General features: G+C 43.8%; 158 protein-coding genes, 6 tRNA genes and 9 pseudogenes (1 of these 173 cut by a window edge). 93 read left to right on the forward strand and 80 right to left on the reverse strand.

Going from position 1 to position 230686, the window contains the following annotated elements:
• Nucleotides 1-40 precede the first annotated feature (40 nt).
• Nucleotides 41-595 carry a VOC family protein gene (locus IQ209_RS00975; RefSeq protein WP_193848167.1) on the reverse strand — a complete coding sequence of 185 codons (555 nt, stop codon included), beginning with the start codon at nucleotides 593-595 and terminating at the stop codon, nucleotides 41-43.
• A gap of 193 nt (nucleotides 596-788) precedes the next feature.
• Here IQ209_RS00975 and argS point away from each other — a divergent pair, with 193 nt between their 5' ends.
• A complete protein-coding gene (argS, locus tag IQ209_RS00980; RefSeq protein ID WP_193848168.1) occupies nucleotides 789-2519 on the forward strand; it encodes an arginine--tRNA ligase in 1731 nt (576 codons plus the stop codon).
• A 56-nt stretch (nucleotides 2520-2575) separates the two neighbouring features.
• Here the strand turns inward: argS and IQ209_RS00985 are convergent, their stop codons facing one another.
• Both IQ209_RS00985 and murJ read right to left on the reverse strand, forming a co-directional pair.
• Nucleotides 2576-7348 (reverse strand): inverse autotransporter beta domain-containing protein, encoded by a 4773-nt coding sequence (locus tag IQ209_RS00985; RefSeq protein WP_193848169.1) that lies wholly within the window; start codon nucleotides 7346-7348, stop codon nucleotides 2576-2578.
• Between the two features lie 220 nt (nucleotides 7349-7568).
• Nucleotides 7569-9107 (reverse strand): murein biosynthesis integral membrane protein MurJ, encoded by a 1539-nt coding sequence (murJ, locus tag IQ209_RS00990; protein WP_193848170.1) that lies wholly within the window; start codon nucleotides 9105-9107, stop codon nucleotides 7569-7571.
• 1042 nt (nucleotides 9108-10149) lie between these two features.
• Between murJ and IQ209_RS18155 the strand changes: the two genes are divergently transcribed.
• From IQ209_RS18155 to IQ209_RS01090, 20 genes are all read left to right on the forward strand, one after another.
• Nucleotides 10150-10476, forward strand: a complete 327-nt coding sequence (locus IQ209_RS18155) for a hypothetical protein (RefSeq protein ID WP_228005637.1) — start codon at nucleotides 10150-10152, stop codon at nucleotides 10474-10476.
• A gap of 401 nt (nucleotides 10477-10877) precedes the next feature.
• Nucleotides 10878-12995: a type VI secretion system Vgr family protein gene (locus tag IQ209_RS01000; protein ID WP_193848172.1), complete on the forward strand. Its 2118-nt coding sequence runs from the start codon at nucleotides 10878-10880 to the stop codon at nucleotides 12993-12995.
• 56 nt (nucleotides 12996-13051) lie between these two features.
• The gene (locus IQ209_RS01005; RefSeq protein ID WP_193848174.1) at nucleotides 13052-15625 is read left to right on the forward strand and encodes a DUF2169 domain-containing protein; all 2574 of its coding nucleotides are present in this window, start codon (nucleotides 13052-13054) and stop codon (nucleotides 15623-15625) included.
• The gene (locus IQ209_RS01010; protein ID WP_193848176.1) at nucleotides 15622-16707 is read left to right on the forward strand and encodes a pentapeptide repeat-containing protein; all 1086 of its coding nucleotides are present in this window, start codon (nucleotides 15622-15624) and stop codon (nucleotides 16705-16707) included. The genes IQ209_RS01005 and IQ209_RS01010 overlap by 4 nt, the downstream gene beginning before the upstream one ends.
• A complete protein-coding gene (locus tag IQ209_RS01015) occupies nucleotides 16704-17324 on the forward strand; it encodes a DUF3540 domain-containing protein (RefSeq protein ID WP_193848178.1) in 621 nt (206 codons plus the stop codon). Before IQ209_RS01010 ends, IQ209_RS01015 begins: the two co-directional genes overlap by 4 nt.
• Nucleotides 17325-17334: 10 nt before the next feature.
• Complete coding sequence (locus IQ209_RS01020; protein ID WP_193848179.1) at nucleotides 17335-17727, forward strand: DUF4150 domain-containing protein; 393 nt, start codon at nucleotides 17335-17337, stop codon at nucleotides 17725-17727.
• A gap of 26 nt (nucleotides 17728-17753) precedes the next feature.
• Nucleotides 17754-18332, forward strand: coding sequence for a type VI secretion system lipoprotein TssJ (gene tssJ / locus IQ209_RS01025; protein ID WP_228005638.1), 579 nt, complete (start codon nucleotides 17754-17756; stop codon nucleotides 18330-18332).
• 4 nt (nucleotides 18333-18336) lie between these two features.
• Nucleotides 18337-19683 (forward strand): type VI secretion system baseplate subunit TssK, encoded by a 1347-nt coding sequence (gene tssK, locus IQ209_RS01030; protein ID WP_193848181.1) that lies wholly within the window; start codon nucleotides 18337-18339, stop codon nucleotides 19681-19683.
• An 8-nt stretch (nucleotides 19684-19691) separates the two neighbouring features.
• On the forward strand, nucleotides 19692-20912 hold the full coding sequence (locus IQ209_RS01035) for a DotU family type VI secretion system protein (protein WP_193848183.1): 1221 nt from the start codon (nucleotides 19692-19694) through the stop codon (nucleotides 20910-20912).
• A gap of 12 nt (nucleotides 20913-20924) precedes the next feature.
• Entirely contained in the window at nucleotides 20925-24605 is a 3681-nt protein-coding gene (gene tssM, locus IQ209_RS01040; protein ID WP_193848185.1) for a type VI secretion system membrane subunit TssM, read from the forward strand.
• A gap of 49 nt (nucleotides 24606-24654) precedes the next feature.
• The gene (gene tssA, locus IQ209_RS01045; protein WP_193848187.1) at nucleotides 24655-25737 is read left to right on the forward strand and encodes a type VI secretion system protein TssA; all 1083 of its coding nucleotides are present in this window, start codon (nucleotides 24655-24657) and stop codon (nucleotides 25735-25737) included.
• Between the two features lie 82 nt (nucleotides 25738-25819).
• Nucleotides 25820-26350 carry a type VI secretion system contractile sheath small subunit gene (gene tssB, locus IQ209_RS01050; RefSeq protein WP_193848189.1) on the forward strand — a complete coding sequence of 177 codons (531 nt, stop codon included), beginning with the start codon at nucleotides 25820-25822 and terminating at the stop codon, nucleotides 26348-26350.
• A gap of 3 nt (nucleotides 26351-26353) precedes the next feature.
• Nucleotides 26354-27856, forward strand: coding sequence for a type VI secretion system contractile sheath large subunit (tssC, locus tag IQ209_RS01055; protein WP_193848190.1), 1503 nt, complete (start codon nucleotides 26354-26356; stop codon nucleotides 27854-27856).
• A 167-nt stretch (nucleotides 27857-28023) separates the two neighbouring features.
• On the forward strand, nucleotides 28024-28515 hold the full coding sequence (locus tag IQ209_RS01060) for a type VI secretion system tube protein Hcp (protein ID WP_193848192.1): 492 nt from the start codon (nucleotides 28024-28026) through the stop codon (nucleotides 28513-28515).
• Nucleotides 28516-28634: 119 nt separating this feature from the next.
• Nucleotides 28635-30215, forward strand: a complete 1581-nt coding sequence (tagH, locus tag IQ209_RS01065) for a type VI secretion system-associated FHA domain protein TagH (protein WP_193848194.1) — start codon at nucleotides 28635-28637, stop codon at nucleotides 30213-30215.
• Between the two features lie 7 nt (nucleotides 30216-30222).
• Nucleotides 30223-30777 (forward strand): type VI secretion system baseplate subunit TssE, encoded by a 555-nt coding sequence (locus IQ209_RS01070; protein ID WP_193848196.1) that lies wholly within the window; start codon nucleotides 30223-30225, stop codon nucleotides 30775-30777.
• A gap of 157 nt (nucleotides 30778-30934) precedes the next feature.
• The gene (gene tssF / locus IQ209_RS01075) at nucleotides 30935-32809 is read left to right on the forward strand and encodes a type VI secretion system baseplate subunit TssF (protein ID WP_193848198.1); all 1875 of its coding nucleotides are present in this window, start codon (nucleotides 30935-30937) and stop codon (nucleotides 32807-32809) included.
• A gap of 16 nt (nucleotides 32810-32825) precedes the next feature.
• Nucleotides 32826-33875 (forward strand): type VI secretion system baseplate subunit TssG, encoded by a 1050-nt coding sequence (tssG, locus tag IQ209_RS01080; protein ID WP_193848200.1) that lies wholly within the window; start codon nucleotides 32826-32828, stop codon nucleotides 33873-33875.
• A 57-nt stretch (nucleotides 33876-33932) separates the two neighbouring features.
• Complete coding sequence (gene tssH, locus IQ209_RS01085) at nucleotides 33933-36554, forward strand: type VI secretion system ATPase TssH (RefSeq protein ID WP_193848202.1); 2622 nt, start codon at nucleotides 33933-33935, stop codon at nucleotides 36552-36554.
• Between the two features lie 23 nt (nucleotides 36555-36577).
• The gene (locus IQ209_RS01090; protein WP_193848204.1) at nucleotides 36578-37492 is read left to right on the forward strand and encodes a protein kinase; all 915 of its coding nucleotides are present in this window, start codon (nucleotides 36578-36580) and stop codon (nucleotides 37490-37492) included.
• Here the strand turns inward: IQ209_RS01090 and rimJ are convergent.
• Nucleotides 37487-38074, reverse strand: a complete 588-nt coding sequence (gene rimJ, locus IQ209_RS01095; protein ID WP_193848206.1) for a ribosomal protein S5-alanine N-acetyltransferase — start codon at nucleotides 38072-38074, stop codon at nucleotides 37487-37489. The genes IQ209_RS01090 and rimJ overlap by 6 nt on opposite strands.
• 175 nt (nucleotides 38075-38249) lie before the next feature.
• On the opposite strand from rimJ, the pseudogene IQ209_RS01100 reads away from it, so the two are divergent.
• Together IQ209_RS01100 and IQ209_RS01105 are read left to right on the forward strand one after the other, a co-directional pair.
• A pseudogene (locus tag IQ209_RS01100) lies at nucleotides 38250-38383 on the forward strand (multidrug transporter MdtH); the annotation flags it as partial.
• A gap of 86 nt (nucleotides 38384-38469) precedes the next feature.
• The gene (locus IQ209_RS01105; RefSeq protein ID WP_193848207.1) at nucleotides 38470-38976 is read left to right on the forward strand and encodes a hypothetical protein; all 507 of its coding nucleotides are present in this window, start codon (nucleotides 38470-38472) and stop codon (nucleotides 38974-38976) included.
• Nucleotides 38977-39045: 69 nt separating this feature from the next.
• On the opposite strand, the gene IQ209_RS01110 is transcribed toward IQ209_RS01105, so the two are convergent.
• Nucleotides 39046-39195 (reverse strand): hypothetical protein, encoded by a 150-nt coding sequence (locus IQ209_RS01110; protein ID WP_193848209.1) that lies wholly within the window; start codon nucleotides 39193-39195, stop codon nucleotides 39046-39048.
• Nucleotides 39196-39523: 328 nt separating this feature from the next.
• On the opposite strand from IQ209_RS01110, the gene IQ209_RS01115 reads away from it, so the two are divergent.
• Nucleotides 39524-40087, forward strand: a complete 564-nt coding sequence (locus IQ209_RS01115; RefSeq protein ID WP_193848212.1) for a lipoprotein — start codon at nucleotides 39524-39526, stop codon at nucleotides 40085-40087.
• Nucleotides 40088-40181: 94 nt separating this feature from the next.
• Here the strand turns inward: IQ209_RS01115 and IQ209_RS01120 are convergent, their stop codons facing one another.
• The gene (locus IQ209_RS01120; RefSeq protein ID WP_193848214.1) at nucleotides 40182-40724 is read right to left on the reverse strand and encodes a molecular chaperone; all 543 of its coding nucleotides are present in this window, start codon (nucleotides 40722-40724) and stop codon (nucleotides 40182-40184) included.
• An 84-nt stretch (nucleotides 40725-40808) separates the two neighbouring features.
• Nucleotides 40809-41756, reverse strand: coding sequence for a glyoxylate/hydroxypyruvate reductase A (locus IQ209_RS01125; protein ID WP_193848216.1), 948 nt, complete (start codon nucleotides 41754-41756; stop codon nucleotides 40809-40811).
• Between the two features lie 316 nt (nucleotides 41757-42072).
• Here IQ209_RS01125 and IQ209_RS01130 point away from each other — a divergent pair.
• Nucleotides 42073-42162, forward strand: a tRNA-Ser gene (locus IQ209_RS01130).
• A gap of 131 nt (nucleotides 42163-42293) precedes the next feature.
• Nucleotides 42294-42383: transfer RNA gene (locus IQ209_RS01135), tRNA-Ser, on the forward strand.
• Nucleotides 42384-42514: 131 nt separating this feature from the next.
• On the opposite strand, the gene IQ209_RS01140 is transcribed toward IQ209_RS01135, so the two are convergent.
• Both IQ209_RS01140 and IQ209_RS01145 read right to left on the reverse strand, forming a co-directional pair.
• Complete coding sequence (locus tag IQ209_RS01140) at nucleotides 42515-42922, reverse strand: hypothetical protein (protein WP_228005639.1); 408 nt, start codon at nucleotides 42920-42922, stop codon at nucleotides 42515-42517.
• A gap of 397 nt (nucleotides 42923-43319) precedes the next feature.
• Nucleotides 43320-43637, reverse strand: a complete 318-nt coding sequence (locus tag IQ209_RS01145) for a phage holin, lambda family (RefSeq protein WP_193848487.1) — start codon at nucleotides 43635-43637, stop codon at nucleotides 43320-43322.
• Nucleotides 43638-43737: 100 nt separating this feature from the next.
• Between IQ209_RS01145 and IQ209_RS01150 the strand changes: the two are divergent.
• From IQ209_RS01150 to IQ209_RS01165, 4 genes and pseudogenes are all read left to right on the forward strand, one after another.
• Nucleotides 43738-44237: pseudogene (locus tag IQ209_RS01150) on the forward strand (IS1 family transposase); the annotation flags it as partial.
• A 544-nt stretch (nucleotides 44238-44781) separates the two neighbouring features.
• Nucleotides 44782-46308 carry a hypothetical protein gene (locus IQ209_RS01155; RefSeq protein WP_193848218.1) on the forward strand — a complete coding sequence of 509 codons (1527 nt, stop codon included), beginning with the start codon at nucleotides 44782-44784 and terminating at the stop codon, nucleotides 46306-46308.
• An 84-nt stretch (nucleotides 46309-46392) separates the two neighbouring features.
• A complete protein-coding gene (locus IQ209_RS01160; protein WP_193848220.1) occupies nucleotides 46393-47079 on the forward strand; it encodes a hypothetical protein in 687 nt (228 codons plus the stop codon).
• A 2-nt stretch (nucleotides 47080-47081) separates the two neighbouring features.
• Complete coding sequence (locus IQ209_RS01165) at nucleotides 47082-47498, forward strand: hypothetical protein (RefSeq protein WP_193848222.1); 417 nt, start codon at nucleotides 47082-47084, stop codon at nucleotides 47496-47498.
• Nucleotides 47499-47554: 56 nt separating this feature from the next.
• Here the strand turns inward: IQ209_RS01165 and IQ209_RS01170 are convergent, their stop codons facing one another.
• From IQ209_RS01170 to IQ209_RS01180, 3 genes are all read right to left on the reverse strand, one after another.
• Entirely contained in the window at nucleotides 47555-52744 is a 5190-nt protein-coding gene (locus IQ209_RS01170; RefSeq protein WP_193848224.1) for an autotransporter outer membrane beta-barrel domain-containing protein, read from the reverse strand.
• 402 nt (nucleotides 52745-53146) lie between these two features.
• A complete protein-coding gene (locus IQ209_RS01175) occupies nucleotides 53147-53953 on the reverse strand; it encodes a VOC family protein (protein WP_228005640.1) in 807 nt (268 codons plus the stop codon).
• 78 nt (nucleotides 53954-54031) lie between these two features.
• Nucleotides 54032-54724, reverse strand: a complete 693-nt coding sequence (locus IQ209_RS01180) for a YafY family protein (protein ID WP_193848226.1) — start codon at nucleotides 54722-54724, stop codon at nucleotides 54032-54034.
• Between the two features lie 240 nt (nucleotides 54725-54964).
• Here IQ209_RS01180 and IQ209_RS18160 point away from each other — a divergent pair.
• Together IQ209_RS18160 and IQ209_RS01195 are read left to right on the forward strand one after the other, a co-directional pair.
• Nucleotides 54965-55679: pseudogene (locus tag IQ209_RS18160) on the forward strand (CDP-alcohol phosphatidyltransferase family protein).
• An 18-nt stretch (nucleotides 55680-55697) separates the two neighbouring features.
• A pseudogene (locus tag IQ209_RS01195) lies at nucleotides 55698-57499 on the forward strand (bifunctional alpha/beta hydrolase/class I SAM-dependent methyltransferase).
• A gap of 44 nt (nucleotides 57500-57543) precedes the next feature.
• Here IQ209_RS01195 and IQ209_RS01200 read toward each other — a convergent pair.
• Nucleotides 57544-58536 carry a S9 family peptidase gene (locus IQ209_RS01200; protein ID WP_193848232.1) on the reverse strand — a complete coding sequence of 331 codons (993 nt, stop codon included), beginning with the start codon at nucleotides 58534-58536 and terminating at the stop codon, nucleotides 57544-57546.
• A gap of 417 nt (nucleotides 58537-58953) precedes the next feature.
• Between IQ209_RS01200 and dauA the strand changes: the two genes are divergently transcribed.
• Both dauA and IQ209_RS01210 read left to right on the forward strand, forming a co-directional pair.
• A complete protein-coding gene (dauA, locus tag IQ209_RS01205) occupies nucleotides 58954-60642 on the forward strand; it encodes a C4-dicarboxylic acid transporter DauA (RefSeq protein WP_193848234.1) in 1689 nt (562 codons plus the stop codon).
• Nucleotides 60643-60768: 126 nt separating this feature from the next.
• On the forward strand, nucleotides 60769-61680 hold the full coding sequence (locus IQ209_RS01210) for an aspartyl protease family protein (protein WP_193848236.1): 912 nt from the start codon (nucleotides 60769-60771) through the stop codon (nucleotides 61678-61680).
• A gap of 68 nt (nucleotides 61681-61748) precedes the next feature.
• On the opposite strand, the gene kdsA is transcribed toward IQ209_RS01210, so the two are convergent.
• The 5 genes from kdsA to hemA form a co-directional block, all read right to left on the reverse strand.
• Nucleotides 61749-62603: a 3-deoxy-8-phosphooctulonate synthase gene (gene kdsA / locus IQ209_RS01215; protein WP_193848238.1), complete on the reverse strand. Its 855-nt coding sequence runs from the start codon at nucleotides 62601-62603 to the stop codon at nucleotides 61749-61751.
• An 88-nt stretch (nucleotides 62604-62691) separates the two neighbouring features.
• On the reverse strand, nucleotides 62692-63501 hold the full coding sequence (sirB1, locus tag IQ209_RS01220; RefSeq protein WP_193848240.1) for an invasion regulator SirB1: 810 nt from the start codon (nucleotides 63499-63501) through the stop codon (nucleotides 62692-62694).
• Nucleotides 63485-64345, reverse strand: a complete 861-nt coding sequence (prmC, locus tag IQ209_RS01225; RefSeq protein WP_193848242.1) for a peptide chain release factor N(5)-glutamine methyltransferase — start codon at nucleotides 64343-64345, stop codon at nucleotides 63485-63487. Before prmC ends, sirB1 begins: the two co-directional genes overlap by 17 nt.
• Nucleotides 64345-65427 (reverse strand): peptide chain release factor 1, encoded by a 1083-nt coding sequence (gene prfA / locus IQ209_RS01230; RefSeq protein WP_193848244.1) that lies wholly within the window; start codon nucleotides 65425-65427, stop codon nucleotides 64345-64347. Before prfA ends, prmC begins: the two co-directional genes overlap by 1 nt.
• A 30-nt stretch (nucleotides 65428-65457) precedes the next feature.
• Nucleotides 65458-66720 (reverse strand): glutamyl-tRNA reductase, encoded by a 1263-nt coding sequence (gene hemA / locus IQ209_RS01235; protein ID WP_193848246.1) that lies wholly within the window; start codon nucleotides 66718-66720, stop codon nucleotides 65458-65460.
• Nucleotides 66721-67017: 297 nt separating this feature from the next.
• Here hemA and lolB point away from each other — a divergent pair, with 297 nt between their 5' ends.
• The 5 genes from lolB (at nucleotide 67018) to IQ209_RS01260 (ending at nucleotide 74535) form a co-directional block, all read left to right on the forward strand.
• Nucleotides 67018-67635, forward strand: a complete 618-nt coding sequence (gene lolB, locus IQ209_RS01240) for a lipoprotein insertase outer membrane protein LolB (protein ID WP_193848248.1) — start codon at nucleotides 67018-67020, stop codon at nucleotides 67633-67635.
• Nucleotides 67635-68540, forward strand: coding sequence for a 4-(cytidine 5'-diphospho)-2-C-methyl-D-erythritol kinase (ispE, locus tag IQ209_RS01245; RefSeq protein ID WP_193848250.1), 906 nt, complete (start codon nucleotides 67635-67637; stop codon nucleotides 68538-68540). Before lolB ends, ispE begins: the two co-directional genes overlap by 1 nt.
• A gap of 59 nt (nucleotides 68541-68599) precedes the next feature.
• Nucleotides 68600-69547 (forward strand): ribose-phosphate diphosphokinase, encoded by a 948-nt coding sequence (prs, locus tag IQ209_RS01250; protein WP_120211349.1) that lies wholly within the window; start codon nucleotides 68600-68602, stop codon nucleotides 69545-69547.
• A 772-nt stretch (nucleotides 69548-70319) separates the two neighbouring features.
• Nucleotides 70320-72323, forward strand: a complete 2004-nt coding sequence (locus tag IQ209_RS01255) for an autotransporter outer membrane beta-barrel domain-containing protein (RefSeq protein WP_193848252.1) — start codon at nucleotides 70320-70322, stop codon at nucleotides 72321-72323.
• Between the two features lie 229 nt (nucleotides 72324-72552).
• Nucleotides 72553-74535, forward strand: a complete 1983-nt coding sequence (locus IQ209_RS01260) for an autotransporter outer membrane beta-barrel domain-containing protein (RefSeq protein ID WP_193848254.1) — start codon at nucleotides 72553-72555, stop codon at nucleotides 74533-74535.
• Nucleotides 74536-74601: 66 nt separating this feature from the next.
• Here the strand turns inward: IQ209_RS01260 and ychH are convergent, their stop codons facing one another.
• Entirely contained in the window at nucleotides 74602-74877 is a 276-nt protein-coding gene (gene ychH, locus IQ209_RS01265; protein ID WP_193848256.1) for a stress-induced protein YchH, read from the reverse strand.
• Between the two features lie 261 nt (nucleotides 74878-75138).
• On the opposite strand from ychH, the gene pth reads away from it, so the two are divergent.
• From pth to IQ209_RS01285, 4 genes are all read left to right on the forward strand, one after another.
• Nucleotides 75139-75729, forward strand: a complete 591-nt coding sequence (gene pth / locus IQ209_RS01270; RefSeq protein WP_193848258.1) for an aminoacyl-tRNA hydrolase — start codon at nucleotides 75139-75141, stop codon at nucleotides 75727-75729.
• A gap of 110 nt (nucleotides 75730-75839) precedes the next feature.
• On the forward strand, nucleotides 75840-76931 hold the full coding sequence (gene ychF / locus IQ209_RS01275) for a redox-regulated ATPase YchF (protein WP_193848259.1): 1092 nt from the start codon (nucleotides 75840-75842) through the stop codon (nucleotides 76929-76931).
• Nucleotides 76932-77193: 262 nt separating this feature from the next.
• Nucleotides 77194-78132, forward strand: a complete 939-nt coding sequence (locus IQ209_RS01280; RefSeq protein ID WP_193848261.1) for an AraC family transcriptional regulator — start codon at nucleotides 77194-77196, stop codon at nucleotides 78130-78132.
• 109 nt (nucleotides 78133-78241) lie between these two features.
• Complete coding sequence (locus IQ209_RS01285) at nucleotides 78242-78820, forward strand: NAD(P)H-dependent oxidoreductase (RefSeq protein ID WP_193848263.1); 579 nt, start codon at nucleotides 78242-78244, stop codon at nucleotides 78818-78820.
• Nucleotides 78821-79624: 804 nt separating this feature from the next.
• On the opposite strand, the gene IQ209_RS01290 is transcribed toward IQ209_RS01285, so the two are convergent.
• Entirely contained in the window at nucleotides 79625-80455 is an 831-nt protein-coding gene (locus tag IQ209_RS01290) for an alpha/beta fold hydrolase (protein ID WP_193848265.1), read from the reverse strand.
• A gap of 154 nt (nucleotides 80456-80609) precedes the next feature.
• A complete protein-coding gene (locus IQ209_RS01295; protein WP_193848267.1) occupies nucleotides 80610-80750 on the reverse strand; it encodes a hypothetical protein in 141 nt (46 codons plus the stop codon).
• Between the two features lie 172 nt (nucleotides 80751-80922).
• On the opposite strand from IQ209_RS01295, the gene IQ209_RS01300 reads away from it, so the two are divergent.
• Nucleotides 80923-82104, forward strand: coding sequence for a Cmx/CmrA family chloramphenicol efflux MFS transporter (locus IQ209_RS01300; RefSeq protein WP_228005641.1), 1182 nt, complete (start codon nucleotides 80923-80925; stop codon nucleotides 82102-82104).
• Nucleotides 82105-82269: 165 nt separating this feature from the next.
• Here IQ209_RS01300 and IQ209_RS01305 read toward each other — a convergent pair whose 3' ends face one another.
• Nucleotides 82270-82407, reverse strand: coding sequence for a hypothetical protein (locus IQ209_RS01305; RefSeq protein ID WP_193848271.1), 138 nt, complete (start codon nucleotides 82405-82407; stop codon nucleotides 82270-82272).
• Between the two features lie 148 nt (nucleotides 82408-82555).
• On the opposite strand from IQ209_RS01305, the gene trxA reads away from it, so the two are divergent.
• The 5 genes and pseudogenes from trxA to IQ209_RS01325 all read left to right on the forward strand — a co-directional run bounded on the left by trxA (nucleotide 82556) and on the right by IQ209_RS01325 (nucleotide 84041).
• Nucleotides 82556-82876, forward strand: a complete 321-nt coding sequence (gene trxA / locus IQ209_RS01310; protein WP_193848272.1) for a thioredoxin — start codon at nucleotides 82556-82558, stop codon at nucleotides 82874-82876.
• A gap of 101 nt (nucleotides 82877-82977) precedes the next feature.
• Nucleotides 82978-83094, forward strand: a pseudogene (locus IQ209_RS18165) (FAD-binding protein); the annotation flags it as partial.
• A 47-nt stretch (nucleotides 83095-83141) separates the two neighbouring features.
• Nucleotides 83142-83210, forward strand: a pseudogene (locus IQ209_RS18170) (hypothetical protein); the annotation flags it as partial.
• Between the two features lie 237 nt (nucleotides 83211-83447).
• Nucleotides 83448-83699 carry a YdgH/BhsA/McbA-like domain containing protein gene (locus IQ209_RS01320; protein WP_193848275.1) on the forward strand — a complete coding sequence of 84 codons (252 nt, stop codon included), beginning with the start codon at nucleotides 83448-83450 and terminating at the stop codon, nucleotides 83697-83699.
• 195 nt (nucleotides 83700-83894) lie between these two features.
• On the forward strand, nucleotides 83895-84041 hold the full coding sequence (locus tag IQ209_RS01325) for a transposase (protein ID WP_339378860.1): 147 nt from the start codon (nucleotides 83895-83897) through the stop codon (nucleotides 84039-84041).
• Between the two features lie 99 nt (nucleotides 84042-84140).
• Here the strand turns inward: IQ209_RS01325 and IQ209_RS01330 are convergent, their stop codons facing one another.
• The 3 genes from IQ209_RS01330 to IQ209_RS01340 all read right to left on the reverse strand — a co-directional run bounded on the left by IQ209_RS01330 (nucleotide 84141) and on the right by IQ209_RS01340 (nucleotide 87504).
• Complete coding sequence (locus tag IQ209_RS01330) at nucleotides 84141-85082, reverse strand: omptin family outer membrane protease (RefSeq protein WP_193848277.1); 942 nt, start codon at nucleotides 85080-85082, stop codon at nucleotides 84141-84143.
• 304 nt (nucleotides 85083-85386) lie between these two features.
• Nucleotides 85387-85956, reverse strand: coding sequence for a HutD family protein (locus IQ209_RS01335; RefSeq protein WP_193848279.1), 570 nt, complete (start codon nucleotides 85954-85956; stop codon nucleotides 85387-85389).
• Between the two features lie 126 nt (nucleotides 85957-86082).
• Nucleotides 86083-87504 carry a PLP-dependent aminotransferase family protein gene (locus IQ209_RS01340; RefSeq protein ID WP_193848281.1) on the reverse strand — a complete coding sequence of 474 codons (1422 nt, stop codon included), beginning with the start codon at nucleotides 87502-87504 and terminating at the stop codon, nucleotides 86083-86085.
• A 487-nt stretch (nucleotides 87505-87991) separates the two neighbouring features.
• Here IQ209_RS01340 and IQ209_RS01345 point away from each other — a divergent pair, with 487 nt between their 5' ends.
• From IQ209_RS01345 to IQ209_RS01355, 3 genes are read left to right on the forward strand one after another with little or no spacing between them, the layout of a single operon-like run.
• Nucleotides 87992-89341, forward strand: coding sequence for a cytochrome ubiquinol oxidase subunit I (locus IQ209_RS01345; RefSeq protein ID WP_193848283.1), 1350 nt, complete (start codon nucleotides 87992-87994; stop codon nucleotides 89339-89341).
• Nucleotides 89331-90338 carry a cytochrome d ubiquinol oxidase subunit II gene (gene cydB, locus IQ209_RS01350; RefSeq protein ID WP_193848285.1) on the forward strand — a complete coding sequence of 336 codons (1008 nt, stop codon included), beginning with the start codon at nucleotides 89331-89333 and terminating at the stop codon, nucleotides 90336-90338. The genes IQ209_RS01345 and cydB overlap by 11 nt, the downstream gene beginning before the upstream one ends.
• Nucleotides 90319-90477, forward strand: a complete 159-nt coding sequence (locus tag IQ209_RS01355; RefSeq protein WP_189759742.1) for a DUF2474 domain-containing protein — start codon at nucleotides 90319-90321, stop codon at nucleotides 90475-90477. Before cydB ends, IQ209_RS01355 begins: the two co-directional genes overlap by 20 nt.
• Nucleotides 90478-90767: 290 nt before the next feature.
• On the opposite strand, the gene phoH is transcribed toward IQ209_RS01355, so the two are convergent.
• Complete coding sequence (phoH, locus tag IQ209_RS01360) at nucleotides 90768-91553, reverse strand: phosphate starvation-inducible protein PhoH (RefSeq protein WP_193848286.1); 786 nt, start codon at nucleotides 91551-91553, stop codon at nucleotides 90768-90770.
• A 332-nt stretch (nucleotides 91554-91885) separates the two neighbouring features.
• Nucleotides 91886-92908 (reverse strand): endonuclease, encoded by a 1023-nt coding sequence (locus IQ209_RS01365; RefSeq protein ID WP_193848288.1) that lies wholly within the window; start codon nucleotides 92906-92908, stop codon nucleotides 91886-91888.
• 279 nt (nucleotides 92909-93187) lie between these two features.
• Here IQ209_RS01365 and IQ209_RS01370 point away from each other — a divergent pair, with 279 nt between their 5' ends.
• Nucleotides 93188-93370, forward strand: coding sequence for a hypothetical protein (locus IQ209_RS01370; RefSeq protein ID WP_193848290.1), 183 nt, complete (start codon nucleotides 93188-93190; stop codon nucleotides 93368-93370).
• Between the two features lie 87 nt (nucleotides 93371-93457).
• Here IQ209_RS01370 and IQ209_RS01375 read toward each other — a convergent pair whose 3' ends face one another.
• The 7 genes from IQ209_RS01375 to adiA form a co-directional block, all read right to left on the reverse strand.
• Nucleotides 93458-93895, reverse strand: coding sequence for a universal stress protein (locus tag IQ209_RS01375; protein WP_193848292.1), 438 nt, complete (start codon nucleotides 93893-93895; stop codon nucleotides 93458-93460).
• A gap of 92 nt (nucleotides 93896-93987) precedes the next feature.
• A complete protein-coding gene (locus IQ209_RS01380) occupies nucleotides 93988-94416 on the reverse strand; it encodes a universal stress protein (protein ID WP_193848293.1) in 429 nt (142 codons plus the stop codon).
• Between the two features lie 130 nt (nucleotides 94417-94546).
• Entirely contained in the window at nucleotides 94547-95803 is a 1257-nt protein-coding gene (locus IQ209_RS01385) for a NupC/NupG family nucleoside CNT transporter (RefSeq protein WP_193848295.1), read from the reverse strand.
• 603 nt (nucleotides 95804-96406) lie between these two features.
• The gene (locus IQ209_RS01390) at nucleotides 96407-97165 is read right to left on the reverse strand and encodes an enterotoxin A family protein (protein ID WP_193848297.1); all 759 of its coding nucleotides are present in this window, start codon (nucleotides 97163-97165) and stop codon (nucleotides 96407-96409) included.
• Nucleotides 97166-97225: 60 nt separating this feature from the next.
• Nucleotides 97226-97687 (reverse strand): hypothetical protein, encoded by a 462-nt coding sequence (locus IQ209_RS01395; RefSeq protein WP_193848299.1) that lies wholly within the window; start codon nucleotides 97685-97687, stop codon nucleotides 97226-97228.
• A gap of 800 nt (nucleotides 97688-98487) precedes the next feature.
• The gene (gene adiC, locus IQ209_RS01400; protein ID WP_193848300.1) at nucleotides 98488-99831 is read right to left on the reverse strand and encodes an arginine/agmatine antiporter; all 1344 of its coding nucleotides are present in this window, start codon (nucleotides 99829-99831) and stop codon (nucleotides 98488-98490) included.
• Between the two features lie 17 nt (nucleotides 99832-99848).
• Nucleotides 99849-102122: an arginine decarboxylase gene (adiA, locus tag IQ209_RS01405; RefSeq protein ID WP_193848302.1), complete on the reverse strand. Its 2274-nt coding sequence runs from the start codon at nucleotides 102120-102122 to the stop codon at nucleotides 99849-99851.
• Between the two features lie 394 nt (nucleotides 102123-102516).
• Here adiA and IQ209_RS01410 point away from each other — a divergent pair, with 394 nt between their 5' ends.
• The 7 genes from IQ209_RS01410 to panP all read left to right on the forward strand — a co-directional run bounded on the left by IQ209_RS01410 (nucleotide 102517) and on the right by panP (nucleotide 150189).
• Complete coding sequence (locus IQ209_RS01410) at nucleotides 102517-102849, forward strand: phage holin, lambda family (protein WP_193848304.1); 333 nt, start codon at nucleotides 102517-102519, stop codon at nucleotides 102847-102849.
• Nucleotides 102830-103225 carry a structural protein gene (locus IQ209_RS01415; protein ID WP_193848306.1) on the forward strand — a complete coding sequence of 132 codons (396 nt, stop codon included), beginning with the start codon at nucleotides 102830-102832 and terminating at the stop codon, nucleotides 103223-103225. Before IQ209_RS01410 ends, IQ209_RS01415 begins: the two co-directional genes overlap by 20 nt.
• Before the next feature lie 291 nt (nucleotides 103226-103516).
• Nucleotides 103517-103732 carry an RNA chaperone/antiterminator CspA gene (gene cspA / locus IQ209_RS01420; protein ID WP_193848308.1) on the forward strand — a complete coding sequence of 72 codons (216 nt, stop codon included), beginning with the start codon at nucleotides 103517-103519 and terminating at the stop codon, nucleotides 103730-103732.
• Between the two features lie 610 nt (nucleotides 103733-104342).
• On the forward strand, nucleotides 104343-127145 hold the full coding sequence (locus tag IQ209_RS01425; protein WP_193848310.1) for a non-ribosomal peptide synthetase: 22803 nt from the start codon (nucleotides 104343-104345) through the stop codon (nucleotides 127143-127145).
• Nucleotides 127145-133834, forward strand: coding sequence for a non-ribosomal peptide synthetase (locus IQ209_RS01430; protein WP_193848312.1), 6690 nt, complete (start codon nucleotides 127145-127147; stop codon nucleotides 133832-133834). The genes IQ209_RS01425 and IQ209_RS01430 overlap by 1 nt, the downstream gene beginning before the upstream one ends.
• Nucleotides 133831-148449: a non-ribosomal peptide synthetase gene (locus IQ209_RS01435; protein ID WP_228005642.1), complete on the forward strand. Its 14619-nt coding sequence runs from the start codon at nucleotides 133831-133833 to the stop codon at nucleotides 148447-148449. The genes IQ209_RS01430 and IQ209_RS01435 overlap by 4 nt, the downstream gene beginning before the upstream one ends.
• Before the next feature lie 66 nt (nucleotides 148450-148515).
• Complete coding sequence (gene panP, locus IQ209_RS01440; protein ID WP_193848314.1) at nucleotides 148516-150189, forward strand: pyridoxal-dependent aspartate 1-decarboxylase PanP; 1674 nt, start codon at nucleotides 148516-148518, stop codon at nucleotides 150187-150189.
• 155 nt (nucleotides 150190-150344) lie between these two features.
• On the opposite strand, the gene sfnG is transcribed toward panP, so the two are convergent.
• Nucleotides 150345-151427: a dimethylsulfone monooxygenase SfnG gene (sfnG, locus tag IQ209_RS01445; RefSeq protein WP_193848316.1), complete on the reverse strand. Its 1083-nt coding sequence runs from the start codon at nucleotides 151425-151427 to the stop codon at nucleotides 150345-150347.
• A gap of 571 nt (nucleotides 151428-151998) precedes the next feature.
• Between sfnG and IQ209_RS01450 the strand changes: the two genes are divergently transcribed.
• The gene (locus IQ209_RS01450) at nucleotides 151999-153108 is read left to right on the forward strand and encodes an S-(hydroxymethyl)glutathione dehydrogenase/class III alcohol dehydrogenase (protein ID WP_193848318.1); all 1110 of its coding nucleotides are present in this window, start codon (nucleotides 151999-152001) and stop codon (nucleotides 153106-153108) included.
• A gap of 100 nt (nucleotides 153109-153208) precedes the next feature.
• On the forward strand, nucleotides 153209-154054 hold the full coding sequence (fghA, locus tag IQ209_RS01455; RefSeq protein WP_193848320.1) for an S-formylglutathione hydrolase: 846 nt from the start codon (nucleotides 153209-153211) through the stop codon (nucleotides 154052-154054).
• 297 nt (nucleotides 154055-154351) lie between these two features.
• Here fghA and IQ209_RS01460 read toward each other — a convergent pair whose 3' ends face one another.
• Nucleotides 154352-154705, reverse strand: a complete 354-nt coding sequence (locus tag IQ209_RS01460) for a hypothetical protein (RefSeq protein ID WP_193848322.1) — start codon at nucleotides 154703-154705, stop codon at nucleotides 154352-154354.
• Nucleotides 154706-155199: 494 nt separating this feature from the next.
• Between IQ209_RS01460 and speD the strand changes: the two genes are divergently transcribed.
• Together speD and IQ209_RS01470 are read left to right on the forward strand one after the other, a co-directional pair.
• Nucleotides 155200-156705: an adenosylmethionine decarboxylase gene (gene speD / locus IQ209_RS01465; RefSeq protein WP_193848324.1), complete on the forward strand. Its 1506-nt coding sequence runs from the start codon at nucleotides 155200-155202 to the stop codon at nucleotides 156703-156705.
• A gap of 54 nt (nucleotides 156706-156759) precedes the next feature.
• Nucleotides 156760-156885 (forward strand): annotated as a pseudogene (locus IQ209_RS01470) (IS1 family transposase); the annotation flags it as partial.
• Between the two features lie 132 nt (nucleotides 156886-157017).
• On the opposite strand, the gene flgL reads toward IQ209_RS01470, so the two are convergent.
• The 11 genes from flgL to flgB all read right to left on the reverse strand — a co-directional run bounded on the left by flgL (nucleotide 157018) and on the right by flgB (nucleotide 167132).
• Entirely contained in the window at nucleotides 157018-157980 is a 963-nt protein-coding gene (flgL, locus tag IQ209_RS01475) for a flagellar hook-associated protein FlgL (RefSeq protein WP_193848326.1), read from the reverse strand.
• Between the two features lie 35 nt (nucleotides 157981-158015).
• Entirely contained in the window at nucleotides 158016-159659 is a 1644-nt protein-coding gene (flgK, locus tag IQ209_RS01480) for a flagellar hook-associated protein FlgK (protein WP_193848328.1), read from the reverse strand.
• A gap of 101 nt (nucleotides 159660-159760) precedes the next feature.
• Nucleotides 159761-160768 (reverse strand): flagellar assembly peptidoglycan hydrolase FlgJ, encoded by a 1008-nt coding sequence (flgJ, locus tag IQ209_RS01485; protein WP_193848493.1) that lies wholly within the window; start codon nucleotides 160766-160768, stop codon nucleotides 159761-159763.
• The gene (locus IQ209_RS01490) at nucleotides 160765-161883 is read right to left on the reverse strand and encodes a flagellar basal body P-ring protein FlgI (protein ID WP_193848330.1); all 1119 of its coding nucleotides are present in this window, start codon (nucleotides 161881-161883) and stop codon (nucleotides 160765-160767) included. Before IQ209_RS01490 ends, flgJ begins: the two co-directional genes overlap by 4 nt.
• Before the next feature lie 15 nt (nucleotides 161884-161898).
• The gene (locus tag IQ209_RS01495) at nucleotides 161899-162678 is read right to left on the reverse strand and encodes a flagellar basal body L-ring protein FlgH (protein WP_193848332.1); all 780 of its coding nucleotides are present in this window, start codon (nucleotides 162676-162678) and stop codon (nucleotides 161899-161901) included.
• A 67-nt stretch (nucleotides 162679-162745) separates the two neighbouring features.
• Nucleotides 162746-163528 carry a flagellar basal-body rod protein FlgG gene (gene flgG, locus IQ209_RS01500; protein WP_193848333.1) on the reverse strand — a complete coding sequence of 261 codons (783 nt, stop codon included), beginning with the start codon at nucleotides 163526-163528 and terminating at the stop codon, nucleotides 162746-162748.
• A gap of 22 nt (nucleotides 163529-163550) precedes the next feature.
• Nucleotides 163551-164306, reverse strand: coding sequence for a flagellar basal body rod protein FlgF (locus tag IQ209_RS01505; RefSeq protein ID WP_193848335.1), 756 nt, complete (start codon nucleotides 164304-164306; stop codon nucleotides 163551-163553).
• Between the two features lie 21 nt (nucleotides 164307-164327).
• Nucleotides 164328-165566, reverse strand: a complete 1239-nt coding sequence (flgE, locus tag IQ209_RS01510; protein WP_193848337.1) for a flagellar hook protein FlgE — start codon at nucleotides 165564-165566, stop codon at nucleotides 164328-164330.
• 15 nt (nucleotides 165567-165581) lie between these two features.
• On the reverse strand, nucleotides 165582-166292 hold the full coding sequence (locus IQ209_RS01515; protein WP_193848339.1) for a flagellar hook assembly protein FlgD: 711 nt from the start codon (nucleotides 166290-166292) through the stop codon (nucleotides 165582-165584).
• Between the two features lie 13 nt (nucleotides 166293-166305).
• On the reverse strand, nucleotides 166306-166710 hold the full coding sequence (gene flgC / locus IQ209_RS01520; protein WP_047770689.1) for a flagellar basal body rod protein FlgC: 405 nt from the start codon (nucleotides 166708-166710) through the stop codon (nucleotides 166306-166308).
• 5 nt (nucleotides 166711-166715) lie between these two features.
• Nucleotides 166716-167132, reverse strand: a complete 417-nt coding sequence (flgB, locus tag IQ209_RS01525) for a flagellar basal body rod protein FlgB (protein WP_193848340.1) — start codon at nucleotides 167130-167132, stop codon at nucleotides 166716-166718.
• A 209-nt stretch (nucleotides 167133-167341) separates the two neighbouring features.
• Between flgB and flgA the strand changes: the two genes are divergently transcribed.
• The 7 genes from flgA (at nucleotide 167342) to IQ209_RS01560 (ending at nucleotide 174452) form a co-directional block, all read left to right on the forward strand.
• The gene (gene flgA / locus IQ209_RS01530) at nucleotides 167342-168019 is read left to right on the forward strand and encodes a flagellar basal body P-ring formation chaperone FlgA (RefSeq protein WP_193848342.1); all 678 of its coding nucleotides are present in this window, start codon (nucleotides 167342-167344) and stop codon (nucleotides 168017-168019) included.
• Nucleotides 168020-168141: 122 nt separating this feature from the next.
• Nucleotides 168142-168441: a flagellar biosynthesis anti-sigma factor FlgM gene (gene flgM / locus IQ209_RS01535; protein WP_074024373.1), complete on the forward strand. Its 300-nt coding sequence runs from the start codon at nucleotides 168142-168144 to the stop codon at nucleotides 168439-168441.
• A gap of 24 nt (nucleotides 168442-168465) precedes the next feature.
• Entirely contained in the window at nucleotides 168466-168906 is a 441-nt protein-coding gene (locus IQ209_RS01540) for a flagella synthesis protein FlgN (protein ID WP_193848344.1), read from the forward strand.
• 684 nt (nucleotides 168907-169590) lie between these two features.
• Complete coding sequence (locus tag IQ209_RS01545) at nucleotides 169591-170139, forward strand: fimbrial protein (protein ID WP_193848346.1); 549 nt, start codon at nucleotides 169591-169593, stop codon at nucleotides 170137-170139.
• Between the two features lie 94 nt (nucleotides 170140-170233).
• Nucleotides 170234-170941: a molecular chaperone gene (locus tag IQ209_RS01550; RefSeq protein ID WP_193848348.1), complete on the forward strand. Its 708-nt coding sequence runs from the start codon at nucleotides 170234-170236 to the stop codon at nucleotides 170939-170941.
• A gap of 73 nt (nucleotides 170942-171014) precedes the next feature.
• Nucleotides 171015-173498, forward strand: a complete 2484-nt coding sequence (locus IQ209_RS01555; RefSeq protein ID WP_193848350.1) for a fimbria/pilus outer membrane usher protein — start codon at nucleotides 171015-171017, stop codon at nucleotides 173496-173498.
• Between the two features lie 12 nt (nucleotides 173499-173510).
• Nucleotides 173511-174452 (forward strand): fimbrial protein, encoded by a 942-nt coding sequence (locus tag IQ209_RS01560; RefSeq protein ID WP_193848352.1) that lies wholly within the window; start codon nucleotides 173511-173513, stop codon nucleotides 174450-174452.
• An 84-nt stretch (nucleotides 174453-174536) separates the two neighbouring features.
• On the opposite strand, the gene flhA is transcribed toward IQ209_RS01560, so the two are convergent.
• From flhA to IQ209_RS01575, 3 genes are all read right to left on the reverse strand, one after another.
• A complete protein-coding gene (gene flhA / locus IQ209_RS01565; RefSeq protein WP_193848354.1) occupies nucleotides 174537-176624 on the reverse strand; it encodes a flagellar biosynthesis protein FlhA in 2088 nt (695 codons plus the stop codon).
• Nucleotides 176617-177768: a flagellar biosynthesis protein FlhB gene (flhB, locus tag IQ209_RS01570; protein ID WP_193848356.1), complete on the reverse strand. Its 1152-nt coding sequence runs from the start codon at nucleotides 177766-177768 to the stop codon at nucleotides 176617-176619. The genes flhA and flhB overlap by 8 nt, the downstream gene beginning before the upstream one ends.
• Before the next feature lie 195 nt (nucleotides 177769-177963).
• Nucleotides 177964-179340: a sodium:alanine symporter family protein gene (locus IQ209_RS01575; RefSeq protein ID WP_193848358.1), complete on the reverse strand. Its 1377-nt coding sequence runs from the start codon at nucleotides 179338-179340 to the stop codon at nucleotides 177964-177966.
• 317 nt (nucleotides 179341-179657) lie between these two features.
• Here IQ209_RS01575 and IQ209_RS01580 point away from each other — a divergent pair, with 317 nt between their 5' ends.
• Nucleotides 179658-180221: a recombinase family protein gene (locus tag IQ209_RS01580; protein WP_339378855.1), complete on the forward strand. Its 564-nt coding sequence runs from the start codon at nucleotides 179658-179660 to the stop codon at nucleotides 180219-180221.
• Here the strand turns inward: IQ209_RS01580 and IQ209_RS01585 are convergent.
• The 16 genes from IQ209_RS01585 to cspE all read right to left on the reverse strand — a co-directional run bounded on the left by IQ209_RS01585 (nucleotide 180218) and on the right by cspE (nucleotide 199677).
• Nucleotides 180218-181021: an alpha/beta hydrolase gene (locus tag IQ209_RS01585; RefSeq protein ID WP_339378856.1), complete on the reverse strand. Its 804-nt coding sequence runs from the start codon at nucleotides 181019-181021 to the stop codon at nucleotides 180218-180220. The genes IQ209_RS01580 and IQ209_RS01585 overlap by 4 nt on opposite strands.
• 123 nt (nucleotides 181022-181144) lie before the next feature.
• Nucleotides 181145-181801 (reverse strand): protein phosphatase CheZ, encoded by a 657-nt coding sequence (gene cheZ / locus IQ209_RS01590; protein ID WP_193848362.1) that lies wholly within the window; start codon nucleotides 181799-181801, stop codon nucleotides 181145-181147.
• 9 nt (nucleotides 181802-181810) lie between these two features.
• Nucleotides 181811-182200: a chemotaxis response regulator CheY gene (gene cheY / locus IQ209_RS01595; protein WP_193848364.1), complete on the reverse strand. Its 390-nt coding sequence runs from the start codon at nucleotides 182198-182200 to the stop codon at nucleotides 181811-181813.
• Between the two features lie 80 nt (nucleotides 182201-182280).
• Nucleotides 182281-183333, reverse strand: a complete 1053-nt coding sequence (locus IQ209_RS01600; RefSeq protein ID WP_193848366.1) for a chemotaxis response regulator protein-glutamate methylesterase — start codon at nucleotides 183331-183333, stop codon at nucleotides 182281-182283.
• Nucleotides 183326-184213: a protein-glutamate O-methyltransferase CheR gene (gene cheR / locus IQ209_RS01605; RefSeq protein ID WP_193848368.1), complete on the reverse strand. Its 888-nt coding sequence runs from the start codon at nucleotides 184211-184213 to the stop codon at nucleotides 183326-183328. Before cheR ends, IQ209_RS01600 begins: the two co-directional genes overlap by 8 nt.
• A gap of 6 nt (nucleotides 184214-184219) precedes the next feature.
• Nucleotides 184220-185851 carry a methyl-accepting chemotaxis protein gene (locus IQ209_RS01610; RefSeq protein ID WP_193848370.1) on the reverse strand — a complete coding sequence of 544 codons (1632 nt, stop codon included), beginning with the start codon at nucleotides 185849-185851 and terminating at the stop codon, nucleotides 184220-184222.
• A gap of 56 nt (nucleotides 185852-185907) precedes the next feature.
• Complete coding sequence (locus tag IQ209_RS01615; protein ID WP_193848372.1) at nucleotides 185908-187611, reverse strand: methyl-accepting chemotaxis protein; 1704 nt, start codon at nucleotides 187609-187611, stop codon at nucleotides 185908-185910.
• 178 nt (nucleotides 187612-187789) lie between these two features.
• The gene (gene cheW, locus IQ209_RS01620) at nucleotides 187790-188287 is read right to left on the reverse strand and encodes a chemotaxis protein CheW (protein ID WP_074019720.1); all 498 of its coding nucleotides are present in this window, start codon (nucleotides 188285-188287) and stop codon (nucleotides 187790-187792) included.
• 4 nt (nucleotides 188288-188291) lie between these two features.
• A complete protein-coding gene (gene cheA, locus IQ209_RS01625) occupies nucleotides 188292-190529 on the reverse strand; it encodes a chemotaxis protein CheA (protein WP_193848374.1) in 2238 nt (745 codons plus the stop codon).
• Between the two features lie 6 nt (nucleotides 190530-190535).
• Nucleotides 190536-191549, reverse strand: coding sequence for a flagellar motor protein MotB (gene motB, locus IQ209_RS01630; protein ID WP_193848377.1), 1014 nt, complete (start codon nucleotides 191547-191549; stop codon nucleotides 190536-190538).
• Between the two features lie 2 nt (nucleotides 191550-191551).
• Complete coding sequence (gene motA / locus IQ209_RS01635; RefSeq protein WP_193848379.1) at nucleotides 191552-192433, reverse strand: flagellar motor stator protein MotA; 882 nt, start codon at nucleotides 192431-192433, stop codon at nucleotides 191552-191554.
• Between the two features lie 134 nt (nucleotides 192434-192567).
• Nucleotides 192568-193149 (reverse strand): flagellar transcriptional regulator FlhC, encoded by a 582-nt coding sequence (gene flhC / locus IQ209_RS01640; RefSeq protein ID WP_193848381.1) that lies wholly within the window; start codon nucleotides 193147-193149, stop codon nucleotides 192568-192570.
• Nucleotides 193150-193151: 2 nt separating this feature from the next.
• On the reverse strand, nucleotides 193152-193502 hold the full coding sequence (gene flhD / locus IQ209_RS01645) for a flagellar transcriptional regulator FlhD (protein WP_193848383.1): 351 nt from the start codon (nucleotides 193500-193502) through the stop codon (nucleotides 193152-193154).
• Nucleotides 193503-195064: 1562 nt separating this feature from the next.
• On the reverse strand, nucleotides 195065-197764 hold the full coding sequence (gene mgtA, locus IQ209_RS01650; protein ID WP_193848385.1) for a magnesium-translocating P-type ATPase: 2700 nt from the start codon (nucleotides 197762-197764) through the stop codon (nucleotides 195065-195067).
• A gap of 205 nt (nucleotides 197765-197969) precedes the next feature.
• Complete coding sequence (locus IQ209_RS01655; protein ID WP_255528736.1) at nucleotides 197970-198668, reverse strand: MgtC family protein; 699 nt, start codon at nucleotides 198666-198668, stop codon at nucleotides 197970-197972.
• A gap of 796 nt (nucleotides 198669-199464) precedes the next feature.
• Nucleotides 199465-199677: a transcription antiterminator/RNA stability regulator CspE gene (gene cspE / locus IQ209_RS01660; RefSeq protein ID WP_047766586.1), complete on the reverse strand. Its 213-nt coding sequence runs from the start codon at nucleotides 199675-199677 to the stop codon at nucleotides 199465-199467.
• Between the two features lie 507 nt (nucleotides 199678-200184).
• Here cspE and IQ209_RS01665 point away from each other — a divergent pair.
• The 8 genes from IQ209_RS01665 to IQ209_RS01700 all read left to right on the forward strand — a co-directional run bounded on the left by IQ209_RS01665 (nucleotide 200185) and on the right by IQ209_RS01700 (nucleotide 204751).
• Nucleotides 200185-200694 (forward strand): YlaC family protein, encoded by a 510-nt coding sequence (locus IQ209_RS01665; RefSeq protein ID WP_193848387.1) that lies wholly within the window; start codon nucleotides 200185-200187, stop codon nucleotides 200692-200694.
• A gap of 140 nt (nucleotides 200695-200834) precedes the next feature.
• Nucleotides 200835-200910, forward strand: a tRNA-Asn gene (locus tag IQ209_RS01670).
• Between the two features lie 469 nt (nucleotides 200911-201379).
• Nucleotides 201380-201455, forward strand: a tRNA-Asn gene (locus IQ209_RS01675).
• Between the two features lie 272 nt (nucleotides 201456-201727).
• Nucleotides 201728-201803 (forward strand) — tRNA-Asn (locus tag IQ209_RS01680).
• A 294-nt stretch (nucleotides 201804-202097) separates the two neighbouring features.
• Nucleotides 202098-202173: transfer RNA gene (locus IQ209_RS01685), tRNA-Asn, on the forward strand.
• Nucleotides 202174-202402: 229 nt separating this feature from the next.
• Nucleotides 202403-203455, forward strand: coding sequence for a dihydroorotase (gene pyrC / locus IQ209_RS01690; RefSeq protein ID WP_193848389.1), 1053 nt, complete (start codon nucleotides 202403-202405; stop codon nucleotides 203453-203455).
• A gap of 234 nt (nucleotides 203456-203689) precedes the next feature.
• Nucleotides 203690-203944 (forward strand): biofilm formation regulator BssS, encoded by a 255-nt coding sequence (bssS, locus tag IQ209_RS01695; RefSeq protein ID WP_099131256.1) that lies wholly within the window; start codon nucleotides 203690-203692, stop codon nucleotides 203942-203944.
• Nucleotides 203945-204157: 213 nt separating this feature from the next.
• Entirely contained in the window at nucleotides 204158-204751 is a 594-nt protein-coding gene (locus IQ209_RS01700) for a LuxR C-terminal-related transcriptional regulator (RefSeq protein WP_193848391.1), read from the forward strand.
• Nucleotides 204752-204878: 127 nt separating this feature from the next.
• Here the strand turns inward: IQ209_RS01700 and IQ209_RS01705 are convergent, their stop codons facing one another.
• Nucleotides 204879-205937 (reverse strand): rhodanese-related sulfurtransferase, encoded by a 1059-nt coding sequence (locus IQ209_RS01705; protein WP_193848393.1) that lies wholly within the window; start codon nucleotides 205935-205937, stop codon nucleotides 204879-204881.
• 454 nt (nucleotides 205938-206391) lie between these two features.
• Nucleotides 206392-207104, reverse strand: a protein-coding gene (locus IQ209_RS01710; protein ID WP_228005643.1) for an IS1 family transposase whose coding sequence is annotated in 2 segments (ribosomal slippage) — nucleotides 206392-206849 and nucleotides 206849-207104 — 714 coding nt in all. Because the reading frame shifts where the segments join, the coding sequence is not laid out codon by codon here.
• Between IQ209_RS01710 and IQ209_RS01715 the strand changes: the two are divergent.
• The 6 genes and pseudogenes from IQ209_RS01715 to IQ209_RS01740 form a co-directional block, all read left to right on the forward strand.
• Nucleotides 207076-207273 (forward strand): annotated as a pseudogene (locus tag IQ209_RS01715) (capsid portal protein); the annotation flags it as partial. The gene IQ209_RS01710 and the pseudogene IQ209_RS01715 sit on opposite strands and share 29 nt — an antisense overlap.
• Before the next feature lie 327 nt (nucleotides 207274-207600).
• Nucleotides 207601-207948: a hypothetical protein gene (locus IQ209_RS01720; protein WP_193848395.1), complete on the forward strand. Its 348-nt coding sequence runs from the start codon at nucleotides 207601-207603 to the stop codon at nucleotides 207946-207948.
• 81 nt (nucleotides 207949-208029) lie between these two features.
• On the forward strand, nucleotides 208030-208263 hold the full coding sequence (locus IQ209_RS01725) for a hypothetical protein (protein ID WP_193848397.1): 234 nt from the start codon (nucleotides 208030-208032) through the stop codon (nucleotides 208261-208263).
• Nucleotides 208264-208432: 169 nt separating this feature from the next.
• Nucleotides 208433-209374 (forward strand): Kdo(2)-lipid IV(A) acyltransferase, encoded by a 942-nt coding sequence (locus IQ209_RS01730; protein ID WP_193848399.1) that lies wholly within the window; start codon nucleotides 208433-208435, stop codon nucleotides 209372-209374.
• Between the two features lie 154 nt (nucleotides 209375-209528).
• Entirely contained in the window at nucleotides 209529-210464 is a 936-nt protein-coding gene (locus IQ209_RS01735; protein ID WP_193848401.1) for a LysR family transcriptional regulator, read from the forward strand.
• A 100-nt stretch (nucleotides 210465-210564) separates the two neighbouring features.
• The gene (locus tag IQ209_RS01740) at nucleotides 210565-211209 is read left to right on the forward strand and encodes a LysE family translocator (RefSeq protein WP_193848403.1); all 645 of its coding nucleotides are present in this window, start codon (nucleotides 210565-210567) and stop codon (nucleotides 211207-211209) included.
• Nucleotides 211210-211321: 112 nt separating this feature from the next.
• Here the strand turns inward: IQ209_RS01740 and IQ209_RS01745 are convergent, their stop codons facing one another.
• Together IQ209_RS01745 and IQ209_RS01750 are read right to left on the reverse strand one after the other, a co-directional pair.
• A complete protein-coding gene (locus tag IQ209_RS01745; protein WP_193848406.1) occupies nucleotides 211322-211783 on the reverse strand; it encodes a hypothetical protein in 462 nt (153 codons plus the stop codon).
• A gap of 185 nt (nucleotides 211784-211968) precedes the next feature.
• Entirely contained in the window at nucleotides 211969-212304 is a 336-nt protein-coding gene (locus IQ209_RS01750) for a hypothetical protein (RefSeq protein ID WP_228005644.1), read from the reverse strand.
• Nucleotides 212305-212478: 174 nt separating this feature from the next.
• Between IQ209_RS01750 and IQ209_RS01755 the strand changes: the two genes are divergently transcribed.
• Together IQ209_RS01755 and IQ209_RS01760 are read left to right on the forward strand one after the other, a co-directional pair.
• Nucleotides 212479-213267 carry a PhzF family phenazine biosynthesis protein gene (locus IQ209_RS01755; protein ID WP_193848408.1) on the forward strand — a complete coding sequence of 263 codons (789 nt, stop codon included), beginning with the start codon at nucleotides 212479-212481 and terminating at the stop codon, nucleotides 213265-213267.
• 11 nt (nucleotides 213268-213278) lie between these two features.
• Nucleotides 213279-213785: a DUF1543 domain-containing protein gene (locus IQ209_RS01760; protein ID WP_193848410.1), complete on the forward strand. Its 507-nt coding sequence runs from the start codon at nucleotides 213279-213281 to the stop codon at nucleotides 213783-213785.
• Between the two features lie 60 nt (nucleotides 213786-213845).
• Here IQ209_RS01760 and lldD read toward each other — a convergent pair whose 3' ends face one another.
• The 6 genes from lldD to IQ209_RS01790 form a co-directional block, all read right to left on the reverse strand.
• Complete coding sequence (gene lldD / locus IQ209_RS01765) at nucleotides 213846-214988, reverse strand: FMN-dependent L-lactate dehydrogenase LldD (RefSeq protein WP_193848412.1); 1143 nt, start codon at nucleotides 214986-214988, stop codon at nucleotides 213846-213848.
• 574 nt (nucleotides 214989-215562) lie between these two features.
• The gene (locus IQ209_RS01770; protein WP_339378857.1) at nucleotides 215563-216165 is read right to left on the reverse strand and encodes an alpha/beta fold hydrolase; all 603 of its coding nucleotides are present in this window, start codon (nucleotides 216163-216165) and stop codon (nucleotides 215563-215565) included.
• A gap of 104 nt (nucleotides 216166-216269) precedes the next feature.
• Nucleotides 216270-217025: a thioesterase II family protein gene (locus IQ209_RS01775; protein ID WP_193848414.1), complete on the reverse strand. Its 756-nt coding sequence runs from the start codon at nucleotides 217023-217025 to the stop codon at nucleotides 216270-216272.
• Nucleotides 217026-217342: 317 nt separating this feature from the next.
• Nucleotides 217343-217885 (reverse strand): NADAR family protein, encoded by a 543-nt coding sequence (locus IQ209_RS01780; RefSeq protein WP_193848416.1) that lies wholly within the window; start codon nucleotides 217883-217885, stop codon nucleotides 217343-217345.
• Nucleotides 217886-218091: 206 nt separating this feature from the next.
• Nucleotides 218092-218544 (reverse strand): DUF2335 domain-containing protein, encoded by a 453-nt coding sequence (locus tag IQ209_RS01785; protein ID WP_193848418.1) that lies wholly within the window; start codon nucleotides 218542-218544, stop codon nucleotides 218092-218094.
• A 110-nt stretch (nucleotides 218545-218654) separates the two neighbouring features.
• Nucleotides 218655-218852 carry a Cro/CI family transcriptional regulator gene (locus IQ209_RS01790; protein WP_047771141.1) on the reverse strand — a complete coding sequence of 66 codons (198 nt, stop codon included), beginning with the start codon at nucleotides 218850-218852 and terminating at the stop codon, nucleotides 218655-218657.
• 97 nt (nucleotides 218853-218949) lie between these two features.
• Between IQ209_RS01790 and IQ209_RS01795 the strand changes: the two genes are divergently transcribed.
• A complete protein-coding gene (locus tag IQ209_RS01795; RefSeq protein ID WP_193848420.1) occupies nucleotides 218950-219663 on the forward strand; it encodes a LexA family transcriptional regulator in 714 nt (237 codons plus the stop codon).
• Nucleotides 219664-219865: 202 nt separating this feature from the next.
• Here the strand turns inward: IQ209_RS01795 and IQ209_RS01800 are convergent, their stop codons facing one another.
• Nucleotides 219866-220084 carry a hypothetical protein gene (locus tag IQ209_RS01800; protein ID WP_193848422.1) on the reverse strand — a complete coding sequence of 73 codons (219 nt, stop codon included), beginning with the start codon at nucleotides 220082-220084 and terminating at the stop codon, nucleotides 219866-219868.
• Nucleotides 220085-220175: 91 nt separating this feature from the next.
• On the opposite strand from IQ209_RS01800, the gene nqrE reads away from it, so the two are divergent.
• A complete protein-coding gene (nqrE, locus tag IQ209_RS01805; protein WP_193848424.1) occupies nucleotides 220176-220775 on the forward strand; it encodes an NADH:ubiquinone reductase (Na(+)-transporting) subunit E in 600 nt (199 codons plus the stop codon).
• A 121-nt stretch (nucleotides 220776-220896) separates the two neighbouring features.
• Here nqrE and cml read toward each other — a convergent pair.
• Nucleotides 220897-222078: pseudogene (gene cml, locus IQ209_RS01810) on the reverse strand (CmlA/FloR family chloramphenicol efflux MFS transporter); the annotation flags it as partial.
• A gap of 929 nt (nucleotides 222079-223007) precedes the next feature.
• Here cml and IQ209_RS01815 point away from each other — a divergent pair.
• Together IQ209_RS01815 and IQ209_RS01820 are read left to right on the forward strand one after the other, a co-directional pair.
• Complete coding sequence (locus tag IQ209_RS01815) at nucleotides 223008-223352, forward strand: hypothetical protein (RefSeq protein WP_193848428.1); 345 nt, start codon at nucleotides 223008-223010, stop codon at nucleotides 223350-223352.
• Between the two features lie 131 nt (nucleotides 223353-223483).
• Nucleotides 223484-224293: a hypothetical protein gene (locus IQ209_RS01820; protein WP_193848430.1), complete on the forward strand. Its 810-nt coding sequence runs from the start codon at nucleotides 223484-223486 to the stop codon at nucleotides 224291-224293.
• 114 nt (nucleotides 224294-224407) lie between these two features.
• Here IQ209_RS01820 and putP read toward each other — a convergent pair whose 3' ends face one another.
• A complete protein-coding gene (gene putP, locus IQ209_RS01825; RefSeq protein WP_193848432.1) occupies nucleotides 224408-225892 on the reverse strand; it encodes a sodium/proline symporter PutP in 1485 nt (494 codons plus the stop codon).
• Nucleotides 225893-226407: 515 nt separating this feature from the next.
• Between putP and putA the strand changes: the two genes are divergently transcribed.
• Nucleotides 226408-230388 (forward strand): trifunctional transcriptional regulator/proline dehydrogenase/L-glutamate gamma-semialdehyde dehydrogenase, encoded by a 3981-nt coding sequence (gene putA, locus IQ209_RS01830; protein ID WP_193848434.1) that lies wholly within the window; start codon nucleotides 226408-226410, stop codon nucleotides 230386-230388.
• 99 nt (nucleotides 230389-230487) lie between these two features.
• Here the strand turns inward: putA and fliZ are convergent, their stop codons facing one another.
• Nucleotides 230488-230686, reverse strand: partial view of a flagella biosynthesis regulatory protein FliZ gene (gene fliZ, locus IQ209_RS01835; RefSeq protein WP_189760624.1) — the 3' end only. It continues 314 nt past the right edge of the window; only the last 199 of its 513 coding nucleotides appear in the window; the start codon falls outside the window, past its right edge — the gene reads right to left on this strand; the stop codon is at nucleotides 230488-230490.

Here is a 230686-nt window from a genome sequence, read left to right on the forward strand (position 1 = left end):
TGCAGTACTACGATAAAGATCACAAAAAAACACGACTCATTTACGACTCACTTTTGATGATCTCTTTGAGAGAAAAAGGGTGAAATTTGATTGTAACTTCACCATTCGTCAGCGCTAACGTTGGGTTTGGTAACCTTTCATTATTTCCTTTCGGCTGACTCTCTTTTGTACGAAAAACAACAGGCAGTGGATTAGGCAGTAATTTATAGGCTTCGTGTATCAGTTGTTCTGGAGGCACAGGCAGGACAAATTCGACATGTTCCCAGCCTTCGTGGATATATTGCTTTTTACCCGGATAAGGTAATTCGACACAATCAATTTGCCAGCCAAGTAAAGTGATTGGCTGTTCTAACTCAAATAAGCAGATCGGCCGGCCATTGATCATGCTCTCAGACAATAATTGACCACATTGCAGAAAACCTTGACGCCAGCGATCAGCGATTGAAATATCATTACAACGCAGGGAAATATGATCCGCTGCATACTGCGTAAGTTCCAGGCCAAGATATTCACCAAACTGCTTTAGCTTTTGTTCAAATTGATATAAATCGGCCACCAAATCCTGCAATTCAGGAATTGTTGCAAAGCGTGTCATCTTTCCCCCAGCAAAAAATTATCGCCTGAAAGCGAGCTGAAAAACCAAAAGTCATACCACAAGCGGCGGCTGATAGTAGCATGCAGGATAATGAATATGGTATAAAACCCGTTATTTTCTCATAACTCACGCGCTTGAAAGTCTTTGCATAATTCAAATGCAAGGGCTTTTGTGCGTAATTTAAGGTAACTCGGTGAATATTCAGGCCATTCTTTCAGAAAAAATCAGCCATGCGCTGATTGCTGCTGGTGCTCCAGCCGACAGTGAAGCTCACGTTCGTCAATCTGCAAAAGCTCAGTTTGGTGACTACCAGGCAAATGGTGTCATGGCGGCAGCGAAAAAAGTGGGAATGCCACCCCGACAATTGGCAGAAAAAGTCGTCAGTTTGCTGGATCTGCAAGGAATTGCCAGCAAAGTTGAGATTGCCGGTCCTGGTTTTATCAATATCTTTCTGGATAAAACGTGGGTTGCTGCCAATATTGAAACTGCGCTGAAAGATGAAAAACTGGGCATCACGCCGGTAGCACCACAAACCATCGTTATCGACTATTCTGCGCCGAATGTGGCAAAACAAATGCACATTGGCCACATTCGCTCCACGATCATTGGCGATGCCGCAGCCCGTACAATGGAGTTTTTGGGGCACAAAGTCATTCGGGCCAATCACGTTGGTGACTGGGGTACTCAGTTCGGGATGCTGATTGCCTATCTGGAAAAAATCCAGAACGAAGATGCCTGTGATATGGCATTAGCCGATTTGGAAGCCTTCTACCGTGAAGCGAAGAAAACTTACGATGAAGATGAAGAATTTGCGGTTCGTGCCCGTAGCTACGTCGTAAAATTGCAAGGCGGTGATGAATACTGCCGTACCATGTGGCGCAAGCTGGTTGATATCACCATGTCACAGAATCAGGAAACCTATGATCGCCTGAATGTAACGTTGACAAAAAAAGATGTCATGGGTGAAAGTTTGTATAACGATATGCTGCCAGGCGTTGTTGCCGACCTAAAACAACGTGGTTTTGCCGTTGAGAGCGATGGGGCTATCGTGGTTTACCTTGATGAGTACAAGAACAAAGAAGGCGAACCAATGGGGGTCATCATCCAGAAAAAAGACGGGGGCTATCTTTATACCACCACGGATATTGCCTGTGCCAAGTACCGTCATGAAGTCCTGCATGCTGACCGCGTTCTTTACTACATCGATTCACGCCAACACCAACACCTGATGCAGGCTTGGACAATTGTACGCAAGGCAGGTTACATTCCTGAGTCGATGTTACTCGAACACCATATGTTTGGCATGATGTTGGGCAAAGATGGCAAGCCATTCAAAACCCGTGCGGGGGGAACAGTCAGGCTGTCTGATTTGTTGGATGAGGCCATCGAACGCGCAGATGCCCTGATCCGCGAGAAAAACCCAGATATGCCGGAAGACGAACTGAAAAAAGTTGTCAACGCCGTCGGTATTGGCGCGGTGAAATATGCCGATCTTTCCAAAAACCGCACTACCGACTATGTATTTGACTGGGATAACATGCTCGCCTTTGAAGGTAATACCGCACCTTATATGCAGTATGCCTATACCCGCGTAAATTCTATCTTCAAGCGTGCAGAAATTGATGAAAACAGCCTGAGCCACCCGATTCTTCTGAATGAAGAACGTGAACAAGCTTTGGCAACGCGCCTGTTGCAATTTGAAGAAACCATCACAACGGTTGCTCGTGAAGGTACTCCTCACGTGATGTGTGCTTACCTCTATGATCTGGCTGGCCTGTTCTCTGGTTTCTACGAACATTGCCCAATCCTGAGTGCGGATAGCGAAGAAGTGCGTCAGAGCCGGTTGAAATTGGCCCTGCTGACAGCGAAGACCTTGAAGCAAGGTTTGGATACCTTGGGTATCGAGACGGTAGAGCGGATGTAATTACCTGTCCCAAACTGGCATGACTCAATCATGCCAGTTTTTAATCAGGACTAAGATTAACCGTGATCGACACACATAGCATATCCTGGAGTCGTGTTATCACTAAATGAAGGGGTGTTATTTTTTAGGCTATATATAAAATCCTGTCCCTTATTTTGAGACTGACCAACACCAATAATAAATTCAGAATTACCGGCTATTCCATATTTAGAAATATCGCCAAACTCTGTTATAAGATCAATATCAGATCCAGATCCCCTATAGAGTTCATAATCTGTCATTTTTTGTGTAACACCCGTACTCGTAGTGCAATTAAAATCATTTGGAAGGGTAATTAACCCATCGGGGGATCCAAAAAAATACCTTTTTACGTTAAATTCATAGGTATATATATATTTGGCATTATTCGTTTTTTTAACCGTTGTTATCACTTTTAAGTTAGAAACAGCTGTAGATATAAAGTTAAATGAAACTATTCCCTTATCCCATCGACTATTAGTAGATGTATCACCAATCGATGTACCACCAGAATCTATTACTTTAGGGTTCGCATCATAGTTCACGCTCTTGCTATTTTCGGCAATCGGTTTTTCTGTAGAAGCATCCACTAATTCGCCCTTCAGATTCTGAAATGTATTATAAGGTTTATTCTGCTCTTTAAATATTTTTCCTTTTGGATATTTATCACTGAATACATGCAGCCCGGCTTTCAAAGTCGGTGCTTCAAAAGCAACTTGTTGATTTGCCGGACTGGATGTCGTTTTCCCCTTTCCTGCCGGGACTTCTAATTTTACACTCAGGCCGTCAGTAACTTGACCATTATTAATATCACCAATACCAACCTGACTACTTAATGTAGCTGTAATTTGACCATTTGTGACTATATTGTCATTGTCACCTTTAATTTCCCATTCAGCCTGACCGTTATAGGTTTCAGGAGCAGGGTCCAGAGTCCATTTAGCCTCTTCTACCTTATACCCATCAGGTAGCGCTGTACCGTCAGCGTTAACCACTTTCGCCGTATAGGTATAATTGCCCTTCCCTCCCATTAAGGGATGGTTAGGATCAAACGCAACATCAAGGCTGACTATTTTTAAATTTTCCGCTTCAAAATCCACGGGATCAGAGCATTGTTCTGTGTTAGGGAGTTCAGCAGAATTTTCATCAACAACGACAAGACATACGATAGCGCCTGTCACTACCGGCTTTCTCTGGCTGCTAAGCAGTTGAACTTTCAATGTGCCATCAGGTTGAACAGTCACTTCCCCTGTCTCTGATAGCCAGGTATTTTGCGGAATACTCCCCGACTGTGATTTTAACTGCCACTTAAATTTAATCTCTTGTTCTTTATAAGGTGTTTTACCATCAGCACCAACCACATGGGCAGTATAGTGATAAGCGTGTTGCGGCTCTTTATCTCCATCCGCCGGAACGGTGCCGGTTTTTTCGGTAACGGTGGGTTTCTGAATGGTTGGCCATTTGAATTCCACATCCACCGACGCCGATGTTTCAACGCCTTCGACAGAAGCCTCTACCGTCACTGTTTGCGCCTGCGTACTGGTCAATGTTGTGGTAGCACGCCCATCACCCTGAGTTGTACTGATTGATGGATTCAGTGTGACCCCTTTCTGATTGGGATTTTTTAGGGTCCAGTTAACTTTCTTATTAGGTTCAGGGTTATTACCCGTAGCATCCTTAACGTTAACGGTCAGGGTATAATTTTTACCCACCAATATTGGGCTTGGTGGTGTCGGTGTTATTGACGCCTGTTCCGATTTGAAATCTACCGGCGGCTTTGCCTTAACCGGCGGTTGTTTTCCCACCGTGAGTGAAATGACAACCCCCTGGACTGCCTTAATGCTGGTTAAGGTTGCCGTTAATTGTCCTTTGTCATCAGTTGTCTTATCTGATTGATCTAACGTGAGTTCAGGCATATTGTCGGGATGCTCTATCTTCCACGTCGCATTCGAAATGTTTTTCTTGAAAACGGGGTTTCCATCAATACCTATGATTGTCGCCCTATAGGTATATTTTTGTTGACCATCTGCCGTGACTGTCCCTGACGAGCTAACCTGAATATCTCCTTTAACCTGATAATCTTGGGTATCCTCAGTAAAGGTCACCGGAGATTGTGCAGGCACAGGCTGTTGGCCTTCAATGGACAGTGAAACCGTAACATCCTTTATTTCCACTATACTGGCTAACGTTGCCGTTAATAGCCCTGTACCACTCGTTATATCCCCACTATGATTAAAAATGAGATTTTTATTATGGCTCTCATCCTGACCATTTTGCGTAATGCTCCACTTCATATTGGCCATTTTTTGGTTCGGCACCGGATGATTCTGAGCATCAACGATGACCGCCGTATAGGTATACGTATCCTTACCGTTCGCCACCAAAGAACCTGTCCCTGGCTGCGCAACATTTACCTCTTTAATACGATATTTCGACGTATCCGGAGTAAAAGTCACCGGAGATTGTGCAGGCACAGGCTGTTGGCCTTCAATGGACAGTGAAACCGTAACGTCCTTTATTTCCACTGTACTGGCTAACGTTGCCGTTAATTGCCCCTCCCCGTTCGTCGTATCCCCACTACGATTAAAAATAAGATTCTTATTATGACTTTCATCCTGACCTTTCCGCGTAATGCTCCATTTCACATTGGCAATTTTTTGATTCTTCGCTTTATTCCCCTGACTATCAATGATGACAGCTTTATAGGTATACGTATCCTGGCCGTTCGCGATCAAAGAGCCTGTCTGCTCTACGCTCACAATACTGCTATGGATGTGATACTTCGGTGTATCCGCAATAAAAGAGACGGGTTGTTCTGCCGCCACAGGTTTATGGTTACCAATGGTGAGCGAAACCGTGACATCCTTTATTTCCTCTGTACTGGCCAGGGTCGCCGCTAATTTCCCTTCCCCGTCCGTTGTGACATCACCATTTTGTGGGTTCCAAATAAGCCCATTCTGATTCTTGTCCTTACTCCAATTCACATTGGCAATTTTTTGGTTTCTCACCGGATTGTTATCACTATCTAATACCACAGCACTATAGGTATAAGCCTGGGAACCATTGGCTCGCTGTGACGGCACTGACGGGGAAACCTTAACTGCCTCAATGTGGAAACTGGCCGGATTTTCATCAAAACTAACCTCGCCGACTAATTGTGGTGGCTGGCTATCCAATTGCAGATACACTTTGACCTCTTTATGTGGCCGGGTACTCATTAAAATCGGTTTGTGTTTGAAATGCCCATTTTCATCGAGTTCCACAGAATCTGAGGGTTCCCAGCCAATCCATTGCAACCCGGTATCCGGGCCGGTTTTAGGATCGGTTATCCACTGAACGTGGCTGATGGTGGCATTTTTTATCGGGGCACGATTGACCGTATCAAAGGTAATCACAGGGTCAAACGTATATCCGTCCTTTTTATTCCCCGTCGCCGGCAATGGTCCCGTTGGAGTAAAGTTATTGACCCCTTCCTGTTTTTTCAGAATAAAGGGCTTGACAATCACGTGCATGGCAACCGGCGCTAATTTTTGATCATCTACCAATTCAGCCAGAGCATAGATAGGATAATTGTTATTTTGGTTACCACCGGATAAATATTTTGGCAGGGTGATTTTTATGGTGTGACCGACGCGGGAAGAAAGTTTCCCGCCGTGCTGTTCAAAATCTTTGTTCGTAGTCCAATGAATCTGCTTAACAAAGGCATCAGAGGATAATTTGACGGAAATCTCGTGCTGCTCCTGACTGTATCCAACAATCGTTTCCGGTAACGACAATTGCGGAATCGGTTTTTTCTGGTGCTCAAGCACAATATGATTGTTTCTTTCTACCAAATCATAACGGCTGCCCGCTAATGCCCTCGCCACCACCACATTTTCTGGCGATAACTGCATGCTCAGGGGAACACCTAATTTATAGTTAAAATTTGCCAAAAACTGCGTTTCGCTGTGTCCACTTCCCCCTTGTTTATAATCCACCCCCAGGGTAAATAGCGGAACCGGCGTGTAAGACAGTCCCAATGTCGCCAGAACGGGGTTTTTCTGTTTTGTGTCACGATTGAATAAGGTCACGTCATCGCCAAAATATTGCTGATAAGACAGTTTGGCGCCCAGATGAGGGTAAGTGGGTAAGAAAAACTCCCCATTAATGTCATAACCATTGGCTGGACGTTCATAATAACCGGTAAAATCCCGTGAGTCTTTCCAGTTACTTAAGCGATAATAGGTGTTAGCAGAAAATTTAATATAATCTCCCCCTATTTCTCCGCCCAGCCCAAGACGCTGATTTTTACCTGTCAGATCGTAATCATAAAAGGTATTCAGACCATACATCCAGTCCTGATAAAAATAACGACCACCTAACCCCAGATTCATGGTATTGCGGCTGTCTTTATTGCGATAACCTAGTTGGGAAAAGAGCAACCAATCTGCTTTATTATCATAAATCGGCAATAACAGATCGAATGAATTGTTTTTTAGCGTTCCCTTTTTATCCAGTCCAAAATTAATTCTGACAGTACCAAACTGTGATAACCATTTTTGTGTGCCGGAAGCGACTGTGCTGTTAAATTGCCCTATCGCGTAGGATTTAGCTTGTTCTGCCAGTTCTGAAGGGGAAGATGACAGGATATTGCCTGCCATTTGGATATTTTTAGTAATCACACTGGGTGGAGGATGATTGTTTTTTTTAACGCTCTCTTTTTTTTCAGATCCCAGATGACTATCTGCAAAGGAGTTCGTGATCGTATAGGGTACCAGTAATGTGTAAAGAAAAAAGAATAAGGTAGTGCCTTTGCCAATATATGATAGCATATACAAACACCTTATAAATTTTGATATTAACTCACCTTTTTAGTTACACTTTTCCATAAAATAATTCCGTTCCATTCCTATTATGATACTAGTTGTGTATTTTATTTTTGCGTTATTAAAAACAGTTATCACGTGATAACTGTTTTTAATAACCTATACCAATCTAACTTCAAGATGCGTGTGATTTCTCCCCGCGAAGCGGGGAGAAATCACGTTTCAGTTACATCAATCCTCGCTGGGCAAAATCCTTCAATCGGAACCCCATCAAAGCCAGTACGGCAAAATAACTCCCTGCACCCGCAATCACAACCCCCATCAACCGTAACAAGCGCAATGCCATATTGCCCTGATCCCAGGCAGGCATAAACCACAATATTGCCAGTAATACCCCAACCATGACTACAATTGCCACCGCCAACTTCAATAGGAAGAGGCCCCATCCTGCCAGCGGTTTAAAAATTTCACGCTTACGCAATTGCCAATAAAGCATACTGGCATTAAAGCAAGCAGCCAAACCAATAGAAAGCGCCAACCCCGCATGTTTTAATGGACCAATAAAAGCAAGGTTCATTAGCTGAGTCAAAATCAGGGTTGCAATCGCAATCTTGACGGGGGTTTTAATATCCTGACGAGAGTAAAAACCAGGCGCGAGGACTTTAACCACAATCAATCCCATCAAGCCAAAGCAGTACGCAATTAATGCGCGTTGTGTCATTTCTGCATCAAAGGCAGAAAAATTGCCATATTGAAAGAGTGACACGGTTAAGGGCTCTGCCAAAATACCCAACGCCACTGCGCAAGGTAACGCCAACAAAAAGCAAAGACGCAATCCCCAATCCATTAGCCTTCTATATTCCTGATGATCCCCATTGGAAAAACTTTTTGCCAGCGAAGGTAAAAGGATTGTACCTAACGCCACCCCCAGCACGCCCGAAGGCAATTCCATTAAACGATCGGCGTAATACATCCACGAAACCGAACCAGAAACCAGAAATGAAGCAAAAATGGTGTTGATGATCAATGAAATCTGGCTGACTGAAACCCCCAAAATAGCTGGCCCCATCTGGCGAATAACCCGCCATACGCCACTGTCGCGAAAGGAAATTCGGGGCAATACCAGCATACCTATTTTTTTCAGGTGTGGAAGCTGATAAGCCAATTGCAAAATACCACCAGCGATCACTGCCCAACCTAATGCCATCACAGGTGGGTTACAGTAAGGTGCGACAAACAGCGAAAAAGTGATCATGCTGATATTAAGCAATGTTGGAGCAAAAGCGGGCACAGAAAAGCGATTCCACGTATTGAGAACGGCTCCCGCTAACGAAGCCAGAGATATCAAGAAAATATAAGGGAAGGTAATTCTGAGTAGATCACGGGTTAAAGCGAACTTATCCGGTGTATCTGCAAAACCCGGCGCCGTCACATAGATGACCCAGGGCGCAGCTATCACCCCTATCACTGTGACTATTGCCAAAATCAGCGTCAACATCCCTGATATATAGGCAATAAAGGTACGTGTCGCTTCATCCCCCTGCTGATTTTTATACTCAGCAAGTATAGGAACAAACGCTTGTGAAAAAGCGCCCTCAGCAAAAATACGGCGCAGTAAGTTAGGGAGTTTGAAAGCAACGAAAAAGGCATCTGTCGCCACACCCGCACCAAATATACGAGCAATGATGGCATCACGAATAAAGCCCAGAACGCGGGAGAACATCGTCATTGAACTGACCGCTGCCAGTGATTTCAGTAAATTCATGGTATTTTCTAAGATTGATTTTTATGAAACGAACATAAAAGATGTAAAGCGATTAGGCCAAAGAAATCAAGCAAATATTGTTGAATATTAATAATTCCTATTCATTTCAAAGCTGGGGAGAATGGCAAACACCCCCAACCTATATGCAACCTGCAACCAGATGGCAAGAGTTGGTCACGAGTTCAACCCGTTATTCAACAGATAAATGACTTAGAACCACAATTTTCAGAGATGAGTACCTCCTGAGAAAAGAAATCTTTAAAATGATTACTCAGGTGCTTTCATGAATGAATTTATACGCGTTACCTTTCAAATTGCTCATTATAAGACAACATAACTCATTGTTTCTCCCCGCGAAGCGGGGAGAAACAATATGCATCTTGAAGTGAGACGGGTATATTATATAAATGCAAGTACTTTTAAAATTATAGTTATTATGTGAATTGTATAATCAAATAAATTAATGTTTTATGTTTTTTCTTTTTATATTTTTGATTATAAAAACCCCTAAAAATAAGTCGCCACCATCTTTGTTACTTTAAAATCTAAAGGCTAATAAGGCAGAGCCAAAACGGTTTCTGACCACCTCTACAGAAGGTGATTTTCAGATATGAATAAATTGACAAACAAAATAAAGAATATAACAAACGCATAAAAGCGTTCCCACTTGTATGAAAGGTGAAAAGACATGAAGTCAAAAATCATCATCATCAATTCGTGCGTTATACTGGTATTGGGATTATTTTCTATAAACCTTTATAACCCGGCTCTGCCTATAATAAAAACTGCACTCGCAATTACTGACAATTAGGCACAAAGCCTTGTTGTTTATTATCTTGTTGGTTTTGCTGTATCCCAAATTTTTTATGGCAATGAAATCAACAAATAATGGTCGGATAACAGGTTTCCGAATTCTGTTATCTGACATTAATTTTGTTGTATACAGTTTACTCAAATATTGTCGATTGAATTTATCATTATTTATAGTTTTGCGGTAGGGCTAGGATCTGGGCTGTCTTCTCCATTGTTACTTGGGATAAGTTTGCATGGACATCCAGAATTGTCAGGAACAGGCAGTGCTTTACAAGGCGCACTAAAAATGGCCGGAGCAGCCATTGTACTAGGGCTTTTCTCTAGTGAGCATACAACAACAGCAGCGGGTTTAATGTGGGGACTTTTCATTCTTGCCTTGATTTGTTTTGTTTTCATTACGTTTACTCTGTATAGAGTATCAGAAACAAAAACCGGCGCTTCTTATAGAGCAACCAAAATTGATAATGTTATCTTCACTGTCACACTAACGGAGAGAATAGGGATCTTGGAATCGCGGGTCGCTGGACCGTCATATGTACAGCCAACGAAGATTTAGGCGCTGAACGTTGATATTATCCAGTGGCAGTGTCGTTACGCATCGCGGTTTGAGTTTATTGAAAGAATAACAACTATAATATATTGAATATTAATTATGTATTCCAATATTTCAAAAACGAGTCTCAATCGTAACATTTAAATTAATTATAACGAAAGATAAACCGTGTCCATTAAAACTTTTACTTAATAAATACATAAGAAAAAATATCCATAATAACTAAATTCAACCAAAAAATAAGATTATATTTTTCATAAACAAGGTAGCACCTGTAGATTGCAAATACCAAACATTATGCTTATCATACTTAGAGAAACTATCGCCCTACATTTCCACTTTTGTATGTTCCTTAACTCTGCAAGGAATATGCGGTAGCTTTACGCAAAAGCAAGGATATCCTTATGGAAAGACAGTTTATCGCACATACCTCATTATCTGATAATACTTTACATTTCAAATCCCTTAGAGGGATAGAAAAATTATCTGAGGCCTACCTGTTTGAGATTGAATTATTGAGCGAAAAGAGATTATCAGATCCAATATCGCTGCATAAGACAATACTAACTGTAGAAATAAAGAATAAATCAGCACAAACAAGATACTTAAGTGGTTATATAGAAAAGATATCCTATGCCCCATTCTATAAATATGATGACAGACTTTATTTATATACGGCTACCGTCAGACCTAAATTATGGGAATTAAAACAAAGCATTGGCTATAGTATATGGCAAGATAATACTGTACCCGATATTATCGCCGAAGTACTCAATAAGGCTAACATTCTGTTTGAAAATCAGCTTGTTGAAAAATATCGCACATGGGAATATTGCGTCAAGCATAATGAATCTGATTTCGATTTTATCCATCGACTGATGGAACATGAAGGAATTTACTATTATTTCAAACATGTAATGGGAAATCATACCATGATCTTGGTTGACGCTCCTCAATCACATGAGCCAATGCCTGGGTATAAAAATATTTACTATATCAACAAGGGTGATACACCGAAAGCACACATCAAAGAATATATCTATAATTGGAATGTCTCCAGTATCACTATACCAAATACTTACAGCCTTGATGACTACGACTTCCGTAAACCACGGGCTGAGCTATATACAGCTATCCAGACCCCAATCAGCTCTATTGATAACACAGAAATATTCATTTGGCCCGGCCGCTATGTAGAAAATGAACAAGGGCAATTTTATGCCAAAGTTCGCCAGCAAGCTGCCGAAGCAAAAAGTGAGCTGGTTAATAGCAAAGGCAATGTGCTGGGAATAGCTCCGGGACATACTTTCACACTATCACTCCCCAATGACATCAAAGGCGATGACCATAGTGACTATTTAATTATAGGCGCACACTACTTTCTTTATGAAAAACCTTACATAGCCAGTTCTTCTGACGATGTTTTTGATATCGTTGTTGATGATATCTTTAATACACTCACTGGCGACCTTTTTAATTCAGACGCAGATAAAAACAAAAACACGATTCAATTTGAAGCAATTCCTGCCAACACTCATTGGAAACCGTTGGCAGTGACGCCGTGGCCAAAAGTGACTGGTCTTGAAACCGCCGTCGTTAGTGGCCCTAAAGATAAACAAATATGGACTGACAAATACGGCCGTATAAAAGTGAAATTCCGTTGGGATAAGGATCGCAAAAAAGATGATACCCGCTCTTGCTGGGTGCGTGTTGCGAGCCATTGGGCTGGCTGGCGTTATGGCAGTATATGTGTCCCTCGTGTGGGCGAAGAAGTGGTTATCAGTTTCGTCAATGGTGACCCTGATAAACCTTTAGTGATTGGCAGCACTTATAACAATGAGAATATGCCTCCATGGGAGTTACCTAAACATGAAACTCGTGTCGGTATTATGTCGAATACCAAGGGAGGTAAGCATGATCAGGCAAATTATCTCTTTTTAGATGATGAACCGGATAAGGAATTATTTGATCTGCATGCAGAACGGAACATGAATATCTCAGTGGAGAAAGATAAAAAAGTCACTATTGATGGAAACCGTACGACGGAAATAAAAAAACAGCAAAAAGACACTGTAACTGGAGATGCCAACTTCACCTATATGGCAAACCATGAAACAACCATTCAAGGCAAAAATACTTTAACGATCAACAACAGCCAGCAAGAAACTATCAACAATGGACGAAAAACCGAGATTAATTGTGGCGATACTTACACACTTAGGGGAAATTTAAACGCAAAAATTGATGGGGATTGGATGCAGAACATTACAGGAGTGACGACAATCTCAAGCGACAATGGACGAAAAACCGAGATTCATGGTGGCGATACTTACACACTTAAGGGAAATTTAAACGCAAAAATTAATGGAAATTGGGTGCAGAACATTACAGGAGTGACGACAATCTCAAGCCCTAAGTCCATTACAATAAAAAGCAATACCAAGTTGGTAATAGATTCTCCGAACTCTATGTTTTCAGCAAAAATTTTATCTATGAGCAGCAGCTTACATATCCTCAACTAATGACTACATTTTAATCACCCCATAAATAATTGCCAATACATACCTCCTGGGTTGTTATGAAAATCATCAAACCGTTGCGCCTGAGTGTACTTTATCGACCTTATCGTTGGTTGCAAAGAAACCACCTCGGAATTTCCATTATGGCTCTGGCAGATATGGGATCAACCCCACGCCTACGCCCGGAAATAGAACTTTGGCAACTGGCAGAAAATGAGTTACAAACCTGTAATGGCGTTATCGATCTCGCTATGCCGAAACCTTGTGCTGAATTTTTGGCCACAGGATATGCCTATACCCACCATCAAGCTGATAAAACCGCCTGTGCTGCGCGTATTCAGATTGGTCAGTTGGACAAGACATTAATTGCGTTTGGTGATCGCTATTGGATTGATGATTCTCCGTCGAAGCCCCAATCTTTTACGCAAATGCGATTAGACTGGAGTCGAGCGTTTGGGGGGGAAGGCTGTGAAGAAAACCCACACGGAATTGGGTTCAACCCAGAAGAACGGGATGACAGACTGAAAATTCATCGTCTGCCCAATATTGAAGCCCGGCATCATCGCCTAATGTCACAACGACAATTGACATCACAACAGGAAATTCCTATTCCGGCAAGCTTTTGCCCTTTAGATTTTACATGGCCGCGCCGTTTTGCCCGTATTGGAAAAAAATACGACAAAGCCTGGTTGGAAAATGAATTTCCTGGTTTTGCCAATGACATTGACTGGCGGATATTTAATGCTGCCCCCGCGGATCAATGGTGGGAAGAAAATACCACACTGCCAGAGAAAGCAGCGTGGCGCATTTGGAATATGCATCCAGAACACCCTGTTCAGGAAGGTATTTTGCCCGCATGGAACGCACGTTGCTTTATCAAACGATTGCGTCTTGAGGAAGAGATTTTTGAAGAAGTCGTCATGCGCAACACAACGGTATGGTTCTTTCCCCACCTGGAACAAATGATTCTGGTTTGGCACGGCAGTGCACAAATTAATGAAGATGATGCCAAGGATATCTTGCAAATGATATCGGCACTGGAATTAAATGATAATCCTCGACCGCAAGAACATTACCTGCATGTCCTTGAACAACGATTGGATAAAGAAAAAGGCGCTCTATACACTTTTCGGGAAAAAGATCTTGTCGCCGAAGAGATGATTGGCCCGTGGCTAGATACAGAACAACCAGAAAATAGCTCACCATTGCGACAAAATTTGCAAAATCGTGAAAAACGTCTGCGTGAACAGCAACAAGAACGCTTCTCTGAATATGGCTACGATATGCCAGTTGATACCGAACAACCCCCTCCTGCTCCAAAACTGGATGAGTTACCGGAGTTCATGGAAAAAATCGAACAATATGCCACCGAAAAAAAGGCTGAGGCTGAATTACAGAAAGAAAACGCAATGGCTTTAGCCAAAGAACAAGGCATTGATATTGAAAAAATAACGGCAAAGTCAGAACTCAAAGGGCCAGAAAACCTGCATCAAATGCGGGATATGCTACAAAAGCACCAAACAGGCTTCAATGATAAAGAGCTTGCACAAATCGAGCAAACACTACACTCAATGTATTTATCTTCAGTACAGGGACAAAGCCCTGCTCTGCGCTTAACCGGCAGCCTGTCACAAATCGTTCGCAAAAGAGTACAAGAAATCATGCGGCAAGGAGGAAATTTCACTGGCATGGATTTTACGGGCGCGGATTTGTCAGGCATGGATCTACGGGGGGCTAATTTCACTCGCACCTTATTGGAAAGCGCATGTTTAAACCATTGCCAGCTGGACGAAGCAAATTTCATCGAAGCCATGCTGGCGAGGACTGAAATTTGCAACGCTTCATTACGTGGCGCCAAATTAGATCATGCCAGTCTGTCACTGGCTAAATGTGAACAAAGTGACTTTTCTTGCGCAAGTTTCACTGAAACCCAGATGCAAGAAACTCGATTTGACCATTGTCACTTTGACCATGCCATATTTACAGAACTATTCCTGCAAAAAATATTTATTACACATTGCCAATTCCAATATTCACAGTGGAAAAACTGTACATTTATAGAACTTGAACTCCCTGCCCTTAGGTTCAATCACACAAACCTGAATAAAGTTTCGTTTATTAAGTGCAAGCTAAGACAAGCAATTTTTGATTATGCAAAACTGGAAAGTTGTTCATGGGTGGAAACTGAAGCAAACGGTATCCGGTTTCATTCAGCCAGATTGCTGACCTGCGCATTTGCCATGGACAGTGAGCTTAATCAAGCCGATTTCAGCCATGCAACATTGACAGAATGTAATTTGCGCCAAATGCCTTTAGTCGAGGCGAAATTCTATGCCACGACCTTGAATAACACCGATCTCAGTGAATCCAACTGCCAGTCGGTTAATATGCAGTACCTTAATGCAGAAAAAAGCCTGTTTATTAGGACAGATTTCCGGGGCGCCTTACTGAATAATGCCAACCTGATGAGTGCGTTTATGCAGAAATGCAACTTCAATAATGCAAACTTACAGGGCGCCAATCTATTCCGTACTGATATGTCCCAATCAATTATCAGCGACTCAACCTCAATTACAAATGCTTATGTTAAGCGCATCAAGACCTTGCCCAAACGGGATAAGGATGTGATATGAGTTCACTGACAGCCGATGAACTAATAGACAAAATCAAGCAAGGTGAGGTCATTGAAAAAATCAGTTTGCAGAATATTTCCCTGACCGGACGTGACTTATCTGGGGGAATTTTTAAAGAAGTCGATTTTTCAGGTGCTGATTTTTCTCGAACTTTAATAAAAGAAACCTGTTTTATCGAGTGTCAGGCACAAGGAGCAATTTTCGACTCGGCTATACTTGAGCAAAACACGTTTGAACAGTGTAATCTGAGGCTTGCGGTCTTTAATAAAAGCACATTAACAGGCAATGTATTCCATCAATCTATTTTGGAAAAAACCCAATTTACAGCGACAAAACAGAACAATAGCCAGTTTGCATCTTGTTCACTGCAATATGCTGATTTTAGCCACAGTGACTTTGAACGGATCACATTTCTTGCGTCATCAATGGATCAAACAAGGTTTAGCCACGGTCATTTTTTTTTGGTCACTTTTTTTCGGCAGGATTTACGAACAAGCCATTTTTCTGCCAGTGAATTTAATAAAACCGTTTTTTTTGAATGCGATCTGCGTAAGCAAAATTTCCATAAACAAACCTTTAAAATGTGTCAATTTATGGATAGCCAGCTTGAATCCGTCAATTTTAATCACGCCATACTGACTAATTGCAATTTCAAAGGGGCCATTTTAAAAAACGCCTTACTATCAAATGTCAATGCAGTCCAGGCATTATTTACTGAAGCCGATTTAACCCAAGCCCGTTGCAAAAACAGCCTGTTTGAACAAGCCCTTTTTATTGATGCATCCCTTGAATCTGCCGATTTTCGGCACAGTAACCTGACATTGGCAGTCATGCACAAAGTACAGGCAATGAATGCACAATTTACAGGCTGTAATATGTGTTACACGGATTTTTCCTATGCAAACGTCAATAATAGTGATTTTCGCACTGCTCAATTTATGAGAACACTTTTTCATCGTGCTCAACAAATTGGAACATTATTTTCTGACCGTCAAGGTATTCTGGAAAATGATCCTGAACTATTTGCCGCTGAAGAGTGGAATATACAACATAACAAGATTTCATCAGGAGAATCAAAATGACGAAGCCTGCTTATGCCCTTTCTTCATTCACCCTTAATACTGAGCCATTACAGCAGATTACCGGCCAAATTGTTAACGTTCTTCCTGATGGCAGTTTTATGGTGGAAAGCCATAACAACCGTGGCTGGCATTGCCGACAAGCTGTCAGTTGTTTATTGACACCCAGCATGGGGGATACAGTATTAATTACGAAGACCAACAATCAACTCTGGATATTAGCCATATTGGAACGGGCAGAGCAACAGCACATTGCTGAAATCAGTGTCCCAGGTGATCTCACCATCACCTCACAAGGGAACCTAAGCATGCACAGCAACGGATTCGCTATCACAGCCAATCATGGCAATTGTCATATCAGTGAAATGCAATATAGTGGGGAATCCCTGTCTGCATGGATCTCAATAACTCGTCTGGTTGGTAATCAGTTCGAATCTCTTTGGAAAACAGTCACACAACTGAGTCATCGTCTATTTCGTCATACCACACAAACAGAGCAGGTTCGTGCAGGTCAATTAGATATGCAGGCTGAAAATTATGCCCGATTACACGCCCAGCAGGCGATTGTCTCTGCAAAAGCCATGACCAAAATCGACGCTGAACAAATTCATATCGGCTAAGGATGAGACTATGTTTGCTAACACTCAAGGTGGTGGAACGGATATAGCCGTTCCTGATGTTTGCCTGACACCAATGTTTACACCTGTACCTGTGCCTTATCCTAATATGGCACAAGGCACTAACGGTATAAGCAATGCTACCAATATCTTATTTATGGGTTGTCCAGCCCATAATTTGGCAACAACCATACCGATGACAACAGGAGATAATGCCGGCGTCAATGGTGGCGTAGCTTCCGGCACCGTAATGGGTAATGCCCGCCATGTAATGGGAGTCAATTCCGTCTTGATAAAAGGCTCTCCGGCAACCCGGCTTTCCAGTTCTACTATGCAAAATTTGACTAATGCCATGGGTTCACGCACTGTACCCAGCCAAACCAAAGTGCTTATCTCGGCCTCTTAACTTTTTTATTTATTAACAGCGCATTCATGCCTAAACAGGCTTTAGCAAACATGATGACAATGTCTCTTTCACTCCATAAAAAAGTGGCAAAAAGGGGCTTCCTATCCATAGTATCGATAACCACAGCATTGATAGCCATAACGGGTTGTTCATCAAAAGCAAATTTGCCACCCTATAAACTCATCTTCAATTCAGCATCTAACGTAAATGATTCCGCCCCCGTGAAGATAGATGTCTTTTTACTAAAATCGAATGAAGAGTTTATGTCTGCCGATTTTTTTTCCCTGCAAGACAAGGCTCAGAATACGTTGGGCGATAAACTGGTTAATAAAAACCTATTGTTTATACGCCCTTTCCAACCTACGCATTGCCTGTTGGAAAAAAACCAACCGGAAGCTAACTACATCGGCCTCATCGTTGAGTATAAAAAATTGAACGGCAAGAAATGGCGCATTTCATTTCCCGTTCCTGTACCTGAAAAGCCCTCTTTTTACGAATTTTGGCGCACTCCTTCTGACGAACTACGTCTATGCGTAAAAGTCACTAACAATGGCTTAAGTCTCATCAAAGAATGTAACTTGAGTTGTGTGACAGGAGATAAATAAGGTAATGAATAAATCAGAAAAAGTTATCTGGACAGAAGGCATGTTTTTACGCCCCCACCACTTCCAGCAGGCTGAAAACTACCTGGAAGCCTACATTCGTGACTGGGGGATAGCACAAAATCCTTACTATTGGGGTTTTTTAACGCTTGAATTGGATCAGGAATTGCTTAATCGGGGTAAAGTCAGCCTTTTCACAGCCAGTGGTATTTTTCCTGACGGAACGCCCTTTAGTTTTGATGCCACCAATGCCCCCACGCCCTTACAGCTTGGTGAAAACCCGTCTGATAACCATGTTGTTCTGGCTGTACCAAATTGTCAGCGAGGGAAAGAAGAGGTCATTTTCAGTGAAAAAAGCGATTCGCTGGCACGCTTTGTTAGCTTTGAAGCGGAAGTCAACGACTTCAATGCCATGTCTGTTGGCAATGCTGCGATACAATTTGGCAAAATGCGTTTGCGCCTGATGTTGGAATCTGATTTAACTCCCGAGTGGACAGCATTGAGTCTTGTATATGTCATGAATAAAACAAATGACAAGAAACTCTATCTTGACTCGCAATTTATTCCGCCCCTGCTCAACTGCCATGCGAATCCACAAATAGAAAGTTTTATCAATCAAATACAAGACTTACTAGAACAGCGCCGCCAACAAATTAGCCAGCGCCTGTCACAGTTGGGGCGATACAATGATTCTGAGATTATGGATTTTCTCTTGCTGTCACTTTTGAATCGCTATAGCGGCCAGATGAACCATATGCAGAACCTGTCACTATTGCATCCAGAACGGTTATTCAACGAATGGCTACAATTTGCCAGTGAATTGGCGACATTCTCCCAACGCCGTGTACCGAAAGAAAATTTACCTCTCTATGATCATGACAATTTAACGCAGTGCTTCAACCAACTCATGTTCCAACTACGCCAAGGGTTATCAATCATTCTTGAAGAACATGCCATTCAGTTGCCATTAACGGAATACTCTCATGGTTTGAATATCGCAACATTACCCGACGCCAATATGGTACATACGTTCAGCTTTATTCTGGCCATCCATGCTGATGTTACAAATGATATGCTGATGAACAAATTCCCTGCCCAAATGAAAATTGCCCCCGTTGGCCGTATACGTGAATTGGTTCAATTGCAATTACCCGGCATCTCACTACGCGCCATGCCATCTGTGCCCAGACAAATTCCCTGGCATTCAGGTTATGTCTATTTTGAATTAGAAAAAGAAGGGGATTTATGGAAACAGATGGAGAAATCCAGCGGTTTTGCCTTACATCTGGCCGGTGAATTCCCTGGCTTGAATATAGAATTTTGGGCTGTCCGTAATCAGGAAAAATCGAGGTAATAAAGCCAATGACGCAGGAAAAGCAGACAACTGAACATAAGATGCTTTCGGATGATACCAACCGTAACCCGTTGGTTTCTGCCGCAAATCCATTGTTAAATACTATTCCCCAGATCCGGCATTCTATTATTCACCCTGATCCAACCCATTTACGCCAGCAACTGATCAATGAAATCCGGCGTTTTGAAGTGGAATGCCAACAAGTCAAACTGCCCTACAACGTGATCATTGGTGCCCGCTACTGTCTATGCACCGCATTGGATGAAGCAGCAGCACTCACTCCTTGGGGGCTGCGCAGTGTTTGGTCTGGTGGTGGCCTGCTCGTTACTTTTCATAATGAGACTTGGGGAGGCGAAAAATTTTTCCAGTTATTAGCCAAGTTGTCACAAAATCCCAAGGATAACTTATTCCTATTAGAACTCATTAACTTCTGTCTCCTGCTTGGATTCGAAGGGCGTTATCGTGTCATCGATAACGGTCGCACTCAATTGGAAACCGTGAAACAACGCTTATTCCAGTTAATAAGTTCAATTAGAGGTAATTATCCCATTGAATTATCAAAAAAAATACAAGCCATTACCTTGCCGAATAGACCCCAACACATTTCCTTATCAGTTTGGATCTCTATAGCGATATTAAGTTTTCTGGTATGTATCTTGTATATAAACCTGAACTGGCAGTTGAATGATAGGGTTAATCCCATTTTGTCCAAAATCTACCAGACTAATTTGCCCAATGTGACGGTAGGCGATAGGGTATTTCCATCTACACTACTCCCCCAGAACCTGCAAAGCAGGCTACAGGATGAAATAGCTGCGGGATTATTGGACGTCACTGATATGCCTGATAGAAGCGTGATCACGCTAAAAGGAGATGGTTTATTCAACACCAGCTCCATTCAGATCAAAAGCCGTTATTTGGATGTCATCAGGCGGGTTGCTGAGGTATTAAACCATTTTAACGGCGAAATCCTGATTGTCGGGTATACTGATAACATTCCCATTAATACCCGTCTTTCCCGTTTTTCATCCAATGATGCTTTATCACTCGCGAGAGCTAAGTCTGTACAAAAAGAACTACAACGTTACCTGAATCAACCAGAAAGAGTCAAAACAGAAGGAAAAGGGGCCAAAAATCCTTTAGTTCCAAATAATACTGCCAGTAATCGAGCCAAAAACAGACGAGTCGAAATCACACTGTTAGCTTCTCCTGTAAACCAAACGATGTAAGGAAATGAAGACATGCTGAATGCACTTTTTTCTATCATCACCAGCCGGTTAACATGGAGTTTTCTTGGAGTAACGGCTATTTCTGTTTTTATCTGGTTCATTGGTCCCATTATTTCTGTTGGTGATAAGTTCCCTTTTGAAACAAATACAATACGAATCATTACCATTATTTCTTTTTACTTGCTCTGGTTATTAGTTAAAGTCATGCCGCGGTTATACCAATCATGGCTTAACCAAAAGCTGACCAAGGAATTGAACATCACTAAAGATGAAAACGAAGAAAAGAAGCAGAATAAACAATATATTACATTAGCAGAGCGTTTTTCTGACGCAGCAAGATTACTGAAAAAAGCCTATTTTTCTGGTTGGTATAGTAAAAATAAACCAGGCTGGATAAACTTTTTCAGCCGCCAATATATATATCAATTACCCTGGTATCTGGTTATCGGTGCCCCCAGTTCAGGCAAGACGACAGCTCTGACAAACTCTGGCCTGCATTTTCCTCTGTCGGACTACTTGGGGAAATCCGCACTGCACAGTACGCAAGACATGAATAGCTGTAGCTGGTGGTTCACCAATAAAGCCGTTCTGCTAGATACTACAGGTCGCTATGTCACACAGGATAATTTTAACCAACAAGATGCTGATGAATGGAAAAATTTTATCCGACTGTTGAAAAAATATCGGATAAGCCAACCACTTAACGGGATTATTATTACTATTAGTGTGGAAGATTTACTCAATCCATCCACTGAAAAACGGGATCAGCAGGCTTATATGCTGCGTAAACGCCTGTCAGAGTTACATGAACAACTTAAGATACAGTTCCCGATTTATATCATGATCACCAAGACTGATTTATTAAAAGGATTTAGTGCTTATTTCTCCCATTTTGACAAAAAATCCCGTGAGCAAATTTGGGGATTTAATTTCCCATGGAATAATGCTTCACGGGGAAAATGGAATAAAGGTCTTGATTTTGATTTGCATGAAATTCTTAATCAACAGTATAGCCAATTAGAATTGCGGTTAAATGCTGAATTACCTTCTATTCTCTTAAACGGACACAATTCACAACATTCACAACAATGTGCCGAAAGTTATTTATTCCCGCAAGAATTTGCATCCCTGCGCCCGCTGGTCGCACAATATATTGAAATCGTATTCGCAAAGTCGGGATTTGAAATACCCTACTATCCACGCGGGCTCTATTTCACCAGTGGAACACAAACAGGATTTCTCTTTGACAATGTCATGGAGAAATTTAACCGCAATTTTCAGTTACCAACAAATAACAATAGTAATGCCATGTCATGGGAGAATAATAAAGGAGCGGTTCATTCTGCCCCACCCAGCCAGGCTTACTTTATAAAAAATTTACTGGAAAATATCTTTAATGAGGCAGGAATTGCCGGTTATAACCGCTGGTGGATATATCGCAAACGCTTTCTGGGAGGATTAGGGTATGTTGTTTCAGTGGCAATACTGGCATTAGTAACTAATTTACTTTTGACCAGCTACAACAATAACAAAAATTACCTAATGGAAGTGCAAGCCAGATTTCCAGCCATTGCAAAACAAAGTGCTGACTTAAAGCAAAATGCCAATGATATTTATGCCTTGCTTCCTATTTTAAACAGTTTGGCTCATTTAGATAAAAGCCAACGCTTTCCCTTAAATGATCCCCCTTTATCCTATCGAATGGGGTTGTATTGTGGTGAACAAATCAGTGATGCCAGCCGTTTTCTATATAGAAAAGCACTACAAACATTATTGTTGCCCCAGATAGCAACAATCATCACGAACCAGATGCATGATGACAATAACGATGACATAGAGAACACCTACAATACGCTAAAGTCTTATCAAATGTTATACCAGCCTAAGCATTATGATGGTAAGTTTCTGCATAATTGGGTCATGCAATATTTGAAAACCCAATTAAAAGCAGACACAACCCAACAGCATTTACAACAAATCGAGGAACACATCGGCCAATTGTTAGATGGCCAGGTTGTCACATCCCCTTTCATTCGTGACGACACTCTGATCAAAAAAAAACAGCAATTAATTAGCAGCATTCCACCCGCACAACGTGCTTATAACTATATGAAGGAAAAATTAATCAATGATCCCAATTTAGCTCCCGTAAATCTGGAATCACTCGCGGGTCCCCAGGCTGAATTGGCTTTCTCACGTATCAGTGGCACACCCATTACAGAGGGTATATCAGGGATGTTCACCCCTGCTGGTTATCAACAAGGTATTGAAAAAAACCTCAATACTTTTCTAACAACCTTATATTCACAAGACAGTTGGGTGCTCGGTCGCTATGCAAAAAAGCAAACTGATAAGGAAATAAAATCCGCCGTTAAGCAATTTTATATTAACGACTACATATATCAGTGGAGCGAATTTCTGGCGGATATTGGTTTGAGAAATATCGATAGCCTGGAGCAACGGATCAACACTTCACGCCTGTTGTCTTCTTTTGATTCACCTATGCGTAACCTTTTAATTAATATCAGTAAAAACGTCATACTGAATGGAAATAGCAATAATATCAAACAACTCAACAATATCATGAAGAACCGTGTTGTGCAGAGCCAATCAAATAAGTTAACGAAATTGGTGCCCAAACAAATAATGCAAGATAATAATCAACCAACACCAGAACAGGCAGTAGAAGAATATTTTGCCCAAATTATTGCGTTAGCAAAAAGGCCAAATAAAAACACCCAAAGTATCCCCTTTGATAAAACCTTAAAAGAAATTAGCGAGTTATACCTGTATTTAACCTCAGTACAAAATGCAACCAATGCGGGAATGCCCTTGCCCCCTGGTCAGATTATCACTCAGTTACAAGCAACATCAGCCCTTCTGCCTATACCGTTCAGGAGCATAGTTTCTTCACTCGCAGTGGGAGCCAGTAGCGATACCCAGCTTAGTGATATGAAAAATGTCGGTAAGCATCTCAGTACAGAAATCGGCGTTTTTTGCCACCAAGCGATTGCCAATCGCTATCCATTGACCCCTAAGGCAAAGCAGGATATCAAGCCCGATGACATGGCACGAATGTTTGCCCCAGAAACAGGCTTAATGAACAGTTTTTTCCAGAAAAATTTAGTGGGTAAAGTCGATACAACCCTCCCAAAATGGCAATTTATGCCTGGTGTGAATGGCAAGCCCTTGCCTGGGGGGGAAAAGTTGCTCAAGCCTTTCCAACAGGCTCAGGTTATCCGCAATACGTTATTCACCAACAAAACCCCAACACCCTCATTTCGCGTCATGGTTCGTCCAATCAACATGAGTAACGATATATTGAGTATGGTGCTGGATGTAGATGGACAGATAGTAGAATACAGTCACGGCCCGCAACTTTCACAACTGATTAGCTGGCCCGGCCCTGCCAATATCAATCTGGTTCGTATTCAATTGAATCTAACTGATGGTACAACCGCAAACTTATCAACGTCAGGTTTTTGGGCACTAAACCGATTGCTGGATCAGGCAAAACGTATTCGGCGTGGTAAAACAAGGAACCCAACCAATATGGGTGATATGAGCTTATGGGCAAGGTTTAATATTAGTGGTCATACTGTCTTGCTGGAATTTACCCCGAACAGCATTTTCAGCCCGTTTAATCTCCCCACTTTCTCGTGCCCAAATCCAGAACTGTTTCAAGCAGCATGATCGATATCCTTACTGTGAACTTGTGAACTGAATATAAGCTGAAAATACCATGAATATTGATGCCTTACTTAACCCAATCAGTGTGGAGTTTCCTTGCGGGGAAGACCTCGAATACGATGATGAATTTCTCGCATTAGAGCGAAACCTAATCGAAAAACCAGAACAGCAGTTTGGTGATGTACTCATCCCTGCTGAACCGCCCAACTGGATAGAAGTGGAAAAAAAAGCCACTCACCTACTATCCCGTTCCAAAGATCTGCGTGTCATCATCGCCCTTATGCAAGCATGGTTAAATATTCGAGGAATATGCGGGTATGCCGATGGCCTGAGTTTACTCCGCCAATCCCTGGAGCGTTATTGGGAAGATGTATGGCCACAATTGAAGTTTAATGGTGAATATGATCCCTTATTCCGCCTCAACACGCTAGCCATCATTGAAGATGGTTCACCCTGTACGATAAAAGCCCAAAACTCGATTCTGCTCAGGAGTGTTTCAGCGGAATTGTCATTACAGGAAATTTGTTCACTGCTTAATGGTACGGTAACCGAAATCGAAGGTTATACTGGCGGACGCACGAGATTAATTAACGAATTACACCAACAATCTAATAGCCCTGAGATCTTGGCAATCATCACCATACATGAGCAACTGACTGCCTTAATTGAAATTATTCGCCATAATTTATCCGACAATCGCATACCCGAATTGCCGCAGTTTTTAAAACAGTTGGATACCATCATTGGATTTTTTTCTATACATAAACCAAGCACAAGTATTCCAGAGCATTCTGATGGCGCCACAAGAACATTTGAGTCCGAACCTATGCAACAAAACAGCACAGCGGAGCAAATAACTTCACCAACCACAATCCTTGAACCCCTTGAAAAGGGGAAGTTTTTTCATTGGCGAGAAATCGAAGTCAGTAACCGTGATGATGCACGCATTTTATTAGAAAAAGCCAAAACGTATTTTCTTCAACATGAGCCAAGCCATCCTGCGCCTATGATGATTGACCGCATCCTACGGCTGATTGACAGTGATTTTATTAAAATTATCTACGATCTTGTTCCTGATGGATTAAATCAACTTGAGAGCGTTTTTGGTCGCCCAAATAACCCTGATATGGATTAATAACTTATTTTTTAACCTATTAAATTAGTTATCACTAAAAGGGTATTAACTTAGTTATCCAGACAATAACGGAGAATGTGTTATGAAATCCAGTGGACAAAAATTTATCGCACGGAATCGCCCTCCTCGCGTACAGATTGAATATGATGTCGAGCTTTACGGTTCAGAGAAGGTGGTTCAATTACCCTTTGTTATGGGGGTTATGGCTGATTTAGCAGGAAAACCTGTAGAAGCCTTACCAGACGTTAATGATCGCAAATTTTTGGAAATTGACATTGACAACTTTGATGAGCGCATGAATTCAATCAAACCGCGAGCCGCCTTTCAGGTTGAAAATACCCTGACTGGTGAGGGTAAGATGAATGTCGATTTAACATTTGAAACAATGGAAGATTTTCAACCTGATGCTATCGCCAAAAAAGTCGAGCCATTGGCGCAATTGCTGGAAGCACGCACCCAACTGGCAAACCTGCTTTCTTATATGGATGGCAAAAATGGCGCAGAAAAACTGATTGCCGAGATTTTGCAAAACCCCGCTTTGCTCAAATCCTTAGCGGAAGCACCAAATTTTACCGATAGCGCTTCAGCAGAAGGTAATGAAGATAAGGAGTAATTGATGAGCCAAACTGAACAAGAAACCCAGATTCAACAAGCACAGTTAGCAAAGGAATATACTCCTGATGAGCTAAGTACATTGCTGAATAAAGAGTTTCGTCCACAAAGTGATCATACCCGTAGTGCTGTTGAAAATGCGGTGAAGACACTGGCACAACAAGCGTTGGAAAACACGGTCACTATTTCTGGCGATACCTACCGCACTATCCAATCATTGATTGCTGAAATCGATACCAAAATATCACAACAGGTGAACCATATTCTGCACCATGAAGAATTCCAGGCCTTGGAAGGAGCCTGGCGTGGTTTGCATTATATGGTAAGCAATACAGAAACCGATGAGATGCTGAAAATCCGTGTGATGTGCATTTCCAAGAAGGAGTTGAGCAAAGTACTAAAACGTTTTAAAGGTGTTAGTTGGGATCAAAGTCCTATTTTCAAAAAGATCTATGAAGCGGAATATGGTCAATTCGGTGGTGAGCCGTTTGGCTGTCTGGTGGGGGATTACTATTTCGACCATACGGCACCGGATGTTGAACTTCTGCGCCAGATGGCACAAATCAGTGCAGCAGCACACTGCCCATTTATTTCAGGTGCATCACCCAGTGTTATGCAAATGGAATCCTGGCAGGAATTAGCTAATCCACGGGATCTCTCCAAGATTTTCCAAAACACCGAATATGCACCCTGGCGCAGCTTACGTGAATCAGAAGATGTGCGTTACATCGGGTTGGCGCTACCGCGTTTCCTCTCCCGTCTCCCCTATGGTGCTCTCACTAATCCCGTTGATAATTTCAATTTTGAGGAGAATACAGAAGGTCCAACACACAATAACTACACTTGGACAAATGCCGCTTATGCTATGGCGGTTAATATTAATCGCTCTTTTAAACTGTATGGTTGGTGTACTTCTATCCGGGGTGTAGAATCCGGCGGTACCGTAGAAAATCTGCCTTGCTACACCTTTCCTTCTGATGATGGAGGCGTGGATATGAAGTGCCCAACGGAAATCGCCATTAGCGATCGCCGTGAAGCAGAATTGGCAAAAAATGGGTTCATTCCGTTATTGCATCGCAAAAACACGGATATTGCCGCCTTTATCGGTGCTCAATCCCTGCAAAAACCAGCGGAATACTATGATCCTGATGCGACTGCCAATGCCAACCTTGCTGCCCGTTTGCCCTACTTGTTTGCCTGCTGTCGTTTTGCCCATTACCTGAAATGTATCGTGCGCGATAAGATCGGGACTTTTCAGGAGCGTTCAGATATGGAACGTTGGCTTAATGATTGGATTATAAATTATGTTGATGGCGATCCGGTTAACTCATCACAAGGAACTAAAGCGAGAAAACCGCTAGCCGCAGCAGAGATTACGGTGGAAGAACTGGAAGGCAATCCAGGATATTATCAGGCTAAATTTTTCCTGCGTCCCCACTATCAACTGGAAGGCTTAACCGTTTCCCTACGCTTAGTTTCAAAACTCCCCTCACTAAAAGGAACCTAATATTTAAAAATTAAGGAATATTTTTTTACTTCTAGAACTGCTATCTATCCAAAACTTATTTACCCATCTTTGAGTTTCAATACGTATATACCTTTATGCATAGCACCACTATGTATTTATGGGATGTATTTGTTAGTTTCATTCAACTCTCTATTAAGGAGAAAATTATGTCTACTCCGGGCATTGATGCATATATTAACTTTACTGATGTTAAAGGAGAATCAGGTGATAACGCGTTCAAAGATTGGACGGCTGTCAGGTCGTTTTCACTTGAAGTAATGAACAATGTTAACTTACATTCTCAAGGTACTGGACTCGGTGCAGGTATCGTGGCAGTTTCTGGTTTGTCTTTGGATCTTTTGTTTGACAAATCTGCCATAACCTTACGCCAATATCTCGTTAAAGGGACACATGTCAAGGAAGTACAACTTAAAGTACGTAGACAAGGAGGTAAACAAGAGCCTTGGTATACATTGGTTTTGACAAACTCTTTAATCGCTAGATCCAGCCTGACATATGGGGATGGTGGTTTTCATTCTTCTATCCTCCTCGCCTTCCAAAAACATAAAGAAAGCTATTTCCCTCAAGAATATGGCACAGGCGCTAAAGGTGCTGAAGTCAGCTATGAATGGGATTCCTACGCCAATAAAGTCGGTTAACCACCATATTATGGCCTTCCTGTGGACCCCCACAGGAAGGTTGTCTTTTCAATTTTATTATTTCAAAACGTAATTATCTCCTAATTCATCGTTATCTATAACAATAGGTATCCGTACTTATGAGATTCACCATTGTTAATCACTCTGGCTCAAGCCAACCACCACAACTGAGTCACGATTTTTCTCCTCCTGGAGGCACAATCGGACGCAGTACGGAAAATAACTGGTATTTGCCCGATGACGGACAAGCAATTGCCAGATTGCAGGCCATTGTGTCTATTTCTGCTGACGGAGAATGCCGGATAAATAATCAAGGCGCTGCCTCTGAAGTTTTATTGAACATGATCCCCTTGGCTCCCAATCGCCAGGTTGAAATTCGTGATGGTGATATGCTGAATATTGGCAATTATCAGATCCAAGTTATTGATATCAACAAGAACCCATCACAACAGGCGACCCCTCACGGGATCAATACTGGGTACTCGCTAACTGCCAGTGAAACAAAAATGCCCAGTGAAATCTGGGACGACCTTGAACACATTTTAACCGCATCTACTCCCCCATCTTCTTCTGACTCCCCCCAAGCTAAACCGGAAATAAACGACAATAACCCTCTGGTAACAAACCAATACGATAAAGAACGCAATCCAATTGATCCATTGGCAGAAATTGAGCCAACAACCGATTTTGACGCCCTACAATTGCGGGCAACAGATCCGATTGCCATGTTCAAGGCTGATACCACTTTTCAACAAGAAGACATATTGGATGACCATACACCTACCACGTTATTGCCACATGACGAGAATGATCAAGATGATGATAAACAGGAGGTTGACCCACTGTCACTGTTTTCCGACAAACACATTAAAGCCGCACAATCAACCAAAAATGATGAACTGTTGAATCAAATATTGGACAAAGCCATACCCTTGAACGCAGTCGATGACGCGACTATTTCAACATCTCAACTTTTTTCTCAGCCATCTCCCCCATCATCCGAGTTATTTGAAGAAAAAATCCTAAAGGAACCGGCTAATTTAGAAGAAACAGACCAAGATGCACAGCCGCATCAAGACAATAGCGTCAAATTGGAAGGAAAATTACTGGCGGCGTTATTAGATGGTATGGGGCTAAAAGAGATCGACAGTCTGCAATTTGATGAACAAAAAATGTATCAATTAGGACTACTCGTCAGCCAGTTAACCCAGGGTATCGTCACTCTCAACACCTTACGTACCCAACTGAAACACGAAACAAACGCAGCCACGCCCCAACCTCAGTCTAACGCCAACAATCCATTTAAACTTTTACCTTCTAGCCAGTCTATTTTAGTGCTGATGCTTTGTCATCATGTGCCAGGGTTTATGCCACTTGAACTAGCAACACGTGACATTTTGATCGAGTTGCAGGCACACCAATTAGGCATGATTGCGGGAATACGTGCCGTTACGACAAATATATTGCATGTATTCCATCCCGCGACTCTTGAACGAAAAGCACGGGAAGACAATGAGTTTCCGCGTTTTTCTTTGTCATTGGCTAACAACAAAGCCTCAATGTGGGAGTACCTTATCAAACATTACCAAGAAACAGAGAAAGAGTTTAAACAAGATTCTTTCCTGTTTGGTGAAAAGTTCCTGCAAGCCTATGAAGCAGAAGTTAACCGATATAAAAACTCCCAATATAATGGCGAATAAGTGAATCATGAACGAGAATATAACTTTATTGCATGGTGGTTATCGTAGTCGGAATAACGCTACGCGTATTACTGCCAAAGATAGAATGTTACCTTCTTTATTCGACAGACTCACCGATCATGAACCTGATAAAAAACAAGAAACAATCAACAATTACATGCTGTCGCACACGGCCTTAAGACAGAATGTCCTAAGAGATTTGCAGTGGCTGCTCAATAACATCAACAACGAATTTTTGGAAGATCTCACCCCATTTCCAGAAATTCGCCATTCTGTGTATAACTTTGGTTTGCCCTCTTTAGCCGGTGAATGCATATCTGAAATAGAATGGGGGAATATTCAGAACAGAATCATTACAGCAATTCATATATTCGAACCACGTATCATTCCCGATGGGCTGGAAGTCAATTGTATATCTGATCTCCATATATCCCCCCTATACAACACCTTATTCATAGAGATAAAGGGATTGTTGTGGTGCGTTCCCTGGCCACTGGAATTCCTGTTCCGCAGTGATATCGATCTTGAAAACGGTTACTTCACGATAAAAGAGGCTGGATAATCACCATAGGTGACGACGCTGAAAAAATGCCACCTAGCCTGTGTGGCGATTCCTTAACTTTTAACCACAAGGGTGAATGCAGAAAGATTGCTGAGGCAAGAGTAACGATGTCAAAGTGATTTTTGTCTTGCAAACGGGATGCGTTCATATAGGGAATATGGATAATAGACTACTTGAATATTATAACCGTGAATTAGTGTATTTACGGGAAATGGGTAAAGAATTTGCCAAACTCTACCCTAAGGTTGCCAATCGCTTAGGAATGCATGGCATTGACGTTGTTGACCCCTATGTTGAACGCTTGATGGAAGGTTTTGCTTTCCTGACTTCCCGCATTCAATTAAAAATGGATGCGGAATTCCCCCACTTTTCCGAGCAATTACTGGAGATACTGTACCCTAACTATTTATCTCCTACACCTTCAATGGCAATCGTCGAACTCAAGCCAGATACCAGCAAGGGAGATATCAGCCATGGGTTTTTAGTGCCCCGTGGCACAATCATGCACTGCCAACCATTGAAAAAGGATGGGATCAATTTCTACTACACCACCACACAAGATGTCACCTTACAACCGCTGCATCTAAAAAACGTTGAACTTGGCAGGATCCCCGCTAACCTTCCGCTCGTGGCACTGAACCTTCATCAATATGGCGCTGTCAGCGCACTACGCATTCATCTTGGCTGTCAAGGAAAATTTTTCCTCAATGAACTGGATCTCAAGAAACTGGTATTCTTTCTTTCCGGGCCAGATATTCAATCCCAACGGTTGTTAGAACTGATTATGGAACATTCTGTTGGCATAGTATGCCAGACGCTGGGTGATGCTCCCCAATATCAGGTCTTGCCCGATATATTCCCACATCATGAGGGATTTGATGATGATCAGTCATTACTTCCCAATGACTCGCGTAATTTCAGTGGCTATCGACAGCTCCAGGAATATTTTGCTTTTCCGGCACGCTTTCAATTTTTCAGTATCAGTAGCCTGGAATCTTTACTAAAACAGACAAAAGAAAAGAATGAATTTGAGCTGATATTGCTTTTGGATCAAACCGACGCCGAACTGGAACGTTTGGTAGATGCCTCTTACCTGGCCTTGAACAGTACACCGGTAATTAATTTATTCCCTAAAATCACAGAACGGATCTCGATGGAAGAAAGCGCCAGTGAATACCATTTAGTTGTCGATAACATTCGTCCTCTGGATTACGAAATTTTCTCGGTACAACGCCTGCACGGCGCAAACATCAAACGTAAAGAAACACAAATATTCAGGCCATTTTGGTCAACTTTCAGTGACGACAAGGGTAATTACGGCTCTTACTTTTCTGTGCGCCGTGAACCCCGTATCTTATCTGAACATACCCGTCATTACGGAACCCGAACCAGTTATATTGGAACAGAATCCTTTGTCTCTATTGTTGATGAACAAAACTCCCCGTGGCTCAATGAGTTAAAATTCCTGACCGCTGACGTCATGTGCACCAACCGTGACTTATCAGCAATGTTGCGCCAACAGGATCTCAACAGTTTTGTTATGCTAGATTCGATTCCAATCAACCAAATTGTCTTTCTCAAACGACCCACTATTCCACGCCCTGCCTTAGCACAAGGCACAACCTGTTGGAAACTCATTAGCCAGCTTCAACTTAATTATCTGAACTTCATGGATAAAGATGATGAACACGGTACCCAGGCATTACGACAATTGTTGAGCTTATATGCCAACCTTGCAGAGCCAGCCGTCGTCCGCCAGATTAATGGCATCCGACACAGTTCATTAAAAACGATTTATCGGCGGGTTCCTGAGCCTGGCCCGATCGTCTTTGCCCGTGGTGTTAGCATTAGGATTGAAGTGAATGAACAAGAATTTGCCGGAACCAGCCCCTGGCTGTTGGGTAGCGTATTGGAAAAGCTCTTCTCACGACTGGTCACCATGAACTCCTTTACTGAAATGACGCTATATAGCCAGCAACGCGGCAATATCGGATTTTGGCCTGCCCGTATGGGCAACAAGAATTTGCTATAACAGACAAGAAATGAATATGATGCAAAAAAATTCTATTTCTATTCATCACCTATGTCGTTTGCCGGATGACTTTTGGCAGCAACTCACCCAAACTCCCTGGCAATTCGACTTATTTCAAACCCTGCGCCGTATAGATGCCCAATCTGGGGCAGATTATATGCTAGGTTCTGCCCCATTGCCGAAATATGATCTACTGCGGTTGGGACAAAAAGCGTCCATGATTTTCGCTCCTTCTACTATTGCTGAAGTCAAGCAGCGAGAAAACTCGAAGCTGCATGACATGCTCATTTACAGTTTTGGTTTGTTCGGTCCCAATGGCCCATTGCCGCTACATATGACCGAATATGCCTATACACGACAATATAATTATCAAGATCCCACCCTGAGTGCATTCGCTAACCTATTCCATCATCGATTAATACTGTTGTTCTATCGAGCCTGGGCCAATACTCAGCCAACCGTATCGCTCGATCGTCAGGATAATCAACGCTTTTGCCATTATTTCTCCTGTTTGGTGGGTATGGGTTTGCCTGCTCAACAAAAACCAGACACCATCAATGATCACGCGCGTTATTTTTTATCTGGCCATTTATCCCGTCAAGGGCACACCGCAGAAGGATTAGAAAAAATACTTTCCTGTTATTTCCATGTCCCGCTAAAAATTATGCAAAATATTCCCCAATGGCTGAAAGTCGAAGTACAAGATCAGACCCAATTAAAAGCAGGACGCAACATGCCACGTTTGGGTAAATCGGCTTTTTTAGGCATTGCACTCTACGATGTTCAACATAAATTTCGCATTAAATTGGGGCCGCTAAAACTGGATGAATATCAGACGTTCTTGCCGGAAGAATCCAAATCAAGGCAGTTGCGTGACTGGGTTTATCAATATTTGGGGATTGAATACGCATGGGATGTCCAGTTAATTCTCCACCAGTCAGATGTAAAAGGGATTCGTCTGTCTGAACCGATAAAATTAGGACTCAGCAGTTGGCTTGGAAAAATTGAGCGGGATAAAAATAAACAACCAATCCATCGCGGGGATTTAATTTACAAGCCGGAATGATCCCCACTCTTGCCTGCAAAACTCAATCACTGTCAACAATACTACGGATTATACACTATGTCAGAAATCAGTCGTTCTGTGCTCTTCGGCAAACTTAACCGCATCCTGTTCACTTCCTTAGAGAGTGCCACCACTTTTTGTAAACTACGCGGCAATCCTTATGTTGAATTAGTTCACTGGCTGCACCAACTCATGCAGCAACAAAACAGTGACTTACAGCAAATTATCCGCCACTTTTCACTGGATGAATCTGCGTTGACTAAAGACATTGTTACAGCGCTTGATCGCTTGCCACGTGGAGCCAGTGCCATCTCTGATCTTGCCGAACATATTGATAATGCCGTAGAACGCGCTTGGGTATATGGGTCACTGAAATTTGGTGTCAATGAAATTCGCAGTGCCCATTTGCTGATAGGTATATTGAAAACCTTTAACTTACGCAATACACTGAAATCCATTTCCCCCCAGTTTGACCATGTCAATGCAGATACTCTACTCGATAATCTCAACGGCATCTGCAACGATAGCGATGAATCCCAATCAAATATATCACAGGGTGCGGCAAGCTCTTCCCCACAACAATCTTCTTTACCCCAATCTTCTCTGCAACAATATGGACAAGAGCTGACTGCCCGTGCACGCAATGGTGAAATTGACCCAGTATCAGGGCGTGATGAAGAAATTCGTCAGATTATTGATATTCTGATGCGTCGCCGCCAAAACAACCCACTGCTGACTGGCGAGGCCGGGGTTGGTAAAACCGCCGTCATTGAAGGGCTGGCATTGAAGATTGTAGCGAAAGAAGTGCCCCCACCTTTGCTGGATGTCCAGCTTTGGTTGCTGGATATCGGTATGTTACAAGCCGGTGCAGGTGCCAAAGGCGAATTTGAGTCACGCCTACGCAAAGTGATCGATGAAGTACAATCCAGCCCGACGCCAATCATTCTGTTCATTGACGAAATTCATACCTTAATTGGGGCGGGCGGACAACAAGGAACTGGCGATGCGGCCAACCTGTTAAAACCTGCATTAGCGCGCGGGCAATTACGTACTCTTGGCGCCACAACCTGGTCAGAGTACAAAAAATATATCGAAAAAGATCCGGCCCTGACCCGCCGTTTTCAAGTCGTTCAAATTTATGAACCCAATGAAAATAAAGCGCTGCTCATGCTACGCAGTTTGGCCAAGGCACTGGAACAACATCATCATGTGCTCCTGCTGGATGAAGCCATTGAAGCTGCTGTTCGCCTTTCACATCGCTATATTCCCGCCCGCCAATTACCGGACAAGGCTGTGGCCCTATTGGATACCGCCTGTGCCAGGGTTGCAATCAGTCAATATGCGGAACCACCTCAACTGGAAAATTGCCGTCATCACATCGATGCATTGCAAATTGAATTGGAGATTGCCGAACGGGAATTTAAGGTAGGCATCGGTGATAAACAGCGTCCGGCCACTATTCTGGACGAACTATCTACACTGGAAGCCCAAAAAAACCAATTACAAGAACGTTGGGAACAAGAACTTTCCTTGATCGATAAAATTATTTCTCTGCGAACACAATTAGACGCAAATCAATATGACAACTTTGCAGCAAAACATGCCGAATTGTCAGAGTTACAGCAACAATTGAAAACCTTACAAGGTGAAGAACCTCTTATCTTTGCTGCTGTAGACAGCAATATTATTTCTTCCGTTGTTTCAGATTGGACAGGAATTCCACTCAATCGTATGGTAAAAGACGAAATCGATGCCGTCTTACAGTTGGCTGATACCCTTAGTCAACGTGTTATCGGTCAATATCATGGATTAGAGTTAATTGCAAAACGCATACGCACTTCACGCGCCAAACTGGATGATCCCAATAAACCTGTTGGTGTTTTCATGTTGTGTGGCCCATCCGGTGTGGGCAAAACGGAAACAGCGCTTGCCCTTGCCGAAACATTATATGGCGGAGAGCAAAACCTTATTACTATCAATATGAGCGAATTTCAGGAAGCACATACGGTATCAACGTTGAAAGGCGCGCCTCCTGGCTATGTTGGTTATGGTGAAGGGGGTGTATTAACGGAAGCTGTCCGACGCCGCCCTTACAGTGTGGTCTTGTTGGATGAAGTAGAGAAAGCCCACCCCGATGTACATGAAATTTTCTTCCAGGTCTTCGACAAGGGCTGGATGGAAGATGGCGAAGGGCGCCACATCGACTTTCGAAATACGATTATTATCCTGACATCCAATGTCGGGGCTGATTTGATCAGTTCATTGTACATCCAACAGAACACCTTACCGGAACCAGAAAACCTCAGTACGGCATTGCGTAAGCCATTATTGAATGTGTTTCCTGCCGCCCTCTTGGGGCGATTACTGGTCATTCCTTACTCCCCATTAAGTCATGAAGTAATGATAAATATTGTGCACTTACAATTGGAGAAGATTAAAAAACGTCTGTTGGAAAACCACGGAATTACAGCAATATTCGATGATGTTATGGTCGAGCATATCGTCAGTCGATGTACAGAAATTGAGTCGGGTGGACGCATGGTTGACGCTATTCTGACAAATACCCTGCTACCGCAAATCAGCCAGCAACTGCTTTCCGCCAGTGCGCATGATGAACAATATCATCAGCTTCGGGTTTCTCTTGAGCAAGGTGAGTTTCAATGTCAATTCATGAATTAAGCAGATAACAAGAGATTGCCCACTTGCAGAATTCTCACAGGACACATATCGGTGGTAACGTTAACTTTACTCCCCCTCTTCCAATCGGATACTGTCTCAATGAATTTGAGATCGAAGAAGTCATTGGCAAAAGCCGCAGCAGTATCGTGTATCGTGTTTGGGATCACCACCTCAAGCGATCTATTGCTATCAAAGAGTATACGCCTCACTCTTTTGCTATACGCCGTCAAGATATGAAGCTCAACTTACGAGGAAAAAAGTTAGAAGAACGATTTTATGCGGGGTTGCAAAACTTTATCCGTGAAGCCCACTTGATGTCCTGTTTCGAACACCCCTGTCTCCCCCGCTTTCTGCGCTTTTGGCAACAAAACTGCACAGCATATATAGCCGCTCCCTTTTACAAGGGGATGACATTAAATAAATTGAGGATAAAACACCCATATTTCATCAATGAAAATTGGCTTGGTCAGATATTGTTTCCCTTGTTGAATGCACTTGATACGCTCCATCAAAGAAATTATTTACATTACGATATTTCTTTGGACAATATTTTGATCCAAGAGAATCAATCACCGATATTGCTGGGTTTAGGATCTACCCACCAAATAACAACATGCCTGTCTGATGATACAGAGATAACCATCCGATCCGGTTTTACTCCCATTGAGCAATACACTGCCAATGAAGAAAACCAGCATGGACCCTGGACAGATCTCTATGCGTTGGGGGCAGTACTCTATACTTTGATTGTGGGTAACCCCCCTCCGGTCAGCATCGTGCGCAATCTTGAAGATAATTATCAGCCTCTGGTCAAGCTGCGTCCAGCGGGATATTCCTTACCGTTTCTGCATGCCATTGACTCTGCCCTGGCAATAAAACCCTCAAGGCGGCCACTGTCTATATCCGAATTCATTGCTATTTTTTCAACAAATTTATAAACTCACATCACCCCAAGAATCATCAATCAATGATGTCAGCACATGATCCTGCCAAACTCCGTCAATCATTAAATAGTTCCTGGCATAACCTTCTCGTTCAAAACCTAACCTCTTAAGTAAATTTCCACTGCGATGATTATGTGGCATGTAATTAGCCATAATTCGGTGCATCTTTTGGTGGCATTGCATATAACGGATTGTCGGTTGCAAGGCCTCATACATTAACCCTTGACCTTGCCATTTTTCGCCCAAAGAATAACCAAGGTAGCAGGAATAAAACGCTCCCCGTACAACATTAGAGAAATTAGCAATCCCCAACACTTCATTTTCATTAGGATCTAATAACAAGAAATTAAATGCCGATCCCTGCCGCTGTAATTCCGCAATATAATTCAGCCTATTTGTCCATCCAGAAGGTTGATAAAAACTACCATCTCTTGTCGGTTCCCATGGCTTAAGAAAATCTTTATTTTCTGCATAATATTCAGCCAGTTTATAAGTATCCCGTTCATACACCACACGAACAACCATTCTATTCGTAATAAAGCGAATCTTGGGAGATGTAGAACGATAACCAAACATGTTTTCTCCTGATATTTACCTTGGAAAATTTATTAAGTAATTTAGCGCTTATGGCATTTTTAATCACCCTCTGACGATAAAAAAATATCATCTATATCCCTCTACCTTAATACTCAAATTAAGTCCAAAATAACAAAGTATTCACATTTATCTTTTCATACTCCAATGGTGCAAAATGTCATTAGTTTCACAAGCGCGTAGCTTGGGTAAATATTTTCTTTTATTTGATAATCTGTTAGTTGTTTTAGGTTTTTTGTTGTTTTTCCCCTAATTTCCATTCGTTTCGTCGAACAACTTGGCTGGGCTGCCGATGTGTGATCTCTGCTTCTCACTCAGTGTGGGCTCTACAAAGCAAGTTGCATACCAAAACGACAAGTTTATTTAAGGAACCGGTTATGAGTAGCAGTGATGAAGATGAAAAAATGACATTTGAAGAACTCATTGAGATTTTTCTATCAAATAAACATAACCTGGCAAAGCCAGAAAACTTATTTTCTGTGCAAAAAAATAAAAAATTACAACGCCCAGCCAGACTTGAGGCACTTTATTCTCTAGAGAAAACTGAACAATATTTTTTGAGAAATTATTTTACTAAAAATGTAAAACTCGCCGATGGTATATACATATTTATTATTTCTGCTGATGACCCATATACCATATGCTGTGCAAAAAGCGCACGGGACGCTAATTATCATTGGTATGATTCGGTTGACGGGCATACCTCCATAAGTTACAGAAAGCTTGTTCGTTATGCAGGAACCTTATCGTTTCAGCAAGGCAAACTATTAATGTGGTCAAATGCTAGTGGGCACTACAAACCTCCAGCAGAATTTCGATACTTGATGTTACCATACGTTAGGCTCTTGCTACCTGATTATAAATTTCATGCCTTAATTTTTTAATCGATAGCAATTAGCCTCATAATTATCTTAACCCGCAACTTCTGCGGGTTAATCATTCCCTTACGCCACCTATTCAGTCTGTTCAATATCAGTGACAACCTCTACTGCCTTCTGCCTCACATTCCACACCGAACTTTCCGGCATCTGGACACGGATGTCTAAGCGACAGCCTTCGGGGATGTCACAGGGATCGGCATAGTAAACCTTTTCACCATCCACGATGGCTTTTATCCGCTTGTTCTGGAACTGTTTGGGAAATGGGTGTGCTGACGGTGGAATGTCTTGATGGTGATGCAGCCGTCTTTTTGCATCTGGTCATCAATGTAGAAGCGAAGTCATCTCCAGTGAGACATCCAGCACATTAACATGCCCTCAATAACGCCCTCTGCCTTTTGTCGCCTCTTCCCGATACCATTTATGCCCTGCATCGTCAATTCAACCAGAAGAAAATTGAACCTATCATTATTAGCAAGCATTAATCATATGATGAGCTAATTAAGTCATAATTAGTGTAAGATCTGCTCATTGAAAACAAAGGGAGACAACAATGAGAAGATTTTTCTTAGGGGCAATCTTGCTACTGGCAGGATTAATCAGCGGCTGTGATCAATTCAAAGAAGTCAGTATTAACGAAGGTTTGCTGAATGATTATTTATTAAAACGGGTTCATTATCAAAAGCAAATTAGCCTGCCCGCAGCTACCAAAGCTAATATCACACTGGGAGATTTAACCAGTCAGATCGGCCGCCAAGATCCAGAAAAAATTGAATTATCAACTCTGGCAAAGGTTCAATTAGTGACCTTGCTGGGAACAGTTCATGCTGATATGAAACTGACTATTAGGGCTAAGCCGATATTTGATGCTGAAAAAGGCGCAATTTTCATTAAGGAGCTGGAAATCGTAGACTATCAAACCACACCAGAAAAAGTCGCTACACCAATTAAAGCGTTGCTCCCTTATTTGAATGTGTCTTTAAGTGAGTTTTTTGATGCTCATCCGGTTTATGTTTTAAATCCAGAAAAAAGCAAGTCTGAAGCCGCTGCTTTAAAATTAGCCAAAGGCTTGGAGGTTCAACCCGGTAAATTGGTTATTGATTTGGTTGATAAATAATTTTCATTATCAATAAAATAGTAAGAGCGGATTATTAAATAAGCCGCTCTTACTTATTGTCGCTATTTACCGATTGACTTATCTATATGAGTTGTCACTCTACTTCCAACTCTTCACGTAACGCTTGCAATGCCTCTCGAGTCATCATCGCTAACGTCCGATAAAAGCCACTGGTCGCATGGGCTTCAACTTTACCAAGAAATTGCCCACACCAAGGCAACAGATATTCATCAAATAACTTAATTTGAGCCTGGATTTCATCCTCTGCGGCCTGATCTTCCAACCATGATGCAGCCAATAATAAAGAGCCAAATTGATCGGCAGGGATATCAGTTAAAGGCATGCCTCGCTCCACCAAAAACTGGCGTACTTCACTTTCATCTTTATCAGTATAATCAGAACGGCAGATTGGAACGCCCGCAGATTCTCCAGTAAATAAAGCATGATAATCGGCTTCAATCACCGATAATTCACTGCTTTTCTGCAATCTATCCAATAACTCATCCTGCTCCAAAGGCCACAATGGTTTCAATTTTCCCTCAGCAATCAGGGTGATTACAGGTTGCAAAACAGGATCTTGTGGTGCTCGGTTAAACAATGTTCCCAAGATGCGGCAGACAATAGAAAATTCGTTCATGGTTTAATTCACCTCCAATAACTTATCTAAATAATAAATATCTGTTATTGTCCCTAATCGTCTGCCTTGCTGTAAAGCGACTTGTTAATAACCAAGGGTCACATCAACGAGGCCAATGGGTGATTCACCTTTTTCCATTCGTCGAATATTGTCACAAATCATATCCATAGCTTCATCAAGAATAGTCTTAGCCGCGATATGTGGCGTGATATTAATGCGTGGGTGAGTCCAGAAAGGGTGCAAATTTGATAGAGGTTCTTCAACAAATACATCCAGGGCCGCGCCAGCCACATATCCTTTATCAATGCCTGTCAGCAAATCTTGCTCTACCAATTGGGCACCTCGTGCAATATTAATCACATATGAGCCAGATTTTAACTGCCTGAATAATGAAAGATTTAAGAGTCCACGAGTCTCTGGCGTATCCGGCAGAATATTAATCAATACCTTACATTCAGAAAGGAAATCATTCAGTTGCGTTTTCCCATAAAAATTCTCGACATGATCAATGTGTTTTGGCGTTCTGCTCCAACAGCGAACGTTGAAATCAAATTCTTTCAACTTTTCAATAACGCTACGCCCTAACACGCCTGCCCCCAGAACACCAATAACAAACTCTTTTCGATTATGGGCAGGTATGGGGTTCCAAAAACGCTGCGCTTGATATTGTTTATATTCATCCATGCGGCGGAAATAGTATAAAACTGAGGAAATCGCATATTCCTGCATTTGCTGCGCCATACCCGTATCTTCAAGACGTATCAGCGGTATTTCCTTAGGCAATGTCCCCGGATTTTCTAATGCTTGTTGAAGGATGGTATCCACTCCAGCCCCAAGTGAAAATATTCCTTTGATATCTTGGCGATTAGCTAACATTTCATAGGGAGGTAACCAAACTAAAGCATAATCAGCAGGGGCATTATCACCACTAATCCATTGCCGGACGTTAGCCTCAGGTAATCTGGCTTGTATTCCCTGAATCCATTTATCGCCATTAAAATTAGGGGAAGAGTGAAAGAAAATGATGTTCATAAAATCTCATTCCTTTTTGTTTTTTCAATAGGGTTAACTGATTGCTGAAAGGTTGCAAGCCTCCAATTAGGAAGACAGGAATGAAAATATTGATAATGTTATCTGGTTAACAGATTTGCCATAATTCGTTGCAACAAAAAAAGCACCTTTACTCCCGTAATTGGCTACCAGCCACACAAATTGTTTTTTATTTGTCTAATTGGTCAAAAAGCCTGAAAAAATCGTCATAAGCCTGTTGACGCCTGCCCTGCTTTTCCCTATAGTAGCGCCCCGTTGCAGCGATGAAATCAAGATAAATCACTGCAATATAAAATATGGTGAGGTGTCCGAGAGGCTGAAGGAGCACGCCTGGAAAGTGTGTATACGTGAAAACGTATCGAGGGTTCGAATCCCTCCCTCACCGCCATATTCTACGAAAAAGCCTGAACAGAATGGTCAGGCTTTTTTAATGCCTGACAAATTAACTATAATTAGTTAGGTTCATTAGTAATACGATTACAATAGTGCATTCTTATTAAGTGCAACGAAACAAAATTCGGTGAGGTGTCCGAGAGGCTGAAGGAGCACGCCTGGAAAGTGTGTATACGTGAAAACGTATCGAGGGTTCGAATCCCTCCCTCACCGCCATATCTTGCGAAAAAGCCTGAACTGACGTTCAGGCTTTTTCGTCCCCATCAACTACCACTAACATTGTTTTTCCTTATTAAAGCATATAGGTTATCCTACCGGGCAGCCATTTTTATTAAAATAATTTCACCTTATTCCTTTTTATTATTTTTATAATGAATAAATAAATTAAGCGTTCCTCCCCAAAAAACACCATCCGATAACCCACAAATAAAACCAAACAGTAAATTAAAATTGAAAGAATATAACAAATTAGAGTTAATACTCATCATGGCAGAAATAATAAACTTCACTATAAAAACAGTAAGAATCAGACTCAAATTCAAAGGCGTTCCTGAACGAATGATTGAGCCATCTTCATTACCTTTTCTTAATCTTGGTTGACTACGCCATAAGCCCCATCCGATACCCCCTCCCACAAAAATACCGACAATAAGCGCCAGGAATGCCGAATTTGGAAATGTCGTTTCATTTAATACACTGTAAACTGCCCATATTAAAAACAAAACCGGCATAAAAAACAGCCGATCAATACGCATTTCCCTGTCATATAACGCATTGATACCCCGTTTAATCAGAAAAACAACTCAACAACCACTGACTTTAGTCGGTGGTTGTTGAGTTTTTGCCCTAGTAATAAGGTTAAGAAAAAATTTACTTTTTACTGGTTTATAATTAGGCCAGCCAGTGGATTTATCTGCAAAATACTAAAAAAATTAAAATAACAAATTAAAATAACAAATTAAAACAATATATTATATTGAATTATAAACCCAATAAAACCACACATGTACACAACCATGTACAAACATAAAACGTACACAATGTAGTACATAGAAATGGATTGTTATGCTCGTTAGATACCCGTCTGACCTTGCCACTTATTCATCGGGTTGTGATCGATATTGCCGGGATTGTTATTGCGAATGCCTCTGCTCATTGTTTATCTCCCAACCGTTTATTAATCGCACGAACAGCAAAGTCGCGGATTTTCTCGACACCAATAAACCCAACAGCGCCACCGATAGCCGGTGCAAAATTGATAGGAATGCCAAACAGTTCTAGCCCACTGGATACGCTCCATGACAACGCGCCACAGAGCAGTGCCTCAACCCAGCGGTTCTTCCGTTCCACGCCGTCGTAAATCAGACGGCCATAACAAATGGCTATGGCCAACACAGAGCCGGATATTTGCGGCCACGAGTTTTTTAAGCCGTTTAACATGTCAGCCCATAAATCAGGATTTTCTTTCATCTTCATATTCCACCCCATCAGAACAATAGGCGTCCGTGGGGTGAACGATGGTTACCCCTGTGAGTTGTCGTGAGTAGAATGCAGGTTCAAAGATTTGGTTATCCGTGATACAGCCCGTGCATTACATATCAGTATCAATGCGGTTGTCCGTGTTTTAAAAAACTTAAACCACGAGGCGTAACGACACTCCCACTGGATAATGTCAACGTTCAGCTCATTTGTGAAGTTGATGAAGTGTGGTCATTTGTCGGGAATAAAAAATGCCAACGTTGGTTATGGTATGCCTGGGAACCTCGTCTAAAACGTATCATTGCCCATACGTTTGGAACGAGAAGCAAAAAAACACTCAAGAAACGCCTCAAAAAACTGGCTTCGTTCAATGTTGTTTTCTGGTGTACAGATAATTTCAAGGCTTACAATCTATTACCCAAAAGCCAGCATCTTGTCGGAAAAACCTTCACTCAACGTATTGAGAGGGAGAATCTGACATTGCGCAACCGACTTAAGCGACTCAATCGTAAAACATTGGGTTATTCTAAGTCGCCGGAAATGCATGATAAAGTCATCGGCACTTTCATTGAACGTGAAGACTATATTTAACACAAATCAACGGATTAAATACGTGCCCCCCACGTTTTCAGTTGACGCCAGTGGCACTCTCTTCATCACCACGTCATCATTCATATACAGGATCTATATGAACGAATCCAATGTTTTGTTTTTTATGATTTTAAAGTAAGTAATTGTGACTTTAAATACTATTTAATTATTCCTAAGTGTAACGTTTTTCTAGAGAAAACATTTAGGATGTGGTTAATGAAATGCTATTTTTATATGGCGTCATTTAATTATCTCTAAATGTGATGCTTTTTTAGAGGTAATATTTATGTCTTGGTTAATTGTAATAATGTTTTTTATATTTTGCATATTGACTTTTATTTGTTTGAATGTAGTCTAACCTGCGAATATTAGTAAACGTAGCCTTCCAATAAGGCGATGTCAAATTTACTATAAAGTAAGTCATAAATATAAATGCTGTCATTCCTGTTACATTTCGATAAAGAATAAAAAACTGCTGTTGACCACACCCACAGAATGTGGTTTTCAGTTAAAAATAAACTTCATAATTTGAAAGGGTAATATAATGGCTGGAAAAATCACGATAGATCCCCCAAACGGTAACATCATCAAAGGGCAACCATTCAGTGTGACGGTTTCGATAACCGGTGAACAAAGTTTAACAGCTTCTGCAAAAATCAGCGTTGCTCCTAATCCAACAGGTGTAAAATTGATAAAGGCATTCCCCAGCTATATTCTTAAGAGCAGCCTTTACCAGCAACTGATATTTCAGGCCGATAAAACCAGTAGCGATTATAAAATCTCGTTTACAACGAATTTGCCGGGCATATCCCAACAGGATGTAACGTATAAAGCTGCCGACAATCAAAAAATGAAACCTGATTCTCTCAAACTGACAGGAACTTCATCTTATCTTTATGACCCAAATCCCGTTGCTGTTAACGCACATATTCCCCAAAGCGCCCCATTTATTCCACTGTCAATCAATCCACTGACAGAGGACGGACACCCAATTTCAAAATATGATATCCATCTTCGGACAGAAAGTATCGTGAGAATATTCACAGAGGAAGATGGGGCTGAAATTTTACCTTATGATGTACCTACTCATGAAAACCCGTATTACGACTATCTAATTCAGAAAAAATCAAAAGCCGCTGTTAATCTAAACATATACGCCACCCCAGGTCTCAGCGAGTTCGTCACTCTTGAAACGGTATTCAATCTTACCGGGGCGGCTCACAAAGAGTACGATCAAACACAAGTTATATTTATTAATACTGTTCCAATTAATATAGATAATAACTTTGATGGGCCACGCATTGAGGAAACAAATTTTAGCTCGACGTTAACAAGGCCAGCTCAAACGGATGATTTCCATTTCATGGTTCAGAAAAACGGTGCTTTAGAAGACGGTGGTTTCATTATCGGATTTGTGACAGACGATGAAGATAACATCTATAAAAAACAGCTATGTTTTGGGCGGATATCAGATGAAAAAAACGAATCGTATATATTTATAGCCGATTACGAAAATATGTACGAAGGTGATAATTATATCAGTTATGTTACTCTTAATAAGGCAGGCACCCTTGTGGGTTCCGAGCTTCGTTACATAAATTATACTAGCGGTGGCAACAATAGCCCTACCCCTAATGACTCTCTCCGGCCCCTAGTTGCTCCAGATGTATACGATCAGTACGGTAACTACATTAACCTATATAAACCAATAAATATCAACAGCATCAGTACAAAAGGACTTGAAGTTTGGTTACTATCCGACCCGACTAAACAGGATACAACAATCACTGAAGGTAATAGGATTACGATTAAAGCTTATATCTCGTATTGCGACGATGAACGTTCGCCTGCACGTAAATTACCGATTATGGTTGCTGAAAATCACACCATAGGACCGGGAGAAATAAAAGGCGGATATTTTAAGGTGACCATCCCTGCTGATAAGCTAATGGATTATAAAACATCAAGTGATGCGTCTGTCGGCTCAATCACAATAGACTACATCAGCCTTCCACAAAACCAGAAATCTAAACTTTTCACCAGAGCGTTCGATACATCCATACCTGACTAATTAATGGCATGTGGCATGTTGGCTGCGACTAACATGCCACCTTGTATCAAGTGAATTTTTTGCGAATAGAAAAAGGACAATGATATGTCTAAACAGAATCATAGCCTCGTGGCGCCTAATTTCCCACAAAGTGTCGGAGGGATTATTGATGAATCAGAAATAAATCAGGACGAACTTGTAATCGTAGTCGAAAGACATTCAAATGTTCGTATTGGATATCAAATTATTGTTCATCTGACGCCATACCTATCGTCAATACCGTATCCCATCACACAAGAAAATCTCCTAAGTCCGACCTATCAAATAACCATACCTTTTTTTACTATTCCTCTTGGTAGTTATGATGTTTACTATACCATCACCAACTTGGTAGGGAATATAGCTATATCTGAAAGTACTCACGTCACAATTCAAAAGACAGAACTACCGAAAAAAACAGATCCTCCGCAACCATCTCTTGAAGCCATTCTAATGATAACTGGATATGAACCCGTCGGTTATGAATATGAAATTCTAACAATTCAGGTTTACGATAAACAAAAGAATGAATTAATTAAAAATACTGATTTCCAGTATAAACTCATTCAACCCGTTAATATCATTGACGTTCCTGAAATTGGTTCAAATCCCGATACTAGATACTCAATGACTACAAACGAATATGGAGAGTTTAAAATAAATCTAAAAGGCCAAAAATTTGGGCATTGTATTATACAGGTAACAATTAACAATCTTGTTGGTAACGTAAATCATACTATGGGAGAGTTTTAACTATGGCAATGCAGACACTTTTATTTCCAGCGATAGAGAATGGTTCACGTGTGTCTGTTTTCTTTCAAAGAGTATCTCAATATTATTATTTCGCACAGTTAAAAGATAGTTCTACTGGAAAGCCTTTCTTGACTTGGAATTATCAGTCTCCTGACTATGGAGTTGCTGGTTCATTTGCTTATGATGGAGCACCTGGAAATCTAATATGTACAGTGGCTTGCCCACAAAGCCCTCGTCTTGATAATACATGGGCTGAAAACATAATAACACCTAATCCGGAAAGTCCAACTTATGGAACAGTCTATAATGTTGCCTTTAATGATTATAGTGGTCCAATTCAATTCTCTAACTTTTTTATTTCTCTAGTAAGCTGGCCATCAGTCCTGCCTATAGTACCCGTCCCACCTATACCTATCTGATAGTGATTGCCGTGGAATAATCTTCCACGGCTTCATTCTTATTGCATATTTTTATATTACCATGTCACCCTTAGTCCAATTTTTGCGCTTAGTTCATAGCTGTCTGCAAAATTATTGAGGCTGGTGTTAGTGTTAACTGAAGTCTGACCATAGATGAAAGAATTTCCATCATTCCAATTGTAGGAACCCCCGATGCCTGTCTCAGCCCAAGTTCGGTCACTCCCCCCGTGGAAGGCAACATTTTCAACATCAACCGCGTCATTACTCCCCAAAAGCTCCTGACGAATGTTAAAAAGGCCATAAATCTTCGCAGCTTGTTCACTCTTACCCTGATCATCGTACCACTTTTGGCTATAGTCTAGCGTCACGCCCACACGTAATTTCATGTTCCTGCTTTGATCAAAGCGGACTTTGGCTCCAAATGTATCATGGAAGTCATTCATATTGATGGCAGAATGCACAAGCTGTACTTGCGGAGTCAGCGACCATTTTGGGGTCAAATCAAACCGTTGCCCTGCTTCCAGACCCAATGCATAGCCCAGAGCGGACTTATTATTCCCCAGTTGCCGACTGGCCGTCTTTGAATCCAGATCATTTTCAAAGTAGGTAAGCTGCGTTAAGCCATCCAGATAAAACCCATTATTGCCGTACCATGTACCTGTCGCACCTATCGTGTAACCATTCGCACGGATTTTACCTTCACCATGCACGGAACCCACGTTTGCATTAATATTCGAATATTGCAGGAAACCACCACCAACCACTGAGCCATGGTCATTTTCATAAAAGCGGCCGTCTATGCCGATTTGAGCACGAGCCATGTTATAGGTGATATCGCCCGCTCCAGATGTGGTGATACGGGGCGATAATTTGCCGTAAGAGGCTATCATTCGTCCCCATGTGCCATTGGGCAATGATGGGTTTGTGCTATCGTCTGCGCTACCCTCGTCAGCAGTGGTTCTGAAACTATTCACACCACGCAGTTTGTCCTCACGCCCGCCAACTTGTCCATGCAAAGACTCAGGCATATTCAGGGTCTGTAAAACTCGTCCATAAGCTTCGTAAACGCTAACGCCAGCATGATAGAGTTGTTGTGGCTTTGGTAGAGGATCTGGGTTGGGTTTTGGACTGGTCAGCGACGAGCGCAGGTACCAATTTCCATCCGAATTATCAATACCATGCTTATGAAGCCGATAAGCATAGGCACCGACCACAACGGCTGGATCTCCCTTATAACTATAATCACCAACCAAACTGAAAGTGCCATCCGACGTGCCTTTCACATCAACAACCTTGATGCCTTCAGTCGTCGGCGCACCCGCGCCGCCGACATTTTTGATAACAAGATGAGTTGTGCCAGATGTGCTGCCGTTTACCACCAGTCTGTCAGTCTTTGAGTTATCGCCTTCCAACACGGTCGATAAATTCACGATACCGTTATTACCGCCATAGTTACCTGTGATCACCAATGTACGCCCTACGGCTTTGTCATCTCCACCAGCCAAGACTGTGCCACTGTTATTCAAAGCGGAAATAGTCGTATTAAATCCGCCCATATCAAGCTTACCATGTTGCCCGATTGTATAAGACGAATCTGCACTGAAAGCCCCTTCCGCTCCTTGGCGAAGCGCCCCTTTCTGTACTTCCGTCGTACCTGTATAGTTGTTAATGCCGGTCAGAAGAGTTATACCGTTACCAGCCTGCACCATTTGCCCTTGCCCTTTTAGGGAACCGGAAAATGCCATTTGATCAGCACGGTTGAAAACCAGTTTCGTACCTTCCCCACTTTCGACCAATCCAGTAAGGGTTCCGCTGTTATGTCCATCACCGATTTGCAAAATGCCATGACGAATTACCGTACCACCAGAATGGATATTCGTGCCGGTAAGCGCCAGCGTGCCTTTACCGTTTTGAATAAGTTTGCCCTCGCCGGTGATATTGCCGCCAAACGTCACAGCATCTGCGCGGTCAAAAGCCAGCGTCCCTTTACTGCCTGTGACCACATCGCCGGAAATACTACCCTTGGTGCCGCCATCACCTATCTGGAGAACACCCTGCGTCACTGTCGTGCCGCCTGAATGAGCATTCGCGCCGGTAAGCGCCAGCGTACCTTTACCATTTTGAATAAGTTTGCCCTCGCCGGTGATATTGCCGTCAAATGTCACAGCATTTGCGCGGTCAAAAGCCAGCGTCCCTTTACTGCCTGTGACCACATCACCGGAAATACTGCCCTTAGTACCGCCATCACCTACCTGAAGGATACCCCGCGTCACTTTCGTGCCGCCGGTGTACTTGTTCTCACCGTTCAACACCAACGTACCGTCATCCGTTGTCTCAAGTGTAGCCGCCCCCGTCAGGATTGATTCAATCGTGGCAATCCTGCCAGCAGTTGACTTATTACCCGTTCCAACCCGAATTTTGGCGCTGCCTGTTTTATCATTCTCTAAGACCAGAGAACCGCCAGTGATTTTATAACCATCGGCGCTAAACTGCATACCATTTACAGTGACATTGCCGCCGCTATTATCTACCTGCACAGTCCCTGCGATCCCTGAGAAAATGGCAAACTGGTCAGTGCTTTTCCAACTGGCATTGGGATATCCTGTTTTTGACGTCCAGTTATCATTTCCACCGACCTGCCAAATACCATCACCACCACCAATGGCATTATTGTTGTGCTTACTGATGTCACCACCATCCCAATAGTTCAGGATCATGCCGCCAGTATTGATGAGATGGACTTCATGGTTTCTATTTGTACCGAGAGAGAATGAGTCCGGTTTTCCGCCAGTGAACGTCATTCCGTTATCGGTTAAGGTGCCGCCATAGTGAAATATATCGTATTCACCTGCTGCTAGTCCGCCAAGATCCGTGACATTAAGCGTTCCTGCCAGTGTCAGATCACCATGAACATCAAATAATGCCGGCGCGGAGACATCCTTTGCCCCAAACGAAATATCCACATTTGCGCCGCTATTGAGAATAAGATCTTTGCTAAATGTCAGAGTATCACCTTGTTTGCCTGTAAGGTGACCGCCGCTTTCGATCGTTGCCGTGCCGCCAATGATGCCCGTACCATTAACCTCTCCCCCATTTTTAACATTGAAGGTCGAGGTTTTTGTACCTAGCTGGCCGTCAACGACAAGGGTTCCCTCCTTAACACGCGTTGATCCTGTAAAAGCCAAGGAATCCGAACTTAGCCTCGTTACGCCAGCGCCAATTTTATCAATATGACCACTTCCAGAAATAACACCATCAAAGTTGCTTGTTCCACTCAGATTGAGTGCCAGAGTGCCTTTGTTTAAGATATCGCTTTTGGTCAGGTTTCCGGTCGTTCCACCATGACCAAGCTGTAACGTTGCGCCATTGCCAATGCTAGTCTGGCCCGAGTAGTTGCTGTCACTGGTTATGATAGCTTTGCCGCCGGCGATCTCCAAAGTGCCTGTCCCGCTTATCTCACCATCGAGTGTCACCATACTGCTCTTCGTACCGGCAACGACAACCGCGCCTTTGTTGTCGATTCCGGTGAGCGAGAGTTTGCCTATAGTGTTGCCATCACCAAACCGCAGTTTGCCCGATGTCACTGTGATCGGTTTACCCGTGGTCACATTACCGGTCAGAGTCAAATCACCGGTGCCTTGTTGGTGAAGGAAACCGGCGCCTTCAATATCAGCGGCAAAGAGGGTGGGATTTGTTCGGTCGAAAGCCAGTACACCGCTCTGCCCAATTGTCACTTTGGAAGTATTATCAAGGCTTCCCGCCAGCCCTTTATTGCCAAGTTGCAAAATACCCGATTCGATTTTTGTCTCACCGGTATAAGTATTCGCCTCTGTCAAAATAGTTGTGCCACTCCCCACTTGGTGAACTGAGCCTGCTCCACTAATAATGTGGTTATAGGTCACTTTATTGTTTCGGTTGAAATAAAGGCTTCCTGCATTATCCACGTTACTGGTGATGCTTCCCGTGTTATGTCCGTCACCCAAACGTAACGTGCTGCCGGATAATATATTGACCGTACCAATATTCATATCGTGGGTATAGGTAAGATCCAGATTTCCTGTTGTAGCACCTTTTGCCCCGATGGTGACCACTGAATTTTTCGCCCCGGACACATTGCCCTTCAGGGTTACATTTGGGCCAGACATATAAAGGCTGGCACTGCCAAGCTCGACATTGCCATCAATTGCGCCTGAATTATGAATATCGTTAGTCATGGTGCCATTATTCTTTATAGCGAATTGGTCTCCCTTTATTACACCTCCGTCCAAATTCGTGATGGTATCAATAACGCCTTTATCGTCGATATGAATTCCATTTTTCTTTCCATATAGCAAGGAAGCGTTGGTAATTTGTTTAATTTTAGACGGCCTGATCTGGGGATTAACATTCAATTCAGTCATCCCCTGCTCAGTGACCTGAATTGCGTCCTGGTCAGCCGTGATCCCTTTACTCCCGGAGTTATTATTCAGGTTTTCGAGGTATCCCCCACCTCGAATCAGAACACCGTGATTAGGTCCTGTCACTGTCCCATCATTATTGAAAGTACCAACATTACTACCAGATTCAATAACAAACGTCGCGGGAGCAGAGTTGACAATATTCCCCAGAGACAATATTCCATAATTATTAAAATTTTTAAGTATCGACGTTGTAACGGCTATTCCATCAATCGATCCTTTCTCCCGATTTATGATGGTATCTATGCTTCCAAGTTGGTCATTCTTATCTGTGTTACTCGCCTGCTGGATCTGTATTGAATTATATGAATTAGAAGCATCAATCAATTTGATTGAGCCATAATTATCTAACGTGTTTATGTGGCCAGAAGCCCAAATGGCTCCCATCACTCCACTTATTATTCCGTGATTGAGTAGCGTTCCAACAGAACCACTGTAAGTTACTATGACTCCATTAGTTCCCTGCAAAACGCCATTATTCTCAATGCAATCAACTAAAGTTTTTGGTGCTATATTATTGTTCTCACCGACATTGACTGCACTGTATTTCAGTCCGTAAGGATCTGATGTAGTTGGTTGCCCCCTAGGGGCATCAATCGATGCACCTTTATTGATAATAAGATTATCACCACTTGACAGATTATAGGGTTCTGTCTCAGCATCGGAAATAGTCGTCGTATTGGAAGAGCCACATGATGATGCAGCCGCTATTGCATTAACGCTTACTCCGGGAAAAAACAAAGCCACCCTAAGAGCCATTGGCAAAACGGCATATCTGTATATTTTCATAAATGGATTCCCTCAATAACCTGAATTTCGTTGTAAGAAGGGGGATAAAGCGCCTAAAAAAACAGTCAATGCTTTGTCAGTGAAAACAAAATGGTGGAAATTCTAAATCCATAAATACTTTAGAATAACTTTATTATTTCGTCGATTATTTCTACCAAAATTTACACCTCTCCGGAATAGAGGCCAGAAAGATCAACTAAGCAAGATTAAGTTCAAGATGTGCCAGTTCATTGGTGAATACAAAAAGACATAAAGGCAAAATGACAGCGCTGTCAGGTATGAGAAATTTAACTGCCTGATATTAATACAATAAAGATTTCTTCATAAATAGCATCGATAATTCGGGTTTTTCTTCATGAGAAAAAAATTAGCGGATAACCATTAGCCACCTTTATCATTCCCTTAATCCAAAGGACAAACCCGAATCATATGGCCATCGGGATCTTTCACAAGAAAAGTGCGGCCAAAAACGTCAGTGTAGGGTTCCTGCTGAATATCAATATTGGGATTTTGTTGCCATTTCTCAAAAAGTTGATCAACCTCTTCGCAAGTGGGCAACATAATACCCATTTCTGAAAACCGCGGCGCGGTGTTATCTGGCTTTGTTCCTCCACTCCAAATAGCGAAAATAGCTTCTTTACCCACAGTAAATGCGACATAACGCGGGCTGGAAAAAACCGGTTCAGCATTAAAAATAGTTGAATAAAAGGCCGTAGAACGTTCGATATCAGAGACATAAATCAGTTGAAGATTAGGTTTAACAACAGAAATGGGGGTTTCAGTTTTTTCAACCACAGCTTTAAGCCTTGAGAGTGTTTCGACCAAGTCTTGCGTCACTTGCTTAAAAAAACTCACTGCCTGGGAGTCAGGAAGATGTTTTTCAGGCTCAAAAGAAACACACACCTGAATACCATTTGCTATGTTACTTTCGTCGGTCAAAATTTGGTGACAGAAAGTTAATTCTCCCATTCGTGGCAGGTTGACCTGGTCAGTAAATTCTTTATTGATTTCAATATTTGCAAGATAGAAACGAATTTCCGGCATACCACTCAATACCATTTTGCCGTATTGCCCTGTTTTCACTTCACCTTCAAATTCAAAATACTCAAGATCAACTTCCCATTTTTTTCGTAAATCAAAATCGACATAATGGGACCAAATATGAGATGGTTTTGCATTTACCGATGTAGAAAAAGTGAGGGTTAACATAAAAAAACTCCAACAGTCAGATAACGGATTCAGTACATTAAGAACCCCCAAAGTAACAAACCCGTGTGACAGTTTTTGTCAGTAGTTAACACGATATTTTTCCGTTTCCCGCCATTCTTTAAGTAAAGACTGTCTTGAACGGGGATAACACTGTTGTGCTATCTTCAAATGACGCATTCTATCCGATCTGAAATGACGAAATGTTTTTCTTAATTCACACCAACCAATAACAATACTGATATTCTCAAAATATCCCAATGCAAATGGCCATATTGTCCTGGTCGATTGAGTGTTTTTCAGATCTAAATAAGTGAAAGTGATTTTATGCCGATGGTTGATCGCTTGCCGTATTTGCGGAATATCAACGGAAGGCTCAATTTTCGTAGCGGCAGGCCCAATTAATAATGCGTTTGCCTCAAGATATTGTTTAAGTTCTGTTGGGATCACGGCGGCAATTTTATTGATTGCACTATTGGCAGATGCTTTTAATTGTGAATCGGCGCGCCTGTCCACCCAACTTGCCCCTAACGCCAAGGCTTCTATCTCATTTTGCGTTAACATCAATGGAGGTAAGACAAATCCCGGTCGTAAGACATAACCGATACCCGCTTCTCCCTCGATATTTGCCCCTTGAGCCTGCAAGGTCGCAATATCCCGATAAAGTGTCCTTAAACTAATCTTCAATTTCTGCGCCAATACTTTGCCCTGTACAGGAAAGTGATAACTACGTAATATTTCTATCAGAGTTAGCAAACGTTGTACTCTAGACAATTTATCATATCCTTAATGTTAACCAATTGATTCATCCAAATTTGTAACAGAAATCATCATCTCTCCGTAATAATTTCTGTTACTGAATAATTAAAAACCATAATTACGGATAAAAATTAATAATACATCATCTAATCAATAAATTATTAATTACCTAAACAAAATCTATTTTATTTGTTCACTCTTTTCTGTTATTTAGTCTATTGATATCAGTTTGGCCTATAAAGGACTTAGGGTAAGATGACCATTTATAATCTAAAACCACTTTTCCAAAACCTATTACGCCCTCTCGTAATTTCTCTACAAAAATATGGGATCACTGCCAACCAAGTCACGTTAAGTGCGATGTTCTTGTCGATCGCTGTTGGCTTATTGTTGAGCCTGTTTCCTTCTACCCGTTTCTATTGGCTACTGCCTATTTTTCTTTTCATTCGTATGGCACTCAATGCCATTGATGGTATGTTAGCACGAGAATAAATAGGTTTTCATAATATTGAGAGTATCAGATGTTGGAGTTCCTTACCCCGCGCTCCACGCGGGGTAAGGAATACTCCTATTATTTTGAAACGCTATTTATCACCAGAAATCTCATTTGGGGGCTATTTATAATGAACTTGGAGATGTCATTTCCGATATTGCACTCTATCTCCCCTTCTATTTTTTACCTAATGTCAACAATGTCAGTCTATTGGTGTGCTTATTCCTGGCTATCCTAACAGAGTTTATCGGTGTTCTGGCACTAACGATCGGTGCATCACGGCGCTATGATGGCCCAATGGGAAAAAGCGATCGCGCTTTTATCTTCGGTGCTTATGGATTGATTATCGCACTTTTCCCTTCAACCTTAAGCTGGAGCCATTATTTATTCCCCATCATGATTATTTTACTCCTGATAACTTGCTACCAGCGTGTTGCTAAAGCCTTGCATGATATCAAACCAACTGAACAGCCATAATCCAAATAAGGCACTAATATGACACTCTTAACCCAAGCACCTATTTCAAAAACATTAAATCAACGCATTGCCGAAGAATGTTATTTCACCACATCAGATCAGACTTCCCTGTTTTATCGTTATTGGCCCCAGGGGCAGGATAAGGCAGAAAAAGCGATTATCATTTTTCATCGAGGCCATGAACATTCGGGGAGAATTCAGCATGTTGTTGATGAGCTCAATCTTTCTGATGTGCCAATGTTTGCATGGGACGCTCGTGGACATGGAAAAACAGAAGGACCACGGGGTTATAGCCCATCAATGGGCAGATCTATTCGAGATGTTGATGAATTTGTCAGGTTTATTGCCACCAATTACCACATCGCAATGGAAAATATCGTGGTTATTGGTCAGAGTGTCGGGGCAGTGTTAGTGTCTGCCTGGGTACATGATTATGCACCCAAAATCCGCGCCATGATACTTGCAGCTCCTGCGTTCGATATCAAATTATATGTTCCCTTTGCAGTGCAAGGATTGCGATTGATGCAGAAAGTACGGGGAGTTTTCTTCGTCAATTCTTACGTAAAAGCGAAATTCCTGACTCACGATGAAGCTCGTATCACATCTTATGACCGTGATCCCCTGATTACCCGCGAAATTGCCGTCAATATTCTGCTAGAACTTTATCAAACTGCAAAACGTGTGGTGAAAGATGCCAGCGCCATTACCTTACCGACACAACTGTTTATTTCCGGTAATGATTATGTGGTGAACCATAACCCCCAACACCAATTCTACCAACAATTGAATACCCCAATTAAAGAGAAATATGTTATGGCGGGGTTTTACCACGATACGCTGGGCGAAAAAAATCGCCATTTCGTCTTCGACAAAATACTACTTTTATTGATCGTATTTTTTCTATCCCACGTTACCAACATGATTACAGTAATGAAGATATCTGGAGCCATACAGCCGATGAGTTTCGTACTCTATCTCATCCATTACCCCGCTGGTGCCCTAAAAATCTTAGCTATAAATTAATGCGTAAAGCAATGAATACACGCTGGGGCAAAGCTTCTGAAGGTATCCGCATCGGCCTTGAGACCGGTTTTGATTCCGGTTCCACGCTGGATTATGTCTATCGCAATCAACCACAAGGTCAAGGAGTTTGGGGACGGTTAGTCGATCAGCAATATCTCAGAGGCAATATTGGCTGGCGCGGCATACGACAGCGTAAAATCAATATGGAAACCTTAATCCGCCAAGCGATTCACCATCTACATCAACAAAACCAACCGATTCATATTGTCGATATCGCGGCCGGACATGGACGCTATATTTTTGATGCGATCAACGACTTCAGCAAAATTGACTCGATTTTGTTAAGGGATTACAGCGAAATTAATGTTAATCAGGGCCAAGCCTATATTGCAGAGCGTAATCTTACCGATAAAATTCGTTTTGTCATCGGTGACGCTTTTGATGCTGAAAGCATTACAGCCATTTCCCCCACACCAACTCTGGGCATAGTTTCCGGTCTTTATGAACTGTTTTCTGACAATACGTTAATTAAAAATTCCCTGCGTGGTCTTGCTGATGCAATCGCCGAAAAGGGGTATCTGATATATACCGGACAACCTTGGCATCCACAACTTGAAATGATCGCGCGCGTTCTTTCCAGTCATCGCGAAAATCAGCCGTGGATCATGCGACGACGTACCCAAGGTGAAATAGACGCATTAGTAGAAGCGGCTGGTTTTGAAAAACAGTATCAATTAACGGATAACTGGGGGATTTTTACTGTATCGATTGCCAAGAAAGCCCACATTGAAAATTGATTTATTATCGCTAACGCCTCCTCAGAGGCGTAGAAATTAACCAGTTAGTTTGATGCTGAAAGATTATATTGGATATTTAGAAAGTCGTTTTCATTAAATTCAATGTTTGCTTGTTCTCCCTTATCATTTAATATTTTTTCCACAATAAGGTTGTTCAATGGCCTAATAATATTAAAATGATCACCGTTTTTAATGCGATAAATATATAAAGGAATACCTTTGTTTGAAGCAATCTCTTTGACTTCATCAAATTCATCCCAATAAGCATATTCTCCTTCAAAATAGAAAGTAGGAGTTTTTATAGATTTTAAAAAAGTTCTGGGAGAACGAAGTTCAAATTCGTTGGGATCATTCTGATCAAAAGGAACTGTAACAGGAATAGGCCCATAATTAATACGTAAACGTAAGTCAGGAATACCACCCAGCGAAAAAACTGCTCTAAATCCTTTGGAATACTCGCTAGCTAACAGTGATCGCGTACCACCAGTACTGTGTCCAGCCAAATAAATTCGATTTGGATCAACATAAGGTAACTTGGTTAAATATTGTCTCGCTGATTCAATGTCACGCAACTCACCATAAAACATTTCATAACGCCCTGGGTTGGCATTTTCTCCCCTAAAACTAGGGATCATTAATACCAATCCATCACGTCTAAATGATGAAGCTGATTGATCATTATCAGCAGAGTGCTCAGACCAGAAAAAGTCATCATTGCCAATGCCGCCATATCCTCCTGTTAACCAAATTATCGCCGGATATTTTTTACTCTGATCGACTGGAGGTGTGCTAAGAAAAGCAGCCATGTTTCCATCTTCAGCAGGATAATATATTAACGAAAAAATATCTTTTGGCGGTATAGCCGGTTGTCCATCACCAACAAAACTGTTATCAACAATTTGAGTTTTGAATTTATTATGTGCTTCAGCATAATCATCTTCACGTAATTTAAAACTGTAATTGTCTTCATCACACGCCAAGAGTAAAAAACCAAAAACAAGAGGAACAATTTTTAACCATTGGTATTGTTTCTTCATAAGTATTAGCCTAATAATTCTTTGTTAAACGTTATATTTTCTTCTCTTTATTTTTATCATTTAGTCTTAGACTTTAAAAGCCCAAATATACCAATCTAACTTCAAGATGCGTGTGATTTCTCCCCGCTTCGCGGGGAGAAATCAGGTTTAATATCGTGTTGTAAATGGCAACTTGAAGTTTAATGCGTATATAAGTGTAATCCAACAATTATCTGACTGTTTTAATAACTTCAATACAATTTCACCATCGATAAAACTTGTACTAAAATAATTTAGAAAGCGCATTTTCCAAAAGCTGACAAGTAAAATTAGTTAACTTTTTGACATATAACACTTTTCTCAGCTGATAAAAGCGATATGCTGGCATGACTTTTTTCAGTTCATCATTTGCTATCTTATTTTTTGGTTCTCAATTAAATGAATACTCGTAAAATTAAGGGAATACGTCCATTTAGTGCATTTATTGACGCTTGTTGGAAAGAAACTTACTCTTTTCACCGTTTTATCAAAGACATAATTGCTGGTATCACCGTGGGAATTATTGCTATCCCACTGGCAATGGCTCTGGCAATCGGCAGTGGTGTTGCACCACAATACGGCCTGTATACTGCGGCTATTGCTGGCATGATTATTGCTGTGACCGGAGGATCACGCTATAGCGTTTCCGGCCCAACAGCAGCTTTTGTGGTGATACTCTATCCTGTATCACAGCAATTTGGTCTCAGTGGCTTACTTATCGCCACGCTCATGTCAGGCATTATTCTGCTTATCATGGGATTAGCGCGATTAGGCCGACTGATTGAGTATATTCCACTGTCTGTTACGCTTGGATTTACGTCTGGTATTGCTATTACTATCGCTACCATGCAAGTGCAGAATTTCTTCGGCCTGAAATTAGACCATGTGCCGGAAAATTATATTAATAAGGTGATCGCCCTCTCCCAAGCGTTTCCTTCATTACAAGTCAGCGATACTCTCATTGGTTTAACCACCCTGCTGGTATTGATTTTCTGGCCAAAACTGGGGTTAAAGTTACCGGGTCACCTACCGGCTTTGCTGGCAGGTACGGGTATCATGGGGATCATGCATCTGTTAGGCCATGATGTAGCAACGATTGGTTCATCATTTAGCTATACGCTGGAAGAAGGTACACAAGGCCAAGGTATTCCCCCCATTCTTCCTCAATTTGTCCTGCCGTGGCAATTACCTGGTACTCACTCTCTTGATATTAGCTGGAATACAGTATCAGCATTACTGCCCGCTGCATTTTCGATGGCAATGTTAGGCGCAATTGAATCCCTACTGTGCGCCGTTATTCTGGATGGCATGACCGGAAAAAAACATCATTCCAACAGTGAATTGATCGGCCAAGGAATGGGTAATATTGTCGCTCCTTTCTTTGGCGGGATTACCGCAACGGCGGCTATCGCCCGTTCAGCCGCCAATGTGCGGGCAGGTGCAACTTCACCAATTGCCGCTATTGTTCATTCTCTGCTGGTGTTATTGGCGCTGCTGGTTCTTGCCCCAATGCTTTCTTATTTACCGCTTGCCGCTATGTCAGCCATTTTGTTGATTGTGGCGTGGAATATGAGCGAAGCCCATAAGGTTGTGGATCTCATTCGCCGTGCCCCCAAAGACGATATCATCGTGATGTTACTGTGTATGTCATTAACGGTTCTGTTTGATATGGTAGTGGCTATCACGATAGGCATTGTGCTGGCTTCACTACTGTTTATGCGCAAAATTGCCAATATGACCCGAATCAGCATTTCTCCTGCAACGAATAATGATACCGGTTTGTTGGTTGTGCGAATTAATGGCCCTCTGTTTTTCGCGGCCGCAGAACGTATTTTTGCTGAACTGAAAGAACAAGGAACCGATTATCACACCATTATTATGCAGTGGGATGCGGTTCCGGTTCTGGATGCAGGTGGGCTACATGCTTTCCAAGGATTCGTCCGGGAGATGGGAAAAGAGAAACACCTCGTTGTGTGCGATATTTCCTTCCAGCCCTTGAAAACACTGGCACGAGCCAAAGTCGAACCGATTAAAGGGCAATTGAGCTTTCATGCCACTTTATCCAAAGCGCTGCAAGAAATAGATTAGCCTAAATCTCCAGATAAGAATATTAGATACTTTTTTGGTCTAATATTCTTATTGCAAGACTCAAGATAAGCTCATTTTTCACCCCAAAATTTGTCTTAACTATAAACGCAGATAGGGAGAATTTTCATGCTTTTTTCACTCAATAAACATCTTACGGCAATAACATTTATCGTTTTTTCTTCCGTTACGCCATTGTTTGCCACAGATTCCATGGCTGCTGAAGAAGTCATGCATATAAATTTTCAATTTGATAAATTTTCTACGCCAATAGCAAATCTCGAAATTGATGGGAAAAAGCAAAATTTGATGATCGACACGGGAGCATCTCAAGGCCTCCATTTAACGAAAGAGTTTATGTCGGAAATCCCAGGCTTAGTGATAGATCCTGAAAAAGAACGCTCTACTGATGTTACAGGCAAAGTTTTTTTTAATGACAAATTTCACATTCCACAACTTTCGATAAACGGAATGATATTTAAGGATATTACCGGCGTTTCGCTAACACCGTGGGGAGTCACTGTATTAGGTAGAGAAAAAAAGCTTCCCACTTCGATGGTAATGGGCCTTAATTTATTCAAAGATAAAGCTGTTCTTATCGATTACAAAAAACAACAATTGTCAGTTTCTGACCATTTGCAAGCATTGGACGTCAATGTGACTGATGGTTGGAGCGAATTACCGCTGAGACTCACTCAAGAAGGCATTGTTGTCAACGTTTCACAAAACGCCAAGAATTACAACATGATCCTGGACACTGGTGCATCAGCTTCCGTTTTTTGGCAACAAAGGCTGCAATCACCTCCAGTTATCCTTCCCTGCCGGGCTTTAAGCAAAGATCTGGAAAATGAAGAATGCACTGTATCGACGTTTCAACTTGATGAGAAAGATGCTAAAAAAATAAAACTGAATTCACTACTGGTTGATGGAGATTTTAATCATTTAAATGCGGATGGATTAATTGGAAATAACTTCTTCAATCAATATGCAGTATTAATTGATTTTCCCGGCAAGAGATTATTTATTAAAGATAATGCGTAAAAAAGTCAGCGGTTACAGGATAAAATGCCTGCAACCGCATTATCAAAAAATCAAAACAGATCCCGTGATTATTTGCTGGTATCCAGCTCTGGGAAACTTTTCACTACATCATCAATGGCTTTTATCTGCATCAGGAATGGCTCCAGTTTTGCCAATGGTAATGCTGATGGGCCATCACATTTTGCATTTTCTGGATCAGGATGAGCTTCAAGGAACAAACCGGCAATTCCTACCGCCATACCAGCACGGGCCAATTCTGACACTTGCGCACGACGACCACCGGAAGCGGCACCCAATGGATCACGGCATTGCAATGAATGAGTGACGTCGAAAATCACGGGTGAGCCATTGGTTGCCTGTTTCATGACACCAAAACCCAACATATCGACGACCAGATTGTCGTAACCAAAGTTACTGCCACGGTCACACAGTATTATCTGATCGTTGCCGCCTTCTTTAAATTTTTCAACGATATTGCCCATCTGCCCTGGGCTAACGAACTGAGGTTTTTTGACATTGATAACTGCGCCAGTTTTTGCCATCGCTTCAACCAGATCAGTCTGGCGGGCAAGGAAAGCAGGAAGCTGGATGACATCAACCACCTCTGCAACGGGTTGGGCTTGCGCGGGTTCATGTATATCAGTGATAATTCTCACGCCAAAAGTCTGTTTCAGCTCCTGAAAGATTCTCATCCCCTCTTCCAGACCAGGTCCGCGATAGGAGTGGATCGAAGATCGGTTAGCCTTATCAAAAGACGCCTTAAAAACATAAGGGATGCCCAGTTTTTGCGTTACGGTCACATAGTGTTCACAAATGCGCATGGCCAAATCCCGTGACTCAAGGACATTCATACCACCAAACAGTACAAAAGGCAGATCATTTGCGACCTTGATGTCACCAATATTAACCACTTTCTGTTGCATGTTTATACCTTCTCTTGTTAAGGGCAAATAAATTTGCTGTATCCATAAAAATAAATAAAAGGCAAAGAAATGCTGCCTTATAACGCCTTTAATGGAGGATGAGCGCTCTCTGATCAATAGAGTTAATCTGCATTTTTATCATTTCTGAGATCGGGTCCTCAGGGCAATGCTCCACGAAATAACTCAAATCTGAAACAGCAATGTGATTACAATCGAGCTGCGCATAAATCAGCCCGCGGTCGCGGATTTCATACGGATCTTCGGGATCGAACATCAGCACGACTTCGCTGGCTTTTAACGCCAACTCCATTTTTTTCTCTTCCATTAAGGAAATTTTGATAATATCGGTAACTTTTCGCACAATGCTGTTATTATCAGCTTCCTGTAAATCCTTATTTTCCAAACGAACCATCGGGCCAATATTACCTTTTAACCAGACATCAAGGATATGTTCGTTGAGCGTATCACCATTCATCGGGTTAATAAACCATGTCGGCGCATCAGCCACATCAAATCGCAAGATTAACTGTGTCGGGAATATAACAGGCTGTACAGGCAATGCCAGCACCTGAGCAATATGGGCAAATATCGTTCCCAATGTGACGGGAGCGCCTTGACGTGAACGCAATACATTATCCAACCACAAGGTATCAGATAAACAATACACACCATGCGCGCCACCAAATTTCCATTCTCGATAAAATAGCGTCAATAATGCGTGTAATTTTGCTTTGGTGTCAGTAATAGAGGAAAGTTTTTGTCGCGCTTCTTCAACCAATACCGTTAATTGCTCAGTCACCATTGTGTGGTGGAAATCAGGACGAATGGCCCGTGTTACCAGAATAATACCATCTATCAGGGAAGCATTATTGAATTCATAATTAACTATGGTTTTCATCTTTATTCCATTGACCTACCGTGATACGTTCGTTACCACCATAATCCTGAAAAGTTGTTATCTGTTGATAACCTTTTTCCAAAAATAGGTTTCTGACAACGATTCCCTGTTTCCAGCCATGTTCCAATAATAGCCATCCATTTGGTAACAGGAAGTGGCGAGCCTGCTCTATAATTGACTGCAAATCTGCTATGCCATTTTGTGCAGCGATCAATGCAGTGGCTGGTTCAAACCTGACATCTCCTTCGCGCAGATGAGGGTCAAGCTCATCAATATAGGGAGGATTACTGACAATCATATCAAATAGTCTTTTCCCAACCGCAGAAAACCACTCACTTTGCAGAAAATTCACATTGTGAACAGACAATTTTTCCGCGTTTCTGGCAGCATTATGTTTTGCCAATGCGACTGCATCAGGATTGATATCCACCCCAGTGACATAGCAATCATGCCGCTCACTTGCCAGCGCCAATGCAATTGCCCCTGTTCCCGTACCAAGATCCAAGATTTGTGCCGATGATTCAGGCAATAGTTCCAGGGCCTTTTCAACCAGGCATTCCGTATCAGGACGTGGGATTAACGTTGCTGGTGATACGGTCAGGGACAGCGACCAAAACTCACGCTCTCCCACAATATAAGCAATCGGCTCCCCCTGAATACGACGGGCCAACAAAGCATTAAGCTGGTTAACTGCCTCTGGAGAAATCGATGTTTCATTGAATGCAATTAAATAAGTGCGGGAACGCCCTGTTACGTGTTGCAACAAGATTTCTGCATCACGCTTAGGGCTGTCACTTTCAGTCAACTGCATAGCGGCATGCCGGAGCCAATGTTGATAATTCATCAATCCTGCTCTGACAATGCGGATAATTGGTCTGCTTGATATTCAGTAATGATAGGTTGGATCAACATATCCAGTTTGCCTTCCATCACTTCTTCAAGACGGTATAACGTTAGGTTGATACGGTGATCGGTAACGCGTCCCTGTGGGAAGTTATAAGTGCGGTTGCGATCTGAACGGTCACCGGAGCCAAGCAAATTACGGCGTTCAGAAGCCTCAGCTTCCTGACGCTTTCGCATCTCAGCGGCACGGATACGCGCCGCAAGCACAGACATCGCTTTGGCTTTGTTCTTGTGCTGTGAACGCTCATCCTGACACTCTACGACAATCCCCGTTGGCAGGTGGGTAATGCGAATAGCGGAGTCAGTGGTGTTGACGTGCTGCCCGCCCGCGCCGGAAGAACGATAAGTATCAATTTTCAGATCGCCTGGATTAATGTCCGGTAATTCCGCTTCCGGGATTGCTGGCAGGATAGCCACCGTACACGCAGAAGTATGAATGCGTCCCTGGGATTCTGTTTCCGGCACACGCTGGACACGATGACCACCAGACTCAAATTTCAGGTGTCCATAAACTTGCTCACCAGAAATTTTGGCAATCACTTCCTTATACCCGCCATGTTCACCTTCATTGGCACTCATGAGTTCCACTTTCCAGCGACGGGATTCAGCATAACGGCTATACATACGGAATAAATCGCCGGCAAATATCGCCGCTTCATCCCCCCCCGTTCCGGCACGGACTTCAAGGAAACAGTTGCGCTCGTCATCCGGATCTTTCGGTAATAACAGCACTTGCAGTTGCTGTTCCAGCTCTTCATTACGAATTTTTGCGCTTTTGAGTTCTTCCTGCGCCATTTCCCGCATTTCGGGATCATCAAGCATCATCTCAGCTGTTTCAATATCATCCTGAACGCTTTTCCAGACTTTAAAACAGTTAGTCACATCGGTCAGTTGAGCATATTCCTTTGATAACGCGCGAAAACGCTCTTGATCAGCGATAACCTCAGCATCACCGAGGTGAGCCAAGACTTCTTCATGGCGTTCTTGTAATGCTTCCAATTTAGCGACAATAGAAGGCTTCATTCGTAATATCAGACCTTATTAAGAATAGGGTTAGTTATGATCCAGCCCAAGGCTGTCCCGTAATAGATTCAGGCGTTCCAAATCGCCATCACTGGCAGCCTGTTGGAGAGATTTAGTCGGTGTATGGATCAGACGATTCGTCAACTGGTAGGTCAATTGGTTAATGATCTGTTCAGCATCAGCACCCTGTCTTATGGACATCAATGCTTTTGCCGTCATCTCAGCCCTAATTTTCTCTGCCTGCTCTCGATATTCGCGAATTGTATTAACAGCGCCTTGAGAACGCAACCAATCCATGAAATGGCTGCTTTCTTGTTGCACAATCCCTTCCGCAACCACTGCCGCAGCTTTACGTTGAGCAAGATTTTGCTGAATGATAGCCTGTAAATCATCCACGCTGTACAGATAAACATCACTCAATTTTTCCACATCCGGTTCAATATCGCGGGGAACGGCAATGTCAATCAGCAACATGGGTTGGTTACGACGTAATTTCAACGCCCTTTCGACCATACCTTTGCCAATGATCGGCAATGGACTGGCGGTGGAGCTAATGACAATATCCGCTTCTGCCAATCGGGTATCGATATCCGGCAGGGAAATGACTTCGGCATTGACTTCACTGGCAAGCATCTGTGCCCGCTCTTTTGTCCGGTTGGCGATCATCATGTGATTCACACCATGCTCTTTTAGATGACGGGCAACCAGTTCAATTGTTTCACCCGCTCCCACCAGCAGGATATTCAGTTGGGAAAGGGATTCAAAAATTTGCCGCGCAAGCGTACAGGCTGCAAATGCGACAGAAACGGCATTGGCGCCAATTTCTGTTTCTGTTCTGATCCGCTTAGCCACCGAGAAAGATTTTTGGAATAAGCGTTCCAGTTCACTCGACAAAGATTGATAATTTTGCGACTCAGAAAAAGCCTTTTTCACCTGTCCCAAAATCTGCGGCTCCCCCAATACCAGGGAATCCAGGCCGCTCGCAACTCGCATCAAATGGCTGACGGCCTCATTGTCTAAATACCAGTAGAGGCTGCCTGTCAAATCATCAGGGTTAAGCTGATGATATTTGCATAGCCAATTAATTAACTGTTCTTCAAAATTACCCTGCTGTTCAACACTGAGGTAAAGCTCTGTACGGTTGCAGGTGGACAGCACAACGCCGCCTCGCACCAGTGGTTGCTGGAGCAAGTCATCAAGCGCTAATCCTATCGTGTCAGGAGAAAAAGACACCCGCTCACGTAAAGAAACAGGCGCTGTTTTATGGTTGATACCGAGTGCTAATAAAGTCATCTTAACTGCATTGAGTTATCATAGGAGGCAAGATCATGATGATATCGATAATTATTCTCATAAACTCACACCCTTCATAAGGACTCTCATTGGTCGAGCATTCTACTTGATGCATCAGTGCAATAAAAGTCAATCGGACGGTTCTGCGATAATTTTATTCGAGAATTCTCAGCAAACTTTCGTTAAATTACCCTCTATGATTATAGACTTGAGTAACACGCTTTAAATTGTCATATAAACATTGCCATATTTATAATCGACAAAATGCCAAGCTTTCTTACTACCAAGGGTTACCGTATGAAAATGTCTGCTTTTTTTCGCTTACTTCCCCTCTCCGGTGTTTTACTGACTGCCTGTACAATCACGCAACCCCCTATGGGCAAGGGATCAGCGAACACACCACAATGGCACGCCCGTGAACAGCAACTGCAAAAATTAGGGCACTACCAAACCCGAGGTTCTTTCGCTTATCTGGCAGATGAGAAAAAAGTGTACGCCCGATTTTTCTGGCAACAATATTCACCTGACAATTATAAGCTACTGTTACTTAATCCATTGGGTACAACAGAATTGGAATTATTCGTCGAACCGAATATGATTCAGATCACTGACAATAATGGTAAAAAATATCTCAGTGATAAACCCGAATCTTTAATTTACCAACTGACCAATATGAATATTCCTCTGGATAATCTAAGAAGCTGGATTATCGGCCTGCCTGGTAGTGCCAAAGATTTTCAGTTGGATGCAAACTACCTGCTTAAATCCGTCAGCGACAAAAAAAAGGGTGAGATTTGGCGCGTAAATTATCAAGGATACGATACAGCGATCACGCCAGCCTTACCCACCCGACTGGAGCTTACGCAAGGAAACAACCGCATAAAATTAAAGATGGATAACTGGACGATTCAATAATGACTTTAACCTGGCCTTCTCCGGCAAAATTGAATTTATTTTTGTATATCACAGGGCAGCGACCTGACGGCTACCACGAACTGCAAACCCTGTTTCAATTTTTAGATTATGGCGATGAAATCACCATCTCCCCACGTCAAGATAACCAAATCAGCTTGCTGACTCCGGTTACAGGTGTCGCCCATGATGACAATTTAATTGTGCGGGCAGCTCGATTATTGCAGAACCATCTATTACAAAAACGTGCTGTACCGAATCAAAATACGAATATTCAATCTGTCACCGAACATTTGGGCGCCGATATTCGCGTTAATAAATGTCTGCCGATGGGCGGAGGGTTAGGAGGTGGCTCTTCCAATGCGGCAACGGCATTAATTGCCCTCAATCACCATTGGCAAGCCAATCTGTCCGATGATGAATTAGCACAGCTTGGCGTATGCCTTGGGGCAGACGTTCCTGTCTTTGTCAAAGGTCATGCTGCTTTTGCCGAAGGTATTGGAGAAAAACTCCAGCCTGCTTCCCCGGAAGAAAAATGGTTTTTGGTTGCCCACCCTGGAATTGAAATATCAACCCCAACAATTTTTACTGATCCTGAATTAAAAAGAAATTCTCCGATTCGCTCTCTACCCGCATTATTACAGGCACCATTTGCAAATGATTGTGAACCAATCGCAAGAAAACGTTTTCGTAAGGTTGAACAGCTTCTTTTATGGCTGTTAGAATACGCACCGTCACGCCTGACTGGAACCGGTGCATGTGTTTTCGGCGAGTTCGAATCAGAAGCATCGGCCCGTAAGGTGTTAAATGAAACTCCAGAGTGGATGCAGAGTTTTGTTGCGCGTGGCGTTAACATTTCTCCATTGCATACATTCCGCTCTGGGATACCCATGTTATTGAACCAATGAGCAATATTTGTTTGATTGGTCAACAATATCTCTCTGGACGCAAGCCTGAGGTTTTTCTCGTGCCCGATATGAAGCTTTTTGCTGGTAATGCCACACCTGAACTAGCACAACGTGTTGCCAACCGCCTGTACACTAACCTGGGAGACGCTGCTGTCGGTCGTTTCAGCGACGGAGAAGTCAGTGTTCAAATCAATGAAAATGTACGCGGTGGTGATGTTTTCATTATCCAGTCTACCTGTGCACCAACCAACGACAACCTGATGGAATTAGTTGTTATGGTCGATGCGCTACGTCGTGCTTCTGCTGGTCGTATTACCGCTGTTATTCCTTACTTCGGTTATGCCCGTCAGGATCGCCGTGTCCGTTCGGCACGTGTACCTATCACTGCAAAAGTTGTTGCTGATTTTCTGTCCAGCGTTGGTGTAGACCGTGTTCTCACTGTTGACCTACACGCCGAGCAGATCCAAGGTTTCTTTGATGTTCCAGTTGATAATGTATTTGGTAGCCCAATCCTTCTGGAAGATATGCTCCAGAAAGAGCTGGAAAACCCGATTGTTGTCTCTCCAGATATCGGTGGTGTTGTTCGCGCCCGTGCGATTGCCAAGCTGCTAAACGATACAGATATGGCTATCATCGATAAACGTCGCCCACGTGCAAATGTTTCTCAAGTGATGCACATTATTGGTGATGTTGCTGGCCGTGATTGCGTTCTGGTAGATGACATGATCGATACAGGTGGCACACTGTGCAAAGCAGCTGAGGCATTGAAAGAGCGTGGGGCGAAACGGGTGTTTGCTTATGCGACCCACCCTATTTTCTCTGGCAATGCAGTGGAAAACATCAAGAACTCAGTGATCGATGAATTTGTAGTCTGTGACACAATTCCTCTGTCTGATGAGATTAAGGCGTTGAACAAAGTTCGCACTTTGACACTGTCTGGCATGCTTGCTGAAGCCATTCGCCGTATCAGCAATGAAGAATCAATCTCTGCGATGTTTGAGCATTAATGTTTACGTTTTAGCGTCAATATTAAGCTCTAACTTATTCAAGTGATTAAATAAATCATTGCTTGAAAAACCCTGTTGCTGTATTTGCAGCAACGGGGTTTTCTGTTTTTTTAATATACTTAGCTAATGTTTTCACTCTGAATTAATAACCATTAAGAATAGTATCACATCAAAAATAATTAAAATTATCAAAAAGTTAACCTACTGACTTAAAATTCACCCAATGAAATAAAACGATTAAATAGCCATATAATCTAATATTAATGTCCCATAAACATTTCAATCCATCTGGTACGTCCAGTTCCGAACGCTCTAACAATACTGGTATCATGGAATAGTTACTGCTAACCTGTCGCACGCTTAATGGCACTGGTTTTATTTCCTTACATCACACAACAGTATCGGAAAACAGGTATTATTTCTTCTCTAAAAAATAAATTATTCTAATAGATAGGCTATCAATATCCAGGGATGAAAGGGATAATTTTCGACTGGTTATTTTATGTATTCACTTAAGCGTTGAATTTTTCAAGATCGCATTATCCATAAAAAATGCAAAGCAACATGGAAGTTCAATAACCGGGAACCATAATTAATCGTAGGCAGCCGTTACCTATAAATCAGCTGCCTTACATAGGTTTATTTCAATATTAAACATATCAACATCTCTAACCTGCTGAGGAAGAGTTGCAGGATGCTTTTTGTTCAAAAACCAGCTTTTCCAAAGACAAGATGTTGATTAATAGCAAAAACTACTTTAAGGAGAGTGCCAATGAAAAAGGCATTTTTATTTACACCTGCACTGCTAGCGCTTTCAATTAATGCTATTTCTAATGCTCATGCTTATGATCGAGTCTATGTTTTTGGGGATAGTTTGAGTGATGGTGGAAATAACGGACGCTATACCACAGATGGCGCGACAAGCCAGTTATATGATGAGTATTTTACTCAACACATTACAGACACAACGCTCATTCCATCCAAGGATGGTGGAACTAATTATGCGCAAGGTGGGGCTATGGCGATTAAACACAACTTTAATACGCAAGAGCAGGTAAATAGATACCTTAATAGCCAAAATGGAAAAGCGGATCCTAACGGTATCTATATTCATTGGATAGGTGGGAACGACCTTGCTAAGGCTTTGGAAGACGCCTCAAAAGAAAAAAATCCACTAGAAGGTCAAAAAGTTGCCGCTGGCATTGTCATCACTAGCGCTACCGCAGCTGCAAATCAAATCAATCAACTTGTCGAAAAAGGAGCGGGCCTTGTTATCGTACCTACAGTTCCTGATGTTGGCACTACTCCTAAGCTTTTGGATAGCCTAATAAAGACAGGTTTGGAAGGTAAAGGCGTTCCCAAAGATACGATTAATTATGTTCTACAAGAAGTTCATGCAGAACTTAATAAACATGAAATTCCCAATGCTCAGGCGCGTGATTTTGCTCTAAAAAAAGTGTTTCATGAGTTAGCACAAAAAGGTGCAGAGCTAATTAAAGGGGTTTCTGCTGAAGAAATTGAAAAAGAACTGACAAAAGGCTATGAAAAAGCCAGTCAAGATGCTACAGAACTCACAAAGCGCTATAACGATCTAGTAGAAGAAAAAATCAACAAAAAAAATAGCAATATTTTGCGTGCCGATATCAATGGATTGCTACATGAAGTTATCGCCAACCCTATGATTTATGGCATTAAAAATACATTAGGCTATCCTTGTCCACTCACTGTGGGCGCCAATAATGAACTGAGTGCGGACGCCAATAAATGCTCGTCCAACGACCCAGAATTTACTAAAGACAAAGAATTTTTATTCTCTGATTCTTTCCACCCAACCCCGTTGGGACAGAAGATTATGGGCCAATACATTACCTCTATCTATATTGCCCCATCACAGGTAATGACCCTAACTCAAGTTAACCGTGCCCCTGTTAAAAATTCCCTCTCTTCCCTTGATGGTCACCTGCAACAACTGCGTAACGGGGGCAACGAACAGGGTAAAATCGGCGTCTTTGGCGGCTACACTGGCAACCAAGATAAAACCTTTACACTGGGTAGCGATTATCAGCTGATAGATAACCTGCTGTTCGGCGCCATGTACTCTAACTATAAAGAGGAACGCTCACCCATTGCTGACTTTTCTTATGAAGGCCGTGGTCATGTTTTGACAGCGTATACATTATGGAACTATTACAACAATGGTTGGTTAAGCGGCGACTTCCATTATTCACGCACTAACTATGATAGCCTGACTCGTACCATCCAGCTTGGCGAAGCGACACGCAGGGAAACCGGTTCTACCACGGGTAAACAATGGGGAGCACGCATTACCGCTGGTTGGGATATTCCTGTTACTCACTATCTGACCACCAGCCCAATCATCCAATATGTCTGGGATAAAGGTGAAGTCGATGGCTACCGTGAATCGGGCAACAATCGCACCTCCATGCACTTTGGCGATCAAGACTACACCTCTAAAGTTGGCACCCTGGGTTGGCGCGTAGATACTAAACTAGGCCGTTTCAATCCTTATGCCTCTGTCCAGTTTAATCACCAATTTGGTGATACAAGCTACAAACTGAGCAGTGCCATTAACTCCACCGAAACTTCTTTTGTGCAGGAAAGTGGCAAGCAGAGCACAAACTGGCGTCAATATACTGTCGGCGTGAACGCGAACTTGGTCAATAACCTGCGCGGATTCGCTTCCGTCACCCGTAATGACGGCAATAGCCAAGATCCTAGCTACAATTTCAGCTTAGGTATCAACGCAAGTTTCTAAGAAAGCATTTATTCAGGGACGCAAGGCAAATGACTGCCTTGCGTTTTTGTTTAATTATCACCCAAACGTTAATGCCTTGTTTAATTTTTGTATATGTAATTGGAAGTAGTATCGAACTGAAACAATCAGAAAATCAGCCATTAACCCAAGAAAAATGAGCAAATGCCCTTTTAGATCAAGGTGTTTTGGCTGGCATGAAAATAATGCGCTGTTTTTTCAGGAGAACTACATGAAGAAAGCACTCTTTTTAGTATCAGCCACGGCCGCACTATTCGTTAACCTCATGACAAATGCTTATGCCTATAACAATGTGTATGTTTTTGGGGATAGCTTAAGTGATGGTGGGAATAACGGTAGATTTACAACCGATGGCAAAAATGCTGAGCTATATGATGAATACATAGCCCGAAACCTCACTGACAAAAAATTGGCACGCTCTAAAGACGGCGGAACCAATTATGCCTATGGCGGTGCAACCGCTAACGGCTCTGGCAATCCTATCTGGGATTATGTTGCTCCCCCAACACAAAAACAACTCGATAACTATTTGCAGTCACATTCTGGACGGGCTGATCCGAATGGATTATACATACATTGGGTAGGCGGCAATGATGTAGCTATTGCTCTGCAAGATTTAGCGAAAGGCGATAAAGAAGCAGCACAACGTCGGATAAATGATAGTTCTGCATCCGCGGCATCGCAGATCAATCAACTTATTAAGGCTGGCGCGGGTTTAATTATTCTACCTAATATTCCCGATATTGGAACAACCCCCAAAATTATGGAAGCCGTACTTACAAGTGCTTTAAAAAAAACCCAATTACCTGATGACAAAATCGCCCAAATTTTGAAACAAGCTCACGAAGCCATCAATAAGTACCCCACACCGAATAAGGAAATCAGAAATAAAATTCTCCAGGGAGTTTTTAAAAAGATTGCTGAAGGGGCTTCTCCCCAGGATCCAGAAGAAGCGAAAGAAATTTATCGCCAATTGCTTGATGCTTATGATAATACCAGCAAAATTGCTTCCCAATTTTCTAACGAATATAACCAAAACGAAGAGAATCAACTCATTCACGGCAATATCCTTTTTGCCGATATCAATCATCTCTTACGGGAAGTCATTGAGAATCCGACTATTTATGGTATTGCTAATACCCTTGGTTATGCCTGTCCACAAGGTATAAGAGCAGATGAGTGTTCTTCTTCCAAGCCTGACTTTGATAAAAACCAACCCTACTTGTTTTCCGATAATTTCCATCCAACTCCTTACGCACACAAAGTCATCGGCCAGTACATTGTGTCGATCTACAACGCCCCTTTACAAGTGATGGCGTTGAACCACATCAACCGCACCCCAACCATAACCGCGCTAAGCTCACTTGACGGTCACCTGCAACAGCTTCGCAATGATCATCAGGCCAAAGGTAAAGTTGGCGTATTCGGTGGTTATACCGGCAATCACAATAATACCCTCACATTGGGTAGCGATTATCAATTGACAAATAATTTACTATTAGGCGCCACAATTTCACGTTATAAAGATGAACAAAATGCAACACCTAATTTCAACTATGCCGCTACTGGTCATGTCATAACCGCTTACACACTCTGGAACTACTATGGTAATGGATGGCTGAACGGTGATGTCCATTATTCACGGACCAATTACGATAATCTGTCACGCTCCATTCAGCTTGGTCAAGCCACTCGCAGGGAATCGGGTTCAACGATGGGCTCACAGTGGGGTTGGCGGATTACAGCAGGTTGGGATATCCCTATCACTCGTTATCTGACCACCAGTCCAATCATCCAATATACCTGGGACAAAGGGGATATTGATGGTTATCGTGAAACAGGTAACAACAGCACCTCCATGCATTTTGCCGATCAAAATTATCATTCCAAAGTTGGCTCGGTGGGTTGGCGAGTAGATACTAAACTAGGCCGTTTCAATCCTTATGCTTCTATTCTGCTCAATCATCAATTCGATGATGAACGCTATACTCTTCGCAGCGCGATCAATGCGACCAAAACAAGTTTCGTCCAACAGGGAGAAAAACAGAATAGAGATCATGTCCAATATACCGTCGGTGTTAATGCCAATCTGACCAATGACTTTCGCGCATTTGCCGCCGTATCACATGAAAAAAATGATAATGAACCGAATCATGACTACTATTTCAATCTCGGTTTCAATGTCAATTTTTAATACACTGAACATTTAACAATAAGGATAAGGCGGTAATTGTTACCGCCTTATCCAAAATCAAAATAATCACGAATGTCGCTGTTTTTTACGGCAATAACGTTCATCGTAATTCTTCAGCCACCAATACTTATCAGTAACCTGTTCTCGGCCGCCAATACTGGCTCCTACCAACCAAATAAATGCTCCAACAAACAATCCCATTAATGAGAGGCTTGTCAAAAACTCCGAAAGACCAAAACTAAAGATATGGCTAAGCAATACATAAGCTAAGCTAATAAACATTGCCGCCATTCCTGCTCCCATGAGAATATTGCCAAAAATAAAAGCCTTTTTACGTCTCATAACCAACCTCCAATACTTTTTGTGAACGCTAATTTGCAAATACAACGAACGCAAAAGCACGAAAGTAGATATCTTCTTTAAAATTAATTATAGACTTAACATATGAAAGGTTATTGCGGGGGTGATCACAACCTGTACAAATTTAAGCCTAATCTTTTACATTCCATCAGAATAATCTTTGTTAAATGAGTTTTGTACTCAAGCCTTGAGATAGGTAAACTAATCTCCTTTTGTTCTATTGCCAATAAGCGAAATTAAACCGTGAGTAACATAAAATTAATCGTTGGCCTGGCAAACCCTGGAGCCGAATATGCACAGACCAGACATAATGCCGGAGCATGGTTTGTCGATTTGTTAGCACAACGCTATAACCAATCCCTGAAAGAAGAGAATAAATTTTTTGGCTATACCGCCCGTATCAACGTTAATGGACAGGATATTCGTTTACTGGTACCCACCACTTTCATGAACCTTAGTGGTAAATCTGTCCTTGCTCTTGCTGGATTTTATCGTATTCAGCCGGATGAAATCTTGGTTGCACATGACGAGCTGGATTTGCCGCCTGGGGTGGCAAAAATGAAACTCGGTGGTAGCAATGGCGGTCATAATGGCCTAAAAGACATCCAGAATAAACTTGGAAATAATCCTAACTTCCACCGTCTGCGTATCGGTATTGGTCATCCAGGCGATAAAAACAAAGTCGTAGGCTTTGTCCTTGGCAAGCCTCCTGCCAGCGAACAAAAACTGATTGACGATGCCATAGATGAAGCGTTGCGCTGTACTGACATCCTTATTAAAGATGGCGTGAATAAGGCAATTAATCGCCTGCATGCATTTAAAGCCAGCGTCTGACTGGCAGTGCATGGCGCATCGGGCTATTGCGTGTATAATAGCGCCAATTTTGTAAACTGACCGACAAGCCCATTCTTGTTGGTTTATAAGTGATTTAAGGTGATAAATATATGGGATTCAAATGCGGTATCGTTGGCCTGCCTAACGTTGGGAAATCTACATTATTCAATGCGCTGACCAAAGCAGGTATCGAAGCAGCAAACTTCCCGTTCTGCACTATCGAGCCAAACACAGGTATTGTGCCGATGCCAGATCCACGTCTCGATCAGTTGGCTGAAATTGTTAAACCACAACGCACCCTGCCAACCACTATGGAATTTGTAGATATTGCTGGTTTGGTAAAAGGTGCTTCAAAAGGTGAAGGCTTAGGCAACCAATTCCTGACCAACATCCGTGAAACAGAAGCGATCGGTCATGTGGTACGCTGCTTTGAAAACGACAACATTGTCCATGTTTCTGGTCAGGTTGATCCGGCCTCTGATATTGAAGTTATCAATACAGAACTGGCTCTGTCGGATCTGGATACCTGTGAACGTGCTATCCATCGTATACAAAAGAAAGCCAAAGGTGGTGATAAGGACGCTAAAGCGGAGCTGGAAGTCTTAGAAAAATGCCTTCCACACCTTGAACAAGCAGGTATGCTACGCGCTTTAAATCTGAGTACGGAAGAAAAAGCGATTATTCGCTATCTGAGCTTCCTGACCTTGAAACCGACCATGTATATTGCCAACGTCAATGAAGATGGTTTCGAAAATAACCCACACCTTGATACCGTTCGCGCCATTGCTGAAAAAGAAGGTTCTGTTGTTGTTCCCGTCTGTGCAGCGATTGAAGCCGATATCGCAGAATTGGAAGACGCTGACCGCGAAGAATTTATGGCGGAATTAGGTCTGGAAGAGCCAGGCTTGAACCGTGTTATTCGTGCAGGCTACCAGTTGCTGAACCTGCAAACCTACTTTACTGCGGGCGTGAAAGAAGTTCGTGCCTGGACGATCCCAGTGGGTGCAACCGCTCCACAAGCAGCGGGTAAAATCCATACTGATTTTGAAAAGGGCTTTATCCGTGCTCAAACTATTTCGTTTGAGGACTTTATCACTTACAAAGGTGAACAAGGCGCGAAAGAAGCGGGCAAAATGCGGGCAGAAGGGAAAGATTATATCGTTAAAGACGGCGATGTGATGAATTTCTTGTTTAACGTCTAATTTGCTTTTGTGGTCTCACAGTATCTCAGGATGATTCGTGAAGGCTGACAAACTCATCAAAATCCACGCCATTGCGTGGATTTTTTTATTTTACTTTCAGGAATATGCTGCATAATGCACTAATAATCATGGCCTTGATACGCATTAAACTTCAAGTTGCAATTTACAACACGATATGAAACGTGATTTCTCCCCCGCTTCGCGGGGAGAAATCACATGCATCTTAAAGTTAGATTGGTATAGATAAATAAGGAAATGAAAAATGAGTGTCTCTAATCAACAACCCGATAAAACAGAAATTGAAATCCAGCTACAGCAATTGTCTGGCAAAGTGGCCAAGTTAACTCACCCCAATACACACGCCACAAAAACAGTAATTCCTCAATTAACGCTCTGCTATTTGGAACAGCCAACTGATCCGGTTGGTTGGCTGTATGATCCCAGTATTATGGTTATTGCCCAAGGGACAAAACGGGTAACGATTGGTGATCGTTCATATTGTTGCGATCCCCAGCAAATCTTAGTGACTTCGACAAATATCCCCACCATTACCCAGATTTGCACCGCATCCAAGGAAAAACCTTTTTTTGCCTTGATGTTAAAACTGGATATTCAGGAAGTGTCAAAATTAATGGTTGAAAATAAGGTCACGATAAAGCATCAAACTCAGGATACATGTGGATTAGCCGTAACTTCTGCTACAACAGATCTTTTGGTCTGTTTTAATCGTCTATTGGATATATTAAACACACCGGAAGATATTTCCGTCCTCTTTCCCCTAATACATAAAGAAATCATCTATCGGCTACTGAAAAGTGAGTTAGGAGAACGTTTACAACAAATGGCTACCCAGGAAAGCCCAAGCCACCAAATCAGCCATACGATTCAATGGCTAAAAGAACACTTTGCTGATCCAGTTAAAGTCGAACAACTTGCTAAAATTGCCAAAATGAGTCTTTCTTCTTTTCATCATCACTTTAAGGCTGTCACTTCTATGAGTCCACTACAATACCAAAAATGGCTGCGTTTACACGAAGCAAGGCGCATATTACTGACCCAACACCACAATGTGACAACGACCGCATTTCAGGTTGGCTATGAAAGTACTTCCCAATTCAATCGTGAATATAGCCGTCTTTTTGGCGAATCTCCCTGCCGAGATATGAAACGGTTTCGGGTAACTCACCAGGGAAGAAAATAGATATAGCCGGAGCATTGGGCAACAATTGACAATAAATAGGCATACATTCAATCAAAACCAGTTCTAAGATAATCCTCAGTTTATCAATGGAATAAAACAGAGGATTATTATGGGTCATATTTTAGTTATTAATTCAGCAAAAAATTTTGACGTATCGAAAGGAGAGCTGAATAATGCTTTAACCGACGTTATCAAAGATCATCTGACAGAGATCGGTCATAAAGTTCAGGTAACACATGTAGATAAAGGTTATGACATCACCGCAGAAGTTAATAAATTTCTTTGGGCGGATCGTATTATTTACCAAATGCCGGGCTGGTGGATGGAAGCACCGTGGATTTTAAAGAAATATGTCGATGAGATTTTCCAGACTGGCCGCGGTGCCTTATTTAAGAATGATGGGCGAACCCGTCATGATCCTGCCAAAAAATATGGTTCAGGTGGCCTGATACAAGGCAAGGCTTATATGTTTTCGGTAACCTGGAATGCGCCACTGGAGTCATTTGAAGATCCCAAACAATTTTTTGAAGGAAAAGGCATTGACAGTGTTTACTACCCTTTCCATAAGGCAAATCAGTTTTTAGGTATGTCTCCAATACCAACATTTGCTTGTTATGATGTGATAAAAGACCCCAAAATTTATCAATATATTCAAATGCTTAAAAAGCATTTATCCGCATTTTTCTAACTACTGATTTATTTTCTATACCAATCTAATTTCAAGATGCGTGTGATTTCTTCCCGCTTCGCGGGGAGAAATCAGGTTTCATATCGTGTTGTAAATTGCAACTTGAAATTCATTGGGTATATACCAGATGGATTATTATTCCTCCCAAAATTATTTAATCAAAATAAAAATAACGTCATAAATTATCACTCATGAAATAAAATATTTCCTTAACGTCATTTAAGAAATAAATTCATCCAAAATATTTTCCTTATCTCTTTTGTGTTCATTTTTTCTATAAAATAATAAAAAACAAATTGTTAAAATACTGTAAATGAAATATCAACACAATAAAAAAATCAATAGTAAAAAACACAGAACACTTGTAAAAATGAGCATGTTGACATTAATACTAGTTCTCATGTCAACTCCGTTTATACATAGTTTATCGTTATGCTTTTATTCAATGTTAATCCCTAACTCTATGAGGTACAGATCATGAAAAGAAAATTAGCTGCTTGTATGCTTTCATTACTTATAGGAACAGTCGTCACAGCTAACGCAAATGCATTTATCTGTAAGGCATTTAACCCTACTATAGACAAGGCATGCGAAAGTGCATGTAATAAAATATCAAATGATGTCCTCCGAGGACTTTGCTTGTAATTTAGTTATAACATTGCACTATAAAAAAGCAATGATACTCTTATAATGACAGCATGAAGTCTTAAGATATAATGGTGGGAGTTTTTTGGTGATTTATTTATAAACATGTAATATAAAGACTCCCACTATTATTTATCATAATAAATTGGTTATTTCATTTCATTGAAATCCCTTAAGAAATTCATCCAAAATAGGGTTAAATAATTCTGGTGCTTCCCAAAACGGGGAATGACCAACGCCAGCCAAATTAAATACCTTGCCTTTCCAAAGATTTTGGTAATTCAAACCATTAATATAGTCAAAATTAATATAAGGATCATCTGCCCCATTAACAATCGCTAACGGTATTTTGCTGGTTTCGGCCAATAATTTTTGATCTGTTGCTTGAGGAGAAAGAAAAGCCTCAAACATATACTGCCGTGCCAATCCCTCTGTTCTTATCACGGCTTCAATCATAAAAGGCTCATAAGGAGCATTAACACCATAGGTATCAGATATAAAAATTTTGATATCTTCCTCAGTAAATTCCGCCTTGCCAGCAAGCCCTAAACCAGGACGAAAACCCAAAGCCACGTTATCTGCACCGACGGATACCGGCGGCGTACCGCAAATCATTAAGCCAATCATCTTAGGGAGCAACGCCAACATTTCCAATCCAATGTGACCGCCTAATGACCAACCCAACACCACCACTCTGTTAATACCTATTTTTTCCAATACCTCAATGACCATATGTGCATAACCAGGCATTGAATATACCTGACGTGGATCACTGGCATTTGATGATAAACCATGCCCTGACAAATCTAACGCCAAAACCCGATACTTTCCTTTTAACTGATTAATTTGATGACGAAATATTTCTTTACAACTTGAATTGCCATGAATTAACAAAACGGGCAATCCATTACCACCAGTATCTATTACCGATATATTTGCATAACGAGTTCGGATATTATAGTGATGAATATGATGATGTGTAGTAACCATTATTTATCTCCTCAAGAGTCAATAACAGATTGGTTTAAGGAAATGTTAGAAATTTCGACTGATCGACCGAATTAAGATTACCTTAGCGTTAATATAAATTTTATTTATAAAACCTGATTTTTTTATCCTCTGCAATATATACAGTACTCTTCTCTCACTTAAAATCTATCAGTGACTGCCTATTTGTAATGCCACGTATTTTTGCCCATGTCCACCAAGATTGAAGATATTCAATTGCATTAGCATCGTCCGGTGTTTCATAGAGTGATCGCTTAAAATGTTCACGAATTCCCATAAATGCTCCTTATATTTACTAATAGGTTTCTTGGATTCGCCCAATAAGTGCAATTTCTAAGAAAAGCGACACGCATCTTGAAGCTGGGTTGATATAGCCATTAAAAAAAATTCAATTTACCAATTGAATGATAGTAATGTAATATACTTAAAAGTCAATCACTATGGAGTCCATGATGACCATTTCAAATGTTACTCAATCGCGTATCCCGGTGGTAGTTTACCTCTTAGGAATCAGCCTGTTTGCGATGGGAAGCTCTGAATTTTTGATCTCAGGTGTGTTACCGAAAATTGCTGAGGACTTACAAATTTCTTTACCGTTGACAGGAACGTTAATTTCCACTTTTGCAGTAGGGGTTTTACTTGGAGCTGCCCCTATGGCAGTGGCAACACTACACTGGCCCAAACGCACAACGTTATTGATCAGTCAGGCGTTATTTATTGCCGCCACTGCCGCCGGAATGCTTTCACAAGGTTATTGGTCATTGTTAGTTAGCCGTATTGTGGGAGGAGTGGCTTATGCCGGGTTTTGGGCAGTCGCGGCAACGACAGCGGTTAATTTGGTCACCAAGGAGCACACCGCGAAAGCACTGTCCATTGTGGTGAGTGGGTTAAGTATGGCAATGGTGATTGGAGGGCCGCTTGGCACCATGATCAGTGATATTGCCGGATGGCGGGCGGGGTTTTGGGTGATTGCCGTGGTCACGTTGATTACCGCGATTGTCTTGTGGTTTATGCTGCCCGAGATACAACAGGGGCAGTCTCCCGCATTACATATTGAGTTAAAAACGATGGCCCGTCCCGGATTATGGGTGGCTTATGGTACGACAATCCTGACAACCGCTGCTTATATGGCAATCTTCGGCTATTTAGGAGCTCTGCTTATTGATACCAGCAAACTGACCGTCACCTGGCTTCCGGCGGTTCTCTCCCTGTTTGGTATCGGGGCTTTTTTCGGACTCACTATTGGTGGCCGTACAACTGATAAATACCCTTTCAGGACACTGATTATTGGCACATTGGGCGTTATGCTGATCTCTGTTGCATTAGCCTTTTTAGCCGAAAATTTGATTATCACCATTTGCCTAGTATTTTTGCTCGGTATATTCGGCTTCGTCGTCAATCCTGCGGTCATGAACCGGGTTTATACCATTGCCGATGGTGCCCCCACATTAGCCGGAGCAACCAATGTCTCTGCCTTTCAGCTTGGAATTACATTGGCCCCTTTACTTGCCGGGTTAGCTATCAATGCCGGTTATGGTTTAGCTTCTATTGGTTGGGTGGGCGCACTACTGGCAATGACCGCTCTTATTCCGATCCTGCTTGATTATTATGTAAATAAAGTAAAATGTTAGTGATACCCATTGTCTAAACCAATGACAAACCTCATTGAAAATCATGGGGTTTGTTTTTTTAACATTTGCCGCTTTTCATCCCTGAGCACATGTGATTTCTCAGCAATCCATTGGCACCTGATGCGATGATAATGGTGATTGCAATTAGCTCTTTGAATTTATAGGTTATCTCCCCAATGTTGAGGGGGTTGCCGTGTACAGCTTTTCAAAGGCAGATGCCATATCCGCTGACGCAAGCACCATCGTACTGATGGCATCAGAAAAAGTCGGGATCTGTTCATTCACGGTTTGTGTCTTACTCATTCTTTCCAGCCTTAATCATGAAGTTATCGATATGTCTTGTTCAAAACATATTCAACAAATACAACATTCAATATAACAATTAACTGTTTGATGTCAGGTATTCTAAGATAACCATAACCGTATGCATAATCATGACTAAGGATCCGATATGAGTGTATTAATTGAACTAACCGAAGCGAATTTTGATAGTGTTATCAATACGAAAGGGGTTTGCGTTGTCCGGTTCTGGGCACCGTGGTGCGGGCCTTGCCGTGTCGTTGCTCCTACATTCAGCCAATTATCAAACGACATGAAAGAGAACGCCACTTTCGGAGAGGTTGATATCGATGATTTTCAGAATATTGCCGTAAAATATAGTATTCGCAGTATACCCACGACATTAGTTTATAAAAATGGAAAACCCGTAGATTCTCTGATTGGCGTTGTTTCGCTATCACAATTTAAGAGTCTGGTTTCTCAAAATTTGTAGCCCTGTCTGAATTAATTCAGGAAATTATGGGGCTGATTTATTTTGTTAATCTCGCTTTAGATTCCAAGATTATCATTTACGGGTAAAACAAGGAGCATTTAATGTCTTTTTATACGAAAGTGCTAATTATAGGAACAGGCCCCGCGGGATATACTGCGGCGATATATGCTGCCAGAGCGGGTCTTTCTCCTATTGTAGTCTCCGGTGAGAAAAATAAATATCAGGCAGAGAGTATAATCATTGCAACCGGGTTAACCGTACGTTCTCTGGTGTATTTTCCGCCGGGGATGTTGCTGATGGCAAATATCGTCAGGCCATTACTTCTGCGGGTTAAGAGTGTATGGCGGAGTTTGATGCGGAAAAATGGTTACAGATTAATAATCGGTAACCATTGTTAATTTATATTCTATTCTCAACTTATTATGCTCTCAAATTAATATGTTTATATTTTCTCTATATCTCTTGGCCCAAAGCTAACTTTAGATTTTGTAGTAAAAACCTGACGTTTCTGTCAATTAGTAAAATACTATATAGATTTTTCGCAAACTGAAAATTAACATAGGATTACAAAATGAAAAATTCAAGATATATTACTTTATTATTTGTATTAAGCGCTATTTCATTTGGTTCATCGGCCGCAATTGAGGTCAGATCAGCTGTAGGAGAGAAAATTGGCGTTATTTCTATAACAGGAGCAGAGACTTTGGATGCACTCACTGATAAATTATCCAAAAAGGCTGATGAGGCTGGAGCAAAATATTTCCGAATTACTTCTGCTGTTGGTCAAAATTATTTAAATGGAACCGCCGAAATATATAGATAACTGATAGTGTCCCATTCAATAATGGCATTATCCTATATACCAATCTAACTTCAATATGCGTGTGATTTCTCCCCGCTTCGCGGGGAGAAATCAGGTTTCATAGCGTGTTGTAAATGGCAACTTGAAGTTGCATGCGTATATACATGTGAATGCAACTCAACAACTGTGGTTGTTGAGTTATCAATCGTTAATAAGATTGAACGCCTGTGGCAATCATTGCATGAAACCATCACACGGAATCAAGGTGTTCTGTGGAGTTCGAGTTATTTTGCTGCAAGCTGTGGCGGAGCACCACTTTCAAGGATCAAACAATACATTGAGCAACAAGAAATGCCAGAATGATCTTTAAAGCCCTTCGGGGTTTTTGCCTTATCTCCCCGCCCTGAACGACGGGGCTTTACGGCGTTTTTTGGTAACTGTCAGTGTATAATTATAAGAAAATTAAAAATGGTACTGTAATCCAAGATCGATACTGTAGTTTCGGTTTTCAATTCCGACAGAATTGTCACCTAAATCTTCGGTGTAGCCAGCATCATAATAGATGAGCTTCGTTTGACCTTTACCTTCGCGATATTTATTCCAAGTAAACGCCGTATATACTTTCGTATTTTGAGTTAAATAATAACCGGCATCTATACTGGCACCAAAATAACGCACTTTATCCGATCGCTGAGGAAGAGTTAAACGACGCATATAGTGCTCGTCGTTACCCCAGGCTTTTACCCACGGGCTATATTTTAGTAAAAGGTTAAATTCAAAATCCTGATAGCGGTACTGTCCGGTTAATCCAATATAGGGCAGGCTATATTTTTGTTTATAACCAACTCCGGCCATCTCCTCAGGAAATTCTCCGATATCAGCGCCATTATCATAGACATAATGACCGCCATAAGCCGTCCAACTAAAACGTGTTTCCTGATAACCTAATACCGCCCCCAATTTGTAATTAGATTGTTTAATCAACCAACCTGCGGCATTTAAATCAAATTCATTGGCATCGTTTAGAGAAGTATCTGGGCTGGATGACCAATGAGTCCAATGATTCTGGTTTACATCCAGCCAGTCGTAATCAACCATTTTGCTATCACGTGACGATAATCTGACCCAACCACCCGCATTCATGGTTAGCCTGTCAAGGAGATCCCAGGAAACTTTGCCTCTGGCAATCAGAGCATCGCCAATTTTCCAATTCAATTGGCTGCTTTTGTATTTTGGATCCTTAGTATATCCATAGAGATGTTCGTTAGATTCTCCTTTTAGCCAACCAAGTCCAAGCGCAAAAGATACATTGCCATCGTACCAATCCAATTGTGATGGAGCAGATACTGCGATGACCCCAAAAGAAAAAGTCAATAATGGAGTCGCTATCAAGATTTTTTTCATAAATTATGAATAACCTTACCAGAGTGTAAATTGAGTTTTCATCATTTCTGTTACCTTGATAGCAATCCAAAACCAGCAGAGATAATTTATTTAACTATCAATAACAGAGATAATAATATCTTTGATATATTACTTTTATTGTTATATACCTATAGTTTAAGATTATACTCTTTTGGCTATTTTTCATTTTTTTTGGTTAAATTTTTTAACTAAAACTTGAAGTTATTGGTTTTGAACGCATAAAACTCAGCGGCCTGCTATAAAGCAGGCCGCTTATTGTATTAATTTTCAATGATTATCCCATTCACCCAATCGGGCGTAAATCAACCCACAAAAGCTTGCTATCGGCAATCAATGGCTTAATTACCCCTTCCCGTATATCTGGTAACCACCACGCACCTTGACCAAAAGCAAGCTGGACACAATTCGCGCCTGTCATTTCCCAACGCCCTTTTAAAACATAAAGTACACCACTGTGTGATGTTGGCAGTAAACGTTCATCAGAAATAACTGAAACCTCAGAAACCCAACATGAACGGCGAGTCATGATATTGAAACACTGAACAGGACCATCCAATAATTCCGCATGGGCCAAAATGTCGCCTGAAAAATTAAATGGGGTCATCTTTTTCACCAATTCGTGTTCCAGAAAACCTGGACTGGTTAAGCGGATCCCCTTTCCTTTTAATAAAATGATTGAGCATTCAATATCAGGGAATTGCTCTAATACCCCACTTTGATGAACAGTCGTAAAACAGGCTCGCCAAGCAAAATCATCAGACACAGGCCAGCAAACAATATCCCTGGTTTCACCGTCCCCTCCAGACCATTGCACTCTTGGTAATGTTGCATAATCGAAACATTTCATTTTCATGCCACTCCCTCACTGCTTTAAGATTTTGTTTACAGAGCTAAAAGATAACCAGTGTCAATTTGTTAACAGAAACATTGGCAAATAATTTCTCTTACGACAATATTGGGATAGTTGAAATGTGATTGATTACCCGCATTCTTTTAAAAGCATATGGCACATATTCCCCAATTCTTTTACTGCCAAGGCATGTGTTTCATTCCAGGCAAATGACGTATTCAAGCGAAAAGCATGATCAAACTGAGCACTCGTGGAAAACATACTACCTGGCGCAATGCTGATATTCTTTGCCAATGCCAGCTGATAGAGTCGGTTGGCATTAAAAGGGGGTTCAAACTCTAGCCAGAGAAAATAACCACCACGCGCACTGTTTACTTTCACAGACTGGGGAAAGTATTCACCGATTGCTCGTAGCATCCGATGTTGCCGTTGTTCCAACTGCCGCCTCAATCGGCGCAGATGATTGTCATATCCTCCCTGCGCTAAATAGTCCGCAATCGCCAACTGAGTTGGCGTGCTGGCAGACACCGTGCTCATCATCTGTAATTGCTGAATTTTCTTCGCATGTTTACCTGCGGCAACCCAACCTACCCGATAACCGGGCGCAAGACATTTTGAAAATGATGAACAGTGCATGAAATTATTTTCGGTATCCCATGCTTTTATGGGTGCCGGAGGTTCCTGCTCAAAATACAATTCACCATATACATCATCTTCAATCAGGGCGATCTGGTTTTGGTTCAAAATCGCTACTAATCGCTGTTTATTTTCAGGGGGCATTGTGCTGCACAGCGGATTTTGAAAACGCGACATCAGCCAGCAAGCTTTTATTGGATATTTCTTCACAACTTCTTCTAAAGTTGCCAAATCAATACCCGTATGGGGATCTGTCTTAATAGCAATAGCTTTCAAACGTAACCGCTCTATCGCTTGCAGCGCCCCATAAAAAGCGGGCGATTCAATCACCACCCAATCCCCCGGCGAAGTGACGGATTGCAAACTGAAACTTAATGATTCCATTGCCCCGGCAGTAATAACAATTTCTTCAGGGGAAACATGGATACCGTGAGAAGCATAGCGGCGGGATATACTACGCCGTAACTTTTCATTACCTGGAGGTAAATTTGCCAGCGAACTGTGTGGCACGAAACGACGGGCGACTGAAGCCAGTATTTTTGACAATTTGGGTTCGGCTAATAAAGAAGGATCGGGAAATGCTGAACCGAAAGGAATAATTTGCGGATCTTTGCATGCCTGCAAGACATCAAATATGGAGGCACTGATCTCCACATTTTCACTTAAGTTAAGCCCCTTCCCTCCTTTTGCCGCCGCAAAGGGTTTTAACCGAGTGGCAACATAATACCCTGATTGTGGACGCGCCACGATCCAACCCTGACTTTCCAGCAACTGGTAAGCTTGTAGCACCGTCATCAAGCTCAAACCCGACGATTTCACCGATTCCCGCAATGAGGGTAATCTATCACCCACTTGCCAAATATCGTCTTCTATTTGTTGGCGGATCACACCAGCCAATTGTTCGTAACGCGTCATATGCCTGGCCTTCGTCTAAACTGTTATAGGTATAAAGTAAAAAATTTTCAATATTATACTTGGTGTTTTCTGAAACAAAAATCACTCTATGATAAGAGTTAATAAATCCACCTGAAAAAGATAATTCCCATATACCCACGATTAGAAATTGCCTAATAGTAATAAACTTCAAGTTGCCATTTACAACATTATATGAAACCTGATATCTCCCCGCTTCGCGGGGAGATATCACACGTATCCTGAAGTTAGATTGGTATAGATTGTTATTTTTTAAAATGTCAGTGAAATACTTTCAATACCATCTGTACCTGTTTTTCAAACAGTACTCATTGCTCACAACACATCATGTGACTAACTTTCACTCAAAACTGTTATAGTAAATAAAGTAAAAATTGTCACTATTATACCCAAATACCTTGTGTTCTACTTGCCTATACCTTCTAACTTCGTTTATCCATATATCCAAAGATTTCAATAAGAGGTCACTATGTTAGGGTTGAATGCCCTTGAACTCGCAAGGATACAATTTGCATTTACGGTTTCTTTTCACATCATTTTCCCAGCCATCACGATAGGCTTAGCGAGCTTTCTGGCAGTATTGGAAGGTTTATGGCTTAAAACACGTAAGATGGACTACAAAACGTTATATCACTTCTGGTCAAAAATTTTCGCGGTTAATTTCGGTATGGGCGTGGTTTCTGGTTTGGTGATGGCCTATCAATTCGGCACCAACTGGAGTTTCTTTTCTGATTTTGCCGGCTCTATTACCGGCCCGTTGTTGGTATATGAGGTACTGACCGCATTTTTCCTTGAGGCTGGATTCCTTGGCGTCATGCTGTTTGGCTGGCATCGGGTCGGAGAAAAACTACATTTTTTCTCAACCTGTATGGTGGCGCTCGGCACGATTATTTCGACATTCTGGATATTGGCCTCTAATAGCTGGATGCAGACACCACAAGGCCATGAAATTATAGATAATCAGGTTATTCCTGTTGATTGGCTCGCGGTGATCTTCAATCCCTCTTTCCCCTATCGTCTACTGCATATGGGAACAGCGGCATTCCTGGCTTCAGCATTTTTCATTGCGGCTTCTGCTGCCTGGCATTTGCTGAAAGGCAATGATTCATCCGCTATGCGGAAAATGTTGTCAATGGCGATGTGGATGATCCTGATTATTGCCCCGTTGCAAGCCATCATTGGCGATATGCACGGATTGAATACATTAAAACATCAACCAGCTAAAGTCGCTGCCATGGAAGGTCATTGGGAAAACCATTCTGGTGAAGCCACCCCACTCATTTTATTTGGTATTCCTAATCAGGAAGCGGAAGAGACACGTTATGCAATCAAGATCCCTTACCTTGCCAGCCTGATTCTGACACACAGTCTGGATAAGCAAGTTCCAGCACTGAAAGAATTTGCCCCAGAAGATCGCCCAAATGCTTTTATGGTGTTTTGGTCATTTCGCATCATGGTGGGATTAGGGATTTTGATGATTTTTGCTGGCATCTGGGGGTTATGGTTGCGTCATAAAAAGCGTCTGTATGAAACCCCGCTCTTTCTCCGCTTTATGCTCTTGATGGCGCCTTCTGGCCTTATCGCAATTCTGGCAGGCTGGTTCACCACAGAAATTGGCCGTCAACCGTGGGTCGTTTACGGCTTAATGCGCACTAAAGATGCGGTATCAGCACACGGTGAAATCCACATGAGCATCAGCCTACTTATTTTCTTTGTTGTCTATGGAGCCGTATTCGGCGTGGGTTACGCCTATATGATGAAACTCATCCGTAAAGGCCTTCCACAAGTCCCAAATAAGGAGTCAGTAAATGGGTATTGATCTTCCTCTCATTTGGTTCCTGATCATTATATTTAGTACCATGATGTATATCGTGATGGATGGTTTTGATCTTGGAATCGGCATTTTATATCCAGCGATTAAGGCGCAATCCGATCGTGATTTGATGATGAATTCTGTTGCTCCCGTCTGGGATGGCAATGAAACCTGGCTGGTGCTGGGAGGCGCGGGGTTATTGGGTGCGTTTCCACTGGCTTATGCAGTCGTTTTGGATGCACTGGCAATTCCATTGACCATGATGTTATTAGGTTTGATATTTCGTGGAGTTGCTTTTGAATTTCGGTTCAAAGCCACACCAAAGCACCAACATCTCTGGGATAAAGCATTTATTGCCGGTTCAATTCTTGCTACGTTTATGCAAGGTATTGTCGTTGGGGCAGTTGTTGTCGGTTTTCCTGTCGAAAATCGTGTTTATATCGGTAACCATTTTGATTGGCTGGCTCCTTTTCCGCTGTTTTGTGGTATTGGACTCGTCATCGCTTATGCCTTATTGGGATGTGGTTGGCTGATAATGAAAACCGAAGGCCATCTGCAACAACAGATGTATCGTGTTCTGCCTCCCTTGACATTGCTGATGCTAGCCATCATTGCCATTATCAGTATTTGGACATCACTCGTACACTCAACGATTGCTGAGCGTTGGTTCAGTCTACCGAATCTATTTTTCTTCATGCCCGTACCACTATTGGTATTGTGGTCAAGCTGGCAGCTATTGAAATCTCACCAAAACTCAAGCCATTACACCCCATTTTTGACAGCACTGTTATTGATTTTCATGGGCTTTACTGGATTGGGGATCAGCATTTGGCCGAATATTATCCCTCCTTCTATTAGCTATGAAGAGGCCGCCTCCCCTCCTCAATCATTGGGCTTTATGCTGGTTGGTGCTCTGTTCATTATTCCGATAATTTTGACTTATACCTTTTGGAGTTATTATGTCTTTAGAGGAAAAATCACCCATGAACAAGGCTACCATTAAAACAGCACCACAACGCCCTTCACTATGGAAGCGTTTGGGCTGGATGGTAACAATTTGGTTTTGCAGCGTATTGGCCTTATACGCCGTATCTACGTTATTCCGCGCGCTAATGACAATGGCGGGGATGAAGGTCAAGTGATAACTCACTTTTTTAATAACTGACACGGTATTTGAATTAAGGTTTTAATCAGCAGAATAACAACCCATTGTTTAATTGATTAAAACCTTCTCTGGCAAGTTATATTTATAAAGCAGATCCATTTGAGTTAATAGATGAATGATTAACCACGCCACCAAGATACCTTATTTTAGTTATTTTAAAGTTAAATATAGTAAATTCATGACAAAACGATATCCCCCAGCCATAAAATTAACTGGGGGGGATTATTTCTTCACTGCGTGTCTACGCGATTTGAAATTTATTATCCATCAACCATAAGCCATCAATGCTTTCTGGCATAATTTAGAGCGAATACAATCTTGTTGAGAGAAATGGATCACACTGATAGCTTCGTCATCAGAAAACCGCTTCAATGCATCCATCAATCCTGATGTGATATTTGTTGGCAAATCACACTGGCTAATATCACCATTTACAATCACGGTTACATTTTCTCCTAATCGCGTTAAAAACATTTTCATTTGATTAACGGTAACATTTTGCGCTTCATCGAGGATCACAAATGCATTTTCAAATGTTCTTCCGCGCATATAGGCAAAAGGGGCAATTTCTACTTTGCCAATTTCAGGACGCAAACAATATTGCAAAAATGAAGTTCCCATGCGTTTTAATAACACGTCATAAACCGGACGGAAATAAGGAGCAAATTTCTCCGCCATATCTCCCGGCAGAAAACCAAGATCTTCTTCTGCCTGTAATACCGGACGCGTCACAATAATTTTATCAACTTCTTTATTGATTAAGGCATCGGCTGCCATCACGGCACTAACGTAGGTTTTGCCACAACCCGCTTCACCACTGGCAATAATCAATTGCTTGTTATTGATCGCCCGCATATAGCGATACTGTGCTTCGCTGCGCGGCATAATTTCTGAAGTATCCCTGCTTTCACGCGCCATTCCGATAGCCTCCACACCTCCAAGCTGTACCAGTGAAGTGACATTATCGTTATCGTTATCCCGATAACGTGATTCCTTTTTTAACATTCTTCTAACTTCACGGCGAAATTTAATCACTGCTTTCTGTCTACCCATAGTCGCACACCTTATCGTTAGCCTCACTTTGCGGTGTCTTAACATCGATGTTATTTATAGATAGGAGCTCCCTTTTAAGCTCATTAATGGCCCATAAAAAAACCGACGCTAAGATCGTCACTTTTTATCAGTGACATGATCTTAAGCGCCGGCTCCTAACTGAGAATGCAATTTTAGTATCTGTCATTAGCATTCCTCGCATCTTTCCGTTTTCTTTGGTGTAATCTAACGGACTATGATGTCAGTATAATGACAGTTTTTTATTTATGACAAGCTCAAAGGTTAAATTTTACTGAAACATCGTTTGATTTTTATTAGCAATATATTAACAACTATATTTTACAATTACCTGCCAAGTGATATCCCGCTTTTTTGGCTTCGGCTTCTGAGCGGAAGTAAATTGCGTTTTTATCTGCCACCGTTTTATAGCCAGCACAGTGTGAAAAATGATAAATCTGGCTATTTTTATTTCCCTTAATTATCTCATTTTGCGCTATCTTTGATGGCGCCCTTTGGGTTGATATCTGGCTATTCCCTGCATACAAATTATTTTGCTTTGACGCACGGCTCTGCCCCTCTCCCCCTTTTTGCGATACTAAACCTTGGCCTGAATTTTTATGCCCTAATTGCCATTTTTTGCTGCCAGTCACAAATGGGTTATGGTGCCCCATAATCTTGGCGATTCGGTTATCTCTTTCACGCTCCCAGGCATCTACCGGATATTGACGATCCCATGCCATCATCAATTGTTGCTGTTGGCGTGACATAGTCAGATTATAACGGTCATGCATATAGAAATAGACTCTGGCAACCATGCCTTTTACTCTATCTCGTGGTTCAAACAGACGTGATTTAGAATCCACCTTACTGCTACATGAGCCATACATATTCGGTGTGTTTCTAGCGAGCATTCCGTAACCAAAATTACTGCGATCACCGTTCACTTCACCAATTGATGGTGCCAGGTTATGCATGTCTGATTCGATCATGCGAAAGACAGGATCGGTCTCAACGCAGTTTTTCCGCCCACCATTCTGCCAACATTGACGCTGATGCCCAAATACCCAAGCGGGCACCATATGTTCCCATTCAATACGTGCAGCCCTTGTTTGCTGTGATCTAACGTGATAACCGCAAGAAGCCAGATCAACACGCCCACCACTTTTGCCAACCCACTGCCAATCACAGCCACAATATAGTGTGCCTATGCCTGATTTTGTTTGTCCGTTATAAACATTTTTTCTTGATTCAACTTTAGCTTGTTCGAAGCTGGTCGGTGCACTCCATGCATGAAAAGAGAGCGTTAACCCAAAAACCAAAAGATAACGTGCCAACTGGCCTATTTTACTATTCAAAATAATACCTATTTACCTATTGTGCATAACATCCATCTATTATCCTGCCTGACAATACCCTAAAATGACAAATATTATTCGTCGCGTTCCCTTTAACGATTAGGAAAACATCAACACATTATTTAATGTAATTGATAATAATATGATTTAATCCACCGATTAACATATTTTATTGGCACATTAAGCAATAAAATATTAAGTTTATTAAACTATTGATCTCTGTTTATTTGGATAATATTAAGACACTTCTTCAATATTTAATTGAATTTAGTAGGATAAATGACCATTAGCACTAAAACTGAACAACTTGAGCAAGAATTACTGGACGTTGTAAAGAAATATTCAGGGAATGAAGAGGTGACTGTCATTACCACTAACAGTTCAGAAAACAATTTACAAATTCAGGTTATTATTGCCGGTAAGAATCAGTTAGATATTACGCTGAATTCGTTTCCTGATTAACCGAAATTTTCTCTGTAGATTGCCATAACCCCAAATAAACCGTGCTATGTTCAAGCACGGTTTTTAACTTTATCCAGATGCAGTCAGTTATCTCACAACTAAAACAGAGATATTGGCATATCCTACAATGCCCGACGCATTTGAACCCAGCAAGTGAGTTGAGATATCTGGCCGACGAGATCCGACAATAATCAAATCTGCATTAATCTCACGCGCGGTAGACAACACCTTATCCCGTGGAGAGCCGAAGGCAACAGAGAATGATATCCTATCTTTAGGTACATCAATTCGTTCTACGACTTTTTTCAGTTCCTCTTCAGAATTCGCTATTGCTTTTTTGGCAAAAGCACTCAATAAATCATAGTGGTAACTATAATTCACGGAAAATCGGGAAATATCTGGCACAGAGTGAAAAAGATGAACCTTTGCATTAGATATTTTTGCTAAATATTCAGCATGTTTGATTGCATTATCAGTTAATATATCTTCCGCAATATCAATTGGAACTAAAATCGTATTATACATACATACTCCCCTGTAATCGGATATAACCGTTAGCTATTGAACATCAGTTAAAAGCAGTAAAATCAACAAATTATCATTTTCACTACCAATAATTATCGCACTACTAATACAGATGTTTTTGCATATCTGACAACTCCAGAAGAGTTGGAACCCAACAAATGAGTCGTGATATTAGGTCGTCTTGAACCGATAACAATCAAATCAGCGCCAATTTCATCCGCTGTAGCAGTAATTTCATCTCTTGGTGAACCGAATGCAATCGAATAGGAGATCTGACGATTTGGTAACTCAATGGAATCAACCAGCTTTTTTAAGTCCTGTTCTGCCTTGATAGTCGCCTTGTCCTTAATTTCCATATAGCCTAGTGCATAAGCATTAATAATCGCCGATGAAATGGGTAATACATGTAAAAAATGTAATTTGGCCCCTGTTTCCCTGGCGATTTTAAGAGCGCAGTCAACTGCCTTGTTGGTGAGATCTTCTTCTGAAATATCTACTGGTACTAAAATAGTTTTGTACATATGCACGCTCCTACTTATCGAAATACCAAGTTATCCTGATTTCTTTTAGTATATTGAAATAAGGATAACTTACTGTGAGTCATCTAACACCTAAAACATGTTAGCGCCTATTCAAATTCATGGATAGGGATTAGCCCGATAAACCCATAAACATCCCTGCAATCGTTGCGCTCATAAGGTTAGATAAAGTCGCTGCCAGTAATGCTCTAACACCAAGTCGGGCGATATCTGCTGTCCGTTCAGGGACGACTGAGATAAATGCCCCGACCACAACGGCAATTGAACCAAAGTTGGCAAAACCACAAAGAGCAAATGAGATAACAGCAATGGTTTTAGCATCCAAAACCACTATCGGATCGTTTAAATAGGAAGAGAAGTTCACATAAGCCACAAATTCGTTAATTGCCAGCTTCTGCCCAATCAAGCTCCCAGCTAAATCCGCATGTTCCCAATTAACGCCCATAATGTAGGCTAATGGTAAAAAAAGATAACCAAACAACTTCTCCAAACTTATACCTTGCCAGCCCAACATCTCACCAAAACCACCAATAAGGCCATTAATTAACGCTATCAGGGCAACAAAAGTCATGACTACCGTTGCTACGCCAACCGCGATCTTTAGTCCCAACATAGCACCACCCGCGGCGGCTTCGATAATGCTGGCAGGCCGTTTTTCACTAAATGAAATGTGTTCAAATTGGACTTGTGAAGGCTCTATCGCAGGGCTGAGTAAACGAGCAAATAAAATACCACCAGGGATCGCCATCAATGATGCAGCCAGAAGATATTCTATCGGGACACCTAATCCGGCATATCCAACCAGCATCGAACCAGCAATTGATGCCATGCCGCTGCACATCACTGTGAAAAGCTCATTGCGATTCATTTTGTTAACAAAGGGTCTTAAAACGGCCGGTAGTTCATTTTGCCCAAGGAATATTGTTGTTACTGCGGCAAAAGCTTCTATTTTGCTAATTCTCATCGCTTTCTGGAACGCATATCCCAAGATATTAATAATCCATTTCATGATACCAAGATAATAGAGAATCGATATTAGTGAAGTAATAAAAATTATTGCTGGCAAAACTTGAAATGCAAAAATAAACCCTGCACCGTCAAACAACTCATTCATTTTAGGGCCAACTAAACTGCCAAAGATAAATGAACCTCCTGCTGAGCTGTAAGAAATAACGGCATTGACGCCATTAGCCACATTATTAATCAACCATTTCCCAGCAGGGATATAAAGCATAATCGCCCCAAGCGCTATTTGGAGAAATAATGCAGCCCCTACTGTAGGTAAGTTGATTCTTTTTTTATTGACTGAGAATATATAACCGATAGAAAGCAATATCACCACACCCAATAAGCTGCGTAAAATATCCATGATTACATTCCTATTTTTTAGCCAGCCCAAAAAAGAACGAATATATTGCTAAGTTTTTTCAGGCTGGCATTTATTTTATTATAATTTTGGATAAAAATTTGGATGGAATTTATTGTGTTTTATTCATAACTGAATAAAAGGGTCTCGCCTAATAATCTGCAATATCTGTTTTTCTCGATTTGCCATATCATGTCCTTACTCATGTTTGAACATGACAGCTTTTTATTTCATCGTTGCGTGACAGTAAAGTTTATTTATGTAGTTTATTGTCATTGTGAGAAAGTGATCGTAAGCCATATGAAAAAGCATTTACTCACGATAAATGTGACAGAAATAACAACATTAATAATGAAAATTTACTCAAGGAAAGGATTTTATACCAATTAATCGAACATATAATGTTTTATATTGTGATAATAACTGTAAAAACAATCAGATGCATAAAACGCAAAATTAAACCAACATCTGTTTGTTTTTCTATTATTTTTGATTTTTGGGCAATTAGAGAATGGTTTGTTACATCGAACGATGATTTATCTCACAACCCCTGATTGATTATCACTCCACCTTTGAACAGGTGGAGTGAAGTTAAATTGAACACGATTACAAAAAACTGGCGTTTAAAAAAGCGATTGTCGATAAGCTGTCATTGCATATCTTTAATTTTTTTAAAAACGGATACTTGTCGGAAGTATGGGCTACAAGACGAGCAGAATAACGTGGTAAAGACAGGTTGAGAGCACAGTAAGATACAGCCGTGATAACTTCATTTTGTGGTTGGGAGTGTTGTATATACGGGCCGGTATTTGGTTCTGTTATATCATGTTGGTACGATGGATTGCGTATATAATCACCGCTTTGAACGTAATAATGTGTGCTATTATCATACACATACTCCCACACTCCACGAACCAGACTGATATCAATACCTCCGACTGCAACATATTCTGACTGATATCCAAAAGTATTAATCAGACGCCGATATTCGTTATTATCTGTCTGCTGATAAAGATACTGTAATGATGAAACCACACTATAAAAATTGGAAGTCGGCCGTATGTCATAAATGTAGAATGGATCGTGCTCATCATCGAAATCAGCGCCCCACTCAAAAACAAACTCTGGATCGGTAGACGTTGCAACAAATGCTGAACGGTCAGCCTCATTTTGTGGCTCGACCCCCTGAACATGCTGTGCAATATCATCATTCATTCCCAGAGGACGAAATCCTCCATCTCTGATGATGCGTTCTAGAGGACGAAAATCCATTCGGTAAACTATATTAATTGGTGGCTGAGCATAGGATTGCGCTATGTATAAAAATACAACACATAATAAATAAAGGAATTTTAAAATTTTCATTAAATGTTCCTCTCTTAAAATTTTATCAGTTTTTAGAGAAACCAGAAAAATGTTTCACGATTATGGAAACCAAGCTTGTACTGAATCGAATTGCGGGCCACTATACCAACCAGAACCCCATAAATTACACCGAAATCCAAGTTCATCATCAAGAAGTGCCACTATCTGTCCACTGGCTTGGGCTGCCAGAATAGTTGCGTAAGCGTTTTTTCCACTATTATAGTCACTTTCTAAGTGACTATAAGCCCAATATATTTTGACATCATCGTTACTCCAACTCCGTCCTTTTTTTGATAACCAAACTGCCCATTGATCCCACTTATTAGCATTTGACCACACCCCGACCACATAACCTCTTCCACATTCCTTCATGGAGTCGATGCCGGATTTGGTAATCAGAACATTATTAGCAATAGGGTTAGGGTTGAGAAAATGTGTTTCCTTGGTTAGTTTTGTACCATTTGAGCAAGCCGAACAACTCAGCGCCATCATTATCGATATGAATAATTTATATTTTTTCATAATATTTATTTCTCCAAAAGAAAGATAATTATCTGCAAGGCAAAGCCTTACCATCCAAATCAAGTATAAAATCATTTCTTTTGTTATTTGAATACTACACACAGAAGTGTCAATATCAGAACAAGATCACAAATTGCGAATGTTTTTTGATCAAAAACAAATTTGTTGTCCCTCTTCTCTGCTTTTCTCATTAAGTCAGAGGAAGTAAATTAGTAATTTTATAATCCTTAATAAAATTAGGTATGTTAAGTTCGTCAACAAGTTGAATTTATACTTTATATTTTCTTCACAATCATGACAGTAAGTTGAGTTAGCATTAATTATGCTTATTAGTTTTTTTATTTTAAATAATAGATAAGGTTGGTTTGCATTTCATTTAAAAAACCAGTTTGTAGTTTGCACTCAATTGATAATTGAGTACATTGTAAAACCGCTTATTTACTAATAATAAATCTATTTCTATATTTTATTTCATAAGGTAATAATCAAGTCTATCTTCTTTTTCTACTTTACCACTTGGATATATCTCTCTCGACATCGGGATCGTGTTCTCTGAGAATGACATGCCCTCTATCCAGCGTTTTCAAATATATACGCATTAAACTTTAAGTTGCAATTTATAACACTACATGAAACCTGATTTCTCCCCGTTTCGCGGGGAGAAATCACACGCATCTTGAAGTTAGATTGGTATAGGCCATGCGCTGAACTATCGCAATCAGAAGTGATCCACTAAAAAACAGACATAAAAAAAGGTGCTGAAATAACAGCACCAAAATAGTGACACCCCAAAATCGAAGTTAATCTTTTTTATCTAACGGAAAAGGGACAGGATGTTTCGTGTTGTAGTTAAAGGTATACATTGCTGTTATGACCATCATGACAACTAGCGTCCATACCACTTCTTTGGCTCCGGTTCCCAAAACTGCCCAGATACAATAAACGAAGGCAATAAACGTAATAGTGATATATCGCGTTTTCTCTTGCCCAAGATGACCGTGACCAATTAACAACAAAGCTGCACAGGTATACAGGTAAGGAATCAAGGTAAAAATCACGGAGACGGAAGAAACCAACCCAAATTCTCTCGCTGCATTTGGCGAAATACTGCTGAGCTGGAAAATCGTCATTAAAACACCCAATATCAACAAACCCGCAACTGGCGTTCCAGCTTTGTTCACTTTGGCAAAGATTGAAGGAAATAACCCATCATCTGCGGCAGCTTTGGCTGTTTGCCCTGCAAGCAAGGTCCAGCCACCCAATGATCCTAAACAGCCTGCCGCTGCACAAAAGGCAACTACGGCTCCCGCGGTATCTCCCAACGCCAATCGGGCAGCATCGCCAAAAGGTGACGATGAGATTTTCAACGCCGCGTTGGGGATCATGCCCATAATCACGCTGCTGGACAGCACATAACAGACAGCTGCAATCAGCACACCACCGATAGTCGCAATCGGCACGTTACGCTTGGGATTTTTAACCACGCCAGCCGCAACAGAAGCACTTTCAACGCCAATAAAAGACCATAATGTGACGTTTAAAATACTCTGAATCGCGCCAAAGGTATTTAACCCACTGACGTTCCACGCGTCCATATAGGTCTTGCCGTTGAACCAGAACCACCCCAATACAGCGGTTGCGACAATCGGAATCAATGCTAAGGTTGTCGCTACCGCTTGCACTCGGGTAATAACATGTGGCCCGATAATGTTCAAAATGACAAATATCCACAATATGACTGTACAAGTGATGGTTAAAATAAGGGGATCTTTCAGGACGGGGAAAAAATAACTCAGGTAGCCAACGCCAATCACAACCATGGCGATATTACCGATCCAACACGCCAGCCAATATAAAATATTAGTCTGATAACCTAAAAAAGGACCAAAGGCACGTCGTGCATAGGCATAAGAACCTCCAGGGCTGTCATCCAGTGAGGAGATTTTTGCATAGACGATTGATAACCCCACGGCACCAATGATAGTCACCAACCAGCCAAGGATCGCAATACCGCCTGTTGAAGCCAGGCTGGCGGGCAGAAGAAAAACGCCCGATCCCATAATGTTACCCGCAACCATCAGAGTAACGGGGATCAATCCGACTTTTTTTGCCTCTGAAACATTTGCCTCTGAAACAATAGCCATAATTTATCTTCCCGTTTTCACTTTTTTATACACATGACGTGATAAATGCCGTTGATAATCTCTGTGCCTTCTGTTTCATGCTCAAAACCAGGAAATTCGTGATCCCATTTTTGTAACGCATGTAAATATCCAATTTGAGGACCGGTTTTATCACCAAAGTTTTCGCCTGAAAGCAGCATGGGAATGCCAGGTGGATATGGAATGATAGAGTTCGCCGCAATACGATGAGGTAAATCGTCCAATGCCACCATTTCCACATTATTGGCCACAATGGACTGGTAAGCAGCTCGCGGGGTCATTTCCATTTTAGGTAAGCCCGCATACGCCCGATTCAATTTTTCACCCGGATTATTCTTCCGCAAATAATCGAACATTTTATCGCCTAACGCTTTCAACCCTAATTGCTCATATACTTCTGGGTATTGATCTACCAAATCTGGCAACACCTTATTCAAAGGTGTATTGGCATCATAATGGTGTTTGAAAGACAGCAAGGTGTTAAGCAATGTTCCCCATTTCCCTTTGGTGATCCCCATTGAAAACAGGAACATAATTTGGAAGTCCGTAGTACGGGTCGGTACGATACCGTGCTGGCTTAACCATGCGGTGACTAATGCGGCCGGCACACCCTGTTTTTTCAACTTACCATTATCTCCCATGCCCGGAGCCAAGATACTGACTTTAATCGGATCAAGCATACTCCAGTTATCCGGCAAATCTTCAAATCCGTGCCAGCTGTCTCCCGGACGCATTACCCAGCAACTTTGTTCTTTCGTCAGTAATTCCTTTGGCGCATCCTCAAAAGCCATTTTCTTACCGGTTGCAGGATCTGTCACTTTTTCCTGATTCCAGGGCTTAAAGAACCAATCGCCCTTCTTATTGAAATCTCGATTCAAGCGCGCCAATGCTTGACGAAAATCAACGGCTTCCTCAATGACTTCCTGAGTCAATGAGTAGCCGCTATTGCCATCCATCATTGCAACCGCGATATCGTTTGAAGCGCAAATCGCATACAGAGGAGAAGTTGTTGCATGCATCATGTAGGCTTGATTAAACCGTGAAAAATCCACCGGATTGCGTCCGTCCCGTACATGGATAAAGGAGGCTTGAGATAGTGCATTCAACAACTTGTGAGATGAATGGGTAGCAAAGACTGTCGGCCCGGCGTGGGTTTTCGGATCGCCGCGCATGGCAAAATGATCATGATAAATTGGATTAAACCGCGCATAGCCATACCATGCTTCATCAAAATGTATTCTATCGACGCTTTTATCCAATAACGCCTGTACATGTTTGGCGTTATAACAGACACCATCATAGGTACAATTTGTCACTACGCTATAAACGGGTTTCTGGCTCGCGATGCCCTGAGTCAATGGATTTTGTTTCAGTTTTTTCTGTAATGTTTTAGCCTGCATTTCTTGTGGATAGATAGGCCCGATGATGCCATAGCGGTTACGGCTCGGCAGCATATAAACCGGTTTGGCACCTGTCAGTATCAGCCCCTGTTCAATGGATTTATGGCAATTCCGGTCAATGATGACCACATCATCTTCGGTCATACAAGCCTGCATAATTGTGCGGTTAGAGCCTGACGTTCCGACCACGACAGAATAAGAATGATCTGCGCCAAATACTCTAGCTGCATTCCTTTCACTTTCACCAAATGCACCGGAATGATCTAATAGCGAACCCAATGAAGCACGTTCAATTCCCATATCAGTACGGAAGAGATTTTCCCCATAATAGTCATGATAAAAGCGGCCAACCGGTGTTTTATTAAATCCAACTCCCCCTTGATGTCCTGGTGCCGCCCAGGAATATTCATAAGTTCGGCTATATTTCATTAACGCTGACATTAAAGGAGGAAATAATTGCTGGCGATAACGCTGCATGGCGGCAATGGCACGACCCGCAATAAAATCCGCAGAATCTTCCAATATCCAGGCAAATTCAGTTAACTGTTCCAGTAATTCATGATTTAGCAAAAATACCGTTTTTTCCCGATCACTTAACAAAAAGACCGGAACATTTTCCTGCCGTTCAAATAATTTATTGAGTAATTTCTGTATTTGAAGATATAACTCATCATCGATGAGTGCACAGCTTATCATTAAACAATCGAACGGTTCATTGGCTGAAATTATTGTATAACTATCATCAAAAGACTCAGCAATAATAACATCCACGTCTTTTTCGATTAATTTATCAGCCAACCTGTGCACAGCATTTTCCACATAGTGACTATGATATCGTGTACCCACTTCGTTTTCTGCTATCAATACTTTCATAACATTATTCCTTACTCTATCTCTACTTGAACTGACAGGATAAATTCAGAGTTACTTGGCAATGATCATCGAATAGTTGATACGATCAGGAAAATTTAACGATGCTAAATGAGACACAGCAAAAGCTATCAATAATATAATTATCAAAGTTAACTATTTGTTAAAATATAATTTTATTATTAAAAATCACATTGATTAATATAGTGCCTATTTGCATTTGTGCAATTCATTTGTTTTTTGTCTATCTCTAAAATTTAGCGTTGATGGGTTTAGTAAGAGCCAGGGCACAATAGCGCAACCATGTGGATTTTCTTTACCCACGTTACTATGAATGGGTACGGGACGTCATCAAGTAAGTGCTGATGATACCCATCACTAAATTATGGGAACAATAATGAAAGAACATCCTGATTTATGGGCCGATTTATTAAACGGTCTAAGAAACGCTTGGCCGCAAATTTCTGGTTCTATTTTGGCCGTCATGATCTGTTACGGCCGACTTATTTATGACGGTGTGGAGCGGAAAAATCGCTGGGTCGAACCGCTACTATGTGGAGCGCTGTCGTGGGGATTTTCCAGTGGATTGGAACTATTTGGTATTCCAAACAGTATTTCACCTGCCCTCGGCGGTGCCGTTGGTTTTATTGGCGTAGAGAAAATACGAGAGTTTGCTATTCGTGCCATCAATAAACGTTTAGGAGATAACAATGACAAGAGGGATTCGTAACCACAACCCCGGCAATATCCGTCATGGCGACAAATGGCAGGGTTTGCGTGATATCCAGACAGACAAATCATTTTGTCAATTTGTGGCACCGGCATATGGCATACGGGCGATGCTAAAAATTCTGCGCAACTACGAACGCAAATACGGGGACAATACTATTCGCCAGTTTATTTCCCGCTGGGCGCCACCGAATGAAAACAATACCGAAAGTTATATCGCTTATGTATGTCAATCAGTTGGCATAGCGAGCAGCGCTGTGGTGGATGTAGAAAATGTCGCCACAATGAGCCGACTGGTTAAGGCTATCATTCAAATGGAAAACGGCCAACAGCCTTATTCCGATGAGATCATTAAGCGAGCATTTGAATTGTTATAAGTTCTAATCACCGCCTGCTGGCGGTGATTTTCAACAGTATCGTATCCCTCTTCCCGCAATCATAGCCTGCTAGATGGCTAAAATATTACTTGCTTAATATTCGGGATCATGCGTTAATAGCTGGGTCGGTTTGAAAGACAGACCTCATACAAAGCAGTTTATTAAAGCAGTTCTCATCCTCAGGCGTTATCCCAGATATCCCTTCTTTTTGAGTTCCTCCGTTAAGCGCTAAGTAGTTTCTGTAAAACAAGCCATATTTGCCAAAAAAGGCTCAATCAAAGGAAATATCACATGTCTAATAAAATGACTGGCTCAGTAAAATGGTTTAATGCGGATAAAGGTTTTGGTTTTATCTCCCCTGCCGATGGAAGCAAAGACGTGTTCGTACACTTCTCCGCTATTCAGAGTAACAACTACCGCACTCTAGACGAAGGCCAGGAAGTTGAGTTCTCCATCGAGAAGGGTGCCAAAGGCCCGGCAGCAGTAAACGTTGTGCCTATAGCGTAAAATCTTCCTTGAATCCCTTCCTCTGCGATAACGAAGACGGCCTTTGGCTCGAGTGGACAGAGTGACGGGATGTCAAAATATTTTCAGTTGCCGGTATGGATAAAACCGGACTGGTTTCTGAAATATCCCTATTTAGCTTCATTATCAATAAAATTTAAGCGTTCTCTATCCATTGAAAGCTTAACTTCCTGAACTTCTAAAATCTTCTGCTCCCACAGTGTTCCCGTGCTAGTTAATCCTTTTTCTAGCGAGGGATATTTATGCCAGATGCCTTCAATACACCGCAAAGAAGATTATGTAAGAACAAAACATTATATAAGGTTTTTGAAGAACTTAATTCTTAAGAGCCAGTATATGATAGCCTCATAGAGCGCCATGAACGTTCTGTTAAGCCCCCCAAGAAACTCTCCACACAGGCACACCATCAGAATTTTTAAAAACTCCTATCAAAAATAGATGGTCCAAATCCCTTTTATAACTGAAATTTAAAAAATAAAGTACCTGCTCATAAAGAGTTAGTTCTTCAATATCTCCAGTGTGCAGTAATGCCACAAAAATCACATTTAATTCATTAACTAAGCTAACCAGTGTTATGAGCAGGAGTTAAGCAATGCCTATGTCATGCAATAATATTAACAACGAAAACCCACTTTCATTAGAGAATGCTTCTACATCTCCCTCTTACAAATTCCCACTCAGTTCTCCCCAGCAAGTCGTCTGGCTCGACCAGCTCTTCCGTCCTCATAGCACTTGCTATAACTTAGGTTCAGTGATTCTGGTTGAAGGAAAGTTGGATGAAACGCTGTTAGTACGCGCTATTGAAGCCGTTGTTTATCGTCATGATGCATTGCGTTTACGACTCGTTAAAACGCAGGAAGTACCGCTGCAAACACTCACTGACGCTTTACCTGTATCCGTGACAATCCACGATCTCTCAGATCATGACAACGCAGAAGAACAGGCTGAACAATATATCCGTACTGCCTTTATGCGGCCGTTTGATTTGTACAGTGAACTATGGCGTTTTGAACTGTTACGGGTAAGTGATCATCGTTGGTACTGGCATTTCTGCTGTCATCATCTCATCGGGGATGGGAACACGTTAGGCCTTATTCCCGAAGAGATAGCCAACACGTATACCCGGTTAAGCAGGGAAAAAGAACTTACTGAAACGGCACCCTCTTATCTCGATTTTATTAATGAAGATAATGCCTATTTAAACTCACAACGCTATCTGCAAGACCAGCAATTCTGGTCAGAGCGCTATAAAAACTTACCGCCTGCCTTAATTCAGCCCTCAAATTTAGCGAAAATAACAGATAGCGAACATGCCGAACCGCTAATCTGGCCACTGGATAAAACGCTCTTCCAGCGAATCGAAGAGACTGTTGCTGCACACGGATTATCTGTCCTGCATTTTATGTATGCCGCGCTGGCTTGCTATTTTTCACGCACGGCTTACTCGCTGACAAACCGTACCGAAGATGAAGATATTGTTATTGGTATTCCCGTACATAATCGTAAAAACAACAAACAAAAACGCACGGTGGGGATGTTTTCATCGGTGATTCCGGTTGGTATCACGGTTTCGCCCCATGATACTTTCCTTGATGTGATGGGCAAAACAGCAACAGAATTGCGTCGTTGCTACAAACGTCAGCGCTTACCCATCGCAGAAATCAATCGGCTTATACAAATCCAGCAGCAGACCGGACGTACTCAGTTATTCGATATCATGCTGTCATTTGAGTGGATAGATGTGAACGCCGATATACCCGACGCCACACTCAAATATTGCCAAATACAACGTGGTGCACCGTTTCCGCTTGTTATCGCTGTCCACCAATATGCATTTGCTAACAGTGAGGATACCCAGAAACCGGTCACACTTGAGTTTAATTTTTCTCCCAATTACCTGAGTCGTGCTGAAGTGACAGCACTCCAGTCCCGTCTTATGGTGTTAATCGAAGCCGCCCTGACGTCTCCGCAAACCCCGATCCGACGCTTACCTCTATTATCGCCAGAAGAGCAACAACTGTTGGTGAATTTCAATGCCACACAGATGGATTTCCCGCCCGAGACCTTAATCCATTCCCCGTTTGAAGCTCTGGCCGCGCAACAACCCAATGCGCCCGCCGTGGTATTTGAAGAACAAACGATGAGTTATGGCGAACTGAACCGGCGCGCTAATCAGCTGGCCCATGATTTGATCGCGCGGGGCGTCCGTCCAGACAAGCGCGTGGCGATTTGTGTCGAGCGCAGTCTGGATATGGTGGTCGGCTTATTGGCTATCCTTAAAGCGGGCGGAGCCTACGTCCCACTCGATCCGGCCTACCCGACTGAACGGCTGGCCTATATGCTCAACGATGCGGCACCCGTGGTTCTGCTGACCCAGAGCACTCTAGCTAACACCCTGAACAGTACAGACACCTCGGCCGAAACCAGTTATCTCACCCTGCTGCTGGATGCCCCGGCAACATCTCTCGCAGAACAACCAACTGACAATCCAGACACGCAGAATATGGGGCTGACACCCCACCATCTGGCCTATGTTATCTACACGTCAGGCTCCACCGGATTACCCAAGGGCGTAGAAATGCCGCTGGCTGCTTTGTCAAACTTACTGCAATGGCACCGATATACACCTTCACACCCCGCCGGTACGGGCAAGACCCTGCAATTTGCTGCGCTGGGATTTGATGTCGCCTTTCAGGAAATCTTCACCACCCTGAGTGAAGGCGGCTGTCTGGTTCTGATTAATGAAACCCGGCGGCGGGCGCCGCAACAACTTCTCCGGCTGATTCAGCAACAACAGATTGACCGCATTTTTCTGCCCTATATTGCACTCCAGCATCTGGCTGAAGCCGCCAGTGACAGTAAAGACGATTTTTCCTGTCTGGCGCATATCATCACCGCCGGCGAGCAACTGCGTATTACGCCGGCCATTGCGCGTTTCCTGCAACGGGCTGATTGCCGGTTACATAATCACTATGGCCCGACGGAAAGTCACGTTGTCACGGCCTATTCATTGGTTAAGGCGATGACACCATGGCCAACACTGCCCCCCATCGGTCGCCCGATTGCCAACAACCGTATTTATATCCTTGATGACAGCGGCCAGCCCGTACCTTTGGGCGTAACCGGGGAAATCTATATCGCCGGCGTTGGGGTGGCTCGTGGGTATCGAAACCGGCCGGAACTGACCGCTGAACGTTTCCTTGTTGACCCGTTTTCCCCACATCCCAATGACCGCATGTACAAAACCGGCGACCTCGGCCGCTGGCGGCCTGATGGCAATATCGAATACCTCGGCCGCAATGATTTTCAGGTCAAACTGCGGGGGTTCCGTATTGAACTGGGGGAAATCGAAACACAGCTGATGCAGTGTCACGGGGTGCGCGAAGCCGTGGTGATTGCCCGCGAAGATGAACCCGGCCAGAAACGGCTGGTGGCCTATCTGCGGCCGCTGGCGGGCGCTAAACTGGTGCCCGCAGAACTGCGTCAGCAACTCGCCCGACACCTGGCCGACTATATGTTACCCAGTGCTTTTGTGATACTGGAAACTTTCCCACTCACGCCCAATGGCAAACTTAACCGTCAAGCCCTGCCTGCACCGGCTGCGTCGGCCGTGGCAACGCGCCGCTATGAAGCACCTGTTGGTGACATAGAAACAACACTAACCCAAATCTGGCAGGACTTGCTGGGACTGGAACGGGTTGGCCGCCATGATCATTTCTTTGAGCTGGGCGGGCACTCCCTGCTTGCCGTCCAGCTTGTCGCCCGTATCCGTCAGCGACTGGCGCGGGAATTACCGTTACAAACCCTGTTTGCTCACCCCATCCTGATGGCGCAGGCCCAAACGCTGACAGAAGCGGATACTCTCACGCAAACAGTCATCCCCCTGGCTGATCGCAGCCAGCCCTTGCCTTTGTCCTTTTCCCAACAGCGGTTATGGTTCCTCGGTCAGCTCGATCCGGCGGCGAGTCAGGCTTATCATATTCCTGTAGCACTGCGCTTGATCGGTTCACTCAATCGCCATGCCCTGATGACGGCGCTTGATCGTCTGGTGGCGCGGCATGAAAGTCTGCGAACGCGCTTTGTGCGGATTGAAGGCCAACCCAGCCAGCAAATAGACCCTGCCGATATCGGTTTTGCCCTGTCCTGTCAGGACTTGCGTCAGCTTGATCCTGCTTTGCATATCGAGCGGGTAACTGAACTCGCGACACTTGAAGCCCAAACGCCTTTCGATTTTGCTCAGGGACCGCTTATCCGCGGTCAACTGCTGCAACTGGCGGATAAAGAACATGTGTTACTGTTCACCCTGCATCACATTATCGCTGACGGCTGGTCCATTGGCGCGCTGATACGCGAACTGGGTGTTTTCTATCATGCTGTCCTTAATGACCACAATGATCCTTTGCCGCAACTTCCCATTCAGTACGCCGATTATGCCGTCTGGCAACGTGAATGGTTGCAAGGAGAAAGTTTTACTGCACAGCGAAACTTCTGGCTCCGGCAACTTGAAAATGCGCCCGCGTTATTATCACTCCCCACCGATCGGCCACGCCCAGCAGTACAAACTTATATCGGCAGACAAGTGCCTTTCCACCTTGATGCCTCAGTATTAAATTCACTTAAGGAACTAGGACAACGCCATAACAGTACCTTGTTTATGGTCCTACTGGCTGGCTGGAGTATTGTACTCAACCGGCTTAGTGGTCAGGATGATATTGTTATCGGCACCCCTGTCGCCAATCGCCCGCACCGTGAGCTTGAAGAGTTGGTTGGTTTCTTCGTCAATACACTGGCCTTACGCGTTACATTCAATGACGATCTCAGTGTGGCTGATCTGATAGCACAGGTCCGGGAGCAGGCGCTAACCGCCTATGCCCATCAGGATCTGCCCTTCGAGCAGGTGGTGGAAATATTACAACCTGAACGTAACCTGAGCCATAGCCCAATCTTTCAGGTCATGCTGGCTTTAGATAATACGCCGGCTCAAGGCCAAACACTGTCCAGTTTGCAGATCTCACGAGTTGAACTGGCGACCCATAGCGCCCATTTCGATTTAATGTTGTTGTTAACTGAAACCGACACTGGTTTGGTTGGCGGACTGGAATATGCCTCTGATCTGTTCGATGCCGAAACTGTTGAACGTATGGTCGGCTATCTGCAACAAGCATTGGCAGCAATGGCAGCCGATGCAACCCAATCCGTTGCGACTTTGCCGATATTGTCCGCTTTAGAGCGACAACAACTGTTGGTGAATTTTAACGCCACCCAGGCAGACTTCCCGCAAGACGCGCTGATCCACCAACTGTTTGAAGCACAGGTGATCAACAGCCCCACGGCTACAGCGATAGTGTGTGGAGCTAAGACACTCAGTTATGATGCATTGAACCGTCAGGCTAATCGACTGGCTCATCATCTTATAGCCTTAGGGGTACGTCCAGATGATCGGGTAGCAATTTGTGTTGAACGCAACCTGAACATGATGGTGGGTTTACTTGGTATTCTCAAAGCGGGTGGTGCCTATGTGCCGTTTGATCCGGCCTATCCAACCGAACGGCTGATGCATATGCTGGCAGACTCAGAGCCGATAGTGATACTGACCCAAACAAAACTTGCCGACAGGCTGGCTGGCACTATACCCACCGTTTTACTCGATAACCTCCTCAGCACCCAAGACCCCTTTCTGCCAGCTCATAATCCCGACGCACAAGCCCTGGGGCTCACCTCACGCCATCTGGCCTATGTGATCTACACGTCAGGCTCTACAGGTTTGCCGAAAGGCGTGGCAATCGAACACCGCAATACCGTGAATTTCCTGATCTGGGTACAACAGACGTTTAGTCAGGAGGAGTTGGCACACACCCTTTTTGCTACTTCCCTGAATTTTGATTTGTCGGTATACGAATGCTTTGCCCCTCTGCTCCTTGGTGGTACGGTTCACCTTGTTACTGACATACTGTCACTGGTCAACACAAGCTCAGTCAACCCAAAACCATCACTCAGCCTTATCAACACCGTGCCATCGGCTATCGCTCAGCTGGTGGAAACCAATGCGCTACCCATGGATATTCGGACGGTCAATTTAGCGGGAGAAAAAGTAAAGTCACACATTGTTGAACATTTATTTTCTCACTCTGCCGTACAGGATGTATGCAACCTGTATGGTCCTTCTGAAACCACGACGTATTCGACCTGGACGCGGATGAATCGGGCAACCGGATTTGCCAACCATATCGGTCGCCCGATTGCCAATACCCAGATTTATATTTTGGATGCACACACACAGCCTGTGCCACTTGGTGTTATTGGGGAAATACATATTGCCGGCGCTGGGGTTGCCCGTGGTTACCTGAATCGCCCTGAACTGACCGCAGAGCGTTTCCTCTCCGATCCGTTCTCCTCAGATCCCGATGCCCGCATGTACAAAACTGGCGATCTCGGCCGCTGGCTACCCGATGGTACGATTGACTACCTTGGCCGCAATGATTTTCAGGTTAAACTGCGTGGCTTCCGCATCGAACTGGGGGAAATCGAAGCCCAATTGATGCAATGCCAAGGCGTGCAAGAAGCGGTAGTGATTGCCCATGAAGATACTGATACTGTTTATGGAAACACAGAAAATATAAACACGGGGGGACAGAAACGACTCGTCGCCTATTTACGACCTCAGAACAGCGTTGAGCTACTTCCCGCAGAACTGCGCCAACAACTTGCTCAACACCTCGCTGAATACATGCTGCCCAGTGCCTTTGTGGTACTCGACACTTTCCCGCTGACTGCCAACGGTAAACTTGACCGTCAAGCTCTCCCAGCTCCTGATGCATTTTCAGTGATAGTACGTGGCTATGAAGCCCCACACGGAGAGGTGGAAATCGCTCTGGCGCAGATCTGGCAGGATCTCTTGGGATTGGAACAAGTCGGCCGTCATGACCATTTCTTTGAACTTGGCGGCCATTCATTGATGATTGTCAGCCTGATCGAACGGCTGTACAGCCTTGGCTGGCAACTTGATGTTCGCAGTGTGTTCTCTGCACCTGTCCTGACTGAGATGGCACAGGCAATCAAGGGTGATATCGACGCTTTCGTGGTGCCGCCTAACCGTATTCCTGCCGATTGCTCAGCCATTACGCCTGATATGCTGCCACTGGTTTCATTGTCCCAAACCGAGATTGATGCCATCGTTACAACAACGCCTGGCGGGACAAGCAATATACAGGATATTTATCCATTGGCACCGTTACAGGAAGGCATCCTGTTCCACCATTTGCGGCAATCCCAAGGCGACACTTATCTGTTACAGACCCTGCTTGCTTTCGAAACTCGTGAGCGTCTTGACACCTTCCTGTCCGCATTCCAACAAGTCATTGACCGCCACGATATCCTGCGTACCGCAGCCTGCTGGCAAGGATTGATAAGACCGGTCCAGGTAGTCTGGCGCCAGGCACCGTTGTATATCAATACCTTCGTTCCTGACACGGCGGATAACGTCCTGTCCCAGCTACAGGAGCATACCAACCCGCGTCGGCACTGTCTCGATTTGAGCCGTGCTCCGCTATTCGCTGCTGATATCACCCATGATCCAGCACAGGATGAATGGTTGCTCTCTCTGCGTTTCCATCATCTGGTCAGTGACCATATGACACTTGAGCTGATTTTTGCTGAAATTGCCCAAATACAAGAAGGTCATGCTGACACCCTGCCGGCAACGTTGCCCTACCGCAACTTTATCGCCCAAACTTTAAGTGCGCCGGGTACTGAGCACGAAGCTTATTTCCGTTCTCAACTGGCGGATATCGACACACCGACGGCTCCCTTCGGTGTACTCTCAATGCAGGATGATAATGAACCGATCGTCGAAGCCCATCTCTCGCTCGATCCTGCTCTAGCGGAGGCGATACGTACTCAAGCCCGCCGTCTGGGAGTCAGTTCAGGTGTTCTGTTCCATGTCGCCTGGGCACAAGTGCTGGCACAAACCAGCGGCCACGATGATGTGGTCTTTGGCTCCGTATTATCAGGCCGATTACAGGGAGGGGCAGGCGCTTCCCGAACATTGGGGATGTTTATCAATACCCTGCCGATACGAATTTCCCTGTCCGATCATAGCGTGCAGGAGCTGGTGCAGCTTACCTATCACAATTTAACGGCACTGCTGGAACACGAACAAGCACCATTAGCACTGGCTCAACGTTGTAGCGGTGTGGCGCAGTCAATACCGCTGTTCAGTACGCTACTCAATTACCGTCACAGCCAAATCACCGAGGGCGACGAAGTTAATGTCATTGAAATACCCCAAATAGATATGCGTATCGTTGCCATTGAAGAACGGACTAATTATCCGATGACCTTATCGGTAGATGATATGGGTGTCGGTTTCCGCCTGACCGCACAAACGGTGGCAAGTATTGATCCGACACGCATAATGACTTATCTGGCGAACGCTATCAGTGGATTGGTCAATGCTTTGGCTCACAAACCACGACGATTAATCCAAGATCTATCAATTTTGCCCGCGACAGAACGTCAACAACTGTTGGTAGACTTTAATGCCACGCAAGTGGATTTTCCACAAAATGCCTTGATCCACCAGCTATTCGAAACCCAGGTGGAACATCATCCCGATGCAACAGCCGTCGTGTTTGCAGAACAATCCCTGAGCTATAACGAACTTAACCGCCGTGCCAATCAGCTGGCCCATTACCTGATTGCGCTGGGTGTGCGTCCAGACGATCGAATTGCCATCTGTGCCGAACGCAGTCTGGAAACGGTGGTTGGCTTGCTGGCTATTCTCAAGGCTGGCGGGGCTTACGTGCCACTTGACCCAAGCTATCCGACTGAACGACTGGTTTATATGCTTGAGGATGCAGCGCCTATGGTTCTGCTGACCCAGACAGCACAAGTTAACAGATTAAACACCCTGATACCTACGGTATTGCTTGATACACAAGAACCGTTTTGGGCAGCACAACCCACTCACAACCCCAATACACACGTATTGGGCCTGACATCACAGAATTTGGCCTATGTGATCTATACCTCTGGCTCTACCGGACAACCTAAAGGCGTGATGGTCGAACATCGCAATGTCCTCCGTCTGATCGTTAATAGTGGCTTTGCTGATATTAATCCGAATGACGGTGTCGCCCATTGTGCCAATATCGCTTTTGATGCCTCGACCTGGGAAATCTGGTCCGCCCTGCTCAATGGGGCCCGCCTGCATGTGGTACCACAATCGGTGCTGCTCGATCCGGCACATTTCTGCGATGCACTGATCAAGGGACGCATCACCGCCCTCTGGTTGACTGTGGGTTTGTTCAACGAATATCTCGATAGCCTCAACCCCCTGTTTGGACAATTGCGCTATCTGCTTATCGGCGGTGATGTTCTCGATCCAAGAAAGATCCAACAGCTGCAATTGGCTGAATCTCAACCCGTCCACCTGATAAATTGCTATGGCCCAACAGAAACCACAACATTTGCTACTACCTATGCGATAAGTTCTCCCGTTGATGTGACGCATTCCATCCCTGTCGGCCGCCCGATTGCCAATACCCAGATTTATATCCTGGACCCACACGGCCAACCCGTTCCTCGCGGTGTGACAGGGGAAATTTATATTGCCGGTGCCGGCGTAGCCCGTGGTTACCTGAATCGACCTGAACTGACTGCCGAACGTTTCCAGACCGATCCCTTCGCTTCACAGCCAGACAGCCGCATGTACAAAACCGGTGATCTCGGCCGCTGGCTGCCCGATGGCAATATCGAATACCTCGGCCGCAATGATTTTCAGGTTAAGTTGCGTGGCTTCCGTATCGAGTTGGGAGAAATCGAAGCCAGACTGACCCAATGTGACAGCGTGCGCGAAGCGATCGTGATTGCCCGCGAAGATGAACCTGGACAAAAACGGCTGGTGGCCTATCTGTTGCCGCAAAAGGGGATTGAACTGGAGCCTGCTGCACTGCGTCAGCAACTTGCTCAACATCTCGCTGAATATATGTTGCCCAGTGCTTTTGTCACGTTGACGTCCTTCCCGCTAATGCCCAATGGCAAACTCGACCGTCACGCCCTGCCTGCTCCTGAACTATCAGCCGTAGTCGCTCGCGGCTATGAAGCTCCCATCGGTGAGATAGAAATCACCTTGGCTCAGATTTGGCAAGATTTGCTCGGGCTGGAACAAGTGGGTCGCTACGATCATTTCTTTGAATTGGGTGGTCATTCCCTGCTTGCCGTTCAACTCGTCGCACATGTACGCCAAGATTTGGCACGGGATTTGTCACTCCAGCAGCTCTTTGACCAACCCATATTGATGGATCTGGCTCAAACACTCACGGGTGCTTCGGCAACAACCCAGATGACGATCCCTGTGACTGATCGCAACCAGCCGTTACCTCTGTCCTTTGCTCAACAAAGATTGTGGTTCCTGAGTCAGATCGATCAAGCAGCCAGTCTGGCCTATCATATTCCTCTGGCATTACGCCTGATCGGTCAGCTTAATCGCCCGGCCTTAATCCGTGCATTTGACCAATTGATCACCCGGCATGAAAGCTTGCGTACTTGCTTTGTGCTGGTTTCCGGCCAGCCTTATCAGCATATCGAATCGGCTGACATTCACTTTGCCTTGTCATACCAGGACTTACGTTCGCTAGCACCAGAAACACACTCCGGCCATATTGCTGATTTGAACGCCCTTGAAGCACAGATGCCTTTTGACTTTACCCAAGGCCCGCTAATCCGCGGTCACTTGTTGCAACTGGCAGACGAAGAGCACGTCTTGCTGCTTACCCAGCATCATATTATTTCTGACGGCTGGTCCATCGGTATACTCATGCATGAACTCAGTGTGCTTTATCACGCTATCCTCGCCGGCCAAGATGTCCCCTTGCCGCCACTGCCGATCCAGTACGCCGACTATGCGGTCTGGCAACGTGAATGGTTGCAAGAATCCACCCTCACGACACAACGCGATTTCTGGTGTACTCAGCTTACCGACGCGCCGGCTTTACTGTCTCTCCCAACCGACCGACCGCGTCCGGCGATACAAACTTTTGTCGGCGGTCGAGTGCCTGTGCATTTTGATGACGATTTATTAGCGTCCCTGAAAAGGTTTGGGCAGCTCCATAACACCACCTTATTTATGACTGTGCTGGGAGGCTGGGGTATTGTCTTGTCTCGGCTCAGTGGTCAGGATGATATCGTTATCGGTACACCTGTCGCTAACCGCCCACACCATGAACTTGAGGGATTAATCGGTTTCTTCGTCAATACACTGGCCTTACGCGTCAGCCTGAATGATGCCGTCACGGTCACTGACCTGCTCGCTCAGGTTAGGGAGCGGGCGCTCGCCGCTTATGCTCATCAGGATCTGCCCTTTGAGCAGGTGGTGGAAGCGCTCCAACCCGAACGCAATCTCAGCTACAGCCCGATTTTCCAGGTGATGCTGGCTTTAAATAATACCCCCGCTCAGGCGTTGGCATTTCCCGATATCCGATGCATACCCATTGAACAGGCACACCCTAGCGCTCACTTTGACTTAACCTTGTCACTGACTGAAACCGAGGCCGGGCTGGTCGGTGATTTGGCCTATGCAGCCGATCTGTTTGACGCCGCAACCATTGAGCGTATGGTCGGTTACTTAACCCATGTGCTAACGGCTATGGCGGCGGATGACACCCAACTTATTGCCACTTTACCGATGCTACCTGCCTCAGAACGGCAACAACTACTGGTGGATTTCAACGCGACACAGATGGATTTCCCGCAAACGGCGTTGATCCATCAACTCTTCGAATCTCAGGCAGAACAGTGTCCCGATGCCACTGCCGTAGTCTACGAAGACCAAACGCTGAGCTATGGTGAATTAAACCACCGCGCCAATCAATTAGCCCATTACCTGATTACACTAGGGGTACGTCCAGATGATCGCGTCGCCCTCTGCGCTGAGCGTAGTCTGGAGATGGTGATCGGCTTACTGGCGATCCTCAAAGCGGGCGGGGCTTATGTGCCGCTCGATCCCATTTATCCGGCCGAACGGCTGGTTTACATGGTTGAAGATGCTGCTCCGGTGGCGTTACTCACGCAATCGGTACTGTCCCGATCAGAATGGCTCGCTCAGTTTAACGCCTTGCCAACCGTCTTACTGGATAATACCGAACCGTGCCTGGCAACCCAACCCGCTGATAATCCAGACGCACAGGCACTGGGTTTGGCGTCTCATCATCTGGCCTATGTCATTTATACTTCCGGTTCGACCGGTCAACCGAAAGGAGTAATGATCGAACATCATAGCCTGTGCAACTTGATCACCACCCAGCAACAGGCGCTGGCACTGACCCCAGATAGTCGCGTCTTACAGTTCGCCTCAAACAGTTTTGATGCCAGTATCTGGGAATGTTGTATGGCTTTCGTAACGGGTGCTCGCCTCTACCTGACCAAACGAGCCAATCTGCTGCCCGGTGCAGTATTGTCCGGCTATTTAGCAGACCATGCCATCAGCCATGTTCTCCTGTCGCCCACTGCACTGGCCGCGATGGATTCCCTGCCCGATACCTTACAAACCTTGCTGGTGGGTGGCGAAGCCTGTCCGCCAACCTTAGTCAAACGCTGGTCATCAGGACGACAAATGCTCAATGCCTATGGGCCGACGGAAATCACGGTCTGTGCTACGCTCTATGCCTGTTCCTGCGCGGAGGATAACTCAACCGATAATCCGCCACCGATTGGTCGCCCCATAGCCAATACCCAAATCTATCTCCTTGATACCCATTATCAGCCTGTCCCGCTGGGTGTCATGGGGGAGATCTATATTGCTGGTACGGGAGTCGCCCGTGGCTATCTTAATCGCCCCGAACTTACCGCCGAGCGTTTCCTCGCTGATCCATTCTCTTCCACCCCCAATGCACGGATGTACAAAACGGGGGATCTTGGGCGCTGGCTCGCCAATGGCAATATTGAATACCTTGGCCGCAATGATTTTCAAATCAAGCTCCGTGGATTCCGTATTGAATTGGGAGAAATCGAGGCCAAACTCACGCAATGTGATGGGGTACGTGAAGCGGTGGTGGTTGCTCGCGAAGATAAGTCCGGCCATAAACGACTGGTCGCCTATCTGCTGCCAAAGGAAAGCGCTGAATTGGTGCCCGCTGAACTGCGTCAGCAACTTGCCCGGCACCTCGCCGACTATATGCTGCCCAGTGCCTTTGTCACGCTGGCATCCTTCCCGTTAACGCCAAACGGCAAGCTTGACCATCAGGCGCTGCCTGAACCCGATGCATCCGCCATCGTGATGCTCCGCCATGAACCCCCGATGGGTGAAGCGGAAACCACCCTGGCACAAATCTGGCGAGAGCTATTGGGATTGGAACAAGTCAGCCGCCACGACCATTTCTTTGCACTTGGCGGCCATTCGTTGATGATAGTCAGCCTGATCGAAGAACTGCGCAAGCTGGGTTGGCAACTTGACGTTCGCAGTGTATTCGCCGCGCCCATCTTGATCGATATGGCCCAGACTCTCCAGCGTGATACCCATACCTTTATCGTGCCACCCAACCTGATACCCGAGGGCTGTACCGCTATTACGCCCGCTATGCTGCCACTGGTTTCCCTGTCCCAGGCTGAGATTGATGCCATCGTTAATACTGTTTCTGATGGGGCAAGTAATGTACAGGATATCTATCCATTGTCTCCCTTGCAGGAAGGCATCCTGTTCCATCATCTGTTGCAGGTACAAGGTGATACCTATTTATTGCAAATCATACTTGCCTTCAATACCCGCAAACGTCTTGATGCTTTTCTAAGTGCCTTACAGCAAGTTATTGATCGTCATGACATCCTGCGCACGGCGGTTTACTGGCAAGATCTGGCGCAACCGGTTCAGGTGGTTTGGCGTCAGGCACCGCTCACTGTCCATGAATTCATCCCAATCTCGACCAACGATATTCCAGCGCAGTTACAAGCTCATACCGATCCGCGCCAGCATCGTATCGACCTGACTCAAGCCCCCTTATTTACGGCTGATATTACCCTTGATCCGGCACAAAATGAGTGGTTGCTGGCACTGCGTTTCCACCATCTGGTCAGCGACCATATGACACTGGATCTGATTTTCGCTGAGATTACCCAAATATTACGAGGAAATGTGGAAGCTCTGCCTACCACGCTACCCTATCGCAACTTTATCGCCCAGATCCTGAATGTACCGAGTTCAGTGCATGAGGATTACTTTCGTGAACAGCTCGCCGATATTGATGAACCCACAGCGCCGTTTGGCGTACTCGCTATTCCTAAAAACGCGCCAAACGACACTAAACCCGTTTCCGTTGCCAAGTCCAGACTTTTACTCACTCCTGAACTGGCAGAAGCCATTCGTGTTCAATCCCGCCGTTTGGGAGTCAGTCCGGGCGTCCTGTTCCACGTAGCCTGGGCGCAGGTATTAGCCCAGACTAGCGGTCGTGATGATGTGGTGTTTGGCTCCGTGCTACTGGGCCGACTGCAAGGCGGGGCAGGAGCTGACCGCATACTGGGGATGTTTATCAACACGCTCCCCCTGCGTATCTCTCTGAGCGGGCGCACAGTACAGGAAAGCGTGCAAGCGACCTATCAGCATCTGACCGCTTTACTGGAACATGAGCAGGCCCCGCTGGCGCTGGCACAACGGTGCGGTGGCGTGGCCCAACCCATGCCGCTGTTCGGCACTTTGCTCAATTATCGTCATAGTCAGGCTGACAGAGACGATACTATTGACACCCTATGGACAGATATGCGACTGGTTGCGGCTGAAGAACAGACCAACTATCCCATTACCCTGTCAGTCGATGATTTGGGGGATAATTTCCAATTAACCGCCCTGACCGTGACAGAAATTACGCCAGAACGCATCACCGCCTATCTGGAGACGGCCATCAACGGTCTGATCGATGCCCTGATCCACAACCCACAACAATTGATCCTAAATGTTCCGATCTTGCCGGAACCAGAGCAGCAACAATTGCTGGTGGACTTCAATGCCACTCAGACGGATTTCCCGCAAGACGCATTAATCCATCAACTCGTTGAGACCCAAGCATTACAACGCCCCCATGCCACCGCCGTGATCTGCGAAGGCCAGACATTGAGCTATACAGAATTGAACCAACATGCCAATCGTCTGGCTCATCATTTGATTGCGCTAGGGGTGCGTCCAGATGATCGCGTCGCTATCTGTATCGAACGCAGTCTGGAGATGGTAGTTGGCTTACTGGCGATCCTCAAGGCAGGCGGTGCCTATGTCCCGCTTGATCCAACCTATCCGATTGAACGGTTAGCCTATATGCTCAGGGATGCAGCTCCCGTTGTTTTATTGACCCAGACAGCACAAGTCAACAAGCTGCCTGACACCGTGCCGACAATCTTGCTTGACTCTTTATTTGACCGCAATGAAACCCTGCTGGCGACACAACCGACGGATACCCCAAACGCCCAAGCACAGGGACTGACATCCCGTCATCTAGCCTATGTCATTTACACATCGGGTTCGACCGGCCAGCCCAAAGGGGTGATGGTCGAGCATCGCAATGTCGTTAGCCTTATCATCAATAATGGCTTTGCCGATCTAGGATCTGACGATTGTATTGCCCATTGCGCCAATGTCTCATTTGATGCCGCCACGTGGGAAGTGTGGGCTGGCTTGGTTCATGGGGCGCGTATTCTGTTAATTCCAGAAAAAACCTTGTTACAACCCACTGATTTTGGTCAGTGCTTGTCAGCGGAGGGGGTCAGTGCGTTATTCCTGACCACGGCCCTGTTTAACCAATATGCGAGTTTAATTGCGCCAACTCTGTCTGGTTTGCGTTATGTCCTTTTTGGTGGCGAACAGGTTGATACCCGTCCTGCCATTCGCCTTAGAACCGAGCATTCACCCAAACATTTACTGCATGTGTATGGGCCAACAGAGACAACCACGTTTGCCACCGCCTATGAAATCCCTGTTCTGGAAAATGAAGACGTTGAAGGTAAAGGCAGAAAAATCCCCATTGGTCACCCGATCGCGAATACCCAGATCTATATCCTGAATCAACAAGGCCAGCCTGTCCCTTCTGGGGTTGCCGGTGAAATTTATATTGCCGGTGCTGGGGTTGCCCGTGGCTACCTGAATCGCCCTGAACTGACCGCAGAACGCTTCCTGACTGATCCGTTCTCTTCGCAACCCGGTGCCCGCATGTACAAAACCGGTGACCTCGGTCGCTGGTTGCCCAATGGCAATATCGAATACCTTGGTCGCAATGATTTTCAGGTTAAACTGCGCGGCTTCCGTATCGAGTTGGGCGAAATCGAGGCCAGACTGACCCAATGTGACGGCGTGCGTGAAGCCGTGGTATTGGCCCGCGAAGATGACCCCGGACAAAAGCGACTGGTGGCCTACCTGCTGCCGCAACAAGGGATTGAATTGGTTCCGGCTGAATTACGACAACAACTCGCCCAGCATCTGGCTGAGTATATGTTACCCAGTGCCTTTATCACGCTGGATGCCTTCCCGCTCACCCCCAACGGCAAGCTGGATCGCCGGGCTCTGCCGGCACCGGATTTATCCGCGGTGGTCACGCGCCGCTATGAAGCCCCCGCGGGTGAAACAGAAATCATCCTGGCTGAGATTTGGCAAGATCTGCTCGGACTGGAACACGTCGGTCGTTACGATCACTTCTTCGAACTCGGTGGTCATTCGTTGCTGGCCATCCAGCTGGCAGCCCGCATTCGTCAACAATTGGCCCACGAGTTGCCGTTACAGCAACTTTTTGAGCAACCGCGTTTGCTCGATTTGGCCCGTGCGCTAACTAATACGGCAACAACCGCTCAGACAAACATCCCTGTCGCTGACCGCAGCCAGCTGTTGCCCCTGTCCTTTGCTCAACAACGTTTATGGTTCCTCGCTCAACTCGATCCAGCGGCCAGCCTGGCTTATCATATCCCGATGGCGTTGCGCCTGACCGGGCAGCTTCATCGCCCGGCTTTAATCCACGCCCTTGACCTTCTGGTCGCCCGCCATGAAAGCCTGCGTACCCGTTTTGTGCTGGTTTCCGGCCAGCCTTGCCAGCAAATCGATCCGGCTGATAGGGGTTTTCCCCTGTTTTATCAGGATTTGCGCACATTAACGCCAGATGCCCATAGCAACCGTATCGCGGAATTAACAAATTTCGAAGCACAAACACCTTTCGACTTTACTCAAGGTTCGCTGATCCGCGGTCATTTGCTGCAACTGGCCGATGAGGAACATATCTTGCTGCTCACCCAGCATCATATTATCTCTGATGGCTGGTCCATCGGCGTATTGCTGCGTGAATTCAGCGCCCTTTACCGCGCCGCTCTCGACAGCCAAGATGCTCCCTTACCACCCTTGCCGATTCAGTACGCCGACTATGCCGTCTGGCAGCGGGAATGGTTACAAGAAAGTGCCATTGCAAAACAGCGCGACTTCTGGTGTTCCCAGCTTGAAGGTGCGCCGGCTTTATTGACATTGCCAACCGACCGACCCCGCCCAGCGGTGCAGTCCTATGTTGGCAGCCGGCTCCCTGTCAATGTTGATGCAGACTTATTGACTGCGCTTAAGCGTCTTGGACAGCGCCATCGCACCACCTTATTTATGACCGTACTCAGTGCCTGGAGTATCGTATTGGCCCGGCTGAGTGGACAGGAGGATATTGTCATCGGCACGCCGGTTGCTAACCGCCCGCATCATGAACTGGAAGGATTAATCGGGTTCTTCGTCAATACACTGGCCTTACGTATCACGCTGGATAATTCCAGCAGTGTTGCTGACTTGCTCGCCCAAGTGCGGGAACACGCTTTCGCGGCCTATGCTCATCAGGATCTGCCCTTTGAACAGGTGGTGGAAGCGCTCCAGCCCGAACGCAACCTGAGTTACAGCCCCCTCTTCCAGGTGATGCTGGCCTTAAACAACACACCACAACATCTATCACGACAAGCGTTAGCTTTGCCTGAGCTACAACTCACCCACATTGAGCAGGAACACTATAGTGCCCACTTTGATTTGACCTTGTCATTGGCCGAAAATGAGGACGGCCGCCTGGTCGGTGAACTGGCCTACGCCACTGACTTATTCGACGCCACGACCATTGAGCGTTTGGTGGGTTACCTGACAAATGTGTTGACCGCTATGGTGGCGGATGAGACACAACTTATTGGTGCTCTGCCCCTGCTGCCAGAATCGGAGCGACGGCAACTGTTGGTGGAATTCAATGCCACCCAGCAGAACTTGCCACAGGAAGCGTTGATCCACCAACTAGTTGAAGCGCAGGCTGCACAACATCCTGAAGCTATCGCCGCTGTATTTGAGGAACAAACGATCAGCTATGGTGAGTTAAACCGCCGTGCCAATCAGTTAGCGCATTATCTGGTCACGTTGGGAGTATGCCCGGATGATCGGATCGCAATTTGTGCCGAACGCAGTTTGGAAATGGTGGTCGGCTTACTGGCAATTCTCAAAGCAGGGGGGGCCTATGTGCCGCTTGATCCGGCCTACCCCGCCGAACGGCTGGCTTATATGCTGGAAGATGCGGCGCCTGTGGCTTTACTGACTCAAGCAACGTTACGCAACAAGCTGGACAGCACCTTACCTACGGTCTTGCTGGATAATATTTGTGATAGCCAGACAGCATTCCTGGCAATGCAGCCGACCGATAATCCCGACGCACAGGCACTGGGGCTGACATCCCGCCATCTGGCCTACGTGATTTACACGTCGGGATCGACCGGAACACCGAAAGGGGTGATGGTTGAGCACGCCAATGTCATCCGCCTGTTAGCCGCAACACAATCCCGTTTCCAGTTTGATGATAAAGACGTCTGGACGCTGTTCCACTCATTTGCTTTCGATTTCTCCGTCTGGGAATTGTGGGGGGCTTTAGCTTACGGCGGTCGATTGGTCGTTATTTCAGCCGAATGTGCCCGTTCACCACAGTTGTTCTATTCGCTATTATGCCGTGAACATGTCACGATCCTGAACCAGACCCCCAGCGCTTTCCGTTCGCTGATTGCCGCTCAAGATGTAACTGAGCACGCCCTGCGATGCATTATTTTTGGCGGTGAGGCGCTGGAATTACATACCCTTGTCCCGTGGGTGACCCGCAATCCGACCGCGCAAACCCGTCTGGTCAATATGTATGGCATCACCGAAATTACTGTTCATGCGACCTATCGCGAACTGACTGAAGCCGATATCTATTCAGGACGGGGCAGTTTGATTGGTCAGCCACTGGCTGATCTGCGGATCTATATTCTGGACCCCCACGGTCAACTGGCGCCGCTCGGCGTGGCCGGCGAAATCTATATCGTCGGTGACGGTGTCACCAGAGGCTATCTGAACCGGCCTGAACTCACCGCCGAGCGCTTCCTCACTGATCCATTCTTCCTGAATTCGGCTGCCCGGATGTACAAGACGGGCGATCTCGGTCGCTGGCTGCCCGATGGCAATATCGAATACCTTGGCCGCAATGATTTTCAGGTCAAACTGCGTGGCTTCCGCATTGAATTGGGGGAAATCGAGGCAAAACTGGAACAATGTCATGGCGTGCGCGAAGCCGTGGTATTAGCCCGTGAAGATGAGCCCGGTCAGAAACGGCTGGTGGCCTATCTACGGCCACGGGAGAGCGTGGCGCTGGTGCCGGCTGAACTGCGCCAGCAACTCGCCCAACACCTTGCCGACTATATGTTACCCAGCGCTTTTGTCACGTTGGCCGCTTTCCCTTTAACGCCCAATGGCAAACTTGACCGTCAGGCGCTGCCAGCTCCCGATTCATCCGCCCTTGTCGTACGCCATTATGCAAGCCCTATCGGTGAGATGGAAATGACCCTCGCCCAAATTTGGCAAAAATTATTGGGGCTGGAGCGAGTTGGGCGCCATGACCACTTCTTCGAACTCGGTGGCCATTCACTGATGATTGTCAGCCTGATCGAAGAACTGCGCAATCGGGGCTGGCAGCTCGACGTTCGCAGTGTCTTCGTCGCCCCTGTCCTGATTGATATGGCGCAGACTGTCCGGCGTGATGCCAACACCTTTGTCGTGCCCCCCAATCTCATCGCTGAAGAGTGCACAACCATTACCCCCGATATACTGCCTTTGGTTTCCCTGTCCCAGACTGAAATTGATGCTATCGTGATGATTGTTCCGGGTGGCGGTGTCAATGTGCAGGATATCTATCCGCTCGCGCCGTTACAGGAAGGGATTTTGTTCCATCATCTGTTACAGACCCAGGGGGATAATTATCTGCTGCAAAGCGTGCTCGCATTCGATACCCGTGCGCGCCTCAATGCCTTTTTAGCGGCGCTGCAACAGGTGATCGACCGCCATGATATTCTGCGTACCGCCGTTTGCTGGCAAGAACTGGCACAACCGGTGCAAGTGGTCTGGCGTCAGGCACCGCTGAAAGTTAACATCTTCACCCCCACGACAACGGGTGACGTTGTCACCCAACTCAAGCGTCATACCGATCCACGCCAGCACCGTATCAATTTAAATCAGGCGCCCCTGTTTGCCGCCGATATCGCCCCGGATCCGGTACAGGATGAATGGCTGTTGGCGCTACGCTTCCATCATCTGGTCAGTGACCATCTGACCCTGGAGCTGATTTTTGCGGAAATCGCGCTTATCTTGCAGGGCAAGACGGAGAAACTGCCAGCGGTACTGCCTTACCGCAATTTTATCGCCCAAACCCTGGCTACCCCGGCCGCTGACCACGAGGCTTATTTCCGCACCCAACTGGCGGATATTGATGAACCCACGGCGCCTTTTGGGGTGCTCAAGGTGCATCCTGACGACGACTGCGTGGCTGAGGCCCGTCTGCCTATCGCCCCCGATCTGGCTAAAGCCATCCGTACTCAGGCGCGTCGTTTAGGCGTCAGCCCCAGTGTGCTGTTCCATGTGGCATGGGCGCAAGTGTTGGCCCAGACCAGCGGCCGCGATGACGTGGTATTTGGCTCCGTGCTATTAGGCCGTCTGCAAGGCGGTGCGGGGGCCGAGCGGGTATTGGGTATGTTCATCAATACGTTGCCAATGCGGGTTTCCCTGACTCATTACACTGTTCAGGAAGTCGTCCACAACACCCACCACGGATTGATGATGTTACTGGAACACGAACAGGCTCCATTGGCATTGGCACAACGTTGCAGCGGTATGCCGCAGTCGATGCCGTTATTTAGTAGCTTATTGAATTATCGTCATGCTCAATCTGCTGAAACCGGAGGGCTTGATACTATCTGGGCGGGTATACGTACTTTAGCCGCAGAAGAACGAACGAACTACCCTGTCACCCTGTCAGTGGATGATTTAGGCGTCAATTTCCAGCTCATCGCCCAGACAGTAGCCGGTATCGACCCAACCCGCGTAACCAACTATCTGGTCACCGCCATCAGTGGCTTAATCGATGCTCTGGTTCATGATCCACAACGGTTAGTTCGGGATATCTCAATCCTGCCCGCCACAGAGCGCCAGCAACTATTGGTAGATGCCAATGCTACGCAGGCCGATTTTCCGCAAGACCAGTTGATTCACTCATTGTTCGAAGCTCAAGCTGCACGCCATCCTGATACCCTTGCTGTCGTATTTGACGGACAAACGCTCAGCTATGGTGAACTTAACTGCCTTGCCAATCAGTTAGCTCACCATCTGATTTCATTGGGCGTGCACCCAGATGATCGGGTTGCCATCTGTATCGAACGTAGTCTGGATCTCATCGTCGGCCTGCTCGCTATTCTCAAAGCCGGCGGCGCTTACGTCCCGCTCGATCCCACCTATCCGAGCGAACGGCTGGCTTATATGCTTGAAGATTCAGAACCCGTGGCGTTGCTGACTCAGACAACACAAGCCGACAAGCTGTCCAGTTTTGTACCTAGGTCCATGTCGATAGTCATACTCGACACCCAAAAATTAATTCTGGCGGAACAACCGACCCATAACCCAGACATCCACGCCTTGGGGTTGATGTCACACCATCTGGCCTATGTGCTTTATACCTCTGGCTCGACGGGGCAACCCAAAGGCGTGATGGTTGAGCACCGCAATATCCTTCGCCTGATTATCAACAATGGCTTTACTGATATTGGTCCCAACGACTGTATCGCCCATTGTGCCAATATTGCTTTTGACGCCTCGACCTGGGAAATCTGGTCTGCCTTACTTAATGGCGCACGCCTGCATGTGATCCCACAATCGATTCTGCTTAATCCGGCGCATTTCTGCGATTCACTGATTAAGGGGAAAATCAGTGCCCTCTGGCTGACTGTCGGCTTGTTCAACGAATATCTCGATAACCTCAGCCCCCTGTTTGAGCAACTACGCTATCTGCTTGTCGGCGGTGATGTGCTCGATCCAAGAAAGATACAGCAGGTGCAATTAGCCGAGTTCCAGCCAGCACACCTGATTAATGGCTATGGCCCAACGGAAACCACTGCATTTGCCACAACCTATGCGATTACCTCACCCGTTGATGTGACCCGTTCCATTCCTATCGGTCGCCCGATCGCGAATACCCAGATTTATATTCTGGATATGCTAGGTCAACCCGTTCCTTATGGTGTAGCGGGGGAAATTTATATTGCCGGTGCCGGTGTAGCGCGCGGTTATCTGAACCGACCTAAACTCACCACCGAGCGCTTCCTGCCCGATCCGTTCTCTTCGCAACCCGATGCCCGCATGTACAAAACCGGCGATCTCGGCCGCTGGCTGCCCGATGGCAATATCGAATACCTTGGCCGCAATGACTTTCAGGTCAAGCTGCGTGGCTTCCGTATCGAGCTGGGAGAAATCGAAACCCGACTCAACCAATGTGATGGTGTGCGCGAAGCAATTGTGTTGGCGCGCGAAGACGAACCCGGCCAGAAACGGCTGGTCGCTTACCTGTTACCGCAGGAAGGGATTGAATTAGCGCCCGCGGAGCTGCGTCAGCAACTTGCTCAGTATCTCGCTGATTATATGTTGCCCAGTGCCTTTGTCACGCTCACGGCCTTCCCTCTGACTCCCAATGGCAAACTTGACCGTCAGGCCCTGCCTGCGCCGGATCTGGCTGCCGTGGTGACTCAGGGTTATGAACCGCCACAAGGTGGGATAGAAACCGCGTTGGCGCAAATCTGGCAAGACTTATTAGGACTGGAGCGTATCAGTCGCCATGACCACTTCTTTGAACTCGGCGGCCACTCGCTGATGGTTGTCAGGCTGATAACACGCATACAAAACAAATTCCTGGTCAGTATCCCTCTGACGGCGTTATTCACTTCGCCCACATTAACAGAGCAGGCCACTGTCATTCTCTCAACTCAAATGAATGCGGTAGGAGAAAACGAGCTTGAGTCAATTCAAAACGATCTTGACTCATTGTCGGCAGAAGAATTGATAGCAATTTTAGGTGGGGACAGAAAATAATGACAAGGTTCAATATGAATATCAATGAGTTAAAACGTGCGGTACTGGAGAAAAGACTTGAAGAACAACTGAAAACTCGCGGGAACCAACAACAACCGGCATTCATCAAACCCGCAGACAGACATCAGCCCCTGCCGCTTTCTTTTGCCCAGCAGCGGTTGTGGTTTATCAGCAAGTTCGATGCGGCGGCCAGCCAGGCTTATCATCTGTCGGTGACATTACGCCTCACTGGTCAGCTCGACTACCCGGCGCTGAAAGCAGCACTGGATCGCCTGATTGCCCGCCATGAAAGTCTGCGTACCCGTTTTATTCTGGTAGCAGGCCAGCCCTGCCAACATATCGATCCGGCTGACATTGGTTTTGCCCTGTCCTGCCACGACCTGCGCCTGCTCGATCCGGGCTTGCGTAGCCAGCGAGTCACTGAACTCGCTGATCTTGAGGCGCAGGCGCCCTTCGATTTTACCCAAGGGCCGCTGATCCGTGGTCAACTGCTGCAACTGGCCGACGACGAGCATGTACTGTTGCTGACCCTGCATCACATTATCACTGACGGCTGGTCTGTCGGTGTGCTGGTGCAAGAACTGAGCATCTTTTACCGTGCGGCCCTTGACGGCCAGCCTGATCCTTTGCCTCCCCTGCCGATCCAGTATGCTGATTATGCGGTCTGGCAACAGGAGCAGTTACAAGGCACCGCCTTCACAGAACAACGTGATTTCTGGTGTACCCAGCTTGCTGATGCACCGGCTTTACTCACTCTCCCAACCGACCGGCCACGTCCGGCAGTACAAACCTATGCGGGCAACCGCGTGCCAGTGCAGATTGATGCGGATTTATTGGCTTCACTGAAAGTGCTTGGACAACGTCACAACACCACGTTGTTTATGACAGTGCTCAGTGTCTGGAGTCTGGTACTGGCCCGGCTCAGTGGGCAGGATGATATTGTAATCGGCACCCCTGTCGCTAACCGTCCACAGCATGAACTGGAAGGGCTGATGGGGTTCTTTGTTAATACGCTGGCCTTGCGTATCTCCTGCCATGATAACCTCCGTGTGACAGATTTGCTGGCTCAGGTGCGGGAGCAGGCTCTGGCCGCTTATGCCCATCAGGATCTACCCTTCGAGCAGGTGGTAGAAGCGCTCCAGCCGGCACGCAGCCTGAGTTACAGCCCGCTCTTTCAGGTAATGCTGGCCTTAAACAATACCCCAACCCAAGAGTTGACCCTTCCGGGGTTGCAACTGACGACGATTGCCCAGGAACATCGCAGTGCACATTTTGACTTAACCTTATCACTGAGTGAAACCGAAGCCGGTTTAATCGGTGAGCTGGAATATGCCACCGATTTATTCGATACCGCCACCGTTGAACGGATAGTCGGTTATTTCAACAAGGCACTGATCGCTATGGTGGCAGATGACACCCAACTTATTGCCACGTTACCCCTGTTGCCCGCCTCAGAACGGCAACAACTGCTGGTGGATTTTAATGCCACTCAGTCCGATTTCCCGCAAAACGCGTTGATTCACTCGCTGTTTGAAGCCCAGGCCGCACAGCATCCCGAGAGCATTGCGGTCGTCTATGAAGAGCAGACCCTGAGCTACGGTGAATTAAATCATCGCGCGAATCAGTTGGCCCATTCCCTGATTACGCTAGGAGTACGTCCAGATGATCGGGTGGCGATTTGTGCTGAACGCAGTCTGGACGCCATCGTGGGCTTGCTGGGCATCCTTAAGGCCGGTGGGGCCTATGTGCCGCTCGATCCGACTTATCCCACTGAACGGCTGGCTTATATGCTGGAAGATGCCGCCCCGGTGGTGTTACTGACCCAGACAACACAATGCGACAGACTGCGCGACAGCGTCCCTGCAACGGTGCCTGTCATCGTGCTTGATGACACAGAAGCGTTACTGGAAACCCAGCCAACGCACAATCCGCAAGCCCAGACACTGGGGCTGACATCACGCCATCTGGCTTATGTGATTTATACCTCTGGCTCGACGGGGCAACCCAAAGGCGTGATGGTCGAACATCGCAATGTCTTGCGTCTTATCATTAACAGTGGTTTTGCTGAGATTGGCCCTGACGACTGTATTGCCCATTGCGCCAATGTTTCATTTGACGCCGCCACCTGGGAAATATGGGCGGGGCTGGTGCATGGGGCGCGTATTGTGCTTATCCCGGAAAAAGTCTTGCTCCAGCCCACGCTGTTTGGTCAGTGTCTATCATCGGAAGGTGTCACTGCCCTGTTCCTGACCACCGCCCTGTTTAACCAATACGCGGAGCTCATTGGGTCATCCCTCTCTGGCTTACGCTATGTCCTGTTCGGCGGTGAACAAGCGGATAACCGTCCGGCTATTCGTCTCAGAACCGAACATCCCCCCAAACACTTACTGCATGTGTATGGGCCGACCGAGACAACCACGTTTGCCACCGCCTATGAAATTCCTGTTATGGAAGACGAAGACGTTGAAAGTAAAAACAGAAAAATCCCCATTGGGCACCCCATCGCAAATACCCAAATTTATATTTTGGATACGCAGGGTCAACCCGTTCCTATCGGGGTAACAGGTGAAATCCATATTGCCGGTGACGGCGTAGCCCGCGGTTACCTCAATCGCCCTGAACTCACCGCCGAATGCTTCCTGCCCGATCCGTTTTCTTCGCAACCCGATGCCCGGATGTACAAAACTGGCGATCTGGCCCGCTGGCTGCCCGATGGCAATATTGAATACCTTGACCGTAATGACTTTCAGGTCAAATTACGGGGCTTCCGCATCGAACTGGGGGAAATCGAAGCCAAACTGAGGCAATGTGACGGCGTACGCGAAGCGGTCGTGCTGGCGCGCGAAGATGAACCCGGCCAGAAACGGCTGGTGGCCTATCTGCGGCCATTGGAGGGGATTGAACTGGTGCCGGCTGAATTGCGTCAGCAACTGACTCAGCATCTTGCTGAATACATGTTACCCAGTGCTTTTGTCATGTTAAACACATTCCCGCTCACGCCCAATGGCAAACTTAACCGTCAGGCGCTGCCGGCACCGGATTTATCGGCCGTCGTCGCCCGCCGCTATGCCACGCCCGTCGGAGAGAGAGAAATCGCCCTGGCACAGATTTGGCAAAAACTCTTAGATTTGAAACAAGTCAGCCGCCATGACCATTTCTTTGAATTCGGCGGCCATTCACTGATGATTGTCAGCCTGATCGAAGAGCTGCGTAATCTGGGCTGGCAACTCGAAGTACGTAGTGTGTTCGCCTCACCTGTCCTCGCCGATATGGCTCAGGCTATCCAGCATGGGGGCAGCACCTTTGTCGTGCCACCCAACCTTATTCCAGAGGGCTGTACGGCCATTACCCCCGATATGCTGCCATTGGTTTCGCTTTCTCAAGCTGAAATTGATGCCATCGTTGATACCGTTTCCGGTGGAACCCGTAATGTACAGGATATTTATCCACTGGCACCGTTGCAGGAAGGGATCCTGTTCCATTACCGAATGCAGGCACAGGGGGATACCTATCTGTTGCAGAGCCTGCTAGCGTTCAATTCTCGCGATCGTCTTGCGAGCTTTCTGGCGGCCTTGCAACAGGTTATTAACCGCCATGATATCCTGCGCACGGCCGTTTATTGGCAGGGACTGGAACAGCCAGTTCAGGTGGTTTGGCGTCAGGCACAGCTGACTATCCACGAATTCATCCCTGCCACGCCAGACGATATTCCGGCGCAATTACAGGCTGACACCGATCCACGCCAGCACCGTATTAATTTGAACCATGCCCCGCTGTTTGCTGCCGATATCGCCCATGATCCACTACAGAACGAATGGCTGCTGGCCCTGCGTTTCCATCATCTGGTCAGCGACCATATGACACTGGATCTGATTTTTGCCGAAATAGCGCAAATATTGCAGGGACAACAAACACTGCCTGCGGCACTGCCCTATCGCAACTTTATCGCCCAAATCCTGAACGCCCCCGCCACAGAGCACGAAGCCTATTTTCGTGCTCAACTCGCCGATATTGATGCACCGACAGCCCCATTCGGTGTGCTGTCAATACCGGATAACCAAACATTAAGCGATGATAACGCCATCACCGAAGCCCGCCTTTCTCTTCCTTCTGAACTGGCGGAAGCCATTCGCAGCCAGGCTCGGCGCTTAGGGATCAGTTCGAGTGTTCTGTTTCATGTGGCCTGGGCGCAGGTATTGGCTCATACCAGTGGTCGGGACGACGTCGTTTTTGGCTCCGTACTATTGGGGCGTCTGCAAGGCGGTGCCGGTGCCGGCCAAATACTGGGGATGTTTATCAACACCCTGCCAGTACGTGTTTCCCTGGCTGATCGCAGTGTAAAAACCGTGGTGCAAGCCACCTACGATAACCTGATGTCGCTACTGGAACATGAACAGGCACCATTGGCGTTGGCACAAAGTTGTAGTGGTGTCGCGCAACCCATGCCTCTGTTCAGCTCCTTACTCAATTACCGTCATTCCCAAGCCAATGACGCGAACGCGGTTAATATCTGGTCAGATATGCGCGTTATTGTCACACAGGAACGAACCAACTATCCAATCACACTATCAGTAGATGACTTAGGCGTTGGTTTTCACCTGACCATCCACACTGTGGCCGGTATCGATCCCGTTCGTGTAGCCCATTACCTGCTGACAGCCATTCGTGGCCTGATCGATGCGTTGGTACACCATCCACAACAGATGATTTTGGCTGTGCCAATCTTACCAACGGCAGAGCGGCAACAAGTGCTGGCCGATTTTAACGCTACTCAAGTTGATTTCCCGCAAGGTGCGCTAATCCACCAACTGTTTGAAGCACAGGCTGAACAACATGCAGATACCATCGCTGTCGTCTGTGAAAACCAGACACTGAGCTATGGTGAACTGAACCAACGGGCTAATCGTCTGGCTCATCACTTGATTGCTCTGGGAGTGCGGCCGGATGATCGGGTGGCAATTTGTGCCGAACGCAGTCTGGATACTATTGTGGGATTACTCGGCATTCTTAAGGCTGGCGGCGCTTATGTTCCGCTCGATCCGGCTTATCCCACCGAACGGCTGGCTTATATGCTCGAAGATGCCGCTCCGGTGGTATTACTGACCCAGACAGCACAATTCGACAGGTTACACCGCAGTGTATCTGCAACAGTGCCTATCGTCGTGCTTGATGCAAAGGAAATACCATTGGAGGCACAACCGACTCACAACCCCAATCCACAGGTACTGAATCTGACATCACAAAATTTGGCCTATGTGATCTATACCTCTGGCTCTACCGGGCAACCCAAAGGGGTGATGGTCGAACACCGCAGTGTCAATCGGCTGGTTATCAATAGTGCTTATGCAGATATCGGTACATCCGACTGCGTTGCTCATTGTGCCAATATCGCTTTTGATGCCTCGACCTGGGAAATTTGGTCTGCCCTGCTCAACGGGGCACGCCTGCATATCGTTCCGCAATCCGTGCTGCTCGATCCAGAACGTTTCTGCGATTCATTGATCAAGGGGCAAGTCACCGCCCTCTGGTTGACGGTGGGTTTGTTCAACGAATATCTCGATAGTCTCAAGCCGTTGTTTGGTCAGTTGCGTTACCTGCTTACCGGTGGCGATGTGCTCGATCCGAAGAAAATACAACAGGTACAACGGGCTGAGTCTCAACCCGTCCACCTGATTAACGGCTATGGTCCAACGGAAACCACAACATTTGCCTCCACCTACGAGATCACTTCTCCCGTGGATGTAACCCGTTCTATCCCTATTGGCCGCCCAATTGCCAATACCCGGATTTATGTTCTGGATACGCGTGGTCAACCCGTTCCCATCGGTGTAGCGGGTGAAATCCATATTGCCGGTGACGGCGTGGCTCGCGGTTACCTGAACCGGCCTGAACTGACTGCCGAACGCTTCCTTGCTGATCTGTTCTCCCAAAACCCCGATGCCCGTATGTACAAAACCGGTGATCTCGGGCGTTGGCTGCCTGATGGCAATATCGAATATCTTGGTCGCAATGATTTTCAGGTCAAGTTGCGTGGTTTTCGCATTGAACCCGGCGAGATTGAAGCTAAGTTAATGCAATGCGATGGCGTGCATGAAGCCATCGTTCTTATGCGCGAAGATACGCTTCTCGACAACACAGGGAGCCAGAGACGTCTGGTCGCCTACCTGATCCCCCAAACCGGTGTTGAACTGGTGCCGACAGAACTGCATCAGCAACTGGCCCAGCATCTCGCTGGCTATATGCTGCCGGGCGCCTTTGTCATATTGGAGACTTTCCCGCTGACCCCCAATGGCAAACTCGACCGTCAGGCACTTCCTGCCCCTGATGCATCCGCTATGGTCGTACGCCATTATGAAGCACCGATCAATGAAGAAGAAATCATGCTGGCCCAAATCTGGCAAGACTTGCTGGGATTAGAACGAATGGGTCGCCACGATGACTTTTTTGAACTTGGCGGCCACTCATTGCTGATCGCGCAATTAGCAACACGGATACAAGATGAATTTCTGGTCGATATCCCTATCTCCTCGTTGTTTCTTTCTCCTCAATTGGCAGAGCAGGCCGACATCATCCTTACTACCCAATTGGATGCTATAGGGAACAGCAATATTGAATTACTTGAGGACGAGCTGGATTTAATGTCAACCGAAGAATTAATGGCAATTTTAGGCGGAGACAACAACAAATGATAAGGCATAACATGAACCGCGATAACCTAAAACGTGCTGTTTTACAAAAGAAAATTAAAGAACAGTTACAACATAACAAGCATCATCAGCAGCGGCCCCCCATCAAACAAGCCGTCCGTGCGCGTCCTCTGCCATTGTCCTTCGCCCAACAGCGGCTGTGGTTCCTTAACCAACTCGATCCTGCCGCCAGTCTGGCCTATCATCTTCCAATAGCGCTGCGCCTGACAGGTCAACTTAACCGTGACTTCCTGACTAACGCACTCAATCATCTGGTTGCCCGTCATGAAAGTCTGCGTACCCGCTTTGTTCTGAACGAAGGACAGCCCTGTCAGCATATCGATCCAGCTGACAGCGGTTTTGCCCTGTCCTGCCATGATCTACGTCGATTAGACACCAAAACGCAGGCTAGCCGTCTCGCCGAACTGACCACCCTTGCAACACAGGCACCTTTCGACCTAACTCAAGGCCCGCTGATCCGCGGCCAACTGTTACAACTCACGGATGAAGAACATGTGTTATTGCTGACCCAGCATCACATTATCTCTGACGGCTGGTCTATCGGGGTACTGGTGCACGAACTAGGTGCACTCTATCGTGCGGCTCTTGACAACCAGGATGATCCGTTGCCGCTACTCCCCATTCAGTATGTTGACTATGCCGTCTGGCAACGTGAGTGGTTACAAGGCACTGTCCTTGCTAAACAACGCGATTTTTGGTGTACGCAACTTAAGGGCGCCCCAGCCTTGCTGACATTACCCACCGATCGGCCACGTCCTTCCGTACCCACTTATGCAGGTAAACAGGTGCCTGTTCAGTTTGATGCGACCTTGCTGGCATCACTTAAGTCATTTGGACAACGGCATCACACAACTCTGTTTATGACTATACTGGCAGCCTGGAGTATTGTACTCGCCCGACTCAGTGGACAGGATGACATCGTCATCGGTACGCCAGTCGCTAACCGCCCACACCGTGAACTTGAAGGGCTGGTTGGTTTCTTTGTCAATACGCTGGCCTTGCGTGTCACTCTCAATGATGACCCTAATGTAACGGAGCTGCTTGACCAGGTGCGGGAACGGGCACTTGCCGCCTACGCCCATCAGGATCTGCCGTTTGAACAGGTCGTGGAAGCACTCCAGCCTGATCGTAGCCTAAGTTACAGCCCGATCTTTCAGGTGATGTTGGCTCTAAACAATACGCCCGCCAAGACCCTGACGTTACCTGGCTTGCAACTCAGCCAAATTGAACAAACACGCCACAGTACCCACTTCGATATGACCTTATCGCTGACCGAAACCGAATCTGGTTTGTTCGGCGAGCTGGAATATGCCGTTGATCTGTTTGATTCCTCGACGATAGAACGGATGGTCAGCTATTTGAAACGGGTACTGGTGGCAATGACAAGCGAAACCGAACTGACTATTGCCAGCCTGCCAATATTGTCAGCCTCGGAGCGGCACCAATTGTTGGTGGAATTCAACGCCACTCAAGCCGATTTCCCCCAAGAAGCCCTGATCCATCAACTGGTCGAAATGCAAACTGCACAAACGCCCAATGCGACAGCGGTAGTGTGTGGAGAGCAGTCTCTCAGCTATGGAGAATTGAACCACTATGCCAATCATCTGGCTTATCATTTGATTACATTAGGGGTAAATCCAGATGATCGAGTCGCTATCTGTGTCGAACGCAGTTTAGAAATGGTGGTGGGGTTACTGGCTATTCTTAAAGCGGGGGGCGCTTATGTCCCGCTCGATCCCGCTTACCCAACCAGCCGATTGGCCTATATGCTTGAGGATGCGACTCCCGTCGTAGTCATCACGCAGAAAAAATTCACCGACAGACTGACCAGCTCCGCCCCTACGGTCTTTATCGACAATCTACTCAGCCATGACAATCAAGACCGCTTAAGTCAATCGATAGCCAATCCCGATGCTCAAGCACGGGGTTTAACATCAAATCATTTGGCTTATGTGATCTACACCTCAGGTTCGACCGGATCACCCAAAGGGGTTGCCATTGCGCATCGCAATACCGTGAATTTCCTGACCTGGACCCAACGGACTTTTCGCCCCGAAGTATTGGCTCATACCCTGTTTGCGACTTCGTTTAATTTTGATTTGTCCGTGTACGAATGTTTTGCGCCACTGATTTCTGGCGGTACGGTTCATATTGTTGCTGATACCCTGTCGTTAATCGCTGCCAAATCTTCCGCTACAGAACAGGCGATCAGCCTGATTAATACGGTGCCGTCGGCCATCGCGCATTTGAGCGAGACAAATGCCATTCCCCCCACTGTTAAAGCCATTAATCTGGCGGGTGAAGCGCTGAAACCCCATATTGTCGAACATCTGTTTACCTATTCTGGTGTAGAGGATATCTGCAATCTCTATGGCCCTTCGGAGACGACAACGTATTCGACCTGGACCCGCATGAATCGGACGACAAATGTTGTTTCTCATATTGGTCGCCCCATCGCCAATACCCGCATCTATATCCTTGACGCGGCCAGACAACTTGTTCCCCTTGGGGTTACCGGCGAAATTTATATCGCCGGTGCTGGTGTGGCCCGCGGTTACCTGAATCGGCCTGAACTCACAGCCGAACGCTTCTTAAGCGATCCCTTCGCTTCAGAACCGAACGCACGTATGTACAAAACCGGTGATCTCGGCCGTTGGCTGCCCGATGGCAATATCGAATACCTCGGCCGCAATGATTTTCAGGTCAAGTTGCGTGGATTTCGCATTGAATTAGGGGAAATCGAGGCACAACTGATGCAATGTCACGGTGTACGTGAAGCGGTGGTGATTGCCCGTGAAGATGAGCCAGGGCAGAAACGGCTGGTGGCTTATCTGCGACCACTGGCGGGTGCCGAACTGATACCGGCCGAATTACGCCAGCAACTCGCCCAACACCTGGCCGACTATATGTTACCCAGCGCTTTTGTGACATTGGACACCTTCCCACTGAATGCTAATGGCAAGCTCGACCGGCAGGCCCTGCCTGTCCCCGATACATCTGCGGTGATCACTCGCGGCTATGCAACGCCGGTCGGAGAGATAGAAACGGCTTTAGCCCGGATCTGGCAAGATTTGCTGGGACTGGAACAGGTCGGTCGTCATGACCATTTCTTTGAACTCGGTGGACACTCATTGCTGATCGTCAATCTGATTGAACAACTGCATAACCTGGGTTGGCGACTTGATGTGCGCAGTGTGTTTGCAACCCCAATCTTAAGTGAGCTGGCGCAAACCATTCTGACATCTCAAGACAATCCCTGCGCTTTTGAAGCACCACCCCAGCTTATCCCCGAAGGCTGTACTTCCATTACGCCAGATATGCTGCCACTGGTTTCGTTGTCCCAGGACGAGATTGATGCCATTGTCGCGACTGTGTCAGGAGGGGCTGCCAATGTGCAGGATATCTATCCACTGGCGCCGTTACAGGAGGGCATTCTTTTCCAGCACTTATTACAGACACAAGGTGATGATTATCTGCTGCAAAGCCTGCTCGCTTTCGATACCCGCGAACGGCTTGATGCCTTTTTAGCCGCGTTGCAACACATTATCGCTCGCCATGACATCCTGCGAACTGCCGCCTATTGGCAAGATCTGGCCCAGCCCGTTCAGGTGGTTTGGCGTCAGGCATCGCTGCATATCAATGTCTTCACCGCGACCACGGCAGACGACGTTTTATCGCAATCCATTTCATCACAACTACGTGACTATACTGACCCACGCCAGCATCGTCTCAATTTGAGCCGCGCGCCGCTGTTTGCCGCAGATATCGCCCATGACCCCGTACACGATGAATGGTTGTTATCTTTACGTTTTCATCATCTGGTCAGTGACCATATGACACTGGAGCTGATTTTCGCTGAGATTGCCCACGTGTTGCAAGGAGATGCCGCCATGCTGCCTACTGCCCTGCCTTATCGCAACTTTATTGCCCGGTTATTAAGTGTGCCAGTCGCAGAGCATGAAGCCTATTTCCGTGACCAACTGGCTGATATTGCTGAGCCAACTGCTCCTTACGGGGTACTCAGCGTAGCAAGCGATAATCGGACTCTCAACGAACACAGCCTGTCGCTTGATCCCACTCTGGCAAAGACGATTCGTTCTCAGGCCCGCCGTTTAGGTATCAGTCCTGGCGTCCTGTTTCATGTCGCGTGGGCGCAAGTGTTGGCTCAAACCAGTGGTCACCACGATGTGGTCTTTGGCTCGGTATTATTGGGACGTTTGCAAGGGATCGCAGGAGCCAACCGAATATTGGGCATGTTTATCAACACGCTGCCGATACGGATTACGCTGAGCGGATTCAGCGTGCAAGAAGTGGTACAGGCTACCTACCACAATCTGACTCTGTTATTAGAACATGAACAGGCACCGTTATCGCTGGCACAACGATGCAGTGGCGTGCCCCAACCGATGCCGTTGTTCAGTGCCTTATTGAATTATCGTCATAGTCAATCTGGTGAGATGGAAACAGCCAGTTCGGTCTGGGCGGGTATCCGCATCCTGGCAGCGGAAGAGCGAACCAACTATCCAATCACGCTATCGGTAGATGATATGGGCGTTGGTTTCCATTTAACTGCCCAAACTGTGACGAGTATTGACCCTGCACGTATCACTCATTATCTGGTCACGGCTATCAGCGGTCTTATTGATGCACTTATCCATCACCCGCAGCAACCCATTCTGCACGTGCCGATCCTGCCTGCTCTGGAGCAACGACAACTGCTGACAGACTTCAATGCCACACAAGCCGATTTTCCGCAGGATGTCCTGATCCACCAACTGTTTGAAATCGAAGCAGTACAACACCCCGCTGATATCGCCGTAGTATACGGTGAACAGTCACTCAGCTATGGTGAACTGAATCGCCGCGCCAATCGTTTAGCGCATCATTTAATCATGTTGGGTGTACGCCCAGACGATCGTGTCGCCATCTGTGTCGAACGCAGCCCAGAGATGGTGGTCGGCTTACTGGCTATCCTGAAAGCGGGTGGGGCTTATGTGCCGCTTGATCCGGCTTACCCCGCCGAACGGCTGGCCTATATGCTTGAAGATTCAGCAACGGTAGCGATACTGACCCAACTAGCCTGGCTTGATATTTTTACAAGTACTGAGTCAACCGATGCTATTCCTCTCCTCCTGCTTGATATCCAGGATGACAGCATGGAAATGCAGCCAGATCACAACCCAGAAATATCTGGCCTGACTCCCCATCATCTGGCCTATGTTGTTTATACTTCTGGCTCCACTGGCCTGCCTAAAGGAGTCATGAGTAGCCATCTGGCCCTATGCAATCGGCTCTTGTGGTTCGTCCGAGACATCGCGATTCCGCCATTAATCGGGGCGCTAAAAACCAGTATCAGCTTTGTTGATTCAATCACTGAAACCTTGGGTGTACTGCTGGCAGGTGGCAAACTGGTGGTTTTCAATAACCAAGAAGTGAAAGATCCCATCCAGTTCAGTGAAGGTTTGCAGCGTTTTAATGTTAACTATCTGGTCGTTGTGCCTTCACTATTAAAACTTTTAATACAGGATCGTGATAATCGAATTCATCTCAAATCAGTCAGGACGTTGATTTGCAGCGGAGAACGGCTTGCACCTGAGTTAGCCCGACAGGTAGTGACAGATTACCCCTGGCTCCGTCTCCTGAATTTTTATGGTTCATCTGAAATCAATGGTGATGCCACCTGGTATGAATATTCTGCTCAGGCAGGTGTACCGGAAGTTTCCGTTATTGGCCGCCCCATCGCCAATAGCCAAAGTTATATTCTGGATCCTCACGGACAACTCGTCCCCCTTGGTGTCACAGGTGAAATCTACATCGCGGGCGTCGGCCTGGCCCGCGGTTATCTCAACCAACCGGAACTGACTACCGAACGTTTTCTTGCCGATCCATTCTCTTCAGAGCCAGACGCACGTATGTATAAAACCGGTGACCTCGGCCGCTGGCTGCCCGATGGTAATATCGAATACCTCGGCCGCAATGATTTTCAGGTCAAGCTGCGGGGCTTTCGCATTGAATTGGGCGAAATCGAGACACAACTGATGCAGTGTGATGGGGTGCGCGAAGCGGTTGTGATCGCCCGCGAAGATGAGGCAGGGCAAAAACAGTTGGTTGCCTATTTGCGTCCACGAGATGGTGCTGAACTACTGCCCGCTGAATTGCGTCAACAACTCGCTCAACACCTTGCCGACTATATGCTGCCGAGTGCTTTTGTCACGTTAGCGACTTTTCCGTTAACGCCTAACGGCAAACTCAACCGGCAGGCGCTCCCTGTGCCAGATGCCGCTGCCGTCGTGACGCGCAGCTATGAAGCCCCCGTCGGTGAAATAGAAACTGCGTTGGCACAAATCTGGCGAGACTTACTGGGGCTGGAACAGGTTGGCCGTCATGACCATTTCTTTGAGCTGGGTGGACACTCTCTGCTTGCCGTCCAACTTGTTGCGCGTATCCGTCAGGGGCTGGCACGGGAGTTACCGTTACAGACACTCTTTGACCAACCGATTCTAATGACATTAGCGCATACGTTAACTAACGTGGCTACAACGACTCATACCGTTATTCCCATAGCTGACCGCAACCAGCCACTGCCTCTCTCCTTTGCTCAACAACGTTTATGGTTCCTCGGTCAGCTCGATCCGGCGGCGAGTCAAGCCTACCATTTACCTGCGGCACTACGCCTGAGTGGTTCACTGGATCGTCATGCGTTAGTGATTGCCCTTGACCGTCTGGTTGCTCGCCATGAAAGCCTGCGCACTCGCTTTATATTGATTGAAGGACAACCCTACCAACACATTGAACCTGCTGACCTCGGTTTTACCCTGTCCTGCCACAACCTGTGCCAGCTTGATCCGGCCTTGCATACCCGCCGTGTTACCGAGCTTATCGAACGCGAATCCCAAACACCTTTTGATTTCATCCAAGGGCCACTTATTCGTGGTCAACTGCTGCAACTGGCAGACGAAGAACATATCTTGCTGCTGACCCTGCATCATATTATCACTGACGGCTGGTCGCTTGGTGTGCTGGTACGAGAACTGGGTGTTTTCTACCGTGCAGCGCTTGAGAGCGAAGAAAATCCTTTACCACCACTCCCCATCCAGTATGCGGATTATGCGGTCTGGCAACATGCTCAGCTAAAAGAAACGCCTCTGGAAACACAACGTGATTTCTGGTGTACCCAGCTTAAAGACGCGCCAGCCTTACTGACGCTACCTACCGATCGGCCGCGCCCAGCCATACAAACCTATGCGGGTGACCAGATCTCTTTCCAGTTTGATGCTGCGTTATTGGTATCACTTAAAGCACTTGGACAACGCCATAACTGCACCTTGTTTATGACCCTATTGAGTGCCTGGAGTATCGTATTAGCCCGACTCAGTGGTCAGAACGATATCGTTATCGGCACCCCAGTCGCCAATCGCCCACACCATGAACTTGAAGGCGTGATAGGTTTCTTTGTCAATACGCTGGCCTTACGTGTCACATTTAATGATGGCCTCAATGTCACGGCGCTGCTCGCACAAGTTCGCGAACGAGCACTTGCCGCCTATGCTCATCAGGATCTGCCTTTCGAACAGATGGTGGAGGCACTCCAGCCTGAACGTAACTTAAGCTACAGTCCCCTTTTTCAGGTAATGCTGACCTTGAATAACACACCCGCCCAGAATCTGGTATTACCTGATTTGCAGCTCACCTCAATTGAGCAGGCTCACCATGGTGCCTATTTTGACATCACATTATCACTCACTGAAACCGAATCAGGTTTAGCCGGCGCGATAACCTATGCTGCTGATTTATTCGATTCAACCACGGTTGAACGGATGGTTGACTACCTGAAAAATATATTGGCGGCCATGGTTACTGATGAAACACAGCGCATTGCCACTCTGCCGATAATGACAAAATCGGAACAACAATTGCTGGCAAATTTCAATGCCACACAGATGGATTTCCCGTCAGAAACCTTAATCCATCCCCCGTTTGAAGCACTGGCCGCGCAACAACCCAATGCGCCCGCCGTGGTATTTGAAGAACAAACGATGAGTTATGGCGAACTGAACCGGCGCGCTAATCAGCTGGCCCATTATTTGATTGCGCGAGGCGTCCGTCCAGACAAGCGCGTGGCGATTTGTGTCGAGCGCAGTCTGGATATGGTGGTCGGCTTACTGGCTATCCTTAAGGCTGGCGGAGCCTATGTCCCGCTCGATCCGGCCTACCCGACTGAACGGCTAACCTATATGCTCAACGACGCGGCGCCCGTGGTCCTGCTGACCCAGAGCACGTTAGCTAACACCCTGAACAGTACAGACACCAGTTATCTCACCCTGCTGCTTGATGCGCCGGCAATGTCTCTCGCAGAACAACCGACTGACAATCCTGACACGCAGAATATGGGGCTGACACCCCACCATCTGGCCTATGTTATCTACACGTCTGGCTCCACCGGATTACCCAAGGGCGTAGAAATGCCGCTGGCCGCCTTGTCAAACTTACTGCAATGGCACCGGCACGCGCCTTCACACCCCGCCGGCACGGGCAAAACCCTGCAATTTGCCGCACTGGGATTTGATGTCGCTTTTCAGGAAATCTTTACCACCCTGAGTGAAGGCGGCTGTCTGGTTCTGGTTAATGAAACCCAACGGCGGGCACCGCAACAGCTTCTCTGGCTGATCCAGCAACAACAGATTGACCGCATTTTTCTGCCCTATATTGCACTCCAGCATCTGGCTGAAGCCGCCAGTGACAGTGAAGACGATTTTTCCTGCCTGGCGCATATCATCACCGCCGGCGAGCAACTGCGTATTACACCGGCCATTGCGCGTTTCCTGCAACGGGCTGATTGCCGGTTACATAATCACTATGGCCCGACAGAAAGCCACGTTGTCACGGCCTATTCATTGGATAAGGCGATGACACCATGGCCAACACTGCCCCCCATCGGTCGCCCGATTGCCAACAACCGTATTTATATCCTTGATGGCAGCGGCCAACCCGTACCTTTGGGGGTAACCGGGGAAATCTATATCGCCGGCGCTGGGGTGGCTCGTGGGTATCGAAACCGGCCGGAACTGACCGCTGAACGTTTCCTTGTTGACCCGTTTTCCCCATATCCTGATGACCGCATGTACAAAACCGGCGACCTCGGCCGCTGGCGGCCTGATGGCAATATCGAATACCTCGGCCGCAATGATTTTCAGGTCAAACTGCGGGGATTCCGTATTGAACTGGGGGAAATCGAAACACAGCTGATGCAGTGTCACGGGGTGCGCGAAGCCGTGGTGATTGCCCGCGAAGATGAGCCTGGCGAGAAACGGCTGGTGGCCTATCTGCGGCCGCTGGCGGGCGCTAAACTCATGCCGGCTGAACTGCGTCAGCAACTCGCCCGACACCTGGCCGACTATATGTTACCCAGTGCTTTTGTGATGCTGGAAACCTTCCCACTCACGCCCAATGGCAAACTCAACCGTCAGGCCCTGCCTGCACCGGATGCGTCTGCCGTGGCAACGCGCCGCTATGAAGCACCTGTCGGTGACATAGAAACAGCACTGGCCCAAATCTGGCAGGACTTGCTGGGACTGGAACGGGTTGGCCGCCATGATCATTTCTTTGAGCTGGGCGGGCACTCCCTGCTTGCCGTCCAGCTTGTCGCCCGTATCCGTCAGCGACTGGCGCGGGAATTACCGTTACAAACCCTGTTTGCCCAACCCGTCCTGCTGGCGCAGGCCCAAACGCTGACAGAAACGGCCACTCTCACACAAACCGTGATCTCCCCAGCTGATCGCAGCCAGCCCTTGCCCTTATCCTTTGCCCAACAGCGGTTATGGTTCCTCGGTCAGCTCGATCCGGCGGCGAGTCAAGCCTATCATCTCCCAGCAGCGCTGCGCTTATCCGGTTCACTCAATCGCCATGCCCTGATGACGGCGTTTGATCGTCTGGTGGCGCGGCATGAAAGTTTGCGCACCCGCTTTGTGCTGGTTGCAGGCCAACCCAGCCAGCAAATCGCCCCTGCCGATATCGGTTTTACCCTGTCCTGTCAGGACTTGCGTCAGCTCGATCTCACTTTGCATATCAAGCGTGTGGCTGAACTCGCGACCCTTGAAGCCCAAACGCCTTTCGATTTTGCTCAGGGACCGCTTATCCGCGGTCAACTGCTGCAACTGGCGGATAAGGAACACGTGTTGCTACTCACACAACACCATATTATTACCGACGGTTGGTCTATTGGCGTGCTGGTACGAGAATTGGGGATTTTCTACTGTGCGGCACTTAATGGCAATGAAGATCCTTTACCACCACTACCTATTCAATATGCTGATTATGCGGTGTGGCAACATGAACAGTTAAAAGCAACCACCCTCGCTGCACAACGTGATTTCTGGTGTGCTCAGCTTGAAGACGCGCCAGCCTTGCTGACGCTACCCACCGATCGGCCACGCCCAGCCATACAGACCTATGTCGGTGACCAAATCTCTTTCCAGCTTGATACCACCTTATTGACATCACTAAAGGAACTTGGACAGCGCCATAACACCACGCTGTTTATGACCCTATTGAGTGCCTGGAGTATCGTGCTGGCCCGACTCAGCGGGCAAGATGATATCGTTATTGGTACTCCAGTCGCTAACCGCCCGCATCATGAGCTTGAAGGGTTGATAGGGTTCTTCGTCAATACGCTAGCCTTGCGCGTTATATTCAATGATGAACTCAGTGTGGCTGATCTGCTTGCACAAGTTCGCGAACGGGCGCTGGCCGCCTACGCCCATCAGGATCTGCCTTTCGAGCAGGTGGTAGAAGCCCTCCAACCTGAACGTAGCCTGGGCCACAGCCCGCTCTTTCAGGTGATGCTGGCCTTAAATAACACGCCAGCCCAAACTCTCATCTTGCCTGAACTACAGCTCACACCATTTGAACAGACGTATCACACCACTCATTTTGATTTGACATTATCATTGGCAGAAACTGAAGCAGGTTTAACCGGCGCCTTGTCCTATGCTACCGCGCTGTTCGATGCTGCAACTGTTGAGCGTATGGTCAGTTACTTAACCAATATACTGATGGCGATAGTGGCAGATGAAACACAACGCATTGCTGCCTTGCCGATGCTGCCGGAATCAGAACAGCAACAGCTATTGATAAATTTCAACGCCACTCAAACGGATTTTCCGCAAGATGCCCTGATCCACCAACTGTTTGAAACTCATGCAGAACAGCATCCTGATACTCTTGCTATTGTCTATGAAGGCCAGACACTGAGCTATGGTGAACTCAACCGCAGCGCCAATCGCCTGGCCCATTATTTGATCACGTTGGGTGTGCGCCCGGATGATCGGGTAGCGATTTGTGCTGAACGCAGTTTAGACACCATCGTCGGCTTACTGGGCATCCTTAAAGCTGGCGGAGCCTATGTGCCGCTCGATCCGGCCTATCCAACCGAACGGCTGGCCTATATGCTCGAAGATGCCACCCCTGTAGTATTACTGACCCAGACAACACAGTTCGACAGGCTACACGGCTGCGTACCTGCAACAGTGCCTATAGTCGTGCTTAATGCCCAGAAAATGTCATTGGAGGCACTGCCGACTCACAACCCGCAAGCACATATACTGGGACTCACGTCACGCCATCTGGCCTATGTGATCTACACTTCTGGCTCAACAGGCCAGCCGAAAGGGGTGATGGTCGAGCACCGCAGTATCAATCGGCTGGTGATTAATAATGCTTACGCAGATATCGGTGCGCACGACTGTGTCGCTCATTGTGCCAATATCGCTTTTGACGCCTCGACCTGGGAAATCTGGTCTGCCCTGCTCAATGGTGGATGTCTGTACATCGTTCCACAATCTGTACTACTCGATCCGGCACGTTTTTGTGATGCACTGATCAGAGGGCGCATCACCGCTCTCTGGCTGACAGCGGGCTTATTTAATGAATATCTTGATAGCCTCAAATCCCTGTTTGGGCAATTGCGCTACCTGCTGATTGGCGGCGATGTGCTCGATCCCAAGAGGATACAACAGGTGCAATTGGCGAAGTCCCAACCCACACATCTGATTAATGGCTATGGCCCAACGGAAACCACGACGTTTGCTGCAACCTACGAAATGACTTCGCTTATTGATGCAACTCGTTCTATTCCTATCGGCCGCCCGATTGCCAATACCCAGATTTATATTTTGGATACACATAGTCAACCCGTTCCCGTTGGTGTTATCGGTGAAATCCATATCGCGGGCGCTGGGATGGCCCGCGGTTATTTGAATCGTCCTGAACTGACGGCCGAACGTTTCCTCACTAATCCGTTCTCTTCGGAGTCAGACGCTCGCATGTACAAAACCGGCGATCTCGGCCGCTGGCTGCCCGATGGCAATATTGAATACCTTGGCCGCACTGATTTTCAGATCAAGCTGCGTGGCTTCCGTATTGAATTAGGGGAAATTGAGGCTAGACTCAGCCAATGTGACGGGGTGCGCGAAGCGGTGGTGCTGGTTCGTGAAGATACGCCCGGTCAAAAACGGCTGGTCGCCTATTTACGGCCGCAGGAAGGAATTGAATTGCTGCCAACCACACTGCGCCAGCAACTCGCCCAATATCTTGCCGACTATATGCTGCCCAGTGCCTTTGTCTCGTTAACAACTTTTCCGTTAACCCCTAACGGCAAACTCGACCGACAGGCGTTACCGGCTCCCGAACCATCCGCTTTCGTGGTGCGTGGCTATGAATCACCTATCGGCAAGACAGAAACCACTCTGGCCCAAATCTGGCAGGATTTGTTAGGACTGGAAAAAATCAGCCGTCATAATCATTTCTTTGAGCTTGGCGGGCACTCGCTGCTCGCTGTACAGTTGTTGAATCGTATGCGTGAACAAAATATGCAGGTTTCACTGACCACGCTGTTCGCCCATCCAACTTTATGTGATCTGGCTTTGGCTGTTAAGGAGCAATTCGTCATGCCCGTATCCCCATTTGATGCAAACCCTGTACCGCTCAGTCCGGCAGGTGCTTTATTACCTTTATTTTTGGTCCACGAAACTTCCGGCGATCCTCTGGTGTATTCTCCCCTGGCGGCTTTATTACCCCCTGAACTTCCGGTTTATGCCTTGCAGGCACTTGGCATTCATACCTTGGCGCATCCTCCGGTGTCGATTGAAGCACTTGCCGCCTGCCATATTCAGGCCATTCGCCGCCTCCAACCCCAGGGACCTTATCGCCTGATGGGCTGGTCGATTGGCGGGTTGATTGCCTATGAAATAGCCCAACAATTAATCCGTGACGGTGAGACAGTCACGTTTCTTGGTATGATCGATTCCTATTATCACCCCCATAAAGACAGTGATGACCCCTCTGTAAACGAGGAAGCAAGGCGAATAGAATTAATCATTAACGCACTGCGTACTCAAAAAATGATTGGTGATGAGGAAGCGTTAGCAGAGCTGCACAAACTCAGTAACCTGGAACAGGTGCTTGATCACTGTATCGAGCGCCAATGGCTGTCGGCGGGTATCACGCGCGAAGATATTCTTCTGCGTTTTTATACCGCTGAGATGATTACACAGCGTGGTCAGGGGTACATCGCGCAAAAATCCACCTTACCTGTCCACCTCTATACTGCGGAAGCATCAGTTAACAGCGATAGTTGGCACGGCTGGCATGACATTGTCGGTCACGATTCGGTGCTCCATCCCATCGGCGGCACACATTTTTCCATTATGCATCCGCCTCTGCTCAACCAAATCGTGGATTCAATCACTGAAAATTTACCGGATATGCCTTCCTTCAACCCACTGGTTATGATTCAGCAAGGCTCTCCATCCGTATCGCCGCTATTTTGCCTGCCGGGTGCTGGTGCCAGCCCGTCCAGTCTGCTTGAACTGGCCCTGTCGTTCCCACCGCAACTTCCGGTATACGCTTTACAAGCACGTGGGTTCACGGCTGAGCATCATTCCCCTTACCGCAGTGTTGAAGGCGCGGCCCGTGCTTATATCCAGAAAATCCGGCAACTCCAACCTTATGGTCCCTATCACCTGCTAGGCCACTCTTTTGGCGGCTGGATTGCCTTTGAAATCGCCTTGCAATTGCAAGCGGAAGGAGAACAGGTATCCGATCTTATTCTTATCGATACCGATGAACCTGACCAGCAAGGAAAAGCTCTCAAGTCAGTCAACCGTATTGAGACAATCATGGAGTTGATCGATATCTATAATATGATATTAAATCAGCCGCTTCCGCTCGCCCGGCAAGATTTTGCTAACCTGGCCGCGGATGAACAGATTCAGCATCTGCACAGTGCCTTGGTTAAGGCCGGTCTTTTCCCGGCAAAAACACCAATATCGCTGTTGCAAGGGATTGTTCGCGTTATGCAGGCTAATCTGAACACCCGTTATATCCCTCGTGCTCGTTATAAGGGACTTGTCCATCTGGTTAACGCCGAGGAAGGCGATAAGGATGAAAGGAGAACTCGTGAAACCCAGTGGCGTCTTCTGGTGGCAGAGCTCAATACGATGGTTGTACCCGGCAATCATATGACCCTGTTATCCGCCCCCCATGTCGGGCAATGGGTAACCAACCTGTGGCAGAATTGCGTGTTTCTTATTGATAAATAAAGCGACTGAACCCTATGTGCGAGCAAAATATGATCGGTATTATTAGTGACCCTAAAGAGGCAAACTATGCTGTATTTTCCTGACAGCCTGAATCACGACGAAAAGGATAAAAAAACGCTTAACACGCACTGTCTGGACGAGCAAGAATGGCAAGCACTGCTCGATCAGTTTATTTCCTGTGTCGGTGAGGAAGATCTGACCAAACTGGAAACAGAAATTACCAGTGACCCTGTCACTTATTGTCTCCGCCAGTTAAATAAACCCATACGCGAACTGACGGAACTTGAAAGTCAGTTCTCTTCCGTGATTATCCCGGAATCTCCGGTTGATGCTGGGACATATACCCAGCATCTGAGCGAAAATATCCTCAATCAGGTTGTGCCTGTATCATCACCTACCTTTGTTGGTCACATGACATCGGCTCTCCCCAGACATTTGCCTGCACTTGGCAAGATAGTGACAGCGCTGAACCAGAACCTAGTCAAACTGGAAACATCACACATTTTAACTGCGCTGGAACGGCAGGTTCTGGGTATGATGCACAAGCTGGTATATCACGGTGATGAAACTTTCTATAAACAGTGGCTTCACAGCAGTGATCATGCGCTGGCGACCTTCTGTTCTGGTGGAACTGTGGCTAATTTAACCGCCATGTGGGCGTGCCGGAACCAGCTTATGCCCGCCGACGGGGATTTTACCGGTCTTGCACGTGAGGGATTAGCCAGAGGGCTGATGCATTATGGCTATAGTGGCTTAGCTATTCTGGTATCGGAACTGGGGCACTATTCGCTGAAAAAAACGGTGGATATCCTTGGATTAGGACAAGATGCCTTGATAAAAGTGGATGCCGACAGAGAGGGGCGGATCAGCATTGATGCCCTGCTCACACAATTACAGAAACTGCGCCAGCGCAATATCAAACCCATGGCGATTGTCGGGATAGCTGGCACCACAGAAACTGGTTCCGTTGATCCGCTGGATATTCTGGCGGATATCGCTGAGCAGGAACAGTGTCATTTCCATGTTGATGCCGCCTGGGGCGGAGCGAGTTTGCTGTCCAAACGCTACCGGCACTTATTTACGGGTATCGAACGTGCTGATACCGTCACGATCGATGCACATAAACAAATGTATGTCCCCATGGGAGCTGGTATGGTGTTGTTCCGTCAGCCTACCCTGACCAACGCCATCGCCCAACATGCTAATTATATTGTGCGCAAAGGATCGAAGGATCTGGGTCGCCATACTTTGGAAGGTTCACGCAGTGCAATGTCGCTGATGTTACACAGTAACTTCCATTTGCTTGGCCGCCAAAGATTGGCTGGCCTGATCGATGCAAGCATTGAAAAAGCGCAACAATTTGCCGATCTCATCCGCCAGCAAGAAGATTTCGAGTTGATCAGTGAACCACAGCTTTGTCTGTTGACCTATCGGTATGCACCGCCAAAGGTATTACAGGCACTACGAGCAGGTTCAGAACGGGTGAAACAGCAATTGCATGAATCAATTAATGCACTGAACCAGAATATCCAGGCGGTACAGTGGTCCGCGGGAAAATCTTTTGTCTCACATACCCGTCTCAAACCCGTGCAATGGGATCGGCAACCCACAACCGTTTTTCGTGTCGTGCTGGCAAATCCTCTGACCACGTTGGCAATACTCGAAAATATGCTTGAGGAGCAGCGTCAGTTAGCACAACAAAGCCCGTTCTGGCAAACGCTACACAATTTAATCAGTTGAGTATACGGTCTGATATTACATCACAGTATTCGTTTGATTAATTTATATACCCAATAGATTTCAAATAGCAGCATAGCGGCAGTTTGAAATCTATTGGTTTTTTGTACGAATACAAAACGCAAATAACATGTCGTTTAAAATCAATAAATCGTTATTCAATCGGCTTGTTGTTCCAATTCTCTGACAAGTGGGATCACGTTTTTACCAAAATACTCTAGCTCTTCCTGCATATGCAAAAATCCAAGCAACATCAGGTTTACGCCAACTTTTTTATATTCAATAATTCGTTGGGCTATTTGTAATGGCGTGCCAATAAGGTTGGTTTTAAAGCCGTCATTATACTGTACAAGATCTTCGAAAGTTGATTTTGCCCAGTTCCCTTCTTTTTCTGGTGATGCATTTCCCGCATTTTGAACTTCATGATGGAAACTTTTCACCGCTTCAAAATCACTATTATCTAAAATATCCTGTAATACTGCGCGAGCCTCTTTCTCATCATCACGGGCAATAGCAAAACCATTAACGCCTATTTTTACCTGATGATGATTCAATAACGCTTTAGCTCTGATATCTTCGATTTGTTTGTGAATATATTCCACACTGCCGCCATTAGTAAAATACCAATCAGAAACGCGTGCAGCCATGTCTCTGGCAGCTCTGGAACTCCCTCCTTGAAAAATTTCCGGTAACGGTGCCTGTGGCTTGGGGTTTAAAACATAATCATGAAAACGATAAAAATCACCAGAAAAACTGAAAGCAGGTTGCGACCAGATCCCTTTCAAGCAACGGATAAATTCTTCAGAACGTAAATAACGTTCTTCATGATCCAACCACGGTTCACCAATCGCTTTAAATTCACCGCGAAACCAACCACTAACAATATTAACCGCAATACGGGCACCATAAAGTTGGCTAATTGTTGCTATCTGTTTAGCGGCTAATACCGGTTTCCAAGGCCCAGGTAAAAGGGCTGCAATGATTTTCAATTTATTGGTTACCGAAAGCAGATCTTGCGAAAAAGTCATCGATTCATGCTGGTTTTCAGCACCATATCCAGCAGTAAATCTAATTTGGGTCAATGCATAGTCAAAACCTACATTTTCAGCGATTTGAGCCAGACTGCGATTATAAGTATGCTCCCAATTAGTACGTTGCTGGATTTTACTTATAACCAATCCACCTGAAACATTAGGTACCCAATAAGCAAATTTAATGGGTTGAGAATTGAATTCAGCCATTAAACCTCCATGATTTGAAATCAGAATATATAGCTACTCGATAAGGACGTTTATCTCTTCAATGATTTTTATAGAACGATATAAAATGAGTTAATCGATGAAACACATTATTAACAGGTCTCAATGAACTTTATTATTTTATTTTAAATAATTTACAAAAGACATTGTTTCTCTGTTTAAAGTCAATTGACAACGCTATGGTTATGAGGTCTTTTATAAAAATTTCTATAAATATGCTTACTGTTCACTTTTCACCAAAGGGGGTAAAAAATGAAACTTGTTCACTTAACATATTCACGCAACCAAACACCAAGAACAAAAAATATTTGATAAAAATCCATATGATAACTTCGATTTTATTTGTGAAAAAATACACAAACCCTCTAATCTTATTAAGATTGAATTAGTTCCAGGATCCGGCGATATTACATAATGATAGTGATATTGATGCGTATAAATATTTTTTATTGATTGATTAGTCATAGCTCAAAAATAAAATCAAACTATACGGATAATATCCAGACAAATAGAAGCATTAAAATATGCTGTGCAAAAATCAAAGAGGGATTATATGAGATCACGTGCTGCCGTTGCCTTTGGGCCAAACAAACCACTCGAAATTATCGAAATTGACGTTGCTCCACCAAAAGCCGGTGAAGTCATGATAAAAATCAGCCATACAGGTGTCTGCCATACAGATGCCTTTACCCTTTCAGGTAGCGATCCTGAAGGCATATTCCCCGTTATCCTGGGGCATGAAGGAGCCGGTGTCGTTGTCGAAGTGGGTGAAGGTGTCACAAGTGTAAAACCAGGTGACCATGTCATTCCATTATATGCGGCGGAATGTGGCAAATGTGAGTTCTGTCAGTCTGGAAAAACTAACCTTTGTATCGCAGTCCGTGACACGCAAGGCAAGGGCCTCATGCCAGATGGCACAACCCGCTTTTCTTACAACGGGCAACCTGTCTATCATTACATGGGGTGTTCCACATTCAGTGAATACACTGTCGTTGCTGAGGTTTCCGTGGCAAAAATAAATCCAACGGCAAACCATGAACAAGTTTGTCTGTTGGGCTGTGGTGTCACTACGGGTATCGGGGCCGTACACAATACAGCCAAAGTACAACCGGGAGATTCTGTTGCCGTTTTCGGATTAGGTGGGATTGGTCTGGCCGTTGTTCAGGGCGCTCGCCAGGCAAAGGCAGGACGTATTATTGCCATTGATACCAACCCAGCTAAATTTGAACTTGCCAGACAATTTGGTGCCACTGATTGCCTCAATCCCAATGACTACGACAAACCTATCCAACAGGTCATTCTGGAGATGACTAAATGGGGTGTTGATCATACTTTCGAATGTATCGGGAATGTCAATGTCATGCGTGCTGCTCTGGAAAGCGCACACCGAGGATGGGGGCAATCCGTCATCATTGGTGTCGCTGGCGCTGGACAAGAAATTGCCACCCGGCCATTCCAACTTATTACCGGGCGTACATGGAAAGGCACCGCTTTCGGTGGTGTAAAAGGACGCAGCCAGTTGCCGGGAATGGTGGAAAAAGCCATGCAAGGTGAAATCGAACTTGCACCTTTCGTTAGCCATACGATGCCTCTGGAATCCATTAATGAGGCTTTCGATCTGATGCATGAAGGTAAATCAATCCGAACAGTCATTTACTACTGATTAAGTTTGGATCGTAGACAGAAAACCGTGTTGCCAGCCAACACGGTATCTGACAAATAATAAAATAATCACTGCAACAAATGATTTTAGAGAGGAAGTCATGGAAAGAATCGAACATCACGCCTGTTTTGGTGGATGGCAGGATGTCTATCAACATGAATCAAACGTTTTGGGTTGCCAGATGCGTTTTGCAATTTTCTTCCCCCCTCAAATTAAGGAAAGAAGATTACCTGTTCTTTACTGGCTTTCTGGTTTGACCTGCACCGAGCAAAATTTCATCACAAAATCAGGTGCTCAACGTTATGCTGCTGAACAGGGTATCGTTATTGTGGCGCCAGATACCAGCCCACGAGGCGGTGAGGTTGCTGACGATCCCGCCTATGATCTTGGAAAAGGTGCTGGCTTTTATCTCAATGCATCAAAACACCCTTGGGCTTCACACTATCGTATGTATGATTATGTTGTTTCAGAACTCCCCAACCTGATTGAAACACACTTTGCGGTAACGAATTTACGAGCAATCAGTGGACACTCAATGGGAGGCCACGGTGCAATGACCATTGCATTGAAAAATCCAGAACGTTATTGCAGTGTGTCGGCATTCTCACCTATTGTGGCCCCTAGCCAGGTTCCATGGGGAATAAAAGCATTTTCAGCCTATCTTGGTGAAGATACATCGGATTGGGAACAGTATGACACGGTGGAACTAATTAAGAATGCAAAAAAACAGCTTCCTATCTTGATTGATCAAGGCCTCAATGACGACTTTTTGGATGAACAGTTACGCCCCCATTTGTTGCAAGATATTTGCGATGAAACCGGTTATCCAGTGACTATCAATCTTCGGCCAGAATATGATCATAGCTACTACTTTATCGCCAGCTTTATTGAAGATCATATCGCTTATCATGCCAAAGCAATGCAAAAGTATGTTAAGAATAAATAAGTAAAGCCCTATAAAGGGCTTCTTCGTTTTCAGGTAAATTATTCTTGCTCTTTTTTACAGTTAGTCAGCTGCTGCATTATGCCGTCAGTTCGCAGATTGCCAATTGAAATTGTTGCTGTGCCGTATTTTGGGAAAAATCTTCACTGACAATACCATCATCATATTTAAACTCCCTTTCTGACATGAGTTTCCTGCCGGTGCAGCGGTCATGGCCATCTCATGACCAACATAATCACCTGATTTCATTCCGTGAATTGTCATAACGCCATTTTTAAAAACCATTCTGGATTTGACTACTTATTCAATGACGTCTAAATCAGATTTCTTTATTTCCATTTTAATGTGAGCCACTCCATTAACCATCAAGGAGTTCGGAGGACGAGGTGTATTGCTTATATCAATCATAGCTTCGACTTTACCGCAAAATACTTTATCCTGCCCCTCTGATAGAATGTTAGAGGTATTTGCATTGGCATCAATATCAAATGTAACCAGGCACATTTTTTCAACCCCTTTATCCTTATCCATTATAATAACTGTAGACAAAGATTTTATCACCCAATCCGAATATATTTGCTCAGGCGTTTTTTGCTCTTTTTCTCCACATCCTGCCAATGCCATTACTAACAACAAACAAAATGACTTTTTCATTATATTACCATCATTAAATTTTACTCATAATGTTAACCAATGCAGGAAAACAATCCAAAAATCAATGCATAAATAAAGTTTATGTGATGAATATCTGATAAAAACCGACTCAAAGTCCCGTGACGTGATGGGGCTTCATGTCACCATCTCAATTCAATTGCATTCGTTATTATTGTACAGGGTCAAACTTAGCTATGTTTTTGATTGGTAGCTATTCAATGCTGATGGATTCAGTTAAGAGAAAAGTCATCAACACATTACCCTTATTTACTATTTTAAAAGTAATAGAAACTAGCTGAAAATTATAATTTCTTATATAACGTTTAGGTTTATACACAATATAAGTGAATGTCCAGAATTTATGGGAGGGGAATAAATTACAGATTTCAGAAAGAACAACGGTAGCAAATTCAAGTGGCATTTAAACATCTGGGTTAATAATTCTGAATTTTAATTACATTGTGAAATTAGTAAATCACATAAAAGAGATTACCATGAAGACGCTGAATGTTATAAGAAATAATATGGAGTTGTCACACCCAGTTGAAGTGCTAGAGACATTATTAATACGCTTGCATTTATATGGCCGTGCATCAAATAAAGACATTTCATTAAAAAGTGGTTTACCTATTCCTATCATCTCCGCATTTAAAAAAGAATTAATAAAATATGACTACGCTGAAAACAAAGGTGTTTTTAAGTTAAACTCCATGGGTGTAAAATATGTACAAGATGAACTGGGATACCGATCAGTTGATATAAATAAATATAACTTGCTGTCATCAGAGGAAAAACGTGAAGAATTTGAGAAAGAACTTTTCGTATTATTGGAGCCTACATATAACAGCAGACCTCAAGTCAATGTTTTGTTAGATCAAGCACATGCAACATTAGAGACATCAATACGCCGGGTAATGCTATTACTTAATAACCCAAGAGTATTTAAACAAAATATTTTATTTTTGGGTGATGATGATTTGACTTCCTTAACCCTGATGATGGCATTTAAACAGCTCGGCTACAATTGCTCAAAAAATATTTTTGTCAAGGATATCGATCAAGATCTACTAACCTTTATTCGAGATGTCGCAGAGCAAAATGATTTTGTCATTAATACTGAATACTTAGATCTAAAATTCTCTAATGTATACACTAACAATTTTGACATTGTCTTGACAGATCCACCTTATACATTGAACGGATTAAAACTCTTTTTATCACGCGCTATTAGTTTCACTAAAAATGATAATAGTGAGATTTTACTCTCCTTTGGTCAAAAAAAACCAATGGAAAACCAAGAAGTTCAAAGGTTATTCAATAATCAGAATCTTCTTATCAAAAATATTTATCCGCAATTCAATAAATATCATGGCGGAAGTATTATCAGTAATGTCAGCGATCTCTATGTTCTTTCTGTTACACCTCAAACATACCCGACAATCTCAGGGAGAAATCATTATTCAGATAAAATCTATACTGGAGAAATTAACCCTCGTATAAAATTTTACCAATGTAAATCATGTAATCACAGGATAACCATTGGACACGGAAAAAATATATTAACGATAGAACAGCTCATAAAGGCAACTTGTAATCAGTGTCACGGCACTAAATTCCAATATCGTGGTCAGGAAAAAATAAGTTCATCGGATAATACACGACAACCTGGCACTCACATTATCATAGATATGAAAGATTGTGATGCAGAGGTACTGAAATCTGTATCAGCCATTGAAAAAATCATGCTTGATATTACCCGACAATGTGAGCTGTATGTTGTTACTCATCATTTCCATCAATTCCAACCATGGGGTGTCAGTGGTTCACTAATATTAGCAGAGTCGCATTTTACTATTCACACATGGCCTGAATATCAGTACGCCGCTCTTGATTTATTCATTTGTAATGAATTTAAACATCAAGATACAGTTATGATACAACTACAAACGCAGCTTAATGCTCAAGAATATGAATATAAGATACTACAGCGGGGTTTTTAATATCAGCGCTAGCTTTGGTATGCATAGGAACCGCCTCTCAAACGTGTTGTTGCCCATGTATTTGGTGACCGTATACGCGTCAAAAGGTTGGATGGAAAAACAATAAGTTATTCCAAATCAGAAGAGATACATGACAAAGTCATAGGGACTTTCATTAAACGTGAGTATCATGTTTTATAGAGATCTAACCATTGGAAGCACAAGCTAAATAAGCCCTTATTTTTCCTAATATAATGGAAAAAGCAAGGGCTATGTCACTGGGATAAGAAAATAAAACTGCAACCTGAAAGTTTGGAAATAGACCAATCTTAATTAACGATACATCTCAAACAAAGACATGCCTTTTAAATCAGAAAACGCTTTATAGGAAGCCTGTAATGCAGCTTGTTCCTGATAATAGCCGGAAATAGTGGAGATCAAATCCGCATCGACTAATTCCCCCATCCGAACTTTATTGTCTATGCTCCGCTCACTGGCTAACGCATCCAGTTGTTCCATTTCCTGAAGCTGTAACCCTAGCACGGCTTGTGCCGAAGATAAGTTGTTCAAGCTATTACGTACACCTCGGTTAGCTTTGTCAATTAGCGCCAGTGATTCCTTTCTTTCTGTTTCGCTGGCATCCGTAAATGGCCTTTTAAGTGCCTCGATAGCAAAATCAATAGAGGCAAAAATATCGGATTCAATTACACCGCCATCAGGCTCTTTAATCGGGTTGGACGTTGCCGATAAAAAGACTTTTTCCCCTGTATGGGCAATAACCATGGAACGATTGTCATCCACTCTTTGGCTTATAGCTTCGCGTCCACCTTTGTAGTCAACTTTTCCACTGCCATCCGCTTCAAAAGGTGGAACATCCGTTTTATAACCGGCAAAAATATAGCGGCCATTGCCATCGGTTTTATTCCCAAGGTTTAGTAATTGCTGTTTAAGCCCATCCAATTGTTGAGCATAAGACTCACGATCATGATCGCTCTGTGCACTTGCCGCCGCAACTAATGTTTCCAAAACATTATGTGTCACCGATACAACACCGTCGATAGTACTCAATTGGGTTGACATCGTGTTCTTGGCAAAGATGCGGGCCGTCACAAATTGCTGATTCTTCGCCTCAGATTGGGCAACCATAATATTCTGTGAAGCAGCCAACGGATCATCAGAGGGTTTGATAACACGTTTCCCACTGGATAACTGTTCACCATATTGCATCCATTTAGCCTGGGAACCAAAAACCCCATTCATTTTCTGGCTGTATAAAAGATTCGTACTTACACGCACAATATCAGTTCCTTCTTCTCTTTTGCCACGAGTGATTAACGGATATCCAGAATGGCATTAAACAGCGTTGATGCAGTCTGGATAACACGAGCATTTGCCAAATAGTATTGCTGCAAACGTTGCAGCTCGCCGTATTCTTCGTCCATGTTGACACCAGATACCTGCTCACGGGCTTTGAAACTCGCCTTTAGGCTGATATTTTGAGCCTCCAGACTGCGCTTAGCACTATTGGCCTTGCTCCCCACCGTACTGACCAGCGAAGCATAAGCATCCGTCAAGGTATTTTTACCATTAATGAGCTTTTCTTTTTGCAGGAGAGTGAATTTCTTCGCGTTTTCGTTATCACTTGGACCAGAGTCTTCTTTTTTGGCGCCAGCCATTGCCAATTGAGAAGAATCCTTAATATTGACTTCCAGTGCAGAGATGACACTACTGACCGTTTTCAGTGTGTATCGATCATTATCCTGTGGATCCGTCGCATTGATGTCGATTTTCAAACCGTCAAATTCCAGCGTATCACCATTTTTAGTTACAGAGATCATTTCCCTGTCAGCGACGCGCTGTACTTTCCAATCTCCACCTTCATATTTGATGGTGTAGTCACTGTCTTTTACTTTAGTGGTATCTGCATATTCCACTTTAATTTCAGCTGTACCTTTGTTATTGCTGTTAGCAATGGTTGCTGGCTGCCCAAAATTGAAGAAATTAATACCGGGCTTACCGTTCAGATCAACGCCACCGCGCTGGACCTGATTGAATCGATCCGCCATCACTAATCCCAATTGGTTTAATTGATTGCGGGTTGGCTCTATCACTTCACTACGTGCACGTAATGCACCGCCCAATTTTCCTTGCGAGACAAAGCGTTCATCAATTTCTCTGGTCCCTGTGCCATTATCGTAGCCCAGCGTGACACGGTTGCTATCTGCACTGGATGGGATCGCTTCCAATCGATAGGCATTACTGCCAGATACCAGTGACATGCCACCGCCAAATGAGACGTTGTAAACGCCGCCATCTTGCTTGGTCACTTCTACGCCAACAAGCCGATTTAACTGATACAGTGCATGATCACGTTTATCCAGTAAAGCCAACGGTTCACCGTTTCCTGCGCCACGCATACGAGAAACTTCATCGTTCAGAAAGGCAATTTCTTCCGCGTATTTATTGATTGCTGTAACATGCTGATCAATTTGGTGATTGATACCATCGTCCAACTTACGGAGAGTTTGATCAGCTTCTTTAAATCGGTTAACCAAACCTTCAGCTTTGCCTCGTACTGTCGTTCTTGCTGCATGGTCTTCCGCATTATTTTCAAGCGTACTCAGGCTCTTAAAAACGTCTTCCATAAAGCTGGAAAGGCTCGTTGCCTTATCGGCCAGCAGATTTTCAACCTGGGAGATTTGCTGATTGTATGTATCTAGTTCGTCATACTTGGTTTGTGCAGCATGATATTGCTGACTAATAAACTCATCGTATTGGCGGTTAATAGAATTAACATTCACACCATTGCCAATAAAACCAACCGGTGACATGCTACCGCTATCCGGCAACATTACCGCTGTCTGTCGGTGATATCCTTCGGCCTTAGAGTTGGTAATGTTATTACCCACTACACCCATTGCCACTTGCGCAGCATTAATACCACTCATAGCAGTATTGATAAGACTATTGGACATGTGTAGATCCTTTTACGTTTTCGTTATGCCTCCATCGTGGGAGGTAATGCACTGCTACAGTTATCGGCAAAATACCCTGATTCTTGAGCGAATTGATTCCCTTAAAACAGGTTATCGAAATCATAGGTATAGGCTTTTGCCATTTGCTTGCCGGTACTTTTTAGCTGCTGGATCAATGACACTAATTTTTGGGCATAACCTGGATCGGTGGCATATCCAGCCTCTTGTAAGGAATACGCACCCTGCTCCGCCGTGGTTGATTTTGCAACCTTGGTGTAACGGGGGTTTTCTGTCAGTAACTTGACGTAATCCGTTATCGCTTCCGTATAAGAGTTATAGACGCGGAAACTGTCCTGCATTTTCTTCGGCTCACCATCAACGTATTCCGTCGTCATAATATTGGTGACGGGACCTTTCCAGTGTTTTCCTGCTTTAATACCAAACAAATTATGACTTGGCTTACCTTCCGCAGTCAGAATTTCTCGCTGCCCCCAACCGGATTCCAGCGCTGCCTGAGCAATAATCAACAAATGAGGAATTCCACTTTGCTGGCTTGCCAGCTGAGCAGGTAAGGAAAGCATGGAAACAAAGCTGGCACTGTGCATTGGCAATGATTTTGGTGGGGCTGAACTGTATTGAGGAGAGCCATTCTCCGAAGATGGGTTTTTAGACACATAGTCAGGCGCCGGCATCGCCCGACGCATAAATGGTTCCAATGCCTGCTTCGGTAATGTTTGCAGGATTTCATTATCCAGCGGCATCGGCACCATGCTGGCCAATTCATCTGGCACATTATTTGCGACATTATTTGCATGAGAGAATTGCTTAACGATCATGTCCGCAAATCCTAAGCCTTTTTGGGAAAGATCCTGGGCAATTTGCTGATCGTACAGCGAAGTATAAAAACGTGTCTGCTCACTGCTTAAAATGCCATCCTGCGGCAACGAGGAACGCATACTTTTCAGCATCATCTGAACGAAGACGCCTTCTAATTGTTGGGCTACTTGCCGTAGCCCTTGTTGTGGTTCCTGTGACAATTTAGCTTTCAGTGAATGCAATGAGTTAAAATCGTAAGCTGCATTGGACATCGTCAGAAAGTCATTCATCAGATAATCTCCAATTTCGCCCGCAGACAACCGGCGCTCTCCATTGCCTGCAAGATCGACATTAAATCGGTTGGCGTTGCCCCCAACGCATTCAACGCGCGCACAACTTGTGTCAGATTCGCACTGGCACTGAGTTGTTGCAATGCACCGCCCTGCTCCTGAATGCCAACCCCCGTATTGCGAGTCACGACGGTACTGCCTCCCGCCAATGGCGTATTAGGCTGATTGACCGCGATCTGGCGTTCAACAGTCACAGACAAACTACCATGAGCAATGGCACAACTGTCCAAGGTCACATTGCGGTTCATCACCACGGAACCTGTTCGGGAGTTGAAAATCACTTTGGCATCACCGGCATCTACACGGATAGATAAATTCTGCACCTGAGCCAGAAACTTCACCTGTTCGCTGTTCTCAATCGGTAAACGTAACTGAACAGTGCGGGAATCCAACGGTGTCGCCGTTCCCGTTCCTTTCAATCGGTTGATCGCATCACTGATTTTCTGAGCTAATCCGAAATCATCATCATTCAGTTGCAAGTTCAGTGTACCTTTTTGGCCGAACTGGGTTGGCAATTCACGTTCAATTACCGCACCATTGGAGATCCGCCCACCGGCAAGTTGGTTGACTTTGATACTGTTACCACCGGCACTCACACCAGCCCCCCCCACCAGGATATTGCCCTGAGCCAAGGCATAGACCTGGTTATCCACCCCTTTTAACGGCGTCATCAGCAATGTACCGCCACGCAAGCTCTTGGCATTACCCAGCGAGGAAACGACAACATCAATGTTCTGCCCTGTCCGCGCAAAAGGTGGCAGTTTTGCTGTCACCATCACGGCAGCGACATTTTTAAGCTGCATATTTGTACCGGCGGGTACGGTGATCCCTAGCTGTGACAACATATTGCTCAAGCTTTGGGTCGTAAAAGGCGTCTGCATAGTTTGGTCACCCGTTCCATCCAGTCCAACGATCAAACCATAACCAATCAGCGCGTTATCCCTGACGCCTTCAATCGTCGTCAAATCACGAATACGTTCGGCAAAAACACTGGCAGAAGTGAACGTACCGGACAGCACCAACAAAAACGTAAAAAGGCTGGCGACTAATTTTTTCATCCTGACCATCCTCTTTTAAAACGGTGAGATATTGATAAAGAAACGTTGCAACCAACCCATATGCTGCGCTTCGTTGATATAACCATCACCAACATACTCAATACGGGCATCAGCAACTTGATTGGAACTCACCGTATTGCTGCCCGTGATAGTTCGCGGGTTAACAACACCAGAGAAACGAATAAACTCCGTACCCTGATTAATGGCGATCTGTTTTTCCCCCACGACATGCAGGTTACCATTGGCCAGCAGCTTATCTACGGTCACAGTAATGGTGCCCCTGAAGGTATTGTTGGCATTCGCTCCCCCTTTGCCGCCAAATTCATTATTGCCTTCCATACCCAGATCGGTTTTTCCACCCCCCATCAATCCCTGCAAAAAACGAGGTGTCAAAGCCGCCGCAAAACTGGTTTTTCCATTGCGACTAGCATTGGCTGAAGAGTTTTTGCTCGCACTGACGTTCTCTTGCAAGATAATCGTTAGCGTGTCACCGATATTGCGTGGACGGCGGTCTTCAAACAGTGGCTGATAGCCGTAATAGACCGGTTGAACCGTTTGAAAAATAGAACCATTTGGCGTTGGAGCAAGCGCTTCGGCGGGTTTTGCGGTTGTTTGCCCTTCCACCAGTGGCTTGTGCGGCATATAAGCACAGCCCCCTAATGTCAGTGCCGACAGTGCCAGTACCGCCACAGATATGCTGATACGCCACTGATTTCTCTGGTTTTTCCGTAAACCAGTGGAGCCATAAGCTACATGGTTTTTAGCATGGCTTTCGGCAACGGGCATTGTATCCATCTTCTATGCTCTTAAATTTATCGTAGAAATAGCGGAGGAACATGTTCCCCCACCATTAATGGTTAGGTTATAACTGAGTCAGCTTTTGCAGCATTTGATCAGAAGTCGATACTGCCTTGCTATTGATTTCATAGGCTCGCTGCACCTGAATCATATTAACTAACTCTTCCGCCACATTGACGTTAGACGTTTCGACAAAGCCTTGATAGAGCACACCAGCGCCATTGATGCCCGGTGCATTCTCTACTGGCACGCCAGAACTGTTGGTTTCCAGATACAAATTCTCACCGATGCTTTCCAGCCCACTTTCGTTGATAAACGTGGTCAATGTCAGTTGCCCAATCTGCTGAGGCGCATTTTGCCCTTGCACGTTTACACTGACAGTACCATCACTGGCAATGTTAAGCTTCGTGGCATTATCTGGAATGATGATGGCAGGGACTATCTGAAAACCACCCACAGTAACCAACTGACCATTCTGATCTTTTTGAAATGAACCATCACGGGTATAGCCAATGGTGCCATCAGGCATCTGGACTTGGAAAAAGCCCTGCCCTTTAATTGCCACATCCTGGCTACTATTGGTTTTCGCCAGGTTACCCTGGCTGTGCAGCCGCTCGGTAGCTACCGGTCGGGCGCCCGTACCAATCTGCAAACCTGATGGCAGGGTTGTCTGTTCAGACGACATCGCACCCGGCTGACGTTCGGTTTGATAAAGCAAATCTTCAAACACCGCACGCTGGCGTTTGAAACCGTTGGTGCTGACGTTTGCCAAGTTGTTAGAAATAACATCCATATTGGTTTGCTGAGCATCCAGCCCAGTCTTGGCAATCCATAAAGATCGGATCATGAATTTATCCCCTGTCTCCGATTTAGCTCATAGCGAGAATTTGGTTAGCCCGCTGTGCATTTTCATCGGAACTGTGTATGACTTTCATTTGCATCTCAAAGCGACGCGCATTAGCGATCATGTTCACCATGCTTTCTACTGGATTAACATTACTGCCTTCCAAAACACCCGACATAACTTTCACTTCGGTGCTGGCCGCCAATTCATTGCCCTGCTGTTCCCGCGCCAGTGGCGTTAAATGGAACAAACCATCATCACCACGCACGACTTGGTTAGCTTCTGGTTTAACGATTTTCAGCTTGCCAATCTGGCCCAACAAAGTGGGCGGATCGCTGGCAATCAGGGCAGAGATGGCACCGTCTGTCGCAATGGTCAGTTCAGCCTGCGGCGGAACATCAATCGGCCCGTTTTCGCCCATCAACATACGCCCCTGTACCATCAGTTGCCCTTCGGGTGAAATCTGGATACTACCGTTGCGGGTATAGGCTTCTGTCCCGTCTTCAAGCTGGACAGCCAAATAGCCACCTTGTCCGACTGCCACATCTAACGGACGAGACGTGTAATTCATGGGACCTTGACGGCTATCCATGCCAGGAGTGGAGGCAACGACCAGTGAACGTGTCGGCAAGGTTTCACCTTCAATAGGTACGGCACGCAGGGCAGCAAGCTGGGCCTTGAAGCCCGGTGTTGACGCATTAGCCAGATTGTTGGCTGTGACAGCCTGATGTTCCAGCGTTTGGCGCGCAGCGCCCATAGCGGTATAAATGACGTGATCCATAAAGCTATCCGCCTGAGTCTATTAACGCATGCTGACCAGCGTTTGCAGAATTTGATCCTGCGTTTTGATGGTCTGGGCATTAGATTGGTAGTTACGCTGGGCGACAATCATACTGACCAGCTCCTGGCTCATATCAACGTTTGATGATTCCAATGAGCTACTGATCAACTTACCGAAGTTACCTGAACCTGCGGTGCCGACCACTGGACTACCGGATGCACCGGTTTCGATCCAAACGTTATCACCCTGAGAAGCTAAGCCTGCCGGATTGGAGAAGTTCGCCAGTACGACTTGTCCCAAGACCTGTTTCTGCTCGTTAGAATAAATACCGTAAATTTTGCCATCCCCCTCAACTTGGTAGTTGGTGAAGTGACCTGCCGCATAACCGTCTTGCTTCTGATTAGAAATGGAATCTTCTTTGACTCTCTGCTGCTTGCTACCGTTAAAGTCAAACTGGATTGTGGCCGGATTAGAACCATTCAAGGCTGGCATAGCGAAAGCAAATACGTTGTCAGCCGTCGCAGGTGCCGCAAGCTTACCGTTGCCATCAAAACTCACACTGCCTTCTTTGTTTAATTTTTCAGCTTTCGCATTCTTAACAGAAGTATCCAGGGCATAAATATCCCACTGATTGTCATCTGTCTTGACGAAGAACACATTGACATTATGTTCGTTGCCGAGGCTATCGTATACCGAGATACCGGAACTGTAGTTAAAAGTATCTTTCACATCCGGTTTAAATGGGTTAGCTACCGTATCGATCTTGTCATGCATCGAATTCAGGTTAGCCTTCATCTTAACTTCTGTCGTCGACTTAGCAGCCAGCATGTCAGTTGGAATCGAAATTGGCCCTGGGGCGGCACCCTGCTGAATTTCAGGACCATCTTTGCCCTGAATGGCTTGATAACCCGTCAATTTCATGCCCTGCATATCGATCACATTACGATCAGCATCCATTTTAAATTGACCATTACGGGAATAAAAAATATTACCGTTGGTATCCTGCATACGGAAAAAGCCGCCTTGGGTGATCGCCATATTTAATTGATCGTTAGTTTTGGTGATTGAACCATCCTTAAAGTTCTGCACCATGCCAGAAACCTTGACGCCCAACCCGACATCTGAGCCACTGAACACATCGGAAAAAGCAACAGAACTGGATTTAAATCCGTATGTTGCCGAGTTTGCAATATTATTACCAATAACGTCTAAGTTGCTCGCTGCGGCATTCAAGCCACTGACCGCTTGTGAAAAAGCCATATGTCCTCCGTTTAATTAAAGAATCTGACGAACTTCGTCCATGTTTACCGTACCCACCAGCCCTAAATCCAATTTAGTGCTATTCTCCTGCCGCACTACGCCGTCAACCTTGGCCTCTCTCAAAGGATGTATCATCAACGCTTGATCCTGTTGACTTGCGGAAACGGTGAAGTTGTAAGCGCCTTGTTCCACGACATTGCCGTCTGCGTCTTTACCATCCCATCTGAAGCTATGTATACCGGCACCCAAAAATTCGGATGAGTTGGGATCTAATTTATTGAGTTCCATTTCCCGAACGACTGTGCCACTTTTATCTTTGATGGTCACTTTGACGATATCGGCAGGTCGGTTCAGTTCAAAGCCGATTGCTGTTATGCTGTTTGCACCATCACCCACCAAAATCTCATTGCCAGGCACTATAACCCCCCGACCAATCAGTGCTACCGTCTGCATCGTGTGGTTACTGTCCATTTGCCCGACAATGGAACCCAGCGTCTTATTGAGCTTCTCAATCCCTTCAACAGTGCTGATCTGCGCAATCTGTGAAGTCAATTCACTGTTTTGCATCGGGTTGGTTGGATCTTGGTTTTGGAGCTGAGCAACCAAGATATTCAAGAAGTTATCTTTGATATCACCACTGCTTTGCGATTTTTGGTTGGTCAACTTAGTCAGTTCACCGACGGTTGAATTATCCAATGATTCATTAATAGAAGCGGTAATTCCCATAACGATATTCCTGTTACTGGCCTAGTGTCAGCGTTTTCAACATGATGGATTTGGTCGTATTCAGCACTTCAACGTTCGCCTGATAACTGCGGGAAGCGGAGATGGTATTGACCATTTCTCCAACGACATCCACATTCGGCATACGTACATACCCTTTTTCATCGGCCAGCGGATGGCCCGGCTGATATTCAAGACGGAAAGGTGAAGGATCATCCACAACTTCACTAACGCGAACACCGCCAACCTCTTGGCCTGCGGGAGCGGCGACACGAAAGACCACTTGCTTGGCACGGTATGGCTCGCCATCCGGCCCCGCAACACTGTCGGCATTCGCCATATTACTGGCGCTAACATTCAGTCGCTGAGACTGGGCAGAAAGCGCCGAACTGGCAATATCAAAAATACTAAGTAGAGACATTCCCATTATCCTTGTGACTGTAGAACTGACATCATGCTTTTGATTTGTGCATTGGTCATAGTGAGTTCAGCCTGATATTTCAGACTGTTATCTGCGAAATTGCTGCGTTCCATATCCATGTCAACGGTATTTCCATCCATAGATGTCTGGTATGGCACCCGATACAACAGGTCCATCTCCAGGCGTTTTTGAGGCTGAACGGGAATATGTCGATCGGAAGTCAGAGATAGCCCAATTCCATTCCCTGTTACACGACCATGTGCCATGACTTTTTTCAGTTGAGCAGCAAAATCGATATCACGCGCCTGATAGCCAGGGGTATCCGCATTGGCAATGTTGGCAGACAAAATTTCCTGCCGCTGGTTGCGGAGTGCCAGCGTTTCTTGTCGAAATTGAAAGGCGGCATCTAATTTATCGAGCATATTCCTCCCTCGGGTTTGTTCTGTCGGGGATAAGCCCCAAGCAGCTAACAGAATAAACGGAGAAGAAAAAGGTAATTCGAAGAATAGAAACAAATTGAATTGCTATTTATCCCATTAACGAATAATCAATCGAGTTACACTATTAACATCCAACAGGTGCTGAATATTTTTTGCAATCATGGCTCGCTAACAGGATTTAAGGTGGTGAAATGCCTGCACTAAATTTTATCGGGTTTCTTGCCTTTTTCCTTAATCTATTTTTTGTTTTCGGCAGTTCTGTCGCTTGGGGAAACAACATACCGCAATTAATAGATGACTATTTCAGGCAGATTCATCGCCCATCGAATCATAAGGTCTCAGTGGAGATCAAAACACCTGAACAACAATGGCCGACTTGTGAACACCCTGAAATACAACCGTTACTTAGCAACAAAAATTGGGGTAACCTTTCCGTTCCTGTGACTTGTGGTCAGCAACGCCGTTTTATTCAGGTTTATGTCAATGTCATCGGCCCTTATCTGGTTTCTAAGCGGGCGATTAACCGTAATACCGTCCTGACAGAACAAGATCTTCAAGTAAAAACAGGGGCCTTAGATAAGCTGCCAAACGACATAATACGTAACAGAAAGGCCATACAAAATGGTATTGCACTTCGCAACATACCTGCCGGACAATCCATCACACGCAATATGATCCGGCGTCCCTGGGCAATTAAAGCCGGACAAAATGTGGTCGTCACGGTAGATGGGCACCATTTTCAGGTGCGTTACGAAGGAAAAGCGATTAACAACGCCGCGAGTTTTGATAATATCCGTGTCCGCCTGAGCTCTGGACAGGTTATTACTGGTGAAGCTCAAGAAAATGGCAGTGTAAAAATGATGTTATAAATGGCTAAAGTTTTATTTCTTCACGCCGATATAACCAACAGACCATGATTTACAGGCATGCCAGCGGTATATCGCCTGCTACCTAAGACAAATAAATAATGCCTGATTAAAGGATTACAATTATGAGTATTGAACGCACTCAACCTCTACTGGCTATGGCTGCTTTACAGCAACGCAATGCCAATGAAGGTGCTCAAAGCACTCGCAGAATTGTGGCTGTTGCAGAAAAAAGCGCAGATACACAAGTTAAGCTGAGCGAAGCGCAGAAAAAGCTCGTTCAGCCAAGTAGTCAGGATATTAATATCCAGAAAGTACAACAACTGAAAGAAGCCATTGCAAAGGGAACCCTAACGATGGACAGCGGTAAAATTGCTGATGCTCTATTTAGGGAGGCCCTTGAAAACATGGAATATGATAAATAAACACCAAAATCTAAAGAGCCATAAATGGAAGAACTTCAACTCTTGCTTGAACAGCAAAGCGCGCACTTAAATTCGCTTTCGCAAACTATGGCAGAAGAACAGCGCATATTGAGCGAAGGCTTTATTGAAGTGAATCATTTACATCGTGTGACGGAACAAAAAACATTTTTGCTTTCAGCACTCGATCATGCTGAACGAAAACGCCAGCAGTTAAATGACACGCTAAAAATAAATGCTCCTTATGCTAACCATAAAAGGTTAGCAATATTATGGAGTCAAATTAATCAATCTGTTGAACGTATTCGTGATTTAAATTCACATAACGGATTTTTACTGGAACAACATATTGAGTTAAATAGTAAAGCAATCGCTTTTCTGAAAACTCACCACAGCCCTTCTTTTTATGGTGCAGACGGCCAAGCCCGTCATCATTCAGCGCTATCTGGCCACAAGATCAGCGTTTGAACATTCGGTTACTGCCTAGGCAGTAAGCTCTACAGACCTCTTGGTTTATTGGCAATGATAAGGGGTCTGTTTCTGTGTATCTGTATTCCCCCACCCTGATAAAAAGAAAATAATTCTCATTATACTGCCTTTTAAAGGAATATTGGCCTGCCCTTCGGGGATAGTTTCGATATATTCAATTTTTAGTCATGACTCCAAAGTGTTAATTTGATCTTTATTATGTTTTTTTAAAGGGAGATCATCATAACTGTTACGATAGAAGTTATTTGCCGATATTGTGACCAAACTGAACCGGTACGCAAGCATGAAAGTAGGTAACATCAAGACGAAAAGCTTACGACAATGTCACGTCCATTTGCGAGTTGGACGAACAAGGGTCTTTTGTCGGCAACAAAAAACAACGTCACTGTATTTGGTATATTTTTGATATAAAATAAAAAAATCCATCACTTATGTAGAAATGCTTCTCTCAAATTCTTCACCTTGCCTTGATTGATAAATCCTATCAATATATTGATCATTGATCGTGAATACCGATAGTTTTGTTGATCTTTTTTGATTCATAAGGTAAATTTTTCTTCTGCACACAGAAAACTGTGCCCAAAATCTTTTTGTTATAACACTTTATTATATTGCGTTATGCATAATAAGTAGTTTTATATTATGATTGTTATGGACATGTGAATGAAAAATAGTTTAGTTTTATCTTTTATTGCTGCAATATTGGTTTCAGTAAGTAGTATTTCTTATGCGGCCCCTTCGATAACAACGGGGGAAGTAAAATTCACGGGGAGAATTATAGAATCAACCTGCACTGTTGGTGGTAATTCTGACAAGATTGTGAACATGGGAACATATCTCAAAAGCGATATAAAAATAGCGGGAACTAAAGTTGCGGGGAGCGAAAGGAATTTTACGATCAAATTAACTGGGTGCCCTGTTGATACTTCTGTACCTATTATGATGAACGTTACATTTTCTGGGAGTAGTGAGGACACCAGAGATTCAAAGTTATTGGCATTAGACACATCTTCAAGTTCAAAAGGGATTGGCATCGGTATTTATGACAAAAGTGATGTACAAATAAATTTATCTTCCACTTACCCATTCCCTGATAAAATCAGTACATCTGATATGGAAATACCTTTAAAAGCGGCTTATGTATCTAATGGAGATACCCCTACAGCCGGAACGGCCGATGCCACGCTTAATTTTGATATATATTACAAATAAAAATTAATTATTTATAAATATTTATTCCCTGGCCGCAGAGGCATATTTATGGCTGCGACCAGGAATTATTAACATCATAAGTAGTCATGTAATAATGAAAGATAAAATAAAAAAAATATTTACATCGTATGTGTTAACGAAAAAAACAACACTTATATTTTTATTGTTTTTTATATTTCCGTCCTGGGCGGGTATAACTATTGGTGGAACCCGTGTTATTTATAAAGGAAATAAAAAAGAAACTTCAATTTCAGTGAAAAATTCTGACGAAAGCCGGCCTTATTTAATTCAGTCTTTTATCAGTACTGATTCAAAAGGAGAAAAGGCCCCTTTCATTGTGACGCCACCGCTATTTCGTTTAGATGCTGGCAAAGAAAGTATTCTTCGTATTGTCCGTATCGGCGGTAATTTACCTGAGGATAGGGAATCGGTTTTTTACCTTAATGTGAAGTCTATCCCTTCCGTACAAGAAAACGAACAGAATACTTTATTGATTGCGGTGAAAACCCGAATCAAATTATTTTATCGGCCTGAAGGCATTGAAGGTGATTCTGAAGAAGCTTATAAGACACTGACATTTCGTCGCATTGGTCACCAACTTGAGGTCAGAAATCCCAGTAATTATTATGTGACCATCGGGCAGCTCAACGTGGCCGGGAAAACCCTGACAGGTACTGACATGATCGCTCCACAAGGTGTAGCACATTTCGTTCTGCCATCTGAATCATCAGGCTTAGTCAGCTGGAATAGCATTAATAGTCATGGTGGCGTAAGCAAAGAAGTCATTAAAAACCTGCCTTAAAAAGAAGATAAAAGTTAAATATTGGGGACGAAAAATCATATTTGTTAAATATAAAAAGAGTAGCGGCACAATTATGCCAACATGTTTGCTTTCAGTCTTTATTTTATGTTTTTCCGTATTGTTATCATTGCCAGTCACGGCACAGGATTATTTTCGATTATCCGCATTGGAATTAGATGATAATCAATCGGTGATTGATTTAAGCGCATTTTCATTCCCCGGTGGTCAATTACCGGGTCAGTATCAGGTGAACATATCTCTTAACGGGAAAGAGAAAGAAACAAAACAGGTTAATTTTATTAAACTGGAAAATGGAAAACTGGCTCCACAACTAACGGTCGATGATTTAAAACAGTTTGGCGTGAAAATATCAGATTTTCCTGCGCTGATGAAACTCTCTCATGAGCAAGTTATTGATGATATTAGCGAATATATTCTACAGGCATCGACTTCATTTGATTTCTATGAGCAACGTCTGGATATCAGTATTCCACAAGCAGCTTTGGATAATCAAGCCAAAGATACTGTGGCATCACATTTATGGCAACATGGAGAGTCAGCATTTTTAATGAGCTATAATTTTAGTGGTTCGGAGAATGATAATAAAAACACAAAAAACCAAAGTTATTTTTTAAATTTACAAAGCGGAATAAATATTGGAACCTGGCGTATAAGGAATCAATCAGTTTATGACTATAATTCTGAAAAAAACAAAGGCGAGAGTCGTTTTTCATCCATTAACAGCTACATCCAACGGGACATTCCAGAACTAAAAAGCCAACTAATTCTTGGCGAAACCTTTACTAACGGAGATATATTTGAAAGCGTGCCGTTTATCGGTGCTTCTATGACATCCGATAGCTTAATGTTGCCCAGCAGCCAGCGTGGATTTGCGCCAATTATCCGTGGTATTGCTCAAACCAATGCGCGTGTAACGATTCGCCAAAATAATTACGTCATCTACGAAAGTTATGTTCCGCCGGGACCTTTCGTTATTACGGATCTTTATTCAACTTCCGGCTCTGGTGATTTGGATATCACGATCACCGAAAAAGACGGGCGGCAGCGTAAATTTGTGCAACCTTTTTCATCAGTGCCAATGATGCAGCGAGAAGGGCAATTAAAATATCAGGTTACCCTAGGGCGCTACCGTTATTCCAATGCCAATGCTGATAAACCTTATTTTAGTGAAGCGACATTTATCTATGGACTCTCTAATCGGTTAAGTTTGCTATCTGGTATTCAGGTAGCAGAAAACTACCGAGCGTTTAACGCTGGTCTGGGGATTGGTTTAGGCAATTTGGGGGCGATTTCTCTGGATATGACACAAGCAGATGCCTGGTTGCAAGAGAATGAACATAAACAAGGGCAATCGTACCGAATCCAATATACGAAAAGTATCGAGGCAACGGGAACATCCCTGACATTGGCCGGGTATCGCTATTCCACACCAGACTACTATTCATTTGCAGAGACAAATGAATATTCAATAAGAAAAGAAGCCAGCCGCGCACAAAATAAGCGTAGCCAATTGCAGCTAACCCTAAACCAGGGAATGGGGAATTTTGGCAATATTTATGTGTCTGCCTATCAGCAAGATTACTGGGGAAAACAAGGCACCAACCAATCATTATCTACAGGTTATAACATTAACCTTGCCGGGATCAGTTATGGGTTGAATCTTTCCTACGATGCCAATCATGAATCCATTAAGAATAAAGATATCCAGGCATCGTTAAACATTTCTATTCCACTGGATCAGTGGCTGCCTAATGGATGGGTAACCTACAGCATGAATAGCAATGGCCACAGTCGAGGAAGCCAACAACTGACAATGAGTGGCAGCGCATTGGACGATCATGCCTTGTCATATAGTCTCCACGGAGAGCACAGCAATAATATGGAAGGAACGAGCGGTGGTGCTTCGCTGGAATATAGCCATTCTTCTGGCCGTGTGAATTTGGGCTACAGCTACAGTGATAATAGCCAATCGCTTAACTACGGGCTGTCTGGCGGTATTGTCGCCCATCAAAATGGCATTACGTTTTCCCAATCATTAGGCGAAACCGTAGCACTGGTTAAAGCGGCCGGTGCAGCAGAAACCAAAATTTTAAATCATAGTGGAATTAAAACGGATTCACGTGGCTATGCCGTCATCCCGTCGCTCGAACCTTATACCTACAACCGGATTGCCCTGGATACTGAAATGCTGGCTGATGGCGTTGACCTTGACAATTCAGTGCAACACATTGTACCGACTCGCGGTGCCGTGGTTGCTGCCAATTTTCGTGTCCGTCAAGGGCACCGTATATTGGTGACATTACGTTACAACGGCAAACCTGTGCCTTTCGGTGCCAGCGCAACGTTAACAAACCGTGACAGTAGCGGGATTGTTGGAGATGATGGTGAGCTGTATTTGAATGCTGTCCCCGAGCAGGCAGAAATAAAAGTACAGTGGGGAAAAAATAAAAACCAACAATGTCGTGCAAAAACAGATTTATCAGTGCTACCCGAAAAGTCAGGCGTATTACTCCTGATTGCTGATTGCCGCAACTAAAAGGAATTTATCATGTTTAATTTTGAACGTAATAATCACTTTCAGATTAAAGCTAATAACTTTTTATTGGTATTATTCATTGTTATTGTCGCGGGAAGTTATTCAACACAGGGTATGGCCGCAGTATGTAAGGCTAATAGAATGCAGGAAATAGTTAAATTTGATGATATTTATGTTGACTATAAAAATTTGCCGGACATAAAACGCGCCTCCAATAACGAAATAAAGGTAAGTTGCAATATATCCGGTCAGCATATATACGTAAAATCCATGACTGGAGTAAATGTAGGCTCCCCCAGAAATAACTTTTATGAAACCAGTCTTCCTGGTGTCAGATTTAAATGGGAACTCCAACCTAATGGCGTGGTGAGTCAGGTTATGAATGTAGGCAGTTCAAGAGGGATCGGCACCGGAAACAGAGCATTGAGCAGTAAGTTTTATATCGAGATCAATGGCACTGTTCAATCAGGAACAGTCAATGAAATAATAATAACGATGGCTGATACTAAAAATAAGAATACGGTTTTCACTTATAAAATCCCTTCTTTTAACGTCACGGCAAGAACGTGTGAAATAACTACGCCGATTGTTAATGTTCCGATGGGAGCCGTATTAAAAAATCACTTTAAAAACATAGGTGATACCGCCGGTGGACGTTCTTTCGAGATTAATGTGCAATGCAAAGGATCCCCGAACGCGAATATTACCTGGGAGCCGGGAAAGACTAATACAAATGGAGTGATAAATGCTGATTCAACCTCATCAGCAACAGGGATCGGCATTCAGATGTTGGATGACAAAGACAATCCTGTGAAGTTTGGTGAACGACAAGCTCTTGGCATAATAAATTCTTTGAAGACACTGTCATATAAGGCAAAGTATTATCAAATCAGTCATATCGTCATTGCCGGTAGCGTTAATGCCACAGCCACCTTCACTGTCGATTATAAGTAATGAGCCTGTATTAGTTCAGATTCATCCATAATAAGGTGATCATCTAAACGATCACCTTATATTCATTATTTTTTCTTATCAAGACTACCTTGCACCCCCAATCGTTGCTGTCATTCTGATTTGACGATTGTCGGTGATTTCAAGATTGGACAATACAACCAATCGAGGCAATACACGGCGCAAGAAGCGAGACAACAGTGGACGAAGTGCATGGTTGACCAATAATACCGGTGGCGCTCCCAACATTTCCTGACGCTCTAATGCTTCTGCCGCCTGACGTTCCAAGCTTTCTGCCAAACCTGGCTCCAATCCACCCCCATTTTGCAATGCTTGCAGCAGCAATCTTTCCAAACCCGCATCCAAGCCAATGACTTTGATTTCATCCGCATTCGGGAACCATTGCTGAGCAATCGCCCTGCCAAGCGCGATTCGGATCATGGCAGTCAATTCATAAGGATCTTTCTGTACCGGAGCATGTTCTGCTAGTGTTTCAACAATGGTACGCATATCGCGAATCGGCACTTGTTCCGCCAGCAAGTTTTGCAAAACTTTATGCAAAGTTGTCAGGCTCACGACATCAGGAATGAAGTCTTCTGTCAGTTTCGGCATTTCCTGACTGACACGCTCAAACAATTGCTGCGCTTCCTGTCTGCCAAACAGTTCACTGGAATGCTGGGAGAGCAAATGGTTTAGGTGAGTTGCAACAACCGTGCTGGCCGCCACGACAGTATAGCCTTGCACTTGCGCCTGTTCCCTTAGACTGTCATCAATCCAGACAGCAGCCAGACCAAAGGCTGGATCTGTCGTCAAGTCACCTTGCAATTCGCCCACAGCACCACCCGGATTAATCGCTAACCATCGTCCCGGATGGGCTTCACCACGCCCAATTTCTACGCCTTTCATCATGATACGGTAGCTGGCTGGCGCCAATTCAAGGTTGTCACGAATATGCACAACGGGTGGCAGATATCCCACTTCTTGCGCGAATTTTTTGCGAATACCGCTAATACGACCCAACAATTCGCCGTTTTGGCGAAAGTCCACCATTGGGATCAAACGATAACCCACTTCCATTCCCAGTGGATCTTCCAGTTGCACATCAGACCATGAGGCTTCTGCGGTTTGTTGCTGCTCTTCTACCGCTTTCATCTCTTCATGTTGTGCCACAAGCGGATTTTTGTCCTTACGCAATAGGAAATAGCCCACGCCCGCCAAGGCTGCCGTAAATAACAAAAAGACGAAATTAGGCATTCCCGGCACCAACCCAAGCAAGCCGAGTACACCTGCACTCAACATCATGACTTTGGGATTGTTGAAAAGCTGGGTCACCATTTGCTGGCCAACATCTTCATCTGTCGCTACGCGCGTTACGATAACACCTGCTGCTGTGGAGATAATTAATGCAGGTAACTGAGCAACCAAGCCATCACCGATGGTCAACAAAGTATAGGCTTCTGCGGCATCCCCCAAAGACAAACCGTGTTGAGCAACACCAACGATCAAACCACCAACGATATTAATCACCAATATCATCAATCCGGCAATCGCATCGCCACGAACGAATTTGCTCGCACCGTCCATTGAACCGTAGAAATCCGCTTCCTGTGTCACCTCAGCACGACGCTTTTTGGCTTCATCTTCGCCGATCAATCCAGCGTTCAAATCAGCATCAATTGCCATCTGTTTACCCGGCATTCCATCCAATACAAAGCGCGCACCGACTTCTGCAATACGCCCTGCACCTTTGGTAATGACCATAAAGTTAATCAGAATCAAGATAACGAAGACCACGATACCAATGGCAAAATTACCGCCAACCAGGAAGTGACCAAAAGCTTCCACGACTTGTCCTGCCGCGGCAGATCCTGTATGTCCTTCCATCAGGATAATTCGCGTGGAAGCAACGTTAAGTGACAGGCGCAGTAAAGTTGAAAACAGCAAAATAGTCGGGAATGCAGCAAAATCCAGCGTCCGGCGGGTAAACATGGCCACCAGCAAGACCATGATGGAAAGCGCGATATTGAAAGTGAATAGTAGATCAAGCAGGAATGGCGGCAACGGCAGTACCATCATCGACAAGATCATGAGGATCAGAACAGGCCCTGCAAGCATTTGCCACTGGGAGCCTTTTATATTTCCCGATAAACGTAATAGTGAGGCCAGATTAGCCATGACGATTATTTTCTCCAGCAAAATCCAGTGCTGGCGGCACTGGCAGATTTTCAGGTTTTTTCGGTTTCAGGCCACCTTCCTGTTTCCAACGTTTCAATTGGTAAACCCAGGCAAGCACTTCTGCGACAGCAGCATATAACGCCGCAGGAATAAAGCCGCCAACCTCAGCATGGCGAAACAACGCTCGTGCCAGGGGTGGAGCTTCCAATAATGGGATGCGATTTTCCGCACCCATTTCTTTAATGCGCAAGGCAATGAGTCCTGTCCCTTTTGCCAATACTTTGGGAGCGCTCATTTTTTTGCTGTCATACTGCAAGGCAACGGCGTAATGAGTCGGGTTGGTGACAATGACATCCGCCTTCGGCACATCCGTCATCATGCGCTTACGCGCAGCCGCCCGCTGTTGTTGACGAATTCTTGCCTTTACATGTGGGTCCCCTTCTTGCTCCTTAAATTCATCCTTGATCTCCTGACGGGTCATTCTCAATTTTTTCAAGTGGCTACGGATCTGATAAAGCACATCAAACGCCACCATAGGTATCAACATAAATAAGACAAGATAACTGGCAAAAATCAGCATCATCATGGCATCGCTCAAGGCTATCAGCGGATGTTGAGCAGCCAGATTGAGCATAGTAGGCCAATTAAGCCAGATAAACAGAGCTGCACCCCCTCCCACTAGTGATGCCTTCAAGATGGCTTTGAATAATTCCGCCAGTGCATTCATGGAAAAAATTTTCTTCAACCCCGATATGGGATTCAGTTTAGCCAAGTCAAATTTGATCGATTTTGAGCTGAATAACAGCCCACCCATCAACGCTGGCGCACTGAGAGCAATCAAGACCAATCCAACAAAAACCGGCAATAATGCCCAAACCGCTTGTTTCAGTAACCGTCCGACTTGTTGCACCATCTGCTTGTCGTTACTGACCATGTGATGGTCGAAATTGAATCCTTCAAATACCATCAGGGAAAGTTCATGGGTAATCGATTCTCCACTCATCCAGAGCAGACTTACCCCTCCCGCTAACATCAGGATTGAGGTGAGTTCTTTAGAACGTGCAATTTGCCCCTCTTTGCGAGCTTTTTCCCGTTTATGAGGCGTGGGTTCTTCGGTTTTTTCGAGATCGCTATCTTCAGCCACAGCTTTCCTTGGTGAGCGTTCGTGATTACATGCAGAAAATTTGCCTTTAGGAGAGGGCAAATAAAATTGTGTTAAGCATGACAAAAGCCCAGAAATTCAATGGCGGGAACACTGCAAAATTTGCGGGGGTATTTGAGGCATTATGACAACAATCTTGAATTGAGATGGCTGGTGACAGCCATCTCAAATCGTTTTTCAATCCGTTTTAACTGACGCTTTAATATCAATACTATCGGCATTAACATCACGAATATGATCTTTCGTCAGGCGATAGACAACCGGACTAAGAAAGGCAATTGCTATCAGGTTGGGGATCGCCATCATGGCATTAAGGGTATCTGCCAGCAACCAGACAAATGTTAACGACTGAGTCGCACCAATCGGCAACGCGATAATCCAGGCGATACGGAAAGGCACTATGGCTTTTGGTCCCAATAAATATTGGATACATTTCTCACCGTAAAAACTCCATCCCAGGATGGTTGTAAAGGCGAAAATAGCCAAGGCAACCGCAACGATATAGTTGCCTCCTGGGATCACGACGGAGAAGGAGGCAGCGGTCAGTGTAGCGCCTGTTTGACCTGTCAGCCAACCACCGGTAATAACAATGGTCAAGCCCGTTACGGAACAGACAATGATCGTATCAATAAAGGTTCCCAGCATGGCAATCAAACCCTGACGAATGGGGTTTTGGGTTTTTGCCGCTGCATGAGCAATAGGTGCACTTCCCATGCCCGCTTCGTTAGAGAATACACCACGGGCAATACCAAAACGGATCGCCGCCCAAACGGCTGCACCAGCAAATCCCCCCTGCGCCGCAACGGGAGTGAAAGCGGATTTGATGATTAAAGCAAATGCATCGGGAATAGCTGTAAAATTGAGTGCCAAAACAATAACCCCTGCCCCAAAGTAACCGACAGTCATAATAGGCACTAATTTACCGGCAACATCAGAAATGCGTTTGATACCGCCAATTAACACGGCACCAACCAAAACGACCAAGATACCGGCCGTAATGGTTTTTTCAATACCAAAGTTACTTTGCAATACGTCAGCGACAGAGTTAGCTTGTACGGTATTGCCAATACCAAAACCCGCAATACTACCAAAGAAAGCAAAGAGTGTTCCCAGCCAAACCCATTTTTTACCCAAGCCGTTTTTGATGTAATACATCGGACCGCCAACGTAATTACCGTTTTTGTCAGTTTCACGGAAACGTACTGCCAATACCGCTTCTGAATATTTCGTCGCCATGCCCACCAATGCGGTCATCCACATCCAGAACATAGCTCCGGGTCCGCCCATCACAATGGCTGTCGCCACTCCCGCGATATTGCCAGTTCCGATTGTCGCTGACAATGCGGTCATTAGTGCGTTAAAAGGTGAAATCTGACCTTCACCTCGTTGTTCATTTTTTTGAAAGAGTAATTTGAACCCCGTGCCTAATTTACGGATCGGTAAGAAGGACAAGCGGATCTGCATGAAGATACCAATCCCCAGAAGCCCAATTAGCATGGGAACGCCCCATACTACCCCGTTTAGTGCAGATAACCATTGTGTAATTAATTCCATATACACCCTCGGTATTTAATATAACAAGTTGGCAACAAAATTATTTCAATTAAATAAAGAGCATTTTGGAAAAATAAGCGAGGGTTATTTGAGTATCTTTGGCAAGAAAAAATTGATACTGTGAGTTGAGTCACTCGTTATGGGTACTCTTTATCAATCTTATTGATAATAGTTCTTCTTACATCACTGATTCTGATATCTCCCCTTCCAGATTCAAATTTTTATCTCGACATTAAATAAATTAAAGGTTTTTTATAGCGAATGAACGGGTATTATTTGCTTTTCACATAGTTTCTAGAATGACTAAAGGATTATCAGTGGCAAGAGTTGGTTACATCAGAGTGTCAACAAATGACCAAAATAGTGATTTACAAAGAAATGCGTTAATCAGTATTCACTGTGAGCTGATTTTTGAAGACAAGATCAGCGGGAAGACGGCTAATCGTCCAGGGCTAAAACGTGCCTTAAAGCATCTTAAATCTGGCGATACACTGGTGGTTTGGAAATTGGATCGGCTGGGGCGTAGTGTGAAGAATCTGGTCACACTGATTTCAGAATTGCATGAACGCGGAGTTCATTTTCAAAGCCTGACTGACAGTATTGATACCAGTACGGCAATGGGAAGGTTTTTCTTCCATGTAATGAGTGCACTGGCAGAAATGGAACGTGAACTAATTGTAGAAAGAACCAATGCCGGATTAGCCGCAGCACGGGAACAGGGGCGCATCGGTGGACGGCCAGTCGTGTTTACCAAGGAAAATCGACAACAGGCCGCCAGATTACTGAATAAAGGGCATAGCCGGAAGCAGTTGTCGATTATTTACAATGTATCGTTGTCAACAATTTATAAGTATTTACCCGTAGGGAAAGTGGTGAACTAGTTTATAAAATCTTTTATCAAACTAACCCACTCTGTTGGCTTTTCAATTTGTACCGCGTGACCACTATTAATCTCTTTGTAGGTACTGTTATTAATATTCTTATAAACTTCACGTACCAGATAAGGCGGGATTAACGTATCACGGCTTAATCCAATAACCAGGGTGTTTTTATCTATTTGAGTAAGATACTCTTTTATATCTATAGCTAATCCCAAAGCAATACGTTTTTCTATCTCTTTTTCTGCCGGTTGAGCGCAGATCCGCTGTATGGTTTCATGTCCCAACGATGAGATAAATTCAGGACTCAGGGCATGTGATAAAGCGAAAGCCATCGCTGATGCTTTATCATTCAATTCTAAATGTAACCAAGTATTGAATATTAATTGGTGGCGAGGATCACTATTTGTCGCCCAAGGTGCCGTCAATATTATTTTATCAACGAGATGCGGGTATTTGGCTGCTACAACTGCCGCAACGACAGCTCCCAGAGAAACGCCAACTAAATCAACAGGAGTATGACCGCTATCTTCTATCACAGCAGCAATTTGTTCCGCCAGGTGCTCAATCGTTAATGTTTCTGACGATAGTTCAGAATTTCCACATCCTGCATAATCAGGGATTATAACGGTTCGCTCACTACTAAACGCCTTTTTTATCTCGCCAAAACTACTGTTACCACTGCTATTTGTGCCATGCAGGAAGACAATTGGTTTTTTGTGACTTTGCTTATTTTCAGGAAATTCCTGACGGTAAGAAACCAATGAATCTTTTAACTTAATGACTTTATCAATCGATTTCACAATGTTTTCCTCTGCATGACCTGAATTAATACCATCGGAGCAAGTGCTTGGGCCAGCTATCCTGCTCACCCAAGCGCAGCCAAAATATAAAAATTCCGTTCGTTAAAGCTCTTACACTCGTTATCAAAAACCTAAACTGTCCAATAAATCATCAACCTGTGCCTGGTTACTAATCACACCAGTCCCATTCTGGTTAACTTGAGGGCCGTTAAGAAGACTGTCGTTCTCTTTTTTCGCTTTAGCCATCTGGTCGGATGGCATATTTTCCATTAATACCATGACCAACTGTTTTTCCAACTCCTGAATAACTTCCATCATCCTTTTAATTACCTGCCCAGTAAGATCCTGAAAGTCTTGCGCCATCATAATCTCAAGCAATTGTGTGTTGGTAAATGAAGTATGATCAGGTACGAGATTCAGATAATTTCTCGTGTCCGTTACCAGTGAGCGAGCATCGGTCAGATCCAAATTCTTCGGATTTGCAAACCATTCATCCCAACGTTGGGTTAACGCTTTTGCTGATGCTTCCAATTCGTTCTGACAGGGCTGTGCGACTTCAACGCAGTTCAACACCCTTTCGGCCGCTTGTGCTGTCATTTGAACAACGTAATTCAATCGCTCTCTTGCATCTGGGATCGCTTCAGCCGCCTGAGCGATAGTTTGATCCAATCCCAGTTCACGTAAACTATCGCGCAGCATTCTGGTTAACTGCCCAATACGGCTGATTATCTCACTGGTTGAGATCGCCTCATCTCTCGGCATGACTGGATTCTCACTCATTTTGTCTCCTTAGAGCCCCAATTTTTCAAATATTTTATTGAGTTTCTCTTCCAAAATAGCCGCAGTAAACGGTTTCACAACATAACCGCTCGCTCCGGCTTGGGCTGCTGCAATAATGTTCTCTTTTTTTGCCTCCGCCGTTACCATCAGGACAGGTAAAGCCGCCAGTTTTTCTTCACCGCGAATCGTTTTCAACAATTCAAGGCCATCAATATTTGGCATGTTCCAGTCAGAAATGACAAAATCAAATTCGGCAGTGCGGAGTTTAGTCAACGCTTCTGCCCCATCCTGTGCTTCATCTACATTATTGAATCCCAATTCTTTCAGTAAATTACGTACAATTCGACGCATAGTTGAAAAGTCATCGACGACCAAAAATTTCAGATCCTTACTTGCCATAAAAACTCCTTGGAATTTCACTTATCCAGCAGCACAGCGCTGCAAAAATTAACATCAAATACAACTACCAAATACAACGACTAAATACGAATCGATTGCCCCGCACTGATTTTGGCTAGCATAGTTTTACTGATTTTTTGAAGATCCATGATTTCATCCACCGCCCCTAACTGGATCGCAGCCCGTGGCATGCCAAATACGACACAACTTTTTTCGCTTTGGGCCAATGTGTAAGCCCCTGCCTGCTTCATTTCCAACATGCCCGCAGCACCATCATTACCCATACCGGTTAAAATAACGCCTACCGCATTGCGCCCGGCATACTTGGCAACGGAACGAAAGAGAACATCAACAGAAGGACGATGGCGATTAACTGGCTGGGCATGGGTTATCATAATCTGATAATTAGCGCCGCTGCGGCAAAGTTCCATATGACGATCGCCAGGCGCAATGTAGGCATGTCCCGGCAGGACACGTTCCCCATCCTCAGCTTCTTTTACCGTGATCTGACTCAGTTTATTAAGTCTTTGTGCAAAAGAACGGGTGAAACCCGGAGGCATATGTTGAGTAATTAATAAAGCTGGACTGGTGATCGGCAGGGGTTGCAGCAGGTTTTTGATTGCTTCTGTTCCTCCTGTCGATGCCCCTACTGCGATGAGTTTTTCACTGGATAAGAGTGGCTTGAAATTCAATGGTGCTGTACTTGCAGATATCGGTTCTACAGGACTGATTTTAGCCTGGGCTGCGGCACGGATTTTTTCGGCAATCAATTCGCTATAAGCTAACATACCTTCTCGGATACCCAGTTGTGGCTTAGTCACAAAGTCCACCGCCCCCAGTTCCAATGCCTTCAATGTAATTTCCGAACCTTTTGCTGTCAGAGAAGAAACCATCACGACAGGCATAGGGCGTAACCGCATCAATTTCTCCAGAAAATCAATGCCATCCATGCGTGGCATCTCAACATCCAATGTTAATACCTGCGGATTGTGTTTTTTAATTAAATCACGGGCAACAAATGGATCTGGAGCACAATCCACAACTTCCATATCAGGGTGACTATTGATAATTTCCCGCATGATTTGACGCATTAACGCCGAATCATCCACACAAAGAACAGTTATTTTATTCATGACCCCTCCTTGCCCGACCTACACCGTAAACGGTCTGTCCTTGCAAGTAGAACTCTCGGCTGATTTGAGTGACGTTTTCGGAATGCCCTGCAAAGAGCAAACCATCCGGTTTTAAGAAATTGACAAAACGACGCAAGATCCTTTCCTGTGTTTTTTTATCAAAATAAATCATGACATTACGGCAGAATATTGCATCAAATTTACCTTCGAGTGCCCAATCAGAATCGAGCAGGTTCAAATGCTGAAAACTCACCAATTCAGCAAGTAAAGGACGAACCCGAGCATATCCTTCAAAGCGACCAACCCCTTTGAAAAAATATTTTTTCTTTTGGCTTTCACTCAGATACTGTAATTCTTCCAGCCGATAAACACCCCGACTGGCTTTTTCCAGCACACTGGTATCAATATCACTGCCAATGATTTTTATCCGATTTGACCGATGCCCCAGTGCATCACACAAGGTCATTGCAATAGAATACGGCTCCTCCCCCGTTGAAGCGGCAGCGCTCCAAACGCGGTACGTCCCGCCATTTTTCCTGCTGGCATGTGCCGCCAAAATAGGAAAATGATGAGATTCCCTGAAAAATGCGGTGAGATTAGTGGTCAATGCATTAATGAAAGATTCCCATTCTTTACTGTGACTGTCTTGTTCCAGAATCGACAGATATTGACCGAAATCATTAAGTCCCAATAGACGAAGCCGCCTGACTAAACGGTTGTATACCATCTCACGCTTATTTTTTGCCAGTACTATGCCAGCCCGTTGATAAATAAACTGGCAGATGCGCTCAAATTGCGCATCCGACAAAGCATGTCGCTGAAGCATAAAGTTCAGCGACACAGTAGCATCAGTATCTGAAGCTATTGAATTGGCTTTCATCTGACCTCAGCGTAGTTGATTTACAACATGCTCATCAGTCATGTTTGATGTAGCGGTCGTTTGATGATCGTACTCATCGTCCAAATTGTCAGGCAGTTCAAATTGAGCAACGGTTTTTACCAACATGTCTGCCTTGTCTTCAAGCGCAGCAGCGGCAGCGGCAGATTGTTCCACCAATGCAGCATTTTGCTGTGTGACTTGATCCATCTGGCTGACGGCTTGAGCAACTTGATGAATGCCACGGCTCTGTTCATCAGAAGCAGCCGCAATTTCAGCCATTAAATCAGTCACCTGGTTCACCGACCTAACCAACTCATCCATCGTTTGTCCCGCATTATTCACCAATTCTGAACCCTGGTTAACACGATGGACAGATTCATCGATTAAGGTTTTGATTTCTTTCGCCGCTTCGGCACTACGTTGTGCCAAGTCACGGACTTCACCGGCGACAACAGAGAATCCACGTCCCTGTTCGCCAGCCCGTGCCGCTTCAACGGCAGCATTCAGTGCCAGGATATTGGTCTGGAACGCAATACCATCAATAACACTGATAATGGCGCTGATTTTCTTCGAACTTTTGGCGATTTCATCCATAGTTGCCACAACACTTGTGGTTAATTCGCCACCTTTTGAAGCAGTCTGAGAAGCCGATACCGCCAGTTCGCTGGCTTGACGCGCATTTTCTGCATTCTGTTTAACGGTAACCGTCAACTCTTCCATACTGGCAGCCGTTTCTTCCAGTGATGCGGCCTGTTGCTCTGTACGTGAAGATAAGTCCGTATTACCTTGAGTGATCTCTTGAATGCCAGAATACATCTGGTTGGTATTCTCACGCACGGCAGCAATGGATTTGGCTAATGATGCCTGCATGTCACGCAGCTTGCGGAAAATATCACCAATTTCATCATCGGTGAACACGGCAATTTCCTTATCCAAACGCCCTGCCGCTACATCCTGGAAGCACGTTCTCATATTCGAAAACGGTCTGAGCAGGTTACGTTTCATCCACCAATTAGCGGCGACTGAAACAACAAATACCATCAAGATGGCGCCAAAAAACATGGCAATGGATACTTTGTAGTAGAATTTTCCCTCAGAAACGGCTGAGTTAATGTTAGCGCCGAGAAACTGCATATAATTGTTAAATGCAATTTCCATCTTACGCTGGTAATCTTCTGTAGGTTGATCAAGGAAGGCCTGAAAATTACCTTCATAAAGATAAGTTTTTAGCTCTTTTAATGCGTTGATATATTCTTGATAAGAATGCTCAACCGCAATTAATAAAGCTGCACCCTGATCAGTTTGTTCCATCCGAGGTAGTGAACTGAATTTGGCAAAATTCCGGTCTGCGTCATTCATTGAGCCTTTGAGTAACGCCTCCATTGTCTCTATCTGCGCTTGTGGCTGCCCCACTTTCTGGGCAATTGCGATTTTGTTCAAAGTATTACGCGTTTGCAACAATGCCGACCAACTCAATCCCAGGGTATCTCTCCGTTGAGTTCCCAGATCAATTCTTTCGATATATGTCTGGTCTGTATGAATTATTCCTAGAGACAAACCACTCGAAATAATTTGCATAACACAAAACATCATCAGTAACAGATACAAACTGGTTGATATGCGAAGCTTGCCTAACATGTAATCACCTCGTTTAACGGCTGCATAATGCAGCCGTGGTTATCGCTAGTATTTTTTTAGAATGTTTCCCAATTAGAGGGATCTTCCACATTGCTGTCTTTCTTCAGCACGGGAGGATTTGTCTTATTAGCTGGAGGAGTCGACGATTTTGTCGCCGATAAAACTTCATGTTTTCTTTTCTCAGGCTGCTTCCTTTCTGCCTGCTCCGGTAACTGGAACATCGCAACCGCCTTGGTCAATATCTTGGCCTGCTCTTCCAATGCCGCCGCCGCAGCAGCAGACTGCTCAACCAATGACGCATTTTGTTGTGTAACCCTATCCATTTCGGAAATAGCGACACCAACTTGCGTGATCCCTCTACTTTGTTCATCAGAAGCCGATGCAATTTCCCCCATAATGTCAGTCACGCGGGTAACAGAATCGACAATTTTGTGCATGGTTTCGCCAGCGCTTTCTACCTGCATGGAACCGGTATCTGTACGATTTACCGAGTCTTCGATTAACGATTTGATCTCTTTAGCTGCTTCTGCACTACGCTGTGCCAGATTGCGCACTTCACCTGCCACCACGGCAAAACCACGGCCATGTTCACCGGCACGGGCAGCTTCCACGGCAGCATTAAGGGCGAGAATATTGGTTTGGAAGGCAATGGCATCAATGACGCCAGTGATATCAGAGATCTTACGAGAACTGTCCGCTATTTCATGCATGGTCTGAACGACATTAGCCACCACTTTACCTCCCTGACGGGCGATTTCAGAGGCGTTGTCAGCCAAGTTACTGGCTTGACGGGCATTATCAGCATTCTGTTTTACCGTCGCAGTCAACTGTTCCATACTGGCAGCTGTTTCTTCTAACGAAGCCACTTGTTGTTCAGTACGGGAAGAAAGATCGTTGTTACCCGCGGCAATTTCGCTGGTGCCGGTATAGATGGTTTCAGTACTTTGATGAACACTTCTGACTGTATTGATCAGTTCTTCCTGCATGTGTCTCAAGCCAACGGCTAACATACCCATCTCATTATTGCCAGTGACCGTGATCGCCTGAGTCAAGTCCCCTCTTGAGAAGGCCCTAATATTATCCAACAGTTTATGCAATGGATTGATCAATGCCTTACGTAAGCCAATCCAGCTTATTCCCATGACGACGACCAGCAGAGTCATCACAAAGATCAACGAAGCAACGATATTACTGTAAGTTTGGTCAGCTTCCTGTGATACTTGCTCATAAAATTTTGCGCTCTGGGAAAGATAAAAGTTAAATTCCACATTAAACGCGTTCTGATAATCCGTCGTTTTCTGGAGAAAAAACGCTTCAAACTTGTCATGCGCTAGCATGTTATCTAACTCTTTAAGCGCATTAAGATAATCATTGTGGGTCTGTTTTAGACGTTGCAGGTGTTCTGGATCATAGAAAGACAATTTTTCAGTCTGTTCATATTTCTCGAAGAGACGTTCAGCACGGGCAATATTAGCCTTAGCTTCTGCCAGAGCATCATCAACTTTATAACTACCTTCAACACCGCGATTTTTCATCATGTACATGATGCCAACACGGTTCAGGTTATTACGGGCTTGCAACAGGTTAACCCAGCTCTCATCCAGATAGATTTGCTGCTCTCGCATTTTATCTATTAAGTCAAAGGCTTCTATATCATTCTTCAACCCTTTGAAGAACAATCCCCCGGAGATAAGTTGCAAAGCACCAAACAATATGATGACTGAGATTAATCCCGTCACTATTTTCATTCGGTTAAACATAACTTCCCTTTTTTACTAAATTTCTATGCCGATTTTTAGAATTACAGATAGTTATCGGCACACTTAAAGGGAACTTTACGTATAATTCTAAAAATTGATTTTTTACGGTATTTTTTTGATCTAAAACAAAGGGGCTGCTATTTTTTATTGCAGTAGCCCCAAAATATCCATCTTTACATCAACCTTTGGCGACTGAATCAACTAATGCCATTTCTTCACTATTGAGAAGCTTTTCGATATCAACCAGAATCAGCATCCGTTCATCAATAGAACCCAGCCCCGTTAAATATTCTGTTGATAAAGTGACCGCAAATTCTGGTGCAGGACAAATCTGATCTTCTTTCAAGGACAGCACGTCAGACACACCATCAACCACAATCCCAACAACACGGTTAAGCAAATTCAGGACAATCACAACAGTGTTGTCGTTATAGGTGACATCTTCCTGTGAGAATTTGATCCTCAAATCGATGATAGGAACGATCACCCCACGCAGGTTGGTGATCCCCTTGATAAAAGCAGGCGTGTTTGCAATGCGGGTAACTTGGTCATAGCCGCGAATTTCCTGTACTTTTAATATCTCAATTCCATACTCTTCATCACCCAAAGTGAAAACCAGATATTCCTTTCCGGTCGTTTCTCCCGATAATTTATTAAATTCTTCTATGGCCGACATGATGTTACCTTTTAGTGTGAAATGTTTTGCGCTGAGCCAATTGTTCGTGGTTAAGTTTTTGCAAAGCAGGAATATCAATGATGAGCGCAACGCTACCATCCCCCATAATGGTGGCCGCCGAAATACCCGGTACTTTGCGGTAATTGCTCTCGATATTTTTAACAACAACTTGATGTTGCCCCACCAGTTTATCCACCAGCAAGGCATAACGGCGTCCGGCACTTTGCACAATAACAGCAATGCCTTTCGTTGGATCAGTGATTCCATTAGAGATATCGAATATGCGATACAGTTCAAGCAGAGGTAAATATTCCCCACGTACTAGCAATAGTTTTTCATCACCCGCCAATGGATAAATATCTTCCTCTTGTGGTTGCAATGAACTCACTACGGCACTCAGAGGCAGGATGAAAACTTCCTCATTGACTCTGACTGACATACCATCCAGTATCGCTAATGTCAGTGGCAGCAAAATGCGAATGACAGTTCCCTTTCCTGCCTGGAAATTAATCTGAATTTGCCCGCCCATATCCTGAATATTGCGTTTGACCACATCCATGCCAACACCACGGCCAGAAACATCAGTGACCACTTCTGCGGTAGAAAAACCGGGAGCAAAAATCAGCATGGCCACTTCTTCATTGCTCATATTTTCACTGACGCTTAAGCCCTGAGATTGTGCTTTTGCTAAGATCTTTTCACGGTTCAGACCTGCTCCATCATCAATAACTTCAATACAAATATTTCCACCTTGATGCTCTGCTGCCAGCGTCAAATTACCCGTCTCTGGTTTACCCGCCGCAAGGCGTTTTTCCGGACTTTCGATACCATGATCAAGGCTGTTACGTACCAGGTGAGTTAGAGGATCGATAATCCGTTCAATTAAACTCTTATCCAGTTCTGTCGAACTGCCAATGAGTGTCAATTCCACTTTTTTATTGAGTTTTCCAGCCAAATCCCGCACCAAACGTGGGTAACGGCTAAAAACGTATTCCATCGGCATCATGCGAATTGACATGACGGATTCTTGCAAGTCACGGGAATTTCGCTGCAATTGAGCCATACAGCTCAACAATTCACTGTGTTTGGTCGGTTCCAGACCGTTACAATGTTGGGCCAGCATAGATTGGGTAATGACCAATTCACCCACTAAATTGATAAGCTGATCAACTTTTTCTACAGCAACACGAATACTGGATGATTCCGCACGTTGGCGTGGCGATCCCGCTGCCGGGCGGGGCGCCGGACGCCCAACTTCACGTACATCTGTTTTTTTCGGAGCATCCGTCAGCTGTGGATTATTTGTAATTGTCGTATTTGTTGCTGTGGTAGTATTTTTTACTGTATTGTTGTCTGTTGTACTATTTTCTGCCGCAGTTTTTACCGTATCCGTTTTTACTATGGCATCTACAGCATCACCTTTGACTACAGCTGTATCTTGTTCTGTTTCAGTGTTCGCGCCTTCTGACTGAGACTCATTTGTTGGTAAAAAAGTGATTTGCTCTGGCTCAATGACAAAGCACAATACAGCCGTAATATCATCTTCTGTTGCAGATGTGATCAATGAGGCTTCAAGGCTGTTGGTAGTCTGTTCTACATCATAAATCTCACCAAGATGCCCCAATTCGTCCTTCATTAAACTGACTTCGCGTTCTTTCAATCCAGATAAATGAACACGGATCTGTCCATGATTGGATTTGTCGGCTGAAGTATGCCTCTCCTCTGGCTGATTTTCTTCGGGCTGAACCGATGCTACTGCCTGTTTTTCCTCCACTTCATTTACAACATCTTCCGTGACAAGTTCAGCATGAATCTCAGGAATTGCAGCAAAAAATTCTTTTTCCTGCTGCCCTTGTTGTAGTTCTAATGCAAGCTGACGCAGTGTCTCGCAGATATAATTGAATGTGTCTTCATCCGGCTCCTGAGAACTTTTATAGGCATCCAATTGTTGCTGCATAATATCTTTCGCTTCTAAAAACAGGTTGATAATGTCAATGGTCAAACGTATTTCATCACGTCTGGCGCTATCGAGCAGATTTTCCAAAACATGTGTGGTCTGTTGCAGCTTGGTAAAACCAAAAGTCGCAGCGCCCCCCTTAATGGAGTGAGCGCTGCGAAATATTGCGTTTAACTGCTCATGATCAGGCTCATCGGCATCAAGCAACAATAAATGCTGCTCCATATCAGCCAATAGTTCATCTGCTTCATCAAAGAAAGTTTGATAAAACGCGGTAATATCCATCGTTACTTACTCTGTCATCTTATTATCACTCGGCGGTTCAGCCGATGGCTGTTCCGATTTTGTGATTTCATGTTTTATGATCACATGGAATTGTTCGGCAGGTTGCTGAGCAGCCACTCCCTCATTTGAATCCATTCTGATGACTTCTTGCATATCCATACTATTGTTAGCGGTCATGGCGTTACCGCCACTATTTTCCTGCTCAATCCTTTTTTCTGCATCTTTATTGAGTACAATAATGCTGATACGACGGTTAACCGGCGCATTAGGATCGATATCTTTCTGCATACTAACAGTAGATGCCATACCCACAACTCGCAGAACTTTGGCTTCATCCAAGCCACCTATCAGCAATTCACGCCTTGATGCATTGGCGCGATCGGAAGAAAGCTCCCAGTTACTGTAACCCCGCTGACCGTTAGCATACTGTAAATTATCGGTATGACCAGAAAGACTGATTTTGTTTGGAATATCGTTCAAAATCGGCGCAATTGCCCGCAAGATATCACTCATGTAACTTTCGACGTTCGAACTGCCAATCATGAACATCGGGCGATTTTCTCGATCGATAATCTGAATACGTAAACCTTCATCCATCATGTCAATCAATAGATGAGGACGCAGCTCTTTAAGGCGAGGATCGGTAATAATCAATTGGTCTAGTTGCTGGCGTAATCGATTTAAGCGGCGAGTTTCTTCTTTAGCTTCAACAATATTAAATTGACGGAAAACTTCCCCATCCTGTTGGGAAATATCATCCCCACCCCCAGGGATCGGATTGGTGCTATCGCTGCTTTTCTGTCCCTGATTAATCGCTACTTTTAAAGGAGTACGGAAATACTCAGCAATGCTAGTCAATTCCTGCGGACTGGCTATCGATATCAACCACATAACCAGAAAGAATGCCATCATTGCAGTCATAAAATCAGCATAAGCAATCTTCCATGATCCACCGACATGGTTCGAATCATGTTTTTTACGCTTCTTTATTCTGACGACAGAAACATTATTCGCTCTCATAATTATTCTTCAACTTCTTGTTGTACAGGGGATTTAACCCGACGAACATGTTCTTCCAGTTCTGTGAATGAAGGACGATCTGTGAGGAATAACGTTTTACGACCGAATTCAACTGCAATTTGCGGTGCATAACCATGCAAACTGGAAAGCAGTGTCACTTTGATGCATTGCATCATTTTGACCTGCTCACTGCTGCGTTGACGAAGGAGTGTTGCCAGAGGGGAAACGAAACCATAAGACAATAAGATCCCAAGGAATGTTCCCACCATCGCATGTGCGATCAACACGCCCAATTCTCCTGCCGGACGATCCGCAGATCCCAATGCATGAACGACGCCCATAACAGCCGCAACAATCCCGAATGCAGGCAGTGAATCCCCTACCATCGCCAAACTCGTCGCGGGTACTTCACTTTCTTGTTCGTAAGTCTCAATTTCTTCATCCATCAAGGCTTCAATTTCATGAGGATTCATGTTACCGCTGATGATCAGGCGCATATAATCAGTAATAAAATCCATCAAATACTGATCTTTTAACAAACGAGGATACTGGGTGAAAATGTCGCTTTGGTGTGGATTTTCAATATCTCGCTCCAAAGCCAGCAGCCCATGCTGACGAGATTTGGACAACAGGCGAAACTGCAACGCCATAAGATCCATATACATCGCCTTGTTGTATTTTGATCTGCGTAATACTTTTGGTAAAACACGCAGTGTTGCCTTTATCGCCTTGCCATTATTGCCCACGATAAAAGCGCCAATTCCCGCCCCTGCAATAATCAAAAATTCCGCTGGCTGATAAAGTGCGCCCATGTGACCACCGACAAGTAGGTAGCCACCAATTACCGCACCAAAAACCACGATATATCCTAAAAGTACTAACACGCGATATCCTTTAGCTAAGTTGGTGAGCAGATGGGATCTGAACAGAGAGAATCGATAAATGAAGAAGAGTGTGACAACAGGTTACAGAGTTTATAATCAAACCTGTAACCTGAATTTTACTTTCCCATTTAAATTCACACAGCTTGCTGAGCAAATCCATCCAGCAGTTGTGAATTAGTATCGGCAGGTTGAGAGGAAAGTTTACGTTTTTTTACTGCCCGTGAAGGGGGCTGACAAAGACTACAAACAAAGCTATTTACCGGTTGGTGAGCGTGTGTGATAAAAGTTCCACCACAGCAGCGACATTGTGTTGGCTGTAACATCCCACTGTCAACAAAACGAACCAATGTCCAAGCTCTGGTTAATGCCAGAACAGGCCCTTCTTCACTCGCCGGAGGACATTGCTCAAGATATAAACGATAAGCTTTGACAACAGCCTCTACGCCTTCACAATGTCCACTTTTCAACAGAAAACGGTAAGCATTGTAGAACATTGACGAATGAATATTCTGTTCCCAAGTCATAAACCAATCCGTCGAAAAGGGGAGCATCCCTTTAGGCGGAGGGCTTCCCCGCAACTCTTTATACAACCGGATCAACCGGCCTCTACTTAGTTGTGTTTCACTTTCAAGCATCTGCAATCGCGCGCCTAAAGTGATGAGTTCCATTGCCAGCTGAATATCTTTCGCTTCCTGAACAATACTTTTTTCAACCATCTTTACGCTCTTTTCTTGATTGAAGTGTCATCCTGGGCGGATAACTGCTGAAAAAGATGAGTAGACAGTAAGATACCTGTATGAATTTGTTGCAGATCGTCCACCCGCGATTCTTTAGTTAACTGCTGTACAGTTTCGTTGTCTTCAAACCGAAAATGGCAAATCAGTTGGTTTGTTTCAGCTAATTTTACTAACTGAGGCAATGTCAGCTCGGCCAACGTATCAGCCATCGATTCACTAATACCTAAACGGAACATCGCAGATGCTTTCTCATGGTTAATTAGCCGTTGTGCCAAAAGCAAATACGATAAATTTATGTCATAAATATGTTTGAGCAATTCAGCCGTACTCATTTCTATATATCCCGTCCGATTACATGAAAAAATCAAATTAAGTGATCAAAGAATCACTCACGACAAAATTACCAGTAGCATGAGATTCAATAATCTCCGACATAACTGAAATATACATCTTTAGCCAGAGCAGTAACTGTCCTTTGTATTACTCTTGGGATCGCCCAATTTCTAAAATATTTCGGTAATGGGTTGTAAAAGTATTATTGCGTCATCTGGGTAATGCACTTGCCACAATTGATTAAGAATATTCTTAATGCTAATTAACTTTACTCCTGAATCATCAACTTATACAACGGAGAACATATGTCATTTTAAATACTATGTGATCCTGATCACAAAACTGGTGCTTTTTATTATGATTCTAGCTCATTAACTATTCAAGCAAAAAAAAACGAGAAATAGTCTACAATTAATAAGTTAAATTATTTAAATAAAAATATTAGGCAGCGTTTTTGGTTTTATACGATCTATTAAACTTATAAATCCAAAATAACGATAAAAAATCTTTCCTTTAGTTAAATTATCAATATTCTAATAAAATTTGCTTCTTGATAATGTAGGTAGGCACTCATCTTCCACTATAACTTGATTTAGATCATAGTCATGCCAAATTTATTAATTAAATGTGAATACTAGTTATTGAAAAGCTATCAGTATGATCATTTTTAGTTTATGATCGCAGTATTTTCAAGCAGAAGAAAAAATGCACACCCACCCACTTGGAGCACAAACATCACACAGATCACAAAAATAAGATAAAATACAGTATGATATTGAAATAAAAAAACATCTGTATCTTCACCCCCTATAAACTCAACTAGCAAGGCTTTGCTAATTAAACAAAATTCAATCCCCTCTGCAATCTATCAAGGATATTTTTTACCATCATAATCAATAAATTTTTCTAAACCTAATAACTATATACACTGCTTGCTCGTGACATAAATTTAACCAAGAGTTCCTTGCTGATTATTTCCCCTCTTTAGCTAGCTCATACGCACAACAAATAAGAAAAATTAATCAATAATTTTCACACCCACAGCGCAAATGATAAGAATAGCAAATGTTTTATACAGCTTTTCCGCGCGGGAAAACCAACAGTTAAATTCTCAAACAAGGTAACTTATTGACCAAAAATTAATTTGCTTAAATAACAAAAAATATAAATATAAAATAATTCCCAAATGCAAATTTGGCAACAGCATATTATCACATAAAACCTAATTAAAAGAAGAATAAAGAATTAGAATAAAAATAAATGAAACCATATGTAAAAACAGATATAAAAAAGTAATTCATCCCATTTAACTTTGGAAATAAATAGTAATAGATAGATTAATTTGACGTTTCAAATAAAAAAAATAACAGGTAAATGTAACGCTATTGTTTCCTTAAATTCATTTGTATTGTGATAGACAATTCGTTTTTAAAGAATAACATCAATACCTATTCTAAATATCTGCAAAAAGTTCGTCATGATGAGAGTCATAATGTCATATATTCCGTATGAATTACTCCCTTAACCCACACAGAATAAGATATTATTTAATGAGAATTATTTACAACCATCCATCAAATCGATGAATGTAAAACCGCTTCATCATTTGAGCAATGATACAATAGCTTATTAATGTCCCAATTAACCATGGAAAATATTCCCACGGTAGTGGTTGTAACCCAATTAGGGTACCAAAGGCGGAGAATGGAATGTAAACACCAAGTACCATTATTATTAGTGTCGTTAATAAAACAGGGAGTGCTGCCGTACTTTGCACAAAAGGAATTTTTTGTGTACGCAACATATGTACAACCAAGGTCTGTGATAGCAATCCTTCCACAAACCACCCCGATTGAAATAATGCTTGATGTTCTAGACTGTTAGCTGCAAATACATACCACATCACAGCGTAAGTCGTAATGTCGAAGATAGATGACGTAGGACCAATCCAGAGCATGAAGCGTCCTATATTCTTCGCATCCCATTTACGAGGTTTTTTCAGAAACTCCTTATCCATTTTATCCCACGGCAAAGACAGTTGAGAAATATCGTACATTAGGTTTTGTACAAGCAAATGAATGGCTAACATCGGTAAAAATGGAATAAATGCACTGGCAACCAATACAGAAAATACATTTCCAAAATTTGAACTCGCCGTCATATTTAAATACTTGATGATATTCCCAAACGTTTCCCTTCCCTTAATTACCCCCTCTTCTAAAACCATCAAATTCTTCTCAAGCAGGATGATATCTGCTGATTCTTTTGCGATATCCGTCCCTGTATCAACTGAAATTCCAACATCGGCATCCCGTAATGCTGGCGCATCATTTATTCCATCACCAAGAAAACCAACAGTATGTCCATTATTTTGCAATGATTTTAAAATGCGTGATTTTTGCAAAGGGGTTAACTTACAAAAGACTGACCTTAACTCCACTTCTTTTGAAAGGTTTTCATCACTCATTAGTTCAATATCAGGGCCAATAAGAATATTTCCAGAATCTAAATCCACATCCCGGCAAATTTTAGCCGTAACAACAGGATTATCTCCGGTAAGCACCTTAACCGAAACACCATTTTCCCTTAATGCCGCAATTGCCATTGCAGCACTTTCTTTTGGTGGATCTAAAAATGTTAATAAACCTTGTAGCACCATCTCCTTTTCATCTGCAACAGAAAGTGGGTGTTTCACTTCATCGTGACTTAACTCCCGAGTCGCTAAGATTAACACTCTGAAACCTTGTTCGTTATAACGGCTAACTAATTCCATTACATTGTTGCGGCTTTCTTCAGTTAGAGAAATAATTTTCTCTTTTATCCTGATATAGGAGCAAACTGATAGCATTTCCTCTGCGGCCCCTTTGCAAACTAATTGATAGTTATTAGACAAATTCTGTATAGAAATTGACAATCTGCGCCTAACAAAATCAAAAGGTAACTCATCAATTTTTCTGTAGCTGCGGAGGAAATCAAGATCTGAATTACTGCATCCATACCTAACAATGGCTTGATCCATTACGTTTTTGGTACCACTTTGATGAAAACTGTTTAACCAAGCCCAGTGGAGTACAGAAGCATCTTCCTTGCCTTCTGTATCTAAATAGTGCTGGAGAATAATTTTATCTTGCGTCAGCGTTCCTGTCTTGTCCGTACATAATATGTCCATTGCACCAAAGTTCTGGATTGCATTGAGTCGTTTGACAATGACCTTTTTCTTTGACATAGCAATAGCCCCTTTTGCCAAATTGGAACTGACAATCATGGGCAACATTTCAGGTGTTAAACCAACAGCAACCGCCAGTGCAAACAACGCCGCATCAAGCCAATCTCCTTTTGTTAAGCCATTGATTAACAATACAATTGGTATCATGACCAACATAAAACGGATCAATAGCCAGCTAACACTATTAACACCGCGATCAAATGCGGTTTGTGCTCGAGTTCCTACGATAGATTTTGCCAGTGAACCAAAGTAAGTTTGCTTGCCTGTCGCTACAACCACCGCAGTCGCAGTACCACTGGTCACATTGGTTCCCATTAAGCAGACATTAGAAAATTCAAGTAACTCTGTTTCAGATACATTATCAGAACGAGCTGTCTTGGCACTCACATGAGACATAGTGTCATATTTTTCGACAGGGATCGCTTCCCCTGTCAAAATTGCCTGGCTGATAAATAAATCTCTGGATTCGGTTAAGTACAAATCTGCTGGGATCATGTCTCCGGCAGATAAATAAACAATATCTCCTGGAACCAGGTGCTTGATTGGAATTTCTTTTTTCTGTGATTTAGTATTATCAGAAGGGCGTCTCAAAACGGTTGCTGTTGTATTCACCATTGATTTCAAGGCTTCCGACGCTTTATTTGTTCGATATTCTTGCCAGAACCGAAGTAATCCGCTTAATGTAACCATTATTAGAATAATAATGACACCTGTAAGCGCTGTTTCTTCTCCGTTAAGTGATGGCAACAAATATTCAGTACAAAAACTGATAGCAGCTAATAATAGCAATACATAGATAAACGGATTGTGGAAAGCGGTAATAAGTTGCATCAAGGCATGAGGTGTCTTTTCATGTGCAACTTCATTAATACCATACTGGCCTAAACGTTCTATGGCATCATCATCAGTTAAACCCAATGTACTACCGTTGAGATCAGTAAGAATATGTTCAAGGTTTTGATTAGCTCGTTTCGCGACGATAAATTCTTTTTCCTTGAAAAAATTGGCTGGTTTATTGGTGTATTTCTCAGTCATAACGCTTTCTCTATATTCAATTTGCAATAGCTATCACCCCTTTTCGCAAGGGATCATTTCCATATAAAGCTTTTATGCGTTGCCTATCTGAGAAACAAAATTACTTACTCCATAGGCAACATCTCATTTAGTGTAGGGGGAGGGATATCGTCCATATTGACTCCTTATTGATATAAGATTATGGAATTAAAAATAAAAAAATATTCTAAGCGGGTAGTTCAGCCGCAATTTTCCAATTAACTGAAGTCACGCTTTTCTCCAAACTTACTCGACAAACAATCGATTCGATTTCTTTTTGCTCCGCAGGTGTTGCTAATATTTCGGCACAAACCTCAAGCCTGTCAGGCTGAATGGCATCCGCACTGCTCAATGACTGCAATCTGACACCTAAGCCATTGAGTGCTTGTAAAATCAAAGTCCTTACCAAGATTTCATCATTTATGGCGCAAATAATATGGATCTTATAACGCTGTTCTAAATCTAAAGCTTGCTGGTGAGGTTGAGTATTAATTCGTTGTGCGATCTCCCGCAATAAAATGTTCGCACAGAGAATAATCGCTGTAGCAATTCCTGCTGCCCAATATTGCCCCATACCACATAACTCCCCTATTCCCGCTGAACACCATAATGTCGCTGCTGTATTTAAACCACGAATGCTCATTCCCTGACGCATAATCACACCAGCACCAAGAAAACCAACTCCAGAGATAATTTGTGCAGCAATACGATCAGGATTTCCCTCAGAAGCACTCATTGCAGTAATCATGAAAAGTGCAGCACCTGTTGATACCAAAGCGTTGGTTCTTAATCCCGCCATACGTTGACGCCATTGGCGTTCGGCCCCAATCAAAGCCCCAAAACACAGCGCAGATAGTAAGTGCATTGCAATAGATGTTAACAACATGGCATTCTCCATAACATCAAATGGATAAAGATACTCTAAGTCCCTCAAGTTGTTGATTCTGAACTTGATTGATTAGTACCTGTTAGGTGCAGAAAATCATGTACATAGAGGCTGGCTCATTTAATTTTATTTGCTGAGCTTTTTATTGGTTGGGTTTTTTAATTCGTTATAAAACTAATACCCAAAAAATAGCCTGAAGAGATCATCTCTTCATCGTACAATATTCTGACAACGAGTCTTTAATCGATTATTCGTATGTTCCCGGAGGGAATAAGGAGTGAATATATGACCACATCATGTATACCCCGATATACCTTTAGTTGATACCTGACTAAGAATTCCAACTCAGTAGTTCCTTAATATCAGATAACTTTTCTTCAGGTGGGTACAACTCATGAAGTTAAAGTAGCACCGCCCACCATTCAGGTAAGCAGCAAATCGAAGGGATATGAACAGCTTACCAGATTATTTTTTTATTTAACCAAAAACTTCGACTGTCCAATTAATCGTTCTCCAATAGAATTTGCGGGGGAGTATAAACAGTTAAAATTAACAAGTAAAGGCCTTAAACAAGCAGATTGTTCTACAAAACAGAAATGACTTTCCGTTTTCTTCACTAACTTTCTCTATGTTATTTTTTATCAACCCAATAAATAACCTGCGGAAATTTTAGAATCGAACATCTAAAATGAGACTGGTGAAATAAATTTTATGATGCAGAAAACACGGTGCAGGAAAACAAAAAGCCCGCCGCGGCATTTCCGCTGGCGAGCTTAAATAAGGCATAAGGCAGAAGTTAGATAGCAGTCACGTTTGCTGCTGCTGGGCCTTTGGCACCATTTTCAATGGTGAATTCTACGTTCTGGCCTTCTGTTAAGGTTTTGAAACCATTACCTTGAATGGCAGAGAAATGTACGAATACGTCTTTGCTACCATCAGCTGGAGTGATGAAACCAAAGCCTTTAGATTCGTTGAACCACTTCACTTGACCTTTCATTTTGTCAGACATTTGACTTTCCTATATATCAAAAAAAACTCGCCACCTCGGGCATGTGTTGGCCAGTATCAGCTATTACTTATGGAGGCACTAAGAAGGAAACGGTCAACAAAGGCTACCAGAGGGATAGCACTTACACATAACTCATTAACTCAATATGTCGTACATAAAGTAGGTCTGTTAATCAGGCCAAACGCATTAACGCATGACCGCACACGAATATCAACCTTTTTATGAATTATCGTTTTAAAAAAAACTCAGACGCTCAATATTAGAACAGAATAACATAATAAACAGGTTTTTTTATAATTTTATTTGATTTATTCAACTTTTTCTTAGCGAGAAAAATACAAGATATTGCTTGCCAACAATAACAATTTGCCAAATAAATTAAAGCAATTGCTATACAGATATAGGTTCAGGACATGCTAACCTTGAAAATGCCATAACTTTCAATTCGATCACGATTTTTACAGCATTTTTTACGACACAATTTCTACAAATGAGTGGATTAGTATTATGAAAATCATAAAACAGATATTGATTCAGGATCTTGAGCGGATCAATCTTAAAGAGCATCGTGATGGTAAAATACATTTCAACAGCATTTTTATTCGCCATCATCCCTACTTGTGTCTGGCGATGATTATTGCCTATGCTTTTCTTGCTATGCTCATGTGGTACGCACCCTATTTTGGCACTTGGTCTCTTTTTGCATTTACTCTGGCCTTTATTGCTATGGCATGCATTCTGCTATTTGATATCAAGCCAGTCTATCATTTTGAAGATATTGACGTACTTGATTTACGGGTATGCTATAACGGTGAATGGTTTGTCAACGAGCAAGTTTCTAAGAAAGCGATCAATAGGATACTTACTCATCCCCAAGTACCAAATATAATCAAAGATGACATCAAGCATATCATTCAGAAGAAACAGGGGGTTTGTTTTTATGATGTGTTTATGCTCGCTTGTTCGGAACAATCACCCTATGCCCAATCTATTAACATGGTTAATAAAAGTGCATAAATCTAATAGATTCAATAGAATAGTACAATGATAAACCAAGAAGCTCATATGGTGAGCAAACAGTAAGAAAAAAGCATTTTTGCGTTGACACTATTCCAGTTCATCGCTAATATTCGCCCCGTTCTCAGGAACAACCCGATTCCTCCATAGTTCAGTCGGTAGAACGGCGGACTGTTAATCCGTATGTCGCTGGTTCGAGTCCAGCTGGAGGAGCCAAATTCAAACATCTCGCTAAGTAAGTTAGCGTGATGTTAAGGTTGAGAAAAGTAACTTAGCCTAAGCCTTTTCAAGCGGCTTCCCAATCGGGAAGCCGCTTTTTTTCATCCTGATTTTTTATTTCCCATGATTAAGATCAACGTGTTCTGCACTTGTTGCCAGCATCTATTAAAAACCAATCCTGCACATACCTACTTTGTAAGATCTTGTATTTTCTACTTAGAATTCAATAAAAATAGCGATAAAAGCAACAAATATAAAATAAGCTGAGTTTTTCCAAGATAAACAAAAGACAATAAAGATGATAAAACCAATAAAAACTCAAATTATTAGATACTTTTTAAGCAAAAAATAGCAAAAAAACCATTCCGGCGAAAAAAAAATCAATTAGTTTTGTTTTTAATTTTTTTACTTTACAACATAAAACCATTCACTGTATTATCCATTCCGTTCTCAGGAACAACTCAATTCCTCCATAGTTCAGTCGGTAGAACGGCGGACTGTTAATCCGTATGTCGCTGGTTCGAGTCCAGCTGGAGGAGCCAGATTTTTGGAAATCCCGATTAGCTTTGCTGGTCGGGATTTTTGCTTTTAGGTATCAATTGTTATCCATTCTTCCCTTTATCTCCATCTCTTTATTTCCCGTTTCTTCTCTAATTTCAAATAGCCTTGCCGACGTGATTACCTATGCTAAAAACACAAAATGATCATAAACAGCCCAACAAGCACATATTACGAACAATCAAACACTTATTGTTATTTTCTGCTTTGACAATCATGAAAAATGCCGCTATTATTCGGACCACTTAAACGGAGTTCCTCCATAGTTCAGTCGGTAGAACGGCGGACTGTTAATCCGTATGTCGCTGGTTCGAGTCCAGCTGGAGGAGCCAAATATTTTGAAGAACCTGATTAGTTTCGCTAATCAGGTTTTTTGCTTTCTGGTCTCCTGTTTTTTTATCCTTCCCTTTTTAGTATCTCCATTTTCAGAACTCTTTCTTCTTGTTTCCCTCTTCGGTTACTTACTCTTACTGCTCCACTTCTGCTCCCCGATTTACTATCATCAGCCAGATTTAGTCAAAAAACACACATAACGTACAGATTCTCAGCAATCAAACGGTTATTACTATTTTCTGCTTTGACAAACGCAAAAAATGCCGTTAATATTCGCCCCGTCTTGAAGGAGTTCCTCCATAGTTCAGTCGGTAGAACGGCGGACTGTTAATCCGTATGTCGCTGGTTCGAGTCCAGCTGGAGGAGCCAAATTCAATTCACCCTCGTGTTGTTACTTCTATTTTTTCCTTTTTTGATACGATAATTTCCTCTACGTACCCTTACACAAATAAACTTAAAATTCTAATTTTTCAAAATTTAGAGAATATTATCATCCAATAATAGCTATTTAGCTATTTTCACTTTATCATCCCCCTCCGGCTTAAGGATCGCTGAATCAGCATCCATCATTTTTCACTTATATTCTGGAGCCGGTTCCATGACCATTGAATCATATACTATTAAAATCCGCCGCCCTGACGACTGGCATGTTCATTTTCGTGATGGTGATATGCTAAAAACCATTGTCCCCCATACCAGCCGTTTTTTCGGCCGAGCTATCGTCATGCCCAACCTCGTCCCTCCAGTGACAGATGTTGCCAGTGCCAAAGCCTACAAAGAGAGGATAATTGCAGCAACACCGTTAGATCATCATTTCCAACCTCTTATGACTTGTTATCTGACAGATTCAACAGCCAGCAATCAAATTGAGATTGGTCATAAAGAAGGCATCTTTACCGCTTGCAAACTTTACCCCGCCAACGCAACAACAAATTCTAGCTACGGTGTTTCCGATATCAAAAAGATTTACCCATTATTGGCGACCATGGAAAAAATAGGTATGCCATTGTTGATCCACGGGGAAGTTACCGCTTCTCATATTGATATTTTTGACCGTGAAGCGCGCTTTATCGAACAGGTAATGGAACCATTGCGCCAGCAATTTCCGGGATTAAAAATCGTTTTCGAGCATATTACAACCAAAGAAGCCGCAGAATATGTTCTAGAAGGCAACAATAAATTAGGCGCGACATTGACACCACAGCACTTAATGTTCAATCGCAACCACATGCTGGTTGGTGGTATTCGCCCCCACCTTTACTGCTTACCTGTACTAAAACGCAATATTCATCAGGAAGCCCTCAGAGCAGCAGTTGCTAGTGGTTGTAACCGCTTTTTCTTAGGCACGGATTCCGCCCCTCATGTACTGCACCGCAAAGAATCTTCTTGTGGCTGCGCGGGCGTTTTCAATGCTCCAACCGCCCTGGCAGCCTATGCCACTGTTTTTGAAGAAATGGGTGCAATGGAATATTTCGAGTCCTTCTGCTCCCTGAACGGTCCTGCATTTTACGGTTTGCCAGTTAATGATGGCTTTATCGAACTCACCCGCAAACCAACTCCCGTTGTTGAATACATCGAGTATGGTGACGAAAAGTTGATTCCATTCCTTGCAGAGGAAGATGCAGGATGGGATGTAAGGGTATGTGAGTAACTTTAGCACGCTCCTTGGTGCGGAAATTATTCTTTATTTCCGCACAATCCCGACCTGATAAAAAGCAGAAATAACCCATAATGGTTCTTCTCAGTTCTGATGCAAAAAATCCTGTTTTTTTCACTTCTTAGATTGCCAAAAAGGTTTATACTGCTAAGGTCTTGTCTTAGACGAGACCTTTTGCTCTTAGTCAATTATATCAATAATGATTCTGTAGTCTGATTAGGAGGTTATATGGGAAAAGAAAATGAAATAATTCAAACACATCCTGTTGTAGGCTGGGATATCAGCATTGTCGATGCCTATGACGCCATGATGATACGCCTTCATTACTCATCCACCCAAGATCAAACAACAGAAAATGTCAGCGTTGACAAAACGTTATGGTTAACAACAGGCGTAGCCAAACAGCTTATCCTCATTTTACAAGCCGGGATTGAAAAAATAGAATCCTCAGAATACAGCCAACTTGATCATATTAAACATTAACAATAACTAGGTTTAACACCTCCAACACATTCGGACACTCAATATATTGAGTGTCCCAAATGCACAACTGAACACATATCAACCAATAAAATTATCCATATGGTTTATTATCCTTCATAATATTGTATTATACGTCCGTATTCACCCGCCTAATACTTAGCTATTAAGCTAATTATTTAAATATAACCATAGTAGAACAAGGATGTTCAAGTAATGAAACTATTAGTCATTGATGAATGCTATTATACACGACTGGGAATTATTGAATCCCTAAAAGAAAATACAGATATTCTCTCTTTAGGCGCTGTATCAATACATGATGCCATAAATATTTTGCCTGCCTTCTCTCCAGATATTATTTTGGCGAATTTGACCAGTTATGGTTACTACAGTGAATATTGTGAACAACTAAAGTTATTAGTTTCTTCAGTTTATGGTGCTCGTAACTATATTTATGTAGATAAAACATACCCTACCAGGAAAACACCTATCCAGTTGACAAATAAAGACTTTATATTACCAAAAAAAGATCTAACGATATTACTTGAACGCCTAAAAGAAATGGCATCATATGATATTCAATGTTATTTCTCTAATTTTAGTGCGCATAGTTCTATTTTTGGTCATCAGGAAGATCGTATTATCTATTATTGGATGTTAGAAATGGATACCCATAAAATTGCCAAAACTTTAAAAATTAGTAATAGTACAGTTTATTCTCATAAGAGGCATATTATAGAAAAAATAGGGGTATCTAACAAAATAGAGTTACTTTTTATTTACAATATCTTTAAATATTTTTGTTAAGTCTTTTGAATAATCTATTTTAGTACGAAATTCCCATTCACATAACAAATTATGTGAATGGGATAAGTAAGCACAGAGAATAAAGCTACAATTTGAAAGATGGGAACGACGATAACTTAAATCACTACTATTTAATAGATTGCAGTGATGTAATATTCAAACCATCATTTAATCGATAGCGGGACTTATTAAAAATCTTAGCCCCATTCTCTCTTCCTGCACGGCGGGCACGCTGTTCTTCTTCTGGCAGTTTCATCTCTTCACGGCAAGCATCGCTACAACAGCCTTCGAAACGCGCTGCACAAGATGGGCACTGGATAAATAACAAATGGCAACCATCGTTCTTACAGTTGGTATGGCTATCACACGTCGCTCCGCATTGGTGACAGTGAGCAATAACATCGTCAGTAATACGCTCACCCATACGCTCATCAAAGACAAAGTTCTTACCAACAAAACGAACAGGCAATTCTTGTTCTTTCGCTTTGCGGGCATACTCAATAATGCCACCTTCTACGTGGTAAACTTTGCTAAAGCCGTTATGCAACATATAAGCACTTGCTTTTTCGCAACGAATTCCGCCAGTACAGTACATAACAATATTTTTTTCTTTATTATCCTTCAGCATTTCTACAGCCATTGGCAGCTGTTCACGAAACGTATCTGATGGAACTTCAATCGCGTTTTCGAAATGCCCAACTTCATATTCGTAGTGGTTACGCATGTCGACAAAGACGGTATCAGGATCATCCAGCATTTGGTTAACCTGCTCCACCTTCAGATATTCACCTGTTTTAGATGAATCAAAAGTTTCATCTTCAATCCCATCTGCAACAATGCGCTCACGCACTTTCATGCGCAGCACCCAGAATGATTTACCATCATCTTCTAACGCAATGTTAAGGCGCAAATTATATAATGCCGGATCGGTTTCATCCAATAATGTCTTCAACGCATCGACATTCTTGGAAGGCACACTAATTTGTGCATTGATACCTTCTTTGGCGATATAAACCCGCCCAAAGACAGATAACTCGGTAAACTTTTGATACAGGCTATCGCGAAAAGTCTGTGGGGCGGAAATGGTGAAATATTTATAAAAAGAGATAGTAGTGCGCGGCTCAATTTCAGCCAACATGTGCTCTTTCAACTCTTTGTTAGAAATACGGTTATGTAACACTGGCATGGTGTTCAAAATATCCTTGTAACATATTGATATTAATACATTAATGTCTATCTATGTCCACAGAGTGTCCACGCTAGACCATTATCGAAAAATTTTAACTAGAAACCCCTTGTATCATACTAGGGGTTTTTTATTTTCTACAATATTACTTTTTCCTGTGACCAGGATCTATCAATCTGCCGTAATGGCTGAACGGAACGTCTTCTAAATTATCAGATAAGTCTCACACCCATACGGTACAAAACTTGATTATTGTTTGTTGTATGCAATATTTAGTCGTACACATGCTTATGAAAATCAAGGATTATCTTAATGAAAAAATATATCTGTACACCACTTTTGCTGGCCTCATTTGGTGCTTTCGCACAATCAACAAATCACTCAGTTTTGCAGAAATCAATGAAAATGTGGCAACCACTATCGATTAGTGACAGTGGGGTCATGCTCCCAATAGTTAGATCGCCCCTGCAAGATAGTATTCACGTTCAACAAACGTCCCTATCACTTTAGCGTGCATCTCTTCGGATTTGGAATAGCCTATTGTTTTCCGATCGAGCCTCTTGATGCGAATACGCAGAGTCAGATTGGTTCTCTCGATACGCTGGGTAAATTTCTTCCCTCTGAGGTGCCTCCCCTCAGGAGGGCAGTCATAGACGGCATAATCATCGGTACAGTAATATTGGATTTCAAAAGGTGCCAGTAGCGCTAACAGATTTTCCAGCGTTTTCCTGCTGCGATCACCAAATACATGCGCAACTACCGTTTTTCGGTTTGGTTCCCAGGCATACCAGAGCCAACGCTGATTTTTCTTATTACCAACAAACGACCATTGTTCATCGATTTCACCGATAATTTCGATGTTGTTTCCCATCAATGGGAGTGTGGTTACCTGTCTGGGGTCGAGTTTTTTAATGTGCGGAGCACCGTGTTGATACCGACCTTCAGAGTCCGAGCGGTGTCTCTGATACCGCTGTTATTTACCGCCATATCAACGATCTGCGCTTTTACTCCGGGTTTGCAAGCCTGATAGGTGTAATTTAATTGAAAGGTTTTACGGCAGGCATAACAGTGATAACGCTGATGCCCACTACGACCTTTTCCATGTCCTTTCACATCTTCTGTTTTGTGACAATAACGACACCGTGTGCCGCTCCAATTAATGGGCATTATCCCGCAGAACACCGGCGGCTTTGGGGATGTGGAGAAAGCGGCCAAGGTGTTTGTGCGCAACGAATTACTGCCACTGCAAAGCAAGATGCAGCAGTTGAATGATTGGCTTGGGGAAGAAGTGGTGCGGTTTGACCGGTATTCGCTGGAGACGGACAATAACGACTAACCCACCTACCTTGATGACACGACCGTCTGCGAGGCGGTCTTTTTTTGCCTGAATAAAATGTAGTTTCAAATGTAATAATTATGTGATGAAATTTGACACGTCATTAGACGCCGCGCCTGCCCACTAAATGTGTCGCTTTTTATGCACCTGCAAGGGATCTTCTAAAGCCCGTTAATACTGGTGCTTTGCGGGGTATGAGATCTTTATTTGATCTTGCGGATTGAGGCGCAAAATGAGTGATTTTATGCAAGAGGGAATATCACTGCTTTTTTATTCGAAAACTGAAACTGCCTTACTGATATGTAATGATAGTTTGTAGGAGATTTTATGGCCCGATTACTTACAAAAGATGAGTACATTGACAATTTTATTGCATCCGAAAAACAGACATATAGAGTAAACTGGACTAGAGATAATCATTTGAATACACTAATTTTATATGAACCTGTCCCACATATCATCCCTGCTCATTTAGATTTAGATGTTGGATATAGTGGTAACCTATCTGCACTCACCTATTACCCACGACCTCCGTCGATCGGCGCATGGATATTATTTAAATATGATTTATGGTACGACACTGCTTTCAATCAATTACCCATAAATGGGTTTATGCAAGATGCCGTCCGGCGTGTCATGAAATATTGGACGCCCCATGATTGGCGAGGGTTTTAATTTATATCCCTATCCCGCCCCTCAAAGGCGGGATTATTCATAACTTCGTGACATGTCACAACCTCACTTCATGCCAGCCCTGTGTCACCCAACATTGAGGTCACCCAAAAAGCAGCATTCCGCCACCGGAAGCGCATCACCGCACTGGCTACACTGCCGCGTTGTCAGCGCTTCCAGTGTCTGCTGCAATTGTGCATCATCTTTGCGGATCAGCAGCGTGAGATAGCGGATAGTGATTTATGCTTTTCCATCACGCCGATACAGGGGGATGGTGACTACGATGGTCAGAGGCAGCAAAACCTTACCAAACAGTGAGTCTGGCAAATGAGTCATCACCAGATTCAATATTTAATACCGCAAAATTTCGATATTCCACTAAAAAGTGTCACAATACACCAATCCGATTTTTAGAGTCTATCTTAGGCATCTATAATTCAGACAGATTGAAACCGATTCAAAATAACAAATAACATACAGAAAACACATGATACAAGCACCTCCTTTTTGTCGTTCGCTTTTACATCCCCGCTACTGGCTAACTTGGCTAGGTATTGGCATACTTTATTTACTGGTTTTGCTACCTTATCCAGCGATTTATTGGATGGGAACCCGACTTGGACGACTTTCACTGCGTTTCTTAAAAAAACGGGCCAAAGTTGCAGAGCGCAATCTGTCCCTCTGTTTCCCTGATATGCCAGCAGAGAAACGACAAGAATGGCTAGTCAGAAATTTCGAATCTGTTGGCATGGGCCTGTTTGAGACAGGAATGGCTTGGTTTTGGCCTGACTGGCGCATCAAGCGTTGGTTCAAGGTCACTGGACGGGAACATATCCAACAAGTGCAATCCACAGGCCAGGGAATTATTGTCATTGGTATCCATTTCTTAACGCTGGAATTGGGAGCGCGTATTTTTGGTATGCTGAACCCAGGTATTGGTGTTTATCGTCCCAATGACAATCCTGTCATGGATTGGCTACAGACTTGGGGGAGGCTCCGCTCCAATAAATACATGCTGGATAGAAAAGATGTTAAGGGCATGATCCGATGCCTAAAAAATGGTGAAATTGTTTGGTATGCCCCTGATCACGATTACGGTCCACGTAACAGTGTATTTGCCCCATTATTTGCTGTTGAACACGCTGCAACTACAACCGGAACCTCAATTCTCGTCCGTTTGGCCAAACCAGCACTGATCCCTTTTACTCCGCGAAGGTTACCCAATGGCAAGGGTTATGAGTTAATTATTCAACCCGCTGTCGAAAATTTTCCTTTGCAAGATGAAACAGAAGCAGCAACATTCATGAATAAGGTGATTGAAAAGGAAATTATGCAGGCACCCGATCAATATATGTGGTTGCATCGCCGTTTCAAAACTCGCCCTAAAGGTATGCCATCTTTGTATGGTGACAATGAGAATATTCACTGATCAACATCATCTGGCTGTTATTTCCTAAGTAACAGCCAATATCTTCCCCATATCTGAGTCAGGAATATTTAGTAGTATTTTGCCCAGGGTTCACATTGGTTACATAATATTATTATAATAATAATTAAATGTTTCACTTCATGGAAAGCACATCTTGAATAATTACAAGTTATTACCCGCTTTAGTATCAATATTGCAAACACTTAACCTAACTGAGTCTTCAAAGCAATTAGGTGTTACACAATCAGCAATGAGCAAAATATTACATCAGTTGCGTGAAGATTTTCATGACAAAATTATTGTGAGGGAGACAAACCAATTTATTCTCACCCAAAAAGGCGATAAACTGAAAGAAAAACTTCCAGCTTTGATGCAACAATTAGATAACCTCTATGCACCAGAGAGAATGGAACCAAATCTTTGTCAGAGAACATTCACCTTAGCATCCAGTGATTATGTCGCCCAAGCCATCTTGCCATCTATAATTTCTAGCATTGAAGCTAATGCTCCTAACGTGAGTATTGAATATAAATTGTGGCATAAAGACAAGTTGAATAAGTTTGCTGAGCAAGATATTGATTTAGTCGCAACCATTGCTGATACAATACCGGATAACTTATACGGTAAAATGATGGCTGAAGATCAACTTACCGTTGTATTTAGAAATTCACATCCCAAAGCTGATAGCGATATGACTATTAACGACTATACAGAAGGCCGACATATTTTGATCAGTGGTGGGGGAGATAAAGACAGTTCTGTCGATCACATGTTGGCAAAGATGAACCTAAATCGCCACATTTACGCTACAGTTCCCTTTTTCCAGGCGGCCATTGAGTTATTGTTAAAAACAGACACCATGCTAACCATACCTCTGCATATTGCTGCTGATTTTGCTCAAGATTATGATTTACAAATAAGACGTTTACCTATTGATATTAAAGCACAAAAATACTATTTGCTATGGCATGCGAAACTTCACCAAGATCCAGAGCATAGATGGTTTAGGGATATTTGTTTTCCTCTGATCAAAACTCATCTTGAAAGAACTATCGAACATGGTATGAAATTAATTCATACCTACAAGTAGATTTTTCGTCTTTTATAGATGACCTTGTTACATTAATATAATCATCACTTTTTCATAGATGGTAACATCAGTTATTTTTAATTCTATAATGGTAATAAATATGCTTTCTATAGAAACACTTGTTACATTTATCAGTATTTCAACCTTCCTATGCTTCTTGCCAGGCCCTGATAATATTTTAGTTTTAAGTCAGTCTGCAATAAATGGGTGCAAATATGGAATATTAATTACCATTGGTTTATGTATTGGATTAGTAATACATACTTCTTTAGTTTCATTAGGCATTGCAGCAATAATACAAGCTAATACGCTGGCCTTTAAAATTATCAAATTATTTGGTGTATTTTATTTAATCTATCTGGCTTGGGGAGCCTTTAAGGCAAAGCCTATTCATATCAAAAGCAACACCAAAAGTTTTAATGACACAAAAAAATTCATTAAGAAAGGTTTGTTTATGAATCTATCAAATCCAAAAGTAATTATTTTCTTTTTGGCTTTTCTGCCCCAGTTTACTACTGACAATACAATCGCTATTTCAGTATCTCTTCAATTATTATATCTAGGTTTAATATTTGTCGTAATTGCTTTTATTGTATTTACGATCATATCCTATTTATCCGGATTTTTAAATAAAATGATATCCAGTAAACCATCAGTACAAACTATTCTTAATAAAATTACCAGCTTGATATTTATAGTATTAGCCATTAACTTATGTATTGACCAGCGTCTACCAATCGTTTAATACCTTTTGCTACTAAATTTACGAATCCTTTCGCTATTTTTGGCATCCTTGCACACTATATCTTAGCTTTTGTTACATTTAAGCGGCAGGGTTGTATCCTGTGTTAACTCACTTAATAGTAAGGAGAGCAGGCATCGGCAATATCAGCATAGGAATAACCATTCCCCTGCTCTTTCTCTAATTTCTGCCTTGTCTCCCTATAGCAACGGCGTTTACCCTGCTCTCTGAAATGATGCATCATGTCGTCTTGTGGCTTATGGGCAAATTTAAACTGTTGATCACTCCAATCATAAGACAGTTTCCAGCTCTCTTTATCAAGTCCATTGTGGTGCTTATTAAATTTATCATTATATTCTTTCTGTTCATTCTCCCGTTTCTCGGCTAAAGCATTATCTTTAGCCAATTTTTCGGTATTCCAATTCCCACTATCCAGTGTGTTCCTCTTTTTCAGGTACTCTTCTGAGGGTTTGTTATCCGCGGGCATATCGCTTTGGTAGCTTAAATCCAATGCCAGAGCCTGAGAAAACCAGACTGACAAAATAAAAAACAGGCAATGAGATCCTTTGATTTTCATATCATTCCTTATTGGGACTATAACAAATAGTTATTATTATTAATAATCATTATCATATTGTGCATCACGACTTCAGAGAAAGTCTAAGTCTTCGCTAGCGGCTACGGGCTCAATTAATAAAATCTCAAGCCTCTTTTGATTTGTTGTCCTATAGCAATGACGTTTAGTTTGCCCTCTGAATACGGTCAGTTTTGTTTCATTAATCGTTCTATATCTCGCTTTAGATCTTGCGGATTGGGGGGATAATCCTTAAAGCTAAAGCTGTTCGACCTATACCAATCAGATGATCGATTATTATACTCTTTCTGTTCATTTTCCTGCTTCTCAGCTAAGGCATTATCTTTAGCCAGTTTTTCGGTTCCCCAATTTCCATCGTGCAATTTGTCCCTCTTTTTCAGGTACTCTTTTGAGGGGTTGTTATCCGCGGGTACATCGCTTTGGTAGCTTAAATCCAAAGCCAGAGCCTGAGAAAACCACACTGACAAAATAAAAAACAGGCAATGGGATCCTTTGATTTTCATATTCTTCCTTAGTGGAACTATAACAAAGAATTATTATTTAATAACCATTATCACCTAAGGTCAACACTACAATTTCTGTGTATTTTGCAATCAAACAAAATAACTCTTTACAAATCAATAAGGTTTCAACATTCTATATTTTGCTTTTCATTATAAAAATTAAGTGAGATTCTGATGCACCCATATCCTATTTATCACGTCGATGCCTTTACGGAAAAATCGTTTTCTGGCAATCCTGCTGCGGTTGTTTTGCTGGATAAATGGCCAACAGATGAAATACTGATTTCTATCGCTGCTGAAATTGGCCTGCCGGAGACCGCTTTTTTGGTAGAAAATCATCTACGCTGGTTTACACCTAAAGTCGAAGTCGATTTATGTGGACATGCAACACTGGCGACCGCGTTTGTCCTCATAACCCATCGCAACATCCAAGAGAAATTACTCACATTCAAAAGCCGCTCAGGTGAACTCCGGGTTTCTCATCAAAATGGTGTTTTTACATTGGATTTTCCTGTCGCCGATTGCCATGAAGAAAATGACCTCATTCCTGTCATACAAGACGCCCTGGGACAAAATGTTTCCGCAGTTTTGGCTTCTCATGATCGTTATATTTGTGTTTTAGATTCTGTAGAACAAATCATTAATACCCACCCCGATTTTAATAAGATTGCGGCCCTGCCCTTGTCAGGACTTACCATTACCGCTCTCGGTGATTCGTCCGCTGATTTCGTTTCTCGCTATTTTTCACCAGCTAAAGGTGTCAATGAAGATCCTGTTACAGGCTCCAGCCATTGTGTTCTTGCTCCTTTCTGGGGAAAGCAGCTCAATAAAACTGAGCTTCATGCCCGTCAATTATCAGAACGCGGCGGTGAGCTGTTATGTCGCATAAATGGGGATCGTGTTTATCTGACAGGTAAGGCGAGGCTCTTTTCACACGGTGAGATATTGCTAGAAAATATATAAGCAGGAAAAAAATGCCTCAATTATACATGTTCTATCTTGGTGGAAATGCTGGAAAATCCAATATTGAAGTTCACGATGTCCAATTTGCTGTAGTAGAAAAAATAGAAGAAGCATACCCTCTGTTACGCGAAGTTTGGTTTGGTGATAAAGATAAACTTCATCTGGATGGTTACATGCCCTTAACGTGGTCTGACGGCTATGATATCGCAATCAGTCATGATGAATATCATGGGGCAATGCGACTCTACTTTGTAAACCTTGGTGGTTACCAAAAAGATTCACTCGCAGAAGCCCATGAATCTGGGTTCTTTGTCGCCCGTTCAGCAGAAGAAGCGAAGGAAAAAGCCAAAGAAAGTTTACTGTCTGGTTATGGCCAATTACATAAAGATAATCTGAAAGATGTTGATGATTGCTTGCTCCTTAGACAAGTCAGTGGCTATCATATCCACTTAGCTGAAAATCCTCACGGTCAGCCAGATAAACCTGAATGGCAAGGATACCGTCCTATTGGTATTTAAAGGATTAATTAGATATGGTCAGCAAAATTTATTTGCTGACCAACATAGCGTCATCTACCATTAGACTTGATTACGCACCAGTAAATCTGAATTAATCTCCGAAATCGATTTCGCTCCGGTTAAAGTCATCGCTACCCGCATCTCTTTCTCAATCAGATCGAGCAAATTAGAAACGCCCGCTTCACCTGCCGCAGCTAACGCATAAACAAAAGCACGCCCCAGCAAAACGCTATCCGCACCCAAGGCAACCATTCTCACTACATCCAATCCGGTCCGGATACCGGAATCAGTAAGAATGGTAATATCGTTTTTGACTGCATCCGCAATCGCAGGCAAGGCGCGCGCCGTTGATAAAACACCATCAAGCTGACGTCCGCCATGATTTGAGACCACAATACCATCAGCCCCAAAACGGACAGCATCTTTAGCATCTTCTGGATCAAGGATACCTTTGATAATCATTGGTCCTTTCCAGAAATCACGGATCCATTCCAAATCTTTCCATGAGATTGAGGGATCAAAATTATTTCCCAACCAGCCAATATAGTCTTCCAATTTAGTCGGTTTGCCACGATACACAGAAATATTGCCCAGATCGTGTGGCTTGCCCCACAACCCGACATTCCATGCCCATTGAGGATGAGTCATCACCTGTAAAATACGACGCATGGCCGCATTCGGACCACTCATACCGGAATGTGCATCACGGTAACGCGCCCCAGGTACTGGCATATCAACGGTAAATACCAGATTTTTGACTCCCGCAGCCTGTGCTCTTTCCAGGACATTACGCATAAAACCACGATCTTTTAGCACATAGAGCTGAAACCAGATTGGACGATCTATTGCAGGAGCGACTTCTTCAATCGGACATACTGATACCGTCGACAAAGTAAATGAAATCCCCTTCTTGGCTGCGGCACGTGCGGCTTGCACTTCGCCACGACGCGCATACATTCCTGTCAGTCCAACAGGACCAAGTGTCACCGGCATTGACATCTTCTCACCGAATAAACTGGTTTCCAGGCTTAATTTGGACATATCTTTCAACACACGCTGGCGTAACTCAATATTGGATAGGTCTGTGGTATTACGTTTAAGGGTATGCTCTGCATAGGCTCCACCATCAATATAATGGAACAGAAAAGGCGGTAACTTAGCTTGTGCCGCATCCCGATAATCAGTTGAAGCGGAAATAATCATAATATCTATCCTAATGTAAAGTTATTCGTGCATTTTATGGTATACCATTATGTTTGGTCATCTTTATCCCCAATGCTTTAAAAGTTATCAGGTTTTTCTACACTAACAATAAAATCATCAAAATAAGCATATTGTTCCACTGGCAGCGCCCAATCCAGCGTAGAGCCACCGAAAAAAAACTCCATTTTATTGAATCAATAAAAATATCACTTTTATTTCTCAACTTAAGACTACCCGTTCTAAAAACCGATTTGAAATTTTTAGCAGAGTACTGCCCTATCTTGTGTACATAATTTACATTAATCAAATTATCATTATTTGCATTAGATACAGGAGGGAAATGAATTAGCACCATAACTAACTCCTTGGTAATTTATATTTACATTTTCACATAAATATCCAAATAGCATAAAAATCAAAAATATATTTTTATATTGCCCCTATTTAAAATGATATTCAAACCTTATAGTCAACAAACCATATTTAAAATAACTCATTGGTCTTTTATATTTAATACCTCCCTCCAGAATAAAATCAATAAGCTGGAGGGTTAGAAGATACCATTTATCTATGCTTATTCTGATAACATATTTTCCAGAATATCATAAACAGGTAACAAACGAGTGAATCCATCCCTATCAAGGAAATGTCCACCATTAACAATATTAATCACTTCCGTTTGCAAAGAATGAACCAAAGCTAGGGAGGATAGCGGAGAAACAATTTCATCATTAGATGAAATAAGTGAAAAACGGTGTTCAGTTACTTCACGTAAGAAAGTATAATCTAACGGTTCAACAGTAAAAGAATCCAATTCTGGTAAAGTAATTTGAGGTGAGTCAAATCCAGAAACCAAAATATATCCACCAATACGAAGATGCTGAGAACGTACCGATTCTAAATGCCGCAATAGCGTGATACAACCAAGACTATGACCAACAAAAATCGAGTCTTTGTCTACCTTAGAGACGATATCCATCAACATCTTAGCCCAGGCTTCAGGTTTAGGAGACGATGTATCAGGCATTGTAGGTATGATAACCTCTGCGCCCTGTTCAGTAAGTTTCTCTTTTAACCAAGGGAACCAATGTGATGAAGGCGAAGCAGTATATCCATGAACAATAATTATTCTTTTGCCAGCAAATCGCCCTTGACCACTTATTTTTTCTGAGATCACTCATTTTCTCCTATTTAATAATTTATCTATTTATAGAGTCAACCATCTAATCATTAAGAGCTTGAGATTGAGGTAAGTCAATAATAATGTACATGACCTTAGTCTTATCCTGCGAGTTCTCTGACCTGTTTTTCGATCCAAGAAATTACTGCATAATTATTAAACAAGTAAAAATGCCCTCCTGTGAAAGTTTGTTGTTCTATTGGCGCAGGTAACACTCGCCTCCATTCCGCCAAACGAGAAACAGGAACTCTATTATCCCGATCTCCTCCTATCACATAGGTTGGGATATTCAATTTTACTTTCGGTAATAAAGACAAAGAATCCAACAAAATGAGATCGTTTTTCATTGTTTTGATCACATAATTACGTAATTCGGGGTTAGCAAGAACATCTGGCGGTGTTCCTTCACATTGCTCAAGGATATTCAAAACATAAGAGTCAGAATATTCCTCACATGGCTTATTTTTAAACCCTTCGGGATCAATAAAACCACGGGCAGAGATAATAAGTGCTAATTGCTTTTCTGGTAATTCACTCTCCAGCCTACGAGCAACCTGATAAGCAAGTTCCGCGCCTAAACTGTGCCCAAACAGTAATAAAGGTTTATCCTCTCCTAACCTTAAACGCTTTATTGCGGCAAGGATATCAGACAAAACAATTTCAACATCCACCTGAAAAGGTTCTGAAACACGCATTCCCCTGCCTGCAAGCTCCAAACAATAAATTTCAATAAATTCAGATAACTTGTGAGCCAACTCAATGTAGGAAAAACAAGAGCCTCCGGCGTGATGAAAAAATAACAGTTGTGCTCCGGCCTCTGGCCTTTTAATCGTAGAAAATAAAACTGAATCAGACAAAATGAAGTTCCTTTAGCAGATAAGAGATTCCCATGAATTCTTCAAGTTATTGCTTTGTGGTTTACAACTGTAACTTGAAATCGATTGATTATAAATAACTTTGAAAAATATTCATTAGAGAAAGAATAATAACTATCTATTTCTTTTTCTATAACAGAAAAAATTGATTAGCTTATCATTATTAATTAACTCACAACGCTAGATTTGATGCAATTGCGAGCGAAGCAAAAGAAACTCAGTAAATGCCTAAGACATAGATAACGTGTTGATTACAATAAAAAGCATAGAGCCTATCAGATAGGGCTCTATGCTTAAGTTTATACCTTTAATTTATCGCGCACAGCCATTAATGCAAACCCGAGTAAGTTGAGACCATCCCACATCAAGGGATTATTAATGTTAAGAGTGTCTTCTGATAATCCGATCCCCCAAATGCGGTCAACGGGACTAGCCTCAACTAATATTTTATCCCCAGTATTCAATAAAAACTCTGCCAAGGACTTGTTTTGAGAAAACTTCGCTAAGTTTCCTTCAACCACTATATTTAACCGATGTTCATCCCAAATCGACTGGTTAAACCCTCGAATTTCACGCCCATATGCTTTTGCCGCACCTGGATTTTTAGCATTGATAATTTTTTTCAGTACTTCGTGATCATTAAACAAACGGGCTTTACCTGCCATCATATAATGTTCCGCACTGACATATTTTATATTATCAACAATAAATGGAGCTGGATACCACTGACTTAAACAAGATTTAGTTATATGGTTGGAATGATTGGTTTTATGCCCCCAGAAAAAAAGATATTTCAGTTTTTTTCCTGTCTGGTGCAAATCACATAAGATTTTAATATCCATACTAACTCTCTATAACATGCTAATTTATCTTTAATACATAAACATTCCCTATCATACAAATTATTTTATGTTTGTCGATGCATATTACATTAGTTTGATTGATATAGCATAAAAACAACTAAAATAAATTAAAAATCACTCATGTAAAAGAGAGAAAGTAAGAATAACCACACGTTTTTTTAATAGATCTTCATATTATTCTGAAATTATTTAATATTCAATTTACGACCAATGGCAAATACAGAAACCAATCCCACCAAATCTATAGTGATTAAAGTACCAGCAAATAATATTTCTCCTCTAAAAGCAAAAACAGTCGCAATGATTAAGATAAATAAGGTAATAAAAAAGCCCATCCATTGCCCTCGCCTATCTCTGTTTATCACCCCATCCAACGCCTTATTCTGCTTTTCATGTTGAAAAATCTGCTCTTTTTCTCTGAAAGTAAATACTCTTTCAGCGTAACCGGGTAAAATTGATTCATATTTCTTCAATACTTCAGGGGATGGAAATGAATCAAGACAATGAGATATCTCTTTATTTTCGAGTAAATATCCATCTGATGAATCAGCATCTAAAGCATTGCGGTAATCATTTACGGGCATAATGTCAAGAATGCTCCCTATCGCTTTGAAGTAATGACCAATGTTAAAGTTCACGTTTTCTCCCTCAGCAATATACACAAAAAATGCTTTAATAAAATCAGTGAGATAATTAAGTTCAACCTATAATAGAGATGAATTAATCGTACTTCTGATATCTTCGTTATTCACAATACACCTTGCTTTTGGCTAGGGAACGGGCGGCATTCTTCAGCTTTGTAGGTTCCATCTTCTTGACGAATCAAAAATATTTTCCGGCCTGAACGCAACGCCTTACTGATCGCTGTTTGATGAACACCTACCAAACGAGCTGCTTTAACTTGACCATTCAACTTTACATATTCTGATAATGGGATTTTTTCCATACGATTTCTCCTCCTCTCAAAATAATATCTAAAGTACTAAATATTTCAATACTTTTAGTATTTATCATTTTAATAGCGTTGGTATTAAAATGATCCAATGAAAAAGAAACTTACAGCAGAACAACTTGCAGATGCAGCACGTTTAAAAGCGCTATTCGAGTCTAAGAAGAAACAGCTCGGCATCTCTCAGGAAACGCTTGCAGAAGAAATCGGCAAGACACAAAGTGCAATTTCACACTATCTCAACGGGATAAACGCCCTTAACTTGGAGATGGCGATTTATTTTGCCCAAAAACTGGAAGTCAAAATTGCAGATTTCAGCCCATCGCTGGATAAACAAGCAAGAAAACTTGTCTCTGTTCTCGATGGCGATAATGCTGCATTTGCCAGTCATATGCACCTACATAAGCAATATCCATTACTCGACTGGGTAAATGCAGGTAGTTGGTGCGAAGATCCCTCACCAAAATACCAAACAAGCCGCACTGCAAGGGCATATGAAACCTGTGCTGAATGTTCACAACGTGCTTTTTGGCTGGAAGTAAAAGGTGATTCAATGGTATCGCCGAATGGACTCAGCATACCGCAAGGTATGATCATTTTAGTTGATCCAGAAGTTAAGCCGACTCCCAACAATTTAGTCGTAGCAAAACTTGATGGAGAGAAAGAACTGACTTTCAAGCAACTGATTACAGAAGGATATGATACGTTTTTAAAGCCACTAAATTCTCAGTACAATATGATTCCTCTTAGCAATCAAGTACATATTATTGGCGTGGTTGTGGAAGCGAAGATTGGAGAATTACCTTAAAAAATAATAAGTTACCTGAAAATAATGAACCAGACTTACTCGTTATCAAATGACGTTAGCAGTTATGAAAACAGCATTATCCGTAATGATCGGGGCACTATCTATTTTTTGTTATATATATTAATTTAACAAACCATTTCGAGTATTATTCAACCCCGATCGAGTGGTAAAACCAGCTGTAAAAATACGTACCAACATTTTGCTAGATTTCATTACTGATTCCGTGTGTCAGGTACAAATTGTCAGTATCAATGTCCCTATCAAATATGACATATCTTGGCAAAACTTCGCCTTTAATCCACATTCTTATGCTGCAATTCGCTTGAGTCACTTCAATATCATAATGATCAAGTTTATGACGTAACTCAGGGTAATGCTCATCAAGCGCTGATAAAACGCTCTCTTCCAAGTTCATACTCATAAATCTACCTCCCATTTTTTTAAAAGATAGCTTTAAGTAATTCACTGTTTTATTTAAACTATAAACAGATTAACACACATAAGAGGAAATTATGATTGAAAATCACTTAAATATACTCATTAAAGCAGCTTTTATTGAGAATATGGCTTTAAGTTTCTTCCTTGGAATGTGTACTTTTTTAGCTGTCTCTAAAGAGGTTAAAACCGCATTTAAACTGGGTGTAACAGTCACTGTACTGCTTACATTAGCCACTCCAATCAATAACTTAATTTATAATTACATACTCAAAGAAAATACTCTCATTGAAGGAATAGATTTATCATTTCTGAACTTTATAACCTTTATCGGTGTTTTAGCTGCTCTTGTCCAAATTTTGGAGATGTTTCTCGATAAATTTATTCCCTCCCTTTACCACTCGCTAGGAATTTTCCTGCCATTGCTCACTATTCACTGCGCGATTTTTGGCGCTACTATATTTATGGTTGAGCGAAACTATAACTTTGCTGAATCTATTACTTATGGCGCTGGTTGTGGCATTGGTTGGATGCTAGCGATTATTGCCCTAGCCGGACTACGAGAAAAAATGAAATACTCAAATATACCCAAAAGATTAAAGGGGTTAGGAATTACTTTTATCACTGTCGGCCTTATGTCACTTGGATTTATGTCATTCTCTGGGATATCAATTTAGTAAAATGAATAAATTAACTGATAAAAGTAAAAAAGCCGCGCAAACGCGAGGCTTATAATCCTGTCGAGGTATTCACAGGTCAATCCGCTGAACAACTTTGATCCGACTATTCTTGCCTTCCATTGTTAATAAAGCAGGACAAACAAAGTACTACGGTTGCCAGAGCCAGGCAATAAACGATAATCGGCCAGGTAGTGGCATTAGATAAAAGTGTAATGGTGAGTGTTCCGCCTATTCCCAACAATACCCCACCCAAACAGGAGTAAAATGCTGTTGCAGTTCCGGCCATATGATCAAAACCTTGTAGTGCGCCATTAGGTGCGACTGAAATCGCCATAGAGATCCCAACACCGACAAGCCACATTGGGACGATGAAGCCAATTACCGACTCAGGTATGAGCGTTTCTCCAACAGATAGCAACAACGCTCCTGCCATCAGGCAAAACATCCCCGCCCGCAACGTATTTAGGGTTCCCCATCGGGTAATCAAACCACCCACACTTCGCGCAGTCACCATCATTGCGATAGCCACAGTTGCAAATAGCAAGCTGAAAGTAATTTGTGATAATCCTTGTCGACTCATCATTACCCAAGGTGCAGTTGAAAAGAAAACGAAGAAACTCCCCAGCCCTGCACTGTAGCAGAGTGTGTACATCCAAAAATTCAGGCGCTTTACAGGAAGAAATAATTGCGACCACTGTAAGTCTGCCGTCCGTTGCCGTCTGGTTTCTGGACAGAGTTTCCAGACCACAATGACCGTAATTGACATAGCACATCCTAATAAACCAAAGATTGCGCGCCACCCCAACCAAATGTCAATCAATGTTCCGAGCAAAGGAGCCACTGCCGGAACCATAGCAAGCATAGAACCAAGCAAGCCATAGATCACATTGATTTCTTTACGGCCCGAATAGATATCGCGTACAGCCGCGAACATAGCTACGAGACATGCCGAAGCCCCACAGGCTTGAATAATGCGAAGACCTAAAAAAACTTCTGGCGATGAAGTAATGGCAAGGCCGAATGAAGCAACCGTATAAGCAATTCCACCGCTAAGCAAAACAGGACGGCGACCTAATCGATCTGACAGCGGGCCAAATAGAAGTTGGCCTACGCCTAACAGGATCATATATGCAGTCAGCGTTAGCTGGATCGCTCCGACTCCGGCACCAAGTGCATCAGCGATAAAAGGAATTACGGGCAGATACATATCCATAGCCAGTGATGCCAGTAAATTGAATGGGGACAACAGTAATATTGTGGTGGTAAGAGAATATTGCCAGAAAAAATCTTTTGAGTGCACGAATCCATCTCCTAAAGTTAAGAATTTGGCGGCGTGCTCATAGAATTAAGTGCTTCTTGAGAACGCCGCAACAACCGAAAAAACAGTGGTTGCTGCGGCTTATCTATCTGTTTTGTGCATTGTCATATATGGGTTATCCTGTGGCCTTAAATCACGAGGGTGTTTTATAAATAATTGTTTATTTTCAGATGGATAAGTGACTACTTCCCGCCCTATCGGGGCAAGGGTTTACGGCGGATTTCGCTAAATACGCCACTCCTTTTAACCACCCGCGTTACCTGCATGTACTAGCAGGAAAATCAAGTATACCAGAACGCGTTCAACACACTCCAAAGAAAATCATGTAAAAACAAAACATTTGAGGCGTGTTTTGAACGGCTTAATTCTTAATTTTGAAAAGGCATATAGTTCGATGTTGGGACAACTGAGGTATATACTCAATAAACTTCAAGCTGCAATCCGCAAGACGAGGCGAGGCCTTATATTTCCCTGCTGCGCGGGGAAATATAACACGCATCTTGAAGTTGGATTGGTATAAATGAATTCAACAGAAACCAGACAATAATTAAATAGGGAAATATTAAAGCCAAACAGAATATTACATCCCCCTCACCAGAAAAAGAAGTGAAATATACCTATAACCGCACCACCTTAGCAATAAATAAAGTGAATTGTTAATTAGTCAATATTTTATACTGCCAATAGTTAATTGTATATTTTTGACAAGGGTAAAATAAAAAAATATTATTGCGATTGGTATCAGAACCACTACCAAAAATATATCGCTTAAATAAAGCGAATATGAATAAAACTTAAACTTAACAATGCCGAGATGGTGGTGAATATAATACCCAGTAATGGGGAATCAGCCCAGCCTTTCAGTGGTAGGCTTCTGAACATTTTGGCGCCTTAATTAGGGATATTTAAAAATGAAAGCATTATCTATTATTGCTCTTGTATTTGCTGCTTTGTCTATCTTTATTCCTGTTGGTGGCGTATTTATCGCTATGTTCTGTAGTGTTCTTGTTCTAATGTCATTTTATAAAAGCCCAACATTATCTGGTGTAACATTTGGTATAAACATCATTTCCACGGCTTTTTTATCTCCAAGCCTCATGGTAACGGCTGCCTCAATACACAGCGATGGTGGCGATGGCGTAGGGCTTTATTGGTTCTATGTTGGCTTTCATATAGTTCTTTTTGTATTGGCAATTATTATCTCAATGATTTTGAAGAAAAAAGCAAGTAAAAAAGAAACCGTTACAGCGAGTTAATTGTAAAATACCCCCTAAAAATATGGGCAATAATTACACAATATCTGTATAAAAACCCCAAAAAACTTGACGTTAGATAATTAAATACACAATTAAAATAATTAGATAACTTAATGTATGTGGATATATAAATGAAAAACGTATTGAAATGGGTAGGGATAGTATTTGCTGTTCTTATCGTTATAGTCTTCATTACAGGAAATGATGAAAGTAAATCATCAAGTAGCAACGCTTCTGCGGCAACATCATCGAAAAAAGCAATTAAATTGACCGAAAATGAATTAAAAGTCGTCAAGGAGATGATTCACGATGAAGTGGAAAACAGCTTTGATGGAGGTAGTTCACAGCTAGATACAGAGTATTTAGCTGTATCAGCCAGAGAAATGCAAAAAGTCTACGCAGACAATGAAGCCAGAGGTGATAAGATCTACAAAGGTAAAAAAATTATCGTATCTGGTATTATTGATTCAATAGATTCTAGCTTTGGCGATATTCCTGTTGTGACATTAAAAACAGGTGATATGTTTAATAAAGTGCATGTCAATTTTTCTAAAAAATATAGAGATCTTGCCGCTGAGTTAAATAAAAATCAAAAAGTTAAATACGCCTGCGTTGGTAGTAGTGTCATTATAGGATCTCCATCGGTGAGGGAATGTACTCCGGTTTCGGTTGCCGTAGATGAATTGGCCGAGAAGCTTGTATCATCTGCAAATAATGCTTTAAAAAATCCAAGTAAAGCAAGCGAGTATGATAAACAAATAATTCTTTTTGCTAAGATTGCTTCTGTAGCAACAGAAGATTTTAAAACATGCAACGCCATTGATCAGAAATGTTTATCTTCTGCTATCTCTAAGTACGGCGAAGATAATTTGAAAAATAATGAAGAGATTAAGGCAGTAATGGAAAAATTAGGAGTAGAGCCCGCTACACTAGAAATATGAACCACAGCCCCGAAAGGGGCTTTTCCCCTGCTAAATTTTGCGCATATTTTGTGTTTCCCATAAGTAAAACAGCCCCTGAATAATCAGAAATCAGAGGCTTTTTATTTTATTGGGCTATTTGGTTTTATAATGCGCTTCTGCATCAGCAAAACGCTGTTGTGTTGCCTGACTTGGCGCTTTTCCTAGTAAGCTCACCACAATAATAGCAATCGTCGCGAAGATAAAGCCTGGAATAATTTCATACAGTGAAAACCAGCGGTACTCCATCCAAACCAGTACAGTAATTGCCCCCACAAGCATACCTGCCAAGGCACCATTGCGAGTCATACGTTTCCACAATACCGAAATCAAAACCACCGGGCCAAACGCCGCACCAAACCCAGCCCAGGCATTACTGACTAAAGCCAATACCTTATTGTTCGGGTTAGTTGCGAGCATGATGGCAATGATTGCCACCAGCAAAACCATGATACGACCAACCCATACCAATTCTTTCTGGCTGGCTTTGGTGCGTATAAATGCTTTATAGAAATCTTCTGTCAGTGCACTAGAACAAACCAGCAACTGACAGCTCAATGTACTCATAACCGCAGCCAATACCGCAGACAGTAATATTCCGGTGATCCACGGATTAAACAAGAGCACACCTAATTCTATAAAAATACGCTCACGGTTTTGCAATACTGACCCTGCCTGCTCCGGATATATTTCAAAATATGAGATACCAAAGAAACCAACAGCCACAGTACCTGCAAGGCACAATAACATCCACGTTATACTGATACGACGGGCCTTATGAATAGTCTGGTGGGAATCTGCCGCCATGAAGCGAGCCAGAATGTGTGGTTGACCAAAATAGCCCAATCCCCATCCCAACAAAGAAACAATGGCAATAATATTCATATTCTTAAACATATCTAAATAGGCTGGATTTTTTGCCTCAATAATATTGATAGCTGAGTCAACGCCTCCCACTTTGAACAAGACCAGCACAGGGACCAAAATCAAAGCAAAAATCATTAAAGTTGCCTGAACTGTATCCGTCCAGCTTACTGCAAGAAAACCGCCGAGGAAGGTATAAGCAATTGTCGCCAATGCACCCAGCCAAATCGCTTTTTCATAGCTGATACCAAACGTATTTTCAAACAACAGACCACCAGCCACAACACCCGATGCACAGTAAATAGTAAAGAAAATCAAGATAACCAGTGCAGAAATAATACGCAGAATTTTGCTTTTATCTTCAAAGCGATTAGTAAAATAATCAGGTAATGTCAGTGCGTTATTACTCATTTCAGTATGTACGCGTAATCTACCTGCAATCCATCGCCAATTCAGGTATGCCCCCAACAGCAGCCCTAATGCGATCCAACTTTCTGAAATACCAGAGAAAAAAATAGCCCCTGGCAACCCCATCAATAACCAGCCACTCATATCAGAAGCGCCAGCAGATAATGCGGTTACCACACTGCCTAATCTTCGTCCACCCAATATGTAATCATCAAAATTCTTAGTGGAACGATAAGCGGCAAAACCTATCAACAACATCCCTGCAATGTAGATAATGAAGGTAATAAGCATTGGTGAATTTACTGTCATGCAGGTTCTTCTCCATAGTGTTTTTTAAATTATGTCTCTGCAAATGGGTTATTTGCGTAAATGATGTCATCTATGCTTGAAGTACCTTTAAGTGATACCTCATCTTCTCTACCAGGCTGTAACTAGTTGTACCTGAAGATGCCATTAGTTTTCATATGTACTATTTATGCTTGTAATTATTCTAAAATTACATTCTATCCTAATTTAGCTAAAACATTTTTAACAACTAATTAACTGAATTTTTATAAAAAACGTTTGCTAAATCACATTTATCGCCCCAGAAGTTGTACCTTAAATTGAATAACTGGTTATACCTGAAATTTAACAATTATAATAAAACCAATAAATATCAATAAAATAAATAAAAATCAATAATAAGTTTCACTGAAAAAATAATGAAAACAAGATTAATTTCACAAATTTAGAATGACTGCTTTTAACAAAGTTGCACAAAGTTGCAACATGAAAGATATTGTTATGTAACTTGTTATAGTCTTACCTATTAAGGAGTGAAAATGGGTAGTACCACTATGGGTGTAAAGCTCGATGAAGCAACACGTAATCGAATCAAAGCCGCAGCACAACGAATTGAACGCACACCACACTGGCTAATTAAGCAAGCCATTTTTAATTATCTTGAACGTCTGGAAAATGAGGGAAAGCTCCCAGAAATATCAGCAGGTCAGGATAACAAAGAAGAAATGATTTCCGAAGTAGAATCACAGATTGAGGCGCCTTATCAACCATTTCTGGATTTTGCCGAACATATTTTGCCCCAATCGGTGAAACGTTCTGCAATTACTGCGACCTATCGCCTCCCCGAAACTCAAGCGGTCCCTATGCTGCTGCAACGTGCACAGCTACCAGAAGAACAAGCGAAAGTAGCTCACAAACTTGCTTATTCTATTGCTGAAAAGCTGCGTCAACAAAAACAGGGCATTGGCCGCTCAGGTTTGGTTCAGGGATTATTGCAAGAGTTTTCACTTTCTTCACAGGAAGGGGTGGCATTGATGTGCCTTGCCGAAGCGTTGTTACGTATCCCCGACAAAGCCACCCGCGATGCCTTGATCCGCGATAAAATCAGCAACGGCAACTGGCATTCTCATTTAGGTCAAAGCCCCTCCATGTTTGTCAACGCTGCAACGTGGGGCTTGTTGTTCACGGGCAAGCTGGTGTCCACCCATAATGAAGCCAAGTTATCCAAATCCTTAAATCGTATTATCAGCAAAAGCGGCGAGCCGTTGGTACGCAAGGGTGTAGATATGGCGATGCGCCTGATGGGAGAGCAATTTGTGACAGGAGAAACCATTGCCCAAGCCCTTGCCAACGCGCGCAAGCTGGAGGAAAAAGGCTTCCGTTATTCTTATGATATGCTCGGCGAGGCCGCATTAACCGAAGAAGATGCGCAAGCCTATATGGTTTCCTATCAGCAAGCAATCCACGCCATTGGCAAGGCATCAAATGGCCGTGGTATTTATGAAGGGCCAGGCATTTCCATCAAACTTTCAGCCCTACACCCGCGTTACAGCCGTGCCCAGTACGAACGTGTTATTGAGGAACTCTATCCTCGCCTGCTTTCCCTGACCTTACAGGCTCGCCAATATGATATCGGTATCAATATTGATGCAGAAGAAGCTGATCGTCTGGAAATCTCCCTCGATTTGCTGGAAAAATTGTGTTTCGAATCAAAACTGGAAGGCTGGAACGGTATTGGTTTTGTCATTCAGGCTTACCAAAAACGCTGTCCTTTCGTCATCGACAGCATTATTGATTTGGCACAACGCAGTCGTCACAGATTGATGATCCGGCTGGTGAAAGGGGCTTACTGGGATAGTGAAATTAAACGTGCCCAAATCGATGGTTTGGAAGACTATCCGGTCTATACCCGCAAGATCTATACCGACGTTTCTTACCTTGCCTGTGCCCGCAAACTGCTCACTGTCCCTAATTTGATCTACCCACAATTTGCTACTCATAACGCTCATACTTTATCCGCTATTTATCATCTGGCTGGACAAAACTATTATCCTGGACAATATGAGTTCCAATGTCTGCATGGCATGGGTGAGCCGCTTTATGAACAAGTCGTCGGCAAGATCTCAGAAGGTAAACTCAATCGCCCATGTCGTATTTACGCACCGGTAGGCACACACGAAACATTACTGGCCTATTTGGTGCGCCGTCTGCTGGAAAATGGGGCTAATACGTCGTTTGTTAATCGCATTGCCGATACGTCATTGCCAATTGATGAACTGGTCGCTGATCCGGTGAAAATAATACAGGAATTAGCCCAAGCCGAAGGGCAAATCGGCCTGCCGCATCCCAAAATCCCTCTGCCACGTGATTTATACGGCAAAAACCGGGTTAATTCATTGGGATTAGATCTCTCCAATGAACATCGTTTAGCTTCTCTTTCCAGCGCCCTGCTCAGTTCTTCAATAGAAATGTGGAACAGCGAACCGTTGTTAGGTGGTGATTACCAACCGACAGGAGAACTGCCTGCAATTAAGCCAGTGAATAATCCCGCCATAAATTCCGATATTGTGGGTTATGTTCGTGAAACCACTGAAAAAGAAGTCAGCCACGCGCTGGACGTGGCTACCGATGCCGGCGCAATTTGGTTTGCCACTCCCCCTTCAGAACGCGCCGCAATTTTAGTGCGTGCAGCAGAGTTGATGGAAAATGACCTGCAATCTTTGCTTGGCATTCTGGTTCGTGAAGCGGGTAAAACATTCAACAATGCGATTGCCGAAGTGCGCGAAGCCGTAGATTTTCTTCATTATTACGCGAGCCAGGTTCGCCAAGATTTCGCCAATGATACCCACCGCCCACTGGGACCTGTCGTGTGTATCAGCCCGTGGAACTTCCCGCTGGCAATTTTCACCGGCCAAATCGCCGCTGCATTGGCAGCAGGTAATAGTGTTCTGGCAAAACCCGCAGAACAGACGCCACTTATTGCCGCCGTTGCAGTAAAAATATTGCACCAAGCGGGTATTCCGCGCGAGGTGCTGCAATTACTGCCCGGACAAGGGGAAACGGTGGGAGCGCTACTGGTTGGCGATGAACGTGTACGCGGTGTGATGTTTACCGGCTCTACCGCAGTTGCCAGCTTGTTGCAGCGCAATATTGCTGGCCGCCTTGATGCACAAGGTCGCCCAACACCGTTGATTGCAGAAACCGGTGGCCTAAATGCCATGATCATAGATTCCTCCGCGCTAACCGAACAAGTTGTTACTGATGTCATCGCCTCTGCTTTTGACAGTGCAGGCCAGCGCTGTTCTGCCCTGCGTATCCTGTGTGTTCAGGAAGATGTCGCTGAAAGGACTCTCGCCATGCTAAAAGGCGCGATGGCTGAATGCCGGATGGGTAATACTGAGCATTTATACACAGATATTGGCCCTGTCATTGATGCAGAAGCCAAAGCGGGAATCGAACGTCATATCCAAACCATGCGTAGCAAAGGTCGGACAATTTATCAGGCAGCATACGAAAATGCTACCGATAGCCAGGAGTGGTCACAAGGCACTTTCGTCCAACCAACGCTTATCGAGTTGGAAAGTTTCGATGAATTGAAGAAAGAAATTTTCGGGCCAGTCCTGCATGTTGTCCGTTTTAAACGTAATGAGTTGGATAAGCTGCTGGATCAAATCAACGCTACGGGTTATGGCTTGACGTTGGGGATCCACACTCGTATTGATGAGACCATCGCCCAAGTCACAGGCAAAGCAAAAGTCGGCAACATATATGTCAACCGCAATATGGTCGGTGCCGTCGTCGGCGTGCAGCCATTTGGTGGCGAAGGTTTGTCAGGCACAGGGCCAAAAGCCGGTGGGCCACTGTATCTGTATCGCTTACTGTCACAACGCCCTCTCAATGCCGCCAGCCAAACCCTGGAGCGACAGGATACAGAGTATGAGATTGATGCCAAAGCCCGTGTTGATCTGCATTCGCCTCTCTACAAACTGGCAGATTGGGCAACCGAACAGAATAATGAAACATTAGGCCAGGTGATTCAGGAATACAGTTTACTGGCACAAGGCGGGACAATACGTTTATTACCGGGACCAACCGGAGAGCGTAATACTTATACCCTATTGCCGCGTGGTCATGTTCTTTGCCTTGCAGACAACGAACAGGATGCATTGGTGCAATTAGCCGCGGTACTTTCTGTTGGTTGTCAAGCTCTTTGGGAGAAAGACGAACTACATCAAGGGCTACAACGCCAGTTACCGAATGAAATTCACCAGCATATCCATTGGGTTAACGATTGGCAGCATGAAGAAACAGCGATGGAAGCGGTTATTTATCATGGCGATTGCGATCAATTGCGCCGAGTATGTGAGGTGATTGCCCAACGTAAAGGGCCGATTATCTCCGTACAGGGTTTTGCCCGTGGTGAAACTAATTTGCTGCTAGAACGCTTACTGCATGAACGTTCATTAAGTGTTAATACAGCAGCAGCAGGCGGTAATGCGAGCTTGATGACCATTGGTTAATATTATTCGGTTAAAAATACATAGAGGGGAATGCGTGGTAATCGCACTCCCCTCTGAAATCGTTTCAATTTGACAACATTATCTATCGGTATAAATTAATCAATGACCGTTCTGTTGCCAACTCAGATATTGTTCATATTTACGCAGTGCAATATTGTAATTGCTGAAAGCAGATTGGGATAATTTTTCGCTGAGTTTTTCCTGAATTTTTTCTGTGGTAAATTCACTGGTCGGATAATTACTTGATGTCAGCAATTCATCCAAACGCCTTAAACGAACCACATACTCACGCACAGTA

This window comes from Xenorhabdus sp. BG5, assembly GCF_015163665.1.
GTDB lineage: Bacteria > Pseudomonadota > Gammaproteobacteria > Enterobacterales > Enterobacteriaceae > Xenorhabdus.

Coding starts and splice junctions, on each gene's coding strand:
- IQ209_RS01305 (WP_193848271.1), bottom strand. CDS start 82,407: ATGAGTAAGACACAAACCGTGAATGAACAGATCCCGACTTTTTCTGAT.
- cheR (WP_193848368.1), bottom strand. CDS start 184,213: ATGAAAGCCAATTCAATAGCTTCAGATACTGATGCTACTGTGTCGCTG.
- adiA (WP_193848302.1), bottom strand. CDS start 102,122: ATGAAAGTATTGATAGCAGAAAACGAAGTGGGTACACGATATCATAGT.
- IQ209_RS01815 (WP_193848428.1), top strand. CDS start 223,008: ATGAAAGCATTATCTATTATTGCTCTTGTATTTGCTGCTTTGTCTATC.
- IQ209_RS01210 (WP_193848236.1), top strand. CDS start 60,769: ATGCTTTTTTCACTCAATAAACATCTTACGGCAATAACATTTATCGTT.
- IQ209_RS00975 (WP_193848167.1), bottom strand. CDS start 595: ATGACACGCTTTGCAACAATTCCTGAATTGCAGGATTTGGTGGCCGAT.
- hemA (WP_193848246.1), bottom strand. CDS start 66,720: ATGACTTTATTAGCACTCGGTATCAACCATAAAACAGCGCCTGTTTCT.
- IQ209_RS01575 (WP_193848358.1), bottom strand. CDS start 179,340: ATGGAATTAATTACACAATGGTTATCTGCACTAAACGGGGTAGTATGG.
- IQ209_RS01010 (WP_193848176.1), top strand. CDS start 15,622: ATGAGTTCACTGACAGCCGATGAACTAATAGACAAAATCAAGCAAGGT.
- IQ209_RS01800 (WP_193848422.1), bottom strand. CDS start 220,084: ATGAGTATGAACTTGGAAGAGAGCGTTTTATCAGCGCTTGATGAGCAT.
- IQ209_RS01555 (WP_193848350.1), top strand. CDS start 171,015: ATGCCAACATGTTTGCTTTCAGTCTTTATTTTATGTTTTTCCGTATTG.
- IQ209_RS01295 (WP_193848267.1), bottom strand. CDS start 80,750: ATGGGAATTCGTGAACATTTTAAGCGATCACTCTATGAAACACCGGAC.
- IQ209_RS01330 (WP_193848277.1), bottom strand. CDS start 85,082: ATGAAAAAAATCTTGATAGCGACTCCATTATTGACTTTTTCTTTTGGG.
- flgG (WP_193848333.1), bottom strand. CDS start 163,528: ATGATCCGATCTTTATGGATTGCCAAGACTGGGCTGGATGCTCAGCAA.
- kdsA (WP_193848238.1), bottom strand. CDS start 62,603: ATGCAACAGAAAGTGGTTAATATTGGTGACATCAAGGTCGCAAATGAT.
- IQ209_RS01005 (WP_193848174.1), top strand. CDS start 13,052: ATGAAAATCATCAAACCGTTGCGCCTGAGTGTACTTTATCGACCTTAT.
- IQ209_RS01415 (WP_193848306.1), top strand. CDS start 102,830: ATGACAAGAGGGATTCGTAACCACAACCCCGGCAATATCCGTCATGGC.
- IQ209_RS01340 (WP_193848281.1), bottom strand. CDS start 87,504: ATGACGCGTTACGAACAATTGGCTGGTGTGATCCGCCAACAAATAGAA.
- tssB (WP_193848189.1), top strand. CDS start 25,820: ATGAAATCCAGTGGACAAAAATTTATCGCACGGAATCGCCCTCCTCGC.
- IQ209_RS01035 (WP_193848183.1), top strand. CDS start 19,692: ATGACGCAGGAAAAGCAGACAACTGAACATAAGATGCTTTCGGATGAT.
- cspE (WP_047766586.1), bottom strand. CDS start 199,677: ATGTCTGACAAAATGAAAGGTCAAGTGAAGTGGTTCAACGAATCTAAA.
- IQ209_RS01060 (WP_193848192.1), top strand. CDS start 28,024: ATGTCTACTCCGGGCATTGATGCATATATTAACTTTACTGATGTTAAA.
- IQ209_RS01730 (WP_193848399.1), top strand. CDS start 208,433: ATGATACAAGCACCTCCTTTTTGTCGTTCGCTTTTACATCCCCGCTAC.
- IQ209_RS01435 (WP_228005642.1), top strand. CDS start 133,831: ATGATAAGGCATAACATGAACCGCGATAACCTAAAACGTGCTGTTTTA.
- IQ209_RS01165 (WP_193848222.1), top strand. CDS start 47,082: ATGGCAATGCAGACACTTTTATTTCCAGCGATAGAGAATGGTTCACGT.
- putA (WP_193848434.1), top strand. CDS start 226,408: ATGGGTAGTACCACTATGGGTGTAAAGCTCGATGAAGCAACACGTAAT.
- IQ209_RS01105 (WP_193848207.1), top strand. CDS start 38,470: ATGAGTAGCAGTGATGAAGATGAAAAAATGACATTTGAAGAACTCATT.
- flhC (WP_193848381.1), bottom strand. CDS start 193,149: ATGGTTGAAAAAAGTATTGTTCAGGAAGCGAAAGATATTCAGCTGGCA.
- lolB (WP_193848248.1), top strand. CDS start 67,018: ATGAAAATGTCTGCTTTTTTTCGCTTACTTCCCCTCTCCGGTGTTTTA.
- cydB (WP_193848285.1), top strand. CDS start 89,331: ATGGGTATTGATCTTCCTCTCATTTGGTTCCTGATCATTATATTTAGT.
- IQ209_RS01015 (WP_193848178.1), top strand. CDS start 16,704: ATGACGAAGCCTGCTTATGCCCTTTCTTCATTCACCCTTAATACTGAG.
- dauA (WP_193848234.1), top strand. CDS start 58,954: ATGAATACTCGTAAAATTAAGGGAATACGTCCATTTAGTGCATTTATT.
- IQ209_RS01515 (WP_193848339.1), bottom strand. CDS start 166,292: ATGGGAATTACCGCTTCTATTAATGAATCATTGGATAATTCAACCGTC.
- IQ209_RS01795 (WP_193848420.1), top strand. CDS start 218,950: ATGAAAAAGAAACTTACAGCAGAACAACTTGCAGATGCAGCACGTTTA.
- IQ209_RS01610 (WP_193848370.1), bottom strand. CDS start 185,851: ATGTTAGGCAAGCTTCGCATATCAACCAGTTTGTATCTGTTACTGATG.
- IQ209_RS01120 (WP_193848214.1), bottom strand. CDS start 40,724: ATGAACGAATTTTCTATTGTCTGCCGCATCTTGGGAACATTGTTTAAC.
- IQ209_RS01390 (WP_193848297.1), bottom strand. CDS start 97,165: ATGAAAATTTTAAAATTCCTTTATTTATTATGTGTTGTATTTTTATAC.
- IQ209_RS01505 (WP_193848335.1), bottom strand. CDS start 164,306: ATGGATCACGTCATTTATACCGCTATGGGCGCTGCGCGCCAAACGCTG.
- IQ209_RS01790 (WP_047771141.1), bottom strand. CDS start 218,852: ATGGAAAAAATCCCATTATCAGAATATGTAAAGTTGAATGGTCAAGTT.
- fghA (WP_193848320.1), top strand. CDS start 153,209: ATGGAAAGAATCGAACATCACGCCTGTTTTGGTGGATGGCAGGATGTC.
- tssA (WP_193848187.1), top strand. CDS start 24,655: ATGAATATTGATGCCTTACTTAACCCAATCAGTGTGGAGTTTCCTTGC.
- IQ209_RS01170 (WP_193848224.1), bottom strand. CDS start 52,744: ATGAAAATATACAGATATGCCGTTTTGCCAATGGCTCTTAGGGTGGCT.
- cheY (WP_193848364.1), bottom strand. CDS start 182,200: ATGGCAAGTAAGGATCTGAAATTTTTGGTCGTCGATGACTTTTCAACT.
- IQ209_RS01255 (WP_193848252.1), top strand. CDS start 70,320: ATGAAAAAGGCATTTTTATTTACACCTGCACTGCTAGCGCTTTCAATT.
- IQ209_RS01750 (WP_228005644.1), bottom strand. CDS start 212,304: ATGAAAATCAAAGGATCCCATTGCCTGTTTTTTATTTTGTCAGTGTGG.
- IQ209_RS01200 (WP_193848232.1), bottom strand. CDS start 58,536: ATGAAGAAACAATACCAATGGTTAAAAATTGTTCCTCTTGTTTTTGGT.
- IQ209_RS01000 (WP_193848172.1), top strand. CDS start 10,878: ATGGAAAGACAGTTTATCGCACATACCTCATTATCTGATAATACTTTA.
- lldD (WP_193848412.1), bottom strand. CDS start 214,988: ATGATTATTTCCGCTTCAACTGATTATCGGGATGCGGCACAAGCTAAG.
- IQ209_RS01145 (WP_193848487.1), bottom strand. CDS start 43,637: ATGAAAGAAAATCCTGATTTATGGGCTGACATGTTAAACGGCTTAAAA.
- IQ209_RS01755 (WP_193848408.1), top strand. CDS start 212,479: ATGCACCCATATCCTATTTATCACGTCGATGCCTTTACGGAAAAATCG.
- IQ209_RS01540 (WP_193848344.1), top strand. CDS start 168,466: ATGGAAGAACTTCAACTCTTGCTTGAACAGCAAAGCGCGCACTTAAAT.
- flgM (WP_074024373.1), top strand. CDS start 168,142: ATGAGTATTGAACGCACTCAACCTCTACTGGCTATGGCTGCTTTACAG.
- prmC (WP_193848242.1), bottom strand. CDS start 64,345: ATGAATTATCAACATTGGCTCCGGCATGCCGCTATGCAGTTGACTGAA.
- IQ209_RS01700 (WP_193848391.1), top strand. CDS start 204,158: ATGAAACTATTAGTCATTGATGAATGCTATTATACACGACTGGGAATT.
- IQ209_RS01125 (WP_193848216.1), bottom strand. CDS start 41,756: ATGAACATCATTTTCTTTCACTCTTCCCCTAATTTTAATGGCGATAAA.
- IQ209_RS01385 (WP_193848295.1), bottom strand. CDS start 95,803: ATGGATATTTTACGCAGCTTATTGGGTGTGGTGATATTGCTTTCTATC.
- IQ209_RS01395 (WP_193848299.1), bottom strand. CDS start 97,687: ATGAAAAAATATAAATTATTCATATCGATAATGATGGCGCTGAGTTGT.
- sirB1 (WP_193848240.1), bottom strand. CDS start 63,501: ATGAAAACCATAGTTAATTATGAATTCAATAATGCTTCCCTGATAGAT.
- adiC (WP_193848300.1), bottom strand. CDS start 99,831: ATGGCTATTGTTTCAGAGGCAAATGTTTCAGAGGCAAAAAAAGTCGGA.
- IQ209_RS01175 (WP_228005640.1), bottom strand. CDS start 53,953: ATGTTAACCCTCACTTTTTCTACATCGGTAAATGCAAAACCATCTCAT.
- IQ209_RS01745 (WP_193848406.1), bottom strand. CDS start 211,783: ATGAAAATCAAAGGATCTCATTGCCTGTTTTTTATTTTGTCAGTCTGG.
- IQ209_RS01285 (WP_193848263.1), top strand. CDS start 78,242: ATGGGTCATATTTTAGTTATTAATTCAGCAAAAAATTTTGACGTATCG.
- flgB (WP_193848340.1), bottom strand. CDS start 167,132: ATGCTCGATAAATTAGATGCCGCCTTTCAATTTCGACAAGAAACGCTG.
- flgA (WP_193848342.1), top strand. CDS start 167,342: ATGCCTGCACTAAATTTTATCGGGTTTCTTGCCTTTTTCCTTAATCTA.
- rimJ (WP_193848206.1), bottom strand. CDS start 38,074: ATGTTTGGTTATCGTTCTACATCTCCCAAGATTCGCTTTATTACGAAT.
- tssJ (WP_228005638.1), top strand. CDS start 17,754: ATGCCTAAACAGGCTTTAGCAAACATGATGACAATGTCTCTTTCACTC.
- phoH (WP_193848286.1), bottom strand. CDS start 91,553: ATGGGTAGACAGAAAGCAGTGATTAAATTTCGCCGTGAAGTTAGAAGA.
- IQ209_RS01760 (WP_193848410.1), top strand. CDS start 213,279: ATGCCTCAATTATACATGTTCTATCTTGGTGGAAATGCTGGAAAATCC.
- tssM (WP_193848185.1), top strand. CDS start 20,925: ATGCTGAATGCACTTTTTTCTATCATCACCAGCCGGTTAACATGGAGT.
- IQ209_RS01345 (WP_193848283.1), top strand. CDS start 87,992: ATGTTAGGGTTGAATGCCCTTGAACTCGCAAGGATACAATTTGCATTT.
- IQ209_RS01115 (WP_193848212.1), top strand. CDS start 39,524: ATGAGAAGATTTTTCTTAGGGGCAATCTTGCTACTGGCAGGATTAATC.
- speD (WP_193848324.1), top strand. CDS start 155,200: ATGAAGACGCTGAATGTTATAAGAAATAATATGGAGTTGTCACACCCA.
- nqrE (WP_193848424.1), top strand. CDS start 220,176: ATGATTGAAAATCACTTAAATATACTCATTAAAGCAGCTTTTATTGAG.
- IQ209_RS01375 (WP_193848292.1), bottom strand. CDS start 93,895: ATGTATAATACGATTTTAGTTCCAATTGATATTGCGGAAGATATATTA.
- IQ209_RS01140 (WP_228005639.1), bottom strand. CDS start 42,922: ATGCGTATTGATCGGCTGTTTTTTATGCCGGTTTTGTTTTTAATATGG.
- IQ209_RS01370 (WP_193848290.1), top strand. CDS start 93,188: ATGACCATTAGCACTAAAACTGAACAACTTGAGCAAGAATTACTGGAC.
- IQ209_RS01335 (WP_193848279.1), bottom strand. CDS start 85,956: ATGAAAATGAAATGTTTCGATTATGCAACATTACCAAGAGTGCAATGG.
- IQ209_RS01280 (WP_193848261.1), top strand. CDS start 77,194: ATGAGTGTCTCTAATCAACAACCCGATAAAACAGAAATTGAAATCCAG.
- cheZ (WP_193848362.1), bottom strand. CDS start 181,801: ATGAGTGAGAATCCAGTCATGCCGAGAGATGAGGCGATCTCAACCAGT.
- IQ209_RS01155 (WP_193848218.1), top strand. CDS start 44,782: ATGGCTGGAAAAATCACGATAGATCCCCCAAACGGTAACATCATCAAA.
- IQ209_RS01545 (WP_193848346.1), top strand. CDS start 169,591: ATGAAAAATAGTTTAGTTTTATCTTTTATTGCTGCAATATTGGTTTCA.
- cheW (WP_074019720.1), bottom strand. CDS start 188,287: ATGTCGGCCATAGAAGAATTTAATAAATTATCGGGAGAAACGACCGGA.
- mgtA (WP_193848385.1), bottom strand. CDS start 197,764: ATGACTGAGAAATACACCAATAAACCAGCCAATTTTTTCAAGGAAAAA.
- IQ209_RS01355 (WP_189759742.1), top strand. CDS start 90,319: ATGAACAAGGCTACCATTAAAACAGCACCACAACGCCCTTCACTATGG.
- IQ209_RS01070 (WP_193848196.1), top strand. CDS start 30,223: ATGAACGAGAATATAACTTTATTGCATGGTGGTTATCGTAGTCGGAAT.
- flhA (WP_193848354.1), bottom strand. CDS start 176,624: ATGGCTAATCTGGCCTCACTATTACGTTTATCGGGAAATATAAAAGGC.
- IQ209_RS01655 (WP_255528736.1), bottom strand. CDS start 198,668: ATGTTGTTAACATCTATTGCAATGCACTTACTATCTGCGCTGTGTTTT.
- IQ209_RS01705 (WP_193848393.1), bottom strand. CDS start 205,937: ATGCCAGTGTTACATAACCGTATTTCTAACAAAGAGTTGAAAGAGCAC.
- IQ209_RS01720 (WP_193848395.1), top strand. CDS start 207,601: ATGGCCCGATTACTTACAAAAGATGAGTACATTGACAATTTTATTGCA.
- murJ (WP_193848170.1), bottom strand. CDS start 9,107: ATGAATTTACTGAAATCACTGGCAGCGGTCAGTTCAATGACGATGTTC.
- trxA (WP_193848272.1), top strand. CDS start 82,556: ATGAGTGTATTAATTGAACTAACCGAAGCGAATTTTGATAGTGTTATC.
- IQ209_RS00985 (WP_193848169.1), bottom strand. CDS start 7,348: ATGCTATCATATATTGGCAAAGGCACTACCTTATTCTTTTTTCTTTAC.
- ychH (WP_193848256.1), bottom strand. CDS start 74,877: ATGAGACGTAAAAAGGCTTTTATTTTTGGCAATATTCTCATGGGAGCA.
- motB (WP_193848377.1), bottom strand. CDS start 191,549: ATGAGAGCGAATAATGTTTCTGTCGTCAGAATAAAGAAGCGTAAAAAA.
- IQ209_RS01615 (WP_193848372.1), bottom strand. CDS start 187,611: ATGTTTAACCGAATGAAAATAGTGACGGGATTAATCTCAGTCATCATA.
- putP (WP_193848432.1), bottom strand. CDS start 225,892: ATGACAGTAAATTCACCAATGCTTATTACCTTCATTATCTACATTGCA.
- tssK (WP_193848181.1), top strand. CDS start 18,337: ATGAATAAATCAGAAAAAGTTATCTGGACAGAAGGCATGTTTTTACGC.
- IQ209_RS01550 (WP_193848348.1), top strand. CDS start 170,234: ATGAAAGATAAAATAAAAAAAATATTTACATCGTATGTGTTAACGAAA.
- ispE (WP_193848250.1), top strand. CDS start 67,635: ATGACTTTAACCTGGCCTTCTCCGGCAAAATTGAATTTATTTTTGTAT.
- IQ209_RS01430 (WP_193848312.1), top strand. CDS start 127,145: ATGACAAGGTTCAATATGAATATCAATGAGTTAAAACGTGCGGTACTG.
- IQ209_RS01460 (WP_193848322.1), bottom strand. CDS start 154,705: ATGAAAAAGTCATTTTGTTTGTTGTTAGTAATGGCATTGGCAGGATGT.
- flgC (WP_047770689.1), bottom strand. CDS start 166,710: ATGTCTCTACTTAGTATTTTTGATATTGCCAGTTCGGCGCTTTCTGCC.
- IQ209_RS01320 (WP_193848275.1), top strand. CDS start 83,448: ATGAAAAATTCAAGATATATTACTTTATTATTTGTATTAAGCGCTATT.
- tssG (WP_193848200.1), top strand. CDS start 32,826: ATGATGCAAAAAAATTCTATTTCTATTCATCACCTATGTCGTTTGCCG.
- prfA (WP_193848244.1), bottom strand. CDS start 65,427: ATGAAGCCTTCTATTGTCGCTAAATTGGAAGCATTACAAGAACGCCAT.
- IQ209_RS01665 (WP_193848387.1), top strand. CDS start 200,185: ATGAAAATCATAAAACAGATATTGATTCAGGATCTTGAGCGGATCAAT.
- IQ209_RS01820 (WP_193848430.1), top strand. CDS start 223,484: ATGAAAAACGTATTGAAATGGGTAGGGATAGTATTTGCTGTTCTTATC.
- pyrC (WP_193848389.1), top strand. CDS start 202,403: ATGACCATTGAATCATATACTATTAAAATCCGCCGCCCTGACGACTGG.
- tagH (WP_193848194.1), top strand. CDS start 28,635: ATGAGATTCACCATTGTTAATCACTCTGGCTCAAGCCAACCACCACAA.
- IQ209_RS01160 (WP_193848220.1), top strand. CDS start 46,393: ATGTCTAAACAGAATCATAGCCTCGTGGCGCCTAATTTCCCACAAAGT.
- IQ209_RS01600 (WP_193848366.1), bottom strand. CDS start 183,333: ATGAATAAAATAACTGTTCTTTGTGTGGATGATTCGGCGTTAATGCGT.
- IQ209_RS01495 (WP_193848332.1), bottom strand. CDS start 162,678: ATGGATACAATGCCCGTTGCCGAAAGCCATGCTAAAAACCATGTAGCT.
- IQ209_RS01300 (WP_228005641.1), top strand. CDS start 80,923: ATGATGACCATTTCAAATGTTACTCAATCGCGTATCCCGGTGGTAGTT.
- IQ209_RS01425 (WP_193848310.1), top strand. CDS start 104,343: ATGCCTATGTCATGCAATAATATTAACAACGAAAACCCACTTTCATTA.
- tssF (WP_193848198.1), top strand. CDS start 30,935: ATGGATAATAGACTACTTGAATATTATAACCGTGAATTAGTGTATTTA.
- IQ209_RS01020 (WP_193848179.1), top strand. CDS start 17,335: ATGTTTGCTAACACTCAAGGTGGTGGAACGGATATAGCCGTTCCTGAT.
- flhD (WP_193848383.1), bottom strand. CDS start 193,502: ATGAGTACGGCTGAATTGCTCAAACATATTTATGACATAAATTTATCG.
- IQ209_RS01380 (WP_193848293.1), bottom strand. CDS start 94,416: ATGTACAAAACTATTTTAGTACCAGTAGATATTTCAGAAGAAGATCTC.
- cspA (WP_193848308.1), top strand. CDS start 103,517: ATGTCTAATAAAATGACTGGCTCAGTAAAATGGTTTAATGCGGATAAA.
- IQ209_RS01260 (WP_193848254.1), top strand. CDS start 72,553: ATGAAGAAAGCACTCTTTTTAGTATCAGCCACGGCCGCACTATTCGTT.
- cheA (WP_193848374.1), bottom strand. CDS start 190,529: ATGGATATTACCGCGTTTTATCAAACTTTCTTTGATGAAGCAGATGAA.
- tssH (WP_193848202.1), top strand. CDS start 33,933: ATGTCAGAAATCAGTCGTTCTGTGCTCTTCGGCAAACTTAACCGCATC.
- tssC (WP_193848190.1), top strand. CDS start 26,354: ATGAGCCAAACTGAACAAGAAACCCAGATTCAACAAGCACAGTTAGCA.
- IQ209_RS01740 (WP_193848403.1), top strand. CDS start 210,565: ATGCTTTCTATAGAAACACTTGTTACATTTATCAGTATTTCAACCTTC.
- flgE (WP_193848337.1), bottom strand. CDS start 165,566: ATGGCTTTTTCACAAGCGGTCAGTGGCTTGAATGCCGCAGCGAGCAAC.
- ychF (WP_193848259.1), top strand. CDS start 75,840: ATGGGATTCAAATGCGGTATCGTTGGCCTGCCTAACGTTGGGAAATCT.
- panP (WP_193848314.1), top strand. CDS start 148,516: ATGCTGTATTTTCCTGACAGCCTGAATCACGACGAAAAGGATAAAAAA.
- bssS (WP_099131256.1), top strand. CDS start 203,690: ATGGGAAAAGAAAATGAAATAATTCAAACACATCCTGTTGTAGGCTGG.
- IQ209_RS01780 (WP_193848416.1), bottom strand. CDS start 217,885: ATGGATATTAAAATCTTATGTGATTTGCACCAGACAGGAAAAAAACTG.
- IQ209_RS01290 (WP_193848265.1), bottom strand. CDS start 80,455: ATGGTTACTACACATCATCATATTCATCACTATAATATCCGAACTCGT.
- IQ209_RS01450 (WP_193848318.1), top strand. CDS start 151,999: ATGAGATCACGTGCTGCCGTTGCCTTTGGGCCAAACAAACCACTCGAA.
- flgK (WP_193848328.1), bottom strand. CDS start 159,659: ATGTCCAATAGTCTTATCAATACTGCTATGAGTGGTATTAATGCTGCG.
- IQ209_RS01490 (WP_193848330.1), bottom strand. CDS start 161,883: ATGAAAAAATTAGTCGCCAGCCTTTTTACGTTTTTGTTGGTGCTGTCC.
- IQ209_RS01560 (WP_193848352.1), top strand. CDS start 173,511: ATGTTTAATTTTGAACGTAATAATCACTTTCAGATTAAAGCTAATAAC.
- sfnG (WP_193848316.1), bottom strand. CDS start 151,427: ATGGCTGAATTCAATTCTCAACCCATTAAATTTGCTTATTGGGTACCT.
- IQ209_RS01410 (WP_193848304.1), top strand. CDS start 102,517: ATGAAAGAACATCCTGATTTATGGGCCGATTTATTAAACGGTCTAAGA.